General features: G+C 67.7%; 200 protein-coding genes, 1 pseudogene and 2 riboswitches (1 of these 203 cut by a window edge). Of the genes and pseudogenes, 114 read left to right on the top strand and 87 right to left on the bottom strand.

The features are described 5' to 3' along the window. The 3 genes in view from FG323_RS13200 to coaBC are tightly spaced (at most 16 nt apart) and all read right to left on the bottom strand, a layout consistent with a single transcriptional unit that may run on beyond the window. A protein-coding gene (locus FG323_RS13200) for a phosphomannomutase/phosphoglucomutase (protein ID WP_141455140.1) crosses the window boundary here: on the bottom strand, window positions 1-459 show its beginning. Its footprint begins 1872 nt before the window's first position; only the first 459 of its 2331 coding nucleotides appear in the window; it begins with the start codon at window positions 457-459; its stop codon lies off the left edge, out of view. 16 nt (window positions 460-475) lie between these two features. After that, window positions 476-946 carry a dUTP diphosphatase gene (gene dut, locus FG323_RS13195; protein ID WP_141455139.1) on the bottom strand — a complete coding sequence of 157 codons (471 nt, stop codon included), beginning with the start codon at window positions 944-946 and terminating at the stop codon, window positions 476-478. Further along, window positions 943-2163: a bifunctional phosphopantothenoylcysteine decarboxylase/phosphopantothenate--cysteine ligase CoaBC gene (gene coaBC, locus FG323_RS13190; protein WP_141455138.1), complete on the bottom strand. Its 1221-nt coding sequence runs from the start codon at window positions 2161-2163 to the stop codon at window positions 943-945. The genes dut and coaBC overlap by 4 nt, the downstream gene beginning before the upstream one ends. Window positions 2164-2257: 94 nt before the next feature. Between coaBC and radC the strand changes: the two genes are divergently transcribed. From radC to FG323_RS13170, 4 genes are all read left to right on the top strand, one after another. After that, entirely contained in the window at window positions 2258-2932 is a 675-nt protein-coding gene (gene radC / locus FG323_RS13185) for a DNA repair protein RadC (protein WP_141455137.1), read from the top strand. A gap of 101 nt (window positions 2933-3033) precedes the next feature. Then, a complete protein-coding gene (gene argS / locus FG323_RS13180) occupies window positions 3034-4722 on the top strand; it encodes an arginine--tRNA ligase (protein WP_141455136.1) in 1689 nt (562 codons plus the stop codon). A 15-nt stretch (window positions 4723-4737) separates the two neighbouring features. Then, on the top strand, window positions 4738-5565 hold the full coding sequence (locus FG323_RS13175; protein WP_141455135.1) for an SPOR domain-containing protein: 828 nt from the start codon (window positions 4738-4740) through the stop codon (window positions 5563-5565). Between the two features lie 154 nt (window positions 5566-5719). Continuing rightward, the gene (locus tag FG323_RS13170; protein ID WP_141455134.1) at window positions 5720-6469 is read left to right on the top strand and encodes an SDR family NAD(P)-dependent oxidoreductase; all 750 of its coding nucleotides are present in this window, start codon (window positions 5720-5722) and stop codon (window positions 6467-6469) included. A 90-nt stretch (window positions 6470-6559) separates the two neighbouring features. Here FG323_RS13170 and speA read toward each other — a convergent pair whose 3' ends face one another. Continuing rightward, a complete protein-coding gene (gene speA, locus FG323_RS13165; RefSeq protein ID WP_141455133.1) occupies window positions 6560-8449 on the bottom strand; it encodes an arginine decarboxylase in 1890 nt (629 codons plus the stop codon). Between the two features lie 182 nt (window positions 8450-8631). On the opposite strand from speA, the gene speE reads away from it, so the two are divergent. The 5 genes from speE to FG323_RS13140 all read left to right on the top strand — a co-directional run bounded on the left by speE (window position 8632) and on the right by FG323_RS13140 (window position 15145). Next, the gene (gene speE, locus FG323_RS13160) at window positions 8632-9483 is read left to right on the top strand and encodes a polyamine aminopropyltransferase (RefSeq protein WP_141455132.1); all 852 of its coding nucleotides are present in this window, start codon (window positions 8632-8634) and stop codon (window positions 9481-9483) included. A 387-nt stretch (window positions 9484-9870) separates the two neighbouring features. Then, on the top strand, window positions 9871-10281 hold the full coding sequence (locus FG323_RS13155) for a GntR family transcriptional regulator (protein ID WP_181444215.1): 411 nt from the start codon (window positions 9871-9873) through the stop codon (window positions 10279-10281). Between the two features lie 37 nt (window positions 10282-10318). Further along, a complete protein-coding gene (locus tag FG323_RS13150) occupies window positions 10319-11233 on the top strand; it encodes an ATP-binding cassette domain-containing protein (RefSeq protein ID WP_141455131.1) in 915 nt (304 codons plus the stop codon). Window positions 11234-11255: 22 nt separating this feature from the next. Continuing rightward, entirely contained in the window at window positions 11256-13076 is a 1821-nt protein-coding gene (locus tag FG323_RS13145) for a hypothetical protein (protein ID WP_141455130.1), read from the top strand. A gap of 20 nt (window positions 13077-13096) precedes the next feature. Then, entirely contained in the window at window positions 13097-15145 is a 2049-nt protein-coding gene (locus FG323_RS13140) for a prolyl oligopeptidase family serine peptidase (RefSeq protein WP_141455129.1), read from the top strand. 385 nt (window positions 15146-15530) lie between these two features. On the opposite strand, the gene FG323_RS13135 is transcribed toward FG323_RS13140, so the two are convergent. Continuing rightward, entirely contained in the window at window positions 15531-15983 is a 453-nt protein-coding gene (locus FG323_RS13135) for a hypothetical protein (protein ID WP_141455128.1), read from the bottom strand. After that, a complete protein-coding gene (locus FG323_RS13130; protein ID WP_141455127.1) occupies window positions 15983-16321 on the bottom strand; it encodes a P-II family nitrogen regulator in 339 nt (112 codons plus the stop codon). Before FG323_RS13130 ends, FG323_RS13135 begins: the two co-directional genes overlap by 1 nt. A gap of 173 nt (window positions 16322-16494) precedes the next feature. On the opposite strand from FG323_RS13130, the gene FG323_RS13125 reads away from it, so the two are divergent. The 3 genes from FG323_RS13125 to FG323_RS13115 all read left to right on the top strand — a co-directional run bounded on the left by FG323_RS13125 (window position 16495) and on the right by FG323_RS13115 (window position 19147). Then, window positions 16495-16764, top strand: coding sequence for an accessory factor UbiK family protein (locus tag FG323_RS13125; protein ID WP_141455126.1), 270 nt, complete (start codon window positions 16495-16497; stop codon window positions 16762-16764). A gap of 10 nt (window positions 16765-16774) precedes the next feature. Continuing rightward, window positions 16775-18277, top strand: coding sequence for a YifB family Mg chelatase-like AAA ATPase (locus tag FG323_RS13120; RefSeq protein ID WP_141455125.1), 1503 nt, complete (start codon window positions 16775-16777; stop codon window positions 18275-18277). A 108-nt stretch (window positions 18278-18385) separates the two neighbouring features. After that, window positions 18386-19147 (top strand): phytochelatin synthase family protein, encoded by a 762-nt coding sequence (locus FG323_RS13115; RefSeq protein ID WP_141455124.1) that lies wholly within the window; start codon window positions 18386-18388, stop codon window positions 19145-19147. A 101-nt stretch (window positions 19148-19248) separates the two neighbouring features. Here FG323_RS13115 and FG323_RS13110 read toward each other — a convergent pair whose 3' ends face one another. After that, on the bottom strand, window positions 19249-19707 hold the full coding sequence (locus FG323_RS13110) for a carboxymuconolactone decarboxylase family protein (RefSeq protein ID WP_141455123.1): 459 nt from the start codon (window positions 19705-19707) through the stop codon (window positions 19249-19251). A 160-nt stretch (window positions 19708-19867) separates the two neighbouring features. Between FG323_RS13110 and FG323_RS13105 the strand changes: the two genes are divergently transcribed. Continuing rightward, complete coding sequence (locus tag FG323_RS13105) at window positions 19868-20779, top strand: sigma-70 family RNA polymerase sigma factor (protein ID WP_141455122.1); 912 nt, start codon at window positions 19868-19870, stop codon at window positions 20777-20779. Window positions 20780-20920: 141 nt separating this feature from the next. Then, window positions 20921-22975 carry a S9 family peptidase gene (locus tag FG323_RS13100; protein WP_141455121.1) on the top strand — a complete coding sequence of 685 codons (2055 nt, stop codon included), beginning with the start codon at window positions 20921-20923 and terminating at the stop codon, window positions 22973-22975. 103 nt (window positions 22976-23078) lie between these two features. Here the strand turns inward: FG323_RS13100 and aceA are convergent, their stop codons facing one another. Further along, window positions 23079-24368 (bottom strand): isocitrate lyase, encoded by a 1290-nt coding sequence (gene aceA, locus FG323_RS13095; RefSeq protein ID WP_141455120.1) that lies wholly within the window; start codon window positions 24366-24368, stop codon window positions 23079-23081. Window positions 24369-24392: 24 nt separating this feature from the next. Next, window positions 24393-26018 (bottom strand): malate synthase A, encoded by a 1626-nt coding sequence (gene aceB / locus FG323_RS13090; protein ID WP_141455119.1) that lies wholly within the window; start codon window positions 26016-26018, stop codon window positions 24393-24395. Window positions 26019-26123: 105 nt separating this feature from the next. Here aceB and FG323_RS13085 point away from each other — a divergent pair, with 105 nt between their 5' ends. The 3 genes from FG323_RS13085 (at window position 26124) to FG323_RS13075 (ending at window position 28300) form a co-directional block, all read left to right on the top strand. After that, on the top strand, window positions 26124-27092 hold the full coding sequence (locus FG323_RS13085) for a LysR family transcriptional regulator (RefSeq protein WP_141455118.1): 969 nt from the start codon (window positions 26124-26126) through the stop codon (window positions 27090-27092). A gap of 30 nt (window positions 27093-27122) precedes the next feature. Next, window positions 27123-27878 carry a helix-turn-helix domain-containing protein gene (locus FG323_RS13080; RefSeq protein WP_181444214.1) on the top strand — a complete coding sequence of 252 codons (756 nt, stop codon included), beginning with the start codon at window positions 27123-27125 and terminating at the stop codon, window positions 27876-27878. A 74-nt stretch (window positions 27879-27952) separates the two neighbouring features. Further along, window positions 27953-28300: a VOC family protein gene (locus FG323_RS13075; RefSeq protein ID WP_141455117.1), complete on the top strand. Its 348-nt coding sequence runs from the start codon at window positions 27953-27955 to the stop codon at window positions 28298-28300. A gap of 231 nt (window positions 28301-28531) precedes the next feature. On the opposite strand, the gene FG323_RS13070 is transcribed toward FG323_RS13075, so the two are convergent. Both FG323_RS13070 and FG323_RS13065 read right to left on the bottom strand, forming a co-directional pair. Then, on the bottom strand, window positions 28532-29554 hold the full coding sequence (locus tag FG323_RS13070) for an isoaspartyl peptidase/L-asparaginase (RefSeq protein ID WP_141455116.1): 1023 nt from the start codon (window positions 29552-29554) through the stop codon (window positions 28532-28534). Between the two features lie 26 nt (window positions 29555-29580). Continuing rightward, a complete protein-coding gene (locus tag FG323_RS13065) occupies window positions 29581-30645 on the bottom strand; it encodes a cyanophycinase (RefSeq protein ID WP_141455115.1) in 1065 nt (354 codons plus the stop codon). A gap of 125 nt (window positions 30646-30770) precedes the next feature. Here FG323_RS13065 and FG323_RS13060 point away from each other — a divergent pair, with 125 nt between their 5' ends. The 3 genes from FG323_RS13060 (at window position 30771) to FG323_RS13050 (ending at window position 35619) form a co-directional block, all read left to right on the top strand. After that, entirely contained in the window at window positions 30771-31358 is a 588-nt protein-coding gene (locus FG323_RS13060; protein WP_141455114.1) for a sigma-70 family RNA polymerase sigma factor, read from the top strand. Beyond that, on the top strand, window positions 31336-32436 hold the full coding sequence (locus FG323_RS13055; protein ID WP_141455113.1) for a FecR domain-containing protein: 1101 nt from the start codon (window positions 31336-31338) through the stop codon (window positions 32434-32436). Before FG323_RS13060 ends, FG323_RS13055 begins: the two co-directional genes overlap by 23 nt. A gap of 87 nt (window positions 32437-32523) precedes the next feature. After that, window positions 32524-35619 (top strand): TonB-dependent receptor, encoded by a 3096-nt coding sequence (locus FG323_RS13050; protein ID WP_141455112.1) that lies wholly within the window; start codon window positions 32524-32526, stop codon window positions 35617-35619. Between the two features lie 421 nt (window positions 35620-36040). Here FG323_RS13050 and FG323_RS13045 read toward each other — a convergent pair whose 3' ends face one another. The 3 genes from FG323_RS13045 to arfB all read right to left on the bottom strand — a co-directional run bounded on the left by FG323_RS13045 (window position 36041) and on the right by arfB (window position 39887). Further along, on the bottom strand, window positions 36041-38227 hold the full coding sequence (locus FG323_RS13045) for a S9 family peptidase (protein WP_141455111.1): 2187 nt from the start codon (window positions 38225-38227) through the stop codon (window positions 36041-36043). A gap of 618 nt (window positions 38228-38845) precedes the next feature. Then, the gene (locus FG323_RS13040; RefSeq protein WP_305000886.1) at window positions 38846-39448 is read right to left on the bottom strand and encodes a lysophospholipid acyltransferase family protein; all 603 of its coding nucleotides are present in this window, start codon (window positions 39446-39448) and stop codon (window positions 38846-38848) included. A 4-nt stretch (window positions 39449-39452) separates the two neighbouring features. Continuing rightward, window positions 39453-39887 carry an alternative ribosome rescue aminoacyl-tRNA hydrolase ArfB gene (arfB, locus tag FG323_RS13035; RefSeq protein ID WP_141455110.1) on the bottom strand — a complete coding sequence of 145 codons (435 nt, stop codon included), beginning with the start codon at window positions 39885-39887 and terminating at the stop codon, window positions 39453-39455. A 128-nt stretch (window positions 39888-40015) separates the two neighbouring features. Here arfB and FG323_RS13030 point away from each other — a divergent pair, with 128 nt between their 5' ends. Continuing rightward, window positions 40016-40570 carry a DUF2059 domain-containing protein gene (locus FG323_RS13030; RefSeq protein WP_141455109.1) on the top strand — a complete coding sequence of 185 codons (555 nt, stop codon included), beginning with the start codon at window positions 40016-40018 and terminating at the stop codon, window positions 40568-40570. 81 nt (window positions 40571-40651) lie between these two features. Here FG323_RS13030 and ung read toward each other — a convergent pair whose 3' ends face one another. The 5 genes from ung to rhlB form a co-directional block, all read right to left on the bottom strand. Further along, window positions 40652-41374, bottom strand: coding sequence for a uracil-DNA glycosylase (gene ung, locus FG323_RS13025; protein WP_141455108.1), 723 nt, complete (start codon window positions 41372-41374; stop codon window positions 40652-40654). 120 nt (window positions 41375-41494) lie between these two features. Further along, on the bottom strand, window positions 41495-42322 hold the full coding sequence (locus FG323_RS13020) for a response regulator (RefSeq protein ID WP_141455107.1): 828 nt from the start codon (window positions 42320-42322) through the stop codon (window positions 41495-41497). A 9-nt stretch (window positions 42323-42331) separates the two neighbouring features. Continuing rightward, a complete protein-coding gene (gene ftsX, locus FG323_RS13015; protein WP_141455106.1) occupies window positions 42332-43273 on the bottom strand; it encodes a permease-like cell division protein FtsX in 942 nt (313 codons plus the stop codon). Next, the gene (gene ftsE, locus FG323_RS13010) at window positions 43270-43956 is read right to left on the bottom strand and encodes a cell division ATP-binding protein FtsE (RefSeq protein WP_141455105.1); all 687 of its coding nucleotides are present in this window, start codon (window positions 43954-43956) and stop codon (window positions 43270-43272) included. The genes ftsX and ftsE overlap by 4 nt, the downstream gene beginning before the upstream one ends. Before the next feature lie 90 nt (window positions 43957-44046). After that, window positions 44047-45735 (bottom strand): ATP-dependent RNA helicase RhlB, encoded by a 1689-nt coding sequence (rhlB, locus tag FG323_RS13005; RefSeq protein ID WP_141455104.1) that lies wholly within the window; start codon window positions 45733-45735, stop codon window positions 44047-44049. Window positions 45736-45960: 225 nt separating this feature from the next. Here rhlB and trxA point away from each other — a divergent pair, with 225 nt between their 5' ends. From trxA to FG323_RS12985, 4 genes are all read left to right on the top strand, one after another. Beyond that, window positions 45961-46302 (top strand): thioredoxin TrxA, encoded by a 342-nt coding sequence (trxA, locus tag FG323_RS13000; protein WP_141455103.1) that lies wholly within the window; start codon window positions 45961-45963, stop codon window positions 46300-46302. A gap of 192 nt (window positions 46303-46494) precedes the next feature. Continuing rightward, the gene (gene rho, locus FG323_RS12995; protein ID WP_141455102.1) at window positions 46495-48183 is read left to right on the top strand and encodes a transcription termination factor Rho; all 1689 of its coding nucleotides are present in this window, start codon (window positions 46495-46497) and stop codon (window positions 48181-48183) included. A 70-nt stretch (window positions 48184-48253) separates the two neighbouring features. Then, window positions 48254-49162, top strand: a complete 909-nt coding sequence (locus tag FG323_RS12990) for a LysR family transcriptional regulator (RefSeq protein WP_141455101.1) — start codon at window positions 48254-48256, stop codon at window positions 49160-49162. 118 nt (window positions 49163-49280) lie between these two features. Then, on the top strand, window positions 49281-50279 hold the full coding sequence (locus FG323_RS12985) for a cyclase family protein (RefSeq protein ID WP_141455100.1): 999 nt from the start codon (window positions 49281-49283) through the stop codon (window positions 50277-50279). A 62-nt stretch (window positions 50280-50341) separates the two neighbouring features. Here FG323_RS12985 and FG323_RS12980 read toward each other — a convergent pair whose 3' ends face one another. From FG323_RS12980 to FG323_RS12965, 4 genes are all read right to left on the bottom strand, one after another. Next, window positions 50342-51220 (bottom strand): protein tonB, encoded by an 879-nt coding sequence (locus FG323_RS12980; RefSeq protein ID WP_141455099.1) that lies wholly within the window; start codon window positions 51218-51220, stop codon window positions 50342-50344. A gap of 143 nt (window positions 51221-51363) precedes the next feature. After that, entirely contained in the window at window positions 51364-52245 is an 882-nt protein-coding gene (locus tag FG323_RS12975; protein WP_255470172.1) for a TonB family protein, read from the bottom strand. A 59-nt stretch (window positions 52246-52304) separates the two neighbouring features. After that, a complete protein-coding gene (locus FG323_RS12970; protein WP_141455098.1) occupies window positions 52305-53087 on the bottom strand; it encodes a TonB family protein in 783 nt (260 codons plus the stop codon). 32 nt (window positions 53088-53119) lie between these two features. Next, window positions 53120-53974: an energy transducer TonB gene (locus FG323_RS12965; RefSeq protein WP_141455097.1), complete on the bottom strand. Its 855-nt coding sequence runs from the start codon at window positions 53972-53974 to the stop codon at window positions 53120-53122. 65 nt (window positions 53975-54039) lie between these two features. Here FG323_RS12965 and FG323_RS12960 point away from each other — a divergent pair, with 65 nt between their 5' ends. Next, window positions 54040-55863 carry a monovalent cation:proton antiporter-2 (CPA2) family protein gene (locus tag FG323_RS12960; RefSeq protein WP_141455096.1) on the top strand — a complete coding sequence of 608 codons (1824 nt, stop codon included), beginning with the start codon at window positions 54040-54042 and terminating at the stop codon, window positions 55861-55863. A 34-nt stretch (window positions 55864-55897) separates the two neighbouring features. Here the strand turns inward: FG323_RS12960 and FG323_RS12955 are convergent, their stop codons facing one another. Together FG323_RS12955 and FG323_RS12950 are read right to left on the bottom strand one after the other, a co-directional pair. Beyond that, window positions 55898-59191 (bottom strand): ankyrin repeat domain-containing protein, encoded by a 3294-nt coding sequence (locus FG323_RS12955; RefSeq protein WP_141455095.1) that lies wholly within the window; start codon window positions 59189-59191, stop codon window positions 55898-55900. Then, window positions 59184-59441 carry a YcgL domain-containing protein gene (locus tag FG323_RS12950; protein ID WP_141455094.1) on the bottom strand — a complete coding sequence of 86 codons (258 nt, stop codon included), beginning with the start codon at window positions 59439-59441 and terminating at the stop codon, window positions 59184-59186. The genes FG323_RS12955 and FG323_RS12950 overlap by 8 nt, the downstream gene beginning before the upstream one ends. 182 nt (window positions 59442-59623) lie before the next feature. On the opposite strand from FG323_RS12950, the gene FG323_RS12945 reads away from it, so the two are divergent. From FG323_RS12945 to hemF, 4 genes are all read left to right on the top strand, one after another. Further along, complete coding sequence (locus FG323_RS12945) at window positions 59624-61981, top strand: S9 family peptidase (RefSeq protein ID WP_181444239.1); 2358 nt, start codon at window positions 59624-59626, stop codon at window positions 61979-61981. Window positions 61982-61986: 5 nt separating this feature from the next. Next, entirely contained in the window at window positions 61987-62526 is a 540-nt protein-coding gene (locus tag FG323_RS12940; RefSeq protein ID WP_141455092.1) for a hypothetical protein, read from the top strand. A 58-nt stretch (window positions 62527-62584) separates the two neighbouring features. Then, window positions 62585-64135: a hypothetical protein gene (locus FG323_RS12935; protein ID WP_141455091.1), complete on the top strand. Its 1551-nt coding sequence runs from the start codon at window positions 62585-62587 to the stop codon at window positions 64133-64135. A gap of 72 nt (window positions 64136-64207) precedes the next feature. Continuing rightward, the gene (hemF, locus tag FG323_RS12930) at window positions 64208-65119 is read left to right on the top strand and encodes an oxygen-dependent coproporphyrinogen oxidase (RefSeq protein WP_141455090.1); all 912 of its coding nucleotides are present in this window, start codon (window positions 64208-64210) and stop codon (window positions 65117-65119) included. Between the two features lie 2588 nt (window positions 65120-67707). Here hemF and FG323_RS12925 read toward each other — a convergent pair. Together FG323_RS12925 and polA are read right to left on the bottom strand one after the other, a co-directional pair. Then, window positions 67708-68184 carry a YetF domain-containing protein gene (locus tag FG323_RS12925; protein ID WP_141455299.1) on the bottom strand — a complete coding sequence of 159 codons (477 nt, stop codon included), beginning with the start codon at window positions 68182-68184 and terminating at the stop codon, window positions 67708-67710. Between the two features lie 384 nt (window positions 68185-68568). Next, window positions 68569-71331, bottom strand: coding sequence for a DNA polymerase I (polA, locus tag FG323_RS12920; protein WP_141455089.1), 2763 nt, complete (start codon window positions 71329-71331; stop codon window positions 68569-68571). A 96-nt stretch (window positions 71332-71427) separates the two neighbouring features. On the opposite strand from polA, the gene FG323_RS12915 reads away from it, so the two are divergent. Then, window positions 71428-71733, top strand: a complete 306-nt coding sequence (locus FG323_RS12915) for a DUF2782 domain-containing protein (protein ID WP_255470171.1) — start codon at window positions 71428-71430, stop codon at window positions 71731-71733. 250 nt (window positions 71734-71983) lie between these two features. Here FG323_RS12915 and FG323_RS12910 read toward each other — a convergent pair whose 3' ends face one another. From FG323_RS12910 to FG323_RS12900, 3 genes are all read right to left on the bottom strand, one after another. After that, window positions 71984-72430 (bottom strand): universal stress protein, encoded by a 447-nt coding sequence (locus FG323_RS12910; RefSeq protein ID WP_141455088.1) that lies wholly within the window; start codon window positions 72428-72430, stop codon window positions 71984-71986. Window positions 72431-72513: 83 nt separating this feature from the next. After that, entirely contained in the window at window positions 72514-74691 is a 2178-nt protein-coding gene (gene uvrD, locus FG323_RS12905; protein WP_141455087.1) for a DNA helicase II, read from the bottom strand. A 45-nt stretch (window positions 74692-74736) separates the two neighbouring features. Further along, the gene (locus FG323_RS12900; protein WP_141455086.1) at window positions 74737-75384 is read right to left on the bottom strand and encodes a TIGR00645 family protein; all 648 of its coding nucleotides are present in this window, start codon (window positions 75382-75384) and stop codon (window positions 74737-74739) included. A 110-nt stretch (window positions 75385-75494) separates the two neighbouring features. Here FG323_RS12900 and FG323_RS12895 point away from each other — a divergent pair, with 110 nt between their 5' ends. The 3 genes from FG323_RS12895 (at window position 75495) to FG323_RS12885 (ending at window position 78896) form a co-directional block, all read left to right on the top strand. Beyond that, the gene (locus FG323_RS12895) at window positions 75495-76196 is read left to right on the top strand and encodes a glutathione binding-like protein (protein WP_141455085.1); all 702 of its coding nucleotides are present in this window, start codon (window positions 75495-75497) and stop codon (window positions 76194-76196) included. A gap of 74 nt (window positions 76197-76270) precedes the next feature. Then, complete coding sequence (locus tag FG323_RS12890; RefSeq protein WP_255470187.1) at window positions 76271-78448, top strand: S9 family peptidase; 2178 nt, start codon at window positions 76271-76273, stop codon at window positions 78446-78448. Between the two features lie 4 nt (window positions 78449-78452). Then, the gene (locus tag FG323_RS12885) at window positions 78453-78896 is read left to right on the top strand and encodes a cytochrome c oxidase assembly factor Coa1 family protein (RefSeq protein WP_141455083.1); all 444 of its coding nucleotides are present in this window, start codon (window positions 78453-78455) and stop codon (window positions 78894-78896) included. 19 nt (window positions 78897-78915) lie between these two features. Here the strand turns inward: FG323_RS12885 and FG323_RS12880 are convergent, their stop codons facing one another. From FG323_RS12880 to FG323_RS12865, 4 genes are all read right to left on the bottom strand, one after another. Next, complete coding sequence (locus tag FG323_RS12880) at window positions 78916-80475, bottom strand: hypothetical protein (RefSeq protein ID WP_141455082.1); 1560 nt, start codon at window positions 80473-80475, stop codon at window positions 78916-78918. Between the two features lie 194 nt (window positions 80476-80669). After that, window positions 80670-81092 carry a hypothetical protein gene (locus FG323_RS12875; protein WP_141455081.1) on the bottom strand — a complete coding sequence of 141 codons (423 nt, stop codon included), beginning with the start codon at window positions 81090-81092 and terminating at the stop codon, window positions 80670-80672. Window positions 81093-81237: 145 nt separating this feature from the next. Next, on the bottom strand, window positions 81238-81939 hold the full coding sequence (locus tag FG323_RS12870; RefSeq protein ID WP_220094160.1) for a penicillin-insensitive murein endopeptidase: 702 nt from the start codon (window positions 81937-81939) through the stop codon (window positions 81238-81240). A gap of 7 nt (window positions 81940-81946) precedes the next feature. Further along, window positions 81947-82408 (bottom strand): hypothetical protein, encoded by a 462-nt coding sequence (locus FG323_RS12865; RefSeq protein WP_141455080.1) that lies wholly within the window; start codon window positions 82406-82408, stop codon window positions 81947-81949. 131 nt (window positions 82409-82539) lie between these two features. Between FG323_RS12865 and FG323_RS12860 the strand changes: the two genes are divergently transcribed. The 3 genes from FG323_RS12860 to hemB all read left to right on the top strand — a co-directional run bounded on the left by FG323_RS12860 (window position 82540) and on the right by hemB (window position 84993). Continuing rightward, window positions 82540-83562, top strand: coding sequence for a pteridine-dependent deoxygenase (locus tag FG323_RS12860; protein WP_343192863.1), 1023 nt, complete (start codon window positions 82540-82542; stop codon window positions 83560-83562). 64 nt (window positions 83563-83626) lie between these two features. Then, window positions 83627-83875, top strand: a complete 249-nt coding sequence (locus tag FG323_RS12855; RefSeq protein ID WP_141455079.1) for a hypothetical protein — start codon at window positions 83627-83629, stop codon at window positions 83873-83875. Window positions 83876-84003: 128 nt separating this feature from the next. After that, the gene (gene hemB, locus FG323_RS12850) at window positions 84004-84993 is read left to right on the top strand and encodes a porphobilinogen synthase (protein ID WP_141455078.1); all 990 of its coding nucleotides are present in this window, start codon (window positions 84004-84006) and stop codon (window positions 84991-84993) included. A gap of 456 nt (window positions 84994-85449) precedes the next feature. Here the strand turns inward: hemB and FG323_RS12845 are convergent, their stop codons facing one another. After that, on the bottom strand, window positions 85450-86361 hold the full coding sequence (locus tag FG323_RS12845) for a PD40 domain-containing protein (protein WP_141455077.1): 912 nt from the start codon (window positions 86359-86361) through the stop codon (window positions 85450-85452). 48 nt (window positions 86362-86409) lie between these two features. Here FG323_RS12845 and aroE point away from each other — a divergent pair, with 48 nt between their 5' ends. Together aroE and FG323_RS12835 are read left to right on the top strand one after the other, a co-directional pair. After that, window positions 86410-87258: a shikimate dehydrogenase gene (aroE, locus tag FG323_RS12840; protein ID WP_141455076.1), complete on the top strand. Its 849-nt coding sequence runs from the start codon at window positions 86410-86412 to the stop codon at window positions 87256-87258. An 18-nt stretch (window positions 87259-87276) separates the two neighbouring features. Next, window positions 87277-87627: a hypothetical protein gene (locus FG323_RS12835; protein ID WP_141455075.1), complete on the top strand. Its 351-nt coding sequence runs from the start codon at window positions 87277-87279 to the stop codon at window positions 87625-87627. Between the two features lie 27 nt (window positions 87628-87654). On the opposite strand, the gene FG323_RS12830 is transcribed toward FG323_RS12835, so the two are convergent. Genes FG323_RS12830 through FG323_RS12805 form a run of 6 tightly spaced genes read right to left on the bottom strand, consistent with a single transcriptional unit; the run spans window position 87655 to window position 94407 of the window. After that, a complete protein-coding gene (locus tag FG323_RS12830) occupies window positions 87655-88953 on the bottom strand; it encodes a DUF58 domain-containing protein (RefSeq protein ID WP_141455074.1) in 1299 nt (432 codons plus the stop codon). Beyond that, window positions 88950-89909, bottom strand: coding sequence for a MoxR family ATPase (locus FG323_RS12825; protein WP_255470186.1), 960 nt, complete (start codon window positions 89907-89909; stop codon window positions 88950-88952). Before FG323_RS12825 ends, FG323_RS12830 begins: the two co-directional genes overlap by 4 nt. 29 nt (window positions 89910-89938) lie before the next feature. After that, window positions 89939-91117 (bottom strand): DUF4350 domain-containing protein, encoded by a 1179-nt coding sequence (locus FG323_RS12820; RefSeq protein ID WP_141455072.1) that lies wholly within the window; start codon window positions 91115-91117, stop codon window positions 89939-89941. Further along, a complete protein-coding gene (locus tag FG323_RS12815; protein WP_141455071.1) occupies window positions 91114-92694 on the bottom strand; it encodes a DUF4129 domain-containing protein in 1581 nt (526 codons plus the stop codon). The genes FG323_RS12820 and FG323_RS12815 overlap by 4 nt, the downstream gene beginning before the upstream one ends. Further along, entirely contained in the window at window positions 92684-93679 is a 996-nt protein-coding gene (locus FG323_RS12810; protein WP_141455070.1) for a stage II sporulation protein M, read from the bottom strand. Before FG323_RS12810 ends, FG323_RS12815 begins: the two co-directional genes overlap by 11 nt. Further along, window positions 93676-94407 carry an RDD family protein gene (locus FG323_RS12805; RefSeq protein WP_141455069.1) on the bottom strand — a complete coding sequence of 244 codons (732 nt, stop codon included), beginning with the start codon at window positions 94405-94407 and terminating at the stop codon, window positions 93676-93678. The genes FG323_RS12810 and FG323_RS12805 overlap by 4 nt, the downstream gene beginning before the upstream one ends. A gap of 115 nt (window positions 94408-94522) precedes the next feature. Between FG323_RS12805 and FG323_RS12800 the strand changes: the two genes are divergently transcribed. Continuing rightward, on the top strand, window positions 94523-94789 hold the full coding sequence (locus tag FG323_RS12800; protein WP_141455068.1) for a YkgJ family cysteine cluster protein: 267 nt from the start codon (window positions 94523-94525) through the stop codon (window positions 94787-94789). Between the two features lie 16 nt (window positions 94790-94805). Here the strand turns inward: FG323_RS12800 and FG323_RS12795 are convergent, their stop codons facing one another. Together FG323_RS12795 and FG323_RS12790 are read right to left on the bottom strand one after the other, a co-directional pair. Beyond that, window positions 94806-95648 (bottom strand): DUF2167 domain-containing protein, encoded by an 843-nt coding sequence (locus FG323_RS12795; protein WP_255470185.1) that lies wholly within the window; start codon window positions 95646-95648, stop codon window positions 94806-94808. A gap of 229 nt (window positions 95649-95877) precedes the next feature. Continuing rightward, entirely contained in the window at window positions 95878-96420 is a 543-nt protein-coding gene (locus FG323_RS12790) for a gamma carbonic anhydrase family protein (RefSeq protein ID WP_141455066.1), read from the bottom strand. Window positions 96421-96470: 50 nt separating this feature from the next. Between FG323_RS12790 and FG323_RS12785 the strand changes: the two genes are divergently transcribed. Further along, window positions 96471-97880 carry a coniferyl aldehyde dehydrogenase gene (locus tag FG323_RS12785; RefSeq protein WP_141455065.1) on the top strand — a complete coding sequence of 470 codons (1410 nt, stop codon included), beginning with the start codon at window positions 96471-96473 and terminating at the stop codon, window positions 97878-97880. Window positions 97881-98132: 252 nt separating this feature from the next. Here FG323_RS12785 and FG323_RS12780 read toward each other — a convergent pair whose 3' ends face one another. Further along, window positions 98133-98606 carry an Lrp/AsnC family transcriptional regulator gene (locus FG323_RS12780; RefSeq protein WP_141455064.1) on the bottom strand — a complete coding sequence of 158 codons (474 nt, stop codon included), beginning with the start codon at window positions 98604-98606 and terminating at the stop codon, window positions 98133-98135. A 117-nt stretch (window positions 98607-98723) separates the two neighbouring features. Between FG323_RS12780 and FG323_RS12775 the strand changes: the two genes are divergently transcribed. The 4 genes from FG323_RS12775 (at window position 98724) to xth (ending at window position 103230) form a co-directional block, all read left to right on the top strand. After that, window positions 98724-99596 (top strand): EamA family transporter, encoded by an 873-nt coding sequence (locus tag FG323_RS12775; protein WP_141455063.1) that lies wholly within the window; start codon window positions 98724-98726, stop codon window positions 99594-99596. A gap of 3 nt (window positions 99597-99599) precedes the next feature. Continuing rightward, a complete protein-coding gene (gene pip, locus FG323_RS12770; protein WP_141455062.1) occupies window positions 99600-100583 on the top strand; it encodes a prolyl aminopeptidase in 984 nt (327 codons plus the stop codon). Between the two features lie 213 nt (window positions 100584-100796). Beyond that, window positions 100797-102356, top strand: coding sequence for an MFS transporter (locus FG323_RS12765; protein WP_141455061.1), 1560 nt, complete (start codon window positions 100797-100799; stop codon window positions 102354-102356). A 103-nt stretch (window positions 102357-102459) separates the two neighbouring features. Beyond that, a complete protein-coding gene (gene xth / locus FG323_RS12760) occupies window positions 102460-103230 on the top strand; it encodes an exodeoxyribonuclease III (protein WP_141455060.1) in 771 nt (256 codons plus the stop codon). A 122-nt stretch (window positions 103231-103352) separates the two neighbouring features. Here xth and FG323_RS12755 read toward each other — a convergent pair whose 3' ends face one another. After that, entirely contained in the window at window positions 103353-103610 is a 258-nt protein-coding gene (locus FG323_RS12755) for a GlsB/YeaQ/YmgE family stress response membrane protein (RefSeq protein ID WP_141455059.1), read from the bottom strand. A 266-nt stretch (window positions 103611-103876) separates the two neighbouring features. Between FG323_RS12755 and FG323_RS12750 the strand changes: the two genes are divergently transcribed. The 15 genes from FG323_RS12750 to FG323_RS12680 all read left to right on the top strand — a co-directional run bounded on the left by FG323_RS12750 (window position 103877) and on the right by FG323_RS12680 (window position 121979). Continuing rightward, window positions 103877-104392: a 4'-phosphopantetheinyl transferase superfamily protein gene (locus tag FG323_RS12750; protein ID WP_255470184.1), complete on the top strand. Its 516-nt coding sequence runs from the start codon at window positions 103877-103879 to the stop codon at window positions 104390-104392. A gap of 28 nt (window positions 104393-104420) precedes the next feature. Then, complete coding sequence (rsmG, locus tag FG323_RS12745; protein WP_141455058.1) at window positions 104421-105068, top strand: 16S rRNA (guanine(527)-N(7))-methyltransferase RsmG; 648 nt, start codon at window positions 104421-104423, stop codon at window positions 105066-105068. 167 nt (window positions 105069-105235) lie between these two features. Further along, window positions 105236-106033 (top strand): AAA family ATPase, encoded by a 798-nt coding sequence (locus tag FG323_RS12740; RefSeq protein WP_141455057.1) that lies wholly within the window; start codon window positions 105236-105238, stop codon window positions 106031-106033. Continuing rightward, window positions 106033-106932 (top strand): ParB/RepB/Spo0J family partition protein, encoded by a 900-nt coding sequence (locus FG323_RS12735; RefSeq protein ID WP_141455056.1) that lies wholly within the window; start codon window positions 106033-106035, stop codon window positions 106930-106932. The genes FG323_RS12740 and FG323_RS12735 overlap by 1 nt, the downstream gene beginning before the upstream one ends. Before the next feature lie 82 nt (window positions 106933-107014). Beyond that, on the top strand, window positions 107015-107740 hold the full coding sequence (locus FG323_RS12730) for a glycosyltransferase family 2 protein (protein ID WP_141455055.1): 726 nt from the start codon (window positions 107015-107017) through the stop codon (window positions 107738-107740). 1 nt (window position 107741) lies between these two features. Continuing rightward, window positions 107742-108083, top strand: coding sequence for a lipid-A-disaccharide synthase N-terminal domain-containing protein (locus FG323_RS12725; protein WP_141455054.1), 342 nt, complete (start codon window positions 107742-107744; stop codon window positions 108081-108083). Window positions 108084-108276: 193 nt separating this feature from the next. Beyond that, entirely contained in the window at window positions 108277-108675 is a 399-nt protein-coding gene (locus FG323_RS12720) for a hypothetical protein (RefSeq protein WP_141455053.1), read from the top strand. Window positions 108676-108731: 56 nt separating this feature from the next. Further along, window positions 108732-110003 (top strand): TolC family protein, encoded by a 1272-nt coding sequence (locus tag FG323_RS12715; RefSeq protein WP_255470170.1) that lies wholly within the window; start codon window positions 108732-108734, stop codon window positions 110001-110003. Continuing rightward, window positions 110000-111268 carry an efflux RND transporter periplasmic adaptor subunit gene (locus FG323_RS12710; protein ID WP_249889078.1) on the top strand — a complete coding sequence of 423 codons (1269 nt, stop codon included), beginning with the start codon at window positions 110000-110002 and terminating at the stop codon, window positions 111266-111268. The genes FG323_RS12715 and FG323_RS12710 overlap by 4 nt, the downstream gene beginning before the upstream one ends. A gap of 10 nt (window positions 111269-111278) precedes the next feature. After that, entirely contained in the window at window positions 111279-114467 is a 3189-nt protein-coding gene (locus FG323_RS12705) for a CusA/CzcA family heavy metal efflux RND transporter (RefSeq protein ID WP_141455051.1), read from the top strand. A 259-nt stretch (window positions 114468-114726) separates the two neighbouring features. Next, window positions 114727-114963, top strand: coding sequence for a 50S ribosomal protein L28 (gene rpmB, locus FG323_RS12700; RefSeq protein WP_141455050.1), 237 nt, complete (start codon window positions 114727-114729; stop codon window positions 114961-114963). A 13-nt stretch (window positions 114964-114976) separates the two neighbouring features. Next, window positions 114977-115141 (top strand): 50S ribosomal protein L33, encoded by a 165-nt coding sequence (gene rpmG, locus FG323_RS12695; protein ID WP_141455049.1) that lies wholly within the window; start codon window positions 114977-114979, stop codon window positions 115139-115141. Window positions 115142-115489: 348 nt separating this feature from the next. Beyond that, window positions 115490-116899, top strand: a complete 1410-nt coding sequence (gene cls / locus FG323_RS12690) for a cardiolipin synthase (RefSeq protein WP_141455048.1) — start codon at window positions 115490-115492, stop codon at window positions 116897-116899. 133 nt (window positions 116900-117032) lie between these two features. Then, a complete protein-coding gene (locus FG323_RS12685; RefSeq protein ID WP_141455047.1) occupies window positions 117033-118403 on the top strand; it encodes an FAD/NAD(P)-binding protein in 1371 nt (456 codons plus the stop codon). Window positions 118404-118526: 123 nt separating this feature from the next. Continuing rightward, entirely contained in the window at window positions 118527-121979 is a 3453-nt protein-coding gene (locus FG323_RS12680) for a PAS domain-containing hybrid sensor histidine kinase/response regulator (RefSeq protein WP_141455046.1), read from the top strand. 35 nt (window positions 121980-122014) lie between these two features. Here FG323_RS12680 and FG323_RS12675 read toward each other — a convergent pair whose 3' ends face one another. The 3 genes from FG323_RS12675 to FG323_RS12665 form a co-directional block, all read right to left on the bottom strand. Next, on the bottom strand, window positions 122015-122494 hold the full coding sequence (locus FG323_RS12675) for a type IV pilin protein (protein WP_141455291.1): 480 nt from the start codon (window positions 122492-122494) through the stop codon (window positions 122015-122017). Window positions 122495-122765: 271 nt separating this feature from the next. Beyond that, the gene (locus tag FG323_RS12670; protein ID WP_141455045.1) at window positions 122766-124037 is read right to left on the bottom strand and encodes a HAMP domain-containing sensor histidine kinase; all 1272 of its coding nucleotides are present in this window, start codon (window positions 124035-124037) and stop codon (window positions 122766-122768) included. Continuing rightward, window positions 124027-124722, bottom strand: coding sequence for a response regulator transcription factor (locus tag FG323_RS12665; RefSeq protein ID WP_141455044.1), 696 nt, complete (start codon window positions 124720-124722; stop codon window positions 124027-124029). The genes FG323_RS12670 and FG323_RS12665 overlap by 11 nt, the downstream gene beginning before the upstream one ends. A gap of 273 nt (window positions 124723-124995) precedes the next feature. Between FG323_RS12665 and FG323_RS12660 the strand changes: the two genes are divergently transcribed. The 3 genes from FG323_RS12660 to FG323_RS12650 are packed head-to-tail and all read left to right on the top strand — an operon-like array spanning window position 124996 to window position 127953. Next, window positions 124996-125796 (top strand): phosphatase PAP2 family protein, encoded by an 801-nt coding sequence (locus tag FG323_RS12660; protein WP_141455043.1) that lies wholly within the window; start codon window positions 124996-124998, stop codon window positions 125794-125796. Continuing rightward, on the top strand, window positions 125793-127466 hold the full coding sequence (locus tag FG323_RS12655; protein WP_141455042.1) for a phosphoethanolamine--lipid A transferase: 1674 nt from the start codon (window positions 125793-125795) through the stop codon (window positions 127464-127466). Before FG323_RS12660 ends, FG323_RS12655 begins: the two co-directional genes overlap by 4 nt. A gap of 46 nt (window positions 127467-127512) precedes the next feature. Then, window positions 127513-127953 carry an EamA family transporter gene (locus tag FG323_RS12650; protein WP_141455041.1) on the top strand — a complete coding sequence of 147 codons (441 nt, stop codon included), beginning with the start codon at window positions 127513-127515 and terminating at the stop codon, window positions 127951-127953. 6 nt (window positions 127954-127959) lie between these two features. Here the strand turns inward: FG323_RS12650 and FG323_RS12645 are convergent, their stop codons facing one another. Further along, entirely contained in the window at window positions 127960-128625 is a 666-nt protein-coding gene (locus FG323_RS12645) for a response regulator transcription factor (RefSeq protein ID WP_141455040.1), read from the bottom strand. Window positions 128626-128849: 224 nt separating this feature from the next. Here FG323_RS12645 and FG323_RS12640 point away from each other — a divergent pair, with 224 nt between their 5' ends. Next, window positions 128850-129206: a DUF559 domain-containing protein gene (locus tag FG323_RS12640; RefSeq protein ID WP_141455039.1), complete on the top strand. Its 357-nt coding sequence runs from the start codon at window positions 128850-128852 to the stop codon at window positions 129204-129206. A gap of 191 nt (window positions 129207-129397) precedes the next feature. On the opposite strand, the gene acs is transcribed toward FG323_RS12640, so the two are convergent. Further along, window positions 129398-131341 (bottom strand): acetate--CoA ligase, encoded by a 1944-nt coding sequence (acs, locus tag FG323_RS12635; protein ID WP_141455038.1) that lies wholly within the window; start codon window positions 131339-131341, stop codon window positions 129398-129400. A 334-nt stretch (window positions 131342-131675) separates the two neighbouring features. On the opposite strand from acs, the gene FG323_RS12630 reads away from it, so the two are divergent. The 6 genes from FG323_RS12630 (at window position 131676) to FG323_RS12605 (ending at window position 137025) form a co-directional block, all read left to right on the top strand. Further along, on the top strand, window positions 131676-133058 hold the full coding sequence (locus FG323_RS12630; protein ID WP_181444211.1) for a DcaP family trimeric outer membrane transporter: 1383 nt from the start codon (window positions 131676-131678) through the stop codon (window positions 133056-133058). 10 nt (window positions 133059-133068) lie between these two features. Continuing rightward, window positions 133069-134730, top strand: coding sequence for an MFS transporter (locus tag FG323_RS12625; RefSeq protein WP_141455037.1), 1662 nt, complete (start codon window positions 133069-133071; stop codon window positions 134728-134730). 218 nt (window positions 134731-134948) lie between these two features. Continuing rightward, window positions 134949-135563, top strand: coding sequence for a DUF4388 domain-containing protein (locus FG323_RS12620; protein ID WP_141455036.1), 615 nt, complete (start codon window positions 134949-134951; stop codon window positions 135561-135563). After that, complete coding sequence (locus FG323_RS12615; protein ID WP_141455035.1) at window positions 135560-136063, top strand: ATP/GTP-binding protein; 504 nt, start codon at window positions 135560-135562, stop codon at window positions 136061-136063. The genes FG323_RS12620 and FG323_RS12615 overlap by 4 nt, the downstream gene beginning before the upstream one ends. A gap of 44 nt (window positions 136064-136107) precedes the next feature. Then, window positions 136108-136476: a roadblock/LC7 domain-containing protein gene (locus FG323_RS12610; protein WP_141455034.1), complete on the top strand. Its 369-nt coding sequence runs from the start codon at window positions 136108-136110 to the stop codon at window positions 136474-136476. A gap of 12 nt (window positions 136477-136488) precedes the next feature. Then, window positions 136489-137025 carry a protoglobin domain-containing protein gene (locus tag FG323_RS12605; RefSeq protein WP_141455033.1) on the top strand — a complete coding sequence of 179 codons (537 nt, stop codon included), beginning with the start codon at window positions 136489-136491 and terminating at the stop codon, window positions 137023-137025. A gap of 31 nt (window positions 137026-137056) precedes the next feature. Here the strand turns inward: FG323_RS12605 and FG323_RS12600 are convergent, their stop codons facing one another. The 3 genes from FG323_RS12600 to FG323_RS12590 form a co-directional block, all read right to left on the bottom strand. Continuing rightward, complete coding sequence (locus tag FG323_RS12600) at window positions 137057-137389, bottom strand: EF-hand domain-containing protein (protein ID WP_141455032.1); 333 nt, start codon at window positions 137387-137389, stop codon at window positions 137057-137059. 501 nt (window positions 137390-137890) lie between these two features. Continuing rightward, window positions 137891-139090, bottom strand: a complete 1200-nt coding sequence (locus FG323_RS12595; protein WP_141455031.1) for a fatty acid desaturase — start codon at window positions 139088-139090, stop codon at window positions 137891-137893. Window positions 139091-139191: 101 nt separating this feature from the next. After that, a complete protein-coding gene (locus FG323_RS12590) occupies window positions 139192-139740 on the bottom strand; it encodes a TlpA disulfide reductase family protein (protein WP_181444210.1) in 549 nt (182 codons plus the stop codon). 67 nt (window positions 139741-139807) lie between these two features. On the opposite strand from FG323_RS12590, the gene FG323_RS12585 reads away from it, so the two are divergent. Beyond that, the gene (locus FG323_RS12585; RefSeq protein WP_141455029.1) at window positions 139808-140629 is read left to right on the top strand and encodes an ATP-binding cassette domain-containing protein; all 822 of its coding nucleotides are present in this window, start codon (window positions 139808-139810) and stop codon (window positions 140627-140629) included. Here the strand turns inward: FG323_RS12585 and FG323_RS12580 are convergent. From FG323_RS12580 to FG323_RS12565, 4 genes are all read right to left on the bottom strand, one after another. Beyond that, window positions 140569-140916, bottom strand: coding sequence for a hypothetical protein (locus tag FG323_RS12580; RefSeq protein WP_141455028.1), 348 nt, complete (start codon window positions 140914-140916; stop codon window positions 140569-140571). The two genes, FG323_RS12585 and FG323_RS12580, sit on opposite strands and share 61 nt — an antisense overlap. Before the next feature lie 490 nt (window positions 140917-141406). Then, a complete protein-coding gene (locus FG323_RS12575) occupies window positions 141407-141955 on the bottom strand; it encodes an Imm57 family immunity protein (protein ID WP_181444209.1) in 549 nt (182 codons plus the stop codon). Window positions 141956-141971: 16 nt separating this feature from the next. Then, entirely contained in the window at window positions 141972-147311 is a 5340-nt protein-coding gene (locus tag FG323_RS12570) for an RHS repeat-associated core domain-containing protein (protein ID WP_141455026.1), read from the bottom strand. After that, window positions 147304-153060 (bottom strand): IPT/TIG domain-containing protein, encoded by a 5757-nt coding sequence (locus FG323_RS12565; protein ID WP_181444208.1) that lies wholly within the window; start codon window positions 153058-153060, stop codon window positions 147304-147306. Before FG323_RS12565 ends, FG323_RS12570 begins: the two co-directional genes overlap by 8 nt. Window positions 153061-153235: 175 nt before the next feature. On the opposite strand from FG323_RS12565, the gene FG323_RS12560 reads away from it, so the two are divergent. Continuing rightward, a complete protein-coding gene (locus FG323_RS12560) occupies window positions 153236-154270 on the top strand; it encodes a cytochrome c peroxidase (protein WP_141455024.1) in 1035 nt (344 codons plus the stop codon). Here the strand turns inward: FG323_RS12560 and FG323_RS12555 are convergent. Beyond that, entirely contained in the window at window positions 154267-154728 is a 462-nt protein-coding gene (locus tag FG323_RS12555; protein ID WP_141455023.1) for a hypothetical protein, read from the bottom strand. The genes FG323_RS12560 and FG323_RS12555 overlap by 4 nt on opposite strands. Before the next feature lie 129 nt (window positions 154729-154857). On the opposite strand from FG323_RS12555, the gene FG323_RS19870 reads away from it, so the two are divergent. The 4 genes from FG323_RS19870 (at window position 154858) to FG323_RS12540 (ending at window position 159432) form a co-directional block, all read left to right on the top strand. Beyond that, the gene (locus FG323_RS19870; protein WP_255470168.1) at window positions 154858-154980 is read left to right on the top strand and encodes a hypothetical protein; all 123 of its coding nucleotides are present in this window, start codon (window positions 154858-154860) and stop codon (window positions 154978-154980) included. 171 nt (window positions 154981-155151) lie between these two features. Next, window positions 155152-155976, top strand: a complete 825-nt coding sequence (gene mutM / locus FG323_RS12550; RefSeq protein WP_141455022.1) for a bifunctional DNA-formamidopyrimidine glycosylase/DNA-(apurinic or apyrimidinic site) lyase — start codon at window positions 155152-155154, stop codon at window positions 155974-155976. Window positions 155977-156048: 72 nt separating this feature from the next. Next, a complete protein-coding gene (locus tag FG323_RS12545) occupies window positions 156049-156615 on the top strand; it encodes an ECF-type sigma factor (protein ID WP_141455021.1) in 567 nt (188 codons plus the stop codon). A gap of 15 nt (window positions 156616-156630) precedes the next feature. Beyond that, window positions 156631-159432, top strand: coding sequence for a serine/threonine-protein kinase (locus FG323_RS12540; RefSeq protein ID WP_141455020.1), 2802 nt, complete (start codon window positions 156631-156633; stop codon window positions 159430-159432). 371 nt (window positions 159433-159803) lie between these two features. Here FG323_RS12540 and FG323_RS12535 read toward each other — a convergent pair whose 3' ends face one another. From FG323_RS12535 to FG323_RS12500, 8 genes are all read right to left on the bottom strand, one after another. Then, on the bottom strand, window positions 159804-160424 hold the full coding sequence (locus tag FG323_RS12535; protein ID WP_141455019.1) for a thymidine kinase: 621 nt from the start codon (window positions 160422-160424) through the stop codon (window positions 159804-159806). A 33-nt stretch (window positions 160425-160457) separates the two neighbouring features. Further along, window positions 160458-161258, bottom strand: a complete 801-nt coding sequence (locus FG323_RS12530) for a sel1 repeat family protein (protein WP_141455018.1) — start codon at window positions 161256-161258, stop codon at window positions 160458-160460. A 105-nt stretch (window positions 161259-161363) separates the two neighbouring features. After that, on the bottom strand, window positions 161364-164435 hold the full coding sequence (locus FG323_RS12525) for a PilC/PilY family type IV pilus protein (RefSeq protein WP_141455017.1): 3072 nt from the start codon (window positions 164433-164435) through the stop codon (window positions 161364-161366). Window positions 164436-164786: 351 nt separating this feature from the next. Continuing rightward, window positions 164787-165374 carry a PilX N-terminal domain-containing pilus assembly protein gene (locus FG323_RS12520; protein ID WP_141455016.1) on the bottom strand — a complete coding sequence of 196 codons (588 nt, stop codon included), beginning with the start codon at window positions 165372-165374 and terminating at the stop codon, window positions 164787-164789. Further along, window positions 165371-166360 (bottom strand): hypothetical protein, encoded by a 990-nt coding sequence (locus tag FG323_RS12515; protein ID WP_141455015.1) that lies wholly within the window; start codon window positions 166358-166360, stop codon window positions 165371-165373. Before FG323_RS12515 ends, FG323_RS12520 begins: the two co-directional genes overlap by 4 nt. After that, window positions 166357-166866, bottom strand: a complete 510-nt coding sequence (gene pilV, locus FG323_RS12510) for a type IV pilus modification protein PilV (RefSeq protein ID WP_181444207.1) — start codon at window positions 166864-166866, stop codon at window positions 166357-166359. Before pilV ends, FG323_RS12515 begins: the two co-directional genes overlap by 4 nt. Window positions 166867-166873: 7 nt before the next feature. Continuing rightward, on the bottom strand, window positions 166874-167461 hold the full coding sequence (locus FG323_RS12505; protein ID WP_181444206.1) for a GspH/FimT family pseudopilin: 588 nt from the start codon (window positions 167459-167461) through the stop codon (window positions 166874-166876). 308 nt (window positions 167462-167769) lie between these two features. Further along, a complete protein-coding gene (locus FG323_RS12500) occupies window positions 167770-168336 on the bottom strand; it encodes a GspH/FimT family pseudopilin (RefSeq protein WP_141455288.1) in 567 nt (188 codons plus the stop codon). Between the two features lie 288 nt (window positions 168337-168624). Here FG323_RS12500 and FG323_RS12495 point away from each other — a divergent pair, with 288 nt between their 5' ends. The 3 genes from FG323_RS12495 to FG323_RS12485 all read left to right on the top strand — a co-directional run bounded on the left by FG323_RS12495 (window position 168625) and on the right by FG323_RS12485 (window position 171814). Beyond that, a complete protein-coding gene (locus tag FG323_RS12495) occupies window positions 168625-170604 on the top strand; it encodes a UvrD-helicase domain-containing protein (RefSeq protein WP_141455013.1) in 1980 nt (659 codons plus the stop codon). Window positions 170605-170864: 260 nt separating this feature from the next. Next, window positions 170865-171242 (top strand): hypothetical protein, encoded by a 378-nt coding sequence (locus tag FG323_RS12490; RefSeq protein ID WP_141455012.1) that lies wholly within the window; start codon window positions 170865-170867, stop codon window positions 171240-171242. After that, a complete protein-coding gene (locus FG323_RS12485; protein ID WP_141455011.1) occupies window positions 171239-171814 on the top strand; it encodes a DinB family protein in 576 nt (191 codons plus the stop codon). Before FG323_RS12490 ends, FG323_RS12485 begins: the two co-directional genes overlap by 4 nt. Window positions 171815-171973: 159 nt before the next feature. Here the strand turns inward: FG323_RS12485 and FG323_RS12480 are convergent, their stop codons facing one another. Next, window positions 171974-172648 carry a DUF480 domain-containing protein gene (locus FG323_RS12480; protein WP_141455010.1) on the bottom strand — a complete coding sequence of 225 codons (675 nt, stop codon included), beginning with the start codon at window positions 172646-172648 and terminating at the stop codon, window positions 171974-171976. Window positions 172649-172766: 118 nt separating this feature from the next. Between FG323_RS12480 and FG323_RS12475 the strand changes: the two genes are divergently transcribed. The 4 genes from FG323_RS12475 (at window position 172767) to plsB (ending at window position 178525) form a co-directional block, all read left to right on the top strand. Then, window positions 172767-173675, top strand: coding sequence for a 5'-nucleotidase, lipoprotein e(P4) family (locus tag FG323_RS12475; protein ID WP_141455287.1), 909 nt, complete (start codon window positions 172767-172769; stop codon window positions 173673-173675). Then, complete coding sequence (gene pyrF / locus FG323_RS12470) at window positions 173672-174391, top strand: orotidine-5'-phosphate decarboxylase (RefSeq protein ID WP_141455009.1); 720 nt, start codon at window positions 173672-173674, stop codon at window positions 174389-174391. Before FG323_RS12475 ends, pyrF begins: the two co-directional genes overlap by 4 nt. 422 nt (window positions 174392-174813) lie before the next feature. Then, window positions 174814-175770 (top strand): hypothetical protein, encoded by a 957-nt coding sequence (locus tag FG323_RS12465; RefSeq protein ID WP_141455008.1) that lies wholly within the window; start codon window positions 174814-174816, stop codon window positions 175768-175770. A 100-nt stretch (window positions 175771-175870) separates the two neighbouring features. Then, on the top strand, window positions 175871-178525 hold the full coding sequence (plsB, locus tag FG323_RS12460) for a glycerol-3-phosphate 1-O-acyltransferase PlsB (protein WP_141455007.1): 2655 nt from the start codon (window positions 175871-175873) through the stop codon (window positions 178523-178525). A gap of 44 nt (window positions 178526-178569) precedes the next feature. Here plsB and FG323_RS12455 read toward each other — a convergent pair whose 3' ends face one another. Together FG323_RS12455 and FG323_RS12450 are read right to left on the bottom strand one after the other, a co-directional pair. Then, entirely contained in the window at window positions 178570-179259 is a 690-nt protein-coding gene (locus FG323_RS12455; protein ID WP_141455006.1) for a hypothetical protein, read from the bottom strand. A gap of 218 nt (window positions 179260-179477) precedes the next feature. Beyond that, window positions 179478-179687, bottom strand: a complete 210-nt coding sequence (locus tag FG323_RS12450; RefSeq protein ID WP_141455285.1) for a YdcH family protein — start codon at window positions 179685-179687, stop codon at window positions 179478-179480. A gap of 65 nt (window positions 179688-179752) precedes the next feature. Here FG323_RS12450 and ttcA point away from each other — a divergent pair, with 65 nt between their 5' ends. The 4 genes from ttcA (at window position 179753) to FG323_RS12425 (ending at window position 183522) form a co-directional block, all read left to right on the top strand. After that, window positions 179753-180676 (top strand): tRNA 2-thiocytidine(32) synthetase TtcA, encoded by a 924-nt coding sequence (gene ttcA / locus FG323_RS12445; protein WP_141455005.1) that lies wholly within the window; start codon window positions 179753-179755, stop codon window positions 180674-180676. A gap of 90 nt (window positions 180677-180766) precedes the next feature. Further along, complete coding sequence (locus FG323_RS12440; RefSeq protein ID WP_141455004.1) at window positions 180767-181672, top strand: recombination-associated protein RdgC; 906 nt, start codon at window positions 180767-180769, stop codon at window positions 181670-181672. A gap of 472 nt (window positions 181673-182144) precedes the next feature. Beyond that, complete coding sequence (locus tag FG323_RS12430) at window positions 182145-182930, top strand: SprT family zinc-dependent metalloprotease (protein ID WP_141455002.1); 786 nt, start codon at window positions 182145-182147, stop codon at window positions 182928-182930. Window positions 182931-183012: 82 nt separating this feature from the next. Further along, entirely contained in the window at window positions 183013-183522 is a 510-nt protein-coding gene (locus FG323_RS12425) for a hypothetical protein (RefSeq protein ID WP_141455001.1), read from the top strand. Between the two features lie 80 nt (window positions 183523-183602). Here the strand turns inward: FG323_RS12425 and FG323_RS12420 are convergent, their stop codons facing one another. Beyond that, window positions 183603-184460: an alpha/beta hydrolase gene (locus tag FG323_RS12420; protein ID WP_141455000.1), complete on the bottom strand. Its 858-nt coding sequence runs from the start codon at window positions 184458-184460 to the stop codon at window positions 183603-183605. Then, window positions 184457-185419, bottom strand: coding sequence for a ferrochelatase (gene hemH, locus FG323_RS12415; protein ID WP_141454999.1), 963 nt, complete (start codon window positions 185417-185419; stop codon window positions 184457-184459). The genes FG323_RS12420 and hemH overlap by 4 nt, the downstream gene beginning before the upstream one ends. Window positions 185420-185593: 174 nt before the next feature. Between hemH and FG323_RS12410 the strand changes: the two genes are divergently transcribed. From FG323_RS12410 to FG323_RS12375, 8 genes are all read left to right on the top strand, one after another. Continuing rightward, complete coding sequence (locus tag FG323_RS12410) at window positions 185594-186493, top strand: lipid-binding SYLF domain-containing protein (RefSeq protein ID WP_141454998.1); 900 nt, start codon at window positions 185594-185596, stop codon at window positions 186491-186493. A gap of 94 nt (window positions 186494-186587) precedes the next feature. Further along, a complete protein-coding gene (gene tatA, locus FG323_RS12405) occupies window positions 186588-186818 on the top strand; it encodes a Sec-independent protein translocase subunit TatA (RefSeq protein ID WP_141454997.1) in 231 nt (76 codons plus the stop codon). Window positions 186819-186839: 21 nt separating this feature from the next. Continuing rightward, window positions 186840-187232: a Sec-independent protein translocase protein TatB gene (gene tatB / locus FG323_RS12400; protein WP_141454996.1), complete on the top strand. Its 393-nt coding sequence runs from the start codon at window positions 186840-186842 to the stop codon at window positions 187230-187232. Then, window positions 187213-187989 carry a twin-arginine translocase subunit TatC gene (gene tatC / locus FG323_RS12395; RefSeq protein WP_141454995.1) on the top strand — a complete coding sequence of 259 codons (777 nt, stop codon included), beginning with the start codon at window positions 187213-187215 and terminating at the stop codon, window positions 187987-187989. Before tatB ends, tatC begins: the two co-directional genes overlap by 20 nt. A gap of 158 nt (window positions 187990-188147) precedes the next feature. Continuing rightward, the gene (locus FG323_RS12390; protein ID WP_141454994.1) at window positions 188148-188828 is read left to right on the top strand and encodes a hypothetical protein; all 681 of its coding nucleotides are present in this window, start codon (window positions 188148-188150) and stop codon (window positions 188826-188828) included. Between the two features lie 88 nt (window positions 188829-188916). Further along, window positions 188917-189124: riboswitch (cobalamin riboswitch) on the top strand. 269 nt (window positions 189125-189393) lie between these two features. Continuing rightward, entirely contained in the window at window positions 189394-191730 is a 2337-nt protein-coding gene (locus FG323_RS12385; RefSeq protein ID WP_141455284.1) for a ribonucleoside-diphosphate reductase subunit alpha, read from the top strand. 796 nt (window positions 191731-192526) lie between these two features. After that, window positions 192527-193546, top strand: a complete 1020-nt coding sequence (locus FG323_RS12380; RefSeq protein ID WP_141454993.1) for a ribonucleotide-diphosphate reductase subunit beta — start codon at window positions 192527-192529, stop codon at window positions 193544-193546. 161 nt (window positions 193547-193707) lie between these two features. Beyond that, entirely contained in the window at window positions 193708-194124 is a 417-nt protein-coding gene (locus FG323_RS12375; RefSeq protein ID WP_141454992.1) for an acyl-CoA thioesterase, read from the top strand. 68 nt (window positions 194125-194192) lie between these two features. Here the strand turns inward: FG323_RS12375 and metE are convergent, their stop codons facing one another. Next, window positions 194193-196472, bottom strand: a complete 2280-nt coding sequence (metE, locus tag FG323_RS12370; protein ID WP_141454991.1) for a 5-methyltetrahydropteroyltriglutamate--homocysteine S-methyltransferase — start codon at window positions 196470-196472, stop codon at window positions 194193-194195. 207 nt (window positions 196473-196679) lie between these two features. Further along, window positions 196680-196924: riboswitch (cobalamin riboswitch) on the bottom strand. Continuing rightward, the gene (locus tag FG323_RS12365; RefSeq protein WP_141454990.1) at window positions 196922-198460 is read right to left on the bottom strand and encodes an alpha/beta hydrolase; all 1539 of its coding nucleotides are present in this window, start codon (window positions 198458-198460) and stop codon (window positions 196922-196924) included. Its footprint overlaps the riboswitch before it by 3 nt. A gap of 66 nt (window positions 198461-198526) precedes the next feature. On the opposite strand from FG323_RS12365, the gene FG323_RS12360 reads away from it, so the two are divergent. After that, the gene (locus FG323_RS12360) at window positions 198527-199054 is read left to right on the top strand and encodes a MarR family transcriptional regulator (protein ID WP_141454989.1); all 528 of its coding nucleotides are present in this window, start codon (window positions 198527-198529) and stop codon (window positions 199052-199054) included. Window positions 199055-199145: 91 nt separating this feature from the next. Beyond that, window positions 199146-199997 (top strand): formyltetrahydrofolate deformylase, encoded by an 852-nt coding sequence (gene purU, locus FG323_RS12355; protein WP_141454988.1) that lies wholly within the window; start codon window positions 199146-199148, stop codon window positions 199995-199997. A 24-nt stretch (window positions 199998-200021) separates the two neighbouring features. Here the strand turns inward: purU and FG323_RS12350 are convergent, their stop codons facing one another. Further along, window positions 200022-200921 (bottom strand): LysR family transcriptional regulator, encoded by a 900-nt coding sequence (locus FG323_RS12350; RefSeq protein ID WP_141454987.1) that lies wholly within the window; start codon window positions 200919-200921, stop codon window positions 200022-200024. A 131-nt stretch (window positions 200922-201052) separates the two neighbouring features. Here FG323_RS12350 and FG323_RS12345 point away from each other — a divergent pair, with 131 nt between their 5' ends. Then, a complete protein-coding gene (locus FG323_RS12345) occupies window positions 201053-202048 on the top strand; it encodes an aldo/keto reductase (protein WP_141454986.1) in 996 nt (331 codons plus the stop codon). Window positions 202049-202121: 73 nt separating this feature from the next. Here FG323_RS12345 and FG323_RS12340 read toward each other — a convergent pair whose 3' ends face one another. Beyond that, window positions 202122-202907 (bottom strand): TSUP family transporter, encoded by a 786-nt coding sequence (locus FG323_RS12340; RefSeq protein ID WP_141454985.1) that lies wholly within the window; start codon window positions 202905-202907, stop codon window positions 202122-202124. Window positions 202908-203047: 140 nt separating this feature from the next. On the opposite strand from FG323_RS12340, the gene FG323_RS12335 reads away from it, so the two are divergent. Further along, a complete protein-coding gene (locus FG323_RS12335; protein ID WP_141454984.1) occupies window positions 203048-204391 on the top strand; it encodes an amidohydrolase in 1344 nt (447 codons plus the stop codon). Window positions 204392-204412: 21 nt separating this feature from the next. On the opposite strand, the gene FG323_RS12330 is transcribed toward FG323_RS12335, so the two are convergent. Continuing rightward, window positions 204413-204865: a protease inhibitor I42 family protein gene (locus FG323_RS12330; RefSeq protein ID WP_181444204.1), complete on the bottom strand. Its 453-nt coding sequence runs from the start codon at window positions 204863-204865 to the stop codon at window positions 204413-204415. 67 nt (window positions 204866-204932) lie between these two features. Here FG323_RS12330 and queF point away from each other — a divergent pair, with 67 nt between their 5' ends. The 4 genes from queF to icd all read left to right on the top strand — a co-directional run bounded on the left by queF (window position 204933) and on the right by icd (window position 208282). After that, complete coding sequence (gene queF / locus FG323_RS12325) at window positions 204933-205748, top strand: NADPH-dependent 7-cyano-7-deazaguanine reductase QueF (protein ID WP_141454982.1); 816 nt, start codon at window positions 204933-204935, stop codon at window positions 205746-205748. A gap of 107 nt (window positions 205749-205855) precedes the next feature. Next, window positions 205856-206161: a LysM peptidoglycan-binding domain-containing protein gene (locus FG323_RS12320; RefSeq protein WP_141454981.1), complete on the top strand. Its 306-nt coding sequence runs from the start codon at window positions 205856-205858 to the stop codon at window positions 206159-206161. A gap of 51 nt (window positions 206162-206212) precedes the next feature. Then, entirely contained in the window at window positions 206213-206701 is a 489-nt protein-coding gene (locus FG323_RS12315) for a hypothetical protein (RefSeq protein WP_141454980.1), read from the top strand. A gap of 252 nt (window positions 206702-206953) precedes the next feature. Then, window positions 206954-208282, top strand: a complete 1329-nt coding sequence (icd, locus tag FG323_RS12310) for an isocitrate dehydrogenase (NADP(+)) (protein WP_141454979.1) — start codon at window positions 206954-206956, stop codon at window positions 208280-208282. A gap of 451 nt (window positions 208283-208733) precedes the next feature. On the opposite strand, the gene FG323_RS12305 is transcribed toward icd, so the two are convergent. Continuing rightward, window positions 208734-208958, bottom strand: a complete 225-nt coding sequence (locus tag FG323_RS12305) for a hypothetical protein (protein ID WP_141454978.1) — start codon at window positions 208956-208958, stop codon at window positions 208734-208736. Window positions 208959-209081: 123 nt separating this feature from the next. On the opposite strand from FG323_RS12305, the gene FG323_RS12300 reads away from it, so the two are divergent. From FG323_RS12300 to FG323_RS12290, 3 genes are all read left to right on the top strand, one after another. Next, window positions 209082-209954, top strand: coding sequence for a LysR substrate-binding domain-containing protein (locus tag FG323_RS12300; protein ID WP_141454977.1), 873 nt, complete (start codon window positions 209082-209084; stop codon window positions 209952-209954). Next, on the top strand, window positions 209951-211660 hold the full coding sequence (gene aceK, locus FG323_RS12295; protein WP_181444203.1) for a bifunctional isocitrate dehydrogenase kinase/phosphatase: 1710 nt from the start codon (window positions 209951-209953) through the stop codon (window positions 211658-211660). The genes FG323_RS12300 and aceK overlap by 4 nt, the downstream gene beginning before the upstream one ends. 146 nt (window positions 211661-211806) lie before the next feature. Beyond that, window positions 211807-214530, top strand: a complete 2724-nt coding sequence (locus FG323_RS12290) for a bifunctional acetate--CoA ligase family protein/GNAT family N-acetyltransferase (RefSeq protein ID WP_141454975.1) — start codon at window positions 211807-211809, stop codon at window positions 214528-214530. On the opposite strand, the gene FG323_RS12285 is transcribed toward FG323_RS12290, so the two are convergent. The 3 genes from FG323_RS12285 to FG323_RS12275 are packed head-to-tail and all read right to left on the bottom strand — an operon-like array spanning window position 214527 to window position 215662. Next, complete coding sequence (locus FG323_RS12285; protein ID WP_141454974.1) at window positions 214527-214751, bottom strand: hypothetical protein; 225 nt, start codon at window positions 214749-214751, stop codon at window positions 214527-214529. The genes FG323_RS12290 and FG323_RS12285 overlap by 4 nt on opposite strands. Then, on the bottom strand, window positions 214738-215184 hold the full coding sequence (locus FG323_RS12280; protein WP_141454973.1) for a type II 3-dehydroquinate dehydratase: 447 nt from the start codon (window positions 215182-215184) through the stop codon (window positions 214738-214740). The genes FG323_RS12285 and FG323_RS12280 overlap by 14 nt, the downstream gene beginning before the upstream one ends. Window positions 215185-215221: 37 nt before the next feature. After that, a complete protein-coding gene (locus FG323_RS12275) occupies window positions 215222-215662 on the bottom strand; it encodes a hypothetical protein (protein WP_141454972.1) in 441 nt (146 codons plus the stop codon). A gap of 190 nt (window positions 215663-215852) precedes the next feature. Between FG323_RS12275 and FG323_RS12270 the strand changes: the two genes are divergently transcribed. Both FG323_RS12270 and FG323_RS12265 read left to right on the top strand, forming a co-directional pair. Continuing rightward, entirely contained in the window at window positions 215853-216692 is an 840-nt protein-coding gene (locus FG323_RS12270; RefSeq protein WP_141454971.1) for a class I SAM-dependent methyltransferase, read from the top strand. A 16-nt stretch (window positions 216693-216708) separates the two neighbouring features. Beyond that, entirely contained in the window at window positions 216709-217251 is a 543-nt protein-coding gene (locus tag FG323_RS12265) for a pseudouridine synthase (protein ID WP_141454970.1), read from the top strand. A gap of 72 nt (window positions 217252-217323) precedes the next feature. Here FG323_RS12265 and FG323_RS12260 read toward each other — a convergent pair whose 3' ends face one another. Together FG323_RS12260 and hrpB are read right to left on the bottom strand one after the other, a co-directional pair. Then, window positions 217324-217683 (bottom strand): hypothetical protein, encoded by a 360-nt coding sequence (locus tag FG323_RS12260; RefSeq protein WP_141454969.1) that lies wholly within the window; start codon window positions 217681-217683, stop codon window positions 217324-217326. A 207-nt stretch (window positions 217684-217890) separates the two neighbouring features. Next, on the bottom strand, window positions 217891-220386 hold the full coding sequence (gene hrpB / locus FG323_RS12255) for an ATP-dependent helicase HrpB (RefSeq protein WP_141454968.1): 2496 nt from the start codon (window positions 220384-220386) through the stop codon (window positions 217891-217893). A gap of 74 nt (window positions 220387-220460) precedes the next feature. Here hrpB and FG323_RS12250 point away from each other — a divergent pair, with 74 nt between their 5' ends. Continuing rightward, window positions 220461-221267, top strand: coding sequence for a TatD family hydrolase (locus FG323_RS12250; protein ID WP_141454967.1), 807 nt, complete (start codon window positions 220461-220463; stop codon window positions 221265-221267). Window positions 221268-221274: 7 nt separating this feature from the next. Here FG323_RS12250 and FG323_RS12245 read toward each other — a convergent pair whose 3' ends face one another. Beyond that, window positions 221275-221583, bottom strand: a complete 309-nt coding sequence (locus tag FG323_RS12245) for a hypothetical protein (RefSeq protein ID WP_141454966.1) — start codon at window positions 221581-221583, stop codon at window positions 221275-221277. A 155-nt stretch (window positions 221584-221738) separates the two neighbouring features. On the opposite strand from FG323_RS12245, the gene FG323_RS12240 reads away from it, so the two are divergent. Then, entirely contained in the window at window positions 221739-223694 is a 1956-nt protein-coding gene (locus FG323_RS12240; protein WP_181444202.1) for a winged helix-turn-helix domain-containing protein, read from the top strand. Window positions 223695-223713: 19 nt separating this feature from the next. On the opposite strand, the gene FG323_RS12235 is transcribed toward FG323_RS12240, so the two are convergent. Genes FG323_RS12235 through FG323_RS12220 form a run of 4 tightly spaced genes read right to left on the bottom strand, consistent with a single transcriptional unit; the run spans window position 223714 to window position 226948 of the window. Beyond that, complete coding sequence (locus FG323_RS12235) at window positions 223714-224211, bottom strand: carboxypeptidase-like regulatory domain-containing protein (RefSeq protein WP_141454964.1); 498 nt, start codon at window positions 224209-224211, stop codon at window positions 223714-223716. 40 nt (window positions 224212-224251) lie between these two features. Further along, a complete protein-coding gene (panE, locus tag FG323_RS12230; RefSeq protein ID WP_141454963.1) occupies window positions 224252-225193 on the bottom strand; it encodes a 2-dehydropantoate 2-reductase in 942 nt (313 codons plus the stop codon). 43 nt (window positions 225194-225236) lie between these two features. After that, the gene (locus FG323_RS12225; protein WP_141454962.1) at window positions 225237-226007 is read right to left on the bottom strand and encodes an ABC transporter permease; all 771 of its coding nucleotides are present in this window, start codon (window positions 226005-226007) and stop codon (window positions 225237-225239) included. Beyond that, a complete protein-coding gene (locus FG323_RS12220) occupies window positions 226004-226948 on the bottom strand; it encodes an ABC transporter ATP-binding protein (RefSeq protein WP_141455283.1) in 945 nt (314 codons plus the stop codon). Before FG323_RS12220 ends, FG323_RS12225 begins: the two co-directional genes overlap by 4 nt. Window positions 226949-227011: 63 nt before the next feature. Here FG323_RS12220 and FG323_RS12215 point away from each other — a divergent pair, with 63 nt between their 5' ends. The 4 genes and pseudogenes from FG323_RS12215 to FG323_RS12200 form a co-directional block, all read left to right on the top strand. Continuing rightward, window positions 227012-227821 carry an FAD-binding oxidoreductase gene (locus tag FG323_RS12215; RefSeq protein WP_141455282.1) on the top strand — a complete coding sequence of 270 codons (810 nt, stop codon included), beginning with the start codon at window positions 227012-227014 and terminating at the stop codon, window positions 227819-227821. Window positions 227822-227997: 176 nt separating this feature from the next. Next, window positions 227998-229509, top strand: a complete 1512-nt coding sequence (locus tag FG323_RS12210) for an alpha/beta hydrolase (RefSeq protein ID WP_141454961.1) — start codon at window positions 227998-228000, stop codon at window positions 229507-229509. Window positions 229510-229561: 52 nt separating this feature from the next. Further along, window positions 229562-230308 carry an ATP-binding cassette domain-containing protein gene (locus FG323_RS12205; protein WP_141454960.1) on the top strand — a complete coding sequence of 249 codons (747 nt, stop codon included), beginning with the start codon at window positions 229562-229564 and terminating at the stop codon, window positions 230306-230308. Beyond that, window positions 230305-230686 (top strand): annotated as a pseudogene (locus tag FG323_RS12200) (ABC transporter permease); the annotation flags it as partial. The gene FG323_RS12205 and the pseudogene FG323_RS12200, both read left to right, overlap by 4 nt.

Below are 230686 nucleotides of genomic sequence, written 5' to 3'. Positions count from 1 at the left end.
CGCCTTGCCCTGGTCCCGGACCACCCGCGCGACCACCGCCTGCCCTTGTTGGGCCGCTTCCAGCAAGGCCAGCCGGCTGTAACCGAACGCGGCCGGATCGGCGTACGCCTGGGCCAGATCGCGCGGCAGGATCTCCACGTGCTCGGCCTCCGCCCAACCCTGCCGGATAGCCTGGGCGGTCGCGGCGGGATCGCTGCCGCCCAACGCGGTCTTCACCGCGTCGCCGGCCATGCGCCGGGTCAATTGCGCAATCTGGTCCCGGTAGGCGGATTCCAGCGCGGCCACGCCGGCATCGCGGGCCTGTTCAAGCGCCTCGCCGCGATCGGCGTCGCGCCACTGGCGCACGCCGCTCCAGCCCAGCCATCCGGCCAGCAGGAGGCCGAGCACGGCCAACCCCGGCAGTGCCCGCGAAAGGTCGCCCAGCGGCAACCGACGTCCAGCTTCGCTCGATCTGCTCATGCGCGTCCGTCCCCCCTCAGCGCAATCCGGTATGGCCGAAACCGCCTGCTCCCCGGGCGCTGTCGGCGAATGCATCCACGACCTGGAAGCTTACGCGCACGATGGGCAGCACCACCAACTGGGCGATGCGGTCGCCGGGCTGGATGGTGAACGCCTCGTGCCCGCGGTTCCAGACACTGATCAGCAGCGGCCCCTGGTAGTCGGCGTCGATCAGGCCGGTGCCGTTGCCCAGCACGATGCCATGCCGGTGACCCAGCCCGGAGCGCGGCAACACCACCGCGCACAGCTGCGGATCCGCCAGGTGCACGGACAGCCCGCTGGGCACCAGCGCGGCGTCGCCGGGCTGCAGGGTGAGGGTGGCGTCGAGCGCCGCGCGCAGATCGACGCCGGCGCTGGCCTCGGTCGCATACGCGGGCAGCGGCCATTCGTCGCCGAACCGGGGGTCCAGCAGTTTCAGTTCCACGGATTGCGTGCCAGCCGGGCTCATGCGTTCAGTCGCTCCACGATCAGGTCCATCAGGGCGTCGGCCAGCCGGGTCTTCGGTGCCGAACCGAAATCGCGCTCACCGTCCTTCCAGTAGGCGACCAGGGCGTTCTGGTCGCTTTCGAAACCGCCTTCGGCGATGCCGACCCGGTTGGCGACGATCATGTCCAGGCGCTTGGCCTGCAGTTTGCCGCGCGCGTAGTGCTCGACGTTCTCGGTCTCGGCGGCGAAGCCGACCACCAGCTTCAGCGCCTGGGTCTGGGCCGCGACCTCGGCCAAGATGTCCGGCGTGCGCACCAGATCCAGACTGAGGGTTTCGCCGGTCTTCTTGATCTTGTTCGGCACCGCCACCCGCGGGGTGTAGTCGGCGACCGCGGCCGCGCCTATGTAGATGTCGGCCGGCAACGCGCCGAACACGGCCTGGCGCATCTGCGCGGCCGAGCGCACGTCGATGCGGGTGACCCCGGCCGGGGTCGGCAGATGGACCGGACCGGCCACCAGCACCACTTCGGCGCCGCGTCGCGCCGCGCTGGCCGCCACCGCGAAGCCCATCTTGCCGCTGCTGCGATTTCCCAGGTAACGGACCGGATCCAGATCCTCGTAGGTCGGGCCGGCGCTGACGACGACGCGCACGCCAGCCAGATCCCGCACGGCAGGCGCGTGACCGGCGGCCAGCGCGGCGACGATGTCCTCCGGCTCGCTCAAGCGGCCCGGGCCGGATTCGCCTTCGGCCAGCGGGCCGTCTTCCGGGCCGATGATCTGCACGCCGCGCTGGCGCAGCACCGCCAGGTTGGCCACCGTGGCCGGGTGCTGCCACATCCGGTGGTTCATGGCGGGCGCCACCGTGATCGGCGCGGTGGTCGCCAGGCACAGGGTGGTGACCAGGTCGTTGGCGAAGCCGTGGGTCAGCCGCGCCAGCAGGTCGGCGGTGGCCGGGGCGATCAGGATGCGATCGGCCCAGCGCGCGAGTTCGATATGGCCCATGGCCGCTTCGGCGGCGCTGTCCCAGAGGCTGGTCCGGACCGGATGGCCGGACAGGGCCTGGAAGCTCAGCGCGGTGACGAACTGCTGGGCGCCCTCGGTCATGGCGACCTGCACCTCGGCGCCGGCGTCGCGCAGCCGCCGCACCAGTTCCAGCGACTTGTACGCGGCGATGCCGCCGCCCACACACACCAGCAGGCGCTGGCCCTGCAGCGGCCGTGGCTCGAGACTTCCGATCACGTCGGGTTTCCTACAGACGAACAGGGGATTAGCTTACCCGATGGTTCACGCCCGCCTGATGGCGGCGTGGCGGCGGCCCGGGCATCCTGGCCATATGCACATCCGAGACTGGCCCATCCACGAACGGCCCCGTGAAAAGCTCTTCACCCGCGGACCCGCCGCGCTGTCCGACGCCGAACTGCTGGCGCTGTTCCTCGGGTCAGGCCTGCGCGGGCGTGATGCGGTCGCCACCGCGCGCGATCTGCTTTCCACCCACGGACCGCTGCGGCGGTTGCTCGACCGCCCGCCCAAGGAACTGGTCGCCCTGCCGGGGCTGGGGCCGGCCCGCGCCAGCCGGATGGCCGGCGCACTGGAAATCGGCCGCCGCCACCTGGCCGCGGACCTGGAGCGTGGCGCGCAACTGACCGATCCGACCACCGCCGGCCGCTATTTCAGCCAGCGCCTGCGCGCGCACGATCACGAGGTGTTCGCGGCGCTGTTCCTGGACGTGCGCCATCGCGCGCTCGCGTTCGAGGAACTGTTTCGCGGCACCCTCGACAGCGCCGAGGTGCATCCGCGCGAGGTGGTCCGGCGGGCCCTGGCACATAACGCCGCGGCCGTGATCGTCGGCCACAACCACCCATCCGGGAACAGCGCGCCCTCCGAGGCCGACCGCCTGATCACCCTGCGGCTGCGGGACGCGCTGGCGCTGATGGACATCCGCTTGCTCGACCATTTCGTGGTCGGGGACGGCCCACCGACCTCGCTGGCGGAGCGCGGCTGGCTGTGACCGACCCGGCGGGTCCGCCGCGCCGCGCCGTTCAGGCCACGCCGGACGCTGCTGCCGGTTCCGCGTAAAATGCCCGGTCCCGCAACATCCGCAGACCCTCCGTGAAAGCCTCCCTACGCGCCTTGATCGCCCAGGGCATCGATGCCCTGCGCCAGGCCGGCACCCTGCCGGCCGACACTGCCACGCCGGATTTCGTGGTCGAGCGACCCAAGACCCGCGAGCACGGGGATTTCGCCACCAATGCCGCGATGCTGCTGGCCAAGGCCGCGCGCAGCAATCCGCGCGCCATCGCCACCGCCCTGGTGGCCGCGCTGCCGACCAGCGACGACGTGGCGAAGGTGGAGATCGCCGGCCCCGGCTTCATCAACTTCCACCTGACCACCGCCGCCTACCAGCGCGAGGTCACCACCGCCCTGCAGCAGGGCTCCGCGTACGGCCGCAACCAGAGTGGCGCCGGCCGCGTGGTGGGCGTGGAATACGTCTCGGCCAACCCGACCGGTCCGCTGCATGTCGGCCACGGCCGCGCCGGCGCCATCGGCGACTGCATCGCCCGGGTGCTGGCCGCCAATGGCTGGAACACCCGCCGCGAGTTCTACTACAACGACGCCGGCGTGCAGATCGACAACCTGGCCAAGTCCACCCAGGCGCGCGCGAAAGGCCTGACCCCGGACAGCGAAGGCTGGCCGGAGGATGGTTATCGCGGCGACTACATCGGTGATGTCGCGCAAGCCTATCTGGCGGGCGACAGCGTCGAGTTCGAAGGCCACGTGGTGGTCGGCGGCAAGGATCCCGACAACCTGGAGGCCATCCGCCAGTTCGCCGTGGCCTACCTGCGCCGCGAGCAGAACCTGGATCTGGCCGCGTTCGGCGTCTCGTTCGACGTGTACTTCCTGGAAAGCTCGCTGTACGCCGACCGCAAGGTCGAGGAGACCGTCGACAAGCTGGTCGCCTCCGGCCACACCTACGAGGAAGGCGGCGCCCTGTGGCTGAAGTCCACCGACTTCGGCGACGACAAGGACCGGGTGATGCGCAAGTCCGACGGCACCTACACCTATTTCGTGCCGGACGTGGCCTACCACCTGAGCAAGTGGCAGCGAGGCTATGGCCGCGCGATCACCGAACTCGGCGCCGACCACCATGGTTCGCTGGCGCGCGTGCGCGCCGGCCTGCAGGCACTGAACGAGGGCATTCCCGCCGGCTATCCCGAATACGTGCTGCACCAGATGGTCACGGTGATGCGCGGCGGCGAGGAAGTGAAACTCTCCAAGCGCGCCGGCAGCTACTTCACCCTGCGCGACCTGACCGAGGAAGCCGGGCGCGATGCCACGCGCTGGTTCCTGATTGCCCGCAAGCCCGACTCCCAGCTCACCTTCGACATCGATCTGGCGCGCCAGCAGAGCAACGACAATCCGGTGTTCTACGTGCAGTACGCGCATGCCCGCGTGTGCAGCCTGCATCGCCAGGCGACGGAAAAGGGTTACGCCTACGATCAGGCCAACGGCCTGGCCCATCTGGCGCGGCTGGACGACGAGTTGTCGCTGGCGCTCATGGTGGAGCTGTCGCGCTATCCGGAAGTGGTGGAAAACGCCGGCGAGACACTGGAGCCGCATGCCATCGCGCAATACCTGCGCGAGTTGGCCTATGCTTTCCACACGTGGTACGGCGGCACGCCGGTGCTGGTCGAGGACGCCGATGCGCGCGACGCGCGCCTGGCGCTGGCCTCTGCCGTGCGGCAGGCGCTGGCCAACGGCATGGATCTGTTGGGCGTGAGCGCGCCCGAAAAAATGTAACCGGAGATTTTTTGAATGGCGGCACGTCGCGGCAAGAGTCAGGCCACCCGTAATTCCAGCCACGCCACCCCGGCCTGGGTGTGGCTGCTGCTCGGCCTGCTCATCGGTCTGGCGATCTACTTCATCGCGCCCGGCCTGATGAAGAAGGATGGCGACGGCTTCTTCCGGCCGCAGCCGAATCCGGATGCGCAGCCGGCACCGGTGGCTTCGGCCGATGTCGAGGCGGTGGTGCCCGAATCGGCGGGCAACCCCGGCGGCGCCGCGTCCGGCGCGACGCAGGCGGCGAATGGCGATGCCGACGCGCAGGCGCCGGCCAAGGAACCGCAGTACGACTTCTACACCCTGCTGCCAGGCAAGGAAGTGCAGATGTCCGACGCCGAGCTGGCCGCCAGCGCGCGCGAGGAAGCCGCACGCAAGGCACGCGAGGAAAAGGCCGCGGCAGCGGCGGCGACGCCCGCCACCACCACTCCCGCCACCGGCACCACGCCGGCGACGCTGCCGCGCCCGATCGACGAGGCACCGGCGACCGCCGCCGCCACGACGTCCAGCCCGGCCACCGCGCCGACGAGCAAGCCCGCGCAACCGCGCACGGTCGCCGACGCGGACACCAGCGCGCGCTACATCCTGCAGGCCGGTGCGTTCGGCGCGTCCGGCGACGCCGAGGCGACCAAGGCCAAGATCGCCCTGCTGGGCCTGAGCGCGCGGGTCGAATCCGCGCAGATCGGCGGCAAGACCGTCTACCGCGTGCGCATGGGGCCCTATGGCACCGCCAGCGAACTGGCCGAGGCCAAGCAGAAGCTGGCCAGCGGCGGCCTGCCCGCGATGGCCATCAAGGCCCAGTGATCGCGCCGGACTCCCGCAAGCGCCGAGGAGTCCGCATGTCGCATCCCGTTTTGATATCCGCCCGCCACGCGCAGCCCGCGTGGCGGGCTTTTGTTTGTATCCCACCTGCACGCTGAATGCCCCGGCGTGCGGCTGATTTTCCGAAGGAGCCCCCATGACCCGAACCGCCCTCATCACCGGAGCGACCTCCGGTTTCGGCGCCGCCGCCGTGCGCCGTTTCGCCGCCGACGGCTGGCGCGTGATCGCCACCGGTCGCCGCGCGGATCGCTTGCAGGCGCTGGTGGACGAACTCGGCAGCGATCGGGTGCACGCGGCGGCCTTCGACATCCGCGACGAAGCCGCGATGGACGCCGCGCTGGCGGCATTGCCGGAAGCCTTTCGCGGGATCGATCTGCTGATCAACAACGCCGGCCTCGCGCTGGGCACCGCGCCGGCGCAGGCGGCCAGTCTGGAAGACTGGCGCACCATGATCGCCACCAATATCGGCAGCCTGGTCACCCTCACCCATCGCCTGCTGCCGGCGCTGATCGCGCGCAAGGGCGCGATCATCAACATCAGTTCGATCGCCGGCAGCTATCCCTATCCAGGCGGCAATGCCTACGGCGGAACCAAGGCGTTCGTCACCCAGTTCTCGCTGGGCCTGCGCTCGGATCTGCACGGCACCGGTGTGCGGGTGACCTCGATCGAGCCGGGCATGGCCGAAACCGAATTCACCCTGGTGCGCACGCATGGCGATCAGGGCGCGTCGGACAAGCTCTATGCCGGCGCGGCGCCAATGACCGCCGAGGACATCGCCGAAACCCTGTTCTGGGTCGCCACGCTGCCGCCGCACCTAAACATCAATCGCCTGGAGCTGATGCCGGTGACGCAATCGTTCGCCGGGTTCCAGGTGCATCGGGGGTGAGGGTTTCGAGGTCCCTGGTTTTCCGGGTGGCCCCCATCCGGCGCTGCGCGCCACCTTCCCCCGCGAGCGGGGGAAGGGCGGGTTCGTGGCTTACGCCAGTGGTTCATCCGACAGGTAGGTGTAGCCGGTCAGGCCGGCTTCCAGGGCTTCGGACATCGCGGCGGCTTCGTCGGCCGGGAGTTTCGCTTCGGCGACGCGGGTACGGTACGCGGTACGCAGGTCATCGAGCTTGTAGCCCACGTAATCCAGCATCACGTCGGTGGTGTCGCCCCGGCGCTGCTGGGTGAGCAGGTAGCCGGTGCCGCTATCGGCGCTGACTTCCACTGCGTCGGTGTCGCCGAACAGGTTGTGGATGTCGCCGAGGATTTCCTGGTACGCGCCGACCAGGAAGATACCCAGCCGGTAGCTTTCACCGGACCGGAGCGAATGCAGCGGCAGCGAGGTGTCCAGGCCTTCGTTCTCGACATAGGTTTCGACCATGCCGTCCGAGTCGCAGGTCATGTCGGCGATCACGCCGCGGCGGTCCGGCACTTCGTCCAGGCGCTCGATGGGCAGGATCGGGAAGACCTGGTCGATGGCCCACACATCGGGAATCGACTCGAACACGCTGAAGTTGACGAAATACTTGTCCACCAGCCGCTCGTTCAGCTCGTCCAGCAGATCCCGGTGGCTACGCTCATCGCTGCTCAGGCGCCCGCGCACGGCATGGGCGATGGCGTAGAACAGATCGTCGATGCGCGCGCGATGGACCAGATCCAGCTGGCCCAGCGCATACAGGGACAGGCCCTCGCTGTGGTGGTGCTGGGCCTCGTGGAACAGCTCGACGGCCGGCCGCTCGTCCAGTTCGGCGTGGATCTCGCGCAGGTGGCGGATCACCGCCGGCTCGTCGTCGTGGGCGGGCGGCACGCGGCCTTCCGGCGCCTGCTCCACCTCGGCCACGTTGACCACCAGCACCGCGTGGTGCGCGGTCATCGCGCGGCCGCATTCGGTGACGATGCGCGGCGGGGTCAGGCCATGCTGCTCGCAGGCGTCGGCCAGCGGCTGCACGATATTGCTGGCGTACTGGTTCAGGCCGTAATTGATCGAGCAGTAGCTGCGCGAACGGGTGCCTTCGTAGTCGATGCCCAGGCCGCCGCCGACGTCGACATGGGTGATGCTCGCACCCAGCTTGGACAGCTCGACGAAGTAGCGCGTGGCCTCGCGCATGCCGTTGGCGATGTCGCGGACATTGGAGATCTGCGAGCCCATGTGGAAATGCAGCAGGCCCAGGCAGTCCTGCAGGCCCGCGTCGCGCAAGTACTTCCACAGATCCAGCACCTGGCGCGGCGAGAGGCCGAACTTGGCCTTGTCACCGCCGCTGTTCTGCCACTTGCCCGCGCCCAGCGTGGCCAGGCGCATGCGCACGCCCAGGCCCGGCTTGACGCCCAGCTTGCGCGCCTCCTCGATGACCAGCGGCAGCTCGGAAGGCTTTTCCACCACGATGAAGGTCTGCAGGCCGAGCTTGCGGCCGATCAGGGCCAGGCGGATGTACTCGCGGTCCTTGTAACCGTTGCAGACGATGAGGCCACCGGGACGCGACAACGCCAGCACCGCCATCAACTCCGGCTTGCTGCCGGCTTCCAGGCCGAAGCCCTCGCCGGCGTGCGAGGCCAGCGTGCCGGCCACGCCACGATGCTGGTTGACCTTGATCGGGTACACGGCGGTGTAACCACCACGGTAATCCCAGTCGGCCTGCGCCTGCGCGAAGGCGGCCTGCAGCTTGCCCAGGCGGTCGCCCAGGATGTCCGGGAAACGCACCAGCAGCGGCAGCTTGGCGCCGTTGGCGCGGGCGGCATCGACCACCTCCGGCAACGGGATGACCGGTCCGCCATCGCCCTTGGGCGAAACCACCATGCGGCCGGCGGCATCCACGTCGAAATACCCTTCCGCCCAGTGCGGGATGGAATAGGTCTTGCGGGCTTGGTCGGTGGACCAGGACATCGGCGTTTCCAGCTGAATGCGAACGGACGCGCATTCTACAGGCAGCGGTCATGAGGGTTCGTTACAATGCGCGCCCTCCGGCGTCCGCCCGGCCGCCAAGCACTTTCGCGGCCAGCCGCCGGCAGCACCGCGCGCCCCGCCAGGGCGTCCGGCGACCTCATCCTTTCCCGCAGGACGGCACCATGACTTCGAACGACAACTGGTACATCGAACACTTCCAGCCCACCGGCTCGGCCATCGGCTATCGCATCACCGGCAAGCTGGACGAGGTGCAGTCGCCGTTCCAGAAGATCGAGATCTACGACACCACCGACTGGGGCAAGTTGATGATCATCGACGGCGCGGTGATGCTGACCACGCGCGACAACTTCTTCTACCACGAGATGATCAGCCACCCGGCACTGTTCACCCACGCCGCGCCCAGGCGCGTGGTGATCATCGGCGGCGGCGACTGCGGCACCCTGCGCGAGGTGCTCAAGCACCCGGGCGTGGAGAGCGCCACCCAGTGCGACATCGACGAGCAGGTCACCCGCATGTCGGAGAAGTACTTCCCCGAGCTATGCGAATCCAATGGCGACGCGCGCGCCGAGCTGCTGTTCGACGACGGCGTGGCCTACATGGCCAACTGCCCGGCCGGCAGCGTGGACATCGTGATCGTCGACTCCACCGATCCGGTCGGCCCGGCCGAGGGCCTGTTCAACAAGGCCTTCTACGAAAGCTGCTTCCGCGCGTTGAAGGACGACGGCATCCTGGTGCAGCAGTCCGAATCCCCGCTGGCCCTGCTGGACCTGATCAAGGAAATGCGCGGCGAGATGGGCAAGGCCGGCTTCACCACCTTCAAGACCCTTCCGTTCCCGCAGCCGTGCTATCCGACCGGTTGGTGGAGCGTGACCATGGCGCGCAAGTCCGGCGGTTTCGATTTCCGCCAGCAGGACGCCGCCGGCAAGGGCTTCGACACCCTGTATTACAGCGCGCACCTGCACACCGGCACGCTGGTCGCGCCGCCGTTCGTGGCCAAGGCGCTGGGCGAGTGATTCCCTCAGCGCGGTGAAAGAAAAAAGCCCCGCTCATGCGGGGCTTTTTCTTTGCTGATTCCCGGCAAACCGGACCGGCGCCAACAGGGCTTGGTCATGAAGCAATGCCGTGTCCATGGGCGTACCCGGCACTGCCAACCGGCCGCTGGTCGCCGCCAAGCCATTGATTGGGCTGGCAAAGCCGTCTCGTCAACAAGACGCCAGCGCTTGGGCATGCGGCGGCCTGCGCGGTGCAACGCCCGGCCTGGACGCTGTCCGTCCTGTCGGCGGATTCGGCGGCGCAATCCGGGTTTCGTCGTCGCAGGAGCCCTTTTCGTCGGGATGGGGCTTGACGGATGGGGATTGTTCGTACTGTACTAGTAAACATAGTACAGATAGGACGCCCGCATGGCCCGACCCCAAGCTTTGATGATCCAGATCGCCACCGGCGATCCCCGCCCGATCGGCAAGCAGATCGTCGATGCCGTGCGGATGAAGATCGCCACCAGCGAGCTGAAGCCCGGCGACCAGTTGCCCAGCGTGCGCGGCCTGGCCCAGCAACTGACCATCAACCCGAACACCGTCGCCAAGGCCTACGCCGAACTGACCACCGAGGGCTGGCTGGAATCGCGCCAGGGCATGGGCCTGTACGTGGCCGAGCCACGCCAGCGCCTGAGCGACGCCGAACGCGAGCGTCGCCTGGACGACGCCGTCGGCCGCTTCATCAACGACGTGATCCCGCTGGGTTTCCCGCCTGACGAGGTGCAGGCACGGATCACGCACGAGTTTCAGCAGCTTGTTCCGCGCAAACGCGCCTGACCCCGACAACTGAACCCTACTTTCCGCGAGACCCCAGATGGACGCTTCCTCCGACTACGTCATCGAAACCCGCGCGCTGAGCAAATGCTACGGCCGCAAGCTCGCGCTCGACCAGCTCGACCTGGCCGTGCCGCGCGGGCGCATCCACGCCATCGTCGGCGCCAACGGCGCGGGCAAGTCCACCCTGTTCCGCATCCTGCTCGGCTTCATGCCGCCGACCGCGGGCGAAGCGCGCATCCTCGGCCGCGACAGCCAGCGACTGACCCCGGACGACCGCAGTCGCATCGGTTTCGTCAACGAGGAACACACCCTGCCCGGCTGGATGCGCGTGGCCCAGGTCAGCACGATGCAGCGCAACCTGTATCCGCGCTGGAACCAGTCCGCCTTCGATGGCGTGATCGGTCACTACAACGTGCTGCCCGAGCAGAAGATCAGCCAGTTGTCGCGCGGCGAACGTGCCGGCTTCAACCTGGCGCTGGCGCTGGCCCAGGGGCCGGAACTGCTGGTGCTGGACGAACCCACGCTGGGCCTGGACGTCGTCGCCAAGCGTGCGTTCCTCGAATCGCTGATGTACAGCAACGCCACCGACGAATGCACGGTGATCTACTGCTCGCACCAGATGGAGGAAATCGAGCGCGTCGCCGACAACCTCATCATCCTGGAGCGCGGCCAGCTGAAGAACATGTCGGCGCCGGAGGATTTCTGCGCGCGGGTCACCCACTGGGTCGCCGACGTGCCGTTCAAGGGTCCCGAGCCAAGCCGCGTGCCGGGCCTGCTGGAAGTGCAACGACTCGATGGCCTGCATCACTACCTGGTGCTGGACCAGGACGATGGCTTCGAACAATTCCTGCGCGACAGCGGTGCGCGCAACGTGCAGTCGATGCCGGTCAGCCTGGACCGTGCCGTCAACGCCTTCCTTGCCAAGAACCATGCCGCGCCGGCTGCGGCCTGAGCGCGCGAACGAGGACACCAACATGATCGATCTGTTCAAGTGCGAGTTGCTGCGCTTCCGCTGGTGGGCGCTGGCGGCCGGCATCATCAACCTCGCCGTGCTGGGTTTCCTGAGCCGCATGGTCGACCTGGCGCAGCAACCGCTGGTGGTCTACCAGGTCTTCGCCGCGGTGTACGCCGTGGCCGGCGCCGCGCTCGGCCTGTACCAGATGGGCGCGTATCGCAAGCCGAACCAATGGTTGAACCTGCTGCATCGTCCGTTGCACCGCCTGCGCATCGCCGGCGCATTGACCGGCGCGGGCGCGCTGCTGTTGCTGGTCGCGGTGGCCCTGCCGATCGCGCTGATCGCGACGTACCAGGAAACGATGACCGCACGCGTGGTCGACCTGCGCCACTGGATGCTGCCGATCGCCGCATGGCTGATCGCGGTGACGGGCTACCTGGCCGGCGCCTACGCGATGGTCGGCAACCGCCGCTATTCGTTTGCCGCCTTCCTGCTGCCTAACCTGTTCATGTATGCGCAGGCCTCCGGCGTGGCCATGCTCGCCGTGCAATGCACGGCCATCGCCTTCCTCGCCATACTGTTGGCGATCGCGTTCAAGCCGGACCCGGCCGTGCAGTCGCGCAATCCCCTGGCGGTGCTGGCGGTCGCATTGCCGGTACAGGTGGGCGCGTATTTCCTGATGTGGATGCTGGGTTTCGGCATCGAATTGTTCTGGACGGTGAGCGGCACCCATCCACTCAGTTCGCCCGAACCGCCGAAGGGCGGACATGTCGAAGCAGACCGCGCCGAAGGCAAGGACATCCTGTTGCTGGGCATCGAAAGCAGCCGCGATCCCGAGGCCGCGCTGTGGCGCGAGCAGATCGCCTTGTCCGACGTGTACACGCAGTATCCGATGCGCCACCTGCCGGTCCGCAACAGCATGACCAACCTGTCGCCGATGGAACTGGGCGATGGCGAAAACAACCTGTGGATGGTGTTCAGCCACGACCGCGCGCGATTCGTCACCCGCGGCCTGCGCGACCAGCGTGCGCGCGGCGAAATCGGTGTGGGCGCGGCGCAGGCCGGGTTCCCGGCACCGACCATGCCGACCGGTCCGGTCTACCTGTTCAACGCGCATGCGGCCTACCAATATGACAGCGAACAGAAGCTGATGTTCGAACGCATCCGCCTGCCGCAGGGCGAGGTGATGACCGTCCCGCCGGAACCGGCAGGCGACAACATCGTGGTGCTGAGCAACCGCGCCGCCTATTTCTATCCTGGCCGCGAAGCGATGAGCGGACTCGACCTGCTGCAGCCGCTGATGCGCGTGCCGATGCCGGGCCAAGTCGGCAACCTCAGCCGGATGGACGTGATGGAACTTCTGGATGGCTACCTGGTGTCGTTCACCTACACCTGGGGCGTGTGGAGCGGCGACCTGCAGCACCCGTACCAGGTGGTGTTGCGGGTGGACGGCAAGGGCCATGCGCGTGAAGTCGCGCGCCGGGCGATCCGCAACGACCTGCCAGCGGCCTACACCGACCGCAATACCTGGCTGTCGCCGGTGCTGCGCGCGATCTGCCTGGGCGCACAGGGCCTGTTCGCCGCGGACGATCCGCTGACGGCGAAGCCGCAGCCGGTCTCGCGACGCATTCTGGCACTGGCCGCGGTGTGCTGCCTGCTGGCGCTTCTGGGCGCGATCTGGATGACCGCGCGCCAGCAGCATTCGCCGCGCGGTCGCTGGGCATGGGTGCTGCTGTGCGGCGTGGTCGGCCTGCCAGCGCTGGCCAGCCTGTGGCTGATGTACCGGCGCCGCGAAACCTTGCCGACGGCTGCGCCGAGTGCGCTGCCGATCGCGGCCTGAGCGGAACGGAGATCATCGAAATGAGCTTCCCGAAACTCCTGGCAGCGCTGGCCTGCGCCCTGTCGTTGTGGGTGGCGATGCCCAGCCACGCCGACGATGCCGGCGGCTTGCGCGCGGCGATTGGCGTCGAGCGCGCGCGTGCACCGGCGCCGCACTATCCGCGTGCCGCGTTCGAGCCATCACGTGCGCTGCAATCGGTGCGGCTGTCGCCCGATGGTCGCCATGTCGCCTACCTGCGCCAGCGGGGCGACCAGCGCAGCGTGTGGCTCCTGCCGACTGCCGGCGGAGTCGCGCGCCAACTGCTGGCGCGTACCGAGGCGGATGAACTGCTGTGGTCGCGCGATGGTCGCTGGCTGTTCGTCAAGGCGCGGCGCTCGTTGCTGAGCCTGTCGATCGAAGGCGGCAGCGGTGTGCGTATCACGCTCGACAATCCGCGCGCCGTGATCCGGGTCGATCCCTCGCAACCGGCGGCTGTGGTGCTGCGCGAACGCGTGCGCACGTCCACCGGCGAGCGCTGGCCGGTGGTGCGCCGGGACGCGCACGGGCGGCGCACGCTGCTGCGCGACGACGATCGCTTCGTCCACGACGTTGCACTCGATGCGCAGGGGAAGCTGGTCGCACTGCTGCGCTTCGACGGCGACCACGATGCGCTCTACCGCGTCGATGCCGCCGGGGGCCTGCGCGAGCTGGCGCGCTGGAACGTCATCCGTGAGCAGGCCACGTTGCTGGCCGCGACGCCGCAGGGCGATCTGTTTCTCGACGGCGATACCGGCGGCAACTTCCGGCGCGTGCTGAGGGTGGATCGTGATGGGGTGCTGCATACCGTGCACGCAGATCCGCGTGGCGAGGCCGACCTCGACCAGGTGGTGCTCGACCCGGCCACGCAACTTCCAGCGGTCGTGAGTTACCGCAGCACGGTGGCGGCGACCTACGGACTGGGCGCGGCGCAGGCCCAGGTCGCGGCAATCGGCAAGCGTTTCCCCGGCCGCGATATCGGAATCGGCATCGGCGATGGCCCCGATGCGTATTGGCTGGTGTCCGAGCGCGCCAGCACGCTGCGCGACGCCAGGTGGCATCTGTACGATCCACGCAGCGGACGCATCCGCCGCATCCTCGAACAGGACGCGGAAGCCGCGCAGCCGCTGCCGGAGGCCGCGTTGGCGCGCAAGCTTCCGTTCGCCTATCGCGCCTCCGACGGCATGTTGGTGCGCGGGTTCCTGTTGCTTCCGCCGGGCAAGGATCCTGCGCGCGTGCCGCTGGTTGCCTTCGTGCACGGCGGCCCGATCAATCATTTCCGTGCCGACGATTACGAAGGCATCGCCCAACTGCTGGCCAATCGCGGCTACGCGGTGTTCGAGTCCAACTTCCGCGGCTCCACCGGACACGGACGCGACTATGCGCTGGCGCCGCATGGCGACTACGGCAATGGGCGCGTGCAGCAGGACATCGTCGAAGGCACGCGCTGGCTGCTGGCGCATGGCGTCGGCGATCCGCAACGGGTCGGCATCACCGGCCATTCGTTCGGCGGTTATTCGACCCTGCTCGGGGTGACCTTCCAGCCCGAACTGTTCAAGGTCGGCGTTGCCGGCGCGCCGCCGGCGGACTTCGGCTGGTCGATGCGCTGGCTGCACGAGTTCGGCAACCAGGGCGCGCGCCCTGACCGTTCGCTGGCGGCATCGATGCGCCTGCTCGGGCTCGATGTCGACGACCCGGCGAGTTATGCCCACCTGCGCGCGCAGTCGCCCCTGGCCAACGCCGGCAAGTTGCGCCGCCCCTTGCTGCTGCTGGCCGGGGGAGAAGACCGCACCGTGCCGATCCGCGAAGTGATTAGCTATGCCGCCGTGCTGCGCCACCTGGGCAAGGACGTGAGCCTGTACGTCGAGGCCGATGGCGGACACTCGCCGAGCGAACCGTTGCCGCGCGAAGCCTACGTCTACCTGATGGAAACCATGCTGCACCGCTATCTCGGCGGCGCCAGGCCGGACGCACCGAGCCCAAAGTTGCGCGATTACCTGAAACCGTCGCTGCGCGTGGTGAGCAATGACGTCGATTTCCTGCCGAAGCGCTAGCGCAACGCAGGCGTGGCCCCCCAAACAGCAAGGGCGCCGGATCGACCGGCGCCCTTTTGTTTCCATCACTGGATCGGCAATCCCGAACCTCTGCTTTTCAGGCTCATGAGGCTGGCTTCGATTCAGGAACCACGGCCTGCTTTTGGTCCGGAGACGCCAGGAATCACCTTTTCTTTTCAACAAGCCGGAACCCGGAGCGCGGCCGCTCTTCGTGTGGAAGGCTCCTGAACGATCAGATCGTCGACGCGAGCCGTTGGGTTTCCCGGCTCAATCCCGCTCCTAGCCCGCGCCGCCGTTCGTGGCCAAGGCGCTGGGCGAACAAGTCCCGCCGGTTCGAAGAAAAAGCCCCGCGACGCGGGGCTTTTTTCTCGCTCGGTCCATGCTGTCAATGGGTCAGCAGACGTTGAATCTCCTCCCGCTCATCCAGCGAACGCTGGAAGTCGGCCGGATATACAGGTTGGTAGTCACGCCCAGTGAGCAAGAAAATCCCACGCTGGCCGGTGAGTTGCCCCTGCATGCTGCCGAGTTGGTAGTGCCACATCCTCCACAAGGGGACCTGGATCTTGCGGGAAACAGGCGGCAGGCGTGTGGAGATCACCTCCTGGACGTCCAGATGCAACCGCATCTGGTTGGCGGATCCCGGACCGGTCCGAGACTCGGGATCCGTGAGCAACCGGCCCTTGCCGTCCACCATGTCGACGCGGGTGATCGTCGCCACCACGACATGGTCCGCTTCCCGCACCATTTCGACCAGCGGCTTGGGAACCACGCTCGTCGCCGATACCGTCGCCGCCAAGCACAGCAGCGCGAGGAACAGGAACCGCTTCGCGGCGCGCACTACAGCGCGTCCGCGTCCAGTTCGCCGGTGCGGATCCGCACCACCCGCTCCAGGTCGTAGACGAACACCTTGCCGTCGCCGATCTTGCCGGTGCCGGCGGCCTTGACGATGGCTTCAACCACCGATTCGGCCTGCTCGTCGGTCACCGCCACTTCCAGCTTCACCTTGGGCAGGAAGTCGACCACGTACTCGGCGCCGCGGTACAGCTCGGTGTGGCCCTTCTGCCGGCCGAAGCCCTTGACCTCGGTGACGGTGATGCCGGCGATGCCGGATTCGGCAAGCGCCTCGCGCACGTCGTCCAGCTTGAACGGCTTGATGATGGCCATGATCATCTTCATCGGGACTGTCTCCGGAAATGCTGGCCGCAGCATATCGTGGTTGCGGCCAGCGCGGGGGTCGGGTTCAATGTCGGCCGGCGTCGGCGGAATTTTCCGATGGCGCGACGCGGTGAAGCCCGATGGCCGGGACGACTCCCGGATGCAATGCTCGGCTTCACTGCCGGAGACCCCCCATGATCGATCTCAACCATCTCGACGACCTCGCCCGCCGCCTCAGTGATCTCGTCCCGCCCGGACTGCGCGAATCCCGCGAGGAATTGCAGCAGGCCTTCAAGGGCGCCTTGCAGAGCGGCCTGTCCCGGCTGGACCTGGTGACCCGCGAGGAATACGAGGTCCAGCGCGCGGTCCTGCTGCGAACCCGCGAGAAACTCGAAGCCCTGGAACGCACCGTCCAGGCACTGGAAGCGGCGCCGCCCGCCTCCGCGCCTTCCGCCCAGTCCTGATCCCGCCGCCATGAGCCTGGCGCTGGTGCACAGCCGTGCACGGGCGGGCGTGGCTGCGCCTCTGGTCCGGGTGGAGGTGCACCTGTCCGGCGGACTTCCGCAGACCCACATCGTCGGCTTGCCCGAAGCGGCGGTGCGCGAGGCCCGGGATCGCGTGCGCGCCGCCATCCTCTGCGCGCAATTCGAATTCCCGGCGCGACGCATCACCGTCAACCTCGCACCAGCCGATCTGCCCAAGGACGGGGGCCGTTTCGACCTGCCCATCGCGCTCGGCATCCTGGCCGCCAGCGGGCAGATTCCGCGCGATGCGCTGGCCGGTCACGAATTCCTCGGCGAACTCGGCCTGACCGGGGAGCTGCGCGGGGTCGACGGCGTGCTGCCGGCGGCACTGGCCGCCGCGCGGGCTCGGCGGACACTGATCGTCGCGCCGGCCAACGGCCCGGAAGCGTCACTCGCCCGCGAAGGCCAGGCCCGCACCGCCCGCACCCTGCTGGAAGTCTGCGCCACCCTGGGCGGCCAGCGCGAACTGCCGATCGCCGAAACACCGCCACCCGACGCGTCGTTCGTTCCCGATCTCGGCGATGTGCGCGGGCAGGTGCAGGCACGCCGCGCCCTGGAGGTGGCGGCCGCCGGCAATCATCATCTGCTGCTGGTCGGCTCGCCCGGTTGCGGCAAGACCCTGCTGGCGTCGCGGCTGCCCGGACTGTTGCCGGAAGCCAGCGAGGCCGAGGCGCTGGAAACGGCCGCCATCGCATCGATCAGCGGGCGTGGACTGGATCCGGCGCGCTGGCGGCAGCGGCCGTTCCGCAGTCCGCACCACACCGCCAGCGCGGTGGCACTGGTGGGAGGCGGCACCGAACCGCGTCCGGGCGAGATCTCGCTGGCCCACAACGGCGTGCTGTTCCTCGACGAATTGCCCGAGTGGGATCGGCGCGCGCTGGAAGTCCTGCGCGAACCGCTGGAGTCGGGCACGGTGTCCATCTCGCGCGCGGCGCGCAGCGCCGAATTTCCGGCGCGCTTCCAGTTGGTCGCGGCGATGAATCCCTGTCCGTGCGGCTGGGCCGGCGACAGTAGCGGGCGTTGCCGCTGCTCCAGCGATGTCGTGCAGCGCTATCGCGGCCGCATTTCCGGCCCGTTGCTCGACCGCATCGACCTGCATGTGGAGGTGCCGCGCCTGCCGCCGAGGGAATTGCGTCCGGATGCGCCACCGGGCGAGACCAGCGCGCAGGTGCGGGCGCGGGTCGAACAGGCGCGCGCGGTCCAAATGGCGCGCGCCGGACGGCTCAATGCGCAACTGGGCCAGGCGGAAACCCTGACGCTATGCCGGCTCGACGACGCCGATCAGGCGTTGCTGGAACACGCCATCGACCGGCTCCGACTCTCCGCCCGATCCATGCAACGGATACTGCGGGTAGCGCGGACCATCGCGGATCTGGCCGGTGCCGACCGCATCGACAGATCCCATTTGACCGAGGCATTGGGATACCGGCGGATCGACCGGGGCGGACCGTAGCGGCGACGCACTCCTGTTTCACCGGCATTTCATCCGACCCGCGCTCTAGTCATCGTGCCGCCCGCCGTATAGCGGCGGCGGCGCGCTTTCGCCATAGCCGAGGTCGCCATGAAGCGGGCGGTGCTGTTCGGAGGGGTTGCGGTCGTCCTGATCGCGGTGACCGGGGGTGTGGGCGCGGCCTGGAACGAATACCTGCGCGCGCCGGTACCGCGGATGCTGGCACTGCCGGCTGATCTGATTCCGCTCGACTCGCCGCTGGGCCGGCGCTTGCTGGCCGAAAGCGACCGCGCCGACTATGACGAACTGACCGGGAGTTTCGTCGCGCAGACGCGCAAGGCGTACTGCGGCGTGGCCAGCGCCATCACCGTGCTTAACGCAGCCGGCATCGCCGACGCGCCCCGGGATCCGCGCGCGGTGTTCGCGCTCCCCCACGCCGGGTCGGGCCCACTGAAAACGAGTTTCAGCGGCATGTCTTTGAACGGACTGGCCGGCCTGTTGCGCGCGCATGGCGCGCAGGTGGACGTGGTGTTCGCTTCGGCGACGGATCCGGCCTCGTTCCGGCAACGGGCACGCGAGAATCTCGGCCGCGAAGGCGATTACCTGCTGGTGAACTATCAACGCGCGGATCTGGGCCAGGTCCGCATGGGCCACATCTCGCCGGTGGCCGCCTATCACGCGCCCAGTGATCGCCTGCTCATCCTGGACGTCGCCGCCCACCGGTATCCACCGGTCTGGGCGGATCTGGACAAGGTCTGGACGGCGATGCGCGCGCCGTTGAACAAGAAGGCCACGACCACGCGAGGCTATCTCGTGGTTCGCGGCGCGCATACCGTATCCGCCGCTTCGCCGGGCGGCTTCGACCGGCGTTGAGGGTCAACTCTCCTGGAACATCCCGACGTACGCCATCGCTTCCGCATCACCGCACAGGATCGGCCTTGCGCGGAACGGCCCGTGATTCGGCGAATCGTGGATCAACTCACCCGCTGCCCGGCCGGCTGGCGCGTGGCGACATTCAGGCGGTTCCAGACATTGATGTTGGCGATGGCGATCAGCAGCGAGGCCAATGCGGCTTCGTCGTAGTGGGCCCGGGCGCGGGACCAGACCTCGTCGCTGACGGCATCACCGCGGTCGGCGATGCGGGTCACCGCTTCGGCCAGTTCCAGCGCGGCGCGTTCGGCCTCGGTGAACCATGGCGCTTCGCGCCAGACCGCGACAGCGAACAGCCGCTCGTCGGTTTCACCGGCCTGCCGGCATTCGCGGGCATGCATGTCCACGCAGAAACTGCAGCCATTGATCTGGCTGACCCGCAGGTCGATGAGGTGCAGCAGGGCATCGGAGATGCCCTTGCCTTGCGTGGACTGGTGCAGCGCGAGCAGCGCCTTCATGGCATCGTGGTGGATGACGGCGGGGTTGGGCATACGGGCTTGCATGGGAACTTCCTTTGGTTGGTGGTCATTCCCATGACGCCCCGGCATCGGCCATCGTGACGGACACGTCTCCGCCATCGCGGATCATTTCTCTTTTTCCGGAAGTTGCGTCACGTCCCGGCCCGCTGGCGCGTCAATCGGGTTTCCCCAGGATCTTTTCTCCATGACAGATTTGCATCGACTGGCCGAACAGTTCCAGTCCAACCGCACCCGGCTCGAGGCCGTGGCGTTCCGCATGCTGGGCTCGCATGCCGAAGCCGAGGACGTGGTGCAGGAGGCGTGGCTGCGCCTGAATCGTGCCGACGCGACCGAGGTCGGCAACCTCGCCGGCTGGCTGACCACGGTGGTGACCCGGCTCGCGCTGGATCTGCTGCGCGCGCGCAAGGTGCGCAGCGAGGAATCAATGGACACGGTACCGGACGCGGCGCTGCCCGCCGCCGATGCCAGTGCCGGTCCGGAACACGAGGCGCTGCTGGCCGATTCGATCGGCCCGGCCATGCTGATCGTGCTGGATACGCTGGCCCCGGCCGAGCGCGTGGCGTTCGTGCTGCACGACATGTTCGCGGTGCCGTACGAGGAAATCGCCCGCATGCTGGATCGCAGCCTGGAAGCCACCCGGCAGCTGGCCAGCCGTGCGCGGCGGCGGGTCCAGGGTGCCGGGGCCGACGCGCTGGCCGATCGCGAGCGTGCCCGCCAGGTGGTCGATGCCTTCCTGCTCGCCTCGCGCACCGGCAATCTCCAGGGCCTGCTGTCGCTGCTGGCGCCGGACGTGGTGCTGCGCGCCGACGTCGCCGCCGTCGAGGGCAGCCGCGCCAGCCAGGGCGACGGCGCACCGGTGCTGGCGCGGGAACGGCGTGGCGTCGACGCCGTGGCCCATGCCTTCCTCGGCCGCGCCCAGGCCGGACAGACCGCGCTGGTCGATGGCATACCCGCCGCCATCTGGGCGCCGGACGGCGTACCGCGCGCCCTGCTCCGGATGGCCGTGCGCGACGGCCGTATCGTCGCCATCGATGTCATCGCCGAACCCGCCCGCGTGGCCTCGGCCAGGGTCACCGAGATCGGCCCGCTGCCCTGAGGCGCCAGCCTCCCTTTCGCGGAAGCACCCAACCGGCCCCCGGACTTTAGACACTCCGCCACGGCGCGGGGGCGTGTGGTCTACTGCGGCTTCGCGGCAACGCCGCGCCCGCCACCACACGGCTCATCCAGGAGGAACGCCATGCTCCGCACCACCCTGATCGCGTCGGCACTGTCCGCCGCACTCGTCAGCCCGCTTGCCTTCGCGCAACAGGCCGCCGCCGCATCGTCCGAGGTCGAACTCATCCCGCGCGAAATCCTGTTCGGCAATCCCGAGCGCAGCAATGTGCAGATCAGCCCGGATGGCCGCTACCTGAGCTGGGTGGCGCCGGTCGATGGCGTGGCCAACGTGTGGGTGGCACCAGCGGACAATCCGTCGCAGGCCCGGGCGGTGACGTCCGACAAGGCGCGCGGCATCCGCCAGTATTTCTGGTCCTACCGGACCGATACCCTGCTCTATCTGCGCGACACCGGCGGCGACGAGGACTTCCACCTGTACGCGGTGGATCTGAAGTCCGGCGAGTCCAGGGATCTGTCGCCGTTTCCGAAGACCCGCGCACAGGTCGCGGGTGTCAGCGACCGCCACCCGGACACGATCCTGGTCGGCATGAATGACCGCGACCCGCAATGGCACGACCTGTACAAGGTCGACCTGGCCAGCGGCAAACGCGAACTGGTGCAGAAGAACGACGCCCAGATCGCCGGTTACATCGCCGATGCCGACTACACCCCGCGCTTCGCCACCCGCGCGCGGCCCGACGGCGGCCAGGACGTGCTCGCCGCCGATGGCAAGGGCGGTTGGAGCAAGTTCGACGACGTGCCGTTCGAGGATTCGCTGACCACCGGCCCGGGCGGCCTGACCAGCGACGGCAAGACCCTGTACTTCACCGATTCGCGCAACCGCAACACCGCCGCGCTGTATGCCATCGACGTGGCCAGCGGCAAGCGCGAACTGGTGTTCGAGGACGCGCGCGCGGATGTCGGCGACTCGCTGAGCCATCCGGTCACCGGACAGGTGCAGGCGGTCGCCTCGGACTATCTGCGCGAGGAATGGAAGGTGGTGGATCCGTCCATCGCCAAGGATCTGGAGCGCCTGCGCGGCATCGGTCCCGGCGATGCCGGCGTCGCCGCGCGCACCCACGACGACAAGACCTGGATCGTCGCCTACTCCGCGCCCGAAACCCCGGCGGTCTATTACCGCTACGACCGCGATGCCGGCAAGCTGACCAAGCTGTTCTCGGTACGGCCCAAGCTCGAAGGCAAGCCGCTGGTGGCCCAATGGCCGCAGGAGATCCAGTCCCGTGACGGCAAGACGCTGGTCAGCTACCTGACCCTGCCGCGCGGCGCCGATGCCAACCACGACGGCAAGGCCGATGCGGCGGTGCCGATGGTGCTACTGGTGCATGGCGGCCCGTGGGCGCGCGACAGCTACGGCTACACCGGCTACCACCAGTGGCTGGCCAATCGCGGCTATGCCGTGCTGTCGGTGAACTTCCGCGGCTCCACCGGCTTCGGCAAGGCCTTCACCAATGCCGGCAACGGCGAGTGGGCCGCCAAGATGCATGACGATTTGATCGACGCCGTGCAATGGGCGGTCAAACAGGGCGTGACCACCAACGACAAGGTCGCGATCATGGGCGGCAGCTACGGTGGCTACGCCACCCTGGCCGGCCTGACCTTCACCCCGGACACGTTCGCCTGCGGCGTCGACATCGTTGGCCCGTCCAACCTCAACACCCTGCTGAGCACGGTGCCGCCGTACTGGGCCAGCTTCTTCGAGCAGCTCGCCAAGCGCATGGGCGACCCGCGCACCGAGGAAGGCCGCAAGTGGCTGACCGAGCGCTCGCCGCTGACCCGTGCCGATCAGATCAAGAAGCCGCTGCTGATCGGCCAGGGCGCCAATGACCCGCGGGTGAAGCAGGCCGAGAGCGACCAGATCGTCAAGGCGATGCAGGCCAAGAAGATCCCGGTCACCTACGTGCTGTTCCCGGACGAAGGCCACGGCTTCCATCGCCCCGAGAACAGCAAGGCGTTCAACGCGGTGACCGAAGGCTTCCTGGCCCAGTGCCTGGGCGGACGCGCCGAACCCATCGGCCAGGATTTCACCGGCTCCAGCATCAGCGTGCCCGCCGGCGCCGACGGCGTGCCGGGTCTGACCGATGCGTTGAAGTCGCATCAGCAGGCGGTGAAGAAGTAAGCATTCGCACGGGATATGGCCGGAACCTGGCCGCATTTCCCGATGGCGGAAACAGAAAAGCCGGGTCCATTCGGACCCGGCTTTTTTCATTTGCGAGCGTTGGTCAGGCCGCCTTCTCCGCGAACTGCTCCTCCTCGGTCGAGCCCTTCAGCGCGGTGGTCGAGGACTGGCCCTGCTGGATGGCCTGGGTGACCGCGTCGAAGTAGCCGGTGCCGACTTCGCGCTGGTGCTTGACCGCGGTGAAGCCCTTGTCGGCGGCGGCGAACTCGGCTTCCTGCAGTTCCACGAAGGCGCTCATCTGGCGGCGGGCATAACCGTGGGCCAGGTTGAACATCGAGTAGTTCAGGCTGTGGAAACCGGCCAGGGTGATGAACTGGAACTTGTAGCCGTAGCTGGCGATTTCCTTCTGGAACTTCGCGATGGTGGCGTCGTCCAGGTTCTTCTTCCAGTTGAACGAGGGCGAGCAGTTGTAGGCCAGCAGCTTGCCGGGGAACTTCGCGTGGATCGCCTCGGCGAACCTGCGCGCGAACTCCAGATCCGGCTTGCCGGTCTCGCACCACACCAGATCCGCGTAGGGCGCGTACGCCAGGCCGCGGCTGATCGCCTGATCCAGGCCGTTGCGGGTCTTGAAGAAGCCCTCGACGGTGCGCTCGCCGGTGGTGAACGGCTGGTCGTTGGCGTCGATGTCGCTGGTCAGCAGGTCGGCGGCCTCGGCGTCGGTGCGCGCGACCAGCAGGGTCGGCACGCCCATCACGTCGGCGGCCAGGCGCGCGGCGTTCAATTTCTCCACCGCCTCGCGGGTCGGCACCAGCACCTTGCCGCCCATGTGGCCGCACTTCTTGACGCTGGCCAGCTGATCCTCGAAGTGCACGCCGGCCGCGCCCGCCTCGATCATCGCCTTCATCAACTCGAACGCGTTCAGCACGCCGCCGAAGCCGGCTTCCGCGTCGGCGACGATCGGTTGCAGGAAGTCGGTGCTGTCGTCACCCTCGGCGTGATGCAGCTGATCCGCGCGCAGCAGGGTGTTGTTGATGCGCTTGACCACTGCCGGTACCGAGTCAGCCGGATACAGCGACTGGTCCGGATACATCTGGCCGGCCAGGTTGGCGTCGGCCGCGACCTGCCAGCCGGACAGGTAGATCGCCTTCAGGCCGGCCTTGACCTGCTGCATCGCCTGGTTGCCGGTCAGCGCGCCCAGCGCGTTGATGAAGTCCTCGGTCTGCAGGTAGTTCCACAGCTTCTCGGCGCCGATCTTCGCGATCGAATGCTCGACCGGGACGGTGCCGCGCAGGCGCACGACGTCCTCGGCGCTGTAGTTGCGGGTGATGCCTTGCCAGCGCGGATTGGTGTCCCAGTCCTTCTGGATGTCCTGGGCGGTGGGCAGCTTGTTCATGGGTGTTCTCCGGAATGGGGGTGTTCAGTCGATGCGGGTGTAGGCGGGCAGGGTCAGGAATTCGGCCAGGTCTTCACTGCGGCTCAATGCGTCGAGCAGGCCGATGGCCTCGTCGACCTTGTCGCCGCCGGGCAGCGCCGCGCGATCACCCAACCGGGCCGGCAGGTTGCGCAGGGTGGCGTCGAGCAGGGCGAAATCGATCGCGGTACCGTCGGCCAGGTGCAGGCCGGGCGTGTGCAGCCACTGCCAGATCTGGGTGCGCGCGATCTCGGCGGTCGCGGCGTCTTCCATCAGCCAATGGATCGGCACGCAGCCGTTGCCGTCCAGCCAGGCAGCCAGGTAGCGCACGCAGACCTCGACGTTGCCCTCGAAACCGGCGCGGGTGATGGTGCCGGTGCTGGGGCGGATCAGTTCGTCGCGGGTCACCCGCACGTCCTCGCGCAGCACGCCGTGCTGGTTCGGCGTGGGCATGTGCTCGTCGAAGATGGCGCGCGCGATCGGGATCAGCGCCGGATGCGCCACCCAGGTACCGTCGTGGCCGGCGGTGACCTCGCGCAGCTTGTCCGCGCGCACCCGCGCCAGCGCCTGTTCGTTGGCCGCCTCGTCGTTGCCGATCGGAATCTGCGCGGCCATGCCGCCCATCGCGTGTGCGCCACGGCGGTGGCAGGTCTGGATCAGCAGTTCCGAGTAGGCCTTCAGGAACGGCTGGGTCATGGTTACCTGGCCGCGCTCGGGCAGGACCCGATCACGGTGGCGGCGGAAGGTCTTGATGTAGGAAAAGATGTAGTCCCAGCGGCCACAGTTCAGGCCGACGATGCGGTCGCGCAGCGCGTGCAGGATCTCGTGCATCTCGAACACCGCCGGCAGCGTCTCGATCAGCACGGTGACCTTCATCTGGCCCTGCGGCAGGCCCAGCGCGGCCTCGATGTGCGACAGCGCGGTCTCCCACAGCGCGGCTTCCTCCATGCTCTGCAGCTTGGGCAGGTAGAAGTACGGGCCGCGGCCGGCGGCCGCCAGCGCGCGCGCGTTGTGGAAGGCATACACGGCCAGATCGAACAGGCCGCCGGCGATCGGCTGGCCGTCGATCTGCACGTGCTTCTCGTCCAGGTGCCAGCCACGCGGGCGCACCAGCAGGACGGCCTGCTCATCGAACGGCTTCAGCGCATACTGCTTGCCGTTGGATGCGGTGTGGGTCAGGTCGCCGCGCACAGCGCCGATCAGCGCCTTCTGGCCGGTGAGCAGGTTATGCCAGGTCGGCGCCGTCGAATCCTCGAAGTCGGCCATGTAGACCTTCGCGCCGGAGTTCAGCGCGTTGATCACCATCTTGGGATCCACCGGCCCGGTGATCTCGACCCGGCGATCCAGCAGCGCCGCCGGCGGCGGCGCGACCCGCCAGTCGCCCTCGCGGATGGCGCGGGTGTCGTCGCGGAAGTCCGGCAGGCCGCCGGCATCAAAGAACGCCTGCCGCTCGCGGCGCGCCGCCAGCCGGGCTTGCCGGCCGGGTTCGATCGCACGGTGCAGCGAGACGAGCAGCGCCAGGGCGGCGGGCGGCAACAGCGCGGCCTGCTCGTGGTGGCGGACGGTCAGGCTGATGCCGGGCGTGGGGCGGGACGCGGGTTCGGATTGGCTCAGGGCAACGGCGGCGGACATTTCAGGACTCCTGCTGCTTGGAGGTCCACCGTGCGCCGCAGCAAACTATTTGACAAAACAGTTTTGTCAATGCACTTAATAAGCTGAACTTATATTTCAGCCAAAATGCCTGAAAAACGCCCGCCCACGCTGCGATTTGCCTACAAGTCGGACCGGCTGAAGCCCCTGCGGGCGTTCTGTCAGACCGTCCGGCTGGGCTCGGTATCGCGGGCGGCCGAGGCGCTGTTCGTCAGCCAGCCGGCCATCACCCTGCAATTGCAGGCGCTGGAGCGAGACCTGGGGGTGGTGCTGTTCGAGCGCAGCGGCCGGCGCCTGAGCCCCAGCCGGGAGGGACAACTGCTGTACGAGCTGGCCCAGCCGCTGGTCGAGGGCATCGACGGTCTGGAGGCGACCTTCCACGACAAGGTCGCCGGGCTGGACGCCGGCGAACTGAACATCGCCGCCAACAGCTCCACCATCCTGTACCTGCTGCCGCGCATCGTCGAACTGTTCCGCCAGCAGCACCCGGACGTACGCCTGACCCTGCACAACGCGATCACCGCCGACGGCACCGATCTGCTGCGCTCCGACGCGGTGGATCTGGCGGTCGGCTCGATGATGGATGTGCCCGCCGACCTCAGCTACGCACCGATCTACCGGTTCGAACCACTGCTGATCACTCCGCCGGATCATCCGCTGGCGAACAAGCCGCGGCTCGAACTCGCCGACATTTCGCCCTACGGACTGATCCTTCCGCCCAAGCGCCAGATTACCTACCGGCTGGTGGACCTGGTGTTCCAGCAGCACCGCGTGCCCTATACGGTGGCGCTGGAAGTCGGCGGCTGGGAAGTGATCAAGCAATACGTGGCGATGGGCATGGGCGTGTCGATCGTCAGTTCGATCTGCCTGACCGACGCCGATCGCGGCAGATTGGCAACGCGTTCGCTCAGCGACTGGTTTCCTTCGCGCAGCTACGGCGTGATCGTGCGCAAGGGCAAGTTCCTGTCGCCGCAAGCGCGTGCCTTCATCGAACTGATCCATCCGGATCTGTTCACCCGCCGCGACTACGACGACAGCGGGCATTCCGAGCGCTGAACGCCGGAGCGCGTAAGCTGGCGCCCTACCATGCCACGCGACGCTGCCTCCGCCGTTCCTCTTCCCGCCTACCGCGAGGTCACGCCGGCCGCGCCGCTGCGCGTGGGGCTGGCCTGCGCGTGGACCTACCAGGCATCGTCGCGGCCGGCAGCGGAAGTGCTGGTCATCCCCGATGGCTGCGTCGATCTGATCTGGGCGGGCGATGAGGTGTTCGTGGCCGGACCGGATCCGGTCGCGCAGCCGGCGTCCATCGCGCCTGGGGCGCTGCTTGCCGCGGTCCGGTTCGCGCCGGGCGCCGCGCAGGCATTTCTAGGCGTGCCGTTGCACGTGATTGCCGGCCAGCGGGTGGCGCTGCGCGATCTCTGGGGACGACGTGCACGCCATCTGACCCATGCGCTGGTCCTGGATGCGGTCGATCCGGCCGAGCGCCTGCGATCACTGCAGCAGGCCGTCGCCCGCCAGGGACCGCCAGTTCCGGATCCCGCCATGCGCACCCTGTTCGCACGCCTCGATCATCCCGAGGCCACGCCGTCGGCCCGGCTCGCACGCGAATTCGACATCAGCGAACGCAGCCTGCGACGGCGCTGCCACGATGCCTTCGGCTATGGACCCAAGACGCTGGCGCGGATCCTGCGCCTGCAACGCTTCCTGCGTGCGCCGGCGGATCTGCCGTTGCTGCGGCGCGCGCTGGAGGCCGGTTACGGCGACGCCTCGCACCTGGTCCGCGACACCCGCCTGCTCACCGGGCTGACGCCGACCGGCCTGCTGGCGCAGCGACACCGCTGAGCTGGCCGTTTTTTCCAAGACGCCGTCCGGCCACCGCGCGATACTGCGTGCCCGCCCTCCGCACGAGCCGCGCCATGAGCGAATCCCACCACCATCGCATCGACTACGTCGAGTTCAACGTTGCTTCGATCGCCACTGCCAAGGCGTTCTATGGCAAGGCGTTCGGCTGGACCTTCCAGGACTACGGCCCGGACTACTGCGAATTCCGCGATGGCCGGCTGACCGGTGGCTTCACGCATGGCGAGCCGCGCCCGGGCGGTGCGCTGATCGTGATCCAGTCGGATGATCTGGAAGCCAGCCAGACCGCGGTCGAGTCGGCCGGCGGACGCATCAGCCAGCCCATCTTCGCGTTCCCGGGCGGCCGCCGCTTCCACTTCCTGGATCGCGACGGCTACGAACTGGCGGTATGGTCACAGGGCTGATTCATCCCTGCGCCTGTAGGAGCGACGTAAGTCGCGACCCGGATGTTCAAGGGATACGGTCGCGACTTACGTCGCTCCTACAAGTGTCCGCTCTTCGGCAAGACTGCCCCTGTGGGAACCTCTCCCTGTGGGAGCGACGTGAGTCGCGAGCTTTTCGCGTCATGCTCACGGATCGATTCGCGACTCACGTCGCTCCCACAGGTTCGCCGCAGGTTCGGGACTTCGGCGGGCTTACCGCTTAGGCATCGGCAGCGGGTCGTCGGCGAAGATGGCCACATGCGGCACGCCGTCGGCGCCGATCCAGCCGCGGTACATGCCCTCGGTGTTGAACGGAAAGGCGATGCTGCCGTCGGCGGCCAGTGCGATCGCGCCGCCGTCGCCGCCGGCCTTGGGAATCTCGTCGTTGATCACCGCCTTGGCGGCGCTGGCGATGTCCTGCCCGCCGTAGCGCACGCGCGCGCAGATGTCGTGCGCGGCGACCGCGCGGATGTAGTACTCGCCCCAGCCCGTGCCCGATACCGCGCAGCGCGCGTCGGCGTAGGTGCCGGCGCCGATGATCGGCGAGTCGCCGACCCGGCCGTAGCGCTTGTTGGTCATGCCGCCGGTGGAGGTGCCGGCCGCCAGATGACCCTGCGCGTCCAGCGCCAGCGCGCCCACGGTGCCGAAATGCTTGGCGGTTTCCAGATCCGCATGCGCCTGCCCGGAGGCTTCTTCCTTCAGCGCCTTCTGCAGCTGCTGCCAGCGCTTCTCGGTGCGGAAGTAGGACGGATCCACCAGGGTCACGCCCTGCTCGGTGGCGAAGGCTTCGGCGCCGTCGCCGACCATCATCACGTGCTTGGACTTGTCCATCACCAGCCGCGCCAGCTGGATCGGATTCTTGACCCGGTGCACGCCGGCCACCGCGCCGGCCTTGCCGCTGGCGCCGTCCATGATCGAGGCGTCCAGTTCGTTCTTGCCGTCGTGGGTGAACACCGCGCCGCGTCCGGCATTGAAGCTCGGCGCGTCCTCCATCACCGTGATCGCGGCGGCCACCGCGTCCAGCGCCGGCTTGCCGGCGGCGAGCTGGGCATGGCCGGCGCGCAGCGCCTCTTCCATCGATTTGCGCGCGGCGGCGATTTCCTCGGGGGCGAGATCGCCACGCTCCACGCCCGCGCCGCCGTGGATGACCAGCACCGGCCGATCAGCATCCGCGGCGAAGGCGGTGCCCGCCATTCCCAACAACGCAAGGCAGCACGCACGCAACAGGTTCGTCATGGCAGTCATTCCGGAAGGGCAGAGGTTCAGGGGGATTCTAGCGAGGCGGTGCGTGCGGCGTCGCCCAGGACGCCGTTCACCACATCGATCCGGCGTTCGAACGCCGGATGCTCGACGCTGAAGTCGAGAAGCCGCAGCGTGCTGCCGGTATCCAGGCCGATGACCGGCACGCCGCGGAAGGTCAGCGGCTTGCCGGCGGCGAACACGTCGGCCTGGCGCTGTGGGCGCACCAGCCAGACATGGCCGCCGTCGCCGCTGTGGACGCGGGCGACGCCGTTGGCGTCGATGCACAGCGCCGTGTATTCGTCGATGCCGATGCCGGCCAGATCCGTGCGCTTCTGTTCGGCCGACAGCCGGGCGACGAAGGCGATCAGGCGGCCCAGCCGATCCCGCTCGCCGAAGTGGCTGTCGGTGATCACGTTCTGCAGATAGGGCATGTGCAGGAAATCATCCACCAGAGTGACTTCCGATCCCGCAGGATTGGTCATCGCGGTCGGCGAGACGATGCTGCCGCCGTCCATCGCGCCGTAGGCGAACGCGCCCAGGATCGCCAGGCCGGCGCTGGTGCCGCCGATCGGTTTGCCGGCGCGTACGTGCGCGTCCAGCGCCTCGTTCAGTGGCGTGCCCTTCCAGAAGCGCACGTAGTTGGATTGGTCGCCGCCGGCCAGGAAGATGCCGTCGGCCTCGCGCACGATGCGCAGGACTTCCGGATCGCTGGCGGCGCGGCGGTCGTCGAACACCAGCGTCTGCGCGGCGGTGATGCCGCCGATGTCCTTGAAGAATTCGTCCTGCGCCTCGACGGTGCCGGAAGCGCGCAGGATCACGATGCGGCCATGGCCGGCCTTTTCGATCATCCAGCGGAAGGCGTCGTACGGCCAGTCGCCGCCACCGACCAGCATCAGCCCGGCTTCGGTCGCGCCGGGCCGGGGGGCCTTCAGGTCGCCGATTTCGAAGTAGCGGTAGCCGTCGCGGCGCGACGCGTCCGTGGCCGGCGCATCAGCCGCGGCGACCGTACCGACGGCGGCGGCCAACGTCAGGATCAGCAGCGCGCAGCGTTGCAGGAACAGGCGGCGGGACGACGTTGACGGCATCACGGGACTCCAGGGGGCACCTGCATTGAAGACGAACGGATGCGCGCTTCCCCTCCCCCGTCCGTCGCTGCTGTGCAGCATCGATGGCCGTCGTTGGCCCGCGCGGTTTGGGGTAATGTCGTGGCATGACCGAATCCACCGACGCCTGGTTCGCCCGCGAAATCCTCGTCCACGAGGAGGCGCTGGTGCATTTCCTGCGCCGCTGCTGGCCGCATCGGGAGGAGATCCACGACCTGCGCCAGGAAGTGTACGTGCGGGTCTACGAAGCCGCCGGCAAGGCGGTGCCGACCGCGCCCAAGTCGTTCCTGTTCGCCACCGCGCGCCACCTGATGACCGACCGGCTGCGCCGCAGCCGGGTGGTTTCGATCGAGACAGTGGGTGATTTCGAGTCGATAAACGTCTTGATAGACGAGGTATCGCCCGAACGGTGGTGCGGCGGCCGGCAGGTGCTCAAGCGCCTGGCCGACGCCTTCGACCGCCTGCCGGACCGGTGCCGGGAGGTCATCTGGCTGCGCCGGGTCGAGGAATTGCCACAGAAGGAAGTGGCCTCGCGGCTGGGCATCAGCGAGAAGACCGTGGAAAAGCATGTCGCCAAGGGAATCCGCCTGATCGCCGAACATTTCTACGGCGGTGGCGGAACGCGCGCCCGCGCGCGGCAGGCCTTGCAGGACGCAGGAAGGGAACCGGGACATGGCCAGCAGCAGACAGATTGAACAGGCCGCGGCGGCCTGGCTCGCGCGACGCGAAAGCGACGGGTGGGCCGGGACCGAGCAGGCCGGGCTGGACGCGTGGCTGGCCGAATCCACCGCGCACCGGGTCGCGTTCCTGCGCCTGGAATCGGCCTGGAACGAAAGCGGCCGGCTGGCCGCGCTGGGTGCCGGACAGGCACCGGGCGCCGCGCCGCCGCGTGGACAATGGGGTGCTTCGCCGCTGGATCGCCCTGCCCCCGCACGTACGTCGCTGGCGTCGGCACCGTCTTCGGCGGGCGGACCGCCGGATCTCGCCCGGCTGGTGTTCGCACCGCGCAGGCAGGAACGTGCGGCGAGCTGGCCACGCCTGCTGGCCGCCACCTTCGCCGGCGTGCTGGTGCTGGCTGGCACGGGACTGGGCGCTCACCACTATTTCTACGGAGTCATCGAGCAGGCCTCCTACGCGACCGCGCTGGGCGACCTGAACCGGGTACCGCTGAGCGACGGCTCCGGCGCCACGCTCAGCAGCGACAGCCGCATCGCGGTCAGCCTGTCGCGGCGCGAGCGGCACATCGATCTGCAGCGCGGCGAGGCGTTTTTCGAGGCCGCCAAGGATCCGCACCGGCCGTTCGTGGTCAGTGCCGGACCGCGCCAAGTGGTGGCGGTGGGCACGCGCTTCGCGGTGCGCCGCGACGGTCCCGACCTGAGGGTGGTGGTCACCGAGGGCACGGTGCGGCTGGAAGCCTCGCCCGATGCCGATGGCCACCTGCAGCCGACCACCCTGTTGCCGGCCGGCAGCCTGGCCATCGCCAGCCGCAACGGCGTGGTGGTGCGCACCGGCTCGGTCGCCGACGCCGAACGCTTCGTCGACTGGCGCAGCGGCTTCGTGACTTTCCGCGATACCTCGCTGGCCGAGGCCGCGTCCGAGTTCAACCGCTACAACGCCCGCAAGATTGTCATGGGCGATGCCGCCGTGGGCGCGCTGCGGGTCGGCGGCAACTTCCGCTGGTCGAACGTGGACGCGTTCGTGCGGCTGCTGGAGCAGGGCTTCCCGGTCCGCGCCGAAGCCGGTGCCGACCGCATCGTCCTGCACAGCCTCTGACCGTCCGGAGGGGCGGGGGATTTCCCCGGCTCGTTCGTCCTGATAGCCAAGGGCGCCTTCCCGTGCGCCCATGGGGAGAGCCATCCAATGCGGTCGTCGTTGCGTGTCCTGTTGTTGAGCCTGGCCTGTTCAGCCGCACTGAGTGCGCAGGCGCAGAATTCCAAACCGGCGCAGGTCAACGTCCCCGCCGGGGATCTGGTGGCGGCGCTGGATACGCTGGCCCGCCAGTCCGGCACCCAGTTCGTGTACCGCGCCGACCAGCTCAAGGGCCTGCGCACCCAGGGCGTGCAGGGCAATCTCCCGGCCGATCAGGCGCTTGACCGCGTGCTCAGCGGCAGCGGCCATGTCGCCCGCCGCGACGCCGCCTCCGGCGCGGTGGTGATCGTGCGCCAGGATGCCCCGCCGCGCCCGGCGCCCGCCGCCCGCCCTACTCCGGCTCCCACCGGCCAGTCCGCTGAGGCCGCCGAGGAGCCCGTCACCCAACTCGAGAACGTGCAGGTCACCGGTTCGCGCATCCCGCGCGCGCAGCTTGAGGGCCCGGCACCAATCACCCAGATCACCGCCGAGCAAATCCAGTCCGCTGGCCTGACCTCGGTCCCGGACCTGCTGCGCTCGCTGAGCCAGAACAGCGGCAGTGTGTTCGGCCAGCAAAACACCACCAACGCGCAATCCACGCCCGGCTCGCAAGCCGTCGACCTGCGCGGCTTGGGCCCCAACCACACCCTGGTGCTCATCAACGGCCGCCGCATTGCCGACTTTCCGCTGCCGCTGGAAAGCCGCAGCAATTTCACCGACATCGGCAACATCCCGCTGGGCATGATCGATCGGGTCGAAGTGCTGACCGGCAGCGCCTCCGCCGTGTACGGATCGGACGCCATGGCTGGCGTGATCAACTTCATCCTGAAGAAATCCACCGACGGCACCACCATCGACTATCGCTACGGCGATACCGAGCGCGGCGGCGGCGAATCCCACCGCCTGTCACTGACCACCGGTTTCGAACGCAACAACTTCAGCGGCATCGTCGGTCTGGAACTGCTGAACAAGCGCCCGCTATGGGGCACCGATCGCGACGTGCAGGACTCGACCCTGGACGCGCCGATCGAACGCCGACGGCTGCCACGCATGATCGCGCAGCTCTACGACTGGGACAACGACGTCAACATCGCCCCGGCCGACGGCTGCGCGGCCCTGGCCGGTTTGAACGAGGGCACCACGGTGCTTGCGGAAGACCGTTACGGCGAACCCTACTGCGGCAGCGAGCGTGCCATCGCCTATCGCACGATCGAGAACGAACGCAAAGGTGCCAACCTGTACGGCTCGTTCGAATACCGCTTCTCTGAATCTTTGTCCTGGTTTGCGGATCTGCAACTGGGACGCCAGACGGTCAAATTGCTGACCGGCACCAACGGCAACGACGTGACCAGCGACCATATGGCCTGGGAATTCCACGATCCGCGCTCCACGGACAACAACAGCAAGATGTTCTACAACGCCGGCACCGGCCGTTACGAGATCTGGTCGCGGCAATTCTCGCCCGAAGAGGTCGGCGGGCTGGAAAACCGCATGAATACCACCGTGCAGAAAACCCTGGCGCTGACCACCGGCTTCAACGGCACGTTCGGCCAGAACTGGAACTGGGAAGGGGCTTACAACCATTCCGAATACAAGGCCGATGTCGACGTACCCCGGATCAAGGCCGATGTCGCCAACCGGTTCTTCCTGGGCGAACAGCTGGGCTACGATGCCGATGGCTATGCGATCTTCAACCCCGACCCGACGCGCCTGTTCACCCCGCTCACCCCGGCCGAATTCGCCAGCTTCGGGGTGATGTCGGTCTGGCATCCGGAGGCCAAGAACGACAACCTCAGCTTCACCGCCAATACGCCGTCCCTGTTCTCGATGCCGGCAGGCGATGTCGGTTTTGCCGGCGCGCTCGAGTACGGCCGCCAGTCCTATCAGCTCAACCCCGATCCCCTGGCCCTGACCGACGACGCCTACTACGGCCCGCGCTTTGGCGATGGTGGCGGCAGCCGCGACCGCTGGAGCGCGGCGGGCGAGTTGCGCATGCCATTGCTGTCCACGTTGCAGGCCAGCCTGGCCGGACGCTACGACCGCTACAGCTACGGCAACAGCAACCCGGGCAAGTTCACCTACAGCGTTGGCCTGGAATGGCGCCCGATCGACACGCTGCTGGTGCGCGGCTCCTACGGCACCGGTTTCCGCGCACCGGACATGCACTACCTGTTCGCCGGCGCGGATTACTACCGCACGCTTTCCACCGACTACTACAACTGCCGCACCGACGCGCCGGACATGAGCGATGGCGACTGCTACAACGACGGCAGCTGGGACGCGAACACGATGGACGTCTACGCCGGCAACCAGAGGCTGGACGTGGAAACCAGCAAGTCGTTCACCGCGGGCTTCGTCTGGTCGCCGTCCGCGAATTTCGATCTGGCGGTGGACTACTACAGCATCCGCATTTCCAACCAGGTGCAGGCGCAAAGCCGTGAACGCCTGCGCATCGACGAGGCCAACTGCCGGCTGGGCATCACCAACGACGGCGTGCCGGTCGACATCAATTCGCCGACCTGCGTGGATGCGCTGTCGCGGGTCATCCGGACGGATCCCAATGACCCGTTTAGCACCATCACCAGCGTGCACTTCGCCCCGATCAACATCGCCAACGAGGAAACCTCGGGCATCGACGTGGCTGCCAATTTCCGCGTACCCACCGACAGCGCCGGCGATTTCAGCTTCAACGCCACCTACAACTGGGCCCACAAACACACCCGCCAGCAATATCCGGGCGATCCGGAAGAGGACATGCTGGATGTCAGCTTCAGCTCCAAGACCCTGCCGCGGACCAAAGGCAACCTGGGCATGAGCTGGGAACGCAACGCCTGGGGCGCCAGCCTGTTCGGCACCTACCTGGGCCGGGTCGCCAACTACGACAACGACGACTGGACGCAAGCCACCTGGCGCTTCAACGGTGGCGCACGCTACGACATCAACGACCACCTGCGCGTATCGCTGTCGGTCAACAATCTGTTCGACAAGATGCCGCCGCGAGACGCGACCTGGGGCAACTACCCGTACTACGACACCTCATGGTTCGACAGCCTCGGCCGCAGTTACTACCTGCAAATCACCTGGAAGATCGGCGGCGGCGCGCTGTAAGCGCGACACGACGGCCGGGCGGCACACCGTCGCCCCGGCCTGGCAACAGCCCCGCCACCGGCGCAATGCCAGTCAGTTGACGCTGACTGGCATTTTTTTTGGAGTTCACGCGCCTACTCCTGACACCCTTGAGAAAGCGTCCGCCGATGCGGAAAAGCCGCTAGCACGAAGTAGCGGCACTGCCACGGCAAGGCGACCAACCGCCCGTGCAGGGCGCCAGCGGCTTCCAGCCCGGTGCCGCCGGCAGGCTCGCGATAGCATGGCCGGACCGTGTGGAGGTTGGCGCGTTGGGGTTCGAGATCGGCACGGGCCGCCATTCGCATACATCAGCGCAGCAGTGTGCAGGTGATCGGCACGCCCCGCACCGCCCGGGTTGTTTGCGTAACGCTGGCCGCCTCGTCCCCTTGCCCAGGCGGGGCGGTCAGTGCCCGGTGGCTATGCCCAACTGGTCGAGCATGAACGAATACATCTCGGCCTGCTCGCGGTATTTGCGGAAGCGGCCGGACTTGCCGCCGTGGCCTGCCTCCAGGTTGATGCGGAATACCACCGGCGACTTCGAGGTTTCCAGGTCGCGCAGGCGGGCGACATACTTGACCGGCTCCCAGTACGGCACCTGTGCATCCCACAGGCCGGTGCTGACGAACAGCGCCGGATAGTCCTGCGCCTTCAGGTTGTCATAGGGCGAGTAACCCAGCATGTAGTCGTAGTACTGCTTCTGCCTTGGGTCGCCCCATTCGCCGTACTCGTTGGTGGTCAGCGGGATGCTGGCATCGAGCATGGTGGTCACCACATCGACGAACGGCACCTGGGCGAGAATCGCGCAGTACTTCCCCGGCGCCATGTTCGCCACCGCGGTCACCAGCAGGCCGCCTGCGCTGCCGCCCTGCGCGACGACGCGGTCGCGCGCGGCGTAGCCCTGCGTCACCAGGTGGTCGGTGACGTCGATGAAGTCGGTGAAGCTGTGCTTTTTCTCCAGCAGCTTGCCGGCGTCGTACCACGCGCGGCCCATTTCCTGACCACCGCGGACGTGGGCGATGGCGTAGATCATGCCGCGGTCGAGCAGGCTGATGGTGGCCGCGGAAAACACCGGTTCGGTCGAACGCCCATAGCTGCCGTAGGCGTATTGCAGCATCGCCGCGGTACCGTCCTTCGCGAAGTCCTTGCGATGGACCAGCGACACCGGGATCTTCGCGCCGTCGCGCGCGGTCACCCAGATCCGCTCGCTGGCGTAGCGCGACGGATCGTAGCCGGGCACCGTCTGCCGCTTCAGCAGGCGGCGCTCGCCGGTTTCCGCGCTGGTTTCCCAGGTCGTGGCCGGCGTGGTCATCGAGGTGTAGTCGTAGCGCAGCCACGGCGTGTCGGCCTCGGAATTCGTGCCAAGGCGCATCGAATACACCGGCTCGTCGGCGCGAACGTAGTCCTGACTGCCGTCGCCGCGCAGGATGCGCACGCGCTGCAACGCATCGGAGCGCTCCTCGATCGCGGTGAAGCCGTCGAACAACTGGAAGCCGGCGACGAACACGTCGTCGCGATGCGCGACCCAGTCCTTCCACTCCTTGCGCGAGGTCGAGCCGTCCGCGGCGACGACCAGCTTGAAGTTGGTCGCCGGACGCCCGTCGGGGCCGGGCGCGTTGGTGCGGATCGCCCAGCGCCCGGCGAAGTGGTCCGCGTCGTATTCCACCCCGCGCTCGCGCGGCGCCAGTACCTTGAACTCGCGCGGATCGGCGGCCGGCGCGTAGCGCAGTTCGTCGAAGAAGCGGCTGCCGGAGTGGACTAGCACGTAGCGCTGGTCGCGGCTGCGCGAAATGCCCACGAAGCAGGTCTCGTCGGGTTCGACGTACAGCACGCGGTCCGAGGCCACCGGTGTGCCCAGCACGTGCGCCTTGACCCGCAGGCCGCGCAGAGTCACCGGGTCGTTCTCCAGGTAGATCAGGGTGCGGTTGTCGTCGGCCCAGACCAGGTCGCTGGAAACGCCCTCGATCCGCTCGGGGAAATCGCGCTCGCCGTCAAGGTCGCGGAAGTGGATCGTGTACTGGTGGCGGCCGTTGGTTTCGTCGGCCCAGGCCAGGATCGCGTTGTCCTGGCTCACCGCGTGGTTGGCGACGCTGTAATAGCCCTGGCCTGCGGCCAGCGCATCGACGTCGAGCAACACCTGTTCGCCGACGAAGTCGCCGGCTTCGTTGGCCTTGCGGATCGACCGCGCATCGACACCGGGGCCGTCCTTGCGCCGCGCGTGCAGCGGATAGTCCTTGCCCGGCTCGAAGCGTGAGTAATACCACCAGCCGCGCTCGCGGTACGGCACCGAACTGTCGTCCTGTTCGATCCGCGCGACGGTTTCGGCGTACAGGCGGTCCTGCATCGGCTTCAGCGGCGCCAGCAGCGCGTCGGCGTAGGCGTTCTCGGCGGCCAGGTAGGCCAGCATCTCCGGGTCGCGGCGCGCATCGTCGCGCAGCCAGTAGTATTCGTCGTTGCGCTCGGCGCCGAACGAGGCCCTGACCACGTGCGGCTTCTTCGCCACGTCCGGTGGCACCGGGTCCGAGGCGCGGGCGGTGGCCGGATGCATGGCGGCGAGGAAGGTGGCGACGATCAGCAGGATGGTCGGTTTCATGCGGTGCGGCCCTTTCCGTCAGGTATGGCGAGCTGCCCCGCGCGCGCGAAGCCGGCATGGGTTTTAGACGAACGAGCGGCGGAGTTCCCTATTCATCGTGGCGGAAGGGCGGCTCATCGGCTGTGCCCGTTTGGAGTCATGCAGCGACGCTTGCAGGGGGGGCGTCGTTGGTGTCCCGGTCCCAGTCGCCCAAGGCGCCTTGCTTGCCCGATGTTCGAAGCCAATTCCCCGTTCCTTCACGTCAGGCATCCCGTGCGTGCAAGACAGGAGAACGTCCGACCGCCAGCACGTTTAACGGCTCGTCACGCCCGAATCGTCCCACGGGGCGCTCGGAAATGCCGGCGCGCGCTACGACGTGACCGATCACCTGCGCTTCTCGCTGTCGGTCAACAACCTGTTCGACAAGATGCCGCCCAAGGACGCCACCTGGGCGAACATCCGTACCACGACACCTCGTGGTTCGATTCGTTCGGCCGCAGCTACTACCTGCAGTTCATCTGGAAACTGGGCGGCTCGGCGCTGTAAGCCCGGCCATCGGTCGGGAACGCGACACGGAAAACCCGCCTCACGGCGGGTTTTCCTTGGGCTCATTCCGGCGGACGCGTCATCCGCGGGCCATCACACCGTCCCGCGATTCTTGCCCTGCCACGGCCGGTACCACGCGCGGATCGCGGCCATGTCGACTTCGGCGTCGCCGGTGGGGTAATAAACGTCACCGATGCCAATGGTTTTTTCCGGGTAGTGGAAATAAGCCATCAGGATCGGCACCTGCGCCTGGTGGGCGATCTTCAGGAAACCGCCCTTCCACTTCTCCACCCGCTTGCGGGTGCCCTCGGGCGTCAGCGCGAACCACATCCGTTCCGAGTCGCGGATCATCCGCACCGCCTGCTCCACCGTGCCCTGCGGCGAACTGCGATCCACCGGCACCACCCCGAGCTTGCGCAGCAGCGGCGACAGCGGCCACCAGAACAGCTGCGCCTTGCCCAGCACGCGCACCTTGAAGCCCATCGCGATCTTCGCCGCCATGCCCCAGATGCCGTCCCAGTTGGAGGAATGCGGCGCCACGATCAGGACCAGCTTGGGGATGTCCGGCAACGTGCCCACCACCTTCCAGCCGAAGGTGCGCAGGAAGGTGCGCCCCATCCAGCGGGTGAACCGGTTGGGCGGCACCTGCGGCATGTTCGGCGGAATGGCGGGGATGACGTCCTGGGCGTCGCTCAATCGATTACTCCCAATGGTTCTTCTGCGAACGGCCGCGCTTGACTTCGCTGCGCTCGCGCTTGGCGTCCAGGCGCCGGGCCTTGGCCGCGCGCGATGGCTTGGTGGCGATGCGGGGCCGGGGCACGTGCATCGCCGCGGCGATGAACGCGGCCAGGCGCTCGCGGGCGTCCTGCCGGTTGCGGTCCTGGGTGCGGAAGCGCTGGGCGTCGATGACCAGCACGCCCTCGTCGGTCAGGCGCCGGTCGCGGCGGGCCAGCAGGCGTTCGCGCAGGGGTTCGGGCAACGACGGCGACCGCGCCACGTCGAACCGCAGTTCGACCGCCGTGGCCACCTTGTTGACGTTCTGTCCGCCCGCGCCGCTGGCGCGCACGAACCGCTCGACCAGTTCGTCGTCCGGAATCGCCAGCGTGGGCGTGATGTCGAGTCGTCCGCTCCCCATGCGCGGATTGTAGTGGAGGTCGCGTACCGCTCGCATGACAGCGGGCCGGCCTGGGCCATGTGATTTAACGCCTCGTTTACTTCCGCCTCGGCACCATGCAGACCCTCTGTTTTCCGTATGGACGCCCGATGAAGAAGATGCCGCTGTTTTCGCGCCTGGTCATGATCGCGGGGCTGGCGCTGGGGGCCGGCACCGCCTGGGCGGCGGAACCTTCGGATGCGGACATCGAAAAGCTGCTGCAGGCCTCGCGCGCGGAAAGCATGCTCAACGCGATCATCCCGCAGATGGAAACCATGCAGCGCCAGCAGTTCGATCAGCTGATGGCCGGCAAGGAAATGACCGCCGAACAGCGCGCCGAAGCCGACCGGATCATGGCCAAGACCAACGAGATCATGCGCAAGGCACTGTCGTGGCAGGAAATGCGGCCGCTGTACGTGGATGTCTACAAGAAGACCTTCACCCGCGAGGACGTGCGCGCGATCACCAAGTTCTACGAGAGTCCGGCCGGCCGCAGCCTGCTCGACAAGACGCCCGCGCTGATGCAGAACCTGATGGGTGCCATCCAGCAGAAAATGGTGCCGATGATGGAAGAGCTGCAGGCCGAGATCCAGAACGTCACCCCGGCGCCGGTGCCCGCCCCGCCGGTCACCCCGTCGCAGCCGCGCCGCAAGAAGAAGCGCTGACGTAGAGCGGGGCTTGCTCCGCCGCGCGACGCCCCCGGCAACGCGAACATCCGAATATCCAGAAAGCGGACGAGCCCCGCCCTACGACAGCAGGGGATCCGGAGGCAGCTGCGCGAGCGGTGGCAGGCGCCAGTCGATCGGGATCTGGCCGCGTTCCTGCAGGTAGCGGTTGGCCGCCGAGAAATGCCCGCAACCCAGGAAACCCCGGTGTGCCGACAGCGGCGAGGGATGCGGCGCGCGCAGCACGCGGTGCCGCCGCGCGTCGATGACCTTGCCCTTGGCCTGCGCGTAGCTGCCCCACAGCAGGAACACCACCCCCTCGCGCTCACGCGCCAGGGTCTCGATGACATGATCGGTGAAGCCCTCCCAGCCCTTGCCCTGGTGGGCGCCTGCGCGTGACTCCTCTACCGTCAGCACCGCGTTGAGCAGCAGCACGCCCTGCCGCGCCCACGGCAGCAGGCAGCCGTGATCCGGTGGCGCGATGCCCAGATCGCTCTGGATTTCCTTGTAGATGTTGACCAGCGAGGGTGGCACCGGCACGCCCGGACGCACCGAGAAGCACAGCCCATGCGCCTGCCCCGGCCCGTGGTACGGATCCTGGCCCAGGATCACCACCTTGGCGGCGTCGAATGGCGTGGCCTCGAACGCGGAGAAAATCTGCGGCCCCGGCGGATAGATGCGCGCCCCGGCCGCCTTGCGCTGGCGCAGGAACTCCGACAGCGCCTGCATCTCCGGCCGCAGCAACCAGTCACCGACATGCTGTTTCCAGGAGGGTTCGAGCTTGATGCGGTCGGGGTCGGACATAACGGGAATCGGGAATCGGGAATCGGGAATCGGGAATCGGGAGAAGCTTAGCCGCCATCAGGCCAATCCGCTTTCTTCGCTTTTACGATTCCCCATTCCCGATTCTCCATTCCCGGCAATTCACCGCCCTTCCATCCGCGCCAGCCGCAGCTGGAACAACACCTTGGTCACCAGCAGGCGTTCCTCGATCGGCTTGAGCACCAGGTCGTTGGCGCCGGCCTGCAGCAGCGCGGCCTGGTTGTCGCGGTTGCTGTCGCCGGTCATCACCAGGATCGGCAGGCGGCGCTTGCCATAGGCGAAGTCGATGCGGATCCGCTGCACCACGTCGCGGCCGCTCAATTCGCCCTTCAGGGTCACGTCGGTCAGCACCAGGTCGAAGCGGTGGGTCGAAAGGCCGAGCGATTCGGCGGTGAGCAGGGCGAAGGCATCCTCGGCGCGCAGCACGTGCACCACGTTGAGCGATTGCCGCTCCAGCATGCGCTTGGTGGTTTCGGCGACCACCCGGCTGTCTTCCACGTAGAGGATGGTCGCGCCGGGAATCGGCTCGGGCTGTACATAGCCGCGGATGAAGGCGGCCAGCGCCTCGTGTCCCAGCGACTTGTCGAAATAGTCGGTGACGTATTCGTTGAAGCGACGCTCTTCCAGATGCTGCTGGGCGTCGCCGGATACCACGATCACCGGCACGTAGGCCTGTCCGGCGGCCTCGCGCACGCTGCGCGCGATTTCCATGCCGTCGCCATCACGCAGCGCGAGTGCCGTGGTGACCAGGTGGATCTCGCCCTCGGCCAGTGCCTTGCGCGCCTCGGCGATGCTGGCGCAGCCGATCACGTTGACGCCGGGCAGATCCCGTTCGAGCACGTCGGCGATGAGCTTGCGCACCAGCTTGGAACCGTCGACCACCATCACCCGGGGGGCGTCGCTGATGAGGTGCCGGAGCGCGTCGGACATGCGGGCGGGTCAGGTGGCGGTCGGGCGAGTCTGCCGCAAGAAGTGCCCGGTCACCAGCCATGCCCCCAGCCAGCCGATCACCGTCGCTCCGGCCAGCACGGCGATGGCGCGCAGCGGATCCAGTCCGGCCAGGGCGAAGCGGCTGCCGTAGCTCTGCGCCAGGGTCGCCAGTGGCGCCTGCAGCGCGGCCGCGGCGGCGATCAGCAGGCCCAGCGCGATGGCCCCGGCCACCAGGCCGTACCAGGCGCCCAGGTAGATGAAGGGCCGGCGGATGAATCCGTCTGTGGCGCCCAGCAGTTGCAACACGCCGATTTCCTCGCGTCGCGACTGGATGTCCAGGCGCACCGTGTTGCCCACGACCAGCAGCGCGCCGATGCCGAACAGCGCGGCGAGCACCCAGACCAGGCGCTCGCCGAAACCCAGCCAGCCGCGCAGGCGATCCCGCCATTGCGCATCGTGCTGGACAAGGTCGGCCTCGGGCAGGCGCCGGAGCGTCGCCACCAATCCGGTTTCGTCGCCCCGCGGGGTAATCTGCAGCAGGGTCGGCAGCGGGTTGCCTTCCAGCGCGTCCAGGCTGGCGCCCAGGCCGCTGCGCTCGCGGAACTCGGCCAGTCCCTGTTCGGGCGTGCGCAGTTCGACCCTGGCCACGTCGGCGCGGCCGCCCAACTGGACCGCCAGCACCTGCGCGCGCGGCACCGGCACGTCGAGCTTGAGGAAGACGTCGATCTCGCGCGAATCGCTGACGTCACCGGCGAACTGCTCGACATTGGACAACGCCAGCCACAGGCCCAGCGGCAGCACGAACGCCACCGCCATCACCCCGATCGTCAACACGGTGGCCCAGGGCCGGCGCACCAGCCGACCGAGGCTGGAAACGAAGCTGTAGAGATGCTGGTCCAGCCAGATGCCGAAGCCCGAGCGCGGACGCGAGAAGCGGTTGCTGTCGTTCATTCGGCCAGGTCCGCGGGCGAGATGTCGTCGACCAGTTGGCCGTGGTCCAGCACCAGCACGCGCTTGCGCATGCGCTTGAGCAGGGCCAGGTCGTGGCTCACCACCAGCACGCTGGTGCCGCGTTCGGGCATGGAGGCGAACAGTTCCATGATTTCCGCCGCCAGGGTGGGGTCGAGATTGCCGGTCGGTTCGTCGGCCACCAGCAGCTTGGGCTCGGCGACGATCGCCCGGGCGATGCCCACGCGCTGCTGTTCACCGGCCGACAGCTGGGTCGGCAGCGCCTTCTCGCGATGGCCCAGGCCCAGCCGGGCAAGCACTTCGCGGACCCGCTTCTGCACGTCGGCGCGCCGCTCGCCGCGCAGGATCAGCGGCAGCGAGACGTTCTCCATGATCGTGCGATCGGTCAGCAGGCGGTGGTCCTGGTGGACCGCGCCCACCTCGCGGCGATGCAGCGGTATGCGTCCGCCGCGCACCTTCAGCAGGTTGCGGCCGGCGAACACGACCGCGCCGCGGCTCGGCCGTTCGCTCAGGTGGATCAGCTTGAGCAGCGTGCTCTTGCCGGCGCCGGAATGGCCGGTGACGAACAGCATCTCGCCCTCGGCCACTTCGAAGCTGACCTCCGACAGGGCGGTGTGTCCGCCGGGATACTGCTTGCTGACGTTTTCGAATCGAAGCACGCTCATGCGGCGATTATGCCGGAGCGCCGAACGCGGAAGCGATGCCCGGGTGACGCCGGCATCGACGCGGAGGCGATGCCGGGCACCGGGTCGGCGTCAGCCGCCGACCAGCGACTTCAACTTGCGGCCCAGACGGCTGAAGAACGACGGCTTGTCGTGCTTGCCGGCGACGGGCGCGTTCGCCGCGGGCTTGCCGGCGGCGGGCGTGGACGTGGCGATGCCGGCGTCGGCGTTTTCCACCGGACGGCCATGACGGCGACGGCGGCGCTTGCGCGGACCGCGTTCGCCCTCGGCACGTTCCGGATGCGGGGCGCGCTCGCCCTCGGGACGCGGCGGACGCTCGGCGGGCGCCGGCGCGGCGGCCGGCGCATTGTCCGCACGCGGCGGACGCGGAGCACGCGGCTTGCGCTCGCCCTGCCCGCCTTCGCGGCGCTCACCCCGGCCACGGCCACCACCGCTGCCACTGCCGCCACCGCTGCGACGGCCACCGCCGCCACGGCGCTGTTCCTCGGCGCTGCGCTGTTCGCGCGCCTCGCGGAAAATCTGGCCGATGCTTTCGTCTTCCTCGCCTTCGCCGCCTGCCACCGGCGCGCGCTCGGGGCGCGGCAGCGCGGTCAGCACCTCGGCGGTGACCGCCTCGACCGGAATCTTCTGCTCGATGTAGGCCTCGATGTCGGGCAGCGACATCGCGTAGCGCTCGCAGGCGAAGCTGATCGCGTCGCCCTCGGCGCCCAGGCGCGCGGTGCGGCCGATGCGGTGGACGTAGTCCTCGGCATCGAACGGCAGGTCGTAGTTGTAGACGTGCGAGACGCCGTCGATGTGCAGGCCGCGCGCGGCCACGTCGGTGGCGACCAGGATTTCCAGCTGGCCCTTCTGGAAGCGGTTGAGCAGGGTCTCGCGCTTCTTCTGCGGCACGTCGCCGGACAGCACGCCGACCCGGTAGCCGGCGCGCTCCAGCGCGCGCGCGACCCGCTCGACGAACGCCTTGGTGTTGACGAACACCATGGTGCGCGCGCCCTCGCTGCGCGACAGCAGGCCCAGCAGCAGCGGGATTTTCTCCTCGTCGGCCGGGAAGTACATGCGCTGGCGCACCCGCGCGGCGGTGACCGTCTCGGCCTCCACCACCAGCTTCTCCGGCTCGTTCATGTGTTCATAGGCCAGCTCCAGCACGCGGTGGCTGAGGGTGGCGCTGAACAGCAGGGTCTGGCGCTCCGTGCGGATCGGCATCCGCCGCAGCAGGAACCGGATGTCCTTGATGAAGCCCAGGTCGAACATGCGGTCGGCCTCGTCCAGCACGCAGACCTCGCAGGCGTGCAGGGAGACGACCTTGTGCTGCTTGACGTAGTCGATCAGGCGGCCGGGGGTGGCGATGATCACGTCCACGCCCTGCTGCAGCAGTTCGCGCTGCTTGTCATAGTCCACGCCGCCATACACCAGCGCGAAGCGCAGGCCCAGGTCGGCGCCGAACTTCACCGCGTCCTTGTGGATCTGGATGGCCAGTTCGCGGGTCGGCGCCAGGATCAGCGCGCGCGGGTCTTCCGGCTTGCGCTCAGCCAGCGCCGGCCGCGACAGCAGGCGGTTCATCACCGCGACCAGGAACGCCAGGGTCTTGCCGGTGCCGGTCTGGGCCTGGCCGGCGACATCGCGCCCGGCCAGCGCCACCGGCAGGGTCAGCGCCTGAATGGGGGTGCAGCGTGAAAAACCGGCGTTCTCCAACCCGGCCAGGAGGGCCGGATGCAGGTCGAACGAGGCAAAGGTAATGTCGGTTAAAGGTTTGTCGCTCATGCTTTCTTCTTTGCGCCGCAGTGTTCCGTTGGCGCGACTGATATAGGGACTGCTCGTGCTTGCATCGCCGTCGGCGGCGTCGCAAACTGCGCCCCCAAAGCCGGATCGCGCGGCCGCCAGGAATGACTTGATCTGGCCGCGGAACGCCCCAGTTTACCCCAAAGAGGTGGCCGTCCCCGGCCTCCCATCCGTCCGCGGCCCGCCGCGGCTCCGCAGGAGAACCCAGTGAGCGAAAAAGTAACCCATGTCGGCGACGCCGATTTCGAGGCCGCCGTTCTGCAATCCGGTGAACCGGTCCTGGTCGATTTCTGGGCCGAATGGTGTGGTCCGTGCAAGATGATCGCCCCGGTCCTGGACGAACTGGCCGAGACCTATGACGGCCGCCTGAAGGTGGTCAAGCTCAACGTGGACGAGAACCGCGCCACCGCCATCAAGTACCACGTCCGCAACATCCCGCTGCTGCTGCTGTTCAAGGACGGCCAGGTCCAGGCGACCCAGGTCGGCGCGGTCGGCAAGGGCCAGCTGACCCAGATGATCGACAAGACGCTCGGCGCCCAGACCGCCTGAGCCGGTCCGGCCGGGCGCCCCGGCTGAACCCGTGCGAACCCGCTGCGGCCCGGCGCTTGCCGTCGCCGCAGCGCGGTGCTAGTGTCCGCACATCCGGCGCCTTTTCTGCGCCGCACCCTTCTGAGTCACCCACACTCCTTCACCCGCCGCCGCGCGTTCGAGCCGGCGCTCGCCATAGCGAGGAATCGCACTTTGTCCGACAGCAGCAACGAAACCGGCGCCCCCGCCGAGAAGCGCGTGCGTAAGCCGCGCGTCGCCAAATCCGCCCCCGAAGCCGCCAGCGCGGCTCCTCCGGCCGAAGCGCCGGCCCCCGCCGCGCCGCCCCCGCCGCCCGCTCCGGCTCCTGCCGTCGAAGCGCCGCGCGCCGCCGCGCCCATCCAGCCGGAAGGCGCCGCCGACACCGGCGGCGGCCAGCAGCAGGGCCAGGGGGATGGCGAGCCGCGCGACCAGCGCGACGGCAACCGCTTCAACAACAACAACCGCCGCGACCGCTTCCGTAACCGCCGTGACCGCGAGCGCGGCCGCGACCGCTACAACGACGGCATGCCCGGCGACGGCAACGGCGGCAACGAGAATTACGTCCCGCGCCAGATGCCGAGCGTCCCGGAAGGCTTCCCGCAGTACTCGCTGGGCGACCTCAAGCGCATGCCGGCGCCCAAGCTGCTGGAAATCGCCGAGCAGCTGAACATCCAGGAAGGCGTGGCCCGCGCCCGCAAACAGGACGTCATCTTCGCCCTGCTGAAGGTGCTGACCCGCCACGGCGAAGGCGTGGCCGCCGACGGCGTGCTGGAAATCCTGCCGGACGGCTTCGGCTTCCTGCGCGCGGCCGAGGCCAGCTACCTGGCCGGCCCGGACGACGTCTACATCAGCCCCAGCCAGATCCGCCGCTTCAACCTGCGCACCGGCGACCACCTGTCCGGCCGCATCCGCTTCCCGAAGGATGGCGAGCGCTACTTCGCGCTGTCGACCATCGACACCATCAACGGCGAGCCGCTGGAAGCGTCGAAGAACAAGGTGCTGTTCGAGAACCTGACCCCGTTGTTCCCGCGTCGCCGCTTCACCCTGGAGCGCGGCAACGGTTCGTCGGAGGACATCGCCGGCCGCATCCTCGACCTGATGGCGCCGCAGGGCAAGGGCCAGCGCGCGCTGATCGTGTCGCCGCCCAAGGCCGGCAAGACGATCATGATGCAGCAGATCGCCACCGCCATCACCACCAACCACCCGGACGTGCACCTGATCGTGCTGCTGGTGGACGAGCGTCCGGAAGAAGTCACCGAGATGCAGCGCACCGTCCGCGGTGAAGTGGTGTCGTCGACCTTCGACGAGCCCGCCGCCCGCCACGTGCAGGTCGCCGAGATGGTGATCGAGCGCGCCAAGCGCCTGGTCGAGCACAAGAAGGACGTGGTGATCATGCTCGACTCGATCACCCGCCTGGCCCGCGCCTACAACAACGTCGTGCCCAGCTCCGGCAAGGTGCTGACCGGCGGCGTGGACGCCAACGCCCTGCACCGTCCGAAGCGCTTCTTCGGCGCCGCGCGCAACGTCGAGGAAGGCGGCTCGCTGACCATCATCGCCACCGCGCTGGTCGAAACCGGCAGCAAGATGGACGAGGTGATCTACGAAGAGTTCAAGGGCACCGGCAACAGCGAAGTGCACCTGAACCGCCGCATCACCGAGAAGCGCGTCTACCCGGCCATCGACATCAACCGCTCCGGCACCCGCCGTGAGGACCTGCTGATCGAGCCGGAACTGCTGCAGAAGATCTGGATCCTGCGCAAGCTGCTCCATCCGATGGACGAAATCGCCGCGATGGAATTCCTGCTGGACAAGATGAAGAACACCAAGTCCAACGACGAGTTCTTCGCTTCGATGAAGCGCTGAACCCCCAGCAAGACGAAAACGCCGGCCCACGCCGGCGTTTTCATTTCCAGCCTCCTCTCCCGATACCGCCATGGATCAACTCAACGCGATGCGCGCCTTCCGGCGGGTTGTCGAACTGGGCGGCTTCGCCCGCGCCGCCGAGGATCTGGGCGCGTCCGCGGCCGGCCTGAGCAAGCAGATCCGGCAACTGGAGGAACACCTGGGCGCGGTGCTGCTGCAGCGGACCACCCGCCGGATGAGCCTGACCGACGCCGGGCAGGTCTACTTCGCCGAATGCAGCCGGCTGCTGGACGAAATGGATCGGGTCGAGCACGCGTTGCGCGCGCAGGTCGGGCAGGTCGAGGGACGCCTGCGGGTCAACGCACCGACCTCGTTCGGCCTGGCCGTGCTGTCGCCGCTGCTCGGGGATTTCCTGGCCCGGCATCCGCGGCTGAAGTTGGATCTGGCGCTGGACGATCGTGTGCTCGACGTGATCGGCACCGGCTTCGATGTGTCCCTGCGCGTGCGCAGCACGCTGGAGGATTCCTCGCTGATCGCGCGCCGGCTCGGCACGGTCCAGCAGATGCTGTGCGCTTCGCCGGACTATCTGCAGCGGCGCGGCGTGCCAGGTGCGCCTTCCGATCTGCAGGAACACGATGTGCTCGCCTATGCGCTGGCCGACACGCCCGACAGCTGGCAATTGCAGGGCCCCGAAGGAACGACGCGGGTGGCGCTGCCGCCGGCGCGCACCGTCGTCAACAACAGCCTGATGCTGCGTGATCTGTTGTGCGCGGGCCTTGGCATCGGCGCGCTGCCTTCGTTCCTGGCCGCACCGGCCATCGCCGACGGCCGACTGCGGCGCGTCCTGCCGGCCTGCGGTTATCCGTCCCGGCAGGTGTATGCGATCTATCCCACCACGCGGCACCTGCCGCCCAAGGTGCAGGTCTTCGTCGATTTCCTCGCCCAGGCGCTTCCACCCCTGCTGGCGAGCGATTCGTAACCGGCAGCGAAAACTGTCCGCACGCGCGGGGCATTTTTCACCGCCAGCCACGCGCTCAAGCTGGGAATCCCCGGGCCGCCTGCTGTACAGGCGCCCCCTCCACAAGGATTCCCGCAACATGAGTGCTTCCCTTCCCCATCCCCTGCGTCGTCTGGCCCTGTCCGCGCTGCTGGCCGCTTCCCTGTCCGCCGCCGCGACCGGCCATGCCGGCGAGGTCGGCACCAGCCCCTGGGGCCCCGGCGACGAAATCGGCCGTCTCAACCTGATCACGCCCGAGTCGCGCGCCGCGATCCTGTCGCGCGTCGATGGCCGCCGCGCCTACGACCTGGCGACCGACTACTACATCGGCATGCCCAGCTGGCAGGGCGCGGGCGATCCGCACTACCAGTTCTGGATGACCCACACGCCGCGCGGCACCGCCGTCGACGATCCGATGGGCGTGGGCGATGCGCTCAACGCCAGCACCAGCTACACCGGCACCGCATTCTCGATGTACAGCCATACCGGCACCCACATCGACGCGCTCAACCATTTCGGCCTGCACGGGCGGATCTGGAATGGCTTCAGCGCCGACGAACACCTGGGCGATCGTGGCTGGCGCAAGGCCGGCATCGAGAAATTCCCGAATCTGATCGCGCGCGGCGTGCTGGTCGACGTCGCCGCCGCCAAGGGCGTGGAGATGCTGCCGGATCAGTACCGCATCACCCGCGCGGATTTGCAGGCGGCGCTGGCGAAGCAGAAGGTGAAGCTGCAACGCGGCGACGTCGTGCTGATCCGCACTGGCCGGATGCGCCTGTTCGACCAGCCGGGCGCCTATATGGCCAATCCTCCAGGCATGAGCCTGGACGCGGCGCGCTACCTGGTCGAGGATAGCGGGGCGATGGTGGTCGGCGCCGACAACCTGAGCTTCGAGACCTTTCCCTCGCAGGAACCTGACGCCTACGTTCCGCTGCACACCTACCTGCTGGCCGAGCAGGGCGTGCCGATCATCGAGCTGATCGCCCTGGACGAGTTGTCGCGCGACAAGGTCTACGAGTTCGCCTTCATCGGCGGTCCGCTGAAGATCCGGGGTGGCGACGCGGCGCCGTTGCGACCGATCGCACTGCCGTTGCGATAGTCGCGCGCGTACCGGCGTTACCGGAACGCCCCCGTAATGCGGGCGTTCCGTACCTGCTTACCTCAGCCCGACAGCGGCGTGAGCAGGCGCCGGCCCTTGCCGATCTCGTACACCTCCCCGGCCACCAGCGCATCCGGCACGCACGCATCGTCCTGCGATTCCATCCAGGGCACGCTCTGGCGAGGCCCGGGAATGTACGCGCGCCATTCGCCGTAATCGGGCATCTTTTCGCCCCGGAAGAGGAAATCCACCGGTACGCGAACCTGCCAGAACGGGGCGTTGGCGGTGTCGCCTTCGGTGGGCGGCTGGAATCGCCAGCGCCTGGCCGCCGTCGACGCCGCTTCCGAAAGCCATTTGCGCATCTGCTGCATCTGGCGTTCGTTGCCGACAGTACCCAGGTTGACCTGCTCGGCAAGCACGTCGCCGACCGAACCGTCCCGCTCCACCTTGATCACCAGGTACACGCTGCCGCGCGCGCCCATGCGCACGGCATTCTCCGGAAAACGCGGTGGCGTCATCTGAAGGGAGCGAACCGAGTCAGCGCGCTGCCGGAGCTTTTCCGGATCCGCTTCGTCACCAAAGTGGCCACCGGTCAGCGCCACCCGGTAGTTGCCATCCTCGAGCCGGTTGGCCACCACCCGCAAGCTCATCCTCGCCTTGCCACGCCGAGGATGGCCATCAATCACGACCGGTTCGAACCTCCAACTGCCCGAGGCCTTCTCGATCAACTCCGCAACCGCTTTCGGCAACTTCTCCCGCTGATCGATATCGAGCCGGCCAACCGTGCCGTCGGCTTCAATGATCACCCAGCCGGTCACCAGCATGCTGGCCTCGGTCTGCTTCCTGATCTCCTTGATGCTCAACGCCGCACTGGCAGCGCCGCTGATCAGCAGTGCCGCGACGCACAGGCAAGCGCGCGCGATTGCCAATGTTCCTTTCATCGCAAGTTCCTCGAATGATCCGCCATCGAGCCTAGCGGGCGAGGAAACCGCCTTCAATTAACATTGACATTCCCGCAGGTCACGGGAAATTGCGCGAACGCCCCGGCTAACGGAGCATCTCCGCGTCCAAGGCCAGGCAACACTCAGCCCGACAGCGGCGTGAGCAGGCGCCGGCCCTTGCCGATCTCGTAGACGCCGCCGGCCACCATGGCGTCCGGAGCGTCGTCCTCGCCATGCTCCGATTGCATCCACGGCGCACTCTGGCGGGGGCCCGGAACATAGACCTCCCACCGGCCGTAGCCCGGCGCTTTCTTCCCGGGCATCTTGTAATCCACGGGCACCCGCACCAGCCAGAACGGCGCCGCTGCCTCCGCTCCTTCCGTTGGCGGCCGGAAGATCCATTTCTTCGCCACCGCCAGGGCCGACTCGGAGAACGCGTCACGGGCCTGCTGCATCAATCGCTCGTTGCCGACAAAGCCCAGATTGACCTGTTCGGCGATCACATCCGCAACCGTGCCATCGCGCGCCACCTTCACCACCAGATACACGGTGCCCTGTGCGCCCGCGCGCGCCGCGCCTCCCGGATAGGCGGGCGGCAAGAGCTTGACGCTCCGCACGGAGTCATTGCGCTTCTGGCGCTCTTCCGGACTGATCGCCTCGTCGCCGAAATGGCCACCGCGCAGCGCCACCTGGAAGTCGCCATTCGGCAACTTGTTGGCCACCACCCGCAAGCTCATCCGCGCCTTGCCGCGGCGCGCGACGCCATCGACCAGGATCGGTTCGAACTTCCAGCTCATGGCGGCCTTGTCGATCAGATCGGCCACGGCCGATGGCAGTTTCTCGCGTTGATCGAGATCCAGTTCCGCCACCGTGCCGTCCGGCTCGATGATGACCACGCCGGTCACCAGCATGCTGGCCTCGACCTGCGCGCGGACTTCCTTGATACCGGCAACCGCCGCGCAGGCGATACCGAGCAGCAATGCGATCGCCAGCCATCGGCCCATTCCGCGCATTTCCATGATCATGACGTTGCTCCTCCGCTATTCGTCCGACACCGGAACGCCTGCATATCCACCATGACGACTCAGCCTCCTCCTTCCAGCCGCCTGAAAGGCGAATCCAAGGCCACTGGGCGCTGCTCGTCGCCCTGTTTCATCAGTGCGGTGCACTCGGGCTTGTCGGCCTTCGCGTTCGCCGCCACTGTCCCGCGCAAGCGGCGTTCGAAGTGCAAGGGCATCCTCATTCGGGTCCGGACCGGCTTTCCGTCCACTTCTTCCGGCATGAAACGCAGCTGCTCCACCCAATCCTCGATGGCCTGCTGGAACAGGCGCTGGCTGCGTGCCGGCTTGAACTCGACAGTTTCCAGCGTGACGCTGCCATCCGGTTCTACCAGGAACTGCACCAGCCCCCTGCCGCCGACCTGTTGCTTCACCGCTTCGAGCGGGTACTGCGGCGGCGGCGACCTCCCGTCCGGTCGCGGCGCGCCAGGCCCGGCGCCCTTGTAGTCGATCGCCAACTGATAGCCATCCGCTACCGGTGCGGCGCACGCACCCAATGTGAGGAAGGTCTTGCCTGCGCGCGGCTGTCCATCGACATCAGGCGGGAGGAATCGCCACTGCGTGATCTGGTTGCGGACAAAGGACGCCACCGCCTCCGGTAGCTGCTCCGGAAGCTGGATATCCGTGGGACGCCCCATCGCGTCGATGCTCACCGCGGCCCGGGTCTGGAATACGACCAACTCCTCTTCCGCGGGACCCGCCGCCAACGCGGCGTGGGTGCCGGCCATCAACAGCATTGCCGTCAGCACCCGATTGGATTGCGGACGCAAACACCGTTTCTGCATCTCCCGCTCCCTCTTCCCGTCCATCAACCGATCTCCGTGTCGGTCCCGGGAACCGCTCAAAGCGCGGTCCCCACCACGGACGTTTTCAGTTTCACCGTGTAGTCCAGCGCCAGGACTTCGCCCTGCTTCAATCCGGACGCGTCAAAGGTCTGCTGTGCGGGCTCCAGCCAGGGAATGGGCCTGGCGGGTCCGGCCGACTCCTGGCGCCATCCCCCCGTGGCCAGGGGCGCGTTCACCCGAAAACTGATCGGCACCACCAGCGTGGTATCGGCCGGTTCGGATTGCGCGGGATCGCTCGGTTCAAACCGCCACTTGCGGGCGGCATCAACGGATGCCTTTTCCAGTACCTTGCCCCAGTAACGCATCGCGCTTTCGCTGATCTTCTCGTACGGCCACGCGCTCTGCACCGCGGCGGCGTCAACAACCTTGCCCTGGGCGTCGACCCGCACCGCCACCAGCACATCGCCACTGATGCCGGCCCGGGCGGCTTCCGGCGGATAGCGTGGCGGATTCATCAGCGCTGTCTTGCGATAGCCCGAGAAGCGGGCCTCCTCCACCTTCAGCTGGAATCCGCCGTCCACCTGGTGCGCGATCAGGGTCAGGTGCACGCGCGCCTTGGCATGGGTGGCGACTCCGCCACGCAATACCGGCTCGAACTTCCATTGTCGGACCGAACGCTCCACCAACGCCTTGACCTCGGGCGTCAGTTCGGAGTCGATGCGATAGTCGAATACGGAACCCGCCGGGTCGATGCCGATTTCCCCGTTCACCGGCATCCGCAGCTCCGCGGTCTGTGTCTGTGCCTGGGCCAGGGCGGCCAGCAGCCACAGTGCGATTCCCCAAATCCCCTTCATCTCCCGCTCCCTGGATGAACCGCTGCCGAGCCTAGCGCGGGTGGTGGCCGGCTTCAATCGCCGCGGCCGGCCCGGGTCGCGGGGGCTGCCTGCATAATGTCCTTCGACCCCGAGGTGAATGCATGCACGGTAGCGGCCTGGAACTGACGTTGGTGTTTCTGCTGGCCGCGGTCATCGCGGTACCGGTGTTCAAGCGGCTGGGCATCGGCGCGGTGCTGGCCTACCTGGTCGCCGGCGTGGTGCTGGGACCGGACGGCATGGCGCTGGTCCGGGATGCGGACCGGATCCTGGATGCGGCGGAAATCGGCGTGGTGATGATGCTGTTCGTCATCGGCCTGGAACTGTCGCCCTCGCGCCTGCGGGTGATGCGCAAGCCGGTGTTCGGCGCCGGCGGCCTGCAGGTCCTGCTGACCGCGCTGGCGCTGGGCGGCATCGCCCTGCTGGCCGAACACCACTGGAAAACCTCGCTGGTCATCGGCCTGGGCCTGGCGCTGTCCTCGACCGCGGTCAGCCTGCAGCTGCTGTCCGAGCGCAAGGAGCTGACCAGCGAACACGGCCGGCTCGGCTTCGCCATCCTGCTGTTCCAGGATCTGGTGGCGATTCCGTTGCTGGCGGCGATTCCGCTGCTGGGCGGAGCCAAGAACGAGACCCTGACCTGGACCATGGTGTTCCAGGCCATCGGCGCGATGGCGATCGTCATCTTCGGCGGGCGACTGGTCCTGCGGCACATGTTCCGGGTGGTGGCACGCACGCGGATGCCGGAAGTGTTCACCGCCAGCGCCCTGCTGGTGGTGCTGGGCACGGCCTGGTTCATGCAGCTGGCCGGGCTGAGCGCGGGGCTGGGTGCGTTCCTGGCCGGCGTGCTGCTGTCGGATTCGGAATTCCGGCACGAGCTGGAATCGCAGATCGAACCCTTCAAGGGCCTGCTGCTGGGCCTGTTCTTCATCGCCGTGGGCATGGACATCGATCTGGATCGGGTGGTCGCCGAACCGCAGATCATCAGCGCCGGCGTGCTGGTGCTGCTGACGGTGAAGTTCGCGATCCTGTTCCTGCTGGGACTGTGGCCCGGACGGCTGGGCGTGCGTGGCGCGCTGATGCTCGGTGGCGCGCTTTGGCTGGGTGGCGAGTTCGCCTTCGTGGTGTTCAACGAAGCCGCGCGCGTGAAGCTGCTGGACGCCGACGTGCGGGATCGCCTGGTCGCCATCGTGGGTGTATCGATGGCGCTGACCCCGCTGCTGATGATGGGCATCTCGCGCTGGGTCTCGGGCATCGCCCGGCCCGTGCAGGACCAGCGTGCCTTCGACGACATCCCGGACCAGACGCCACAGGTGCTGATCGCCGGCATGGGGCGGTTCGGCCAGATCGTGGCGCGCGTGCTGACCTCGCAGCGGATCCCGTTCGTCGCCCTCGAACACAGCCCGGAGACGGTGGACACGCTGCGCCGGTTCGGCGGCGCGCGCATCTACTACGGCGATCCCACCCGGCCGGATCTGCTGCGCTCGGCCGGCGCGCAGCACGTCCGGGTGTTCGTGATCGCGATGGACGACCCGGATACCAACATCAAGGCGGTGCGGCTGATCCGCCGCATGTATCCGAACGCCAAGGTGCTGGCGCGCGCGCGCAACCGCCAGCACGCGTGGCGGCTGATGGATCTGAGCACTGAGCCGTTCCGCGAGACGCTGGGCACGAGCCTGGAAATGGCCGAACAGACGCTGGTGGCGCTGGGGCGTTCGCCGGAGGCGGCGGCCCAGCAGGCCCGGCGTTTCCGCGAGCACGACGAGAAGCTGCTGCGCGCGCAATATCTGGTCTACGACGACGACGCGGCCGTGGTGCAGACCGCGCGCGACGCCGTCGGCGATCTGGAGAAACTGTTCGAGGCCGATGCCAGCGACGGCGATGCCGACACGTCCGCGCCCTCCACGGATGCCGCGCCGCGCGCGACCTGAGGGACGCGCGCGGGAAGCGACGGGAGACCGGGCTTCAGCCGCCGGGTTCGCGCAGGAAGCGGGCCATCGAGGCGCCGGGCGCCACCGGCACGAATTCGCCCGCCACGTCGACGAAACCGCGCATCACCGCGATCTCGCGCGGGGTGCGGTTCAGGGCATCGCGCAGATCCGGATCCGCGCCCGCGCGCAGCAGCCGCTGGACCACCCGCAACAGGCCATGCAGCGCAGCCAGGTGCAGCGGGCCGAAGCCACGCGGGTCCTGGGTTTCCAGGGAAACCTCTTCATCGAGCAGGCGCTCGACCCCGGCCAGCACGACCTCCTCGTCGCAGGCGGTGCCCGGTTCGGCGCGCGCACCCAGCAGCAGCAGCAGCGGTGTGACCGCACCGGCGGCAACCTGATCGGGTTCGGCGCCGGACAGCAGCAGGGTGTCGAACAGCGCGACCAGGCGTGGCTTGTCGCGTGAGGTGAAACCGTACAGCGCGGCGCAATGCAGCGGGGTCAGGCCCTGTGCGTCGCCGGCATGCACGTTCGCGCCCGCGGTCAGCAGGCGCGCGACGATGTCCGGCAATCCCAGCGCGGCCGCCAGCATCAGCACGGTCACGCCGCCCGGCAGGCGGTGTTCCAGTGCGGCGCCGGCCTGCAGCAGCAGGGCCACGATCTCGGCCTGGCGCATGCTCACCGCCGCCGACAACGGGGTGGCGCCGGTGTTCGCCGCGCTCTGCGGATCCGCGCCGCGCGCCAGCAGCAGTTCCACCGCCGCGCGATGACCGCCGCCGGCCGCGCGCAGCAGCGCGGTGCAGCCCTGCGCGTCCGGCGAATCCACCGCGAATCCCAGATCCAGCAAGCGGCGCACCGCGTCGGCGTCGCCGACCATCGCCGCCGCCGGCAGATCGGCGGGCCGCAGCGCGCGGCGCGGCAACGCCCAACCACGCCAGTCCAGCCAGTCGGCCAGATCACGGCGGCCGCTGGCCAGGGCCACGCCCAGCGGGGTCTGGCCGTCGGCGGCGCGCGAATCCGGACATGCGCCCTTGGCGATCAACTGGCGCAGCGCGAGTTCGCGGCCCAGCGCCGCGGCCAGGTGCAGCGCGGTCATGCCGTGGCTGTCGCGGGCTTCGCGATCCACGCCGATATCCAGCAGCCGGTCCAGCAGTCGCGACCAGCCCAGCCGCACCGCCAGCGCCAGCGGCGGATCGCCCAGCGGCGAAGCCGCGAAGGGATCGGCGCCGCGCTCCAGCAGATCACAGCCGAACTGTTCCAATCCGCGCCCGATCTGTTCGCCGCGCGCGCAGGCGTCGAGGAAGCGTGCCAATCCGCCCGCGCCCGCCGGGGATACCGCGCGGCGCAGCAAGACCTGCACCGAGCCCATGGCTTCACCGCCACGCGACAACAGCGCGAACAGCGGTGTGTCACCGGCCGGATCCAGTGCATCGGCGTCCGCGCCCTGTGCCAGCAGCCACTCCAGGCGCTGCGGCGAAAGGGCGATTTCGGGATCATGCAGCAGGGAACCCAGTTCCTGGCGCGATGCCAGCCGGGCCAGCGGCACGAGTTCGGCACGCGGGCGATCCGCATGCAGTCCATCCCGCAACAGCGCGATCGGCGCGCGATCCGGCGGCGGCTGGTCGTCGTCGCCGGCGCTTACCGCCGACGGCAGCGGATAGGCGGCATCCAGCGCGGACACGATCGCCCAGCGCCCGGCCTCTGCGGCCAGATCCACCGCCCGCCGGCCCTGTGCATCGGGCTGGTCCGCCGCCACACCCAGATCCAGCAGGCGCCGGATCAGCGCCGGCGAGGCGTTCTCGGACGCGCAGGCCACGCGAACCGCGTTGCGTTGCTCGGCGTCGATCACGGTCACGTCCACGCCCGCTTCGGCCAGTCGCTCCAGCACCGCGATGCGGCCGCCACGCGCGGCTTCCAGCCACGGCGTGCGCCCCTGCACGTCGTGGGCATGCACGTCGGCGCCCGCGGCCAGCAGCGTGTTGACGATGTCGATGTGGCCGGCGAGCGCGGCTTCGTGCAGCGCGCTGCGGCGCTGGCCGTCGCGGGTATCGACCTTGGCGCGGTGCTTGAGCAGCAACTGCACGCCGGCCGGATCGTCTTCCTCCGTGGCGGCGGCGGCCAGCAGCACCGGCTGCCCGCCGACCGGTTCGGGACGCGCGCCACGCTCGAGCAGGAACTTGGCCAGGCGCCAGTTACCGGCCACGCAGGCCACGCCCAGCGGACTCAGGCCATCCTGGTTGATGGCGTCGATCTCGGCGGCGGCGTCGCGCAACAAGGCGACCACGCCGGGATCGGAACTGCGCGCGGCATGGTGCAGCGGAGTGTTGCCGTCGCCATCGGCGACCCGCGGATCGGCACCGTTGGCCAGCAGGGTGGTCACCGCATCCGGACGGCCGTGCCAGCTGTCGCGCGTGGCGGCCAGCAACGGGGTCATGCCGGCGTGGGCGTGGTTGAGATCCACGCCATGCCCGATCAGGGCACGCAGCAGGCGCAAATCCGGCAGCACCGCCGCCAGCACCGGCAGGCTGCGCTGATCACGCGAGGACGACGCCGGCAGCGCATGCGGATCGGCACCGGCCTCCAGCAGTTCGAGCGCGCGATCAACCCGTCCGCCACGCGCGGCGTCGAACAGGGCCTGTTCCAGATCCGCTTCATGGATCGGCGCGGACACCGCGATGTCCTGCGCCGACGGCAGGCCGGCGCCCATCTCCACCACCGGCAGGCCGCGCGCGGCGGTGATGGACTGGATGCCCCAGTGCAGCGCCGGCAGCGCGAGCACATAGATCGGAGCGACGATCAGCCGCGTTTGCGCCGGGAGCAGATCCGGCCATGCCAGCGCGAGGCCGCCGGCGATCGCCAGCGCCACCAGCGCGGCGACGCCCAGGCCGCGCCAGGCATGGAAATCCCGCTCGGCCAGCGCGCGCCAGTGCCAGCCCAGGCTGCCCGGTTCGCGCTCGATGCCCTGCCACAGCGGCCAGGTCCGCCACAGGCCAATCAACAGCACGCCGACCACCGCGCTCAGACCCAGCGCCGCTTGCAGGCTGCCACTGTCACCCAGCGCCGACAATGGCCAGGCAATCAGCACCGCCACGGTCACGAATGCGCCACCCCAGGCGATCAGCAGGGCCGGCAGCGATTCGCGCCAGTCCAGCGCCACCGGCAGCGGCCGGCTGCCGCGCTGCCACGACCAGGCCAGCGCCAGCGCCGGCTGCGCCAGCCAGGCGCCCAGCGCCGCCAGCGGACCACCGGCCCAGCCCAGTGCGGCCAGGGCCACGCCCAGGAGACCGGCGATCGCGGCCAGCCGGCGTTGTTGGCTTGCGGGCTCAGGCATCGGGGGAGTCGTCGCTGTCCGGCTGCGGCGGGAACTGGATGTGGAATCCGCGCGCGGCGAGGTTGCCGCGCACCACTCCGGCGTCTTCCCGGGCCAGTTTGCGTTCGGGAGTGAGCGCCACTTCCAGCACGAAGCTCAGGTCGCCCAGTTGGGTGCGCAGCGGTTCGGGCAGGCGGGTGAAGTCGTCGCGCGCGGCCAGGTACACGTAGGTGTCCGCCTTGCGCAGGCTTTTGTAAACGAAGGCTTGCATCCGCGCGTACGCGTCCTGCCGTGGAAAAGTAGGGAATGGCGGAGATTGTGGAGGAAACCCGAATGCGGGGAAACCCTGCACCTTCAGGCCTCGCATGACCATCGGCGGGCGATGCCGACCGCCATGGCTGCTACGCTTGCAGCCTTTCACACCGGCCTAACGGAAACTCCATGCGCCACGTTCTGCCCGCCCTGCTCCTGCCGCTTTCGTTGGCCCTCGCCGGAACCCTTTCCGCGCAGGAAGCCACGCCACTCACCATCGAACAGGTGATGGCGGATCCGGACTGGATCGGTCCGCCGGTCGAACGCACCTGGTGGTCCTGGGATGGCCAGCGCGTGCAGTACGACCTCAAGCGGCCGGGCAGCCTCAGCCGCGATACCTACGTACAGGCCGTCGCCGGCGGCCGCGCCGCCGAGCGCGTCGGCGATGCCGAGCGCGGTGGCCTGGATGCGCCGAACCCGCAGTTCGACGCGCGCGGGCAGCGCATGCTGTTCGTGCGCAACGGCGACGTGTTCCTGCGCGATCTGCGCAGCGGCGCGCTGACCCAGCTCACCCGCAGCAACGACACCGAGGCGCAGGCGCGCTTCGCCGGCGACGGCGGGGTGATCTGGCGCAGCGGCAACGACTGGTACCGCTGGACTGCGCAGGGCGGCACTGCCCAGGCGCTGCTCCTGCGCGCGGAAAAGGATCCCAATGGCGCGCCCAAGGCCGATGCGCTGCGCGAACAGCAACTGCGCACGCTGGAAACCCTGGCCCGGGACCGTGCCCTGCGCGATGCCGCGCGCCAGCAGGACGACGCCTGGCGCAAGGCCGACGGCAGCCGCGCGCCGGCACCGGTCTACCTGGGCGCCGACGTCACCATCGCCGACAGCGCGATGTCGCCGGATGGCCGCTGGGCGCTGGTGGTGACCCAGGCCAAGGGCGCTGACGAAGGCCAGGAAGGCAAGATGCCGATGTACGTCACCGAATCCGGCTACGAGGAATTCCAGAGCGTGCGCACCCGCGTGGGCCGCAACGACCCGGTGCCGCAGTCGCTGTGGCTGGTCGACGTGGCGGCGGGCAGCGTCCGGCCGCTGGCCTACGACGCGCTGCCCGGCATCTCCGAGGATCCGCTGGCCGCGCTGCGCAAGGCGGCGGGCAAGGATCCGCTCAAGGGCAACCGCCCGCTACGGATCGAAAGCGAATCCACCCCCGCGATCACCTGGAGCGACGACGGCCGCCAGGTCGCGGTGCAACTGCATTCGATCGACAACAAGGACCGCTGGATCGCCACGGTGGATCTGGCCGGCGCGCGCCTGCAGCCGCGCCACCGGTTGAGCGATCCGGCCTGGATCAACTGGAACAACAATGAATTCGGCTGGCTGCCCGACGGCAGCCTGTGGCTGCTGTCCGAACAGTCCGGTTATTCGCACCTGTACACCGTCCAGGGCAACGGCAAGCCGCGCCAGCGCACCAGCGGCCGCTGGGAAGTGACCTCGCCGGTGCCGACCACCGACGGCAGCGCCTTCTTCTTCCTGTGCAATCGCGCCAATCCCGCCGACTACGAAATCTGCCGGCTGGATCTGGCCGGCGACCAGGTCAGCGAGGTCACCGCGCTGGACGGCGTGGAGCGCTTCGCGCTGTCGCCCGATGATCGGCGCGTGCTGGTCAGCCATTCCAGCGCCTACGTGCCGACCCAGCTGTCGGTGGTCGATGCGGCCGGCGGCACGCCGACCGCGCTCACCGACACCCGCACGCCGGCCTTCAAGGCGCGTGAATGGATCCAGCCGGAAATCGTGCAGGTGCCGTCGAAGCACGGCGCGGGCCAGGTGTGGGGCAAGTACTACGGGCCGAAGACGCTGGAGCCGGGCAAGCGCTATCCGATCGTGATGTTCGTGCACGGCGCCGGCTACCTGCAGAACGTGCACCATCGCTACCCCACCTACTTCCGCGAGCAGATGTTCCACAACCTGCTGGTGCAGCGCGGCTACATCGTGCTGGATCTGGACTACCGCGCCAGCGAGGGTTATGGCCGCGACTGGCGCACCGCGATCTACCGCAACATGGGCCATCCGGAACTGGAGGACTACCTGGACGGCCTGGACTGGCTGGTCGAGACCCGCCAGGGCGATCGCGACCGCGCCGGCATCTACGGCGGTTCCTACGGCGGCTTCATGACCTTCATGGCGCTGTTCCGCAAGCCGGGCGTGTTCAAGGCCGGCGCCGCGCTGCGTCCGGTGGTCGACTGGACCCAGTACAACCACGAATACACCTCCGGCATCCTCAACACCCCGGAGCTGGATCCGCAGGCCTACCGCACCTCCTCGCCGATCGAATACGCCGCCGGGCTGCAGGATCACCTGTTGATCGCGCACGGCATGATCGACGACAACGTGTTCTTCCGCGATTCGGTGGTGCTCACCCAGAAACTGATCGAACTGCACAAGGACAACTGGGAACTCGCGCCATATCCGCTGGAGCGGCACGGCTTCACCCGTGCCGATTCCTGGCTGGACGAATACAAGCGCGTGCTGAAGCTGTTCGAGAACAACCTGAAGTAAGAGTCATGCCAGCCGCGCCGCGTTCCCAGTTCGTCACCATCACCGCGTGGCTTTCGCTCGCGTTGGCGCTGGTGGGCGTGCTGACCGGACTCCTGCAGTGGGCGATGTTCGCCGCCAGCCCGGCGGACCAGGGCCTGCTGGACGCGCTGACCGCCGGCGGGTCCGGGGTCGCACTGCCGCCGTCGCTGCTGTGGATGTTCGATCACCTGGGCCTGTTGCTGCTGGCGTCGCTGTTGTCATCGGTGCTGCTGGCGGTGGCCTCGTGGGGCCTGTTGCAGCGCCGTGAATGGGGCCGCTTCGGTTTCATCGTCCTGCTCGCTGGCGGCGCCTTGCTGACGCTGGCCGGCGCCTTCGCCTTCGACCGGCTGCTGGCGGATCTCAATGCACGGGCCGGGCTCGATCCCGCCAGCGTGGATCCGCTGCTGGCCAACCTGCAGGCCGCCATGCGAATGGCGATGTACGCCGCCGCGCTGCTGGTCGGAATCCTGCACGGCGCCATCGTGTGGAAATTGTGCACGCCCGCCGTGCGCGCGGAGTTCCGCTGACGTTCGGGTTCCACGCGGCGCCGATATACTTGGCGTCCCCCACGACGAGCGTTTGTTCATGTCACGAGCATGGATGCTGACCGCGCGGATTGCCGGCGCCCTCCTGATTGGCTTTCCCACCCTGGCGCTGGCCGCGTCGCCCGCCTGCGGTGTCTACCGCAATGCCGACGGCAGTCGGGAGCTGCGCATCGAGACGACGGCCACCGCGACCGAACACACCGCGTACCAGGCGCCGCGTCCGCTGGCCTACGCTCAGGCCGGCGACAACCTCACCGCCTACGATCTGGAAAGCGCCTACTCCGAAACCTGGACGCCGGAAAACGGCGGCCGCGCGCTGCGCACGGAAATGGACGAGGTCTACACGCTGGCGCAATCCGCGCAGTGCGCGACGCCTCCGCCAGCGCCCAACGGCGGCTGCCGCGCGGATCTGGCCGGCTGCTTCGAGGCCCGGACCGAGGCCGATGAGCCGACCCTGGCGCGCTGGTGCGAACAGGAAGCCCTGCCGTTCGCCTGCGTGGCGCTGATTGAAGGCTTCCAGGAAGCTGCCGATCAGGCATCGCGCGGCGATGCCGTGGCGGAAGAGGCGCCACCGGAGTGCATGGAAGGCCATCCGGCCTTCTCCGAAGCCGCCTGCGAGGCCAAGGCCAAGGAAGCGATGACGCGCGCGTTCGCCGATGCCTTCAAGGGCATGTATGCCGACGACCTTCCGTTGTCCGGGCCGCATCTGGATCGCAGTCTGGCGCTCTGCCACCGCAGCGGTTCAGCCAAGGTCTGCGGCGTGGCGGCGGAGAAGCTGTGGAACGCCGGACGCTACCTGGACGCGCGCGCAGCGCTCACCCTCGCCTGCGAACGCGGCGGCGACAAGGACGCCTGCGGCAAGGCGGCGCCGCTGGCGGCGCTGGTCGCGGCGGACCTGCGCGCTGCGCCGGCCACCGCCTTGCCCTGCGGTGCGTACGCGGCGGAAAGCGGTCTGATGTCCGAACTCGGCTTCGGCGATGCCGGACGGGTTGAAGGCGGCTTCGGCAGCGTCATGCGTGCGCGCCTGGAGAACGGCCTGATCCGCATTCGCCACGACAAGGGCGGCGATTTCGTGTTCAAGCCGATTGGCGGTGATCGCCTGCTCGGCCTGGACAGCTGGAACCGCTACGCGGTCTACGAGCGCGGTGAAGGCGGCGCGGATCGCTGCGCGCCGCCGCGCCAGTTCGTCGAGCACCCGCTGGTCGAGGATTGCCCCGCCATCAGCCAGGCCGGCGGTGCCGAAGCCTGCTGCAAGGCCGGCAAGCTGCAGGGCTGCAACGCGCTGGGGCACCTGCGGGCGCTGGAGGGCGACTGGGCCGGCGCCCAGCCACATTACCTGCGCATCTGCGCGGCCGGCGTGCGCGTGGGCTGCGAGAACCTGGTCCGGGCCTATGCGGAAACCGGCGATGACGCGGTCATCGAATCGATGCGGGCCGTATGCGCCAGGGACGAACGCCATGTCGCCTGCGACGTGCTGGAAACGTCCAACTGGGAACAGATGGGTGTCGGCCGCGCGCTCCAGGATGCATTGCGCGAACTGGAACGGGAAGCCGGCGAGGACGCTCCGGAAGAAAGCGAAGCGGCTCCCTGAGGAGCCCCGCGATGCCACCGTACGTTCGCCGGCAAAGGACGGCGGTGGCGGCTCGCCGTTAGAATGACGGGCATGAACGACATCACGCCCGTCCGCGACTATCTTACCGATCTGCAGGATCGCATCTGCGCCGCCATCGAGGCCGCTGACGGCCAGGCTCGCTTCCAGGAAGATCCGTGGAGCCGGCCCGAAGGCGGTGGCGGCCGTACCCGCGTGCTGCGCGGCGGTGGCGTGTTCGAACAGGCCGGCATCGGCTTTTCAGACGTTTCCGGCAGCAAGTTGCCACCCTCGGCTTCCGCGCATCGTCCCGAACTGGCCGGTGCCTCGTGGCGCGCGGTCGGCGTCTCGCTGGTGTTCCACCCGCGCAATCCGTATCTGCCCACCACCCACGCCAACGTTCGCCACTTCCGCGCCGAGCGCGACGGCCAGGCGGTGGCGTGGTGGTTCGGCGGCGGCTTCGATCTGACCCCGTTCTACCCGTTCGACGAGGACGTGCTGCACTGGCACCGCACCGCGCGCGATCTGTGCGGACCCTTCGGCGGCGCCGAGCGCTATGCCGCGCACAAGCACTGGTGCGACGAGTATTTCTTCCTGAAGCACCGCGGCGAGACGCGTGGCGTCGGCGGCCTGTTCTTCGACGATCTGGGGCGGGACTTCGAACATGACTTCGCCTACCTGCGCGCGGTCGGCGACGGCTTCCTCGATGCCTACCTGCCGATCGTCGAGCGCCGCAAGGACACGCCGTACGGCGAGCGCGAACGCGAATTCCAGCTGTACCGTCGCGGCCGCTACGTGGAATTCAACCTGGTCTATGACCGTGGCACCCTGTTCGGCCTGCAGAGCGGCGGTCGCGCCGAATCGATCCTGATGAGCCTGCCGCCCTATGTGCGTTGGGAATACGGCTACCAGCCGGAAACCGGCAGCGCCGAGCAGCGCCTGCACGACTATCTGCGCCCGCGCGACTGGTTGAACGAACTGGGGTGAGTCGGGTGTCGGGCGCGCCCGCTGCCGTGCCCGATGACAGATCCCTCTCAAGTGCCTTGCATCCGCCAACCGGCGGTGCCCCCGTTCTTCCAGCCCCTTGACCGTTATCCGGCTGTTGAGAAGCGCTTGCTCCTGGCGCCGAGAGCAAATCCCCCTCAATCCCCCTTTTGCAAAGGGGGAGGTAAAAGCAGGGCGATTCGCCTAATCCCTAATCCCGAATCCCGGCCTCCGTCGGATAGCCCCTTTGACCCGCCATCCGGCTGTTGAGAAGCGCTTGCTCCTGGCGCCGAGAGCAAATCCCCCTCAATCCCCCTTTTGCAAAGGGGGAGGTAAAAGCAGGGCGATTCGCCTAATCCCTAATCCCGAATCCCGGCCTCCGTCGGATAGCCCCTTTGACCCGCCATCCGGCTGTTGAGAAGCGCTTGCTCCTGGCGCCGAGAGCAAATCCCCCTCAATCCCCCTTTTGCAAAGGGGGAGGTAAAAGCAGGGCGATTCGCCTAATCCCTAATCCCGAATCCCGGCCTCCGTCGGATAGCCCCTTTGACCCGCCATCCGGCTGTTGAGAAGCGCTTGCTCCTGGCGCCGAGAGCAAATCCCCCTCAATCCCCCTTTTGCAAAGGGGGAGGTAAAAGCAGGGCGATTCGCCTAATCCCTAATCCCGAATCCCGGCCTCCGTCGGATAGCCCCTTTGACCCGCCATCCGGCTGTTGAGAAGCGCTTGCTCCTGGCGCCGAGAGCAAATCCCCCTCAATCCCCCTTTTGCAAAGGGGGAGGTAAAAGCAGGGCGATTCGCCTAATCCCTAATCCCGAATCCCGGCCTCCGTCGGATAGCCCCTTTGACCCGCCATCCGGCTGTTGAGAAGCGCTTGCTCCTGGCGCCGAGAGCAAATCCCCCTCAATCCCCCTTTTGCAAAGGGGGAGGTAAAAGCAGGGCGATTCGCCTAATCCCTAATCCCGAATCCCGGCCTCCGTCGGATAGCCCCTTTGACCCGCCATCCGGCTGTTGAGAAGCGCTTGCTCCTGGCGCCGAGAGCAAATCCCCCTCAATCCCCCTTTTGCAAAGGGGGAGGTAAAAGCAGGGCGATTCGCCTAATCCCTAATCCCGAATCCCGGCCTCCGTCGGATAGCCCCTTTGACCCGCCATCCGGCTGTTGAGAAGCGCTTGCTCCTGGCGCCGAGAGCAAATCCCCCTCAATCCCCCTTTTGCAAAGGGGGAGGTAAAAGCAGGGCGATTCGCCTAATCCCTAATCCCGAATCCCGGCCTCCGTCGGATAGCCCCTTTGACCCGCCATCCGGCTGTTGAGAAGCGCTTGCTCCTGGCGCCGAGAGCAAATCCCCCTCAATCCCCCTTTTGCAAAGGGGGAGGTAAAAGCAGGGCGATTCGCCTAATCCCTAATCCCGAATCCCGGCCTCCGTCGGATAGCCCCTTTGACCCGCCATCCGGCTGTTGAGAAGCGCTTGCTCCTGGCGCCGAGAGCAAATCCCCCTCAATCCCCCTTTTGCAAAGGGGGAGGTAAAAGCAGGGCGATTCGCCTAATCCCTAATCCCGAATCCCGGCCTCCGTCGGATAGCCCCTTTGACCCGCCATCCGGCTGTTGAGAAGCGCTTGCTCCTGGCGCCGAGAGCAAATCCCCCTCAATCCCCCTTTTGCAAAGGGGGAGGTAAAAGCAGGGCGATTCGCCTAATCCCTAATCCCGAATCCCGGCCTCCGTCGGATAGCCCCTTTGACCCGCCATCCGGCTGTTGAGAAGCGCTTGCTCCTGGCGCCGAGAGCAAATCCCCCTCAATCCCCCTTTTGCAAAGGGGGAGGTAAAAGCAGGGCGATTCGCCTAATCCCTAATCCCGAATCCCGGCCTCCGTCGGATAGCCCCTTTGACCCGCCATCCGGCTGTTGAGAAGCGCTTGCTCCTGGCGCCGAGAGCAAATCCCCCTCAATCCCCCTTTTGCAAAGGGGGAGGTAAAAGCAGGGCGATTCGCCTAATCCCTAATCCCGAATCCCGGCCTCCGTCGGATAGCCCCTTTGACCCGCCATCCGGCTGTTGAGAAGCGCTTGCTCCTGGCGCCGAGAGCAAATCCCCCTCAATCCCCCTTTTGCAAAGGGGGAGGTAAAAGCAGGGCGATTCGCCTAATCCCTAATCCCGAATCCCGGCCTCCGTCGGATAGCCCCTTTGACCCGCCATCCGGCTGTTGAGAAGCGCTTGCTCCTGGCGCCGAGAGCAAATCCCCCTCAATCCCCCTTTTGCAAAGGGGGAGGTAAAAGCAGGGCGATTCGCCTAATCCCTAATCCCGAATCCCGGCCTCCGTCGGATAGCCCCTTTGACCCGCCATCCGGCTGTTGAGAAGCGCTTGCTCCTGGCGCCGAGAGCAAATCCCCCTCAATCCCCCTTTTGCAAAGGGGGAGGTAAAAGCAGGGCGATTCGCCTAATCCCTAATCCCGAATCCCGGCCTCCATCGGACAGCCCCCTTGATCCGCCATTCGGCCGTTGAAAAGCGAAAAGGGAGACGGGCGCCCTGCGCAGCGGGTGACCAGGGATTTGCTCTTGGCATGAAGACCGATACTCGCCAAAAGCCGGATGCCGGGTCGCCTCTCACGCGTGTCGCGTCACCAGCGTGATGTGGCCATTGGTTTCCAGCACCGCCAGATGGATCTCGTCGATCGCATCGATGCCCGCCTCGCGCATCGCCTTGTCGAAGTCCTGCCGGCTGATCAGTTCGCGGCGAAGCACCTCGCGGTAGACCTTGCCATCACGCGCGAGCAGCACCGGTGAACCTTCGACCAGCGCTTCCACCCGCCGGCTGCGCGCGGAGACGAATCCGACCAGCCAATTGACCGCCATCAGCACGGCGGCCAGCAGCAGGCCACCGCCCACCGATGCGTCCTCGCCCAGCAGCGCGTTCTGCACCGCATTGCCCAGCAGCACCACCAACAGCATGTCGAACGAGGTGAACTGTCCCATCGTGCGCTTGCCGGATACCCGAATCATCACCAGCAGCGCGAAGTAGACGATGACCGCGCGGACGACGAAGCCCCACCAGGGCATCGAAAGGTTGAAGGTCTGGTGCAGGAAGGAATCCATGTCCGCGCTCCGTTCGGGATGGCGCCACGTTAGCGTGCCCGGCCATGGAGAGCGCACAAATAAAAAGCCCCGAAGACCAGGGGGAGGTCATCGGGGCCAGGGGAACGGGAACCTGGGGAGGGGTCACCGTTCCGGGAGATCGCTCCAGGGGATGGGAGAGATCCGCGACAGACGTTGCATCTGTCGCGAGTTATCTGACCATTTCCCACATGGATGGTTCGTGAAGATTCACGTTAAGAATCCGTAGGATTAAGGCCGCATTCATTTTATTGAACTGTCCAGTTCACAAATTGAATCGCACCCTTTTTCTACATCACGTTCGCAAGTTTCTGGTTGTCAACGGGTTTCCGGATTTAGACGTCCAAATCGGACTCAATGGGCCTGATCCCAGTCGTCGCCGACGCCGCTGTCGACCACCAGCGGAACGATGAGTTGCGCCGCCGCCGACATCCGCGCGCCGGCCTCGGCCACCAGTGTGGGCACGAAATCGGCATCGGCCTCGAACACCAGTTCGTCGTGTACCTGCAGGATCATCAGCGCGCGTTCGCGATGGTCGGCCAGCCATCCATCCACCGCGATCATCGCGCGCTTGATGATGTCGGCCGCCGTGCCCTGCATCGGCGCGTTGATCGCCGCGCGCTCGGCGCCGGCGCGCTGGCCCTGGGTGCCCTTGTTGATGTACTCCAGGTACAGCCGACGGCCGAACACGGTCTCCACGTAGCCCTGCTCGCGCGCCTGCTGACGGGTACGCTCCATGAAGTCGCGCACCCCCGGATAGCGGCTGAAGTACAGCGCGATGTAGTCCTGCGCCTCGCCGCGACCGATGCCGAGCTGGCGCGCCAGCCCGAACGCGCTCATGCCATACATCAGGCCGAAGTTGATCGCCTTGGCCGCGCGGCGTTCGTTGGAGCCGACGTCCTCCAACTTTCGCCCGAACACTTCGGCGGCGGTGGCCTTGTGGATGTCGGCACCCGATTCGAACGCGCGCACCAGGCCCGGATCCTCGGACAGGTGCGCCATGATCCGCAGTTCGATCTGCGAGTAGTCGCAGGCGATCAGCTTGCGCCCCGGCGGCGCCACGAACGCCTTGCGGATACGGCGGCCGTCCTCGGTGCGGATCGGGATGTTCTGCAGGTTGGGATCCGTCGAGGACAGCCGCCCGGTGGCCGCGCCGGCCTGGTGGTAGCTGGTGTGCACGCGGCCGGTGACCGGATTGACCATCTCCGGCAGTTTGTCCGTGTAGGTGCTGCGCAGCTTGGCCAGCCCGCGGTACTCGAGGATCACGCGCGGCAGCTCGTGCTGGTCGGCGATCGCCTCCAGCGCTTCCTCGTTGGTGCTGGGCTGGCCGGTCGGCGTCTTCAGCACCGCCGGCAGTTTGAGCTCGTCGAACAGCAGCGCCTGCAACTGCTTGGGCGAATCCAGGTTGAAGCTGCGCCCGGCCAGTTCGGTGGCCTTCTGCTGCGCGGCCAGCATGCGCTTGGACAGGTCCGCGCTCTGCCGGCGCAGTTCATCGCCGTCGATACGCACGCCATTGGCCTCGATGCGCGCCAGCACCGGCACCAGCGGCATCTCGATATCGCGGTACACGCGTTCCAGCCCCGGCTCGGCGGCCAGCTTCGGCGCCATCACCCGGTGCAGCCGCAGGGTGACATCCGCATCCTCGGCGGCGTAGCGGGTGGCGTCGTCCAGCGCCACCTGAGAGAACAGGATCTGCTTGGCGCCCTTGCCCGCGACCTGCTCGTACTTGATGGTGTCGTAGCCGAGGAAGCGCTTGGCCAGGCTGTCCATGTCGTGGCGGTTGCTGCCGGAGTTGTATACGAAACTCTCCAGCATGGTGTCGTCGGCGTAGCCGCCGACCTCCACGCCATGGCGGCGCAGCACATGCAGATCGTACTTGCCGTGCTGGCCGAGCTTGCGCTTGCCGGGATCGGCGAACAGCGGCGCCAGCCGGGCCAGGGTGGCGGTTTGATCCAGTTGCGCGGGCGCGCCCGGATAGACATGCCCCAGCGGCAGGTAGGCCGCCTTGCCGGGTTCCACCGCGAAACTCAGCCCGACCAGATTGGCCTGCATCGCATCCAGGCTGTCGGTCTCGGTGTCGAACGCGAACTCGTCGGCCGCCGCCAATCGGGCGATCCACGCCTCCAGCTGGGCCTCGCTCAGCACCGTCTCGTATTCGCCCGGAGCGGACCACGCCGCATCGACCGGCGCGGCATCCGCTGCGGGGCCGGAGACGAAACCGGTGCCGCGCGCGCGGCCGGGTTCCTTCTCGGCGACCGCGCCGGCGGTCGCGCCGCCGTCCAGCTCCTTCAAGGCCTGGTTGAAGCCATAGCGCGAATACAACTCGCGCAGTTCGCCGACGTCGCGATTGCGCAGCGCCAGCGTCTCCGGTCCACCGGGCAGCGCGACGTCGGTCTTGATGGTGACCAGTTCGCGGTTCAGCGGCAGCCGCGGCAGCGCCGCGCGCAGGTTCTCGCCGATCTTGCCCTTGATGCCGTCGGCGCCGGCGATGATCGCGTCGAGCGTGCCGTATTCGCCCAGCCACTTGGCGGCGGTCTTGGGACCGCACTTCTCCACCCCGGGCACGTTGTCCACGGTATCGCCCATCAGGGCGAGGAAGTCGACAATCTGCTCGGGCCGCACGCCGAACTTGTCCATCACCGCCTCGGCCGAATCCATCCGGCTGCCGCTCATGGTGTTGACCAGTGCCACGCCCGGCCGCACCAGCTGGGCGAAATCCTTGTCGCTGGTGGAAATGGTGACCTCGATGCCCTGCGCCGCGCCCTGCAGCGCCAGCGTGCCGATCACGTCGTCGGCCTCCACGCCTTCCACGCACAGCAGCGGGAAGCCCAGCGCCTCGACGATGCGGCGCATCGGCTCCACCTGCGCGCGCAGATCCTCGGGCATCGGCGGGCGGTTGGCCTTGTACTCGGGATACAGCGCGTCGCGGAAGGTCGGGCCGCTGGCATCCAGCACGAAGGCCACGTAGTCGGGCATTTCCTTGAGCGTGGCGCGCAGCATGTTGACCACGCCGAACAGCGCGCCGGTCGGTTCGCCGGCGGCATTGGTCAGGGGCGGCAACGCGTGGAATGCGCGGAACAGATAGCTGGATCCGTCGATCAGGACTAGTCGTTTCATGCGGCGATTCTACGCCCCGGCACGGGCGCGGCGTCACGGCGCTTTGGCGGCGATTGGCGCATAATCCTCCAACCGGTCATTCCCGAGGAGTCCGCGATGTCCCGCATGACGTTGGCAACCGCCGCGCTTGCCGTGTTGCTGCTGGCAGGTTGCGCGTCGATGGGCGGCGCCCAGGACGATCCCGGCGTGGATCTGGCCGATGCCCAGGTCGCGGTCCGCACCGAAACCAATGGCGACGTGATCGAGGAATACCGCGTGGCCGGCCAGCTGCGCATGGTCAAGGTCACCCCGGCGCGGGGCCCAGCCTATTACCTGATCGACGAGAACGGCGACGGCCGGCTGGACAAGAGCAAGGGCGAAGGCCCGGTGTCGCCGGTGTACTGGAAGATCTACGGCTGGTGAGTGGCGGTTCCGGTCGCGGAGGGTGGTTTACGGGTTCGTGATGCTGTTGCTGCGACGGGAAAAAGCCGCTTGGCTCCCGGGCGCGTGCCCCCTTCCGCCCTTCGGGCACCTTCCCCCGCAGGCGGGGGAAGGAATTCATGTGCGCGGCCTGTGGCCGCGAGCCTTCCTTTCGCGGGGACCGGGGAGAGAAGGCCCATCCCTGTCGCGAGGTGGCGGAAAGCCCGCGGCCACAGGCCGCGCGCGCTGCGGATCAGCGCACCACCAGTACCGGCACTTGGCTGTGGGTCAGCACTTCGTGGGTCTGGCTGCCGATCAGCAGGCGTCCCAGGCCACGCCGGCCATGCGAGGCCATCACGATCAGATCCGCCTTCTGCTCGGCGGCGGCCTCGATGACGCCTTCGGCCGCGTAGCGATCGCGGACATGCACGGGCGTGATCGCCAGCCCATGTGCCTGCGCGCGCTGGGTGACGCCCTCGAAGATCCGCTGGGCCGCTTCATCCTGGGCCTTCTGGTAGTCGGTGGAGAAACGGTTGGCCGCGCCCCAGCCCAGGGCATCGTCGAAGCCGGTGACGATGGGTTCGCTGACCGTGACCACGGCGACCTGCGCCTTGAGCTGGCTGGCCAGCACCAGCCCCTGCTCCACGCCCTTCATCGCCAGCTCGGAGCCGTCGGTCGCTATCAGGATGCGTTGATACATGGGGATACCTCCGTCGTCGTGGGGTGGAACCATTACACGCCGGAATGCCTCGCCATGCCTTGATCGGAATCAATCCGCGGGCGTCACACCGCCTGCAGGTTGGCGTAGGCGAGCACCAGCCATTTGCTGCCTTCCTCGTCGAAGTGGACTTGCACGCGCGCATGCGCGCCAGCACCCTCGTAGTCAGTTACCACACCGCGCCCGAATTTCGCGTGCACGACGTTCTGGCCAAGCTTGAGCGTGGGCGACTCCACCGCGGCGTGGCCCAGATCGCGGCGCGGGCCATAGCTGGCCGCCGGCCGCGACACCTGCACGCGTGGACGCACCTCGTTCAGCAGCGCGGTGGGGATCTCGCGCAGGAACCGCGAGGGAATGCCGTACATGTCCTGGCCGTGCAGGCGGCGCGCCTCGGCGAAGCTCAGCACCAGCTTCTGCCGCGCGCGGGTGATGCCGACGTAGGCCAGGCGGCGCTCCTCCTCCAGCCGGCCGCTCTCGTCCAGCGACTTGTTGCTGGGGAACAGGCCCTCTTCCAGCCCAGCCAGGAACACCAGCGGGAACTCCAGGCCCTTGGCCGAATGCAGGGTCATCAGCTGCACGCCATCCTCGCCGGCCTGGGCCTGGCCCTCGCCGGCCTCCAGGGCGGCGTAGGCGAGGAAGGCGACCAGATCGGTCATGCCCTCGATTTCCTCGTCGTCGACACGGACGAAACGCGAGGCCACCGACACCAGTTCGTCCAGGTTGTCGGTGCGCGAATCCAGCTGGCCCCGGCTCTCGGCGGCGTAGTGGTCACGCAGGCCCGAGCGCATCAGCGCGTGATCGATGCGATCCTGCAATGGCAGCTCACCGGTTTCCGCCGCCAGCGCCTCGACCAGCGCCAGGAAGCCGGCCAGGGCGTTGCGCGCCCGCGCCGCCAGCGCGGTGCCGCCGACCTGCCGCCGCGCGGCCTGCCACAGCGACAGCGATTCCGCGCGCGCCAGCCGGCGCACTTCGTCCATGGTGCGATCGCCGATGCCGCGCGCCGGCGTGTTGACCGCCCGCTCGAAGGCCGCATCGTCGTCACGGTTGGCCATCAACCGCAGGTAGGCCAGGGTGTCCTTGATCTCGGCGCGCTCGAAGAAGCGCATACCGCCGTAGACGCGGTACGGCACCTGTTCCGACAGCAGGGTCTCTTCGAATGCCCGCGACTGCGCGTTGCTGCGGTAGAGGATGGCCGCGTCGTTGAGGCTGCCACCATCGCGTACCCACTGGCGGATGCGCTCGACCACGAAGCGGGCCTCGTCGATCTCGTTGTAGGCCGCGTACAGATCGATCGGTTCGCCGTCGCCGCTGTCGGTCCACAGCTGCTTGCCGATGCGGCCGGGGTTGTGGGCAATCACCGCGTTGGCGGCGTTGAGGATGTTGGCGCTGGAGCGGTAGTTCTGTTCCAGCCGGATGGTGCGCGCCTGCGGGAAATCCTTGAGGAAGCGCTGCACGTTCTCGACCTTGGCGCCGCGCCAGCCGTAGATGGCCTGGTCGTCGTCGCCGACCACGAACACGTGGCCGGTGTCGCCGGCCAGCACCCGCACGAACGCGTACTGGATGGCGTTGGTGTCCTGGAACTCGTCGATCAGCAGCTCGCGGAAGCGGTGCCGGTAATGCGCCAGCAGCGCCGGGTTGTCGCGCAGCAGTTCGTGTGCGCGCAGCAGCAGTTCGGCGAAATCGACCAGGCCGGCGCGATCGCAGCGTTCCTGGTACAGCACGTACGCCCGGCGCAGGGTGTCGGCCCAGATGTCGTCGCCCGGTTGCAGGTGTTCGGCGCGCCGGCCTTCGTCCTTCTGCGCGTTGATCCACCAGGCGATCTGGCGCGGCGGGAAGCGCGCCTCGTCCAGTTCCAGCTGCTGCACCACCCGCTTGACCAGGCGAATTTGATCATCGCTGTCCAGCACCTGGAAGGTTTCCGGCAGCTTCGCCTCCTGCCAGTGCAGGCGCAGCAGGCGGTGGGCCAGGCCGTGGAAGGTGCCGATCCACATGCCACGGCTGCCGTTGCGCAGCTGCAGGTCGGCGCGCGCGCGCATCTCGCCGGCCGCCTTGTTGGTGAAGGTCACCGCCAGGATGCCGTGGGTCGGCACGCCCTCGACTTCGTTGAGCCAGGCGATGCGGTGGGTGAGCACGCGGGTCTTGCCGGAACCGGCGCCGGCCAGGACCAGGTAATGGCCCGGCGGCGCGGAGACGGCCTCGCGCTGCGCGGGGTTCAGATCATCGAGTAGGTGAGAGACATCCACCGCGGCATTTTACAGGACGCCACGGTGGAAACCCCGTCGCGCCGCTCAGTGGGCGGCGGCGTGCTCGCGCTTGGGGGCAACGCTGCTCATCACCTTGTCGGTATAGGCGATGCCGATCGCCGACAGGATGAAGGCGCCATGGATGATGGTCTGCCACATCACGCCGACGGATGTGACCGCGGTGCACTTCACCGCCCCCAGGTCGTAGCCCGCCTTCAACGCGGTCGCGGCGGTGGAGAGCGCGCTGATGTGATCCTGCGACCCGCACAGCGGCAGGCCGAGTTCGCCGGCGCCGATGAAGGTCTTGAGCAGGTGGATGGAGGAGATGCCGATGATCGCCATCGCCAGCTTCACCTTCAGCACGCTGGCATTGACGTGGCTCAGCCACTCCGGCTGGTCCGGATGGTTGTGCAGGCGCAGCCGCGACACGAAGGTCTCGTAGCCGCCGACGATCACCATCACCAGCAGGTTGGAGATCATCACCACGTCGATCAGGCCCAGCACCAGCAGCATGATGCCCTGCTCGGTCAGGGTATTGGCGCCGTGGATCAGGTGCCACAGCTCCTTCAGGAACAGGAACACGTAGACCGCCTGGGCCACGATCAGACCCAGGTACAGCGGCAGCTGCAGCCAGCGGGAGGCGAATATCAGGTTCGGCAGGAAACCAAGGCGCGCGTTGGGCGATTGCGACATGGGGGTCGGATGCAGTGCTGGGAAAGGGCGCAGGTTACCGGGCGGATCCCCTGCTGCCAACCCGCGGGCGGCGTTACACTCGGTCCTTTCGTGCCCCGGGGTCCCCCGCGATGATCGACCTGTACTACTGGCCCACCCCCAACGGCCACAAGATCACCCTGTTCCTGGAAGAAGCCGGGCTCCCCTACACGATCAGGCCGGTCAACATCGGCGCGGGGGATCAGTTCAAGCCCGAATTCCTGGCCATTTCCCCCAACAACAAGATGCCGGCGATCGTCGATCACGCCCCGGCCGACGGCGGCGCGCCGCAGAGCGTGTTCGAATCCGGCGCGATCCTGTTGTACCTGGCCGAGAAGACCGGCCGTTTCCTGCCGGCGACGCCGCGCGGCCGCGTCGCGGCGCTGGAATGGCTGTTCTGGCAGATGGGCGGGCTGGGGCCGATGACCGGGCAGATGGGCCACTTCAATGTCTATGCGCCGGAGCCGATTCCGTACGCCATCGAACGCTACGGCCGCGAAGTGGCGCGCCTGCACGGCGTGATGGACAAGCGCCTGGCGGAGAGCGCTTACCTGGCCGGCGACGAATACGGCATCGCCGACATGGCCAGCTACCCCTGGATCCACGCCTACGACAAGGTGCCACCGGATTTCGGGGCGTTTCCGAATCTGAGACGCTGGCATGAAAGCATCGCCGCACGTCCCGCCACCCAGCGCGCCTACGCGCTGCGCACGCAGGTCAATCCCAATGCCGGCCAGCCGCTTACCGATGAAGAACGCAAACACCTGTTCAACCAAGGACCCGTGAAGTCATGAAGAAAGCGCTCGCCCGCCCGTTGACCGGACTTTTCCTGGCCGCCTGCCTGGCGTCCACCTGCCAGATCGCCGCCATGCCCGTTGCCCACGCCGAAAAACTCACCCTGGAAGCCCTGGCCGGCGACGCCCCGCTGTCCGGTCCGTCGCTGATGAAGGCCAAGACCTCGCCGGACGGCAAGCGGGTGACCTTCCTGCGCGGCAAGCAGGACAACCGCTTCCAGCTGGATTTGTGGGAATACGACATCGCCAGTGGGCAGACCCGCATGCTGGTGGACTCCAAGGTGGTGCTGCCCGGCACCGAGACCCTGAGCGACGAGGAAAAGGCGCGTCGTGAGCGCCAGCGCATCGCCGCGCTGTCGGGCATCGTCGACTACCAGTTCTCGCCGGATGGCCAGCGCCTGCTGTTCCCGCTGGGCGGCGAACTGTATCTGTACGACCTGGGCAAGAGCGGTGCCGAGGCGGTACGCAAGCTGACCCGCGGCGGCGGCTTCGCCACCGATCCCAAGGTGTCGCCCAAGGGCGGCTTCGTCAGCTTCGTGCGCGAGCGCAACCTGTGGGTGATCGACCTGGCCAGCGGCAAGGAAATCCAGCTGACCCGCGACGGTTCGGACACGATCGGCAACGGCGTGGCCGAGTTCGTCGCCGACGAGGAAATGGATCGCCATACCGGCTACTGGTGGGCGCCGGATGACTCGGCGATCGCCTTCGCCCGCATCGACGAAAGCCCGGTGCCGATCCAGAAGCGCTTCGAGGTGTATCCGGATCGCGCCGACATCGTCGAGCAACGCTACCCGGCCGCCGGCGATCCGAACGTGCTGATCCAGTTGGGCGTGATCTCGCCCAAGGGCGGCGCGCCGAAATGGCTGGATCTGGGCGCGGAGAAGGACATCTACCTGGCGCGGGTGAACTGGCGCGACGCGCGCCACCCCACGTTCCAGCGCCAGTCGCGCGACCAGCGCACGCTGGAGCTGATCGAAGCGGATCTGGACAGCGGCAAGCAGCGCACCCTAATCACCGAGACCAGCACGACCTGGATCCCGCTGCACAACAACCTGCGCTTCCTCAAGGACGGCCGCATCCTGTGGTCCTCCGAGAAGAGCGGTTTCGAGCACCTGTACCTGCACGACAAGGACGGCAAGCAGGTGGCGCAGCTGACCTCCGGCGACTGGACGGTCGAGGACGTCTCGGCGCTGGACGAGGCCAAGGGCCTGGTCTACTTCACCGCCACCGAGGCTTCGCCGCTGGAGCGGCAGCTGTATTCCGTCAGCCTGGCCGGTGATGCCAAGCCCGTGCGCATCACCCGCGCCGAGGGCATGCACGGCGTGGCCTTCAGCGACAACGCCGAGGTCTACATCGACAACTGGTCCAATCCGACCACGCCGCCGCAGGTGGAACTGCACCGCGCCGACGGCAGCCTGCTGACCGCGCTGGTGAAGAACGATCTGGCCGACCCGCAGCATCCGTATGCCAAATACAAGGACGCGCATCGCCCGATCGAATACGGCACCCTGTCCGCCGAGGATGGCCAGACCCTGCACTACAGCCTGATCAAGCCGGCCGGCTTCGATCCGAAGAAGAAGTATCCGGTGGTGGTCTACGTCTATGGCGGCCCGGCCGGCCAGACCGTCAGCCGCACCTGGGCGCCCACTTTCGATCAGTACATGGCGCAGCACGGCTACGTGGTGTTCTCGCTGGACAACCGCGGCACGCCGCGGCGCGGCGCGAAGTTCGGCAACGCGCTGTTCCGCAAGCAGGGCACGGTGGAGGTCGTCGATCAGCTCAAGGGCGTGGACTTCCTGAAGTCGCAGCCGTGGGTCGACGGTTCGCGCATCGGCGTGTACGGCTGGTCCAACGGCGGCTACATGACCCTGATGCTGCTGGCCAAGGCCTCCGACGCCTATGCCTGCGGCGTGGCGGGCGCGCCGGTCACCGACTGGGGCCTGTACGACACCCACTACACCGAACGCTACATGGATCTGCCGAAGTCGAACGTGGAAGGCTATCGCGAGGGTTCGGTGCTCACCCACGTGGATGGTCTGAAGTCGCGGCTGCTGCTGATCCACGGCATGGCCGACGACAACGTGCTGTTCACCAATTCGACCAAGCTGATGAGCGCCCTGCAGCAGCGCGCGGTTCCGTTCGAGCTGATGACCTATCCCGGCGCCAAGCACGGCCTGCGCGGCAAGGACAACCTGCACCGGCTGAAGGTCACCGAGGATTTCTTCCAGCGCTGCCTGAAGCCCGTGGAGTGACGACATGAACCAGATCCCCGTCCCGCCGCCGAACTGGTGGAGCCGCAACTGGAAGTGGTTCGTACCAACGCTGGTAGTGACGGGGATGGCCCTGATCGCCGCCTTCATCCTGGCGATCATGAGTTTCGTGTTCGGCATGATGAAGTCGTCCGAGCCGTACCAGACCGGACTTTCACGCGCCCGCGCCGACGCCGCCGTGGTGGCGGCGCTGGGCGAACCGATCACGCCGGGCTATTTCGTCCAGGGCAGCATCGACGGTAGCGCCGCGTCCGGCGAGGCGAACCTCGCCATCCCGCTCAAGGGCAGCCGCGGCGCGGCCACGCTGTACGTGGAGGCGAGCAAGCAGGCTGGCGAGTGGCAGTACGAGACGCTGGTGGTGGCCCTGGACGGTGGCCAGCGGATCGATTTGAGGGATGAAGACGACGACGCCGGGGAATTCGGGCGCTGAGTCCGCACCGGCGCGCACCTCAGAAGCGGTAGTCCGCGCTTTTCAGCACCAGGCCGTCGACGTCCTTGTGCCACCACAGGATGACGGCGGCCCGCGGCGTCGTTGCCAGCGGGATCACACCGCCCGGCTCGTCTCCAAACAGCGCATTCCCGGATATTCCGACCTCGTCCAGAACCGTCGGCGCCAGCCAGCGCCCGACCGCCGGGTCATAGCGATCCAGCACAATCTGGAAGCGCCCGTCGTCGCGCACGCGCCGCTGCGCAGGAGGCGGCGCCAACCGCCCGATCGACACCACCGCCCGGATATCGTCGACACGGAAGGTGCGCATCCGCCGACGGTCGAGTTGGACGAATCCCTCCGGCAGCGTGAAAGGCGGCGGCGCGTCGGCACGCCATTCCCACGGCTCCGACGTATCGGCGACCGCCGCGTAGTGCGCCAGCGCACCGACCGGATTCCATCCACCCGCCGCGTCGAATTCGGATCCGCCGATCACGAACAACCGCGCATCGCCCTCCAGCCAACCGATGCGTACCGGCCACGGCGTGAGCGGCAGCGGATGCCACGTGCCCGCGGGTTTGGGCAGCAGCGCGCCCGCCGTGCGGTCGCCTCGCTCCCAGCGGAGCGCGACGCCGCCCGACGGCGCGATTTCCAGATCGCTCAGTTCACCGCCGCAGCCGTCCTGCCGGCAGTCCGTCAGCCGCAGCGGTTGCGACCATCGCCGGTCCTGCGGAGCGCGGCGGGCGACGAAGACATCCCGGCCGATCGGCGGTGCGGTGACTTCACTCCAGGCGGCCCAGATCGTGCCGTCAGCGCCGCTCCGCAACCACGGCGTGCAGGCGATCGCGTTGGCGCAGCGCGCGAGCACCCGCGGCGTCTCCCAGCGCCCGTTGCGCACATCGAACCGGCTCGTCTTCAGTTCGTTGCGGATCCGCGCGGCCAGCAGGAAAGGACGGTCGACCACTTGATCGTTCCAGGCCACGGTCACGTTGCCATCGCCGTCCATCGCCGCGGCGGGCGGCGTGCTGACGCCAAACCCGTATCCTCCGGTCCGGCGCGGGTCCACCGGGATCGCCTCGCTCCAGCGCTCGCGGGCGGCGTCGAAACGCGCGGCCAGGAGCGCATGCCGCCGCTGGGGCGCGACGCTGCTGGACAAGGTCCGCACCGCGCGCGTCTGCGTATCCGCGATCTCCGACCAGATCGCCGTCGCATCTCCGTCCGGCGCGACCAGCAAAACCAGTTCGTGCACGTCCACCTGCAACGCCTTGTCCGCAGGGGTCACGCGCTGGACCGCTTGCCATGCTGCCTGCCCCGCGAGATGCCGCGCGACGAAGACGTGCCGTCCCGTCGAGGTGTCCTGCATCCAGGCCACGAACACCGTTCCCGCCGCATCCGCCGCCGCCTGCAGGTTGAAGGAACGTTGCCCGGGTGCCGTGGGTTCCGGACCGATGCGAACCGCAGCGCTCCACGCTCCTCGCGCGGCATCGCGGCGGGCGGCGTACACGGTCGCACCCTCGATCCATGCCAGGGTGAGGCTGCCGTGCGCATCGGCCACCGCCTGCACGCCATCCAGGCGCTTCACCCGCGCGATCTCCGCGACAGGACTCGCTCCGGACCCGCGATCAGGCACCGGCGTCATGCCTGTGCCCTGCATGCCGCGCCCACCCGCCGAAGCAGCGAACACGCAAGCCATGAACACCCATCCCGGCATCGTGCGAACCAACGTCCGTGCCTTGCCATGCTGGCCTTCCGTCCTCGCACGCATCCTCCACCACCTCACCACCGGCAACCGTCGTCTCCGGAAACCTCGATGCCGGGTACCCAGGAAAATTCCGTCCGCTTGCCGGTGCCTGCGTTCGTGTAGGCCATGGAGTGGATCTGCGCTCCCTGGCTGACCATCTCGTAGCGACCGTTGACCTTGCCCTCCAGCATCTCCTGCCAGGTGGTGGTGAACTGGTACGGGCGGCCAGGCACCATTTCCTCCACTTCCTCGCTTTCGCGCACCAGCGGCAGGCTGTCGCGCGAACCCGCGTAGCGCACCGCGCCGCCCGACCAGGCGATCGCGGCGTCGTGATAGAGACGGAGCTCGAAGCGGACGGGACGCGCGCCTTCGGAGGTGAAACAGCGGATGTCGGTGCTGACCGCGCCCTGGGCGCTGCCCGCCATGCACAACGCGAGCGCTGGAAGAAGTTTTCTCATCGGAATCCTTGGGCCGGGGGCGATGCAGGATGCCGGCCCCGGACGACATGGCGGGACAGCGTGCGGAGAAGTCAGCGTAGTCTTCGGGCGACAGCACGGGAATCGGAACCGTCCGAGCATCCACGCCGTCCATGCGGGGGACGCGTCATCCATCCAGCGGGCGGCAGGGAATCCCGAAATCGATGTGGTAGTGCTCGTCATGCCGGACCCACGCCTTTCCCGGCATGAAATGCACCTGCCGGCGGATGAACTCGCCGCGGCGGGTGCGGTACAGGGCCGGGATCAGCGCCGAATCGAAGATGACCCGATCCACCGCGATGCCTTCGCGGCGGGCGGCGGCATGCACCGCATGCAGATGTTCGGCGATGGCTTCGAAGTCGATGCGCAGGTCGCCATGACGGCCCTGGCGGTCGAACTCGATGCCATAGCCGAACTTGTTGTCCACGCGGGAAGGCAGCGGTACCGAGCGGCCGGATTCGTCGAGCACCGGCACCATGAAATCGACCGCCAGCCCGTTCTGGTGGGTGCGGTGCGGGCGGAAAGGACCGCCCTGCGCCCAGCCCGATTCGCCATAGACGAACACGCGATCCGGCATCGATTTTTCCAGCGCGCCGTAAGCATGGGTAATCACCCGGACCACGCGTGAATGCGCATGGGTCCGGCCGAGGCGGACGCCCAACTCGCTGTAAGCCCGGAAGTTGGCGCCGGAAACGGGAATGCGTGCCGCCCTTTCCAGGCGCCCGTGGCCAGGCGTGCCGAAACAGACGCTGTCGGCGGCGAAACCGCTGGTCGCGACGGCGAGCGCGGCCAAGCCGGCCAGCATCGCCAGCCTTCCTGGCAGGCGCATGCGGGGTCTAGCGCGCGGGCGGGCTGGTCGGCGGAATGGTCGCGGGCGGCGGCGCGGCACCCGGTGGCACGTAGATCGCCACGCCGGCGGCGCGCTTCTGGGTGGTCGGGATGCCGATGCCGACGCCGCCACCACTGTGGCGTCCGTAGCTGCCCGCACCGACCGACATGCCGACCGGCGAACCGCTCGAACCCACGCCCATCAGCACCACGCCGTTGGCGCCCAGCGCCGCGGCCTCGCGCTTGAGCCGGGCGACCGCGGCGTCGGTCTGGCCCTGGGTGCCGAAACCGACCGCGCTGGTCGATTCCAACTGGGCGATTTCCACCGAACCCGGAGGCGGCGTGCTGTAGACCTGGACCTGGGCCGGGTCGATCGGCGCGCGCGCCGTTCCCAGCATCACCTTGGACGTTCCGGCGCATCCGGTCAGCAGGATGGCCAACCCCAGCATGGCGGCAAGACGGACGGACATGGCACGACTCCCGTGGTTTGCGCCGGATCATCCGCCGCAGGGACTGAATATGGCATATCCACGCCGATGCGCCGGTATGCCGGGGCCGCGCGGTATCATGAGCGCCTGTTCATGCGTACCCGTACCGAAAGATGAGCGTCGTCCCCGACTTCCGGCCCAGCAGCGCACGGCTGGCGGTCGACCATGTCCCCGTCGCCGCGCTGGCCCGCGAGCTCGACCGGCCGGACACCCTCGCGATCTTCGGCTTCGGCGACACCGCGCCCTCCCGTGGGCAGGTACCCGATCCGCGCTACCTGCACGTGCCGCTGCAACCGCTCCATGGCACGGGTTGCCTGGAAGTCTGGCGCTCCCCGGCGACGGTCTCCTCCGGCGTCACCGATGACGGCATCACCTGGGCCAGCGACGGCGAGCTGCAGTTCGGCGTGCTGGAAATGCAAGAACCCGAAGGCGGCATCCTGCTGGCCGGAGAACTCGTCTACCGCCGCCTGAGCGGATTCTGGCAGGCCAGCGGTTACCCGCACCTGCTGCGCATCTGGAACTACCTGGACGCGATCATCCTGGGCGAAGGCGATCACGAGCGTTATCGCCAGTTCTGCGTCGGCCGCGTGCGCGGGCTGGGTCCATTCGACACCGGCACCCTGCCGGCGGCCACCGCCGTCGGCAGCCGCGACGGCCGCCGCGTGCTGCAGGTGTACTGGCTGAGCGCGCGCGTGGCCGGCACGCCGCTGGAGAATCCGCGTCAGGTCAGCGCCTACCGCTACCCGCGCGAGTACGGTCCGCAATCGCCGAGTTTCGCCCGCGCGCTGTTGCCGACCGCGGCGCCGGCGTTGCCGCTGTTCCTGTCCGGCACCGCGGCCATCGTCGGCCATGCCTCGCAGCATGCCGATTCGCTGAAGGCCCAGCTGGACGAAACCCTGACCAACCTGGACAGCCTGATCGGCGCGGCGCGCGCGCTGCGCCCGCAGCTGCCCGCGCACCTGGATGCGTCGGCGCGGCTGAAGGTCTACGTGCGCGACGCCGAGGATGCCGAAGAAGTCACGGCGCAACTGGCGGCGCGCCTGGGCGGCGAGGTGCCCTACCTGATGCTGCTGGGCGATGTGTGCCGGCGCGAGCTGCGGGTCGAAATCGAAGGCATGCACGGCCTGGTGGCTTGATCGCCGCCGCGTAGCACCCATGTTCGGGACATCGCCGGCCCTTTCCGGCGCGGAGACGACATCGATGGGTCTGATCAGTCTGCTGTGGGGCATCGTCGCGATGGTCTGGATGGTGCTGGCCCTGATCCCTCTGCTGGGATGGGGCAACTGGTTCCTGATTCCGTTCGCCGCGGTCGGCGCGATCATCGCCGCCATCGGCGTCCTGTTCACTTCCGCCGGCAACCGCGGCCGCGCCAAGACGGGCCTGGTCCTCAACGGCATCGTCATCGTGGTCGCCATCGGCCGCCTGATGCTGGGCGGCGGCGTCTTCTGATCCCCGGGCCGCGTCGCGGCAATCCCGCGCCGCGGCCCTTCCGGAAACTGTGGCGGGCTGCGCGGATCCGTCGCAGGCGGCGCCGGGACACAGGGGCGTATGATCGCGGCATCCCCCAGGAGCGAGCGATGGCTTATCCCTATACGCGTCCGCGCCGCATGCGCCGCGACGATTTCTCCCGCCGGTTGATGCGCGAGCACGTGCTCACCGCCAACGATCTGATCTATCCGGTCTTCGTCCACGAACTGAAGGGCCGCGAGGCCGTGCCTTCGATGCCGGGCGTGGATCGGCTGTCCATCGACGAACTGTTGAAGGTCGCCGAACAGGCCGCCGATCTGCGCATCCCGGTGCTGGCGCTGTTCCCGGTAACCGCACCGGAAGCCAAGTCGCTGGACGCCGAGGCGGCCTGGGACGACGACGGCCTGGCCCAGCGCGCGGTGCGCGCGATCAAGCAACGCTTCCCGGAACTGGGCGTGATGACCGACGTGGCGCTGGACCCGTTCACCACCCACGGCCAGGACGGCATCATCGACGACAGTGGCTACGTGATGAACGACATCACCGTCGAGGCACTGGTCAAGCAGGCGCTGTCGCACGCGCGCGCCGGGGTGGACATCGTCGCACCCAGCGACATGATGGACGGGCGCATCGGCGCCATCCGCGGCGCACTGGAAGAGGAAGGCCATATCCACACCCGCATCATGGCCTACTCGGCCAAGTACGCTTCCGCGTTCTACGGCCCGTTCCGCGATGCGGTGGGAAGCGCCGGCAACCTGGGCAAGGGCAACAAGTTCACCTACCAGATGGATCCCGCCAACACCAACGAGGCGCTGCACGAAGTGGCGCTGGATCTGGAGGAAGGCGCGGACATGGTGATGGTCAAGCCGGGCATGCCCTACCTGGACGTGGTGCGACGGGTAAAGGATGAATTCGGCGTGCCGACCTTCGCCTACCAGGTCAGCGGCGAGTACGCGATGCTGAAGGCCGCCTACGCCAACGGCTGGCTCGACGAACGCGCCTGCACGCTGGAAGCGCTGACCGCGTTCAAGCGCGCCGGTGCCGACGGCATCCTGACGTACTTCGCACTGGATGCCGCGCGCTGGTTGCGCGAGGGTTGATTCGGGAATCGGGAATCGGCGGATGCTGCTTCTGCCTCCCCCTTTTCAAAAGGGGGGATTGAGGGGGATTTGCTATTCGCGCCAAGAGCAAATCCCCCGTCATCTGCTTCGCAGATGCCCGCCCCCTTTTTCAAAGGGGGCTCGCGATGGCAGGTCTTGCAGCCGTAAATGCGGCAATTCGGGAGTTGGGCTTCTGCCTCCCCCTTTGCAAAAGGGGGATTGATGGGGATTTACTGTTCGCGCCAAGAGCAAATCCCCCGTCATCTGCTTCGCAGATGCCCGCCCCCTTTTTCAAAGGGGGCTCGCGATGGCAGGCCTTGCAGCCGTAAATGCGGCAATTCGGGAAAGCGTTGGCTTCTGCCTCCCCCTTTGAAAAAGGGGGATTGAGGGGGATTTGCTGTTCGCGCCAAGAGCAAATCCCCCGTCATCTGCTTCGCAGATGCCCGCCCCCTTTTTTTAAAGGGGGCTGTCACGACCTGGCAAACACCCCGCCTTGCCGCGCCGGGTCGGCGCCAGCGTCCTATAGATGTCCAGCTTGCCCGCCGTCGGCGCGCGCGCGGCGCCGCTCACCAGCATTTCATTGGGCCGTGAGGGATCCACCACCGGTCCCAGCGTGGTGCCCTCGGCCGAGTTGAACGACAGCGACCACGGTACGATGCCGGAATAGGCCTTTCCATCGCATTCGGCGACGAACAACTGGATCGGCTGTTCGCCAGCCCTGTCCGAGCGTGCGAACACCAGCGCCTTGCCGCCATCGAGCCAGGCCGCGTCGAATTCATCCACCGCGCTGTTGATGCCCGGCACCGGTTGCGGATCGACGAAGGCCTTGCCGTTCCAGCGCGCGACGAACAGGTCATGGCGCCCGGCGCCACCGAACCCGTTGCTGGCGAACAGCAACCGGCGGCCATCGGCGCTGGGCGTGGGCGCCCATTCGTTGCCGGCGCTGTTGACGCCCAGGCCCAGGTTTTCCGGCTCGCCGAAGCCGCCGTCCGCCTTCACCGCGGCGCGATAGAGATCGTCTCCGCCGTGGCCACCGGGACGGTTGGAGAAGAAGTACAGCCAGCGGCCATCGGCGCTCAGCAGCGGGTCGAAGTCGTTGGCGGTGGAATTGATTGGCAGCGGCTCCGGGTCGGTCCAGCGCTTGTCGCGCAGGTGCGCCTGCCACAGGTCCCAGCCGCCCGCGCCGCCGCTCCGGTCGGTGCTGCCCCAGACGATCCGCTGTCCGTCCGGACTCACGCTGCCACGCACTTCGGTGGCCGGTGTGGACACCACGCCCATGCCCTCGATGCCGAACTCGGCCAACTGCCCGGCCGCGGCGGCTGAGAGTAGACTGCCGATCAGGACGGCAGCCGCCCGTGTTGGTTTCATGGTGTCGCTCCGTGCCGGTTCCCTCACCCACCGGATATATACCAAGCCATGTCCAGCGTTCGTTATGCCGTTTTCGGCCATCCGGTCTCCCACTCGCTCTCGCCCCGCATCCATGCCGCGTTCGCGCGCCAGACCGGCGTGTCGCTGGCCTACACCGCCATCGACGCGGCGCCGCACGAGTTCGTCGGCGCGCTGGATCGATTCGTCGGCGAGGGCGGCAAGGGCGCCAACGTCACCCTGCCGCTGAAGGAGGCGGCGTTCGCGATCTGCGCACGCACCAGCGAGCGGGCACGGCGCGCGGGCGCGGTGAACACGCTGAGCTGGAACGACGGCCAGTGGCATGGCGACAACACCGACGGCGCGGGCCTGGTGCGCGACCTGACCGGCCGCAACGGCCTGGATCTGCGCGGCCGCCGCGCCTTGATGCTGGGCGCCGGCGGCGCCGCGCGCGGGGTGGCCCCGGCGCTGCTGGACGCCGGTGTCTCGGAACTGATCGTGGTCAACCGCACGCCGGAGCGTGCCGACGCCCTGATCGACGCGATGGGCGAGCCGGAACGCGCGCTGTCGCGCTACTGGCAGGACCTGGGCGAGATCGGTGACTTCGGCCTGATCGTCAACGCCACCTCGGCGGCGCGCGGCGGCGGCGAGGATTTCGATCTGCCGTTCACCCTCACCACGCCGCGGACGCTCGCGGTGGATTTGAATTACGGTGAAGCCGCCATCCCGTTCCTGGCCTGGGCCAGGGCGGCCGGCTGCCGCGACGCGGTCGATGGCCTGGGCATGCTGGTCGAACAGGCCGCCGAAGCCTTCGAAGCCTGGCATGGCGCGCGCCCCGACAGCGATGCCGTGTATGCCGCGCTGCGCGGCAAGGACGCGCTGCTGGTCACCGCCGACTGACTTTTCCGGAGATACCGCATGGATGCCCTGCCGATCCAGATGCTCACCGTGGCGGCCTACCACCTGCCCCATCTGCTGGCCTGCGCCGTCGCGCTCGCGTTGCTGTGGATGTGGACGCAGCCCTCGCCCGGCCGCCCGCTGGCACTCTGGGGGGCCGGCCTGTTGCTCGGTTCGGCCCTGCTGCAGCTGGCGTTGAGCCTGGTGCAGACGCTGCACATCCACCGGATGGCGGAAAGCGGTTCGGGTCCTGGCAGCCTCTTCGCGATCATTTCGGCGGCGAACGTGCTGACCGGCGTGATCGCCTCGGTCGGACTGGTGCTGCTGGCCTGGGGCGCCAGCAAGGCCATGCGGACACGCGTGGTTCCGTGACCAGGACGCGGTCGCCGCGCCGAAGCGCTACAGCAATCCGTCGCGCTTGACCGCCAGGTAGCGTTCCACCAGCGCCGCCGGCAGATCCGCGCAAGTCACGTCCAGCACCATCACGTGGTGTCGCCGCAGGGCGTCGTGCGCGACCGCGCGCTGCTCCAGGTAGCGGGCGATGGCGCCGGCGTGGACGGCACCGGGCAGATCCTTCACCGGCGCGGCCAGCGCCTCGTCCAATTCGCGTTCGCGCAGGCTCGCCACGCATACCAGATGGCGCTTCTGCAGCAGCCGCACGGCGGCCAGCAGGTCCTCGATGTCCTCGTCGCGGACGTTGGTCACCAGCATCACCAGCGAGCGGCGACGCTGGCGCAACGACAGTTCGGTGGCCGCGGCCAGGTAATCGGTCGCCACCGGTTGCGGCTGCAGGTCATAGCTGGCCCGCAGCAGGGTATCGATCGCACCCATGCCACGCTGCGGCGCGACCCAGCGGCGGTCGCCACCGCTGGCGCCCAGGCCGACCGCGTCGCCCTGGCGCAGCGCGAGGTAGGACACCACCAGCGTCGCGTTGAGCGCGTGGTCGAAATGCGACAGGCCGCCTTCGCGCGCCATCATCCGGCGGCCGGTGTCCATCAGCATCACCAGTTGCTGGTTCTTCTCGTCCTGGTATTCGCGCGAGATCAACTTGCGCGCGCGCGCGGTCGCCTTCCAGTCGATCTGGCGCAGGCTGTCGCCGACCCGATACTCGCGCATCTGATTGAAGTCGGTGCCTTCGCCGCGGCGGCGTTTCAGGTGCGCGCCGACCAGCCGCGAGGCCTGTTCGGCGCTGAACAGCGCGAACCGGGTGAGCGGCGCGAAGTCCGGATACACGCGCACGGTGCGGGATTCGCCGACCCGGCGCGATTGCCACCACAGCCGCAGCGGCGAGTGCAGGCGAAGCTGCGTGCCTTCAAAAACCGCGTCGCCGCGTTCGGTCGGACTCAGCCGGTAGTGGAAGGACGTGGACTGGCCACGGCGCAGCCGCAACCGCTGCGGCAGTCCCTGCATGGTCCAGTGGCCAGGATGCAGATCGAACACATCCACGCGCTGCCGCGATCCCGCTTCCAGGCGCACCGACACCTCGCGCGCGATCCCCAGCGGCCAGGCATCCGGGATCTCCCGCTCCACCACCGGCGACGGCCGCCGCCGCAGCCATAGCGCATCGATCGCCGCCGCCAGGATCACCACTGCGCCCGCACCCAACCAGGCCAACCGAGGCATGCCGGCGAACAACGCGGCCAGGCCGGACAGGCCCCACAGCGCCAGGCAGGCGATCAGTGGCCAGGCGGGTCTCATTTGCGCGGCGCTTCCACCTTGGCCAGCAGCGCGCGCAGCACGTCGTCCGGCGACTGGCCCTCGATCTGCAGTTCCGGCGCCAGCGCGATGCGGTGGCGCAGCGCGGGCGTGGCGATGTCGCGCACATCGTCGGGCGTGACGAAATCGCGTCCCTGCAATACCGCCTGCGCGCGTGCGGCGCGCACCAGCGCGATGCTGCCGCGCGGCCCGGCGCCCAGCGCGATGCCGGGCCATTTGCGGCTGGCGGCGACGATGCGCACCGCGTAATCGATCACCTGTTCGTCCACCGTCACCGCGGCGGTGCCGCGCTGCATCGCGATGATGTCGGCCGCGCCGAGCACGCGCCGCACCTGCGACAGGTCGAAGTCGCCGGCGGTGCGACCGGTGGTGATCGCGTCGACCATCCGCTTTTCGTCGTCCAGCGCCGGATAGTCGATCAGGATCTTCAGCAGGAAACGGTCCAGTTGCGCTTCCGGCAGCGGATAGGTGCCTTCCTGCTCCACCGGGTTCTGGGTGGCCAGGGTCATGAACGGCGGCGCGAGTTCGAAGGATTTGCCCTCGATGGTCACCTGCCCTTCCTGCATCACTTCCAGCAGCGCGGACTGGGTCTTGGCCGGCGCGCGGTTGATTTCGTCGGCCAGCAGCAGGTGGGTGAACACCGGGCCGCGCCGGATCTTGAAGCTCTCGGTCTTGGGGTCGTAGACGGCGTGGCCGCTGACGTCGCTGGGCATCAGATCGGGAGTGAACTGCACGCGCGCGTAGGTCAGTTCCAGCGCCTGCGCCAGCGCGCGCACCAGCAGGGTCTTGCCCAGCCCGGGCACGCCCTCGATCAGCACGTGGCCGCCGGCCAGCAGCGCGATCAGGATCTGGTCCAGCACTTCGGCCTGGCCGATGAACGCCTTGGACACTTCCTCGCGCACCTGGGCGGCGCGTTCGGCCAAGGCTTCGCCGGTCATTGCGCCGTCGATTGCGGCGGTGGAATCGTTCATAGTCGGTTTCTCAGCTGGATCAGGGTGGAAATGCGGTCTCGGAAGCCGGCCTTGTCCTGCGTGGATGGCGTCTGCAGGGCGTTGCGCACGGTCTCGATTGGAACGTCGAGGCGTTCGGCCACCGCCTGGATCTGGGCCTCGCCTGCCAACGCGGCGGCCATCGGATCCCGGCGGCGCAGACGGCTCAGGAAGGCCTGGCGCGCGGCGATGTAGAGCAGCACGCCGCGTCCGTAGCGGAACAGGTGATCGCCGCTGGCGCGCACGTGTTCCAGCAGCGAGCGGCGATCCATCGGCGGCGCCGGAAGCTGCGGGCCGAAGCGCTGCATCCGCGACCACAGCCAGGCCAGCAGCGCGAGCAGCAGCGGCAGCCACACCATCCAGCCACGGAACAGGATCGTGCGCAGCAGCGACGGCGCGTCCGCGGCGTAGATCAGGTGCATGGTGCCGGCGCCATAGTTGGGCGCCAGCACCTGCCTCGCCAGCGCCTGGTGCGGCGGATCGCGCAACCCGCCCCGGGGCGCCTTCAGCGGATCCCCGAACGGATTGCCGGCACCGCCCTGGTTGATCAGGAAATCGAAATCCGCCAGCACGTCGACATGGCCGTCGCCATGGGCCAGGCGGGCGTAGACGTAACCGGCATCCAGATCGCCCCAGGCCAATTCCGGTTCCACGTCGTGCAGGCGGAAGCGGCGGCCGCGGCAGAATTCGACATGCGCGCGCTGGCCTTCCACCTGCAGGTCGGCGCAGCTGCTGTCGTCGGTGCTCTCCACGCCCAGCCACTGCAACAGCAGCGGGTCCGGGCTGCCGTCCCAGATTCGCTGCGGCGGCGTGCGCACCAGCAGGTGGCCGCCGCCTTCCACCCAGTCCAGCAGCCGTTCGGCCTGCACCGCGTCCAGGCCACTGGCTTCGTTGAACAGCAGCACGGTGTCGCGCGGTCCCGGCGGATGCGCGTCCAGCGCGAGCCGCTGCCGCGACTGCGCCTTCACTCCATCGGCTTCCAGCGCCTTGCGCAGCGCGTAGAGCGGGTTGTAGGCCGCCTCGCCGCTGGGCGGCAGGTACAGGGTCTGATCGACCCGGTGGTAATTGCGCGTGAACCAGTACCCGCCGGCCGCGATCAGCAAACCACCCAACACGGTCAGGGCGACGATCAGGGCCACTTTTCCCGGTCGCTTCATGCCAGCCACCCGCCGCGTGCCTGCATCTGCCCCAGCAGGGATTCGAACTCCGTCTCCTCCGGCAGCCGTTGCGCGTAGGCCGCGTACTGCCAGATCCGGACGATGCGGGCGAACAGCTGCCGATCCTCCGCCTCCGCCATCCGCCGCGACAGCCGCAGGCATTCGGCCTCGGTGGCGCCCGGCGGCAGTTCCACCTGCGCGCGCCGGCCCATCGCCAGCACGCCGGCCCGGTAAAGCAGCGCCAGCGCGTCACGCCCGCGCCCTTCCCGCCACAGTCGACGGGCGACGCTCGCCACGTCATCGGGCAGCGCTTCGGGAATCCGTACCGGTTCGCTGGCAACGTCGGCATCGAACACTGGCGCACGTCCGCCCGCCCCGCGCATCCACGGCAACCAGTAGCGCGCGGTCGCCAGCAGGATCAGCACCAGCACGCCGAGCAGGATCCACAGGCCCCATTCGGCGAGGAAGGCGAACAATGCCGCCACGCCCTGCAACCAGCCCATCTGCGGACGCCGGGAAGGCGACTCGGGCCTGGCCTTGTCGATCCGTTCCCACTGCTTCTGCACCACGCTGCGGTTGAGCGACGGGTCCCGGTAGGCCTGCGCGCTGGCGCGGCGGAAACCACCATCGTCTACCCGCTGGTCGCCGAAGACTTCCGGCAGGGTGGGCGGCTTCGGCGCATCATCGGCGTCATCGGACTCCACATGCGCGTCGGAATCCTCCGACGCTGGAACCTCCGGGTCCTCGCTCTGCGCCCGCGCCATTCCCGGCACCAGGGCCCCCATCAGCGCCAGCGCGACAACCAGCGCCGAAGCGCCGCGGGCGAGCCGGCCGCGCAGCTTGCGGAACACAATCTCCACATCCCATGCTTCCAGCTGGGTGCGGCGGTTGAGGTACAGGCCGAAGCCTGCGCCGACGAAGAACGGTTCCACCACCGACATCGCCATCCAGGCCAGCGCGTTGAGGCCGATCCTCACCCATGCCGGCGACTGTTCGACGATCAGCGTCCAGGTGGTGCGCAGCGTTTCCGGCAGCAGTTCCAGCGGCGTGAACATCAGGATGCCGGCGATGCCACCCAGGATCAGCGCGCCCTCGAAATGCAGGCACACCAGGGTCAGCAGCGCGGCGTTTCCGTAGATCGCTCCCCCCAGCACGCGACGGCGTTCGCGCAGGCGCTGGCCCCGCACGCCTTCCAGCAAGTCCACCGGCAGGTACAGCGAACGCACCGGACTCAAGCGCCGCCAGGTCAGGTAGTGCAGCATCGGCCCCCAACCCCAGGTCGCCTGCGCGCGCACGGTTTCGCGCACGCCGGGCACCGCGCCGAACACCGCGCGCGAGGCGACGTACATCGGGATGCGGTCGAACACCGGCTTGAGCCACCACATCAGGACTCCGGCCAGGCCGATCAGATCCAGCGCCCAGCCGGCCGCGTTGAGCAGCACGAACACCGGCAGCGTCACCAGCAGCCAGGGCTTCCAGATCGCGGCCGCGTGCCGGCGCACCAGCGCCATGCCCAGTTCCATCGCCTCCCAGGACGAACGCGCACGCAACTGGACGGTGAGCTGTTCAAGCCTCATCGGGAGTTCCCCGGCCGCCGCGCCACAGCCACAGCAGCACCAGCGTCCACAATGTCGCCGAGACACCGTATTTCACCGAGGCGGGAATCGACTGGATCGAGGACCAGAACGCTTCGATGAAGGCGGCGACGAAGAACATCAGCGCCGCACCCAGGCAAATCCGCGCGCCCTTCCAGCCGGCCTCGACCAGCGCGTCCACCCGCCGACGCCGCCCCGGCGCGAGCAGGTTGTAGCCCAGCCGCAGGCCGGCGCCGCCGGTGATGACGATCGCGGTCAACTCGAACGGCGCATGGCCGGCGACGAAGCGCCACAGCGGATCGGCCGAGCCGATCTGCTGCAGGTGGCCGAACGAGGCGCCGATATCCACGCCGTTGAAGATCAGGACGTAGATCGGTCCCAGGCAGCCCAGCAGACCGCTGGCGAACACGCGCAGGCCGATGCTGGTGTTGTTCATGATGTAGACGCCGAACATGTACCAGTCGCTGCCCGAGTCGCGGCCAAGCCGGTGGCGCGGGTCGTTGGGATCGAACATCCGCTCCATCGAGGCGATTTCCTCCGGCGCCTTGATCCCGTGGATCAGCTCCGGCTGGTACTGCAGCAGCACGAACAGCGCGATCAGCGGCAACGCGAACAGCGCCGCGGCGACCCACATGCAGGCCGCCTCGCTGCGCACCAGGCGCGGGAAGTCGGCCAGCACGAACACCAGCGCGCGCCGCCAGCGCGGTGGCGGCGTGCGGTACAGCAGGTTGTGGCCGCGCTGCATCAGCTGCTGCAGGCGATCGGTGATCTGCGGGCTGTAGCCGCGCTTGCGCGCCAGCGCCAGCTGCTCGCAGATGCGGCGGTAGCGGGCCGGCACGTCCTCGTCGGCCAGCTCGGCGCGGTTGCGCGCGTCGCGCGCCTGGCGCGGCTCGCCACGCAGATCCAGCCAGTGCTCGAAGGCCAGCCATTCGCGCTGGTAGCGGGCGACGAACTGCTCCTGCCTCATCGACGCCCCACCAGCCAGTTGGCCATGCCGTACAGGCGCAATACGCCGGCCTGTCCCTGCGCCTGGGTCAGCGGTGCGACGATGTCGGCCAGCTCGGCCTGGCGTGCCGGCGTCAGCAATGGCGCGCGCTCGCCGAAGGCGACGATCGCGGCCTGTTCGTCGGGCTGCAGCCCGGGCGGCACCGCCACCACCACGTCGGCCGGTGCCGGCACGGCGTCGCGCGAATGATCCACATGGACCACGACGGTCCTCGCCACCATGTCGCCAAGCCGGCGGCCATGCGGATCGGCCAGGCTGCTGATCAGCCCGGCCATGTAGCCGAACGGCAACATGTCGACCGTACGCAGCAGGTTGCGGGTGATCGCCGCGAGCCAACCCAGCGGCGCACCGTCGGCCGACACCACCCGCAGGCCCATCGCGCGCTTGCCGACGGTCTGCCCGTTCCAGAACGCCTCCAGGGCGATCGGGTAGATCCAGTAGACGATGAACATCAGCACCATCGACAGGCCCTGGCCCATCTTGCCCATCAGGCCGAGCACGGTGCCGACCACGAACAGGATGCCCACCCGCACCGCCAGATCGATCGACCAGGCGACCGCGCGCGGCACCGGGCCGGAAGCCGGCAGATGCAGGGCGACGCCCTCGGGCGTGATCACCTCACGGTAGGTGTCCAGTTTCAATGCGCCACCCGATGCCGGGACCACGTGCGGGTGCCGGCGATGCGCCATCCTGGCGATATCTGCGTACTGCGCGCCATGCGCGATCCGATCCCCTGTTCCATCCGTTGCGACTTTAGCCGCCATGGCGGCGCTTGCCCAGTCCGCGCAAGGCTACACTGCCGCCATGTCATCGCTGTTTCCCTGCCGCGCCGGATGCGCCGCCTGCTGCACCGCGCCGTCCATCGCCTCGCCGATCCCCGGCATGCCCGCCGGCAAGCCAGCGGGCGTGGCCTGCGTGCAACTGGACGAGGCGCTGCGCTGCCGGCTGTTCGGCCGGCCTGAGCGTCCGCGGTTCTGCGCCACCCTCAAGCCCGGGCCGGAGATGTGCGGCCTCAGCCGCCAGGACGCCATGGCCTACCTGGAGGCGCTGGAGCAGGCCACCCGGCCCTGACGCCTGGCGCTGCAATTCAACTGACGGTCGGCTTTTCCTTCTTGCCGGCGAACACGCGCCGGATGCCCGCGCCGACGGCGACCACGCCGATCAGCAGCAATTTCCAGAACTTGGCCAGCACCAGGCCAATCTTGGCGAACAGGCCGGCCTTCGCCGCGAGTCCACCGCCGACCAGCGCCGCCAGGCCATAACTGGCGACCTTGTCGGTGGATGCATCGAAGTCGGCGTAGCGGGCGCCCGCGTCGAACTCGGTCATCGGCAGCAGCTCCTGCATGCCCTTCTGCACCTGCGCCAGTTCGGACATGCCGGCCACCGCGTTGAGGCTGAGGTAACCGTGCCGGCCAAGCACGCGGATGTCGTAGTTCAGCGTGTGCTGCGCGTTGCCGTCGAAGGACAGCTCCTTGGCCCAGTAGAGTTTCTTGGCCGAGCCGTCATAGCGCGGCGGCACTGCCCAGCCGACCAGATCCACGGTGCCGTAGCCGGCCTCCTTGCGCGCGCTGTTCTCCTCGCTCGTGGACTTTTTCATTTCAGTCAGCATCTCGGCGTAGTCGATCTTGGCCGCGTCCTCGTCGGAGACATAACCCTCGTCCGAGTAGGTGACCACCACCGCCCAGCTGTCGTCGGCCAGCAGATCCGGCTTGCGTGGCACGATCAGGCCCAGCACCGATTCATCGGGCGGATTGCCCCACAGATCCTCCAGCACGCGGCGGGCGTCGGCCTGTTCCAGGTAGCGGAAGTCCGGCGTCAGCTGGAAACGCGCGTGTGCCTTCGGCACCGTGATGCCGCCCTCCTTGAACTGCAATCCCGCGACGAACTGTTCGGCGCCCTGGCCGGCGTCTTCCCCGCCATCCTGCGCCATTGCCGGCGTTCCCCACGCCAGTACCGCGGCGGCCAGCAGGCCGCCGAACCATGGTTTCAGCATTTCTCTTCCCCGTTGATGGACAGATCCCTGTCCCGCGCCAGTGTTGCCGCAGCGCCGGCGGCAGGCAAGCCTACGACCGTCGGCGAGGATTCCGGCGGTTCCGGGCAAGCCGGGTGCAATCGCGGCAGGCTGGCCAGACCCGGCCGACCGTGGAGTCCGGAGGGCGTCAGTCCTTCGCGGCCTGCAGGTACTGATCCTTCAGGCGCACGTAGTGGGCGGCCGAGTAGTGCAGGCTCTCGATTTCCTTGTCGCTGAGCCGGCGGGCGAAGCGGGCCGGATTGCCCAGCCACAGTTCGGCCTCGCCGACGACCTTGCCGGGACCGACCACCGCGCCGGCGCCGACGAAGCCGTGCTTCTTCACCGTCGCCCCGTCCAGGATGCAGGCGCCCATGCCGATCAGGCACAGGTCCTCGATGGTGCAGGCGTGGATGATGGTGCCGTGGCCGACGGTGACATCCGCGCCGATCAGGGTCGGATAGCCGGCCCGGTTGTACGGGCTGTGGTGGCTGACGTGGATGATGGTGCCGTCCTGCACGTTGGTGCGGGCACCGATGCGGATGTGGTTGACGTCGCCGCGGATCACCGTGCCCGGCCACACCGAGACGTCCTCCGCCAGTTCGACGTCGCCGATGACGGTCGCCGCCGGGTCCACGTAGACGCGCGGGCCGAGGGCGGGAAAACGGTCAAGATAGGGGCGGATAGCGGTCATGTCGCCATTGTAGCGACCATACGCACGCGTCCGGGCCTACACTCCGGGGCATGGACACTCCCGCCGATACGCCCGTGACCGAACTTTCATCCACCCTGGCCCGCCTGCGCGCGGCCTGGCAGGCGCGACGACCCGACCTGGCCCAGCGGCAGGCGGATCTGCAGCGGCTGCGCGACGCGCTCAAGCGCCGGCTGGACGAGATGGCCCGTACCATCGCCGCCGATTTCGGCCACCGCTCGCTGCACGAGAGCCGCATCGCCGATGGGATGACCGTGCTCAACGAGATCGATCACCTGCTCAAGCACCTGCGCCGCTGGATGCAGCCGCGCCGGGTCGGGGTGGGCTGGCGGTTCTGGCCCGCGAGCGCGGAGATCCGGCCCGAACCGGTCGGCGTGGTCGGCGTCATCGCGCCATGGAACTACCCGGTCAACCTGGCCCTGATCCCGCTGGCCACCGCCATCGCCGCCGGCAACCACGTCTACCTGAAACCCTCCGAGCACACCCCGCGCACCACCGCGTTCCTGCGCGAACTGCTGGCCGAAGTCTTTCCACCCGATCGGGTGGCGGTCGCCAGCGGCGGCCCCGAGATCGCCTCGGCCTTCGCCGGCCTGCCGTTCGACCATCTGGTGTTCACCGGTTCCACCGCGGTGGGCCGCAAGGTGATGGCCGCCGCCGCACCGCAGCTGACCCCGCTGACACTGGAACTGGGCGGCAAATCGCCGGCCATCGTCTGCGACGACTATCCGCTGGAGCAGGCCGCGGCGCGGCTGGCGACCGGCAAATGGTTCAACGGCGGCCAGACCTGCATCGCCCCGGACTACGTGCTGGTCGCCGCGCACCGCCGCGATGCGCTGGTGGAAGCGCTGCGCAAACAGGTGAAGGCGCGCTACGGCGATCTGCAGAATCCGGGCGACTACACCCGCATCATCAACGACGGCCAGTTCGCGCGGCTGCGTGGCTATCTGGACGACGCGCAGGCGCGTGGCCTGACGGTGATTCCGCTGGCCGGCGCCGAGGACGCGCGGGAACGGCTGTTCCCGCCGACCCTGGTGCTGGATCCGGGCGATGACGCCAAGGTGATGCAGGACGAGATCTTCGGCCCGATCCTGCCGATCCGCTCGGTCGCTTCGCTCGACGAGGCCATCGCCTACGTCAACGCGCACGATCGGCCATTGGCGCTGTATCCCTTCAGCAACGACCGTTCCCGGATCGAGAAGATCCTGAAGAACACCCTGGCCGGCGGCGTCACCGTCAACGACACCGTGCTGCATTTCGGCATCAACGATCTGCCGTTCGGCGGCATCGGCCCCAGCGGCATGGGCGCCTATCACGGCAAGGCCGGCTTCGATGCGTTCAGCAAGGCGCTGCCGATCCTCTGGCAAAGCCGTCGCGCCGGCAGCGACATGCTCAAGCCACCCTACGCCAAGGTCGCCCGGTTCATCGATTTCATCGTCCGGTAGCGCGCGCTTCCTTCCGGCCGCGCATCGGTGGCGCCGAACCGGGCAGGAATCCGGTCCTCGTCCGGGCGAGGACCGAAATCTTTCCCCGTCATTCCGGCGAACGCCGGAATCCATAGGCCGCCGGGGATGACGACAGAGCGACTGGCGGACCCCGCAGGAAGCGAGGTGGCCGGGTTCTGCCGTGCGGATCGCGCGAGGTCGCCGCGATACCGATCAGCAACCCGACGATCGCCGAAGGGCAGGATCGGTTGATCAATCTCCCTCGTCGAGCGGCAGCCGGGGCATGCGCCGCTTCACCGGCGAGGATTGGATGATCGCCGTATTGGTCGCGGCATAAGGAAGAAACCGGTCGATCAGGGACTCCAGTTCCTCCACCCCTCGCACGAAAGCGCGTGCGACGAAGCAGTCGTCACCCGTCACACGCTCTGCTTCCACGACCTCCGGCGTCTCCTGCAGAAGGGCGGCAACGCGCGCGAGTTCGCCGGGCATCGGTCGCAGGCGCATGTGCACCGCCAGCGGCAGCCCTACGGCGCCAGGATTCAATCGAATCGTGTAGCCCTCGATGACGCCGCTCTCCTCGAGTCTCCTGACGCGCTCGGCGGCGGCAGGCGGAGAAAGACCGACCTTATCGGCGAGTTCCTTCATCGATAGCCGCGCATTCTCCGACAGCAGCTCCAGCAACCGTCGATCAAGCGTGTCGAGGGGGCGAACGATGCGTCGGCTCATGGCTTCCTTTTGTTTCAAATGTGGAATGTTCAAATTACATTCGAATGTTCCTCAGCATGCGCGTGCGACCTTCTTTTGTCCATGTAAAACGAGAAAATCGCCTTCTATCATGGCCGAATGAAAGCGATACCCCAGCCGGCGCGCCGCCCCCTCGATGCCCTGCCGCCCCACCTCTGGTTCGGCGTCAGCGCCGTATTCCACTATCTCGGTCCCTCCTTTGCCGTGCTGCTCTTTCCGGCCGTGGGTGTGCTGGGGGTAGCGTGGTTGCGGATCGCGACGGCGGCTTTCGTCTTCGCTCCGATCACACGGCCGTGGCGAACGCTCGGACGGACGGACAGGTCCGGCCGCGGGTTGATCGTGGCAATGGGCCTCTGCCTCGCCGTGATGAACTGCGCCTTCTACCTTGCCCTCGACCGCCTGCCGATCAGCCTTGTCGCCGCCATCGAGTTTGTCGGCACCCTCGGCATTGCCGCCTATGGCTTGCGCACGAAACGAAACCTTGCCGCCCTTGCGCTCGCCGTCGTTGGCGTCTTCGCGCTAATCGATGTCACCTGGTCGAGTGATCCCGTCGGCCTGTTCTGGGCTTTTCCGAACGGTGCGCTGTTCGTCGCCTACATCCTGCTGGGCCATCGGATGGCCCGGTCGGGTGCCGGCGATGGCATCCAGCGGCTGGGCGCGGCCATGGCGATCGCCCTGATCGTCGTCCTGCCGATTGGTTTCAAACAAGCCCTCGCCGCCTTCAGCGACCCTCTGCTCGTCATGGCCGGGATCGGCGTGGGCGTCTGCTCCTCGGTCATCCCCTATGTCTGCGACCAGCTCGCAATGGCGAAGCTCAAGCGTTCCACCTTCGCCCTGATGCTGGCGCTGCTGCCCGCCGTGGCTACGTTGGTTGGCGCGCTGGTCCTGGCTCAAATCCCCAATGGTCAAGACATGCTGGGCATCGCCTTGGTGATGCTGGGCGTCGCCCTCCACAAACAACCGAAGGACTGAACCATGTTTCCACCTCTGGAGCCTTTCGCGGAGGGCCTGCTTGATGTCGGAGACGGACACGCAATCCACTACTGCCAGTCCGGCAACCCGGAGGGACGGCCGGCGCTGATCCTGCATGGCGGCCCCGGCGCGGGCTCGTCTCCCTATCATCGACGGTTCTTCGACCCGGATATCTACCGCATCATCCAGTTCGATCAGAGGGGATGCGGCAAGTCCAGGCCGAACGCCAGCCTGGACGCCAACGATACCTGGAGCCTCGTCGCCGACATGGAGCGGTTGCGCCAGCGGCTGGGCATGGATCGGTGGTTGCTGTTCGGCGGATCCTGGGGCTCCACGCTGGCGCTCAGCTACGCCGGCAAGCATCGCGATCGTTGCGTCGGTCTCATCCTGCGCGGCATCTGGCTGAATCGCGAGGAAGATATCGCCTGGGACTATGGCGGGCTGCGCCGATTCTGGCCGGAGGCATTCGCCGGGTTCGAAGGGTTCGTCCCCGAAGAGGAGCGAGGCGACCTGCTGGCGGCCTACCACCGACGCCTGTGCGACGAGGATCCGGCCGTGCACATGCCGGCGGCCGTTTCATTCTGCCGCTGGGAAGCGGCCTGCGAACGCCTGTTGCCTTCCGGGGAGGAAATCCTCCCCGGACCGGAAACCCTGGCGCTTGCACGCATCGAAGCGCATTTCACGATCAACCGCGCTTTCACGGAACCGGAAACGCTGATGGCGGCGGCGGAACAACTGGGTGACCTGCCGGGAGCGATCGTGCACGGCCGCTACGACATGCTGTGCCCGGTGGATGGCGCGCTGGCCATCGCCCGAGCCTGGCCCGGAGCGCGTCTGACCATTGTGCCCGATGCGGGTCATTCCGCTTTCGAACCCGGCATTCAAGCGGCCTTGCTGGCAGAGACAGCGGCGCATGCCTTCCCGCGGCATTGGGAGCACGAGCATGGCTCGCGATCCCTTCGGCCCAGCGGGTTCGCACCGCAGTGATTCACCCCGCGTGCAGCACCCATATACGGGTCCCGGCTTGACCAGCCTGCCGGCCGTTGGAGACCGCCGGGATGACGACAAGGCCCGTTCATCGATATCGTCCTCCCGCCGTCATTCAGGCGACGGCGGAGAAAGCGCACCCCCTGCATTTCCCGCTGTCGAAAACCGCACCGCTCGCGCGTCATAGTCAGGTCACCCCGCACAGGATCGCCCATGACCTCCCCGACGTCCCCCACCAAGGCCACCCGCCGCGAATGGATTGGCCTGGCCGCCATCGCCCTGCCCTGCATGGTCTATGCGATGGACCTGACCGTGCTCAACCTGGCGTTGCCGGCGATCAGCGCCGAGCTCAACCCTTCCACTTCGCAGCTGCTGTGGATCGTCGACATCTACGGGTTCCTGGTGGCCGGCTTCCTGATCACGATGGGCACGCTGGGCGATCGCATCGGTCGGCGCCGGTTGCTCTTGATCGGTGCGGCCGCGTTCGCCGCCGCCTCGATCATCGCCGCGTTCTCGCGCAGCGCGGAGATGCTGATCGCCATGCGCGCGCTGCTGGGCGTGGCCGGCGCCACCCTGGCGCCGTCGACGATGTCGCTGATCCGCAACATGTTCCATGACGAGCACGAGCGCCAGTTCGCGATCGGCGTGTGGATCGCCAGCTTCTCGGTCGGCGGCGCGATCGGCCCGCTGGTCGGCGGCCTGCTGCTGGAATGGTTCTGGTGGGGCGCGGCGTTCCTGGCGGCGGTGCCGGTGATGGTGCTGCTGTTGCTGCTGGGGCCGAAGCTGCTGCCCGAATACCGCGATCCCGACGCCGGCCGGCTGGATCCCGCCAGCATGGCGCAATCCCTGTTCGCGGTGCTGGCGGTGGTGTACGGACTCAAGCGGATCGCCGAGTACGGCGCCGATACGCGCGGTCTGCTGGTGCTGGCCGCCGGCCTGGTGCTGGGCGTGCTGTTCGTGCGCCGACAGCGGCACCTGGACTATCCGTTCCTCGACGTCACCCTGTTCCGGCGGCCCGCCTTCAGCGCGGCGATCGTCGCCTACGCGCTGGCCGGCCTGTCGATGATGGGCGTGTACATCTTCATGACCCAGTACCTGCAACTGGTGCTGGGGCTGTCTCCGCTGGAGGCCGGTTTCGCCACCGTTCCGTGGTCGCTTTGCTTCACCGTGGGATCGCTGCTGGCGCCGAAGCTGGCGCGCCACTGGGGCGCGCGGCGGGTGATGGTGCGCGGCCTGCTGGTGGCGGCGGTCGGCTTCGGCATCACCGCGCTGGTGGTGCCGCCGCACGGGCTGTGGATCCTGATCGCCGGCATGCTGGCGATGAGCATCGGCATGGCGCCGGTGTTCACCGTGGGCAACGAACTGATCATCACCACCGCGCCGCCGGAGCGCGCCGGCGCGGCGTCGGCATTGGCGGAAACCAGCGCCGAACTCAGCGGCGCGCTGGGCATCGCGCTGCTCGGCAGCGCCGGCATGGCGCTGTACCGCTTCTGGCTGGAGCCGGCATTGCCGGCGGATCTGGCCCAGGCCGCCACCGGCCATGCCCTGTCCACGCTGGGCGGCGCGATCGCCACCGCCGAAACGCTGCCGGCCGGCCAGGCCGCCGCCATCGAGACGACCGCGCGCACCGCCTTCACCGACGCGATGCGGCTGGTGGCGGTGTTCGGCGGAACCATGATGCTGCTGGCGGCGTGGATGGCCTCGCACCTGATGCGCGACGGCGAGGGCGAAGGCCATGTGGCGAGCGTTGCCGGCGAGGCTTCCGGCGCGTGAGGCATCCATCGCGGTGCCCGCCGCACGGATGCCGTGGCGGGCACATCACTTACACTGACGCCCCTCTGGCGCCCGCGGGTGCCCACGACCACGGATGCACGGGATGAAAATCGCCAGCTGGAACGTCAATTCGCTCAATGTCCGCCAGCCGCACCTGGAGCAGTGGCTGGGCGCGTTCTCGCCCGACGTGGTGGGCATCCAGGAAACCAAGCTGGAGGATCACCGTTTCCCCGACACCGTGCTGGCCGGGCTGGGCTATCGCAGCATCTTCGCCGGGCAGAAGACCTACAACGGCGTGGCGATCCTGTCGCGGGTGCCGGCCACCGAGGTGCAGATCGGCATCCCCGGTTTCGAGGACGAGCAGAAGCGCGTGATCGCCGCGACCGTGGGCGATCTGCGCATCGTCAACCTGTACGTGGTCAACGGCCAGGACGTGGGCACCGACAAGTACGCCTACAAGCTGCGCTGGCTGGACGCGGTGCACGGCTGGCTCGCCGAGGAGCTGCAGCGACACCCGAAGATGGTCGTGCTGGGCGACTTCAATATCGCCCCGGATCATCGCGACGTCTACGACCCCAAGGTCTGGGGCGACGCCCACATCCTGACCTCGGTCGCCGAGCGCGACGCGCTCCGCCGCCTGTACGCGCTCGGCCTGCACGACGCCTTCCGCATGCACAACGACGAGGCCGGCGTGTACAGCTGGTGGGACTACCGGATGGGCGGCCTGCGCCGCAACCTGGGCCTGCGCATCGATCTCACCCTGGTCTCGGACGCGTTGCGCGCGCAGGCGGCTGCCGCCGGCATCGATCGCGAGCCGCGCACCTGGGAACGCCCCAGCGACCATGCGCCGGCCTGGGTGCAACTGGCCGGCTGATCCGCGCTCGTTCGACGGAATGAACAAAGGCCCGGCGTGCGCCGGGCCTTTGTGATGCCACGGACCTTGGGTGCGTCTCGAATCAGCGCACGCGGCCGCAGCGAAACCGGATCATCGTGGCGTCAGCGTGCGCGTCCCCGGGTGAACAGGTTGACGATCAGCAGCAGCACCACGGCGCCGATGAAGGCGGTGATCAGGAATCCGATCCAGCCTCCTCCCAGCCCCAACCCCAGCGCCGGCAACAGCCAGCCGCCGAGGAAGCCGCCGATGATGCCGACCACGATGTTGAGGATGATGCCCTGCGAGCCATCGCGCCTCATCACCAGGCTGGCCAGCCAGCCCGCGATACCACCGACGATCAGATAGATGAGAAAATTCATTCTGCCTGTCTCCTTCCGTTGTGGACTCCGGCCCCGAAGACCGGGGACGGTGCGATTAAGCGGTTGTCGCCGTGAAACCACTGTTAAGCCGGATAGCGGGAATGGCATCCTTGCAGCGCGGTGATAACGCGGATCGCGCCGCGATGCACGCTGCCCCGCACCACCGGCCGACCATGACCGAGATTCCCTCCACCTCCTCGCCCGCCTCCCCTCCGTCCTGGCAATTCGGGCGGTTCCAGGTCTGGCTGCGTGCGCATCCCCCCCGCATGCGCGGCGAACCGACCGCGCGGCAGGTGCTGGCCGAAGCGCTGACACAGTCGGCGGACGCCTTGCCGATCCGGCGTGACGCACGCGGCAAGCCGCATTTCGCGGCCCCCTTCGACGACCAGGCGATCAGCTGGAGCCACAGCGGCGAGGTACTGCTGGTCGCGCTCGGACCGGCGCGCGACCTGGGTGTGGATGTCGAACGCCATCGCCAACGGCCACGGATGATGGAGATCGCGCAGCGCTTCTTCCATCCCAGTGAACTGGACTGGTTGCGCGCGCAGGATGACCCGGCGCGCACCGGCGCGTTCGTGCGCCTGTGGTGCGCCAAGGAGGCGCTGCTGAAGGCACACGGCCATGGCGTCTCCTTCGGCCTGGAGAAACTGGTGTTCGGCGAACGCGAAGACGGCCTGCAACTGATCGACTGCGATCCCGCGCTGGGCTCCCCGGCCGAATGGCGATTGCACGAATGGGAACCGCTGCCAGGCTACCGCGGCGCGCTGGCCTGGCGGACCTGAGTCCCGCCGTTCGGGGATAATGCGCGCGATGAATGCCTCGACGCTGCCCGCCGGCCTGGACGCGCCACTGCGCCAGGGCCTGACCGAACTCGGCCTGGACGCCGCCGTCCTGGCGCCGCCGCTGCTGGACTATCTGGCCCTGCTGCATCGCTGGAACCGCACCTACAACCTCACCGCCATCCGCGATCCGGCCGAGATGGTGACCCGCCACCTGCTGGATTCGCTGGCCATGCACGCGCACGTCGCCGAAGGCAGCCTGGCCGATCTGGGCACCGGGCCGGGGTTGCCGGGGATTCCGCTGGCCATCACCCACCCCGGACTGCGGGTGACCCTGGTCGAAAGCAACGGCAAGAAGGCCCGCTTCATGCGCGAGGCGGTGCGCCAACTGGGCCTGGCCAACGCGCGCGTGGCCGAATCGCGCGCCGAGGCGCTGGGCGAACCCGCCGCCTACGACAACCTGACCGCGCGCGCCATGGACACGCTGGCCGGCATCATCGCCGTCGGCGGACACCTGCTGAAACCCGGCGGCGCGCTGCTGGCGATGAAGGGCGTGTGTCCGGACGAGGAAATCGCCGCGCTGCCACCGGGCTGGCGGGCCGAGGCCATCCATCCGCTGCGCGTGCCCGGCCTGGTCGGCGAGCGTCATCTGGTCGTGGTGCGCAAGACCGGCGCCTGAACCCGCGTCCCGATCCCCATAACCGATTGATATCGTTGGCAGGCGCAAGGGCATGAGCGCGGCTCCCGGACGCCGCCGCGCGGCCGGCTCGGCGAACCGAATTCGCAGGACCGGTCCGGACCCCGCATAATCCCCCATCCACCCCGTGTCCCGAGGCGACCACCCGCATGGCCCGCATCATCGCGATCGCCAACCAGAAAGGCGGCGTCGGCAAGACCACCACCGCCGTCAATCTGGCCGCCGCGCTGGCGCGTGCGCCGCAGCGCGTGCTGCTGGTGGATCTGGACGCCCAGGGCAACGCCACCATGGGCAGTGGCGTGGACAAGCGCGAACTCGAGAACTCCACCTGCGACGTGCTGCTGCAGGAAGTTGACGCGCGCACGGCGATCGTGACCACCCAGGAAGGCTTCGACCTGCTTCCCGGCAACATCGATCTGACCGCCGCCGAGATCCAGCTGATGGAGATCGACGGCCGCGAGCTGCGCCTGAAGGCCGCGCTGGAACCGATCCGCGGCGACTACGACTTCATCATCATCGACTGCCCGCCGGCATTGTCGCTGCTCACCCTCAACGCGCTGACCGCCGCCGATTCGGTGCTGGTGCCGATGCAGTGCGAGTACTACGCGCTGGAGGGCCTGAGCGCGCTGGTGGAGACCATCGAGGCGCTGAAGGCGCGGCTCAACCCGAGCCTGGAAATCGAGGGCGTGCTGCGCACCATGTTCGACGTGCGCAACAACCTGGCCAACGCCGTGTCGGCGGAGCTGACCCAGCATTTCGGCGATCGCGTGTTCCGCACCATCGTGCCGCGCAACGTCCGCCTGGCCGAAGCGCCCAGCCACGGCCAGAGCATCGTCGGCTACGACCGCACCTCGCGCGGCGGCGTCGCCTACCTGGGCCTGGCCGGGGAAATCATCCGCCGCCAGAGTGAACGCAAGAAGCAAGAAAAGAGGATGGAGTACGCCTGATGAGCGCGTCGAAGAAACGCGGCCTGGGCCGCGGGCTGGAGGCCCTGCTCGGCCCCAAGGCGGCCGAGACCCCACCGCCGGAAGCCCAGCCGGGCGAGGCCCTGCGCACCCTGCCGGTCGCTCACCTGCAACCCGGCAAGTACCAGCCGCGCATGGCGATGGATCCGGCCAAGCTCAGCGAGCTGGCCGAGTCGATCAAGGCGCAGGGCGTGATCCAGCCGATCGTGGTGCGCGAACTGGCACCCGGACGCTTCGAGATCGTCGCCGGCGAGCGTCGCTGGCGCGCCTCGCAGGAAGCTGGCCTGGCCGAAGTGCCGGTGGTGGTGCGCGAACTCGACGATCGCACCGTCATCGCGATGGCGCTGATCGAGAACATCCAGCGCGAGGATCTGAACCCGCTGGAAGAAGCGCAGTCGCTGCAACGCCTGATCAACGAATTCTCGCTGACCCACGCCGAGGCCGCCGAAGCGGTCGGCCGTTCGCGCGCGGCGGTGTCCAACCTGCTGCGCCTGCTGGAGCTGCCGCCGGCGATCCGCGCGCTGCTGGAAGCCCGCCGGCTGGAAATGGGCCACGCCCGCGCGCTGCTGACGCTGTCGCCGGAACTGGCCAGCAAGCTGGCCTCCGATGCCGCCGACCAGGGCTGGTCGGTGCGCGAGGTCGAACACCGCGCCCAGCAGTTCGCCGCCGGCAAGGTGCCGGTGATCGGCCGCAAGGCCAAGCCGGGCAAGGCCGCGCCGCAGCCGGACATCGCCGCGCTGGAAACCGAGCTGTCCGAAGGGCTTGGCACCCGCGTCACCATCGCCCACGGACGCGGCGGCAAGGGCAAGCTGATCATCCAGTACACCGATCTCGACACCCTCGACGGCGTGCTCGAGAAGCTGCGCGGCCCGCGCGGCTGAGGCCCGGGCGCGCGTCCCAGCGGAGGCGCGCCGACACATCTACAGGACCCCGGTTCAGCCGGTGGCGGCAAAATAGGCGCCCATGACATCCAGCCCCGCCCTTTCCGTCGTCGTCCCGGTCTTCAACGAACGCGACAACGTCACGCCCCTGATCGACGAAATCATCGCCGCGTTGCGTGGCCGGATCGATTTCGAGATCGTCTATGTCGATGATCACTCCCGCGACGACACCCTGGCCGTGCTGCAGGGCCTGAAGGCGCGCGTGCCGGAACTGCGGGTGCTGCAGCACGTCCAGCAAAGCGGCCAGAGCACCGCCATCCGCACTGGCGTCAAGGCCGCGCGAGGCGCGTGGATCGCCACCCTGGACGGCGACGGCCAGAACGATCCGGCCGACATTCCCAAGCTGCTCGCCGCGCGCGACGATGGCGAGGCGCAGACCAGGCTCTACGCCGGCTGGCGGGTCAACCGCCAGGACAGCGGCAGCAAGCGCTGGGCCAGCAAGTGGGCCAACGCGATCCGCTCGCGCATGCTGCGCGACGAGACGCCGGATACCGGCTGCGGCATCAAGCTGTTCGAACGCGAGGCCTTCCTCGATCTGCCCTACTTCGATCACATGCACCGCTACCTGCCCGCGCTGATGCAGCGCGCCGGCTGGAAGACGATCAGCGTGCCGGTCAACCACCGCCATCGCACCGCCGGCGTGTCCAAGTACAACAATCTCAACCGCGCGCTGGTCGGGATCAGCGACCTGCGCGGCGTGGCCTGGCTGATCAAGCGCGGCAAGCGTACGGCGGTCCGGGAGCTCTGAGGTGGAAGTGCACTGGCTCAACCAGCCGATCGAGGCCCTGTACTGGACCGGCCTGCATGTCACCGGCTGGAAGCTGATCGGCTACACCGGCGCGCTGATGTTCGGCGGCCGCTGGCTGGTCCAGTTCATCGCCTCCCGGCGCGCCGGCAAGCCGGTCATCCCGCGCCTGTTCTGGTACATGAGCGTGCTGGGCAGCCTGATGACGCTGAGCTACTTCCTGTTCTCGGCCAAGCAGGACTCCGTCGGCGTGCTGCAGAACCTGTTCCCCGCCTTCACCGCGCTGTACAGCCTGTACCTCGACATCCGGCACCGCGGCTGGCACCGCGACAAGGCCAGCCACTGACGGCGAGGCGTCGCCGAACCCGACCGCGCTGTTCCTCCCCTTCGAAGAAGGGGAACCGAGGGGATTCGCTCCTGGCTCCTGGCTCCTGGCTCCTGGCTCCTGGCTCCTGGCTCCTGGCTCCTGGCGCCGGCCCCCAATCCCCATCGCCCTGCGATTGTGTAACGCCACACCCCGCCGTTAGCCTGTGCAGCCCATGCCCCTGCTCCGCCGCTTCCGCCGCACCACCCTCACGCGCCTGCTGGCGCTGTGCGTGCTGCTGCTGGGCGTGATCGCGCAGCCGGTGATGGCCTCGGTGGGCGGCGTCCACGAACTCGGCCACGGCGCCGACCTGCATTCGCATGTGGATACGGATGCACATGCGGATACGCCCGGCGACGAGCACGAGCGCGGGGACGACGAATCCGGCAAGACCGGCGGTCTGCTGCACGCCCTGATGCACGCCACGCACTGCTGCGGCCACGCGCCGGCGATGCCGGTGGCGGCCACGATCTGGCAGCCGCTCGCGCCGCCGGAAACCGTGTCGTTCCCGCACGACGCCCCGGTTCCCACCCACCGCAGCGACAAGCTGCTGCGTCCGCCGATCGCGATCTGAGGCACTCCCCGCCCGGCCGGGTTTCGTTCGTCCTCGATCCTTTCGGAGAATTCCCCATGTGGTTGCGTCTGGCGGCTTTGGCCGCCTTCGCGACCGTGTCCGTCGCACCCGCGCGGGCACAGTCGCCTGTTGTCATCTCCCTGGACGACGCGTTCGCGCGCGTCGCCCGTACCCATCCCGATCTGCGCCTGGTTGATGGCCAGCGGCGCGTCCTCGCCGCGGAAGCCGAAGTCGCCGCGCTGCGCCCGGGCCTCACCGCCGGCGCGTCGGTCGAAAACGCGCTCGGCAGCGGCGACGTCAGCGGTTTCGGCGGCGCCGAAATCAGCCTGACCCTGGTCGGCGTACTCGAGCGCGGCGGCAAGTGGGACGCCCGCCGCACGCTGGCGCAAAGCCGCATCGACGCGCTGGCGGTGCAGCGCGAGACCCGCCGGCTGGATCTGCTGGCCGAAGTCGCGCGTCGCTACCTGGCCATCACCGCCGCCCAGCGCCAGCGCGCGGTGGCGCTGGACGACATCGAACAGCGCACCCGCACGGTCGCGGCCGCGCGCCAGCGCCTGGCCGCGGGCGCTTCGCCGGAATCGGTGCTGCTGACCGCGCAGGCCGCGCTCACCCGTGCGGAACTGGAGCGCGATCGCGCCGATCGCCTATTGATGTCCGCGCGCCAGCATCTGGCCGCGCTGTGGGGCGAACGTGATCCCGGCTTCGACACCGTGGCCGGTAATCCGCTGGCGCTGCCGGCGGTCGCCGACTTCGGCGAACTGGCCGCCTTGCTGGACAGCACCCCGGAGTTGGCCCGCTTCGCCGACGAGCGCCGCATCCGTGAAGCGCGCGTGCAACTGGCGCGCAGCGAACGCAGTGCCAATGTCGACTGGCAGTTCGGCGTGCGGCGGTTGCAGGAGAACGGCGATACCGGCCTGATGGCCAGCGTCGCGATTCCATTGGGCAGCGCGCGCCGCGCCGAACCCGGCATCCGCGCCGCCGAAGCGGAACTGGCGCTGGTGGAGATCGAACGCGAAGCCGAGGGGCTCGCGCTGTATTCCACCCTGGCCGAGGCGCATGGCCGCTACCGCACCGCGCAGTTCGAAGTGAAGCGCCTGGACGAGGCCGTGCTGCCGAAGCTAGCCAAGGCCGAGCGCGCCGCCGAGCGCGCCTATCGCGCCGGCGCCATCAGCTATCTGGAATGGGCGCAGCTGCAATCCGAACGCACCAACGCGCGTCGGCAGCAGCTAGACGCCGCCCTCGACGCACAGCGCGCGCTGATCGAAATCCAGCGCCTGACCGGCCAGCCGTTCGTGGCCGCCGCCCCCGCACAAGGAACCTCCCCATGAATGTCCGCACTCCTGCCCTGCGCTGGATGCCGCTGCTGTTGCTGACCCTGGCGCTGGCCGCCTGCGGTGGCGACAAGACCGAAGACACCCACGATCACGAAGCCGGCGAACATGCCGGCGAGGAAGCGGAGGCCTCCACCGGCCAGCACGGCGGACGCCTGCTGGAAAAGGACGGCCTGGCGGTGGAGCTGGCGATCGCCGAGGACGGCACGCCGCCGAAGTTCCAGGCCTGGCTGTACCGCGACGGCAAGCCGCTGCCGGCCAGCGCCGGCACGGTCGAAGTCCGACTCAAGCGCCTGGGCGGCGCGGCCGAGACCCATCGCCTGCAGGCGCAGGCCAACGGCAGCCTGCTCGGCACGGCCGAGGTGATCGAGCCGCATTCCTTCGATGTCGAGGTCCTGGCGAGCATCGATGGCAATGCACGGCGCTGGGCCTATCCGAGCTACGAAGGACGCACCGAGATCGCCGCGCCGATCGCGCAGCAGACCGGCATCCGGGTCGCGCCCGTGGGCCCGGGCGTCATCGCCGACGAACATGAAGTGCAGGGCCTGCTGACCCCGGTCGAAGGCCGCGTGGCCAAGGTCGCCGCGCGCTTCCCCGGCCCGGTGCGCCGACTGGCCGCCAATGTCGGCGATCCGGTGCGCGCCGGACAGGCGCTGGCGTCCATCGAAAGCAACCTCAGCCTGACCACCTACACCGTCAGCACGCCCATCAGCGGCGTGGTGCTGGCGCGCAACGCTGAAGTGGGATCGGTCGCGGCTGAAGGCACGACGCTGTTCGAGGTCGCCGATCTGTCCACGCTGTGGGTGGATCTGCACGTGTTCGGCTTCGACGCCCAGCACATCCGCGCCGGCTCGCCGGTGACCCTCACCCGCATCAGCGACGGCGCGCAGGCCGAAACCACCCTGGAACGCGTGCTGCCCGGCACCGCCACCGCCAGCCAGAGCACGGTCGCGCGCGCGGTCATCGCCAACGCGGACGGTCAATGGCGGCCGGGTTCGGCGATCACGGCGCGCGTCACCGTGGATCGGCAACCCGCCGCGCTGGTGGTGCCGGTGGCGTCTTTGCAGCGTTTCCGCGACTGGGACGTGGTGTTCGTGCGGGTCGGCGACACCTACGAGGTACGGCCGCTCAGGCTCGGCAAGCGCGACGCCCAGCGGGTGGAAGTGCTGGCCGGACTGAAGGCGGGCGACCAGGTTGTGGTCGAACAGAGCTACGTGGTGAAGGCGGACATCGAAAAGTCTGGCGCTTCCCACGATCACTGAGGACCCGGCCATGCTCGAGAGAATCATCCGCTTCGCCATCGCCCACCGATGGCTGATGCTGGCGCTCACCCTCGCGCTGATAGGCGTGGGCACGTGGAGCTTCCGCCAGTTGCCGATCGACGCCACCCCCGACATCACCAACGTGCAGGTACAGATCAACACCGAGGCCGCCGGCTACTCGCCGCTGGAATCGGAACAGCGCGTGACCTTCCCGATCGAAACCGCGCTGTCCGGCCTGCCCGGGATGGATCACACCCGTTCGATCTCGCGCTACGGGCTGTCGCAGGTGACGGTGGTATTCGACGACGGCGTCGATCTCTACTTCGCCCGCCAGCAGGTCGCCGAACGCTTGCAGCAAGTCAAATCGCAGTTGCCCGCCGGGCTGGAACCGGAGCTGGGCCCGGTCACCACCGGCATGGGCGAGATCTTCATGTACACCGTCGATGCCAGGCCGGACGCGCGCAAGCCCGATGGCGGCAAGTGGACGGCCACCGATCTGCGCACCCTGCAGGACTGGGTGATCAAGCCGCAGCTGCGCAACACCCGCGGTGTCACCGAGGTCAACACCATCGGTGGCTACGCGCGCCAGATCCATATCACCCCGGACCCAGCGCGGCTGGTGGCGCTGGGCTTCACCCTGCGCGACGTGGTCGATGCGGTGGCCGCCAACAACCAGAACGTCGGCGCCGGCTACATCGAACGCAACGGCCAGCAGTACCTGGTGCGCGCGCCCGGGCAGGTCGCGGATCTGGACGGCATCCGCGACATCGTGCTGGATCGGCGCGAGGGCGTGCCAATCCGGGTGCGCGACGTCGCCCAGGTCGGCGAAGGCCCGGAGCTGCGCAACGGCGCGGCGACCCAGAATGGCCACGAGGTCGTGCTGGGCACGGTGTTCATGCTGATCGGCTCCAACAGCCGCGACGTCGCCCAGGCCGCCGCCGCGCACCTGGCCGAAGCCAATCGCAGCCTGCCGCCGGGCGTGTCGGCCAACCCGGTCTACGACCGCACCGTGCTGGTGGATCGCACCATCCAGACCGTGGCCAAAAACCTGGTCGAGGGCGCCCTGCTGGTGATCGTCGTGCTGTTCCTGCTGCTCGGCAATTTCCGCGCGGCGCTGATCACCGCGGCGGTGATCCCGCTGGCGATGCTGTTCACCCTCACCGGCATGGTCCGCGGCGGCGTCTCCGGCAACCTGATGAGCCTGGGCGCGCTCGACTTCGGCCTGATCGTCGACGGCGCGGTGATCATCATGGAGAACTGCCTGCGTCGGTTCGGTGAACTGCAGCACCAGTTGGGACGCGTGCTGAACGACAAGGAGCGGCTGGACACCACGGCCTCGGCGACCGCCGAGGTGATCCGCCCCAGCCTGTTCGGCCTGGGCATCATCACCGCCGTGTACCTGCCGATCTTCGCCCTCACCGGCGTGGAAGGAAAAATGTTCCACCCGATGGCGATCACCGTGGTGCTGGCGCTGACCGGCGCGATGCTGCTGTCGCTGACCTTCGTGCCGGCTTCGATCGCGCTGTTCCTGCGCGGGCGGGTGGAGGAAAAGGACACCCGGGTGATGCGGTGGGCGCGGCGCGCGTATGCGCCGGCGCTGGCCTGGGCGTTGCGTCGGCGCACCCTGGTGCTCGGCGGCGCGCTGGGACTGGTGGTGGTGTGCGGCCTGCTGGCGACCCGGCTGGGTTCGGAGTTCATTCCCAGCCTGGACGAAGGCGACATCGCCCTGCACGCCATGCGCATCCCCGGCACCAGCCTGGAACAGGCCTTGCGAATGCAGGCGACGCTGGAAGCGCGCATCAAGCAGTTCCCCGAAGTGGAACGCGTGTTCGGCAAACTCGGCACCGCCGAGGTCGCGACCGATCCGATGCCCCCTTCGGTGGCCGACACCTTCCTGATCCTCAAGCCACGCGACCAATGGCCGGATCCGCGCAAGTCCAAGGCGGCGCTGGTTGCCGAGATCGAGGCGGCGGTGAAGCAGTTGCCCGGCAACAACTACGAGTTCACCCAGCCGATCCAGATGCGCATGAACGAGCTGATTTCCGGCGTCCGCGCGGACGTGGCTATAAAACTCTACGGCGATGATCTGGACCGGCTGGTGGAAGTGGGCCAGGGCATTGAGGCGGTGGCGCGGAGCGTACCCGGCGCGGCCGACGTCAAGCTGGAACAGACCACCGGCCTGCCGCTGCTGACCATCACCCCGGATCGGCGCGCGCTGGCCCGCTACGGCCTCAACCCCGGCGTGGTCCAGGACACGGTGGCGACCGCGGTCGGCGGCGAGGTCGCCGGCCAGCTGTTCGAGGGCGATCGCCGGTTCGACATCGTCATCCGCCTGCCGGAACACCTGCGCCAGGATCCGGCCGCGTTGCAGGATCTGCCGATCCCGCTGGCCGGGGACGCCAATGCCGACGAGTCCAGCCGGGAAATGGCGCTGGCCTCGGGCACGCCACGGACGGTGCCGCTGCGCGAGGTGGCGAAGATCGAAACCACCCTCGGGCCGAACCAGGTCAACCGCGAGAACGGCAAGCGCCGGGTGGTGGTGACCGCCAACGTGCGCGGCCGCGATCTGGGCGGCTTCGTGTCCGAGCTGCAGCAGCGGATCGGTACCGGGGTGAAGCTGCCGTCCGGCTACTGGATCGACTACGGCGGCACCTTCGAGCAGCTGATCTCGGCCAGCCAGCGCCTGTCGGTGGTGGTGCCGGTGACCCTGGCGCTGATTTTCGCCCTGCTGTTCTGGGCCTTCGGCTCGGCCCGCGACGCCGCCATCGTGTTCAGCGGGGTGCCGCTGGCCCTGACCGGCGGCGTGGTCGCGCTGGCCCTGCGCGGGATCCCGCTGTCGATCTCGGCCGGGGTGGGCTTCATCGCCCTGTCCGGGGTGGCGGTCCTGAACGGGCTGGTGATGATCGCCTTCATCCGCAAGCTGCGGGAGCAGGGGGATCCGCTGGAGGAAGCGGTGGTCGACGGGGCCCTGGGCCGGCTGCGGCCGGTGCTGATGACCGCGCTGGTGGCCTCGCTGGGCTTCCTGCCGATGGCCTTCAACGTCGGCGCCGGCTCCGAAGTCCAGCGCCCGCTGGCCACGGTGGTCATCGGTGGCATCGTCTCCTCGACCCTGCTGACCCTGCTGGTCCTGCCGGTGCTGTACCGCTGGCTGCATGGGCGGAAGGCCGTGGCGGCCCCGGAGGCCCGGCCGGCGAGCTGAATCGGACGGCCCCGGGACGTGGAAACCGTCCCGGGCCCGTTTTCGGTCCTAAGTGCTTGCATGGAAAGGGAAAGACCCCCATAATGCGCGGCTCGCTGTGTCCGGCTTGTCCGGATTTGCGGCCGGAAGCGCGATTCCGGCTTGGTTCCACGGCGGGATTTTTCCTCCGTATCGCGTGTCGTCCCGCCTGTCCGCAGGCCGTGTCGTCGGGCCGCCGCCTCCCTGGCCAAGGGAAGCATCAAATTTTTTCGAGGTGCGTATGTCCCGCGTATGCCAAGTCACCGGCAAGCGTGTGCAGACCGGTAACAACGTCTCGCACGCCAACAACAAGACCCGTCGTCGTTTCCTGCCCAACCTGCACGAGCGCCGCTTCTGGGTCGCCAGCGAAAACCGCTGGATCAAGCTGAAAGTTTCCGCGCATGCCCTGCGCACCATCGACAAGAACGGCATCGACTCCGTTCTGGCCGAGCTGCGTGCCCGCGGCGAGAAGATCTGAGGAGTAATCGAACATGGCAACCAAGCGCGACAAGATCCGTCTGATCTCCTCGGCCAACACCGGCCACTTCTACACGACGGACAAGAACAAGAAGAACACCCCGGGCAAGATGGAAATGAAGAAGTACGACCCGGTCGTGCGCAAGCACGTGATCTACAAGGAAGGCAAGATCAAGTGATGTCGTGATGCGCCCGCTCCGGCGAGCGCATCCGCGTCATCCGAAGCCCGCCGCAAGGCGGGCTTTTTGTTTGCTTGGGGAATATCGCGAAGAGCCATCGCTTCTCAACAGCCGAATGGCTGGTCAATCCCCCTCAATCCCCCTTTTTCGCTTTCAACAGCCGAATGGCTGATCAAGGGGACCCGCCGTCGCGACCAGGTTCCAGTTACCAGAAAACGGCTATTCCTCCCCCTTTGAAAAAGAGGGACCGAGGGGGATTTGCGCGGTTGGCCGGCAACACCCCGCCACCTTCCGGTTTGCACCGACTACGGCCAGAATCGGCGCATCACTCCGACGACAAGGCGCCGCATGGACTGGTCGCTGGGAACCGTACTGCTGATCCTCGACTGGACGATCCGGCTGGCCGCGCTGCTGTGGATTCCCAGCCGCACCTCGCCGGCGGCGGCGCGCAGCTGGATGCTGCTGGTCGGGTTCGTGCCGTTGCTGGGCCTGCCGGCCTACCTGCTGCTGGGCCATCCGTGGCTGTCGCGCGAACGCGTCCAGCGCCAGGCGCGCGCCTCGCAGGTGATCCGCGAGGAACAGCAGCCGCTCGCCGCGCTGCGCTGGCGGCCCGACGCCGGCATCGCCGCCGAGATGGCGCCGCTGGTCGAGCGGCAGGGCGCGTTCATGCCCATCCGCGGCAACGCGGTCGAACTGCTGGACGACTATGATGATTCCCTGCGTGCGCTGATCGCGGCGATGGACGGGGCGCGCGCGAGCATCCACCTGTTGTACTACCTGATGTTCGATGACGCGGTCGGCGATGCGGTGGCCGCGGCGCTGGAACGCGCGGCCGGACGCGGGGTGGAATGCCGGCTGCTGCTCGACGCGGTCGGCGCCAAGCGTGGATGGCGCCGCTACGCGCGGCGCCTGCGCAAGGCCGGCGTGCAGGTCCACCAGTTGCTTCCCGGTGGCCTGCGCTGGCGCCGCAGTGGCCGGATGGATCTGCGCAACCACCGAAAGATCGCGGTCATCGACGGCGCCACCGGTTTCATCGGTTCGCAGAACCTCGCCGACCCGATGTTCATTCCCGGCTTTCCCAACCGCGAACTGGTCGCACGCGTGGACGGGCCGATCGTCGCCCAGCTCGATGCGGTGTTCGCCAGCGACTGGTACCTGGAAACCGGCGAGCGCCTGCACGTGGATCCCGTTCGCGCCGCCGCCGCGGGCCAGGTGGCGATGCAACTGCTGCCGAGCGGGCCGGCCTATCCCTTCGAAAATGCACGCGATGCCGTCAACGCGCTGATCCATCTGGCCAAGCGCCGCATCGTGCTGGCCACGCCCTACTTCGTTCCCGACGACGCCACCCTCAGCGCGCTGCGCATCGCCGCGCTGTCGGGCGTGGAGGTGCAGCTGATCCTGTCCGATCGCAACAACCAGCGCCTGACCGCGTGGGCGCAGGAGTCCTACTACGCCGAGCTGCTGGCCTGCGGCGTGCGCATCGCGCTGTACCAGCCGCACTTCCTGCACGCCAAGCACATGAGCGTGGACGACGAGGTCGCGCTGGTCGGTTCGATCAACCTCGACATCCGCTCGTTCGCGCTCAATGCTGAAATCGGCCTGTTGTGCTACGACGACGCGGTCGTCGCCCGGCTGCGCGGGATCGAATCGGAATACCTGCGCGACTCCCGCAGCATACGCAGCGAGGACTGGGCGCGACGCCCGGCGTGGCGGCGCAGCCGCGATGGCATCGCGCGCCTGGCGGATTCGCTGATGTAACAAAACCTCGATGTTGAAAGCGCCTGATGCGCAACGGTTTTCGCGTATTTGTAAAGTTTGCGTTGCCCGGTCATGCGCCACTGATGCCAAGCCAGCATGAGGCGCGCCGAATCGATCCACTACAATGCGGCCCATGACCAGCGTATCCGCGGGCCTCGCCCATGACATCGCCATCATCGGGGGAGGCGCCGGCGGCGTCCTGACCGCCATCCAGTTGCTGCGCGCGGCGACCGCGCCGCTGCGCATCGCGCTGTACGAACCGCAACCCACGCTTGCCCGTGGCGTGGCCTATGCCACGCCCTATCCGGAACACCTGCTCAACGTGCCGGCACAACGCATGAGCGGCTTCAGCGATCAGCCGGACGATTTCCTCGATTTCCTCAGCGCCGATCCGCGGGAACGCGCCGCGTTGGCACCCACGTTCGTCGAGCGTCATCGCTACGGGGAATACCTGCGCGATCGCCTGGAGCGCGCGCGTGCCGCCAGTCCGGCCACGCTGGTGCACATCGCGCAGCCGGTGACGGCGATGGATCGAAGCGAGGCGGGCTGGCGATTGCGACTCGCCGATGGCATGCAGGCCGACTGCGGCGCGGTGGTGCTGGCGGTCGGCAACCGTCCGCGCCCGCTGCCGGCGCGCGGCGCCGGCGGCCTGTCCGCCGATGCCAGCCTGTCGGCCTGGGATTTCGACGCGGTGCGCGCGGTGCCCGGCGATGCCCGGCTGTGCATCGTCGGTTCCGGATTGAGCATGGTCGACGCGGTGTTGAGCTTCGTCGCCACCGAACATCGTGGCACCATCCACGTGCTGTCGCGGCATGGCTGGCTGCCGCAGCCGCACGCGCCGCATGCGGTGGCGGATTTCGATCCGGCGCGGTTGCTGCCGCTGGACCTGCGCGCGCGCCTGCGCTTCGTCCGCGAGCGCGTGCGCGACGCCGCTGTCGCCGGCCTGCCCTGGCAGGCGGTGATGGAACGCCTGCGCCCGCACGGGCAGGCGCTGTGGCGTTCCCTGTCGGAATCCGACCAGCGGCGTTTCCTGCGCCACGTCGTGCGGCTGTGGGACGTGCATCGGCACCGGGTGGCCGTTTCCGTGCACGAGCAGTTGCAGGCGCTGATCGATCGCGGGCAACTGCGCATGCATCGCGGCCGGCTGGACACGGTGATGCAGGTCGGTCGCTGCGTGCAGGTCGGCGCGAACGTGCGCGGCCGCCCCGGGCTGGCGCTGGAAGTGGATCGGGTGGTCAATGCCACCGGTGTCGAGATGCGGGTTCCGACCATGCGCAACCCGCTGCTGACCGAACTGCTGGGCGAGGGCCATGCGCGCACCGGCCCGCACGGCATCGGCATCGACGCCGGTGACGACGGACGGGTGCTGGACGCCGATGGCCGTGTCCAGCCCGACCTGTGGGTACTGGGCAGCCTGCGGATCGGCAGCCTGTGGGAAAGCACCGCCATTCCTGAACTGCGGGGCCAGGCCGAAGCGGTCGCCCGCCAGTTGCTCGCGCGCTGACGCCACCCGTCACGCCGGTCGCCGTTCACCGCCCGCCGTTCACCGATATTTCCCTTCCGCGTTGTAGAGCGAAGCCAGCCGCGCTGCTACGCTGGCTCCGATGTCGGGCGCCGGGAGGCGGCATTGGTTTCGAGCTGGATTCTGCTGCTGGTGTCCATCGGCTATGCGGCGCTGCTGTTCGGCGTGGCGTGGTGGGGCGATCGTCGCCCGATGTATCCGGATCGGCCGTGGCTGCGTCCGGTGGTGTACAGCCTGGCACTGGCGGTCTACTGCTCGTCCTGGACCTTCTACGGCGCGGTCGGCAGCGCCGTGCGCAACGGCATCGGCTACCTGCCGATCTACCTGGGTCCGCTGCTGCTGCTGCTGTTCGGCTGGCGGATCATCGAACGGCTGGCACTGATCGCGCGCAGCGAGAACACGGTGTCGATCGCCGACTTCATCTCCTCGCGCTACGGACGCTCGCGCCGGCTGGCCGCGCTGGTGACGGTGATCGCGTTGATCGGCGTCGTTCCCTACCTGGCGCTGCAGTACAAGGCGGTGGCGATGAGCCTGGGCGTGCTGACCGGACAGGCCGGCGGCAGCACGCATGGCTTCTTCTCGGATCCCGCGCTGTACGTGGCACTGCTGATGGCGCTGTTCGCCGCCCTGTTCGGCACCCGCCAGGTCGACGCCACCGAGCACCACCACGGCATGATGCTGGCGATCGCGCTGGAGTCGATGGTCAAGCTGGTGGCGATGATCGCGGTCGGCCTGTTCGCCTACCTGTGGCTGCAGGGCCGCTCCATCCCGGTCGCCGAATCCGCGCGCACGCTGTTCGAGAATTCGCCACCGGTCGGATTCGTCACCCAGACCCTGCTCGGGTTCCTCGCAATCGTCTGCCTGCCCCGCCAGTTCCATGTCGCGGTGGTCGAATGCAGCGACGTCGGCGACATCCGCCGGGCGCGCTGGCTGTTCGGCACCTACCTGGTCCTGATCTCGGTGATGGTGGTGCCGATCGCGGCCGCCGGCGTGGCATCCTTCGGCATCGGCAGCGGCGTGGCCGATGACAGTTTCATCCTGGCGCTGCCGCTGGCCGACGGCAGCAAGGCGCTGGCGCTGATCGCCTACGTCGGCGGTTTCTCCGCCGCCACCGGCATGGTCATCGTCGCCAGCATCGCGCTGGCCACCATGGTCAGCAACGACCTGGTGATGCCGGTGCTGCTGCGGCGCGGCTGGGCGGATCATCACGCCGAAGCCGACGTCGCTTCGCGCGTGCTGTGGATCCGCCGGTTCGCGATCCTGCTGCTGGCGCTCGCCGCCTACATCTATTACCGCAGCAGCGGCAACGACAGCACGCTGGCGTCCTATGGCCTGATGGCGTTCGCGGCGGTCGCCCAGTTCGCGCCGGGCCTGATCGGCGGCCTGTACTGGCGCGGCGCCAGCCGGCGTGGCGTGGAAGTGGGCATGTTGCTGGGCTTCGGCACCTGGATCTACACCCTGCTGCTGCCGACCATGACCCAGGCCGGTGGCTTCGATGCGTCATGGATCGCGACCGGACCGTTCGGCATCGCCTGGCTGCGGCCGCACCAGCTGTTCGGCCTGAGCGGCTGGGATCCGCTCACCCATGGCACGTTCTGGTCATTGCTGGTGAACACCGGCGCGATGATGGTGATCTCCGCGCGCTGGCGGCCCGGCGTGGACGATCGCCTGCGCGCGGCACCGTTCCTGGATCCGTACGCGCAGCGTCCGGCGCTGGTCGCCGGCGAATGGCCCGGCAGCGTGCGGGTGGGCGACCTGCAGACCCTGGCCGAACGGGTGGTCGGCGAGCGCCATGCGCGCCGCGCGTTCCAGGAACAGGCCCAGGCGCTGGGCCGCGAGATGCAGCCCGGCGCGTCGGCCGACCGCGCCTGGGTGCAATTCACCGAGCGCCTGCTGGCCGCCTCGATCGGCGCGGCATCCGCGCGCATCGTCCTGACCAGCGTGCTGCGCGGATCGGGCATGGAACTGGGCGAAGTGGTCGCGGTGCTGGACGAGGCCGGCCAGGAACTGCGCTTCAACCGCGAGATCCTCTCCACCACCCTGGAAAACATCGCCGCCGGCGTCAGCGTGGTCGATCCCGAGATGCGCCTGGTCGCCTGGAACCGGCGCTACCAGCAGATGTTCGGCTACCCCGACGGCATGCTGTACGTCGGCCGGCCGGTCGCCGATCTGATCCGCTACAACGCCGAGCGCGGCGAGCTGGGCGAAGGCGACGTCGACGCGCAGATCGGCAAGCGCATTGCCTACATGCGGGCAGGCTCGCCGCACGTGTTCGAGCGCGTGCGCAGCGATGGCCAGGTGATCGAGATGCGCGGCCAGGCCCTGCCCGGCGGCGGCTATGTCACCAGCTACAACGACATCACCGACTTCAAGCGCGCCGAGCTGGCGCTGCGGGAAGCCAACGAGACCCTGGAGCAGCGCGTCACCGAGCGCAGCCGCGCCGCCGAGGCGGCCCAGCAGTCCAAGACCCGCTTCCTCGCCGCCATCAGCCACGACGTGCTGCAGCCGCTGAACGCCGCGCGCCTGTTCGCCTCGGCCCTGCGCGACGGCGAACAGGACGGCGAGCAGCGGCACCTGGCCGAGCGCGTGGATGCCTCGCTGCGCGCCGCCGAAGAGTTGCTCGACGGCCTGCTCGACGTGTCGCGGCTGGACGCGGGCAGCCTGCGGGTGGAAATCAGCGACTTCGATGCCGGCGAACTGCTGCGCGAGCTGGCCGCCCAGTACGCGCCGGTGGCCGCCGGCCGCGGGTTGGATCTGCGGGTGCATCCGCGCGGGTTGTCGGTGCGCACCGACCGGCGCCTGCTGCGCCGGGTGCTGCAGAACTTCCTGGCCAACGCCCTGCGCTATACCCGCCAGGGCCGGATCGTGCTGGGCATGCGCATGCTCGACGGCAAGGTGTCGCTGCAGGTCTGGGACACCGGCCCGGGCATTCCGGAAAACCACATGCGGCAGATCTACGACGAGTTCCACCGCTACCAGCAGCCGTTCGACTGGGGCGAGCGCGGACTCGGCCTGGGCCTGTCGATCTGCCAGCGCATCTCGCGTCTGCTCGGGCATCACCTGGACGCGCGCAGCCGGGTCGATCACGGCAGCATGTTCTCGATCGTCGTTCCGCGCGCCACCCGCGCGCCGGCGCGTCCGTCCACGCCGCGGCGTGGACTGGCGGCCGATTCGCTCGCCGGTCTGCGGGTGCTGTGCGTAGACAATGATCGCGAGATCCTCGACGGCATGCGCGCGCTGCTGGGTCGCTGGCAGGTCGAGGTGATCACCGCCACCACGGTCGACGAGGCGCTGGAACGGATTGCCTCGGCGCCGACGGTGGTGCTGGTCGACTACCACCTGCACGATCGACTGGACGGCCTGGATACGCTGGACGCGCTGCGCGCCGCCAGCGCGGGCCCGGTGGCCGGGGCGCTGCTGACCGCCGACGGCCGCGACGAGTTGAAACAACGCGCGCGCGAACGCGGTTACCGGTTGCTGACCAAGCCGGTCAAACCGGCGTCGCTGCGTGCCTTCCTCGCCGCGCATCACGACGCCCGCCAGCGCCAGGAGGCTTGACTAGCGCCGGTCGCCGCGGGTGTGCCGACCGACGATCACCAGCATTCCGCCGGCGTCGCTTTCGCGGTCCCGCTCACCGCGCGGACGCCCAGCTGATTGATCGTGAGCGTGCCGCAACGGGTGTCGGCCCTGGCCTGCTCTCCCTGCGGCACCGCCTGCAGTGTGAAGGCGCGCGCCGAAACGGCGGACAGGCTGAGCTGGTAGTGCCGGGCCACGCCATCGCCGCATTCCGCGAGGATGGGGGCCGCACCCGCCGCATCCGGATAGGAGAGGTGCAGGGTATGGAAGCGCTCCAGGCGCTGGGTGCGTTCCTGCAGGCATGCGGCGGCGGCGGCGCGGCGGGTATTGACGGCGTGATGCTGGTAGCTGCCGAAGGCGATGCTTGCCAGGATGGCGATGATGACCACCACGATCATCAGTTCGAGCAGGCTGAATCCTGCCGCCGGGAGCCGGCGCCGAAGATCAGGTCGACGGAAAACGTGTTGATGCAGGACACGGATGTGGGCGGATCGCATGGCGTCCCTCCAGGGTGCGATGGACAAGGAGATGGCCCGTCGATTACGCGCCAGTCGATGCGCCGCCGTGGTGTCGGCGCGATGATGCCGACCGATGCTAACCAGCCGTGTGCCCTGGAAAAAGACATTCGCGTTCAAAGTTACGCGAGTGACACGTCCGCCCGGTGCGCAGCCGGTTCGCGTTCGCATCCGTGCCCGCCGCAAACGCACATGATGTCCAGCGTTTCACTTCGCCGGAAAGCGATCCGCGGCATGACCTGTAGCGATGGCGCTACCGGCGAAAATGCAGTCGTGCCACCGTGCCGCGTTCCGGCGCCGAATCGATGTCCAGCTGCCAACCCAGGTGTTCGCACAGGCGCGCGATCAGATCCAGCCCGATGCCGCCGCCGTCGCGTCCTTCCCCGCGCGCCAACTGCGCATAGATGCGGCTGATCTCCTCCGGACTCATGCCGTGTCCGGGATCGGTGATCGTCACGGTGGCGTCGGCATCCAGGCGGATGTCGATCACGCCGCGATCGCTGTTCTCGATGGCGTTGCGCAGCAGGTTGCCGATCGCGGCCTGGACGATGGCCACCGGCGCGGTGACCCGGACCGGCGACAGCGGCCCCAGTTGCAATGCCAGATCCTTGCCTTGGGTGAGATGGCGATGATCCTCCACGATTTCCGGCAGCAGTTCGTCCAGTGCCACCGCATCGCTGACCGCGGCCAGCCGCTCGGGATCCTTGGCCAGGATCAGCAGCAGCGAAATCAGCTGCTCGATCTGGCGGACGTTGCGCATGATGCGTTGCATCTGTTCGCGCGCGGCCGGCGGTACGCCCGCCTGATCCGAGGCCAGCCGGGCGGCGCCGCCGATCACCGCGATGGGCGTGCGCAGCTCGTGGCTGGCGCTGTTGATGAAGGCCCGCTCGCGCTCGACGAAGCGCTCGCTGCGGTCCAGGTAGTCGTTGAAGGCATCGGCAATCACGCGCAGCTCCTGGCTGGCCCTGGGTTCCAGCCCGATCCGCTGGCGCCCGCGTTCGGGCCGCAGGCGCGCGATGTCGTCGGCCATCACGCCCAGCGGGCGGATCGCCCGGCCCAGTCCCCACGCCAGCAACAGTCCAAGCAGGATCACCGAGGCGAACATGCCGACCACGATTCCGCTGCTGATGGTCTCCTCCAATCCCTCGAACTCGGTGATATCCAGCGCCAGCGCGACCCGGCCGCCGGGCAGGTCCTGGATCATCACCACCCGCAGCTTGCCTTCCACCCACAGATCGTCGTGCAGGCCGGGCGGCAGCGCGCGCAATACTTTCGGCGGCGGCGGAACGCCGTCCCAGCGGTAGAGCGTCATGTCGTCGGTGTCGGTCCAGCGATAGCCGGGATCGGCCTGCACGCGGTCCTGGTAGTGATGGAGTTCGGCGCGCAGCAGCGAACTCCAGACCATGCGCTCGGCCTCCTCGTTGACGATCAGGCCGCCGATGAAGATGGCGACCGAGAGCAGCGAGACGTAGACCAGCAGCCAGGTGAGGATGCGCCGGCGCAGGCCGTTGTTCCTAGCCGCCATCGCGCTGCTCCTCCGGTACCGCCAGCCGGTAGCCGACCCGGGGCAAGGTCTGGATCAGCTTGACCGGGAACGGCCCGTCGACGCTGCGGCGCAACTCATAGACATGCGAACGCAACATGTCGCCGTCCGGCGGGCTGTCACCCCACAGCGCGTACTCCAGGCGATCCCGGGTCACCGCGCCGGGACTGGCCTGCATCAACACTTCCAGCAGTTTGCGGCAGGCCGGGTACAGGTGCAGCGGCTGGCCTGCCCGACTGGCTTCCAGGGTGGACAGATCCAGTTTCAGATCCGCCACCTGCAACAGGCGGTTGCGACCGCGCCCGCCACTGCGTGCCAGCACCGCTTCCAGCCGTACCTCCAGTTCGGGCAGCTCGAAGGGCTTGGTCAGGTAGTCGTCGGCGCCGGCGCGGAAGCCGGCGATCTTGTCGGGCAGTTCGTCGCGCGCGGTGAGCATGATCACCGGCGTGTCGCCGGCATGCGTTTCGCGCAGGCGGCGCAGCACCTCGCGACCATCCATCCGCGGCAGCATCCAGTCCAGGATGATGGCGTCGTAGGCCTGGGTGGTGGCCAGGTGCAGGCCGGTCACCCCGTCCGGCGCGGCGTCCAGGGCATGGTCGCGCGCTTCGAAGTAGTCGAACAGGTTCGCCACCAGGCTCCGGTTGTCTTCGATCACGAGCAGCCGCATCGGGGTTTCCGTCTTCGTTGTTGAGCGGGGCCGGCATCCCGGTGGGTCGCCACGCTGGGCCTTCCGGTGTCGGAATCCGGTCGGAACGGGGACGATTCTCCCACGCGCGGGGATACGCGGGTGAAGCGGTCGCGCAATGGCAACGGCGGCTGAAGCGCGCCCTGCGCCGCATGCCGCGTTAACGACGCGCGAACGGGGTTCCGACGACTCTCCGACAGCGGCGTCACCAGCATGGCCTGCATACCGGCACAGGGCCGGAATGACCCGCATCCGATGTCCTTCGCCGCACCACAGATACCGTCGCCTCTCTACGCCGCCCGTCCTTCGCTCGCTTTCGACCGGGACTTCCTGGTCCGCCACGCCGGCTGGCCGCTGGCGGCGTTCGTGCTGGCCACCGTGATCCTGATCCCGCTGCGAGGCGATCTGTGGCTGGCGGACCACCTGTATGCGTGGGAAGGCCATCGCTGGTCGCTGCAGCAGGGCTTCGTCACCCAGGACCTGATCCATGTGATGGGCAAGCGGCTGAGCACGCTGGGCTGGTATTGCGTGGCGCTGTTGCTGATCGCCAGTGGCTCCTTCCCGCGCCTGAAGGCCTGGCGGCGCCCGCTGTTCTTCCTGCTGCTGGCGACCGCGCTCTCGACCGCCGCGGTCGGCACCCTGAAGTTGTGGACCGACATGGACTGTCCGTGGGATCTGGCCCGCTATGGCGGCAGCCGGCCATTCATCGATCTGTTCACCGCCCGGCCGGTCCTGCTGCCGCGCGCGTCCTGCTTCCCTGCCGGCCATGCCAGCGCCGGCTATGCCTGGGTGGCGTTGTACTTCTTCTTCCTGGCGACCCTGCCGCGCCTGCGCTGGGCCGGGCTGGGCATCGGCCTGGCGATCGGCCTGCTGTTCGGGTTCGCCCAACAACTGCGCGGCGCCCATTTCCTTTCGCATGATCTGTGGACGCTGGCGATCTGCTGGGCAATCTCGCTGCTGCTGTACGCCTGCCTGCTGGTTCCCGGAAGGACGGCGGTCGCGCGATCCCGATCGGCGTTGTCCTCGCCCGGACTCCTGTCGCGGGGCGAGCCATGAGCGCCAGTCCCCTCGAAGCCGGCCTGCGCCGCAACGCCCGTTCGGTCGCGCCCACCTGGCTGCGCCAGCGCCCGATCGTCGCCAGCGAGACCCTGCTGCTGGCGGTGAGTCTCTACTTCACCCTTTTCAGCAACGGGCAGTTCTGGCGCAACGTGATCGTCGCGCCGGCGGTGCAATGGAAATTCGCCGCGGCGCTGTTCGTGATCATCACCGCGGTGCACGCGCTGTTGCTCGGGCTGGTCGTGCATCGCCGCTACGCCCGGCCGCTGCTGGCCGTGCTGATCCTGGTCACCGCCGTCGCCACCTACTACATGGGCAGCTACGGCGTGTATCTGGATTCGGACATGCTGCGCAACATCCTGCATACCGATCGCAAGGAATCCAGTGAACTGCTGAGCTGGCACGTGCTGATGCCGCTCCTGTTCGCCAGCCTGCCCATCGCCCTGCTGTGGCGCGTGCGCTTGCGCGAGCGTCCCTGGCGGCGGGCGTTGGCGATACGGGCCGGTTTCCTGGCGGCGCTCCTGCTGGCCTTCACCGGCGCGGCGATGCTGTCGTTCCAGGATCTGTCCTCGCTGATCCGCAACCGCCGCGAGGTGCGCTACCTGGTGACCCCCGCCAACTACCTGGTTTCGCTGGCGCGGGTGGTGACCGCCTCGCCGCCGGGAAGCCGGCCGGCCAAGACCCCGATCGGTCAGGACGCCCGGCAGCTGCCGCAGGCCGCGGGCCGCAAGCCACGCCTGCTGGTGCTGGTGGTGGGCGAAACCGCCCGCGCGCGGAACTGGGGCCTGAACGGCTATGCACGCCAGACCACGCCGGAACTCGCGCGCCTGGACGTGATCAACTTCCCGGACGTGACCGCCTGCGGCAGCAGCACGGAAGTGTCATTGCCGTGCATGTTCTCCCCCTATGGTCGCCACGACTACGACCAGAAGAAGATCCGCGATCACCAGTCGCTGCTGCACGTGCTGGAATACGCCGGCATCCACACGTTGTGGCGTGACAACCAGTCCGGTTGCAAGGGCGTGTGCGAGGGACTGGCGATACAGCAACTGGATGACGCCCGGGATCCCGCGTTGTGCAACGGCAAGCGTTGCCTGGATGAAATCCTGTTGCGTGGCCTGGAGACCGCGCTGCCGGCCGGCCCGGGTGACCGCGTGGTGGTGTTGCACCCGTTGGGCAACCACGGGCCCAATTACTTCGAGCGCTATCCCGCCGCTTTCGGTCGCTATTCGCCGGTGTGCGAATCCAGCGACCTGGGTGCCTGCGATCGCCAGAGCATCGTCAATGCCTACGACAACGCATTGAGCTACACCGATCATGTCCTCGCAAGACTGATCGGCCAACTGGGCCGCAACGCCAGCTACGACACCGCCATGATCTACCTGTCCGACCACGGCGAATCGCTGGGTGAGAAGGGGCTCTACCTGCATGGCGTGCCCTATGCGATCGCCCCGGAGGAGCAGACCCACGTGCCGATGGTGATGTGGCTGTCGCCCGGCTTCGCGGCCACCAGCCGGCTCGATGTCGCCTGCCTGCGCCGCGAGGCCGTCGAGCCGGCCAGCCAGGACAACCTGTTCCCGTCGGTGCTGGGCCTGCTGGACGTTCGCACGGACCTGTATGACCCGGATCGCGATCTCTTTGCCGGCTGCCGCCGTCCCGTGAAAAACTGATCCCGCGCGTCGCGCGCCCATACCGCTCCGGCGGAGGAGGATCACGATGAATCCTGGTCAGGCACCGGGCTGGTTCGGATGGGCCCTGGCATCGGCCGCCTTCGCCGCGCTCACCGCGATCTTCGCCAAGGTCGGCGTCCAGCGCATCGATTCGGACATGGCGACCTGGATCCGCACGGCGGTGGTGATGGCGGCGCTGTCGGTGTTCATTGCCGCCACCGGCAAATGGAGCGACCCCGCGACGATTCCCGCCCGCACCTGGACGTTCCTGGTGCTGTCCGGACTCGCTGCCGGCGCGTCATGGCTGTGCTACTTCCGCGCCCTGCAGTTGGGCGATGCCTCGCAGGTCGCGCCGGTCGACAAGGCCAGCTTGATGCTGGTGCTGGTGTTCGCCTGGCTGTTCCTTGGCGAACGCCCGACGTTGCGCGACGGACTGGGCATGTTGCTGGTGGCCGGTGGCGTGCTGGTGCTGGGCCTGAAGCGTTGACCGTGCTCAGTCTTCTTCCGGCGGCGGCACCACGCCGTCCGGATCCACCGCCAGACGCCCGGCCATCAACACCGCCTGGGTGCGGTTGGTGACGCCGAGCTTGCGCAGAATCGCGGTGACATGCGCCTTGATGGTGGCTTCGGACACGCCCAGGTCGTAGGCGATCTGCTTGTTGAGCCGGCCTACGCCCAGCATCTGCAGGACTCGGAACTGCTGCGGAGTGAGATCGCGCAGGCGTTGGGCGATTTCATGTTCGTCACGGCCGATGGCCGGCGCGTTCATCGCTTCGACCGGCGCCCAGCGCTCACCGTCCAGCACCGTGCCGATCGCCTCGCCGATGGTGTCCGAATCGGCGGACTTGGGAATGAAGCCCAGCGCGCCATGGTCCAGCGCCCGCCGCATCACGGTGGGCTCCTCGCGCGCGGACACGATCACCACCGGCAGTTGCGGATGCAGCGCGCGCACATGCACCAGTGCGCTGAATCCCTGGGCACCGGGCATATTGAGATCCATCAACAACAGGTCCGCATCCGGATGCGCGTCCACCAGCGCGTACAGCGCGTCCACGCTGTCGGCCTCGTGCAGGCGCACGCCCGGCAGCACCCGCTGCACGGCCGCGCGCAGGGCTTCGCGGAACAGCGGATGGTCGTCGGCGATCAGCAGGGTGGTCATGGGGTTCTCCGGGGGTGGAGCAAATCCCCCCTGCCCCCCTTTTTCAAAGGGGGGATTCCTTCGGTGGCATTGTCTTTCAGGGAAGGGAATCCTTCGGTGGCAATGCCCTGAAGTTGCGATATGCGTATTCCGGAGCGGGATACAGGTGACAGCGGACTTTCCTTACGCGAAATCGAGCTTTTCCCCCCTTTGGAAAAGGGGGGCAGGGGGGATTCACTCTCAGGATGCGTCCCTACCACCGCTACCTCAAACCCCATGCGCGCCGGCTGCGCCGTGACATGACCGATGCCGAGCAGCGGCTGTGGTTCCACCTGCGCAGGAAACAACTCGATGGCGTGCAGTTCTACCGGCAGAAGCCGCTTGGGCGATATGTCGTCGATTTCTATGGGCCAGCCGTGGATCTGGTGGTCGAGCTGGACGGCAGCCAGCATTTCACCGCCGACGGCCTGGTACGGGATCGACGTCGTGACGCATTCCTGGCGGGACAGGGGCTGCGCGTCCTTCGGTTCGATGATCGGCAGGCACTGCTGGAAACGGCCGCCGTGCTGGAGGTGATCCTGCGGGTGATCCGCGAGCGCTGAGAGCAAATCCCCCCTGCCCCCCTTTTTCAAAGGGGGGAATGTTCCGACTGCGTCAGCGGAGAACGAAGGCGTCCGCGTTTCGATGGGAAAGGTCCATGCACCGCCACTGGGTAGGACCCTTCGGGAAAGCCAACCGCGCTCCCCCCTTTGAAAAAGGGGGGCTGGGGGGGATTTGCGGGCCCCCGCCATGCTCACTTCACCTTCCGTTCCGCGACCAGCGAATCGACCACGCTCGGATCCGCCAGGGTCGAGGTGTCGCCCAGTTGGTCCGGGGCGTTCTCGGCGATCTTGCGCAGGATGCGGCGCATGATCTTGCCGGAGCGGGTCTTCGGCAGGCCCGGCGCCCATTGCAGGTGATCCGGCGCGGCGATCGGGCCGATTTCCTTGCGCACCCACAGCACCAGTTCCTTCTGCAGTTCCTCGCTGGGCACCTCGCCGGCCTTCAGGGTCACGTAGGCATAGATGCCCTGGCCCTTGATGTCGTGCGGGAAACCGACCACCGCCGCCTCGGCGACCTTGGGATGCAGCACCAGCGCGCTTTCCACCTCGGCGGTGCCGATGCGGTGGCCGCTGACGTTGATCACGTCGTCGACGCGGCCGGTGATCCAGTAATAGCCGTCGGCATCCCGACGGCAGCCGTCGCCGGTGAAATAGGTGCCCGGATAGGTGCGGAAATAGGTGTCGATGAAACGCTGGTGGTCGCCATAGACCGTGCGCATCTGGCCCGGCCAGGAATCCAGCAGCACCAGGTTGCCCTCGGTGGCGCCATCGAGGATTTCACCGTTGGCGTCCACCAGCGCCGGGCGCACGCCGAAGAACGGCAGCGTGGCCGAACCCGGCTTCTGGTCGATCGCGCCGGCCAGCGGGCTGATCATGATGCCGCCGGTCTCGGTCTGCCACCAGGTATCCACGATCGGGCAGCGGCCGTCGCCGACCACGTCGTAGTACCAGCGCCAGGCTTCCGGATTGATCGGCTCGCCCACGCTGCCGAGCAGGCGCAGCGAGGTGCGCGCGGTCTTCTTCACCGGCGCCTCGCCCTCGCGCATCAGCGCGCGGATCGCGGTGGGCGCGGTGTAGAAGATGGTGACCTGGTGCTTGTCGATGACTTCCCAGAAGCGCGACACGCTCGGGTAGTTCGGCACGCCCTCGAACATCACCGAGGTCGCGCCGTTGGCCAGCGGACCGTACACGATGTAGCTGTGGCCGGTCACCCAGCCCACGTCGGCGGTGCACCAGTAGATGTCGTCCTCGCGCAGGTCGAACACCGCCTCGTGGGTGTAGGCCGCATACAGCAGGTAACCGCCGGTGGTGTGCAGCACGCCCTTGGGCTTGCCGGTGGAACCGGAGGTGTAGAGGATGAACAGCGGGTCCTCGGCATTCATCCGCTCGGGTTCGCACTCGGCCGGCTGCTCGTCGACCACCGCGTCGAACCAGCGGTCGCGCGGCATCTGCATGTCCACCGCGCCGCCGGTGTGGCGCACCACCAGCACGGTTTCGACCGTGTTGGTCCCCGGCAGCTTGAGCGCGGCGTCCACGTTCGCCTTCAGTGGCACCTTCTTGCCACCGCGCAGGCCTTCGTCGGCGGTGATGATCAGCTTGCTGCCACAGTCGGCCACGCGGTCGGCGATCGAATTGGCCGCGAAGCCGCCGAATACCACCGAGTGGATCGCGCCGATGCGCGCGCAGGCCAGCATCGCCACCGCCGCGTCCGGAATCATCGGCAGGTAGATGGTGACGCGATCGCCCTTCTTCACCCCCAGCGCGTGCAGCGCGTTGGCCAGCTTGCAGGTGCGCTCGTAGAGTTCGCGGTAGGTGACCCGCAGCGACGGCTGATCCGGGCTGTCCGGCTCGAACAATAGCGCGGTCTTGTCGCCGCGGGTGGCGAGCTGGCGGTCCAGGCAATTGACGCTGGCGTTGAGCTCGCCGTCCTCGAACCAGCGGATGTGGAAGTCGTCCAGCTGGTAGCTGACGTCCTTGATCCGGGTCGGCTTCTTGAACCAGTCCAGGCGCTCGGCGACCTGTCCCCAGAATTTCTCCGGATGTTCGATGGAAGCCTGGTAATCGCGCTGGTAGGCGGCGCGGTCGATGCGCGCCTTGGCGGCGAAGTCCGGCTTGACGGGGTAGATGTCGCTCATGGGGGCCCTCCCGGGGACAGCGGAACGAAAAGTCTGAGGATGCGATTCTGACAAGAATGCCCATCACATCGCGAGCGCCGGCAACGCTTCGCGGGGCGGGCGACGCACCGAGTTTGCCGCATCCGGCCATGCGGCATCGCAGCAACCCTGTTAGACCTTGGTCGTAAATCCAGCCGCATACCAGCAGACACGCCCGCACGCGGAAGCCTTTTTGAAGGGGTTTTCGCGGCCAGCTCGCGTCATTCGACCAATGGCGAATAGGCGCGGCGGAGGCAACGGCGCAAGTCTGCCCGGCACGTGCCGAGCACGGCATGCGTCCAAACCGGGAGGGGTTATGACCACACGTTTCGCAACGATGGCCAGGCGGCCGCTGGCCGCCGCGCTGTTCGTCGCCTGCATCGCGCCGGGCCTGGCGTTCGCGCAGACGGCGAAGGAAAAGGCGCTGGAGGCCCGCGTGGCCGAACTGGAGCGGCAGGTGCAACTGCTGCTGTCGGCGCAGCAGCAACAGCAGACCCAGATCAGCAGCACCCAGGAGCAGGTGACCCAGGTCCAGGCGGCACAGGCGGCCAAGCCGGCGGTGCCGGCCGGCAAGCAGCCGATCCAGGGCACCACCATCATGACCGCCGCCAATCCGGGCACCACGTTCTCCTACGGCGGCTTCATCAAGATGGACGCGATGGTGACCGACACCAGCGACGGCCGCATCGCCGACGGTTCCTCCGGGCGCCTGTTCTACGTGCCCAGCACGATCCCGGTGGCGGGCGCGAATGCCGATGGCGGCGATCCCTACGCCGACTTCCACGCCCAGTTCTCGCGCTTCTGGCTCAGCGCCGACCACGTCACCGACAACGGCGACAAGTTCAAGGGTTTCATCGAGGCCGACTTTTTCGGCGGCGGCAGCAACGCGCTGGCCGGCAACGAAACCGCCACCAACACCTATGCCGTCACCCTGCGCCACGCCTACGTGACCTGGAACAACTGGCTGGCCGGCCAGACCTGGTCCAACTTCATGGACGCCGGCGCGCTGCCGGACGCGGTCGATTTCGTCGGCCCGACCGACGGCACCATCTTCGTGCGCCAGGCGCAGTTGCGCTACACCAAGGGTCCGTGGTCGTTCTCGATCGAGAACCCGCAGACCACCGTCACGCCGTACCTGACCGGCGCCCGCTTCAACAGCGGAGACAACGCCGCGCCCGACTTCACCGCGCGGTGGCTGACCAAGGGCGACTGGGGCCACTTCACCGTGGCCGCGCTGCTGCGCCAGTTCAAGGTGGCCGACGAGACCGACACCGGCGCCGCGCTCAGCGTCTCGGGCAAGTTCAACCTGGGCAAGAACGACGACATCCGCTACGCGGTCAACGCCGGCCAGGGCATCGGCCGCTACCTGGCCTTCGGCGTCGGCAGCGACGTGGTCACCGAGGCCGACGGCGACATCAGCGCGCTGGACGGCTACGGCGGCTTCGTGGCCTGGCGCCACGTGTTCAGCCCGAAGGTCCGCACCAACCTGATGTACTCGGCCTCGCATTTCGACAACGACGTGTCGCTCACCGGCTGGGGCGTCACCGAGCGCACCCAGTCGATGCACGCCAACGTCATCTACTCGCCGTTTCCGAAACTGGACATCGGCGCGGAACTCATCTTCGGCCAGCGTTCACTCGAGGATGACCGCGAGGGCGACCTGAAGCGCCTGCACACCCACGTCAAATACTCGTTCTGAGGGGAGAGGAATGAACGCAACCACGCTCAAGCATTCGCCGTCCGGCGAACTCAGCCAAGGCCACAAGAAAGTCATCTTCGCATCCAGCCTGGGTACCGTCTTCGAGTGGTACGACTTCTATCTGTACGGCTCGCTGGCGGCGATCATCGCCAAGCAGTTCTTCAGCGGCGTCAACGAGACCACCGGCTTCATCTTCGCGCTGCTGGCCTTCGCTGCGGGCTTCGCGGTGCGTCCGTTCGGCGCGGCGTTCTTCGGTAGCCTGGGCGACCGCATCGGCCGCAAGTACACCTTCCTGGTCACCATCGTGATCATGGGCCTGTCGACCTTCATCGTCGGCATCCTGCCCACCTACGCCAGCATCGGCGTGGCCGCCCCGATCATCCTGATCGCCCTGCGTCTGCTGCAGGGCCTGGCGCTGGGTGGCGAGTACGGCGGTGCGGCGACTTACGTGGCGGAGCACGCGCCCAACGGCAAGCGCGGCCTGTACACCAGCTTCATCCAGACCACCGCCACGCTGGGCCTGTTCCTGTCGCTGCTGGTGATCCTCAGCTGCCGCCTGTCGCTGGGCACCGAGGCGTTCGAAGCCTGGGGCTGGCGCATTCCGTTCCTGGTCTCGATCGTGCTGCTGGGCGTGTCGGTGTGGATCCGCATGCAGTTGAGCGAGTCGCCGCTGTTCCAGCAGATGAAGTCCGAGGGCAAGGGGTCCAAGACCCCGTTCCGCGACAGCTTGAAGGGCGGCAACCTCAAGCTGATGCTGCTGGTGCTGCTGGGCGCGACCGCCGGCCAGGCGGTGGTGTGGTACGGCGGCCAGTTCTACTCGTTGTTCTTCCTGACCCAGGCATTGAAGGTCGACGGCACCACCGCCAACCTGCTGATCGCCGGCGCGCTGGCCCTGGCCACGCCGTTCTTCATCTTCTTCGGCTGGCTGTCCGACCGCATCGGCCGCAAGAAGATCATCCTGGCCGGCTGCCTGCTGGCGGCGATCACCTATTTCCCGATCTTCAAGGGCCTGACCCACTTCGCCAACCCGGGCATCGAGGAAGCCCGCGCGAGTTCGCCGGCGGTGGTGGTGGCGGATCCGGCCACCTGCAGCTTCCAGTTCGATCCGGCCGGCGTGCGCAAGTTCACCAGTTCCTGCGACGTCGCCACCGCCGCGCTGACCAAGGCGGGTGTGCCGTACACCGTGCAGGCGGCCGCTCCCGGTTCGCTGGCCCACGTGGAAGTCGGCGGCAACCGCGTCGAATCCTACGAGGCCGCCGGCCTGTCCAAGGACGATGCCAAGGCCAAGGGCACCGACCTGGGCGCGCGCCTGAAGACCGCGCTGACCTCGGCCGGCTATCCGGAGAAGGCGGATCCGGCGCGCATCAACATCCCGATGACGCTGTTCCTGCTGTGGGTGCTGGTGATCTACGTGACCATGGTCTACGGCCCGATCGCGGCCTACCTGGTGGAACTGTTCCCCACCCGCATCCGCTACACCTCGATGTCGCTGCCGTACCACATCGGCAATGGCTGGTTCGGCGGCTTCCTGCCAGCCATCTCGTTCGCGCTGGTCGCCGGCACCGGCAACATGTACTACGGCCTGTGGTATCCGATCGGCGTGGCGGTGCTGACACTCATCGTCGGCATCCTGTTCCTGCGCGAAACCAAGGACGTGGACATCACCCAGTAAGCGCGCTCCCTCCGCGCCGGCCGGACGCATTCCGGCCAACCCGACGCCGGCCCTCGTGGCCGGCGTCTTTTTTTTGCGCGCGACAGCGCGCGCTTTTAGGAATCCTCCGATTTCGCGAGCGGCGGCGCCTTCCTATCCTGCCCGGACTCCCCCAGAACCTTCATTCATCCGGCCATCGGTCGGGCGACCCGGCCTTTCCCCCGCGATCGAGGCATCCCATGGCCATCCACGGAAATCTGAGCGACTTCTCGCTGCGCGACATCCTGACGGTGGTGGGCGGCAAGCACGGCGTGCTCACCGTGGATCAGCGGGACGGCCAGATTCTCCGCCTGGATATCGCCGGCACCAGCATCACCCGGATGACCGTGGAACGCCCCATCGACTCGCGCAGCGAAGGACAACTGCTGCTGCGCATGTTCGCGCAGGGCAGCGGCGAGTTCCGTTTCGAGCCGCTGGCCACGGTGGAGGCGAAGCGTTCGTTCCTGCGGATGGACGAACTGCTGGAAGGCCGTGGCGCGGTACCGCTGGACGAACGCGACCTGCCGCATCCCAAGACGATGTTCCTGGTGATCAAGGGTCGCCAGGTGGAACTGCCGCCGGATCTGGCCGAGTTCCTCGGCGCGGCCGCGCCGTTGCTCACAGAGGGTGCCAGCGCCGAGCGGATATCGCGGCAACTGGGATTCCCGCTCGAAGGCACGCGCCGCAACCTGCAGCGCCTGCGTCAGGTCAAGAAAGTCTGGCCGATGCAGGCATACGTGGATCGGCTCGATCCGGAACAACGCAAGCAGCGCCAGTCCCTGGGCCAGCGCATCGCCAGCTTCTTCACCCGATGACCCCACTCAAGATCGTTATCTCCGGCCCCGTCGGCGCCGGCAAGACCACCTTCATCCGTTCCGTGTCCGAGACCGAAGTGGTCAGCACGGAAGAAGTCAGCACCGAGCGGATCGGCAAGACGCACACGACGGTCGCCCTGGACTTCGGCCAGATCACGCTGGGCGATTACGTGCTGCACCTGTTCGGCACGCCCGGGCAGTCGCGCTTCGACTACATGTGGGACGTCCTCAGCGAAGGCGCGCTGGGCCTGATCGTGCTGGTGCCCTGCGACGCGCCCAACGAATTCCCGCAGGCGCGGCGGATCCTCGAGTTCGTGATCAGCCGCCAGCCGGTGGAATTCATCATCGGGCTCACCCGGACCGACCTGGCCGCCGACGGCTGGACCGCCGCCGAGGTCGCCGCCTACTTCGGCGTTCCCGAACAGCAGGTGCTGGCGCTCAATCCCCGCGACACCGCGAACACCCGCCACGCCATCCACCAGCTGCTGCAGCGCGTTTGACCGCCTGCACGCGGCCTTCTTCCCTGTTTTCACGAGGACACATCATGAGCAAGCAAGAACAGATGCAAGCCACGCTGGACGCCCTGACGCGCGCCATTCCGGGCATGAAGGGCAGTTTCCTTTGCACCTTCGACGGCATGCCCGTCAGCCAGTCGATCACCGACCCCGGCGTCGATTCGGCGCGGGTCGCGGCGATGGCCGCCACCGCCTTGGGCGTGGGCCGGCGCATCACCGAAACCCTGTCCACAGGAACGCTGCGCGGCATCAAGCTGGTGGCCGCGGAGGGCCGCATCTTCATCTACATGGTCGGCAGCAAGGCCTGCCTGGCGCTGGTGGCGCCGTCGGACACCAATGTCGGCCTGATCGAACTCGAGGTGGCCGACGTGATCACCCAGTTGACCGCCATCCTGTAAGGAGCCAATGCCATGAATCACGAACGCAAGAGCTGGACGGTCAAGGACGAGGCCATCGTCCGCGAGCTGCGCGAACTGCTCACCCTGTCGGCGGAGGAATGCGCGCTGCTGAAGGCACTGGAGCCGATGGCCCGCGAAGCGGCCCCGATCCTGGTCGCCGAATTCTACGAGCGCCTGCTGTCGCACGAGCCGACCCGCGAATTCATCGGCGACAAGGAACGCCTGGCCACGACCCTGGCCAACTGGTTCGTCGAGATGTTCTGCGGCGAATACGACGACGCCTACGCACTCAAGCGGCTGGGCATCGGCAACGTGCACGTGCACATCGGGCTGCCGGTCCGCTATCCGCTGGCCATGATGGATCTGATCGCCCGCCACGGCGAAAGCATCGCATCGGCCAAGGGCGATGCCGCGGTCCAGGCGTTCCGCAAGGTCCTGGCCATCGACGTGGCCACCTTCAACCAGGCCTACGAGAACAACCAGTTGCATCATCTGGCCGAACTGACCGGCAGCGAACGCCTGGCGCGCCGGCTGTTGTCCGGCGGCTGATGCCGCCGCGCTTCATCGATCCGGCCGCGACCTATTGCGGGGGAGCAGCGAGCTCCCGCGCATCCAGATAACCGTCGCCGCTGCGATCCTGTTTGCGGAAGGTGGCCGCCAATCGCTCGCGATGGGTTGCGCGGGTGATGGCGGCCCCCTTGCCGCCCGGCAGCTCGTCGCCGGACAGCACGCCATCGCGATTGCGGTCACGCGCATCGAAGGCGTAGCTCATCCAGTCCAGGAACTCGGCCTGGCTGACCCGACCGTCGCCATCGGCATCCATGCGCTGCAGATAGTCCTTCGTAGCATTGACCTGCGCCGCCGCGAGCAGCGGCAGAGCCGATATCAGCAATGCAAGCAATAGACGCGTCATGCCCGCATTGTAGGACTGGATTTGCCCGAATGCCGAGCGTGCGCGCTCGTCCACGCACCCCGCGCAGATCCCCCGTCGCCTCCGGCGCCCGCCCCCTTTTGAAAAGGGGGCTACCAAGAGACCCCAGCGCTCGGAAACCGGCGTTGCCTCCCCCTTTGAAAAAGGGGGATTGAGGGGGATTTGCCTTTTCGCGCCAAAAGCAAATCCCCCGTCGCCTTACGGCGCCCGCCCCCTTTTGAAAAGGGGGCTACCAAGAGACCCCAGCGCTCGGAAACCGGCGTTACCTCCCCCTTTGCAAAAGGGGGATTGAGGGGGATTTGCCTTTTCGCGCCAAAAGCAAATCCCCCGTCGCCTTACGGCGCCCGCCCCCTTTTTAAAAGGGGGCTACCAAGAGACTCCAGCGCTCGGAAACCGGCGTTGCCTCCCCCTTTGAAAAAGGGGATTGAGGGGGATTGACCAGCCACGCGGCTGTTGAGAAGCGATGGCTCTTCGCCGAAAACCTCAATGCGCCAGCGCATACCCCTTCAACCGCGCCGAGTATTCCTGCAACGCACGAATGCCACTGGCCTCGGCCTCATGGCACCACGCCTGCAACGCCTTCAACCGCTCCGCCGCATCATGGCTGCGGGCTTCAAGCAGCGCCGACAGGCGCGCGCGGTGTTCGACCAGCGCACTGATGCGCGGCCGCTGCGAGACCCAGTTTCGCAACTGCTCGCGCGCGTCCGGCTTGAGCCAGCGGCCATCGTCGACCAGTCCGCGACGCAGCTTGCGCGGCAGCAGCGCGCGCAGCTTGGCGCCCGCCTGCGCGGCCTCCTCCTTCAGCGCCGGCTTGAGCACGTTGCGCTGGTAGTCGGTCATGGCCTGGAAACGGTGCGACAGCAGCGCCTTCAGCGTGTCTGCGTCAGGTACCGCGATGTTCGGTCGGATGTCCAGGGTGGGTGCCACCCGCAACACTTTCGCCAGCCGGACCTTCTCCATGCCCTTGATCACGATCCAACCGATATCCACTTCCCAGCGGCGCATCGAGAAGCGTGCCGAACTGGGGAACGCGTGATGGTTGTTATGCAGCTCCTCGCCGCCCACCCACACGCCCCATGGCGTCAGGTTGGTCGAGGTATCGGAGGATTCGAAATTGCGATAGCCCCACCAGTGGCCCAGGCCATTGATCACGCCCGCCGCCCAGAACGGAATCCACGCCATCTGGATCGCCCACAGCGCGACGCCAGGCAGTCCGAACAGGACGGCGTTCACCAGCAGCAGGAAGGTCGGCCCCAGATTCGCGTGCGGGGTGTACACGTGGCGCTCGACCCAATCATCGGGCGCGCCCTTGCCGTACTGCTCGATGTCGGCGCGCTGCCCGCGCGCTTCGCGGTACAGCTCCACGCCGCGCCAGAACACGTTGCCGATGCCCTTGGTCTGCGGACTGTGCGGATCCTCTTCGGTCTCCACCTTCGCGTGATGCTTGCGATGGATGGCGACCCACTCCCTGGTGATCATCGAGGTGGTCAGCCAGGTCCAGAACCGGAAGAAGTGGTTCAGCACCGGATGGAAATCCACCCCGCGGTGCGCCTGGCTGCGATGCAGGTACAGCGTCACCGAGAAGATGGTCAGCTGGGTGAAGACCAGCAGCACGATCAACAGCTCCCACCAGACCAGGCCGGTCAGGCCTCCGATCAGGAACTGCAGCAACGAGTCGGACATGGAAAGCGCTCCGGAAGGCACCGGCGCCGGTGGGGTCCGGTGCCGTCAGCGCATCATGCGGCCTGCACGTGACGATTTCACCCGACGCCGCCGAATGGTGTTCAGCTGGCGGATTTCGCCGCCGCCGCGGCCGCTTGCTGGCGGTGCATTTCCTCGGTCAGCACCCGCTTGATCTCGCCCACAATCGACTCGAGCGAGTCCTCGCCGTAGCCGACGTGATGGCTGGCGATACGGCCCTGGGTGTCGATTACCCACAGATTCGGGTAGGCCTTCACACTGTAGGTGCGGGCGATGTCACCGTTGGCGTCGCGGGACTGCAACAGGCTGTAGTCGCGCATCTGCCGCATCATCTGCCGGTAGGTGGCGGGCGGGTCCTCGACGTTCACCGCGATGACCTGCAGCCACTGGGGGTCGACCTTCTTCTGCAGGGCGTCCAGCACCGGCAGTTCCTTCAGGCAATAACCGCACCAGGACGCCCAGAAGGTCACGATCACCACCTTGCCCCGGTGTTCGGCCAGATCGACTATCTTTCCGTCACGTCCCTTGCCGAGCACGGTCGGTGCCGGATCGCCGATGGCGGGCGACTGCGCGAACGCGGGGACCACCACCGAAAGACAGAGCAGCAGGACGGCGAGGCGGATGCGGCGCATGGTCGGTTCCCTCCCTGGACTGGCGCCGAGTCTATCCCGCTTCCACTTCCCCCAGACAGCCCCGCCGATGTCCCTCGCCCCCGATGCCGTGCCAGCGCCGGCGCCCCTGTTCGAACTCGATCGCGCCACCGTCATCCGCGGCTCCGTCCGCGTGCTGCGCGAGCTGACCCTGAGCATCCCGCTGGGCCAGCACACCGTCATCCTCGGCCCCAACGGCTGCGGCAAGTCGACCTTCATCAAGCTGATCAACCGCGAGCTGTATCCGCTGGCCCGTGAAGGCGACGCGCCGGTCAAGGTGTTCGGCCTGCGCCGCTGGAACGTGGCCGAACTGCGCACCCGGCTGGGCGTGGTCACCAGCGACCTCACCCGCAACCTGCAGGAGATGCCGCAGCTGCGGGTGGAGGACGCGGTCGTCACCGGCTTCTTCTCCAGTTTCGTGATCCCGCCGCATTGCGAGGTGGACGCGCAGATGCGCGCCCAGGCCCGCCGCGCGCTGGCGGCGGTCGAGGCCACCGCGCTGGCCGATCGCGAAGTCGCCGAACTGTCCACCGGCGAAATGCGCCGCGTGCTCATCGCCCGCGCGCTCGTGCACCAGCCCGAGGCGCTGCTGCTGGACGAACCCACGGCCGGCCTGGACCTGATCGCCCAGCGCCACTTCCTGGAACTGCTGCGCGATCTCGCGCGCCAGGGCATCACCCTGGTGCTGGTCACCCATCACCTGGAAGAAATCGTCCCTGAATTCCAGCGCGTGATCCTGCTGCGCGCCGGCGATGTGATGGCCGATGGCGCACCCGACGACATCCTCACCTCGGAAAACCTGTCCGCTGCCTATGGCGGGCCGCTGCAGGTGCGGCGTGAGGGTGGGCGGTTCGTGTTGGGGCTGGATTGAAGCGGAACTCTTTCCGGCCACCTTTCTTTCAAAAGGATCCACGCAATGGAAGAGCTCAGCGCCTTGCCGTTGTGCCGGGTCTGCCGGTTGTTGTCGTCGAAGGTGTTGCTGCCCTGACTCGCTTCCGGTAGCAGTTGAGAGGCATAGGTACCGGTTTTGGCCACCCGACGACCGAGCATGTCATAGCCATACCCCAGCGTGCCCAGCGCTGCCTGACCCGGCTTGGTCCAGGCGATGCCGGTGATCTGGCTGGCGCTGAAATTACAGACAACGCTGGCGGAGTGCATTTCAGCCTCATCATTACCTTCAGATCATAAAGATGGTTGGGGACACCGTGGCGGACCAAGAAATGGGCGCTTCCGTTGCGCTCATCGATTGCGAATCCTTGCTATGTTTCGAGCATGAAGCAGCATCGCTGGCGGAATCACAAAAACCACAAATACTGCGAACGCGACTATAGCTACCAACCACTTTCCACCCGCCATTGCCAGGACGAATGGAACCGCCACCACGAATACAACTGCCTGCATGTAAATCAAGAAAATTACATACGTTCCAAGCGCACTCTCTGACTTGATTTCGTACCCACAGCTTCTGCATCTAACTGCCACGATCCTATTGAGTGACTTAATAACGAAGAGACGAATATTATTTTTTTCGCATGATGGGCAAGAAAATATAAAAAGCGGCCTCATTGAAAGAACATCCTCAACAATTTCTGCTGAAACTTGAGTGACTATGAAATCAGGCCGCTAAAAAAAGCCCGCTTTATTGCATCTACATGCAGTCTTCATCCAACCCTAATTTCGCTATCTCTGCCATGTCCTGCAATTCCCTTGATATCTGAGATTCCGTCCTGCAGATTTTGTCAACCCCTATCTCGTAGTCTTCTTTTTTCACTCTTCTCAGGAACCCATCAAACTCGCTGACGCATTGGCTTCTCAATGCGCTAGGGACCGCACTTTTCATCGCCAGAAGAACTCCATCTCCATTTGCCCCGATATAGCACTTGTAGTCGGCAGAAAGCCCCGCATCCATTTGATATCTAACCAGTCCGAGGAGCCTCTTTGCTGCGTTCTTGTGCCTAGCGCCACCCACCAGAGAAACACCAAGCTCCGCACGATCCATTCCGACACATGCGTACTTTGTTGTAGCGCATAGGTATTTGCTCTTCCCGTTTCTGTGAACTATCAGCGATGTCATTACTGAATACTCTGCACCGCTCATGGCTCGCTCAAGTAGGCTTTCTTCTGCCATAGTTATGCATGGGAACATTACCAACATCAACAGAGCTGCAAGCGAAATGGAGACATTGCTGTTTCTCATGCCTTTCATCCTCGAATTAGAAAATTGGCGGAGGAAATCTGGGCGGCAACCAATCGCTCACGCGAAGCGAGCTACCTGGCTCGGCATCCAATAGTTTGTTCAAAGTTTGAATGTCAGAAGTAGTTCCGGTTATGCATCCTTCGGAGCAGAATCTCGGCCCCAGAGATGGCCCGAATGGATTTGCGCAGCTATGGGTCCTAAACAGATCTCTGCCAAAGTCTTCAGTTTCAGGTTCCGCCTCAAGAACACGGCCGTTTGGTTTTCCTGTCCATCCGTCCGGATCCCATCTCCATTCACCAATGGGGATGGGGCCCCTGCTCTGTATGTTTATGCAGTCAGGATTGTTTTTACAGCTCGATCCACCTCCATTGTTTCCTGACGCAACACGAATATCTACGCCATTGTTATCCGAGTGTTCCGGATAACAGATCAGTCTTTCCTCATATATTGCGTAATAGCATCGTGCGAGACCACTTGGATCGGCATAGGAAAGAGGATTTCCACTTACATAAGCATATGTATTGGCCCCACCTTTCAGACCAATCGGATCCTCACTGATAAACCGCCCCATTCCCGGCGAGTAGTACCTGGCTCGGTAGTAGTAGATGCCTGACCCATCCCGCTCCCGCCCTGTGTACTGATACGGGTTGGTCGTGCCGGCGTTGAGTTGACGGGTCTGTCCATACGGCGTGTAGTCATAGCGCTGCACCACTTCACCGGCTGCATTGGTCAATGCCCGGGTGCTACCCAATGCATCCGTCAGGAAGTAGGTGCGCTCTCTGCCCTCATTGCGGGCAAATCGCTGGTCGATGCCTAGTCCGGTCAGGACGGGATTGACCGTGTGGCCCATCCGCTCCTGCACGATGTCCACACCGTCGTAGAGATAGGTGATGGTCTGCCCGCCTTCGGTCTTGCTGATGCGTCGGCCCAATGGGTCGTACTGGAAGCTGGCCTGCACTGAATCCCCGACCTTGATGGCGACCAGCTGGTTGCGCGCATTCCAGTGATAAGTCCGCTGGCCATCGCTCAGCAGGTTGCCGTTGGCGTCGTAGCTCAGGGTCTTGCCGTCGTGCTGCGTTTGCCGGTTGTTGTCGTCGAAGGTGTTGCTGCCCCGGCTCGCTCCCGGTAGCAATTGGGAGGCATGGGTGCCGGTCTGGGCCACCCGGCGGCCGAGCGCGTCGTAGCCGTAGCCCAGCGTTCCCAGTGTCGCCTGACCCGGCTTGGTCCAGGCGATACCGGTGATCTGGCTGTCCGGGTTGTAGGCGTAGCCCGTCTCGACGCCGTTGGGCAGCGTGGTGCGGATGAGCCGGCTGGCGGCATCGTAGTCGAAGGCCACGTTTTCGCTGCCCTGCCACAACCGTGTCAGGCGGCCAACCGCGTCATAGCGGTATTGGATGCGGGGCTGCGCGTCCGCAGTCATGGCAATGCGCTGTCCACCGCGATCGTACTCGTAGCGCACGATGCCCTGCGGGCTGGCGGCCTGCACCACTTCATCGAACGCGTTGTAGGACCAGCGCAGGGTTCCTGTGTCGCTGTCGTCCATGCTCAGCACGCGGTCGCCGGTATCGTAGCTTGCCGTGACCACATGCTGTCCCTGCTCCACCCGTACCAGCCGGCCCAGCAGGTCGTACTGGAAACGGGTGAACGCGCCATTGCGATCGGAATGGGAAGTAACGCGGTCCATCAGGTCATAGGTCCAACGCTCGGTCTGGCCCAGGCTGTCGGTGCGCGCGGTCAACCGGTTGCGCGCGTCGTAGGCGTAAGTGATGCCGGCGCCGTGCGGCAGCAAGACGGCCATCACGTTGCCGTTGGCGTCGTAGCCGGTCTCGGTCACACCACCAGTCGCATCGATCTGGCGAACAATCCGGCCCATGGCGTCGTACTCGCGTCGCGCGGTGTGGCCCGCGGTATCACGCATGCTGATCACCCGGCCCAGCGCGTCATGGCGCATTTCGGTTCGCCGGCCCAGCGGATCGATCGTGGCGGTCAACTCGTAGCCTTCGTATTCGAACCTGGTGCGATTGCCGAGCGGGTCCGACAGGGCGGCGGGCTGGCCGGCAAAGTTGCAGGTGATACGTCGGACCTGGCCCGCGGGATCGGTCACCGAGGACAGGCAGCGATCGGTGTATCCCAGGGTGGTGGTTCTGCCCAATGCGTCCGTCATCGAAACGGGGTCGCCATGCGTGTTGTACATGATGGCAAGCTTTCTGGCCTCCGGGGTTCCCGGCAGATGGGTCTCGCCCGTCAATTGGCCTTCGGCATCGTAGCGATACTCGGAACGCCGCCCCAGTGGATCCACCTTCGCGCTCAACCGTCCTGCCGCGTCACGCTCGAATCGGGTGGTCTGCGCCAGCGCGGTGCCATATCCCAATGTGTCGCTGACGGGATAGTGACTGACGAGGTCGAATACCAGCCTGCGCTGGCTTCCATCCGGGCGGGTCACCAACGTGCCGACGGTGTCGCCATCGACGTGGTCGTACTCAAGCCGATAGATGCCGCCATCGGCCTGGGTCTGCCGCACCACGCGACCGCTCCATCCGCCCTCGCCCCTGGCTTCGAACTCGTTGTACACGATGCGGTGGCCGTTCTGGTCGTGTATCGACTCAAGCCGGGACTTCCGCTTTCCACCCGGGAGTTTTTCGGTCCGGTAGCCGTATCGCCGGGTGGTGCCGTCGGGATAGGTCACGCGCGCCAGGAAGCCGTTGTCGTCGTACGCGTACGCCCAGATCCTGCCGGAATGATCCCGGATACGCTGGACGCGGTTGTTGCCGTCGTGCTCCAGGGCCAGATAGCGTCCACTGGAAGAGACGATACGTACCAGCAAACCCGCGTCATAGACAAACTCGACCCGGTTGCCGTGCTTGTCCTTCATCCAGCGCAGCGGGTTGGGCGCGTAGTTGCCAAAGCGCATGATGGCGCCATCCCGCAGGGTCAGGAGAAGCCCATAGCCCTGATCGTCGTATACATACTTCAGGACGGAACCGGCGAACCCGGTCGTGCCGCCCGAATGTTTCCAGGTCCCCGTGAGGCCGGTACCCGCGATGCGGGTGAAATCCACCGGCATGCCACCCGGCAGGATGAGCTGGATCAGGTCATAGCCGGAACCCGGCGGCGAGAACATGCGATAGCCGAAATTCGACGTGGTGCCGATGCCGAATTCCCGCTTGCCGGTGTCATTCGGCCGATAGTGGCGACTGATCGCAACAGGCAGGATGTCGTTGAGGGTGGCGTCGGTTTCGGAGTAGAAGAATTCGCCGGTATAGAGATCGATGGGATCCCCGGCCGTGGCGCCGGAACCGGAGCCGGAGGAACCACAGGCTTCGCTGCAGGGCGGTTGGTCGGGCTCGGTGGGCGGATCGTTGCTCGCCACCGAGTAGCTTCCGCCCATGGTCTGGTGCAGCGCCACTCCCTTCTCGGGTGCGAAGCGGCTGCCGTCACTGGTGACACGCCCCTGGCCGTAGACGCGCCAGCCTTCGGCGGGATCGTAGATCCAGAAGTTGGCCGGGGTGCCCGTCGGGTGACCGTCGTAGTTCGGATAGAAAATCCGGATGCCCTCCGCCGCTCGCGGTGTCAGCGCCTGCACAGTCGCACCACCGGGCTCCAGGGTGAAGTACATCGGATAGTTGTCCGCCACCGGAAACGGCGCGCGGTTGACCGGCGTCGGCACGATGGCCAGTTCGGTGACCAGCCGCCCCTTGCGGTCCCGGATGACGGTATCGCGCGGGATGAGGACCTGCAGGCCCGGCATGTCCGGATGGGTGAGTACCGTGTCCCTGCCGAGCGGTGAGCCAATTCTGCTCTTGTCCCGCGCGGTGATACGCGGCAGGTACAGGGTGTAGGGAATCTGGGTGAGCTGGCCGGGCTTTACATCCAACCCGACCACGAACTGCCCGTACTCCACGCCCGCCGAGTTCGCGGTGGTCCCATCGACATACAGTTCCTGCTTGCCCGCGGGAGCCTCGTGCAACAGGAAGTAGCCATCCCGGTTGGTCCTGACGTGCCGGCCGCCGATGCTGATTTCGACATCAGCCACCGGCACGCCGTCCACCCGGAGAATCTGCCCCATGACACTGGTAAAGCGCATGGCGCGGACGATGCGATCAATGAGTTCGGTGTTGCGCAGGTCCGGCTGGTTTCCCGGAACCCGCCAGCGTCCGTCTGTATTGTCCTGACCCGGTTGCCAGACACCTTCTTTCAACGCGCCCTGCCTGCGGCAGGGTTGGCGTTTTTCCAGGTATCCGCATTCCGCCGAGCTGTCCTGGATCAGGTCGGCGTTGCCGGGAAGCTGCTCCGCAGTCGCCTCGGCTTCTCCCGGTCCGGCGATGACAGCCGTCTGGAAGTCCAGGACCGCAAGCGGCATGGCGCGGCCATCCACCGCATGCGCGCCATCCACCAGCAGCGAGTATCGGGATCCGGGATAGAGCGCCTGTCCGGGGCGTGCGAATACCAGCCTGCCCTCCTCGACCACCACGATGTCGATGGGGGTCATTCCGCCGGGCCCCAGCAACGACACCGTGGAAGGATTGAGTTCCTGCGCGCGCATGCGCTGGGTGAACCTGACGGCGATCAACGCATCCGTCGAGACCGCCTGATCGCCTTGCCGTGGCAGGGATCCCGCCATCCGGGGCGCCTGCGCGGGCTCGTTGTCGTTGCGCGCCCTTTCAATAAACGACGAGGTGTCGGGGTCGAACCAGACGTCGGTCGACGTCGTCCGTCCCGCAATCCCGCCTCCGCGCAACCTGACCTTTCCGTCGCTCTGCAAGGTCGCCCGATGACCCGCCATCCGGTCACCAGGATGGCGCTGGACATGGGTGAGCACTCCGGTTCGTTCGTCCCAAAGTTGCGCACCATCCCCGGCACCCTGCCCGCCTGCCAACAGCAGACGCCCATCCGTCAGCACGGTTGCGCTGTGGCCCGCCCGGGCCGACATGGGCAGGCCAAGCGCAGGTTCAATGCGACGCGAACGCGGGTCGTACCAGACCCCATCCGGCTGCAACTTGCCGTCCGCAGTCGTGCCTCCCCAGATGAGCACGCGCCCCTGTGGCATCAGGGTCAGGCTCGCCCCGATTCGCACGGATTCCAGTTCGACTCGATGCGTGATCCCACCGGTATTCGCATCGCGTTCGATCAAGGTATTGCCATCACCCGACAGGACCAGCGTTCGTCCATCCTGAAGGGGCACCTTGCGCTCCATGGGTGTCAAGGTCTGGCGCGTGGACGTAGGCACTTCGTTCTTGTCCATCGACGCCGGAGGTACCGACTGGGACGGTACCTGCCCGCTGCTGGCCGTGACCGCGAACAGACTCAGCAAGACGGCCAGGGAAAAGCTCTTCTGACTGCGCGGGTGCTTATCCATGATGCGTTCCTTGTTCTTCCTTGAGGCCTGCCGCTCTTCGGCTGCGTGCACGGGTGTTCAGGCATGCCATGCTTCGTGTACTGCCGATTTGCGGGCGCATCGGCAGGAGTCGATGGCTCCCATCTTGAATCCAGCGCCCTGCACGCGCGTCCGGAGACGGGCCTGCATCCATTCGAATTCTTGCGGTGCGCCATGAAAACACCGGCTCAACTCGACCCTGCCGGCCTCGGCTCGAGATGGGCGGCTTGACAGCCAGCCGCAACTGCACGGTCATCGTTTCGCCATGAATCGGATCCACAAACACCTGGTAGGTGCCGTCCGTTGGCAATGCAGGCAGGTCCTGCGTACCGTCATTTCGCAGCGCTCGCGAAGTCAAGAATCTGCCATTGGGGCTGTAGATCTCGTAACGGATATGACGATCAGCGGGCACCGTCCGCTGCCCCCTGACCTGCAGACTCAGCCGCTGGCCGGCCGTGCCAGTGAAGCTCAGCCGTGCTCCCTGCCCCGGACGATCCAGCACCAATGCCTTCCAGTCGTCCGGCAGCAGCAGGCCCATCTTGTCCGCCGACAGCGTGGCCTTGAACTGAAACTGCCGCCCAACCGGGCTCTGTTTCACTATCACCACATAAATGCCTGCCGGCAGATTCGGCAGGTTCACACGGCAGCCAGCACTGCAGGTTCCATGCATCATTCGATCACCATTGGGCCGATACACGTCGAGGTAGGCAGAGTTGCCTCTGACAATGCGCATCTCGCTGATTCCCAGGCCCAGGTTGTCCCCTTCCCTGGCGGTGAAGGTGAAGTACGCCGCCTCGCCCGTACCTCGTGCTTCATACGCGACCGGCCCGTTCGCCACCCCCAACCCTTCGGCCGTGCCGGTCGCCGACCGCAGCTGTGCCGTCAGCGTCTCGCCGTAAGCCGGATCCACAAATATCTGGTAGGGGCCGTCCTTCGGCAACGCCGGCATGCGGAGCGTACCGCCGCCCTCTAGGGCTCCGGACGTCAGCAGACTAAGGTCCGGCGCATACACGTAGTAGTACACGTTCCGGTCAGCGGGCAGCGTCTGCTGCCCGCTGACTTGCAGGCCCAACCGCTGCCCGGCCGTGCCGGTGAAGTGCAACCGACCGTTCTGGCCCGGTCGACTCAGCGTCAATGGCGTCCACGCATCCGGCACCAGCTCACCTGTCACGTCCGCCGACAAGGTGACTTTGAACTGCAAGCGCTGAGTGGACGAGGCCGGTTCCACCACCACCGCGTAGGTGCCCGCCGACAACCGCGGCAGGTTCACGTCGCAGCCGCCATAACTGACGTAGCAGTACCGGTACCGCAACTGCGTGCCGTCCGGCCGGTACACACGGAGGTAGGCGTGACGGTCCTCATTGTCGGCCAGTTCGCTCAGGCCCAGGCCGAGGTTGTCCCCTTCCCTTGCGGTGAAGGTGAAGTACGCCGCCTCGCCGGCGCCCCGTGCTTCATACGCGGCCGGCGCGTTCGCCACCCCCAGCCCTTCGGCCGTGCCGGTCGCCAACCGCAACTGTGCCGTCAGCGTCTCGCCGTACTCCGAATCCACAAACACCTGGTAGGTACCGTCCACTGGCAGCACTGGCAGATCCAGTGTGCCGCCGGCTCGCATCGACCTCGAAGTCAGCAAACTGCCTTGGGGAGTGTACACGTAGTAGTAGACATGACGATTCGCCGGCAGCGTCTGCTGTCCACGGGTCTGAAGGCCCAATCGTTGCCCAGCCGTGCCGGTGAAGTGCAACCGACCGTTCTGGCCCGGTCGATTCAGTGTCAATGGCGTCCACGCATCCGGCACCAGCTCACCCGTCACATCCGCCGACAAGGTGACTTTGAACTGCAAGCGCTGAGTGGACGAGACCGGTTCCACCACCACCGCGTACGTGCCCGCCGATAACCGCGGCAGGTTCACGTCGCAGCCGCCATCACTGGCGTAGCAGTACCGGTACCGCAACTGCGTGCCATCCGGCCGGTACACCTCGACACGGGCATTGCTACCACCGGGTATGCGCAGTTCGCTGATGCCCAGGCCCAGGTTGTCCCCGTCCCGTGCGGTGAAGGTGAAGTACGCCGCCTCGCCCACACCTCGTGCTTCATAGGAGACCGACGCGTTCGCCACCCCCAGCCCTTCGGCCGTGCCGGTCGCCAACCGCAGCTGCGCCGTCAGCGTCTCGCCGTACTCCGGATCCACAAACACTTGGTAGGTGCCATCCGCCGGCAGCACTGGCAGATCCAATGTGTCGCCAGTTCGCACCGACCGCGAAGTCAGCAAGCTGCCCTGGGGGGTGTATACGTAGTAGTAGACATAACGATTCGCCGGCAGCGTCTGCTGCCCACTGACCTGCAGGCCCAACCGCTGCCCGGCCGTGCCGGTGAAGCTCAGCCGACCGTTCTGGCCCGGCCGACTCAGCACCAGTGTCTTCCACGCGTCCGGTACCAACTCACCTGTCCCGTCCGCCGACAAGGAGGCCTTGAACTGCAACCGCTGTCCGGCCGATACCGGCTCCACCACCACCGCGTACGTGCCCGCCGACAATCGCGACAAGTTCACGTCGCAGCCGCCATCACTGACGTAGCAGGTACTGGACCACCCTTGCTTGCCATCCGGTCGGTACACCTGGACATAGCTGTAGGTGTGCCAGTTCTCCGGAGTTATCTGCAGCTCACTGATGCCCAAGCCGAGGTTGTCCCCATCCTTGGCGGTGAAGGTAAAGTACGCTGCCTCGCCGGCGCCTCGTGCTTCGTACGAGATTGGCTCGTTCGCCACCCCCAAGCCTTCGGCGGTGCCCGTCGCCAACCGCAACTGCGCGGTCAGCGTCTTGCCGTGAGCCGGGTCCACGAACACCTGATAGCTGCCATCCGCCGGCAACGCCGGCAGGTCCAGCGCACCACCGCCCCGTAAGGCCTTGGATGTCAGCAGAGTGCGGTCCGGTGCATACACGGTGTAGTACACGTCCCAGTTCACCGGCAGTGTCTGATGCCCGCTGACCTGCAAGCCCAGCCGCTGCCCGGCCGTGCCGGTGAAGTGCAACCGGCCGTTCTGGCCCAGTCGACTCAGTGTCAATGGCGTCCACGCATCCGACACCAACTCACCTGTCACATCCGCCGACAAGGTAGCCTTGAACTGCAACCGCTGCCCGGCCGACGCTGGCTCCACCACAACTGCATACGTGCCCGCCGACAACCGCGGCAGGTTCACGTCGCAACCGCCATCACTGACGTAGCAGTACCGGTACCGCAACTGCGTGCCGTCCGGCCGGTACACCTCGACATAGGCATAGCTGCCACCGGGTATGCGCAGTTCGCTGATGCCCAGACCCAGGTTGTCCCCGTCCCTGGCGGTGAAAGTGAAGTACGCCGCCTCGCCGGTGCCGCGTGCTTCATACGCGGCCGGCGCGTTCGTCACCCCCAAGCCTTCGGCCGTGCCGGTCGCCAATCGCAGCTGCGCGGTCAGCGTCTCGCCGTAGTACGGATCCACAAACACCTGGTAGCTGCCGTCCGCCGGCAACGCCGGCAGATCCAGCGCACCGCCGCCGCGGAGGGTCCCGGACGTCAGCAGAGTGCGGTCCGGTGCGTACACGGTGTAGTACACGTTCCCGTCCGCCGGCAGTGTCTGCTGCCCGCTGACCTGCAGGCCCAACCGCTGGCTGGCGGTGCCAGTGAAGTCCAAACGGCCGTTCTGGCCCGGTCGACTCAGTATCAATGGCGTCCATGCATCCGGCACCAGCTCACCTGTCACGTCCGCCGACAAGGTGGCCTTAAACTGCAAGCGCTGGGTGGACGAGGCTGGTTCCACCACCACCGCGTAGGTGCCCGCGGACAACCGCGGCAGGTTCACTTCGCAGCCGCCATGGCTGAGGTAGCAGGTACTGGACCACCCTCGCTTGCCATCCGGTCGGTACACCCGGACATAGGCATAGCTTCCACCGGATATGCGCAGTTCGCTGATGCCCAGACCCAGGTTGTCCCCGTCCCTGGCGGTGAAGGTGAAGTACGCCGCCTCGCCGGTGCCGCGTGCTTCATACGCGGCCGGCGTGTTCGTCACCCCCAAGCCTTCGGCCGTGCCGGTCGCCAACCGCAGCTGCGCGGTCAGCGTCTCGCCGTAGTACGGATCCACAAACACCTGGTAGCTGCCGTCCGCCGGCAACGCCGGCAGATCCAGCGCACCGCCGCCGCGGAGGGTCCCGGACGTCAGCAGAGTGCGGTCCGGTGCGTACACGGTGTAGTACACGTTCCGGTCAGCGGGCAGTGTCTGCTGCCCGCTGACCTGCAGGCCCAACCGCTGCCCGGCCGTGCCTGTGAAGCTCAGCCGGCCGTTCTGGCCATATCGGTCCAGCGCCAGGGTTTTCCACTCGTCCGGTGACAACAAGCCCGTCACATCTGTCGACAAGGTGACCTTGAATTGCACCTGCTGCCTGGACCACGCAGGCTCCATTACCACCGCATACGTGCCCGCCGACAATCGCGATAGGTTCACGTCACAGCCGCCATCACTGACGTAGCAGTACCGGTACCGCAACTGCGTGCCGTCCGGCCGGTACACCTCGACACGGGCATAGCTGCCACCGGGTGCATCCAATTCACTGATGCCCAGGCCCAGGTTGTCGCCGATCCTTCCGGAAAGAAGAAATCGCTTGCTCTGACCCGGCGCCCATACTCCAAGTGCCCGAGACTCCCCGTCGATGGCCTGCGTCGGGTCGACCTCCACCGACAACCGCCAGCTTCCCGCCTCGGGTGCGCGTTTCATGTAGATCGCATAGCTGCCCGTCTTGTTCAGAGCAGGCAAATGGAGCGATGCCAGACTTGCAGACAGTGAGCCTTTTGCGAGTATCTGATTCGCGGGATCGCGGACGACATATTCGACGGCTGATCCGGTGCCGGGATCGGACTGAATGCTCAGGTAGTCCCCGAGCTTTCCATCGAACAGTACCACCACCCATTTTCCAGAACCGGATGCGCCCAGGGAAACGGGTTCCGAACCCGGCGCAATCCGATGAACCGTTTCAACATCAGCGGGCGAGACATCACGCGGAAGCACGATCAGGTCCTCGTCACTTTCAGCCTTGCCGAATGGGGTGGTGACCCTAACCTTGCCGCTCCCGACGTTGGCTGGCACCACGAAATCAATATGATTTCCTGCAGACTCACGAGCAGAGGACACAAAGCGCCCCGATACGGATACTTTGCTTTGGCCCGGGATCGGCATCAGATGCTCGCCATCGATTCCAACGGTTGCTCCCACCGCGACACGCAACGGCGCGATCCTGCGAATCACTGGCGGTGCTTCGTTCTCGTCAACGACGAAGGCCGAGGTGCTGACGGTCGACACTCCACCCGCCTCGACCGCGACAAAGCCCGTCGTCGCTCCTGCCGGCACCACCACCGTCAGCGACGTCGGTGATGCCCGTACGACCTCCGCAGCAGTCCCGTTGAACGCGACCCGGTTTCCTGCCGTCGCGGCCGAGAATCCTTGCCCCCGGATTAGAACGTGCGCACCTGGTGCGCCGCGACCAGGTTCCATGCTGAATATCGCCAGTTCGTCCGGGCGCAGTCTTTCAATTCCTTGCAGGTTGCCGACGGCGTCATAGACGTATCGCGCGTGCGCGCCCTCTTCATTCGTCGCCACCACCAACCGACCGTTGGCGTCGTACAGATAGGTGGTCGCGCCCGCAAGCGATGCCGCTACGCCGAAAATCATCAGCGCGATTACGGCTTTCCACGCTCGCCAGAACACGGTGCTCCGCACTTTCTTCCGTATGGAATCCTTCCGCCACATGCCCAAGCCGCCACTCCATGATCGCCGGGCTGTACGCCTCGACACTTGTGCTTTTTTCGACATTCGATCGAATGCCGCCCCGTTTCCCTTTCTTTTTTAGCGGCTGGAAGTACGCTGTCAATTAACTTTGAAAATGGACAAGTACTTGATAAGGATAAGCATCACATTGGTAGTGGTTGCAGCGTCAGTCCTCTCGCTTGTTTCATGCGATTTCGAAACCGGGTCCAGCGCCAATTCTCACGACGCCGATCTGGGCAAGAAACTATTCAACGATCGCCGCCTGAGCGCGGCGCACGACGTCAGTTGTGCGAGCTGCCATCGCGCCGATTTGCATTTTTCAGATGGCCGTACCGTCTCCATAGGCAGCAAGGGGAAATCCGGAACACGCAATTCACCCAGCCTGCTGGATTCGAGCCGTGCGCTCGCGTTTTTCTGGGACGGGCGGGAGACGTCTCTCGAACATGTCGTGCTTCAGCCCTTCACCAATCCGGTCGAGATGGGATTGGCCGACATGGACCAGTTGGCCGATCGCCTGGCCTCGCGGCCGGAGTATTCGGAACTCCTGCTCCGCCAGGGCAGCTCGCTGCGGGTGGACAAGGTCCGCCTCGCCGCCGTCATCTCGGCCTACCTCGGATCGCTGCCGGCAGCCGATGGTCCGGGCTTTCGACACCTGAGTGGACAAGCCGTTCTCGACGATGACGCGCTTGCTGGACTGGCGCTGTTCAACGGCAAGGCCGAATGCGGGACCTGCCACGTTTTCACGCGCGGAAACAACACGCTGACGGACAACCAATCACATCACACGGGCATCGGTTTCGAGCGGGTGGCGGGACGGATCGCACCCGCCATCGCCCGTCTGGATGAAGCGCTTGCCACCCGCACACTGGGACACGCCATCCTTTCGGACTGGCACGTTTCCGAACTCGGGAAGTTCACGTCCAGCCGCAGGGTGGAAGATCTGGGCGCTTTCAGGACGCCATCCCTCCGGAATGTCGCCAGGACCGCGCCCTATATGCATGACGGGAGCGTTCCAACGCTGGAGGAAGCGCTGGAACGCGAGATCTACTACCGGAACCTGTCCCGCGGCACGCCGATCCAGCTGACCGTGGAAGAGAAGCGCGCGCTTCTGGCCTTCCTGCATTCGCTCAGTGACACGAACACGCCCTAGGGGCGCGATGCTTCTTGGGGCATCTCGGTCAGATCGAACTCCTGCTGGGCCGCCAGTTTTCCATCCAGACGAATCTCGACCAAGTAGCGTCCTGCCGACCAGCTTTTCGCGTCGTCCAGATCCAGCTTCATGGTCTCGGCGTCCTTGTCGGAGCGTTCGGTCCTCTTTTCCATGACCTGCCCGGTCGCCAGGGCGAAGACCTTTGCTTCCACGGTGCTGTTCTTCGCGCTCCGTGAAGTCCGGATGCCCAGTACGAGTGGCTGCCCGGGTCGCAGTGCGGCGCGGGAAGCATCCGGCTCTTTCCCCTTGGCGGCGATGATGACTTCCTCGATGACGAGCGGCGTTCCGTCATCGGACCTGGCTTCGCCTTGCGGAGAAGCTCCCGGCGAACAGGCCGTCATGGTCAGCGCGGCCATCAGGACACCGCAGGACAGTTTCAGGCGCGTGCGTGCTTCCATACGAAATGCATTCCAAGTGGATGAAGGAACCCCGCATGGTATTTGCACTGTCCCGCTCATCCCATCCTTCAAGGCACGGATCGCATTCAAAGTTAGATGTGGAATGCAAAGCGGCCGATGCGGCCCATCATGTCCGAGGCTGCTTGGAAGGGACGATCCGACCATTCCTGGCAGGTCGCCGCGCGAGGCGCGATCCAGGATGGCCAGCGACGCATCGTGATGCGCGCCGCCGACTTCGCGGGCAGCGGATAAGATGATTGGAACCACGGTCTGTGCATAGGGCGCCTGGGGCGCCCGCCGATACGTCACCGGCTTTGGTTCGGCCAGCAGCCCGCCCCGTCCTGGCCGCCTTGTCCCGTGGCGGACTTGTCTGCCGTGCCCGGGACCCCCATTCCCTCCCCAGTCACCTTTTCCGGCCGCCCCATGCCCGAACTGCCCGAAGTCGAAACCACCCGCCGGGGCCTGGCCCCGCATCTGGAAGGACGGCGCATTCGCGAGGTGACGCTGCGCCGGCCGGATCTGCGCTGGCCGATTCCGCCGGAGATCGCGCGCGACCTGCCCGGCCAGCGCATCGCCGAGGTACGCCGACGGGCCAAGTACCTGCTGATGGACGTGGACGGCGGCAGCGCGCTGCTGCATCTGGGCATGTCCGGCAGCCTGCGGGTGCTGCCGGTGGATACGCCGGTGCGCGCGCATGATCATGTCGACATCGCGGTGGAGGGGCCGCGCGGACAGGCGCGGGTGCTGCGCTTCAATGACCCGCGACGCTTCGGTTGCCTGCTGTGGCAGCCGGCCGGGGAAGTCCATCCCCTCCTGCAGGGGCTGGGACCGGAACCGCTGTCGGACGCGTTCGACGGCGACTACCTGTTCGAACTCAGCCGCGGGCGCAAGGCGCCGGTGAAGACCTTCCTGATGGACCAGGGCGTGGTGGTCGGGGTGGGCAACATCTACGCGGCCGAGAGCCTGTTCCTGGCCGGCATCTCGCCGCTGCGCGCCGCCGGCAAGGTCTCGCGCGAGCGCTACGTGGCCCTGGCCGACGCGGTCAAGCGGATCCTCGGTTACGCCATCACCCGTGGGGGGACCACCCTGCGCGACTTCATCAGCCCGGACGGGGCGCCCGGCTACTTCGAGCAGGAACTGTCGGCCTACGGGCGCGGGGGCGAGCCGTGCCCGCGCTGCCGGCGGCCGATGAAGGAAGCCAGCATCGGCCAGCGCACGACCGTGTGGTGCGGCCACTGCCAGAAGTGACAGGGACCTTCTCCCGAATGCCTTTATTCACATTTGGGGCTATATTCGCCGCCTGACTTGTGGGGAAAGCACATGGCGGACGCTTCAGACATCACCCTCTGGCTGGATTCGGCCCGCAACGGCGATCGCGCCGCGCTGGATCGGGTGCTGGCCACGCTCTACCAGGAACTGCACACCATGGCCCGCCGCCAGCTGTCGGGCCAGCACGGCTATACCCTGGACGCGACCGCGCTGGTCCATGAGTCCTACCTCAAGCTGATCGGTTCCACCGGCACGGCCAAGTTCGAGGACCGCGCGCATTTCTTCGCCTATGCCGCCTCCTCCATGCGCAGCGTGGTGGTGGACTACGCGCGCAGCCGACTGGCGCGCAAGCGCGGCGGCGACCTCAAGCGGGTCGCGGACATTCCCGAGGAAGTCGAAGGCAACCTGAAACTCGACGAGGACCTGCTGGCGCTGAACGCCGCTCTGGACCAGCTGGCACAGGCGGACGAACGCCTGGCCAAGGTGGTGGAACTGCGCTACTTCGCCGGCCTGTCGGAACTGGAAATCGCCGAGCTCCTGCAGCGCTCCGAACGCAGCATCCGTCGCGACTGGCAGAAGGCGCGGATGTTCCTGCTGTCGTCGATGCAGGAACCCTGATCGCGGCGGTCCATCGTGGACGTCGAACGCTGGAAACAGCTTTCCCCCCTGCTGGATGTCCTGCTGGAACTGGCGCCGGACGCGCGCGCGCACCGGATGGACGCGATTCGCGCCGAGGATCCGGAGCTGGCGATCGAGCTGGAGAAACTGCTCGCGCTGGAGGATGAGAGCGAGGGCTTCATGGAAGCCCCGTTGCTGGAAAAACCCCAGAGCGGACTCCAGCCCGGCATGCTCATCGGCCCCTACCGGCTGGAAGACGTGCTCGGCGAAGGCGGCATGGGCATGGTCTGGCTGGCCTCGCGCGCCGATGGCCTGTATCAGCGCCGGGTCGCGCTGAAACTGCTGCGTCCGGGCCTGGCCGATCCCAACCTGCGCCTGCGCTTCACCCGCGAACGCGAAATCCTGGCGCGGCTGGAGCATCCCAACATCGCCCGCCTGCTCGACGCCGGGGTGAGCCAGGGCAGCCAGCCCTATCTGGCGCTGGAGTACGTCGAAGGCATTCCGCTGACCGAGTACTGCCAGGTCAACGCGCTGTCCATCGACGATCGCCTGCGCCTGTTCCTGCAGGTCTGCGAGGCGGTCAGCCACGCCCACGCCAACCTGATCGTCCATCGCGATCTCAAGCCTTCCAACATCCTGGTCTCGCCGGACCGCAACGTGCGCCTGCTCGACTTCGGCATCGCCAAGCTGCTGGACGAAAGCGAGCCCGCGCCGGTGAACGCGCGCACCGAGGTCCGCGCCTTCACCCTGCACTACGCCGCGCCCGAACAGATCCGCGGCGAACCGGTCACCACCATGACCGACGTGTATTCGCTGGGCGTGGTGCTGTACGAACTGCTGGCCGGCACCAAGCCCTACCGGTTGCGCCGGCAGAGCGACGCCGAATGGGAAGAGGCGATCCTGGCGGTGGAACCGCTCAAGCCTTCGGTGGCCGCGCAGCGCACCACCGGCGGCGGGCGCACCGAATGCCCGAACGCGCGCCGCCACGGCCGCCAGCTGTCCGGCGATCTGGACAACATCGCGCTGAAGGCGTTGGCCAAGTCGCCGGAACAACGCTATCCGTCGGTGGAAGCGCTGGCGCTGGACTTGCGCCGACACATGGACGGACGGCCAGTGCACGCACGGCCGCAGAGCCTGGGCTATCGCGCGCGCAAATACATTTCCCGCCACCGCTGGGCGCTGGCCGCCGGCAGCGTGACCGCGTTGATCCTGATCGCCGCGCTCGGCGCCAGCCTGTGGCAGAGCCAGCAGGCGGTGCGCGAAGCGGCGCGCGCGCAGGCGATGCAGAACTTCGTGATCGGCCTGTTCGACAACGCCGGCAGCGCGCAGCGCGGCAACACCTTCGACGCGCGCGAACTGCTGGTGGCCGGCGAACGACGGGGCGAGCGCGAACTGGCGCGGCAACCGCTGGCGCATGCCGAACTGCTGGGCGTGATCGCGCGCCTGCGCATCGGCCTGGGCGACTACCGCGAGGCACTGACCCTGCTGGATCGGCAGCAACGCCTGCTGCACGGCAGCGACGCGCCCGCGCTGACCCTGGAAAGCACCACCCAGCGAGGCCGCGTGCTGGCGCTGCTGGGACGGCCGCGCGACTGCATCGACGCGATGATCCGGCTGGAACCGGACATCGGTCGCCTGCAGATCCAGTTGCCACAGCAGGCCGCCGATTTCCTGTCGCAGGACGGGCGTTGCCGGCGCGCGGTCGCCGATCGCCAGACCGCGCGCCAGTTGTTCCTGCGCTCGCAGCTGATCCGACGCGGCCTGCGCGATCAGACCGGGGTCGCCGAAAGCCTGTACGACCTGGCCGGACTGGAAAGCGACATGGGCAACGCCGATGGCGCGATCCGCGGCTTCAACGCCGCGCTCGTGCACCTGCGCCAGTACGATGGCCAGCGCCATCCGCTGGCGGTCGACATCGAGCGCAGTCTCGCCAGCCTCTACCGGATCCGCGGCGATTCGCAGACCGCGCTGATGCACTACCGGCGCGCGCTCGCGCTGGCCCGCAACATCCACGGCGATCGCCATCCGGCGACCCTGGCGGTGCGCCGGCAGATGGGCGCGGTGCAGGTGGATCTGGGGCATTTCACCGAAGCCAACGCGCAGATGCGCCAGCTGCACGAGCAGACGATCAGCGCGCTGGGACCGGCCCATCGCGAAACCGGATCCAGCTGGAACTCATTGGGCATCATCGCCTGGGAGCTGGGCGACACCGATGCCGCCATCGCCGACATCGAACGCGCGGTGCGGGTCTGGCGCAGCCCGGACAGCCGCCAGCAACTGCCCGGCGGGCTCTACAACTACGGCATGGTGCTGCACAGCGCCGGCCGCGAGGACGAGGCCCTGGCCGCGTTGCAGGAAGCGCGTGGACTGCGCGCCGAACTGTTCGGCGCCAGCCATGCGCTGGTCGGCGAAACCGATCGCCTGATCGGCGAGGTGCTGGCCTCGCGCGGGGATCTGGCCGCGGCCAGCGAGTATTTCGATCGCGCCGAGAAACTGACCCGCATCGGTTACGGCACCGAACATCCGCGCACGCTGTTCGCCGAACTGTCGCTGGCCCGCCAGCTGGGCCGCACCGGCCAGGTCGGCGAAGCGCTGCGCCGGATGGACGCATTGGCGGTGCGCAAAGGCGAAGGCAGCGAAATCCCGAAACTGCGCTGGAGCGCGCGCGGCTACGCCGCCGAACTGCGCTGCGAACAGGATCAACGCGAGCGCGGCCGCCGGGATCTGGACGCGCTGCTGGCCGAGCTGCGCACCGCGCAGCCGGATGGTGGTGTCATTCCGCGGGAGATTGCGCGGATTCGGGCGCGGTGCATTTGATGCTTGGGATGGCGCTTCGCTCCTGTTGAAGGGGGCAGAGGGGTGCTTCGTTTTGGCACCAAGAGCAAATCCCCCGTCGCCTTCGGCGCCCGCCCCCTTTTGCAAAGGGGGCTATCAGGAAGCTTCAGCGCCCGGAAACCGGCTCTTCCTCCCCCTTTGAAAAAGGGGGATTGAGGGGGATTTGCTTTTCCGCGCCAAGAGCAAATCCCCCGTCGCCTTCGGCGCCCGCCCCCTTTTCGCTTTCAACAGCCGCATGGCTGGTCAAGGGGGCTACCAGGAGACTCCGACGCTCGGAAACCCGCTGTTCCTCCCCCTTTGAAAAAGGGGGGTTGAGGGGGATTTGCTTTTTGGCTTTTCCAGGCCAAAGCCCCCTACAAGGGCAACGGCGCCTGCATCGGCTCAATCCGGCTTTCACCGCGCGCGATGCGCTTGAACTCGGCGCGGCTGACCGAGACGTAGCGGTCGTTGCCGCCGATTTCCACCTGCGGGCCGTCCTGCACCGCGCGGCCTTCCTCGTCCACGCGCACGGTCATGATCGCCTTCTTGCCGGTGTGGCAGATGGTCTTGATCTCGGCGATCTCGTCGGCCCAGGCAAGCAGGTACTGGCTGCCTTCGAACAGTTCGCCGCGGAAGTCGGTGCGCAGGCCATAGCACAGTACCGGGATGCGCAGCGCATCCACCACTTCGCTGAGCTGCCATACCTGCGGCTTGGTCAGGAACTGCGCCTCGTCGACCAGCACGCAGTCGAGCTTGCCGTGCTCGGCGAGGTCCGCGCGGATCAGCTTTTCCAGATCGGTGTCGTGGACGAAGGCGGTGCCGCTGGCCTTCAGGCCGATGCGCGAGGCGACCACGCCGGTGCCGGCGCGGTCGTCCAGGCGCGGGGTCAGGATCAGCACGCGCATGCCCCGCTCCCGGTAGTTGTGGGCGGATTGCAGCAACGTGGTGGTCTTCCCGGCGTTCATCGCCGAGTAGTAGAAGTAGAGCTTGGCCATGCGCGGATTCTACTGCCGCGCATGGCCGGCCCGTCAGGGATTGACGGGCGCGGGCTCGTCGGGCACGTCCGGTTCCGGGGCGTCGATCTGCGGGGTGGTTTCCGGCACGCGCGAGCTGGGGGCCGGCGGCAGTTCCTCGACCTGTTCCACCTCGCCCACCGAAACCCGGCCGATGCGCGGTTTCGCCCAGACCTGGTCGGTATAGGCCCAGTACTTCTTGGCGTCCCAGTAGCGTGGGTCGTAGAACTTGCTGCCGTCGATGGTCTGCTCGCCGCCGGGACCGGGCACGATGATCTGCACGTTGCCGGCGAAGCCGGTGCGGCTGCCGGTGAGCTGCGTGCGACCACGGCGCAGCTGGGTTTCATAGCGCGGCTTGGCGGCCGCGTCGCCGAAGCGGGCGTAGATTTCCTGGCCTTCGCTGACGGCGCGTGCACGCTCGGCCTCGGTCAGGGCGCTCCAGTAACGTTCGCGCAGGCCAAGGAAGCCGGCATAGCCGCGTTCGGCGGCCAGATCCATCCAGGCGTAGGCCAGCGCCTTGTCCTGCGGCGCGCCCTGGCCGTTCCACAGCATCTCCGCGACCATGCCCTGCGATGGCTTGTCGGCGTAGAAGCTGGCGCGGCGGAAGAACCGCATCGCGTCCTCGTACTTGTTGGCCTTGAACGCCTCCATGCCCAGCAACCGGTACTTCATGTCCGGATGGTGGGTCAGGAAGCCGGCGGTGATCATCAAGGGATCGGCCGTCGGATCCGGTGGCGCAGCCGGCTTCTTGTCCGCCGCCATGACGGTGGATATCGGCAGCAGCATGGCCAGCAGCCAGAGTCGTTTGTGAATCATCCTGATAATTTCCCTTGAATCCGGTGTCCGAATCCTAGAAGGAATGCCCGCCACTGTCTCTCCTACTGATGGCACGGTCGCGCGGGCGGATGGCGCCTTCCGGCGCTATTCCCGGATCAACTCCAGCCAGGACACCCGCCCGTAGTGCGGCGCCATGCCCTGCAGGTTCAGGGACACGCAACCGGTCGCGCCGGACGCGCCGCCGACGCAGGCCAGCGACGGGTTGCTCCCCTGCACCAGGTCGCCCACCAGGATGCCCGGGTCGGACACCATGCCCAGGCCCAGATCGATCGATCCCGCCGGTGTGTCCCCGACATTGTCCCTTTCGTCGAAGCGGCCGTCGCCGTCGACATCGAAGAACGGATGGGAGGTGGCGCCGCCGGTGAAGACATCGATCGCGTTGAGGTATCCGCGTCCCGTCCCGCCGCAACCGCCGCCTTCCGGGATCATGCTGGACGCCAACAAGGTCCGGCCACCGACTACCTGCTGCGTTTCACCGACCATGCGTTCGCCCTCGGCATGCGTGCCCGGCGTCTGCAGGTCGACCACCCAGCCGCGCTTGCCGACCATGTCGTTCGCCGACGCCTTGCCGAAGGCGCGCACGGGCTTGCCCCCGACGATGCCGTTGGCATTGATTTGCCTGGCGCGCAGTTGCGACCGACCCACCAGGCCACCCCGGTCCTCCACGCCATACCAGCTTTGCGTCGACACGTCGGCGGCATCCTCCGCGCTGAGGTAACTCCCGGTGCCGAAGAACACCCAGGGCCGGTGGGTCGCGGGATGCAGCGCGACCCCGACCCCGCCGGTGACCGGCTGCCGCCGCCCGCTCGCGCCCGTGGCGATGAAGATCCGGCTGGCCCGCCAGTCGCCCGCGCTGCCCGCCAGATCGAATCGCCACACGTTGCCGCGCAGGTCGCCGGCATACGCGGTGTCGGCCCGGCCATCGCCATCGCGATCCAGTACCGTCAAGGCGGAAAGCCCATTGCGGGTTTCATTGCCCGCCACGATCTTGCCGATCCGCTCACCGGTCTCCGCATCGAGCACGTACAGGGCCGCCCGGCCACTGGGGCTGTTGATGCCATTGGGTACCAGCGCCACGGTCCGGGACGTCCCTCCTTGCCCGGCGATGCGGTGGATCTGCGGACGCCCCAGTACCATGCCCATGTCCTGGTCGCCCGCATACTCCCATCCGGCCGGCGCGCTGGACGGATTGGCCAGATTCAGCGAAACCGCGTACACGCCGCGCCCGCCACGTCCCAGCGTGCCGATCACGGTGACCTCGTCGCCGTGGATGCGTCCGGCCACCAACGGACCGTCGACGTAGTAGCGATGCCGGTACTTGTCGGCTTCGGCGAGATATCTCAACGATGCCATGTCCAGCAGGCCGGGCACGTAGGCGAATATCTCCTTGCCGGTGGCGGCATCGAACGCATGCAGCATGCCGTCGTTGGCGCCGACGAAGACCGCTTCGGCATTGGCGGTCTTCACGTGCAGGGGCGAGCTGTGCACGATGTCGCCCAGCAACCCGGTCCGTACGCGCAGGCCCTTGCCTTCGCGACTGCGGTCGCCCCGGATCCAGGTCGCAACCCGCGCGCTGAGCGCATTGCCCTGTGCGAGGGTTGGAAAATGCCTCAACGCATGACGGCCACCTTGCCCGGGGTCCCCGGTCGTGAATACCTTGCGCTCATACCAAATCGGAAGCGCTTGCGCGGACGCGCTCCAGATCGGTGTTCCCGAGATGCCGCCGGCGGTCACCGGATAGGCCTTGAGATCACCAGTCCAGAGCTTCGAGGTGAAGCTGGCCACATAAGTGCGGCTTCCCGCCGTCAACTCGGCGCCATTGAAACTGATGCTGCTGGCCGAGCTGTTGCGTTCCTCCACCTCGTCCAGGATCTCGGTGAATCCTTTCACCAGATCCTGCGGGCGTTCGGCGCTGACGAACAGGCCGCGACTGTTGACGGTCGCATGGAACAGGTCATCCACCCGATGCGTCAAGTCGGCTCCGTGCGGATCGATCCAGGACTTCTGTCCGGACTTGAGCAGGTCCAGATCATCGGCGCTGAGGTAGCCGCGATTGGCGACGGAAATGGCCGACACCACCATGTGCTGCCAGAACGCCGGATCGGCGTCGGACGTGGGGACGGTATTGGGCAGATCCGGGCGCAGGTCGTTTTTCCAGTAGTGCATGACCAGATCGGCCAGGGTATTGGCATGCCCGTCGGAATAGGGCGGACCGGGCTGGTACCGGTAACGCCGGTCGTCGGGCCCGTGGATATCCTCGCCGGGTGTGCCGTCGATGTTGCCGACCGGCCGGTAGTGCAGCGGAGGCTTTTCCCAGAAGCCGTTGCTCGCCACGATCACGTGGCTCTGCCGGCAGGCGGCCTGCTGCGACAGGTTGCCCGGTCCCCACGGCCCGTCGGCATCGCTGCGGGAGAAATAGTCGCCGACATTCTGCAGCGCGGTATGCAACACCGTCATCGTCTGCGTGGCCCGCTCGCCATACATCCGGTCAAACCAGGCGCTGCGGTTGGACGACACGCCGGGCTTGTCGCGGAAGCGTCCGCCATCCGAACTCACCGGGATCGGCAGTTCGATCCCCTTGATGCCGGTGGCGAGGTTCATGTAGCCGACGCGGTAATCCCCCGGCAGTTGGCTGAACGCCTCGCCCGCCGCGGCCTTGCCGACCTTCATCCGGCTGCGGTGATAGCCGTACCAGTTGGCGTAGTTCCTCCATTCCTCGGCCAGGGAGCGCCGGATCGTGCGTCCGTCCTCGGTTGTCCAGGAGAAGTCCGATACCAACTCGCACTTGCCCTGTTCCATCCAGGAATAGGTCGTTTGCTTCCAGACGCCGTCATGGCCCATTTCCGCCGTCGTGCAGCGGTACGCCTTGTCCGCGTTGACCAGCCGGTAGAGCGTGTACTGGAGCAGGTCGCTGATGTTGTCGCCATCGTGCTTGAACACGTAGAACGGCCGCCCGAGCAGTCCGTATTCCTTCGGCGTCAACTGGTTCGGATCATGCGGGTCCCAGTCATACAGCGAACCGCGCGGGCTTTCGGCGATCCTGCCGAGGGTCCGGTCGTACGCGGGCACCGCCAGATCCAGATCCGTGTAGGTGTTCGCCGGATCCATGTCCGGGTAGCGGCTGCCATCCGGACGCACCCAGGGCCGGTAGGTCACCCGTGGATCATAGTGGAGCAGATTGTATTTATAGGAAGCATCCAGGCTCTCACCCCTCATGACATGGAATCTGCCTTTCCTGTCCTTGTACGTCATGATCTGGCTCCGGCCCCACCATGTGTGCTTGTAATCCACAAGCCGTGTCGTGGGCAGCGAGTTGTTCAGCAGCAACATGATGTTCGGCGCCACGGCCGAACCGGACACCAGCGGGTTGGCCGGAATCGGGACATCGTCGATCGCGGCCCGTACCGGCGCGCACAGCAACGTGATCAGGAAGGCGGCGGTTCCCGCGAAAACGCGGGAGTCGCACCGGGAACGCAAACAAGGGGTTCTTGGTCTCATCGCAGCCGGCTACGGTGAAGTGGAAGAAGGCGCGGGGACATGCACCACTGATCGCAGCGTCACGGCTGCTCGGTCGGTTGCTTCGTAGCGGGCCTCGACCTGGTAGGCCTCGACCAGGCACAGCGGGTCCTTGATGCCGCCGCTGGCGCCCAGGACGCTTGAGCAACCGTGGATGGCTTCGGCGCGGCCGCGATGCACGACCAGATAGCGGACGTTGTCCGATTTGGGTACGGCGAGCGTGTTCTTGTCCAGCGGGCTGGCCGTGCGTGCGGTTTCCTTGAACAAGGCGGTGATCTGTTGTTCCGACAGCACGCTCTGCAGTTTTCCGCAGAGGCCGTTGGCGCATTTACCCGCGGCCGGTGGCGTCGATGACGACCGTGCCAGCGCCTCGCCTTCGCGCAGGGCCGCCTCGGTGGCCTGGAAGGCCAGGCCGCGATCGAACAGGTTGGCGGTCATGCGCTCTTCCAGGTTGCCGATGCGCAGGCTGGCCAACGCCAGCAGGGTCATCACCAGCAGCAGCACCAGCACGACCAGCAGGGTGTTGCCCCGCTGGCGCGTGCGTGGGTCGTGGAGACAAGGACGGAATGCGGCGCTCATGGATTGCGGTTCCGCAGGCTGACGACATGCACGATGCGGCGGCCGATTTCGTTGCCGGCGCCGCCGCCCGGCGAGGCTTCCAGTTCCAGCGCGATGCGCACCGCGCGCACCGCCTTCCACTCCGTGCCGACCTGGGCGGCGGATACGTATTGGGTCTTGCCGGGCAGCAGGTAGCTCAGCGTCAGCGTGCGTACGCCGTCGATGACTTCCGCCCTGTCGTCGCCGGAGCCGAAGCCCGACGCCACGCGATACAGCGACCGACCGCCACGCGCGTTGGCGCCGACCTCCCAGCGGATCGCGGCGACCGGGGCCAGGAAGGCCGGGCGGCGCGCGGGGTCGAGGAGAGGTCGCGTCGCGTCGCAATTGCCACCGGGCGACGCGTTGCAGGGCGCCTCCCTATAGGAGACGGTGTTCCCCTTGACCCCGGTCGCGGTCAGCAGATAACCGGTGTTGCTGTCGCAGGCCAGCAGTTCGTCCGCCTTCTTGAACCGGGGCGAGTCGGCATGACGCAGTTCGTTGAAGATATGCGTCACGATGGGGACGGCTCCCGCCGTGGCCGAGCGCAGTTCGATGACATCACCGAAGCCGTTGCTCCTTCCCCGAAGGCCATCACCCCAGAGGCCCAATCCCCCCGTGCCCGCCCACCGGATCAGCGGCATCTTTTCCGGCGAGGCGGCCGCGGCCGCCGTACTCGGGTCGACGGGCGTCCGGCAGGCGGTGCCATCCGCGGCACGGAGGTCGCGCGCCATCAATTCGAATCCGGCGCGGGCGTTTTCCTGGATGCGCGACAGCGCCTCGGTGCTGTCGTAGACGGCGCGATTGCTGGTGAACAGGCCGATTGCGGCCAGCACGACCAGCAAGCCGAGCACGACGGCAATCATGAGTTCGATCAGCGACAGGCCCGCCATCGACGTGGGCGGCGTCGCGATGGTCCGGCGCCGACGGGCCCACATGCGCGGCAGGGACGGGAACGCACCGGCGCTCATGGGCGACTCTTGATGGTGAGCGTGTTGCCCGACTGGCCGACGGGCAGGCGCGATTCGTCCCATTCCACCGTGATCGCGCATTCGCCGCTCTTGGGATTGCAGGCGACGGTGCCGCAGGCGCCTTCCCCCAGATCGTTCCGCAGCGCCGTCACCCATTCGCGCAGATCGTTCTCGGCCAGCGTGCCGGCGGCGCCGGCACTGGCGTTGCAGGTACGCTGCAACTGGTAGGCGGCCAGGAACGTCGCGCGTGCGGAAGAGGAAGTCAGCGCTTCCGGCGGCATCGCCGCGCGGATCGCATCGAGCATGCCGTAACTCTCGATGATGGCCTGGGAGCGCATCGCCGATACCTGGTTGGCCTTCAGCGCCACGCTCTGGGTGGCGGCCACGCCGAGCAGGCCGATGCCGAGCACCAGCACCGCGACCAGCACTTCAAGCAATCCGGCGCCTGTCGTCTTGTGGCGCGCGGGCGGGCGCGTTTCCGCGTGCTTGCGTTGATGGACCCTCATGCGCACCTCAACCCGGCGTCGTGTCGGGGAAAGGACAAGCACCGCCGCCGTTGGCATCCTTCACGTCCACGCGTCCGCTGGGATGCAGCACCACGTCGCGGATGTTGTTGGCGGGCCGGGAGGTGGGAATGCAGACCCGCAGCGTAATCGGGCTGGGCAACGACGGCGCGGATCCGCTCGCCGGCCGGCCATCCGCGCGGTAGGCGACCCTGAGGTTCCAGCTGGTCTTGTTGAAAGCCGCCCCGGGCATGAATTCGACGGGCGCGTTGAATGGCGTGAACGCCAACGATCGACTGCCGCTTTCCCCCTCGGGTTGGGCGAGCAACAAGCCACGCCATCTGCGCTCGCAGCATCGGCATTGGGCGCCGTCGGCGGAATCGCAGATCATCACCTTCCGGTTCTGGCGGATGGCCTCGACGCGGGCGGTCTGCAAGGTGGCGATCACCTGGTTGCTGGCCGCGCCCAGGCGGTTCTGGTTGCTCAGGGTCTCGAAGGACGGGAGCGCGATCGCGAGCAGGACCGCCAGCACCGCGACGGTCACCGCCAGTTCGATCAGCGTGAAGCCCGCCGCGTTGCGCGCCACATCGGGACACACGCCACTCCGTCGCTTCAAAGCCATTGCGCTCTCCACCGTGTAGCCCCTCACGGGAACGATTCCCCTGCATCAGGCGCCATGCCTTGAACCTTCCCGGCACGCACCCACGGACCGGGAATGGAATCGCCAACGCGATGGGAGGGCCATCGGAGGATTCCGAAAGGCGCGCAAACGCGGCGATGGTCACGCGGTGGACGATGCGTTGCCGGCAGTTTCAGCGTTGCCGGGACGCAGGAGGGCGTCGGTCGCGTGACCCGTCGCGGTGCGCATGCGCAGGCCCGGGCTTCGTTGGCTGGATCTTCGTCCCGTCAGTCCGCCGGTGACGGGCATTCGCCGTTGCCGCTGGAGGTCGTCACTTCGACCCGGCCACTGGCGCGGATCGTCACGTCGCGGATGTTGTCGCGCGGGCGCGTCGTCGGCATGCACAGGCGCATGCGGCCGGAAGACAGGAACTGCGGGCGGGTCCGCATCCGGCCGTCGGCGTCGTATCCCGTCCAGCCCGTCGCGGCCTGATTGAGTTGCAGGACGACACGGCCATCCATCCGGATCGCGGCCACGACCTCGATCCCGTCGCCCTCCGGTCGATAGGCCATCCAGCCGGCCGGAGACGGCGCGTCAGCCGAACAGTGCTCGCCATCGGCACTGCGGCAGAGGTCCACCCGCGTGTGATGGGTGACGGCTTCCAGGCGCGCCGCATTCAGGAAGGCGAGCATCTCGTTGCTGGCGTTCGCCAGGCGATTGCCGTTGACCAGGTTTTCAAGCGACGGCATCGCCATCGCGCCGAGGAGGGCGAGCAATGCGGTCGTCATCATCAGTTCGATGAGGCTGAAGCCTCCCGCGCACTTGCGTGCGCCATGCCGTGTGGGCCGGTGCATCCGTTGACTCCGTGGTATCGATTCGAGCCGTCACGGCGCGATCCCCGGATACGAACAAGAGTGCGTCACATGACAATGGGAGGAGACCACGGCGGTCGGTGCGAGCCCATCGGAATCGTCCGAAAGCGCGCGAACCGGGATGACGGTCTAATGGGCGGCGGCGGAACGGGCGTGGTGCGACCGCCGTTGCCCCGCCGATGCGGGACCGGATGTCAATGTGAAAATTTTCTGTTTCGAGCCGTTCCGGACCCCGATGCGAGGCGGCCTTGGCCCTACAATAGCGCCCCCATGCAAGGCCTCAACCCTCCCCAACGCGCCGCGGTCCAGCACGTGCACGGACCGCTGCTGGTGCTCGCCGGCGCCGGCAGCGGCAAGACGCGCGTGATCATCGAGAAGATCGCGCACCTGATCACCTCGGGCCGGATGCCGGCCAAGCGCATCGCCGCGATCACCTTCACCAACAAGTCCGCCAAGGAAATGCGCGAGCGCCTGGGCAAGCGGCTCAAGAGCGACGTGACCGACGGCCTGACCGTGTGCACGTTCCACGCGCTGGGGTTGAAGTTCCTGCAGATCGAGCACGCGGCGGCCGGCCTGAAGCGCGGCTTCTCGATCTTCGACGCCGACGACGCGGCCGCGCAGATCAAGGATCTGATGACCGGCGCCAAGCCCGACGCCATCGACGCGGCCAGGAACCTGGTCTCGCGCGCCAAGAACGCCGGCCTGTCGCCCGAGGAGGCGATGGCGGCCGCGCGCAGTGCGCGCGAGCAGGAGGCGGCCAGCCTGTACGCGCGCTACCAGGCGCGCCTGTCGACCTTCAACGCGGTGGACTTCGACGATCTGATCCGCCTGCCGGTGCAGATCCTGGAAGGCAACGAGGAGATCGCCAAGGCCTGGCGCGAGCGCATCGGCTACCTGCTGGTGGACGAGTGCCAGGACACCAACGACGCCCAGTACCGCCTGCTGAAGCAGCTGGCCGGCCCGCGCGGCGATTTCACCTGCGTGGGTGACGACGACCAGAGCATCTACGCCTGGCGTGGCGCCAATCCGGACAATCTGCTGGAGATGGCCAAGGACTATCCCAAGCTGGAGATCATCAAGCTGGAGCAGAACTACCGCTGCTCCAACCGGGTGCTGCGCGCGGCCAACACGCTGATCGCCAACAACCCGCACGAACACCTGAAGAAGTTGTGGAGCGACCAGCCCGACGGCGAACGCATCCGGGTGTGGGAGTGCCGCGACAGCGAGCACGAAGCGGAGAAGGTGGCCGCGGAGATTTCGTTCCTGCACACGGCCCGCGAAGCGCCGTGGAGCGATTTCTGCATCCTGTTCCGCGGCAACCACCAGTCGCGCGTGCTGGAAAAGGCGCTGCAATTGCTGCGCGTGCCCTACCACCTGACCGGCGGTACCGCGTTCCTGGAGCGCCAGGAAGTGAAGGACGCGCTGTCGTGGCTGCGGTTGGTCGCCAATCCGGATGACGACACCGCGTTCCTGCGCGCGGTGCAGTCGCCCAAGCGTGAAGTGGGCACCACCTCGCTGGCCAAGCTGGCGGAGATGGCCCAGCACGCGAGCATGCCGATGTCGCGTGCGGCCGAGTCGATGACCGTGCTGAAGGCGTTGCCGGCGCGCGCGGCCAACGGCCTGAGCGCGTTCAACGACGTGATCCGGGATCTGCGCGATCACACCAAGACGCTGTCGGCCAAGGATCTGCTACTGCGGCTGATCGAGCGCTCCGGCCTGCTGGCCGATCTGCGCGCGCAGAGCAAGGATCAGGCCGGCTTCGAACGCCGGCGCGCCAACCTGGACGAGCTGGCGGACTGGTTCGACGGCGGGCCGCGCGGCGGCAACGTCGGCGATCTGGCCGCGCAGCTGGCGCTGCTGTCGCGCAACGACAAGGACGACGGCGGCAACCAGGTGCGGCTGATGAGCCTGCACGCGGCCAAGGGCCTGGAGTTCCGCTACGTCTTCATCGTCGGCTGCGAGGACGGCACCCTGCCGCACGAGATCAGCGTGGAAGAAGGCAACCTGGCCGAGGAACGCCGCCTGATGTACGTGGGCATCACCCGCGCCAAACAGGCGCTGTGGCTGAGCCACAGCCGCGAGACCCGCCGCTTCGGCGAACGCATCCGGCTGATGCCGAGCCGCTTCCTGGACGAACTGCCCGCCGCCGAACTGCAACGCGACGGCGCGGATCCGGTGGCCGATGCCGAGCGCAAGAAGGAGCGTGCGAGCGCGGGGCTGGCGGCGATTCAGGCGCTGCTGGACGGGTAGGCGGGCTTGCGTCCTTGAGCCGCTGTTTGGCGGTTGTTTTGGGGTTCGCGCGAAAGAGCAAATCCCCCGTCGCCTGCGGCGCCCGCCCCCTTTTTCAAAGGGGGCTATCAGGAGACTCCGGCGCCCGGAACCCGCTGTTCCTCCCCCTTTGCAAAAGGGGGATTGAGGGGGATTTTGCTTTTAGCGCACAGCAAGACACAAGGTGGACGCCGCCCCGTCCGTCTCGCTAGGCTGCGCGCAGGCTCTTCGCAGGTGTCGCCATGACCCGCTCCAGTCCCGTCTGGTTGCCGATCGGATTCGCCATCGCGCTGATCGGTATCGGCTTCAAGTATTGGCAATTGCCCGCCGATCAGGCGGTGCTGCCGGCCGCGCTGTATACGCCCGGGCTGGCCGCGGTGGCGGTGGTGGCGATGCTGCTGCGCGCGTTCGGGACCGGGCGTTTCCTGCGCGTGTGGCTGTGGGCGGCGCTGGCGGTGCCGACGGCGGTGGTGCTGCGCCATCTGCTGGCAGACGATGCGGCGATGGTGCCGTGGCCACGGGAACTGTGGATCGCCATGATGCTCGGCCTGGGCGCCTCCCTGATCGGCACCGTCATCGGCAGCCTGCTGTTGTTGCGCAGCAGCCGGCGCCCGCGATGAGCGGACTGGCCGGCGTGTTCCGGCTGCTGGCCGGCTACAACCGCTGGATGAACGAGCGGTTGTACGCGCTGGCTGCCGAGATGCCGGAAGTGGAGGTCATGGCGGATCGCGGTGCGTTCTTCGGATCGATCTTCGGCACGCTGAGCCATCTGGTGGTCGCCGACACGATCTGGCTGAAGCGTTTCCGCCAGCATGCCTCGGGATCGGAAACCCTGGCGCCGATGGATGCGCTGGAACTCCCTCGTGCGCTGGATGCGCGGCCCTGCGCCGATCTGCCCGCGCTGCGCGCGCGGCGCGAATGGCTGGACGGGATCATCCTCGCCTGGGTGGACACGCTCGACGTGGCGACGCTGGCGGTGCCGCTGGAATACCTGAACCTGCGCGGCGATGCGTTCCGGCGTCCGCTGGACGGGACGCTGCTGCATTTCTTCAACCATCAGACCCATCATCGCGGGCAGATCACGACCTTGTTCGCGCAGATGGGAGTGGAGGTGGGGGTGACGGATCTGTTCGTGCGGGTGACGGATCTGTCTGAATCCGCTTTGCCTCCCCCTTTGAAAAAGGGGGACTGAGGGGGATTTGGCTTCTGCGCGAAGAGCAAATCCCCCGTCGCCTGCGGCGCCTGCCCCCTTTTTCGCTTTCAACAGCCGAATGGCTGGTCAAGGGGGCTGTCCATGGCTCCCTTCGCATGAATTTTGCTTCCCCTTCTGCAAAGGGGGACCGAGGGGGATTTACGCTTCCCGCTGCGCGAGCAGTTGCGCGATCTGCTCCTGCAACGCGGCGACATCCGCTTCCAGCGTCTGCACCCGCGCTTCCAGATCCGACGTGTTCGACGACGACGCCGCCGGCAGGCGCGCGGCGATGGCGGCGACGTCCACCGGGCCGGACAGCAGGTGCATGTAGCGGTCCTCACGCTGTCCGGGGCCACGTGGAATCTGCACCACCAGCGCGGGCTGGCGCTGGGCGAGGCGGTCCAGGTGATGGCGCAGGTCGTCGGCGTCGGCGAATTTCGCCAGCCGCTCGCTGCGCGCGAGCAGTTCGTGGATGGTCTGCGGGCCGCGCAGCAGGAGCAGGCCAAGCAGCGCGACCTGCTGTTGCGGCAGGCTGAAATGCTGGCCGGTGCGGTGTTCGTAACGTTCGGCGCGGGAGGAGAACACCTGCCGCGCCAGTCCCTTCTGTTCCAGCGCGCGCAGGCCGCGGTTCACTTCGCCCGGCTCCAGGTTCAGCACCGGATCGCGGGCGGTCTTCTGGTTGGCCGCGGACTGGGCGGCGTTGACGGTCAGCGGATAGACATCCGGCGTGGTGGCCTCCTTCTCGATCAGGCAACCCAGCAGGCGCGCTTCGGTGGCATCGAGGGTCGGCGCGGACGGCGCGGCTTCGGAGGAAAAATCGGATTCGGTACTCATGCCGATCAGGATAACGCCCCGGCGTGGCAATCCCGCGCCGCCGGTGTCCGGACGCCCGGAAAAGCGGCTGAAACCGGGCTCGGCTAAAATCGCGCCACTCCTGTTCGATGGAACCGCGATGCGTCCTGCCCTGCTGACGGCCAGTGTCCTGGCCTCCCTCCTGACCCTGTCCGCGTGCAAGCGCACCGACGCGCCTGCGCCGGCCACGCCCGCCGAAGCGCCGAAGGCCGAAGCCGTCGCCGCGCCCGCGGCCGGTTTCCACGACAACCTCAACGCCGTGGCCTGGGTGCAGACCTCGGTGGAGTACAAGGCGCTGGCCGAGCAGAGCTACCGCGCCGCCGCCGATCACCTGGACGCGGCGCTGAAGGAAAAGCACTGGGATGCGCTGGTGCCGGACGAGCGCGGCAACGCGGCCACCGGCCTGAAGCCGGCGGTGGTGATGGACGTGGACGAGACCGTGCTGGACAACTCCCCCTACCAGGCGCGCCTGATCCGCGACGGCAAGGAGTACGACGAAGTCAGCTGGGACCAGTGGGTGGCCGAGAAGAAGGCCAAGCCGGTGCCGGGCGTGGTCGATTTCGCCAAGGCCGCCAATGCCAGGGGCGTGACCGTGCTGTACATCTCCAACCGCGCGGTGCATCTGAAGGAGGCCACCCTGGCCAACCTGCGCGCGGTCGGCCTGCCGGTCGCCGACGACAGCGTGTTCCTGGGCCTGGGCACGGTGGTGGAAGGCTGCGAGCAGAACGGTTCGGAGAAGAACTGCCGCCGCCGCCTGGCCGGGCAGAAGTACCGCGTGCTGATGCAGTTCGGCGACCAGATCGGCGACTTCGTGCAGGTCGAGGTCAACACCCCCGAAGGCCGGCAGAAGCTGTACGACGAATACGAGGACTGGTTCGGCGAACGCTGGTGGATGCTGCCCAACCCGACCTACGGTTCCTGGGAACCGGCGCTGTTCAACAACGACTGGGCGCGGCCGGCCGAAGCCCGCAGCCAGGCCAAGCGCGCCGCGCTGGACGTGGCCCGATGAGCGGGCGGCCGCTGCAACTCGGTCCCCGCGAGCGGCTGATCGTCGCGCTCGACGAGCCCACCGGCGACGAAGCGCTGGCCTGGGTGGATCGGCTGGGCGATGCGGTGCAGTTCTACAAGATCGGCATGGAGCTGCTGGCCTCGGGCGACTACTTCCGGGTGCTGGACGAACTGGCGCGGCGCGAGAAGAAGATCTTCGTCGACCTGAAGTTCTTCGACATCCCCGCCACCATCGCCGGCGTCATCAAGGGCCTGTCCCGCTGGCCGGTGAGCTACTGCACCCTCCACGGCTGGCACGCCGGAATGATGGAAGCCGCCGCCGCCGCACGCGACGGCGACCTGCGCCTGCTGGCGGTCACCGTGCTGACCTCGATGGATGGCAAGGATCTCAGAGCGATGGGCATCGACGGCGAACCTGCCGACATCGTCGTCCAACGTGCGCTCGCGGCGCAGGCCGCCGGCATCGACGGCGTGATCGCCTCGGGCCAGGAGGCCGGCGTCATCCGCGCCGCCACCGGTCCCGGTTTCGACATCGTCTGCCCCGGCATCCGCCCAGGCGGCCCGGTGGGCGATGACCAGAAGCGCACGGTGGGCGTGGCCGAGGCCTTCCGTCTGGGCGCGGACGCCATCGTGGTGGGCCGGCCGGTCCGCCAGGCCGCGGATCCGCGCGCGACGGCGGAGGCGATTCAGCGCGAGATCGCAGAATCACTCATATAAATCATTAAGTTACACGACATTTACTCAGGTATTGCTTTAAGTTTGGCCGGGCGCTAGGCTGTGCGCCATCCGGCTTCGGCCGGACATGTGCCACAACACATAGTCCTCCGGCTTCGGCCGGCTTCAGGAGGCGGGCGGTTCCCATCCGGGATCGCCGCCTCCTTTTTTATTGCCTAAAGCAAATCCCCCGTCACCTTCGGCGCCCGCCCCCTTTTTCGCTTTCAACAGCCGAATGGCTGGTCAAGGGGGCTATCCATACGGCCATCTTTCAGCGGCACTGGACCCGCTGTTGCCTCCCCCTTTTTGCAAAAGGGGATTGAGGGGGATTTGCTTTAGGCAAGGAAGGAAACAGGGACCGGCGTCCCTTGCCCCGATCGCGCCGGACCGGCCAAGATGCGGCCCGACTTGGGGAAGTCTGCCGAATGCCCATCGTTTCGAACCTGCGCCGCGCATTGCCTGTCCTGTCGTCGCTGCTGTTGCTGGCGACGCTGCTGACGGCCTGCAAGCGCGAGCCGGAAGAACTCGCCGGCGCGACCAGTGAACCGGCCGCGACCGTGCGTGAGCTGGTGGACCACCTGAGCCGCGACGATCTGGCCGGCTTTGCCCGCGCCGCAGTGCCGCCCGCGGACCATGCCGCGCTGGAAACCGCCTGGCGCGAGGACCGCAGCCGCTGGCCGCTGACCGAGTTGCCGCTGAGCCAGCAACTGGTGCCGATGCTGGCCACGTTCTCGGCGCCGGGTTCGGAACAGGCGCTGATGCGCGACTTCAACCGCCAGTTCGCCCGCCAGGACCGCGATCTGCGCGACGCCGCGCGCTCGCTGGGCCTGTTCGGCGCGCAGTACCTGAAGAAGGAAGGCGAGTACTCGCCGACCCAGCGCGTCCACTACACCCAGGTGGTCGAGGCGCTGAGCGCCTGGGCCCAGGACGCACCACTGGCCGACCCCGCGCTGGCCCGCAACACCATCAACCGGATGGCCGCCGCCGCCCGCAAAGCGGGCCTGTCCAGCGAAGCCGACCTGCGTGCCGCCGGCATGGACGGCAGCCTGCGCCGGCTGGCGCCGGTGCTCGCCGAGACCAAGGCGACCTTCACGCGCTACGGGCTGCCGCTGGAGACCACCCTGGCGGACCTGCGCACCGGCCTGGTCGAGCAGAAAGGCGACCGCGCCACCGTGCGCATCCACTATCCGCTGGGCAACCGCGAGATCGACAGCCAGGTCAGCCTGGAACGCCGTGATGGCCGCTGGTACCTGAGCGATTACCTCCGGGCGGCGGACAGGGCCCGTGCCACCGCCCCTTCCACCACGCCACCATCCGCGCCCGATACACCCGCCCCGGACGCGCCCGACGCGCCGCCCGCGCAAGCCGCCCGGGGCGTCTGAGACCGCCCGGCCGGGCCTGGAAGCCGCCTTCCCGGCGCCTGAATCCGCCGCTCCCCGGCACCGATCCGCGCTTTCCAGCCTGACAGGCCCGTGGGCCATAATGCCGCCGATGCCAGAACAGAACTCCCTGCCGTTCCCGGAAGCCCCCACCCCGCCGCCGTCGCCGGACAAGAAACCGGAGGCGCCGCGCGAGGAAAAGGCCGAATCCGTCCCCCAGCGCGCGCCGATGGTGGCCGCGACCGCGCGTCCCTCGCGGCGGCCACTGTGGGCCCGCCTGCTGGGTCGCCTGGCCGACCCCTGGCTGTCCCTGCGCATCGATCCGGAGTCACCGCGCGAAGTCGTCGACGGGCGCCCGATCTGCTACGTGCTGGAGGATTACGGCCTGTCCAACGCCCTGATCCTGGACCGGGCCTGCCGCGACGCCGGCCTGCCCTCGCCGCTGGAACCGCTGCCGGTCGGCGGCGACCCGCTGGGCCGCAAGCGCGCCTACGTGGCGCTGTCCCGGCGCAACGCCAGCACCCTGATTCCCGACCAGATCAGCGCCAAGACCCATTCCGGCTCGCTGGCCAAGCTGCTCGAGGCCCACCGCGCAAACCCGGATCTGGACGTGCAGCTGGTGCCGGTGTCGATCTTCGTCGGCCGCGCCCCGGACAAGCAGAGCGGCTGGTTCTCGGTGCTGTTCTCGGAAAACTGGGCCATCGTCGGCCGCTTCCGACGGCTGCTGGCGATCCTGCTCAACGGCCGCGGCACCATCGTCCGCTTCGCCGCGCCGGTGTCGCTGCGCGACACCGTGGCCGAGGGGCTGGACCCGGAACGCACGGTGCGCAAGCTCTCGCGGGTACTGCGCACGCACTTCCACCGCATCCGCGAAGCCATCATCGGACCGGACCTGTCGACCCGGCGCCTGCTGGTGGACCAGGTGCTGGCGGCCGAGCCGGTGCGCGAGGCGATCACCGAGCAGGCCCGGCGCGACAAGAGCAAGCCCGAGGACGCCTGGAAGAAGGCGCACGCCTACGCCTGGGAAATCGCCGCCGACTATTCCAACCCGGTGGTGCGCTCGGCCAGCTTCCTGCTCTCGCACGTGTGGAACCAGATCTACGACGGCGTGCTGGTCCACCACCTGGACAAGTTCAAGGAGGCCGCGCCCGGCCATGAAGTGGTCTACGTGCCCTGCCACCGCAGCCACATGGACTACCTGCTGCTGTCGTACCTGCTGTACGAACGCGGCATCGTGCCGCCGCACATCGCCGCCGGCATCAACCTCAACCTGCCGGTGGTCGGCACCATCCTGCGCAAGGGTGGCGCGTTCTTCATGCGCCGCAGTTTCCGCGGCAACCCGCTGTACTCGGCGGTGTTCACCGAATACGTCGCGCAGCTGGTCTCCGGCGGCTACTCGCTGGAGTACTTCATCGAGGGCGGGCGTTCGCGCACCGGCCGGCTGCTGCCGCCCAAGGGCGGCATGATCTCGATGACCGTGCGCGCGTTCCTGCGCCAGCCGCGCAAGCCGGTGCTGTTCCAGCCGGTCTACATCGGCTACGAGAAGCTGCTGGAAGGCAACAGCTACCTGGACGAACTCAGCGGACGCCCGAAGGAAAAGGAATCCATCTGGGTGCTGCTGTGGAACATCCCCAAGGTGCTCAAGCAGAACTACGGCCAGGTGGTGGTGAACTTCGGCGAACCGATTCCGTTGGGCGACGTGCTGGCCGAACACGCGCCGGAATGGGACGGCAAACCGGTCTCCGACGACGAGAAGCCGGCCTGGCTGTCCGACACCATCGACACCCTGGCCGAGCGCATCCAGGTCAACATCAACCGCGCCGCCGACGTGAACCCGATCAACCTGCTGGCGCTGGCGCTGCTGTCCACGCCCAAGCACGCGATGGGCGAAGTGGATCTGATCGCGCAGATCGAGCTGTCCAAGTCGGTGCTGGCGGACCTGCCGTATTCGGACCGGGTGACGGTGACCCCGCATTCGCCGGAGCGGATCATCGCCCACGGCGAGGAGATCGGCGTGCTCCGCCGCATCAAGCATCCGCTGGGCGACGTACTGAGCTTCGACAGCGACGACACCGCGGTGCTGATGAGCTACTACCGCAACAACGTGCTGCACCTGTTCACCGCCTCGTCGTGGATCGCCTGCTGCTTCCAGAACAACCGGCGGATGAGCCGGGCCGGCGTGCTGCGGCTGGGCCGCGGGCTGTATCCGTTCCTGCAGGAGGAGCTGTTCCTGCCGTGGAGCGAGGACGAGTTCGTCGAGCGCATGGATCGCACCGTCGACGTGTTCATCCGCGAGGGCCTGCTGCAGCAGGTCAACGAGGAGGATGGCGGCATCCTGGCGCGCAGCGCCGGCCAGACCGACGAGGTGTTCCGCCTGCGTGCGATCGGCCACTCGCTGCAGCAGGCGTTCGAGCGCTACTACATCGCGATCTCGGTGCTGGTGAAGAACGGCCCGGGCAAGCTGGGCACGGCCGAACTGGAGAGCCTGTGCCAACAGGCCGCGCAGCGCCTGAGCCTGCTGTACGCGCCGGCCGCGCCGGAATTCTTCGACAAGACCCTGTTCCGCAGCTTCATCCAGAAGATGCGCGAAATGAAGCTGGTGTGGCCGGACGAGAACAGCAAGCTGGTGTTCGACGAGCGGCTGGACGCGTGGGCCAAGGACGCCAAGGTGATCCTGGGCCGCGAGCTGCGCCACACCATCGAGCGGGTCAGCCCGGAAGCGGCCGCGCCGGAACCGCCTCCCGCGCCGGTGGAATAAGCGCGGTGACGTGATCGCGGCGCCCGCGGGCGCCGCGCATGTTTTCAGTTGACGTGGCCGAAGCTGCGGGTGAGCCAGGCCTTGGCCATGGCGCCGGCGGCCGGATCCTCCACCAGCGGACGCAGCGGCGATCCGCATTCACCCAGGTGCTGGGCATCGTCGATGACCAGCGCCATCCGCAGCAGTTCCGCACCGCCGGCCAGGATCGTCGGCGGCAGGTATTCGCGGAAGCCGTAGTGTTCGAACGCATCGATCAGGAACGGTTCGCAGGCCACCAGCCAGAAGCGGATGCCGTTGTCCTGCGCCCAGCGGTAGGTGCCTTCCATCAGCCGATCCACCACCGGCTTGGCGCGCTGGTCGGCCTGCACCGCGAAACGGGTGCCCACCGCGATGCTCTGCGGCGGCCAGGCGCGGGCGAAGCGATCGACCTGGAACAGGCTGCCATATTCGACCTGCACCGCCGGCGAGCCGAAGTCGTGCAGGCGCAGGGTCGCCACCGCCTGCGGCCCGACCTCGACCACGACCGTGGTGCCGCAGCCGTCCAGGCCGTCGGCGATGCGTTTGCCACGGCCGTCCGGCCGGCCGCGTTCCAGGAAGTACACCTCGCGGCGCAGGCGCTGGACATCACCCAGCGCTTCGCCGGGGGCGATGCGGCGGACCCGCAGCGGGGCCACGCCCGCGCCCGGATCGCGCGGCGGGGACAAGCTCCCGATGGGTTCTTTTTCCTGGTTCATGCGGCTCCCGGCCACGTCCTGCCCGCCCGAAATGGGCAACTGTTCACAGAAATGAAGCAAGCATCGGGCCAACTCCGCGCCGGCCCCGGATGTCCCGCGCGCAGGGGGCTGGACGGCGTTCCGGCGGGCCATGGCGCCATCGCCTCGCCGAGGGAGGTGACGCGACGCGTCAGCTTCGGGCCGGATGGGACGCCGGGGGCGACCGGCGACGGCGGTCGTCAGGCCGGCTCGTCCGGAATCAGCGCGCTTTCCAGCCGGGCGATGCAGTCCTTCAGCCAGAGCTTGCGCTTCTTCATGCGCTTGATGGCGATTTCGTCGTCTTCCAGGCTGGTGGCCACCCGCTGCGCGATCGCGTCGTCCAGCTCGCGATGCTCGCGCCGGAGCTCGGCGATGCGCTGGGCGATGTCGGCGGGGTTCTGGGTGTCCACGCTCCGAGCGTACACCGCCGGGGTTTCGTCGTCATCGCAATGCGGCCGGTACAATGGCCGTTCGCATGAACGCCATCCATCCCCTGCCCCAGGTCCTCGCCGATCCCGCGCCGCGTGGCGCGGATCCCCGCCGCCACGCCCGCGAACAGGGCAAGCTGGCCAAGCGCCTGCGCCGCCAGGTCGGCCAGGCCATCGCCGACTACGGGATGATCGAGGACGGCGACAAGGTCATGGTGTGCCTGTCCGGCGGCAAGGACAGCTATACGATGCTGGACATCCTGCTGCAGCTGCGGAAGAAGGCGCCGGTCGATTTCGAGCTGGTCGCCGTCAACCTGGACCAGAAGCAGCCCGGTTTTCCCGAACACATCCTGCCGGAGTACCTCGAATCGATCGGGGTGCCCTACCGGATCCTGGAGCAGGACACCTATTCGGTGGTGTCGCGGGTGGTGCCGGAAGGCAAGACGATGTGCTCCCTTTGCTCGCGCCTGCGCCGCGGCGCGCTGTACTCGCATGCCGAGGAGCAGGGCTTCACCAAGATCGCGCTGGGCCACCACCGCGACGACCTGGTAGCGACCTTCTTCCTCAACCTGTTCTTCCACGCCAAGCTGTCCGGCATGCCGCCCAAGCTGCTGTCCGACGACGGCAAGCACGTGGTGATCCGGCCGCTGGCCTACGTGCGCGAGTCGGACATCGAAACCTACGCCGAGGCGAAGGGATTTCCGATCATCCCGTGCAACCTGTGCGGCAGCCAGGAAAACCTGCAGCGCAAGCAGGTCAAGAAGATGATGGATGCCTGGGAACGCGAGTCTCCCGGCCGCATCGAGACCATCTCGCGCGCGCTCGGCGACATCCGGCCCTCGCAGCTCAGCGATCCGAAACTGTTCGACTTCCTTTCCCTCGGCCACCGCGAAGGCGCGCAGCAAGCCGACGCGCATGCGTGGCTGGCGGGCGATGAACGGGAATCGGGAATGGAGAATGGGGAATCGTAGAAGCCCTCTCCGCTGGTTTCCCCGCTATCCCGCTGTCCGCCGCCCGCTGTTCCGATTCCCCATTCCCTATTCCCCATTCCCGGTTTTTAAATGTTCTTCCGCAACCTGACGCTGTTCCGTTTCAATCCCTCGCTCGATTTCTCCCAGCTCGATGAACTGCTTCCCGAGGCCCGGCTCAAGCCGGTCGGCCCGCTGGAGCTGTCCTCGCGCGGCTTCATCTCGCCGTTCGGGCGAGGTGAGGAAGCGCTGTCGCACCGCATCCAGGATTCGATCTGGCTGAGCGTGGGCGGCGAGGACAAGATCCTGCCCGGCGCGGTGGTCAACGACCTGCTGGCGCGCAAGCTGGAGGAAATCGAGGAAAAGGAGGGCCGCAAGCCGAGCGGACGCACCCGCAAGCGGCTGAAGGACGACCTGCTGATGGAGCTGCTGCCGCGCGCCTTCGTCAAACCTTCGCGGACCGACGCGCTGCTGGATCTGGAGCACGGCTTCGTGGCGGTGGACAGTTCCTCGCGCAAGAGCGGCGAGAACACGGTGTCCGAAATCCGCCGCGCAATGGGCAGCTTCCCGGCCCTGCCGCTCAACGCCGAAGTGGCGCCGCGCGCGGTGATGACCGGCTGGATTGCCGGCGAACCGCTGCCCGAAGGCCTGAGCCTGGGCGAGGAGTGCGAGCTGAAGGACGCGATGGACGGCGGCGCGGTGGTCAAGTGCCAGCACCAGGAACTGCAGAGCGACGAAATCGCCAAGCATCTGGAAGCCGGCAAGCAGGTCACCAAGCTGGCCCTGACCCTGGATGACCACGTGTCCTTCGTTCTCGGCGAGGATCTGATCATCCGCAAGCTGAAATTCCTGGACGGCGTGGTGGATCAGCTGGAGAACACCGAACGCGAAGACCTGCGCGCCGAACTGGACGCCCGCTTCGCGCTGATGGCCGGCGAGGTGAAGCGCCTGTTCATCGTGCTGGAGAACGCGCTGAAGTTGAGCAAGGCGGAGGCTTGAGGAGCCTGGAATCGGGAATCGGGAATCGGGAATCGGGAATCGGGAATCGGGAATCGGGAATCGGGAATCGCAGGAGCCTCCGCTTTTGCCTCCCCCTTTGCAAAAGGGGGATTGAGGGGGATTGGGCTTTTGGCGCCAAGAGCAAATCCCCCGTCACCCGCTCCGCGGGTGCCCGCCCCCTTTTGCAAAGGGGGCTGCTGAAGCGTTCGTCCCCGTTTGCAAAGCGGACTTACTACTGAAGCATCTCGATTTCGCGAAAGCCTCCGCTTTCGCCTCCCCCTTTGCAAAAGGGGGACTGAGGGGGATTTGCTTTTGGCGCCAAAAAGCAAGCGCTTCTCAACAGCCGAATGACTGGTCAAGGGGGCTATCAGTGGAGCCGTGTCGCTGAGCCTGTGCTCGGTTCGCTGACGGCATCCCCCCTGCATACGCCCAGACAGCCAGCAGCCGGGTATTCCATGCGATGCTTTTGCCCATGCCCTTCCGGTTGCAACGCCTGATTGCCAAGACGCCCCGCAGCGTCGAGCGCGACGTCGTTTCGCTGGTGCTGGAAGACGGCCGCACGATCGAGGTGCAGCGGGTCCGTGACCCGCGTGCGCGCCGGCTTAAGCTGAGCGTGGACGAACGCGGCGCGCGGCTGACCCTGCCGATGCGCGCCAGCCTGGTCTCGGGCGAACGCTTCCTGCACGAACACCGCGCCTGGCTGCAGGCGCAACTCGCGCGCCAGCTCGGCGGCGGGGAATTGCCCTCGCTGGTGCCGTTCACCACCGCCACCCTGCCGCTGCGCGGCGAGGATGTGCCGGTGGACTGGCAGGAAGGGCGCTACGCGGCCATCCGGCACGAAGACGGACGCATCCGCATCCAGCTGCCGGCGCGGCTGGGCGACGCCGGACTGCGCCGGCACCTGCGCGCGTTCTACGAAACCGAGGCGCGCGCGGACATCAACCGCTGGCTGCCGCGCTACCTGGCGGCGCTGCCGCGCACGCCCTCGCCGATCCGGCTGAAGATGATGTCCTCGCTGTGGGGCTCGCTGAGCCCGGACGGTGCGATGACGCTGGATCTGTCGCTGGTCGTCGCCCGGCCTTCGGCGTTCGAATACGTCCTGGTCCACGAGCTGTGCCATCTCATCCACGCCAATCATTCGCGCGCGTTCTGGCGCGAAGTGGAGGTGCGGTTCCCGGCCTGGCGCGACGAGCGCGCCTACTTCCATGAGCATGGCCGCCGCCTCAAGGCCGGCCTGCGCGCACTGCTGGCCGGCTGAGGTTTCCGCTATCGTTCGATCCGGTGACGGACCGGCGTGGATGCCGGTTCCGGCGATCATCGATGACAAGGAGAAATGCGGAATGCGTGGAATGCTGTTGGTGTGCTGCGTGGCGCTGGCCCTGGCGGGCTGCAAGCAGTCGGCCGAGGAAACCCTGGCCGAGGCGGCGCTGGAAAAGGCGACCGGCCACAAGGTCGATCTCGACAAGGACGGTGAGTCGGTCACCATCAAGACCGAAGAGGGGGAAATGAAGATCAGCGGCGGCGACAACGCCCAGCTGCCCGCGAGCTTCCCCAAGGACGTCTACCTGCCGGCCAATTACGCGGTGGAAAGCGTGATGGAAGTGAACAAGACCCAGCTGATCGCGCTGAAGGCGCCGGGCGAGGTCGCCAAGCTGTACGCGGACGCGCGCACGGCGATGGAAAAGGAAGGCTGGAAGCAGACCATGGCGATGCAGGGCAGCGCCCATGACGGCCTGCTGGCGTACGAGAAGGAAGGCCGCAAGGCCACGGTCTCGTTCAACGGCGAAGGCGCGGGCGAGCCGGTCTCGATCGGCCTGCAGGTGCTGGCCGCGGAAACCGCCGCGCAGTAATCACTGCGACCGGATGGTTTCGGCCAGCGGCGATCCAGGAAAAGAAAAGCGGCCTTCCGGCCGCTTTTTTCTTTCCGCCCTCAGGCACCGGCCATCGTGAAGAAATCGCCGATCGCGCGCGCGACGCCGGCCGGATCCTCCATGTGCAGGTGATGGGTGCCGGGCATGACGATCAGTTCGCCGTCCGGCAGCAGGGCCGCGCGCTGGCTGCGCAGCGGTTCGGGGAAATAGGGCTGCGCCGGTTCGGCGAAGATCACCCGGGTCGGGCAACTTATGTCCGCGACCAGCGCGGCGATTTGTGCCTCGTCCAGGCGTTGCGGGGTCGGCAGGGTCAGGCGCTGATCGCTGCTCCAGACATGCCCGCCGTCCACCGCGCGGATGCCGCGCTCGACCAGCAGGCGCGCGTTGGCCTCGCTCAGCTGGTTGGCCTGCATGCGCGCGCGAATCGGCGTGGCGACGTCGGTGAACACCCGCAGGCGCTTGCCCGGCAACGCGCGCGCGGCGGTGATCGCCTCCTGCCAGCGCGCGGCGGTGCGATCCACGGTCTCGGACAGGCCGCCGAGGGCTTCGATCACCAGCAGCCGACGTACCCGTTGCGGCGATGACGCGGCCAGCAGGCTGGCGATGCCGGCGCCCATCGAGTGGCCGAGCAGGCAGAACTCGTCCCAGCCCAGCGCGTCGGCCAGATCCAGCACGGCGTTGACCGCCACCCCGCTGGTGTACTCGGCGCCTGGACCGATGTGCACGCTGTGGCCATGCCCGGGCAGATCCGGAATGACCAGTTCGACGCCGGACAGATGGGCCGACAGCGGCACGAAGCTGGCCGCGTTGTCGAGCCAGCCGTGCAGGGCCAGCACCCGCGTGCCGCCGGGTTCGCCGCCGCGCAGGCCACCGATCCGCCCCATCGCGATGTCGGCGGAAAACTCCTCCAGCCTCATGCCGGCTCCCCGGCCACCTGGCGGGCCAGTGCCGCCAGCGCGTCGGCGTGCGCCGGCGATGCGTTGAGGCAGGGGATGTAGCGCAGCTCGCCGCCGCGTTCGGCGAAACGCTGGACGAAACCGATCGCCACTTCCTCCAGGGTCTCCAGGCAGTCCACGGCGAAACCGGGGCAGACCACGTCGACCTTGCGCAGGCCGCGCGCGGCCATCGCGTCGAGGGTGGCGTCGGTGGCCGGCTCCAGCCAGCGCTCCTTGCCGAAGCGTGACTGGTAGGTCAGGGTCCATTCGCTCTCGCCCAGCCCGAGCGCGGCGGCAATCGCGCGGCAGCTGGCCTCGCAGCGCTGCGGGTAGGGATCGCCTTCGCGCGCCAACCGCTGCGGCAGGCCGTGGAACGAGAACAGCAGGTGCTCGCCGGTACCGTTGCGCGCGCGCCAGTCGCGGATCGAATCGGCGACCGCGCGCACCCAGCCGGGATCGACCGAGTAGTCATCGACCACGGTCAGATCGAAGTCCTTGGCCTCGCGCGCCAGCACGTCCTTGACCGATTCGGTGGTGGTGGTGGAGTACTGCGGATACAGCGGCAGCACGATCAGCCGGCGGATCCCGGCCCGGCGCAGTTCGCGCAGCCGCTCCGGCAAGGCCGGCCGGCCGTAGCGCATGGCATCGACCACCCGCCAGTGCGGCAGGCGTTGCTGGATCGCCTCGGCCAGGCGGCGGGTATGCACGGCCAGCGGCGAACCTTCCGGCAGCCAGATCTGGGCGTACTTGTGGGCCGCGCGCGGACCGCGCAGCGGCAGGATCAGGCCGTGCAGCAGCGGGTACCAGATCCAGCGGCTGAGCTGGACCACGCGGGGATCTTGCAAGAACTCGCCCAGATAACGCCGGACGGCAGGAGCCGTGGGCGCCTCGGGCGTGCCTAGATTGACCGCGATCAGCGCGGTATCGGGTGCGTCGGGCATCCGTCTATTGTGGCAGAGCGCACTCTTGCGAGCCGCTTCTCCTTATCAATGGCCTTGTTCGATCGGATCGATGGACGGCGGCCGAAGGCCGGAATCCTCAGCGCCGATTCATTCGACTCCACCTATTTTCAAGCGGTTGCAGTAAATTTCTGCGAATCCACCTTCGGAGCGCCCATGAAACGCCGCCATTCCCGCCTGCTGATGCTGCCGGCCGCGACCCTGCTGGCCACCGCCCTGTTCGCCGGCCAGGCCCTCGCCGGTCCCAAGGAGGACGAGCGCGCCACCAACGCGGTGCGCGTGCTGGATGAAATCCGCCGCATTCCCGAGGAAGGCATCCCCGACAAGTTGCTGGACGAGGGGCGCGCCATCGTCGTCATTCCCGATACCCTCAAGGCCGGCCTGGTGTTCGGCGGCCGTCGCGGCCATGGCCTGATGTCGGTCAAGAACCCGGACGGCACCTGGTCGCAGCCGGTGTTCGTCAAGCTGACCGGCGGCAGCATCGGCTTCCAGGCCGGCGTGCAGTCCTCGGACATCGTCCTGGTGTTCCGCAACGACCGCAATCTGGACAACATCGTCAACGGCAAGATCACCCTGGGCGCCGACGCGGGCGTGGCCGCCGGTCCGGTGGGCCGCAACGCCGCCGCCGCCACCGACGGCCAGCTCAAGGCCGAGATCTGGTCGTGGTCGCGTGCCCGCGGCCTGTTCGCCGGCGTCGCCCTGGACGGCGCGGTGTTGCAGATCGACGACGAGGCCAACACCGCCGTCTATGGCGGCGGCAGCACCCCGCGCGCCATCTTCGAGGGCCGCGCCGGCCATCCCTCCGGTGCCGTGGTCGGCTTCCGGGATCAGCTCGAGGAAGTGACCGCCGCCGCGCGCGCCGCGCGTGCCGGCAAGGCGGCGCCCGCACCGGCCGCGACCGTGACCACGGCGGCTCCCGCAGCGGCCGCGTCCGCCACACCGGCGGCCGAAACCGCCCCGCTGGGCCAGGCGCCGGCCGCCGCACCCGCCCAGTCCGGTTTCCAGCCCGTGGCCGAGGGTGAAGTGCGTACCGAACCGCTCAACGGCACGCCTTAAGAAAAGCGAAAACATCGCACCGCGCCCGGGATCTCCGGGCGTGCCTGCGCTATGCTGATCGCCTGAATTTCATTACTCAACGCACGAGAAGACCATGGGCGGTTTCAGCATCTGGCATTGGATCATCGTTCTGGTGGTCGTTCTGCTGATCTTCGGCACCAAGCGCTTGCGCAACGTCGGCCAGGATCTGGGCGAGGCGGTCAAGGGCTTCAAGAAGGGCATGCAGCAGGACGAGGACAAGCCGGTCGAACGGCTTGACGATCAGTCGCAGTCCCGCAACGCCGAATCCAGCGCGTCGAAAGAGCGCGACCGCGACGCCAACTGACCGCGCGGCCGGCCTGCCGCCATGTTCGATATCGGCTTCAGCGAACTGCTGATCATTGCCATCGTCGCGCTGGTCGTCCTGGGCCCGGAACGGCTGCCCAAGGCGGCGCGTTTCGCCGGCCTGTGGGTACGCCGCGCGCGCGCGCAATGGCATTCGGTGAAGGACGAATTCGAGCGCGAGCTGGCGGCCGAGGAGCTCAAGCGCAGCCTGCGCGACACGGAAGAGGCGCTGCGCGAGACCGAACGCAAGGTGCGCGAGGGCGCGGCGCAGACCGAACGCGAATTCGAGGACCTGCGCGCCTCGGTGGAAAGCACGCCGGCCCCCGCCCCGGGCGCCGAACCGGAACCCGCCCCGCCGGCCGACGACGCCGCGACCACGCCCCACGACGCCAGCGATGAACCACGACGCACCTGAGGATCAGGCCGAAAGCAGCCTGATGGGCCACCTGCTGGAACTGCGCACGCGATTGATGCGGGCGCTGCTCGGCGTGGTGATCGTGCTGGTGGCGCTGCTGCCGTTCGTGAAGACGCTGTACAGCAAGTTGGCCCTGCCGATGCTGAGCCAGCTGCCGGAAAGCCAGGCCGCGCAGATGATCGCCAACGATCCGACCTCCGGTTTCTTCGCGCCGATCAAGCTGGCGTTCTTCGCCGCCCTGTTCGCGACCGCGCCGTGGTTGCTGTACCAGGCCTGGGGTTTCGTCGCGCCGGGCCTCTACAAGCACGAAAAGCGCCTGGCGCTGCCGCTGCTGGTCTCGGCGATCACGCTGTTCTACGCCGGTTGCGCGTTCGCCTACTTCCTGGTGCTGCCGGGCGTCTTCCATGCGCTGATGATGTTCACTCCGGACATCGTCACCATCGCGCCGGATCCGGGCAAGTATCTCGACTTCGTGCTGGTGATCTTCCTAGCCTTCGGGGTCAGCTTCGAACTCCCGGTGGCGCTGGTGATCATGGCGGTGATGGGCTGGGTGACACCGCAGCAGTTGCGCCAGGGGCGAGGCTATGCGGTCGTCGGCATCTTCATCCTGGCCGCGGTGATCACACCGCCGGACGTGGTATCCCAGCTGATGCTGGCGATTCCGATGTGCCTGCTGTACGAAGCCGGCATCCTCGCGGCGCAATGGGTCGCACCCAAGTCCGACAGCGACGATTCGCGTACACCGCGCGACGCGTGATCCGCATTCATGCTGATCGCATCGCGTGATCGGCGACGTGAATTCCTCTCCACATTGCTGAAGCCGCGAGCCTGAACCGTTCGTTGCCGTGGCCCGGGTACGTTCATTCTCGCTTTGCCAGACTCGCCCGCGCTGATGCGAACGAGAAAGGAAGATCGATGAATCAACGCCTGAGTGCGGTCTGTCTGTTGAGCCTGCTGTCGGCCTGCCAGCCGGAACATCCCGTCGATATCGCCAACGCCACGCCCGCCACGCGCGCGGCCGCGACCACGCCGCCGCCTCCGCCTCCGCCGGTGTCCGATGCGCAGGCCTCGCGCATCGCCTTGCAGGCACAGTTCGTGGACGAAGCGCTGGGCGTGGCGATCCTGCCGTGGCCCGGTTTCACCCTGCGCCGCGACTTCCGCCGCAGCTATCTGGCCACCGGTGACTGGAAGGCGTTCGCCCAGGCCGACAGCCGCGGCAAGGCAGTGGCCGCGCTGGTGCTGGACGGCTCCAACGAGGTGACGGCGGCGGAACTGCGCGTGGGCGTCAGCGACGACGCGGACAGCGTGGCCCGCTGCCTGGAGGTTTCCGATTCGGCGCTGCCCACGCCACGCGACGAAGTCCGCATCGATGGCCAACCGTTCCGCCACTTCCGCGCCAGCGACGCGGCGATGAGCCACTACCTGACCGTGGACGCCTACCGCGCGGTGCGCCAGCAACGCTGCTACGCCATCGACCTGCTGGTGGTCGGCACCCGCCCGGAGGTCTACGACCCGCCGCGCACGCCGCCGTTCGAGGGGGCCGTCGCGCAGGCGCGCCTGCGCGAAGCGCTGGCGGCGATCCGCTTCGTGAAGTAGTCATCGCGTGGAACGCCCGCCACTGCAAGGTGTCGGGTTTCACAACAGCGTCGGCACCATATTTGGTGTTGACGCTCCCATATGCCCCCACTATCTTGTGGCCGTCGGTTCCTCCGGCCGCAAGCCAGGGGATGAAAAGGGAAGCCGGTCGAATGCCGGCGCTGCCCCGCAGCGGTAGGTGGAAACGAACCCGTCATTGGCACTGAGGCGCCTTGCCTTGGGAAGCGACGGGCTAGGAGGAAGCGAAGCTTCCGCGTCCACGAGTCCGAAGACCTGCCGACAGCCGCGCGTTGCACACCGCGCGGTGCCGGCCGCGGAATCTCCGGGGGGAGATGGCTGGTGAAGCAGGCCGGCCATCCGTTCCCACGGTCGCGGTCCCTGCGACGCCGCTTCCCCACCCTGATGCTTCATCCGGCCTTCCGCTGCCTGCGAGGGACAGGTCGCCGCGTGCATCACGCATGGAGGAAGCCCCGTGACCCCGACCGATACCGCCGTCGCCGCAACCGACGTCTCCCCGTCCCAGAAGGACGCATTCCTGTTGACCTCGCCGCCCACCGCCACCGCGATGAGCGTGACCAAGCGCAACGGCAGCCGCGAGCCGGTGGATCTGAACAAGATCGTCCGCGCGGTGCAGCGCAGCTGCGAGGGGCTGCACGCCATCGACCCGATGCGCGTGGCCACCCGCACCATCTCCGGCCTGTACGACGGCGCCAGCACGCGCGAACTGGACGAACTGTCCATCCGCACCGCCGCGCTGCTGACCGCCGAGGAACCCGAATACAGCCGGCTGGCCGCACGCCTGCTGGCCAGCTACATCGCCAAGGAAGTGACCGGGCAGGAAATCCACGCGTTCTCGCAGTCGGTGACGCGCGGCCACGAGGTCGGCCTGATCAACGATCGCCTGCTGAACTTCGTGCAGACCAACGCGCGCAAGCTCAACGACGCACTGGACGCCGCGCTGGACCTGCATTTCGACTACTTCGGCCTGCGCACCCTGTACGACCGCTACCTGCTGCGCCATCCGCACACCCGCAAGGTCATCGAGACCCCGCAACAGTTCTTCCTGCGCATCGCCTGCGCGCTCAGCGAGGACGTGTCCGAAGCGCTGGCGCTATACCGCCGGATGGGCAACCTGGACTACCTGCCCAGCTCGCCGACCCTGTTCAATTCCGGCACCACCCATGAGCAGTTGTCCTCGTGCTTCCTGCTGGATTCGCCGCAGGATTCGCTGGAATCGATCTACCAGAAGTACGGCGACATCGCCCAGTTGTCCAAGTTCAGCGGCGGCATCGGCGTCAGCTACACGCGGGTGCGCTCGCGCGGTTCGCTGATCAAGTCCACCAACGGCCATTCCAACGGCATCGTGCCGTGGCTGAAGACGCTGGACTCCTCGGTCGCGGCGGTCAACCAGGGCGGCAAGCGCAAGGGCGCGGCCTGCGTGTACCTGGAAACCTGGCACGCCGACGTCGAGGATTTCCTGGAACTGCGCGACAACACCGGCGACGAATCGCGCCGTACCCACAACCTCAACCTGGCCAACTGGGTGCCGGATCTGTTCATGAAGCGGGTGGAGGCCGACCAGGAGTGGTCGCTGTTCGATCCGCGGGTCGTGCCGGAACTGACTGATCTGTACGGCGAGGCCTTCGAGCAGGCCTACCTGCAGGCCGAGACCCAGGGCAGGGCCGCCAAGGCGGTGCCGGCGCGCAAGCTGTACGCGCGGATGATGCGCACGCTGGCCGAGACCGGCAACGGCTGGATGACCTTCAAGGACAAGTGCAACCGCGCCAGCAACCAGACCCTGCGCGCGAACAACGTCATCCACCTGTCCAACCTGTGCACCGAGATCCTGGAGATCACCTCGGCCGAGGAGACCGCGGTCTGCAACCTGGGCTCGATCAACCTCGCCCGCCATTTCGACGAGTACGGCGACTTCGATTTCGAACGCCTGGCCGAAACCGTGCGGCTGGCGGTGCGCCAGCTGGATCGGGTGATCGATCTGAACTTCTACCCGATCGAATCGGCGCGCCGCGGCAACCTGCGCTGGCGCCCGGTCGGCCTGGGCTGCATGGGCCTGCAGGACGTGTTCTTCCGCAAGCGGCTGGCGTTCGACAGCACCGAGGCGCGCGCGCTGTCGCAGAAGATCGCCGAGACCATCTATTTCCACGCGCTGGAAACCTCGTGCGAGCTGGCCGAGGAACGCGGCCGCCATCCGTCCTTCGCCGACACCCGCGCGGCCTCCGGTGAACTGCAGTTCGACGCCTGGAACGTGGCGCCGCAGGACGGCGCGCGCTGGGACGCGCTGCGCGCGCGTATCCGCGAGCATGGCCTGCGCAACTCGCTGCTGATCGCCATCGCCCCGACCGCGACCATCGCCTCGATCGCCGGCTGCTACGAATGCGTGGAACCGCAGATCTCCAACCTGTTCAAGCGCGAGACCCTGTCCGGCGACTTCCTGCAGGTCAACCGCTACCTGGTGGCCGAACTGAAGCAGCTGGGCCTGTGGACCCCGGAGATGCGCGACGCGATCAAGCTGGCGGAGGGTTCGATCCAGGGCATCGTCCAGATTCCGGAACCGCTGCGGCAGATCTATCGCACCGCATGGGAGCTGCCGATGCGATCGCTGATCGACATGGCCGCCGAGCGCGGCGCCTATATCGACCAGTCGGCCTCGCTCAACCTGTTCATGGAAAGCCCGAACATCGGCGCACTGTCGTCCATGTACATGTACGCGTGGAAACAGGGCATCAAGACCACGTACTACCTGCGCTCGCGCCCGGCCACCCGCATCGCCAAGACCACGGTCAGCAGCGTGGGCAGCGAGGCGCCGAAGCCGGCCTACACGGCGGTGGACGCGGTGTCGTGCTCGCTGGAGAACCCGGAAGCCTGCGAGGCGTGCCAGTAAGCATTTCCCCATGTCGGTGCTGCCGACGGATTACGGAACAGGGAGGTTCCGGCGCACGGATGCGCCAATTCCCCATTGAAAAGTCCCCTCTCCCGCTCGTGGGGGAGGGTCAGGGTGGGGGCAAGGCCGAAGCCATTGAAGACAAACCGCCGGAATGCCCACCGGAGACTCGTTTAACTTCATCACGCTTTTTTTCGCAGACGGACAGGCCTCCACTTCGTTCGCCCCCATCCCAACCTTCCCCCGCCAGCGGGGGAAGGGGCAGAAATCCGCGAACGGGTGCCGCCCGGCCCGTTTGCCCCCATCCCAGCCTTCCCCCGCAGGCGGGGGAAGGGGCGGAAATTCGCGAACGGATGCAGTCCGGACCGTTTGCCCCATCCCAACCTTTCCCCGCCAGCGGGGGAAGGGGCAGAAATCCGCGAACGGGTGCAGTCCGGACCGTTTGCCCCATCCCAACCTTTCCCCGCCAGCGGGGGAAGGGGCAGAAATCCGCGAACGGATGCAGTCCGGACCGTTTGCCCCATCCCAACCTTTCCCCGCCAGCGGGGGAAGGGGCAGAAATCCGCGAACGGGTGCAGTCCGGACCGTTTGCCCCATCCCAACCTTTCCCCGCCAGCGGGGGAAGGGGCAGAAATCCGCGAACGGGTGCAGCCCGGCCCGTTTGCCCCCATCCCAGCCTTCCCCCGCAGGCGGGGGAAGGAGCAGAAATCCGCGAACGGGTGCCGCCTGGCCCGTTTGCCCCATCCCGACCTTCCTCCGCTTGCGGGGGAAGGAGCTAAAACAGGAAGAACACGACATGTCCGCCCAACCCCGCCAGATGTTGCTTGACCCCGGCTTCGAACTGACCTTGCGCCCGATGCGCTACCCGCAGTTCTACGAGATGTACCGCGATGCGATCAAGAACACCTGGACGGTCGAGGAAATCAATTTCCAGATCGACATCAGCGATCTGCACGACAAGATGAACCCGGCCGATCGCCACCTGATCCACCGGCTGGTCGCGTTCTTCGCCACCGGCGATTCGATCGTGTCCAACAACCTGGTGCTCAACCTCTACCAGCACCTCAACGCGCCGGAAGCGCGCATGTACCTGTCGCGCCAGCTGTACGAGGAGGCGCTGCACGTGCAGTTCTACCTGACCCTGCTGGACAACTACCTGCCGGACCCGGCCGAACGGGTCAAGGCGTTCGCGGCGGTGGAGAACATCCCCTCCATCCGCAAGAAGGCCGAGTTCTGCTTCAAGTGGATCGACTCGATCCAGGACCTGCGCCGGATCGAGACCCGCGATCAGCGCCGCCAGTTCCTGCTCAACCAGATCTGCTTCGCCGCCTGCATCGAAGGCCTGTTCTTCTTCGCCGCCTTCGCCTACGTGTACTACTTCCGCTCGCGCGGCCTGCTGCCGGGCCTGGCCTCGGGCACCAACTGGGTGTTCCGCGACGAGAGCTGCCACATGGAGTTCGCGTTCGAGTCGGTGCGGACGGTGCGCGAGGAAGAGCCCGACCTGTTCGACGACACCATGCGCCAGCAGGTCTACGACATGCTGGCCGAGGCCATCGAGTGCGAGGTGCAGTTCGCCGAGGACGTGCTGTCCGGTGGCGTGGCCGGCATCTCCACCCGCGACATGCGCCAGTATCTGCAGCATTGCGCCGACCAGCACTTCGTCAAGCTGGGCATGGAGAAGAAGTACAACGTGCGCAACCCGCTGCCGTTCATGGAACTGCAGGACGTGCAGGAGCTGACCAACTTCTTCGAACGCCGCGTCTCGGCCTACCAGGTTGGCGTGCAGGGCGAAGTCGGTTTCGACCACGCGTTCTGATTGTTCCCCGTAAACCACCTTGTGGGAGCGACGTCGGTCGCGATGTTCTTCGGCCGGATCAGGAGCTTTCGCGACTGACGTCGCTCCCACAGGGATTCATTCCGGAATCCATTTCCTGCGCTAGGATGCGCCCGGGAGGCACTGGCACCACGGAGCACCGCATGTCCGAACATTCCCTGTCCGATCCGCGCCCGACCGAGGCGCGCCTGCTGCACATGGTCTTCCCGGACCACACCAACCACCTGGGCACGCTGTTCGGCGGCCAGGCACTGGCGTGGATGGACATGTCCGCCTTCATCGCCGCCTCGCGCTACGCGCGCACCACCGTAGTCACCGCGCGCTCGGAGCAGGTGGATTTCAACCAGCCGATCCACAAGGGCGATCTGGTCGAGGTCATCGCCCGCATCGTCAAGGTCGGGCGCAGTTCGATGAACGTCGATGTCGAGGTCATCACCGAGGATCTGCTGAGCGGCGAGCGCAAGCTGTGCACGCGCGGCCACTTCGTGATGATCGCGCTGGATCCGCTAGGCCGGCCTACCCAGGCTCCGCCGCTGCCGCCGCCGGTCGTGCAGGACTGAGGCCCGTCCCCATCCGCGGAGCGCGGACGCCGTGGCGCGCGCATGCGTCGCGCCACGGCCTGGCCGCATCACGCCGCGGCCCGCATCCTCTTCGCCGCCGCCACCATCGCCTCCAGCGCCGCGCGGGTCTCCGGCCAGCCACGCGTCTTCAGCCCGCAGTCCGGATTGACCCAGATCTGCTCCGGCGCCAGGACCTCGCGCGCCTTGTCCAGCAGCGCGTGCATCTCGCCGCTGTCCGGAACCCGCGGCGAGTGGATGTCGTACACGCCGGGCCCGATCTGGTTCGGATAGCGGAACTTCACGAATGCATCCAGCAGTTCCATTCGCGAGCGCGAGGTCTCGATGGAGATCACGTCGGCGTCCATCGCCGCCACGGCTTCGATGATGTCGTTGAACTCGGAATAGCACATGTGGGTGTGGATCTGGGTTTCATCGGCCGCCACCGCGGCGGTGATGCGGAAACATTCCACGGCCCAGTCCAGGTACCGCGGCCAATCGGCCCTGCGCAGCGGCAGCCCCTCGCGCAGCGCCGGTTCGTCGATCTGGATCACGCCGATGCCGGCGGCTTCCAGATCGCGGACCTCGTCGCGCAACGCCAGTGCGATCTGCCGGCAGGTCCGGGCGCGCGGCTGGTCGTCGCGCACGAAGGACCATTGCAGCACCGTCACCGGCCCGGTCAGCATGCCCTTCATCGGCCGGGACGTGAGTGATTGCGCGTGCCGCGACCAGCGCACCGTCATCGGGGCCGGCCGCACCACGTCGCCGAAGATGATCGGCGGCTTCACGCAGCGGGAGCCGTAGCTCTGCACCCAGCCGTTGCGGGTGAAGGCGAAGCCATCGAGCTGCTCGCCGAAGTACTCGACCATGTCGTTGCGCTCGAACTCGCCGTGCACCAGCACGTCGATGTCGAGCTCCTCCTGCAGGCGCACGCAGCGCGCGATCTCGGTCGCCAGGAAGGCGTCGTATTCCGCATCGGGCAGTTTCCCGCTGCGGTTGAGCGCACGGGCCTGGCGTACTTCCAGCGTCTGCGGAAAGGAGCCGATGGTCGTGGTCGGATACGGCGGCAGGCGCAGGCCGTCCTGCTGGCGTGCGCGGCGTTCGGGATGGGGCGAAGAACGGCGGGCGGCGGCGGGAGTCAGCGCAGCCAGGCGCTCCGCCACCTCTTGCCGGTGCACGCGCGCGGAACGGCGACGGCTTTCGTGGCGCTCGCGGGCGATGGCCAGCGCGGGCCCGGCCGCGGGCGCATCGTCCAGGGCGGTCGCCAGCAGGCGCAGTTCCTCCAGCTTCTGCCGCGCGAATGCCAGCCAGCCATGCAGTTCGGCATCCAGCCCGGTTTCGCCTTCCACGTCCACCGGCACGTGCAGCAGGGAGCAGGACGGCGCCAGCCACAGCCGGTCGGCACCGACATGGCCCTGCGCGTAGCGCGCGAGCACCAGCGCGTTGTCGAGATTGGCGCGCCAGATGTTGCGGCCGTCGATCAGGCCGAGCGACAGCGTCCGTTCCTTCGGCACGATTTTGAGCACGGCGTCGAGTTGATCCAGCCCGCGCACCAGATCCAAATGCAGGCCATCGACCGGCAGGGTCGCCGCCAGCGGCAGGTTCCCGCCCAGGTCGCCGAAATAGGTGGCCAGCAGCAGCTTCGGGCGCGTCGCTTGCGCCAGGGCGGTGTAGGCGTGCCGGTAGGCCTGTTGCAGCGCCGGGTCGGCATCCAGCACCAGGCAGGGCTCATCGATCTGCACCCATTCGGCGCCGGCGGTGGCCAGCTGCGACAGCAGCTCCGCGTAAGGCGGCAGCAGGCGTTCGAGCAGCGCCAGCGGATCGCCGCCATCGCTCGCCTTGGACAGGCGCAGGAAGCTCACCGGCCCCAGCAGCACCGGCCGCGCGTTGAAACCGGCCGCACGCGCCTCGTTGAACTCGAGCAGCGGCTTGTCGCCACGCAGGCGGAAACCCTGTTCGCGGTGCAGTTCCGGCACCAGGTAGTGGTAGTTGGTGTCGAACCACTTGGTCATTTCCAGCGCGCGCAGATCCACCCCGTCCTGTTGCCGTCCCCGCGCCAGGGCGAAATAGGCCGCCAGCGGATCCGCATCGGCCAGCGCGCGATAGGGTTCCGGGATGGCGTCGAACAGGAAGGCGGTGTCGAGCACGTGGTCGTACAGCGAAAAGTCGTTGCACGGCACGACATCGACGCCCGCGTCGACCTGCAGGCGCCAATGGCGGAGACGCAGCGCGCGCGCGGTGGCGTGCAGTTCTTCGCCGGTGGCGTCGCCGCGCCAATGGGCTTCCAGCGCCCGCTTGAGTTCCCGGCGCACGCCGATGCGCGGGAAACCGAGATTGCCAACAGTCGTCATGATGCATGTCCTCATTCGTGGTCGGATGAGGAACGAAGGACCGCGCCGCCTTCATCGCCGATGGCGATGGCGGACGACGCCAGCGACCTTCGCCCCCTCGGGCGAACCGGAACGGCGAAGGGAGGCGCACGGGCCTGCGCGCGGACGCGACGCGTCCGCGGCAGTTCCGGGCACCTCCCCTCGGAAGTTCCAGGTCATGCGGAAGACTTCGGGTCTTCCGGCCAAGGCAGGTCTTCGGGCTCATGGACGTCGGCCCGATCCGGGGATCGGGGCCGGCCTACTGTCCGCCGCTTCCCGGCCCTTTGGGGGGCCAGTGCTGATGACGGAGGTCGTTTCCAAATACCGCTGCGGGGCAGCGCCGGAATGAGGCCTTTCGGCCCGCACCAGCTTCCCTTTCAATTCCATCGCTTCATTGAGATGAAGCGATGGAAACCTTCAGCCCGTGCACGTTACGGCGACCGGACCCCAGCGTCAAGCGCCGGCCCCGCCACCCGCCCGGCGGCCGCGGGAGCGGGAAAGTCCGGTGCGGCGAACGCCGGGGAAGGCAGCGTCACCTCGGAGGGCAGGTCGCGCAGTTCCCCGGTGCGCAGGAAGCGATGCACGGCCGCCTTGGCCGCCGGCGCGTTGCGCAACTGGTAGAAGACGCCATCGTGGCCGCCGCGATGGATCACGATCGCGTGGCCATTGCGCAGGTAGGGCAACTGCGCCTGCATGTTCTCGATTGGCGTGGAGGTATCCCAATCGCCATGCACCATCAGCACCGGTGTATCGATGGGACGCAGGCGACGGTAGTCGTCGCCCAGGTCCGGCGTGGGCCAACCGGCGGCGGCGGCGAGGTATGGCGCGAATCCGCCGGCGCCCGTGTAGGCGACGGCCGGGTCATGCCGCAACTGGTACTCGCGTTGCGGCGTGATGCCCAGGCTGGTGTCGATCAACGGACCGATGAGCTTGTACGGTTGCGCCTGGCGTCCCGCCGCCACTTCACGCGCCCACCCGATGTAGTGGCCGTGGTACAGCGACAGCACGAAGGCCGGCCAGGTATCGGGCGCGCCGGCTTCCGCCAGCAGCGAGGCCTGCAGGTCCGCCAAGCCGATCACCACCGGCGCGGCATCGTCGTGGAGGTCGACCGTGACCGGGTGCCGGGTGAAGCGATCGCGCAGGTCGTCGATGGCGGCCATCAGGCCGCCGGGTGGCAGATACGGCCTCAGTCCCGGATCGCGGTCGGCTTCGAAGGCGATGCGCTGCATCGTCGCCAGCAGCGGCGACGGCAGATCGTAGCCGTAGTCCAGCGGCTCAATCGAGGCCAGCACCGCGCGCGCGACGATGTCCGGATGGGACCGCATCACCGCGAAGCTCCACTGCGATCCGAAACTGCCACCGAACAGGCTGATGCGCGGGTAGCCCAGCGCGCGTCGGAGATCGTCGATGTCGTCGGCGCAGGCGTCGATGGTGTAGCCGGCCAGATCCTTGTCCGGATGCGCGGCGATGGCCGAAGAAACCCGCATGCGCGCATCCGCGACGTCGTCCTGGGCGGTGAACGCGCGATCGCGCGGCCATGCCGGCGACATCGCGGTCAGTTTTTCGCCGCGCTCGCTGTAGCCGCGCTGCTCGATGACCACCAGGTCCGCGGTATCCCGGTACGTCAGCCAGGACCCCAATCGACTGCGCGCGGCTTCCGTGCGGCCATCAAAGGCATCCAGCACCGCCAGGCCCGGGCCGCCGGGCAGCCAGAACACGGGCGGCGCACCGGTGGGCACGCGTGCGCGGATGCGGGCGAAGCCCACCCCAATCAGGCGGCTGCCGGGGGCGCGGCGGTTTTCCGGCACGTACAGCGTGCCGATTTCGTAGGGCACCGTCGTACCATCCGCGGCGCGAACCGTGCCCGCCGTGACCACGATGTCCCCGGCGCGGTGCGCCTGCGCGAAGGCGCCGGGAGGGATGGAACCCAACATCATCACGACGACCGACAACCACAGCCTGCGCTTCATGGGCGGATTCCCGACGATGGGAGCGTAGCCTCGCCCCGGAGATATCTTTATGTCAAGATATTTTTCATGACCACCCGGCCGACCGATTCCTCCTCCCAACCCGCCCCCGACCTGATCGACCAGTTGCTGGCGGACTGGCGTCGCGAACGACCCGATCTCGACACGTCCGCGATGGCGGTGGCGGGCCGCGTCCTGCATCTGGGCCGCCTGCTGGAGACGCAGGCCGACGAATGCCTGAAGGCGCTGGAACTGAGCTATACGGAGCTGGATCTGCTGGCGACGCTGCGCCGATCCGGGACGCCTTACCGGCTGTCCCCGACCGATCTGCGCCGTTCGGTGCTGCTGACCTCCGGCGCGATGACCGCCTGCCTCAACCGCCTGCAGCGGCGCGGCCTGCTTCGGCGCGAAGCGGATCCACGCGACGGCCGTTCCCTGTTCGCGGTGCTGACCGCCAAGGGCGTCAAGCTGGCGGAGCGCGCCATCGCGCTGCGTTTCGAACAGGCGCGCCTGGCCGTGGCCGGACTGGACGCCGACGAACAGGCGACGCTGGCGGGATTGCTGCGCAAGCTGGGCCAGGGCATGGCCGGGGGCTGATCGATCCCGCCGCGTCGCCGCATCCACCGGCGGACATGGTGCGCGCGCGGGGCGCGGCCCTACACTGATCCGCCCACCCCGCGGCCGCCCCATGCGCCACGATCACATCCTCACCCTGTCCTGCCCCGATCGCACCGGCATCGTCTACCGGGTCACCGGGCTGCTGTTCGAATCGGACTGCAACATCATCGACGCGCAGCAGTTCGGCGACGAGGAATCCGGGCGCTTCTTCCTGCGCGTGCATTTCGACGTGCCGTCCGCGGCGACCCTGCCGACGCTGGAGGCGCGCTTCGAGACGCTGGCCGAGGCATTCGGCATGGCATGGCAAATCCACGATGCGCGCCGCAAGGCGCGCCTGCTGGTGCTGGTCAGCAAGCAGGGACATTGCCTCAACGATCTGCTGTTCCGCGCGCACAGCCGGCAGTTGCCGGTGGAGATCGCGGCGGTGGCTTCCAACCATGCGGACTTCGCCCCGCTCGCTGCCTCCTACGGCGTGCCGTTCCACCATCTTCCGGTCGACGCCGGCAATCGTCCCGCGCAGGAGCGGCGGATCCTGGATCTGGTCGAGGCCGGACAGGTGGATCTGGTGGTGCTGGCGCGTTACATGCAGATTCTCTCGCCGGAACTGTGCGACGCGCTGTCCGGGCGTGCGATCAACATCCATCACAGCTTCCTGCCCAGCTTCAAGGGTGCGCATCCGTACCACCAGGCGCACCGGCGGGGGGTCAAGATCATCGGCGCCACCGCGCACTACGTGACCCGTGATCTGGACGAGGGCCCGATCATCGAGCAGGACATCGCGCGGGTGGATCACGCGATGACGCCGCGCGATCTGGTCCGGCTGGGCAGCGACACCGAATCGCTGGTGCTGGCACGGGCGGTGCGCCGGCACGTGGAGCACCGCATCCTGCTCAACGGGCATCGCACGGTGGTGTTCCGCTGACCCGCGCGGAAGCCGGAAAGGCGCTCAGGACGACGGCAGCACTTCGCGCAGGTAATCGATGAATACCCGCAGCTTGGGCGGCAGGTGTTCGCGCGCCGGATAGTAGATGTGGAAACCGGCGAACGGCGCCTGCCAGGCTTCCAGCACCCGTACCAGCATCCCGCTGCGCAGGTCCGCCTCGACCTGGGACTCGAACACCTGCGCCATGCCCAGGCCCTGCCGCACCAGCGCCAGGCCGAGATCGCTGTCGTTGACGATCAGCCGGCCACCCACTTCCACCTCGAAATCGCAGCCCTCGCGGGTGAACTCCCACGCCATGAGGCAGCCGTTGCTGCGCCGGTAGCGCACGCAGGCGTGGTGCACCAGGTCCGCCGGTTCGGCGGGCGCGGGGTGACGGCGGAAGTAGTCGGGGGTGGCGACAATCGCCTGCCGCTGCATCGGCCCGATCGGCAGCGCGATCATTTCCCGGGCCAGCGATTCGCCGAGGCGGATGCCGGCGTCGAAGCCGCCGCCGACCAGATCCGCCAGCGCCGGATCGACGAACAATTCCACCTCCACCTCTGGCCAGCGCGCCATGAACGCCGGCAGGTGCGGGGCGATCATGCGTTCGGCCACCACCCCGGGCAGGGTGATGCGCAGATGACCGGCGGGCCGGTCGCGCAGGAAGTCCATGTCGCGGAAGGCCTCGTCGATCTGGCGCAGGCCCGGCGCGACCTGCTGTAGGAAGCGCTGGCCGTGTTCGGTCAGCGCGACCCGGCGGGTGGTGCGGTTGAACAGGCGCACGCCGAGCTGGCGTTCCAGCGCGCGCACCGTCTGCGAGAGCGCCGAGGGACTGACCTCCAGTTCCAGCGCCGCGCGGGTGAAGCTGGCGTGGTGGGCCACCCGCGCGAAGGCGAGCACGGCCGGCAACGGATGGGACACCATTGTGAAGTCCGGCTTCAAACAGGATTTGGATATTGCGTCTTTATCGATGCAATCGCCAGTTCTATCGTGCCCGGGTCGCGCCAGCCCTGCATCCGCGCCGGCGTGCCTCCCCCATCCGCAAGGAGTTCCCGATGAAAACCCGCACGCTGGGCCGCAATGGCCCGACCGTCTCCGCCCTGGGCCTGGGCTGCATGGGCATGAGCGCCTTCTACGGCGGCCGTGGCGAAGAAGGCGAATCCATCGCCGTGATCCACCGCGCACTGGAGCGTGGCCTGACCCTGCTGGACACCGCCGACATGTACGGCCCGCACACCAACGAAGTGCTGGTCGGCAAGGCCATCGCCGATCGTCGCGACCAGGTGTTCCTGGCCACCAAGTTCGGCATCCGCCTGGATCCCGCCGACCCGCACGCGCGTGGCGTCGACGGCCGACCCGAATACGTGCAGGCCGCCTGCGAGGGCAGCCTGAAGCGGCTCGGCGTGGATCACATCGATCTTTACTACCAGCACCGGGTCGATCCGCAGGTGCCGATCGAGGACACCGTGGGCGCGATGTCGCGCCTGGTCGAACAGGGCAAGGTGCGTTTCCTGGGCCTGTCCGAGGCCGCGCCGGACACCATCCGCCGCGCCCATGCGGTGCATCCGATCACCGCCGTGCAGACCGAGTACTCGCTGTGGTCGCGCGAACCCGAGAGCAACGGCGTGCTGGATACGGTGCGCGAACTGGGCATCGGCTTCGTGCCCTACTCGCCGCTGGGGCGCGGCTTCCTGACCGGCGCGATCCGCTCGCTGGAGGATTTCGACGCCGACGACTATCGCCGTCATTCGCCGCGCTTCCAGGGCGACAACTTCGCCCGCAACCTCGCGCTGGTGGACCGGGTGCACGCGCTGGCCGCGGACAAGGGCGTGACCGCCGGCCAGCTCGCATTGGCGTGGGTGCTGGCGCAGGGCGATGACCTGGTGCCGATTCCTGGCACCAAGCGCCTGCGCTACCTGGAGGAAAACCTGGACGCGCTGGACGTGGTGCTGGCGCCGGAGGAACTGGCCGGCATCGAAGCCGCGTTCCCGCTGGAAGCGGTGGCCGGCGATCGCTACACCGCCGCCGGCATGGCGATGGTCAGCCGCTGAGGAGCAGTCGCTGAGGATCGGCGGATCCCGCCACGCGTCCGGCCATCGCCGGGCGCGCGGTGGCAGGTTTCCGTCACAGGCCCAGCCACTGGCGCAGCGGATGCGCCGGATCCGCCAGCAGGCGGATCGCCAGCGCGATGGACACGGTCACCAGCAGCGGCTTGATGATCTTCGCGCCCTGCTTCATCGCGAAACGCGAACCCAACTGCGCGCCGATGAACTGCCCGGCGCCCATCGCCAGGCCGACCTTCCACAGCACCGCGCCGGTGGCGAGGAACACCGCGAAGCCGCCGACGTTGGAGCCGAAGTTGAGGAACTTGGTGTGCGCGGTGGCCTTGAGGATGCCGTAGCCGGCCAGGCTGACGAAGCCCAGCATCAGGAACGAACCGGTGCCCGGGCCGAACACGCCGTCATAGAAACCCACCACCGGCACGAAGCCGAAACCGAACGCGGTCACGCCCATGCGGCGATGCTTGTCCACGTCGCCGATGTTGGGCTTGAGCCCGAAGTACACCGCGATGGCGATCAGCAGGAACGGCAGCGCCGCCTTCAGCCAGTCGCCCGGCACCACCGTCGCCAGCAACGCGCCGCCCACCGCGCCCAACGCCGCCATCAGCGCCATCGGCCATTGCATGCGCAGGTCGACGTGGCCGTGGCGCGCGTAGCTCCAGCTGGCCGACGCGGATCCGAACAGCGATTGCAGCTTGTTGGTCCCCAGCGTCTGCAACGGCGGAATGCCGGCCAGCAGCATCGCCGGAATGGTGATCATGCCGCCGCCGCCGGCGATGGAATCGATGAATCCGGCCAGCAGGCCAGCAAGGAACAGCAGCAGCAGGACCTGCAGGGCGATCTCGGGCATGGGCGTTTCTGGGGAAGGGGACGACGGCGGCTCCTCGGGCCGCTCGGGCCAACTGGAACGCGTCTGACAATGATAGTCGCGATGCGCACGGCGCGTCGGGAAACGGCTAGCATCGGACGTCCCCGATACGGAGTCCGATGATGCGCGTCGCCCTGCCCATCCTTCCGCTGCTGTCCGCGTTCCTGCTGTGCCCCGCGCAGGCGTCGGCCGCCGATGTCGCGCAGCGCCCCGAGGTCGCCGCCGCCGCGCAGCAGCTGCAGGACAAGGTGCTGACCTGGCGACGCGACTTCCACCAGCATCCGGAACTTTCCAACCGCGAGGAACGCACCGCCGCGCAGGTGGCCGCGCACCTGCGCAAGCTGGGCCTGCAACCGAGAACAGGCGTGGCTCATCATGGCGTCACCGCGGTCATCAAGGGCGGCAAGCCGGGCCCGCGCGTGGCCCTGCGCGCGGACATGGACGCGTTGCCGGTGACCGAACAAACCGGCCTGCCGTTCGCCTCCAAGGCCACGTCGACCTACCGCGGCGAGACCGTGGGCGTGATGCACGCCTGCGGCCACGATGCGCATACCAGCATCCTGATGGGCGTGGCCGAGGCGCTGGTGGCGATGCGCGAGGATCTGCCGGGCGAAGTGCTGCTGGTGTTCCAGCCGGCCGAGGAAGGGCCGCCGGACAACGAGGAAGGCGGCGCCGCGATGATGCTGCGGCAGGGCATCTTCCGCGATTTCAAGCCCGACGCCGTGTTCGGGCTGCACGTGACTTCAGCGCTGCCGGTGGGCCACATCGGCGTGCGCAGCGGCCCGTTGATGGCGGCCTCCAACCGCTTCAGCCTGCGCGTGATCGGGCGTCAGACGCACGGTTCCCGCCCTTGGGGCGGCATCGATCCGATCGTGGCGATGGCGGACGTCATCGGAACCGCGCAGACCATCGTCAGCCGTCGCACCGACATCTCGCGGTTGCCCGCGGTGGTCTCGTTCGGTGCCGTCAAAGGGGGCATCCGCCACAACATCATTCCCGACGAAGTACAGGCGCTGGGCACCCTGCGCACTTTCGACGACGGCATGCGCGACGCCATATTCGCCGATCTCGCCAATGTCACCGAACACGTCGCCGCGGCACACGGTGCCCGCGCGGTGCTGGATATCGAACGTGACGATGCCTACCCGGCGACCATCAACAATCCCGAACTCACCGCGCGGATGCTGCCGTCGCTGCAACGGGTGGCGGGCGTGGGCAATGTGATCGAACCGCCGCTGCAAATGGCGTCGGAGGATTTCTCCCAGTACGCACGCCAGGCGCCGGGGCTGTTTTTCTTCGTCGGGTCCACGGCCGTGGGCGTCGACGCCGAAACCGCGCCGAGCAACCATTCGCCCCAGTTCCTGCTCGATGAGGGCGCGCTGGACGTGGGTTTCCGCGCGCTGCTGCAGGTCACCCTGGATTATCTGAACGGTGCACCGGCACCTGCCCCGGCCACTGCCGGCTAGGCCTGCCTTTCCCGGCGGGGTTCAGTCCCGGTCGGCTCCGTCCACGGCCGCCGTGACGGTCACCCGGTAGCGCGCCTCGCGCGCCGGCGGCACGTCCTTTTCCCACGACCGCCGATACACCAGCCGCACTTGCGCGGTGCCCGCGCGTTCGGCGACGAAGCGCCAACGCGACACGCCGCCGGCGCCCGGCATCGGCGGCGACGCGGGCGCGGCCTCGGCAACGGGAGGCGGGTCGACCCGGCGCAAGACCGGCGCGCCGGTCTCGATGAGTTCCCAGCCATAGCCGGTGCTGGCGTTGGCCGGCAGCGCGAGATCGAGGAATCCGCCCACCGCCAGTTCCCGCGCTTCGGCGCTGGCGTCACCCGCCGACGTGGCCGTCGCGGGCCCGGCGGAAGGCGGTGGCGGGGATGTGCCCGGCGGCTGCGCGCAGGCCGCCAGCAGGCAGGCCAGCCCGGCCGCGATGTCGTGACGCATTCCGAGGCTTCCCATGGCGCTCTCCCAGACGGCCTGGCGTACAGGCGGGCGGGACTAAACTAACACCATGAGCAAGCCCGAAGATTCCCTGCTGGGGCGCGAAGTCGCCTATCCGGATCACTACGATCCCAGCCTGCTGTTCCCGATTCCGCGCCGCCAGGCGCGCGCGGAGATCGGCATCGCCGACGACACGCTGCCGTTCGCCGGACACGACCGCTGGCACGCCTATGAGCTGAGCTGGCTGGACGCGCGCGGCAAGCCGCGGGTCGCCACCGCGACCTTCACCGTGCCCTGCGATTCGCCGAACCTGATCGAATCCAAGTCGCTCAAGCTGTTCCTCAATTCGCTCAACGCCACCCGCTTCAACAGCGATGCCGCGGTGCTGGAGTGCATCCGTACCGACCTGTCCGCGCGCGCGAGCGCCGACGTGACGGTGGCATTCGGCTTGCCGCCGATGACCGAAGCGATCGAGGGCGAATCGCTGGACGAACTGGACGTGGAGATCGATCACTACGGCCCGCCGCGCCCGGAGGGACTGCTGATCGACAGCGCCGTGCTGGTGGAGGAAACCCTAGTGTCGGCGCTGCTCAAATCCAACTGTCCGGTCACCGGCCAGCCTGACTGGGCCACGGTGATCATCCGCTACGCGGGTCCGCGCATCGATCGCGCCGAACTGCTGCGCTATCTGGTCGGGTTCCGCGATCACGCCGAGTTCCATGAGCAGTGCGTCGAACGCATCCATTGCGATTTGATGACGCATTGCTCGCCGCAATGGCTGTCGGTGGAAGCGCGCTATACCCGCCGCGGGGGGCTGGACATCAATCCCTGGCGCGCCACCCCGGGCGTAACCGCGCTTCCGGCGCAACGTGAACCGCGCCAATAGCCGGTGGCTGAAGGCCACGCCGGCCTTCACACCAATGCCATGATTTCTTAACAGGGCGCATGCAAGGCTAGCTCGTCCCAACATCCTGCACGGAAGGACGGTTGTGTATGAGCAACGAGAAGAAAGCGGATTTTTCGGGCGTCACCGCGAAGGTGGATTCCACCGAGCAACTCGTGGAGAAGGCTGACTTCTCCGGTGTCACCGCACGGGTGGACAGCACCGAGGAACTGGTCGGCGAACAGAGCTACACGATCGAGAAGGGCGACACGCTCTCCAAGATCGCCAAGGAACACTACGGCAGTGCCAATGCCTGGAAGCACATCTTCGAGGCCAATCGCGACGTTATCGAGGATCCGGATCGGATCTTCCCGGGCCAGGTGATCAAGCTGCCTCCCAAGGACAGCATCGCCTGACCGCGCGCTCACCCTACCGACCATTCAACGGCTGACACAAGGACTGACACCATGAAGCAGAACCGCATTTCCTATGCCCTGATGATCGCGCTGGCCGGCACCGTGGCCCTGGCCGCCTGCAAGAAGAAGGAAGAGCCGGTCGCCGCACCGCCGGCGGCGACGGAACCCGCTCCGGCTCCGGCGCCCGCTCCGGCCGAACCCGCTCCCGCTCCGGTGAGTGCGACCAGTGTGACCGTGGGCAACACCGCGGCCGCCGACAAGTCGGTTGCAGCCGTTTCCACCTTCACCCCGAAGGACAAGATCATCGTTTCGGTGAAGACCGATGCGAGCGCCCCGGCCAATGCCAATATCGATGCCAAGTTGACCTACCAGGACGGGCAGGTTGCTGGCCAGAAGACTCAAGCCATCAAGGCCGAGGATGCCGGCACCACGAACATCGAATTCACCAATGCCAATCCCTGGCCCGCCGGCAAGTACAAGGTCGACGTGACCTTGGATGGGCAGGCCGTCGGCATGACCCAGGAAATCGAAGTCAAGTAATCCCACCCTCTCTCCCACCCTGGTGGGCAAGCTCGGGCGCGATGCGAATCGCGCCCGCTTTTTTTGTTGCGACGTCCCGCCATGCCGCGGGCCATACGCCGGGCCACGGTGATCCGGGTTTTGCCCATGGCTGCATAAACCGCGACAATGGGGGTCCGCTTCACCCCGTCGTACCCCACGCCCTTTGCGGGACCCTTTTTTGTTCACCCTGCGCGCGGTCCGCCGCGTGCCATCTCAACCGGGAGCAGTTCCATGGCAGAACCTGTCCTCACCCCGCCCCCCGGCGGTGAGAAGATCACCATCTCCGGCGGCAAGCTCAATGTCCCCAACCACCCGATCATTCCCTTCATCGAGGGTGACGGCACCGGTCCGGACATCTGGCGCGCCAGCGTCCGCGTGCTCGACGCGGCGGTGGAAAAAGCCTACGGCGGCGCCAAGAAGATCCATTGGCTGGAAGTGTTCGCCGGCGAGAAATCGAACAACCAGTTCGGCACCTGGCTGCCGGATTCGACCGTGCAGGCCTGCCGCGACTATCTGGTCTCGATCAAGGGCCCGCTGACCACGCCGGTCGGCGGCGGCATCCGCTCGCTCAACGTGGCGCTGCGCCAGATGCTGGACCTGTACGTCTGCCTGCGCCCGGTGCGCTGGTTCGAGGGCGTGCCCTCGCCGGTCAAGAAGCCGGGCGACGTCGACATGGTGATCTTCCGCGAGAACACCGAGGACATCTACGCCGGCATCGAATGGGCCGGCGGCAGCGCCGAGTCGCAGAAGGTGCTGGACTTCCTGGCCAAGGAATTCCCGCAGGCGTTCGGCAAGATCCGCTTCGGCACCCAGGAAAAGGCCAACGAGTGGCAGCAGGCGCTGGAAGGCATCGGCGCGCCGCACCGCGAGGTGGGCGTGGACGTCGGCCTGGGCATCAAGCCGGTCAGCCGCCTGGGCACCGAGCGCCTGGTCCACAGCGCCATCCAGTACGCCATCGACAACGGCCGCAAGTCGGTCACGCTGGTGCACAAGGGCAACATCATGAAGTTCACCGAGGGTGGCTTCCGTGACTGGGGCTACCAGGTGGCACGCGACTACTTCGGCGCGGTGGAGCTGGACGGCGGTCCGTGGCACGTGATTCCGGAAGGCAAGCCGGGCGCGGGCATCGTCATCAAGGACGCCATCGCCGATGCGTTCCTGCAGCAGATCCTGCTGCGTCCGCGCGAGTACGACGTGTCCGCCACGCTCAACCTCAATGGTGACTACCTGTCCGACGCGCTGGCCGCGCAGGTCGGCGGCATCGGCATCGCGCCGGGCGCCAACATCAACTACGTGACCGGCCACGCGGTGTTCGAGGCGACCCACGGCACCGCGCCCAAGTACGCCGATCTGGACAAGGTGAACCCGGGTTCGGTGATCCTGTCCGGCGAGATGATGCTGCGCTACATGGGCTGGACCGAGGCCGCCGACAAGATCATCGACGGCGTCAACAAGGCCATCGCCAGCAAGCGCGTGACCTACGACTTCGCCCGCCTGATGGAGGGCGCCACCGAAGTGAAGTGCAGCGAGTTCGCCGACGAGATCATCAAGCACCTGTGAGGTGCTGATCCGCGGTTGATGTCGTGGACGCCCGGCCTTGTGCCGGGCGTCTTCTTTTTGGGGGGCGATTCCCGCAACTCCGCGCCAAAGGCAAATCCCCCTCGGTCCCCCTTTTTCAAAGGGGGAGGCAAAGCCGGTTTCCGAGCGTCGGGGTTGCTCGTCTGCCCCTTTGAAAATGGGGGCGGGCGCCGAAGGCGGTGGGGGATTGGCTCTTCGCGCCAAAGGCAAATCCCCCTCGGTCCCCCCTTTTTCAAAGGAGGAGGCAAGGCCGCTTTCCGAGCGTCGGGGTTGATCGTCAGCCCCCTTTGAAAAAGGGGGCGGGCGCCGAAGGCGACGGGGGATGGGCTCTTCGCGCGACAGGCAAGTCCCTTAGTCCCCTCTTTCGCTTGCAACAACCTCCGGCCGATCAAGGCGAAGTAAAGCGCGTCGCTCCCGAGCCGGCGCCGCGCGCTCACCGGAACAACGACAGCGCGGTCATCTCGCGCCGCCGGCGGGCGTGCAGCACCCGCAGGGCGCGCTCGTGGCGTTCCGGCGGGACCGGACGCCGCGTCGGGCGCTGCTCGCCGTCGCTCGCGCGGAGCGCTTCGGTGCTGGCGATGTGGCCATCGAGAAACAGCATGCCCTGGCTGACGGCGCCCAGTTCACGCCACCACGAATGTTTCGTTTCGGTACGCATGGGATTCTCCTGCCGCCGGGACGTCCGGCTTGAACAGGAACCAAGTTAGGCTCATCCTGATCGCCGAAAAAGCGAAACCTCCGCAAGCCAGCCTTGAACCGGGTTCAACATGGACCAATCCGCATGAGCCGTTTGCCGCTGGACCAGATCGACGCCTTCGTCACCGCCGCGCGGCTGAGGAACCTCACCCGCGCGGCCGAGGCCATGCACCTGACGGTGAGCGCGCTCAGCCACCGGATGCGACTGCTGGAAGAGCGGGTCGGCCACAAGTTGCTCGCACGCGGACCGCGCGGGGTCGAACTGACCCCGGAGGGCCAGCGCCTGTTCGACGCGGTGGCCACGCCGCTGGACGCGATCGGCCACGCGCTGCAACGGATGTCGGCGCGCAATGACCACGTCATCACCCTGAGCCTGATTCCGTCGATGGCCACCGCCTGGCTGGTGCCGCGCCTGCCCGATTTCCTGGCCGCCCATCCGGAGCTCGGCCTGAACCTGCAATCGAGCACCCACGTGGTGGATTTCGATCGCGAACCGGTGGACGTGGCACTGCGGCTGGGTGGCGGCCGCTGGCCCGGCGTCCGTGCCGAACTGCTGTTTCACGAGTGGATCCAGCCGGTCGCCAGCCCGGCCTTCCTCAAGCGCCACGGCAAGCCGGCGCTTGCGCGCATCGGCAGCCTGCCGCTGCTGGGCGATCCCTCCGACCGCTGGAAGGAATGGTTCGCGGAATTCGGTGGCGAGGTGCCGCGCCGCTTCGTGGCCCAGTTCGACGATACCGAGACCCTGCACCAGGCCGCCGCGCAGGGCATGGGTGTGGCGCTGGCGCGGCTCACCCTCGCCGAACCGCTGATCAAGGCGGGCCGGCTAGTCCCGCTGACCGGCAAATGCCTGCAGGCCGACTTCGCCCACTACCTGGTCTATCCGGAGCGCAGCCTGATCCATCCGGACTTCCAGACCGTGCGCAAATGGGTACTGGAGCAGGCGCGGGTGGACGCATGATCCAGCCGACCGTCATCGCCACCCTCATCCACGACGCGTTCGCCGACTACCACGCGCGCTTCGCCGAGATCACCCAGCGTGCGCGCCACCGGTTCGAGGTCATGGACTGGGCGGGCGCACGCGCGGACGCGGTCGAGCGCATCGAGCTGTACGACGAATGCATCGCCGAATGCGCGCTGCGCCTGCAGGCGGCGCTGCTGGATCACGCGCATGACCGTACCCTGTGGTCGGCGGTGCGCGACGGCTATGACCGGCTGATCGCGGATCTGATCGACCGCGAGCTGTACAAGACCTTCTACAACACCCTGACCCGACGCTTCTTCAAGACCCGCGGCGTGGATCCGTCGATCGAGTTCATCGCGATGGACATCGAACCGACCGACGCGATCACCCATCCGGTCGCCCGGCACAGCTACGCGGTCTCCGAGCAGCGTCCTACCGATACCTTCGTGCGGGTGCTGGGCGATTACCGTTTCGACATCCCCTACGCGCACCGCACCCGCTGCGCGGCGTCGATTGCCATCCGCCTGCAGGACGATCTGGCGCACTGGGGCGAGAACCCTGTGCGCGGGATCGAACTGCTGGACACGGTGTTCTACCGCGAACGTCGCGCCTACTTGGTTGGCCGGGTGTTCGGCGAGCACCGCTTCTCGCCCTGCGTGATCGCGCTGGTCAACGACGGCGGCAAACTGAAGGCCGAGGCGGTGCTGACCCGGCGCGGCGACGTGGCGCACCTGTTCGGCACCTCGCGCAGCTACTTCCATGCGGACCTGTCCACCGTCGGCGACGCGGTGGTGTTCCTGCGCTCATTGCTGCCAGGCAAGCCGATCGACGAGATCTACACGGTGCTGGGCCGGGCCAAGCAGGGCAAGACCGAGCGCTTCCGAACCTTCTTCCATCACTTCGACACCCAGGCCGGCGAACAGCTGGTACAGGCCGAGGGCACGCCGGGCATGGTGATGGCGGTATTCACCCTGCCCAGCTATCCGCTGGTGTTCAAGATCATCCGCGACCGCTTCGCCTATCCCAAGGAAGTCAGCCGCAAGGACGTGGAGGATCGCTACAACCTGGTGTTCCACCTGGATCGCGTCGGCCGCCTGCTGGATACCCAACCCTACCGCTTCCTGCGTTTTCCGCGCGCGCGCTTCGCTCCCGCGCTACTGGAGGAATTGCTATCCACCTGCGGGCACGGCATCACCGAGGACGGCGACGATCTGATCATCCACCTGTGCTACGTGCAGCGGCGGCTGCGTCCGCTCAACCTGTACCTGCGCGAGCAGAAGCCGGAGGCCGCGCTCGCCGCCGCGATCGATTACGGCCAGGCGATCAAGGACATGGCGCGCAACAACATCTTCCCCGGCGACATGCTGCTGAAGAATTTCGGCGTGTCGCGGCACGGCCGCGCGGTGTTCTACGACTACGACGAACTGTGCCTGGTCACCGACTGCCATTTCCGCGACTGGCCGCAACCGACCTGCTACGAAGAGGAAATGGCCGACGGGCCGTGGTTCTACGTCGGTCCTGGCGACGTGTTTCCGGAACGCTTCCCGCAGTTCCTCGGCCTGCCCGCGCCGCAGGCGAGCGCATTGCGCGCCGCGCATGGCGATCTGTTCCGCGCCGGCTGGTGGCGCGATCTGCAGGCACGGCTGGCCGCCGGCGACTATCCGGACACGCCGCCCTATCCGGATGCGTTGAAGCTGGCCTAGGCGACGCCACGGGTCACACAGGATCGCGCACCAGGACGATCGTCGCCAGCGATCCGATCATGGCCCGCTGACGGCGGGCGCGTTACCTTTGACGCACCCGCCGGGATCGCCCTGGCCCAGTCCCGTCAACCTCACCGCCGAGTCCGATGAGCACCTACCGCCTGCAATCCATCTTCCGACCCACTTCGGTGGCGGTGGTCGGCAGCCGGTCGCGGCCGCGTTCGGTCGGACGCGCGGTCATCAACAACCTGCTGGAAGCCGGTTTCGGCGGACCGATCGGACTGGTCAACCTGCATCCGGCCACGATCGACGGCGTGACCACCGCCCGGCGCCTGCGGGATCTGCCGTGGAAGCCGGATCTGGTCGTGATCGCCACCCCGCCGGCCACGGTGCCGGGCATCGCCCGCGAAGCCGCCGAGTGCGGCGCCGGCGCGGTGGCGGTGCTCACCGCGGCGATGGGTTCGGGTCCGGACTCGCCGGCGGCGCAACTGGAAGCGATCGCGCGCGAGAAGGGCCTGCGCGTGCTGGGGCCGAACTGCCTGGGCGTGATCGCCCCGCACGTGCGCCTCAATGCCAGCCTCGCCGGGCGCCTGCCGAGCGCGGGCGATCTGGCGCTGATTTCGCAATCGGGCGCGATTTCCGGCGGACTGGTGGAATGGAGCGTCGGCCGCTCGGTCGGATTCTCGGCGGTGGTGTCGCTGGGCGACGCGCTGGACGTGGATTTCGCCGATCTGCTCGACTACTTCGCCACCGATCATCGCACCCGCGCCATCCTGCTCTACGTCGAGGCGATCAAGGACGCGCGCAAATTCATGTCGGCCGCGCGGGCGGCCGCGCGCACCAAGCCGGTGGTGGTGGTGAAATCCGGGCTGCCTTCCACCGCGGGCGGCCACGCCACCGCCGACAGCACCCACGTGCAGCACCTGGCGCATCCACGCGCGGTGTACGACGCGGCGTTCCGGCGGGCCGGCCTGCTGCAGGTACGTTCGCTGGACGAACTGTTTTCCGCCGCCGAGACCCTGGGACGCCTGCGCGCGTTTCCGGGCCGCCGGTTGGCGATTCTGACCAACGGGGGCGGCGTGGGCGCGCTTTCGGTGGATCGCCTGCACGAGCTGGGCGGTACCCTGGCCGCGTTGTCCGACGGTACGCGCGATCGTCTCGACGCGATGCTGCCGGCGGGCTGGTCGCGCAGCAATCCGGTGGATCTGCTGACCGACATCGACGCCGAACGCTACGCCGCCACCATCGCCGCGCTGCTCGACGATCCGGAAAACGACGCCCTGCTGGCGGTCAACGTGCCCACCGTGCTGTCCTCGGCGGTGGAGACCGCCGAAGCGATGACCCGCCTGCTGCGGGCGCGCCCCGCGCACGGGCCGCACAAGCCGGTGTTCGCGGTCTGGCTGGGCCACGATCCGGCCGCCGCCGAAGTGCTCGATGCCGCGCGCATTCCCAACTACCCGACCGAGTCCGACGCGGTCGGCGGCTTCATGCATCTGGTCCGCTATCGCGAGGCGCAGGCGGCGCTGATGGAAACACCGCCCAGCCTGCCCGAGGACTTCGTGGTCGACACCGACGCCGCGCGCGCGTTGGTGGAGCAAGCGCTGAAGGACGGCCAGCACTGGCTGGATCCGCTGGCGACCGCGCACGTGCTGGCAGCCTACGGAATTCCGGTCGCACCGCTGCAACGCGCGCGCGATCCGGACGACGCCGCGCGGGTGGCCGCGCCGCTGCTCGCGCAGGGCCTGGCGGTGGCGGTGAAGATCCTGTCGCCGGACATCCCGCACAAATCCGACATCGATGGCGTGCGCCTGAACCTGGTCAGCGCCGACGCGGTGCGCGAGGCGGCCGCCGGCATCCTCCAGCGCGCGCGCGCCGCGCGTCCGGACGCGCGCATCGGCGGTGTGCTGGTGCAGCCGACCCTGCTGCGGCCGAAGGCGCGCGAGCTGATCGCCGGCATCGCCGACGACGAGGTGTTCGGTCCTGTGATCGTGTTCGGGCGTGGCGGCACCGCGGTGGACGTGATCGACGACAAGGCACTGGCATTGCCGCCGCTGGATCTGCGCCTGGCCCACGAACTGATCGGCCGCACCCGGGTCTCGCGCGTGCTCAAGGCCTACCGCGACGTGCCCGCCGCCGACGAGCGCGCGATCGCGCTGGTGCTGGTCAAGCTGGCGCAGCTGGCCGCCGACATCCCGGAAATCCGCCAGCTGGACATCAATCCGCTGCTGGCCGATCGCGACGGCGTGATCGCGGTGGACGCGCGCATCGCGGTGGCGCCGGGCCGCAAGCTGCACAAGGGCCGCGGCCATCCGCGCTTCGCGATCTTCCCGTATCCGAAGGAATGGGAGCGCACCATCACCCTGGCCGACGGCAGCGACGCGTTCGTGCGGCCGGTGCGGCCGGAGGACGACGCGATGTTCCGCGAGTTCTTCACCCATGTCACCGATGAGGACCTGCGCTTGCGCTTCTTCCAGTCGGTGCGTCATTTCAGCCACGAATTCATCGCCCGCCTGACCCAGATCGACTACGCACGCTCGATGGCGCTGGTGGCGCTGGATCCGGCCAGCGGACGGATGCTGGGCGCGGTTCGCCTGCACGCCGACGCCAACTACGATCGCGGCGAGTACGGCATCCTGGTGCGCTCGGATCTCAAGGGGCACGGCATCGGCTGGCGCCTGATGCGGATCATGATCGAATACGCGCGCTGGCTGGGGCTCGCGGCGGTGGAAGGCCAGGTGCTGCGCGACAACCGCACCATGCTGGCGATGTGCGAGCAGCTGGGCTTCCGCATCCGCGCCGATCCCGACGAGCCGACCCTGATGGACGTGGAACTGCTCATTGACGGGCGTACCGAGGACGGCGCCGGCTAGAGCCGGCAGACCTGACGCAGGCGTATCTCGCCCGGAGCCACGCCATGCTGGTCGGCGGCCGCCTGGCGCAGCCGCCGGATCAACGCCGCGGGATCGCGGCCGGCGTCGTCGGCCGCGCAGCCCAGGGCGATCTGGCCCCAGGCGATCGCTTCGCCCATCGCGTAGATCTCGTAATCGGCGAAGTAGCCGCTTCCGGCCGCCACCCGCTCAGGTACCGACATGGCGTTCGGACTCGCATTCGGCGCAGCCCAGATGCTCCAGCGCCATTTCCAGCGCCAGCGTATAGCTCTGCGCGCGATAGCCCTGGGCGACCGCGAGGCAGGCCGGCGAGGGTGGCAGGCGCGGTTCGGGCGCCTCGCAGGCGTCGTCGTGCACTTCGATGTAGGGAATCCCGGTGTGATCCACCGCCTCGTGCAGGCGCGCGCTGCCGGCGGCGCTGCCGGGATCCAGCAGCAGCAGTTCGGTGTGCGCCCGTCGCGCGCTGTCCAGCGCATGCAGGTACTCGGCTTCGTTGGCGCACACGCGCACCGTCAGGGTCTTGCCGGCGGCGGCCGCGCGCGCGGCCAGCCCGCGCAGGATCTGCGGCGGCAGCGGGGGCGGCGGCTCGTTGTGGTGGGCGCGGCGCTCCGGGCCGCGGATGAGCAGTAACGACATGGGAGAACTCCGGTGGGGGAGGAGAATTGGAGAGCGATCAGGCGTCGCCGCTCGCCGGCATGGCCAGCCGGCGCAGGGCGATGGACAGCGCCAGCGCATGGCCGGCGGGGCGGTCGCGGTTGAACACGACCGTGGCCAGCGGCGCGTGCCGCAGATCCAGATAGGTGTCCAGCACCTGCGCGCTGTCGTCGTGCACCTCGATGTAGGGCATCGACAGGTGATCCAGGGTTTCGCGCAACGCCGGCAGGCCGGGATCGTTGGCGGCGATGTCGCCGGAATCCAGCAACAGCATGCGCGCGTCCAGGCTGGTGCCGGCACGCAGTCCGGTCAGCAGCGCGTCCACGCTGGGGCAATGGCAATGGAACGCGGTGTGGCCGCAGGCCCGCGCCTGCGATTGCAGGCCGCGCACGGCCTGCGGCGCCAGCATCGGCGCATGACCGGCCGATGCGTGCGGGCCTTCGATGATCAACAGGTTCATGCCTGGCTTCCGGACGCGCTTGCGCGCAGTCCGGTCAGCCTAGGCCGCGGTGGCGTAAACGGGCCATTCCGGACGGGGGCATCCTGCGTAAATTCCACATAAGCGCGCCGGCGCCGATGGCGTGGATTCAGTCATGCCGCAGCGCGACCGCGTGGTAGGCTCGCGGCACTTTTCCCCCGGAGGACACCCGATGAAGTCGCATTCGATTTGCCTCGCCGTGCTGCTGGCCCTGGGCGCGCCCGCGATCGCGCAGGCGCAGGACGCCGCCGCAACGGCCGCCGACGCCGCTTCCGGCATCGACACGGTGCTCAAGGGCAACTGGCGCGCGCCGGCGAACATGGCCCGTGACGAAGCCCGCCACCCGCTGGAAACCCTGACGTTCTTCGGGCTCAAGCCGGACCAGACGGTGATCGAGATCACGCCCGGTGGCGGCTGGTACTCGGAGATCCTGGCGCCATACCTGCGCGAACGCGGCCAGTACGTGGCGGCGGTGGTGGATCCGATGGCGGTGGCCGAAGGCCGTGGCCGCGATTACCAGCAGCGCAGCAAGGACGGGCTGGAGAAGAAATTCGCCGGCGCTCCGGCCCAGTACGACAAGGTCCGGGTGACGGCCTATTCGCCGACGGCGCCGGTGTTTGGCACGCCGGGCTCGGCGGATCGGGTGCTGACCTTCCGCAACGTCCACAACTGGCGCTCGGCGGGCCAGGCCGAAGGCATGTTCAAGGGCTTCTTCGATGTGCTCAAGTCCGGCGGCGTGCTGGGCGTGGTCGAGCATCGCGCCAAGCGCGACGTGCCGGCGGACGACAACAGCGGCTATGTCGGCGAGGCGCAGGTGATTGCGATGGCCGAGGCGGCGGGTTTCCGCCTGGACGGCAAGAGCGAGGTCAATGCCAACCCGCGCGACACCAAGGATCATCCCAATGGCGTGTGGACACTGCCGCCGACCAACAACCACGACGCCAAGGATGCGGCGAAGTACCAGGCCATCGGCGAAAGCGACCGGATGACGCTGCGCTTCGTGAAGCCCTGATTCAAGCGGTTGTTCCGTGCTGATTGCGTTCAACAAGCCCTTCAACGTGCTGTGCCAGTTCACCGACCGCGGCGATCCGCCCCGGCGGACGCTTGCGGAATTCGGCCTGCCGCCACGGGTATACGCGGCGGGTCGCCTGGACCACGACAGCGAAGGCTTGCTGCTGCTGACCGACGACGGCGGACTGGCGCATCGCCTGACCGATCCGCGCCACAAGCAGGCCAAGACCTACCGGGTGCAGGTGGAAGGCGCGCCGGACGACGCGCAGCTGGACGCGTTGCGGCGCGGGGTGCTGTTGAGCGATGGACCGACCCGGCCGGCGGAGGTGCGCCGGCTGGATCCGCCGCCGATCCTGTGGCCGCGCGATCCGCCGGTGCGCTTCCGCAAGACCGTGCCGGACGCCTGGCTGGAAGTGCGCATCACCGAAGGCCGCAACCGACAGGTGCGGCGGATGACCGCCGCCGTCGGCCTGCCAACCCTGCGGCTGGTGCGCGTGGCGATGGGTGAAGTCTCCCTGGGCGACCTCGCTCCCGGCCAATGGCGGGAAATCCGCACGTAGAGCCGAGCTTGCCCGGCTTGGGGATTATCGGGAAGGAAACCCCTCGCGCAGCGGAGCTTGCTCCGCTCTATGTCAGGGGTTGGCCGACGTGGAACGGGAGGCGGTGCGGCGTCCAGCGCGGCCGGTGCCGTTGACCTTGCGCGCTTCGATGCGACGCGACTTGCCTTCGATCGGCGCGTCGAAGGCGTCGCGCTTGCGCTTGCGGTAGGCCGCATAGGCCAGCAGGCCGATGCCGGCGGCCGCGGCGACGGCCACCACCGGGTTGCGGCGGATGAACTTGCCCGCGGTCTTGGCGCCGGTCTTCGCCGCGCCCAGCACCACGCCGGTCTGCAGCAGCTTGTCGGCGTTCTTCGGCATCGCCTGCTTGAGGTTGCTGCCGGCCTGGCTGACCAGCTCCAATGCGCGGTCGGTGATGATGGTGAGCTTGCTCATCGTCGTAGTCCTGTGGGAGATGACGGGATCCAGTGTCCATCCGGGGATGTTCACGGCCCGTTAGCGGACCACGCCCGCGCCGACCGGTGGCTGAACGGCTGCGGCCACGTTCTTGTGGCCCCGTGGGAGCGACGTCAGTCGCGAAGGGGCTTTCCCGCGGGCGTCCATCGCGACTGACGTCGCTCCCACAAGGGAAGAAACCTGATCTCAGGTCCCGCGCGGCTTGGCGCGGTGGGTGGCCTGGGCGGTCCAGGGGTCGTCGGGCCAGGGGTGCTTGGGGTAGCGGCCCTTCATTTCCTTCTTCACTTCAGGATAGGTGCGTTCCCAGAAGCCGCGCAGATCCTGGGTCACCTGCAAGGGGCGTCCGCCCGGAGAAAGCAGGTGCAGGGTCAGCGGGACGCGACCGTCGGCGATACGCGGCGTCTCGGCCAGGCCGAACAGTTCCTGCAGTTTCACCGCCAGCACCGGCGGTTGCCCGTGCGCGTACTCGATGCGCCGCTCCATGCCCGAGGGCACGGTGATGCGGGTTGGGGCGAGCGCATCGACGCGCTGGCGCAACGACCAGTCCAGCGGGGACTTGAGCGCTTCCGCCAGTTCGGATTCGTCGAGCGCATCCAGCCGGCTCTTGCCGGCGAAGGCGGGCCGCAGCCAGCGATCCAGATCCGCCAGCAAGGCCTCGTCGGACACGTCCGGCAGGCCGAGCTCGGGCATCCATTCACGCAGGCAGCGCACGCGTTCGCGCCATTGGCCCAGCGATTCGCTCCATGGCAACGCATCCATGCCCAGTTCGCGCACCGCCTCGGTGAGCGCCTGCGCGGCCAATGCGGGATCGACGCGGCCGGTCGAACGCGCTTCCAGGACAATGCGATCGAAGCGGGTTTCGCGTTGCGCGCCCAACGCGCGCTTGCCGGCATCCCAGCGCACCGCGTCCTCGGTGACGAAACGATCCGGAAACTCCGCGCGCAGGAAGCCTTCATCGACCGGGGCGGCACGCTGGATCAGCGCGTCCTTGGCCTCGTAGCGCAGTTCGCTGGCGACGATCCAGGGTTCGCCGAACAACGCGCTGTCATCGAACAGGCGCGCCATGCGCCCGTTCGCCAGCGCATAGCGGCGCGGGTCCTGCGGGTGCTGGTAGCCGATGCGATCGGGATAGGCATGGCTCAGGCGGTCACCCAGCAGGTGCGCCTCGACGGTCGATGGCGGTGGCGCGTCCTCGCGCAGGCGCCGCCGCCACTGCTTGGACGCCGCGTCAATGGCGGCGAGCGCGGAACGATGTGCGTCCGCCGGCGCCCTGCCCTGGCGGAATGCCGCCAGCGCGCGCCAACGCGCGGCCAGGGCATCACCGCCGCCACGCAGCGGATCCCGCGCTTCAATCAGCGCCGCCAGATCGCAGGCCAATGCGCGGGTCGCACCCGCCGGCGCCGACAGCAGCATCGCCGCCAGCCTGGGATGCGTGCCCAGCGCCAGCATCCGCTGGCCCAGCGCGGTGACGCCGCCGCTGTCGCCGAGCGCGCCCAGTCGCTGCAGCAATTCGCGCGCGGCGCCAAGCGCGCCGGCCGGCGGCGGATCCACGAAGCGCAATTGGTCGCTTCCCCACGCGGCCAGTTCCAGCGCCAGCGCGGCCAGTTCGACCTGGGCGATTTCCGGGCGGCGCTGCGGTTCCAGTCGCTGCGACTGCGGCCACAGCCGATAGGCCCAGCCTTCGGCGACGCGACCGGCACGACCGGCACGCTGATCGGCGGAAGCCTGCGAGATGGCGACCACCTCCAGTCGCGCGAAACCGCTGTTGGGATCGTAGCGCGGCTCGCGCGCGAGCCCGGCATCGATCACCACCCGCACGCCCGGCAGGGTCACCGAGGATTCGGCCACGTTGGTCGCCAGCACCACCCGTCGATGGCCGTGCGGATCCGGTTGCAGCACTTCGGCCTGGCGCTCCACCGGCAGCTCGCCGTGCAGCGGCAGCACCGCGACATCGCGCGGCAAGCCGTCCAGCAGCGATTCAAGCCGTGCGATCTCGCGCTGGCCAGGCAGGAACACCAGTACATCGCCCGGATGCGAGGCCAGCGCCTGCTCGATCGCGCGGCGCGCCTGCATTTCGGTTAGTTCGTCACGGCGCGCGGGGAAATGCGCCACCGTGACCGGATAGCTCCGCCCTTCGCTGCTCAGGCGTGGCGCATCCAGGAAACGCGCCAGGCGTTCGCCGTCCAGGGTCGCCGACATCGCCACGATGCGCAGGTCCTCGCGCAGTTGCGCCTGCACGTCGAGCGCCAGCGCCAACCCGAGATCGGCCGACAGGTGGCGCTCGTGGAATTCGTCGAACAGGATCGCCGCGACCGATTCGAGCATCGGATCGTCCTGGATCATCCGGGTCAGGATGCCCTCGGTGACGACCTCGACGCGGGTGCGCGCGGAGATCTTGTTCTCGAAGCGGATGCGGTAGCCGACGGTTTCACCGACCGCCTCGCCGCGCTGCTTCGCCATGAAGCCGGCGGCCGCGCGCGCGGCCACCCGGCGCGGTTCCAGCATCAGGATCCGGCGCCCTTGCACCCACGGCTCGTCGAGCAGCGCCAGCGGCACCTGGGTGGTCTTGCCCGCGCCGGGCGGCGCTTCCAGCACCAGCCGCGGGTGCGCGGACAGGCTCCGCCGGATCTGCGGCAGCAGCGGGGTGATGGGGAAATCCGGTGAAGGCGCGGACGACGGCATGGCCCGCTAGGATACCGGCTCCGCGCGCCGGGCCGACTACAATGGCGCGCCCTTCACCGCACTTCCCACGCTCCATGCACCTGATCGACATCGGCGCCAACCTCACCCACGAAAGCTTCGGCCACGATCTGGACGCGGTGATGCAACGCGCCCGCGCGCACGGCGTGGCGCAGATGGTGGTGACCGGCGCCAGCCGCGAGCATTCGCCGCAGGCGCTCGCGCTGGCCCAGGCGCATCCGGGCGAACTGTTCGCCACCGCCGGCGTGCATCCGCATCACGCGATCGAGTACACCGACGAGTGCGATGACGAGATGCGCGCGCTGCATACGCATCCGGAAGTGGTGGCGGTGGGCGAATGCGGGTTGGACTACTTCCGCGATTTCTCGCCGCGGCCGGCGCAGCGGCGCGCGTTCGAGCGCCAGCTGCAAATCGCGGCGGAGAACGGCAAGCCGCTGTTCCTGCACCAGCGCGACGCGCATGCGGACTTCATGGCGATGATGAAGAATTTCGATGGCCGCCTGGGCGCGGCGGTGGTGCATTGCTTCACCGGCACCCGCGAGGAATTGTTCGACTACCTGGACCAGGACTGGCACATCGGCATCACCGGCTGGCTGTGCGACGAGCGGCGCGGCCAGCACCTGCGCGAACTGGTGCCGCACATCCCCGCCGGACGGCTGATGATCGAGACCGATTCGCCCTACCTGCTGCCGCGGACCGTGCGGCCACAGCCTTCGCACCGCCGCAACGAGCCGATGTACCTGGCCCACATCGTCGAGGAGCTGGCACGTGATCGCGGCGAATCGGTGGAGGCCACCGCCGCCGCGACCACCGCGACGGCGCGCGCGTTCTTCCGCCTGCCGTCGCGCGAACCGGGTACCTAGCAGGTACCTAGGGTCGTCCGGCCAACCCACGCTCCGGCGCATCGGCCGGACGCGGAAACTGCAACACGACCGTGCGGATGCCGGGCTTCCGGCAGGCGCGCTGGATCTCTGCCATCAGCCGCTGGCGCGAGGCATAGGCCTGGCCGGCGTTGGCCTGGCCCAGCCAGCGGCCGGTCTCGTACTGGGATGGCAGGCGCGGTTGCGCGCACTCCAGCCGCAGGTCGGTCGGCGGCGTCGCGGCGCCGGCACGGGCGGACGGTGACAGGGTCGCTGCCAGCAGCAGGGCGGACAGCACGGTGGCGGGAATGGCGTTCATGGGGTTTGTTCCTTCGATGGCCGGGTCGCCAGCCTCACGCCGCCGCCGCGCCCGGGTCTTGAGGAGGCTGGCGGGAACCCCCGATGGACGGCTTGGGAAGCTTGGGAAATGCTTAGGCCGGCACGGCCGCGCTTCCGCGTATCCCTAGGATGTACGTGTTCCGCTGGAACCTTCCTGCGCCGATCGCCATGCCGTCATCCGCTTCCGCCCGCATCGTGCTCGACGGCGTGGTCATCGACCTGGCCGGACGCCAGTTGCTGCGCGACGGCGAAGTGCGTCCGCTGGAGCCCAAGGCGTTCGACGTGCTGGCGCTGCTCGCGTCGGAACCGGGCCGCGCGTTCAGCCGCGACGAGATTCTCGACGCGGTGTGGGGCCACCGCCACGTCACCCCCGGCGTGCTCAACCGGGTGATCACCCTGCTGCGACAGGCGCTGGGCGAGGACGCCCATCACCCGCGCCGGCTGCACACCCTGCATGGCGTCGGTTACCGCTTCAACGACGAACCGACGTCGCCCGGTACGGTCTCCGCTCCCGCAATCGATGCTTTGGCTCCCGCGACGCCCCCACGCACCCCGCGTGCGCTGGTTGGGGCCATCGCCTCCTTGCTGGGCCTGCTGTTGCTGGCCGCCGCGGTATTCGTCCCGCGTGCTGACGACACGGCGCCGGCATCGGCCCGGGCCGATCCGCGCACCCTGATCGTGATGCCGCTGACCGCGGTGGGCGAAGGGGATCGCGATATCGCCTTCGGCCTCAGCGAGGAACTGATCAGCACGCTTTCGCGCATTCCGGGGCTGCGGGTGATCGCACGCGATTCGACCCGCCTGGCCACGGCCGACGGCGCCGACCTGTCGCGGCTGGTGCGGCAGCTGGGGGTCAGCCATGCGCTCGAAGGCAGTGCCCGCCAGGCCGGGGAGCGCCTGCGGGTGCATCTGCGGCTGGTGGACGCGGCGAGTGGGCGCACCTTGTGGACCCAGGACTATGATCGCGACGTGGCCGACGTGCTGGCGCTGGAACGCGACATCGCCCAGGCCGTCGCCGGCGCGCTAGCGCTCAACCTGGGGCTGGCACGTCCGGCCGCGACGACACGCGGCGGCGACGCGGATTTCTACCGTCGCTACCTGGCGGCGCAGGCCCTGCTGCATGCGCCGCCGCCGGTGCCGCCCGAGCGGGTCGAACTGGCCGAAACGCGCCTGCGCCAACTGGTCGCCGAACAACCGCAGCACGCGCCTTCGCACGCCGTCCTCGCCGCCGCGCTGGACGGGCGCGCCTACCTGCGGCCGGAACTGGCCGTCGAGCTTCGCCAGGATGCCGCGCACCACGCCGCATTGGCGCAGCGTCTGGATCCGGCCTTGCCCGAGCCCTACCTGGTGCAGGCCAGCGCCGCCTGTCGCGGCAACCAATGGGAACGCTGCCTCGCGCTGTACCGCCACGTCACCGATCTGGCACCCAGCGAGATGCGCGCGCAATTCCAGTACGCCATGGCGCTGGCGTCACTGGGCTACCTGGATCAGGCCGAACAGGTGATGCGGCGCGGCGCCCGCCGGGATCCCCTCAACCAGGGCTGGCATTTCGGCCATGGCCGCATCCTCGACACCCAGGGCCGGCACGGCGAGGCCCTGGTCGAGTTGCAGCGCGCCGGCCGCTTCGGACGCTATGGCCGCTGGTTCAACGCGGTATGGCGCGGCGACCATGCGGCCCTGCCGGTGATCGCCGCCGGCATCGGCGGACCCGAGGATACCGGCAGCCGGCAGTATGGCCCGCTGCTTCGCCAGTCCTACCTGCTGGCCAGCCGGGCCGTGGTGGATCCTTCCGCCTGGCCGCAGACGCGCGTGGCGATGAAGGCGTTCGAACAGCGCACCGGGTTGATGAACTTCCTCAGCGTGCTGGACCCGCAACGCGACACGGCCGCCGTGATCGACGGATTGGATCAGGTGCGAAGGCGCTCCTACTCGTCCTGGGATCTGCTGCTGTGGACCCGCGATCTGGGATATCTACGCGAGGATCCGACTTTCCAGGGCTACCTGCATCGCAGCGGCATCGCCGCCTACTGGGACAAGCATGGCCTGCCGGCGCAATGCCGGCGCGAAGCGCGCCGTTACCGGTGCCGGTGAACGCGGAGGCGATTCTTCTCTAGCGATCCCGCGCCTTCCATTCGCAAACGTCCCGCACCCGCGCCAGATCGCAGTCCATGTCGATGCGCCGGGGCGGCCATCCGATGTCGCTTTCCTTGAATCCTTCGACCCAGCGTCCGTCGTGCTCGATGCAGACGCCCCACGTGTTGATGCGGTCGCCCATCGGCAACATCACCCCAATCTCGCTGGCGCCGCGGATCGTGAACCGGCCCGTCGCGTCGGTGACCGCCGTATGCCGGGAAGGTCCACAGCCGGCCTTGAACATGCTCGGCAACACGTGGATCCGCGCACCCGCAACGGGAACCTGCCCTCGCACCAGCATCCCGTCGATTGCCGGGACGATCTGCTGCCTATGCGGGAAACAGCCAGTCAACAGCAGCAGGCTCGCGGACAGCGGCAAAAGGCGTCGCAGATGGCGAGGATGCATCGGTTGAAGGACTCCGGAAGGATTCATGGCGGTGTCCCCACCGTACGAACGGCGATCGCCGGCGGCCATCGGAGCATTCCGAATGGCGCCGATTCTCCGCTCCGCGCGATCAGCGCGCCGGCAGCGACGCCTCGTAGGCCTGCAGATGACACCAGGCAGTGGACAGCAGGGGTGCCGGCAGTCCGAAGCCCTGCGCGCGATGCACCATGTCGCCGACGATCTGCAGGCCCTCCACGCGCTGGCCACCTTCCAGGTCGCGCAGCATCGAGGCCTTGATGTCCGACCCCGATTGCCGCAGCGTCACCAGCGCGGTGTCCTGCGCAGCCTGCGGGATCGGTTGTCCGGATGCCGCCGCCACCGCGGTGCATTCGGCGTACAGCGCGGTCATGAACGCTTCGCCACCCTCGCCCGCCACGATCCGTCCGATCGGCGCGCGCATCAGGCAGGTGCCGGCGGCCAGTGCGGTGAGGAAGCTGTACTTGATCCACTGCTCGCGGGCGATGTCCGGCGACAGCAGGCGATCGACGCCGGCGTTCGCGCAGGCCTCGGCGAAGGCCGACAGGCGCGCGCGCGGCGCGATGCCATCGCGCTCACCGAACGTGATCGACGCGGGTCTGCCCAGATGCAGGATTTCGCCCTGCGGTCCCTTGGTCGCGCTGATGAAGCACAGGCCGCCGATCACGTGATCGCGGCCGAACCGCTTATCCAGTCGCGCGTAGTGCAGCAGACCGTTGAGCACCGGCAGCACGTCGGCACCGGCCTCGACCGCGGGCGCGATCGCCTCGATCGCGCTGTCCAGGTCGTAGGCCTTGCAGCTGAGCAGGACCAGATCGAAGGGACGCGACGCGATCAGTGCCGGCAGGGCTTCGGCGGTCACCGTCGCCACCGGCAGCTCGGCGTCGCCGAGCGGACTGCGGATGCGCAGGCCCTCGCGCGCCAGATCCGCCGCGCGCGGCGCGCGGACCAGGAAGGTGACGTCGGCGCCGGACTGCGCCAGGCGTCCGCCGAAGTAACCGCCGGTGCCACCGGCGCCCAGGATCAGGATTCGCATCCGCTCCACTCCCTGCATCGCGCCGGCCGGGGCCGGCGCACATTCAACTGCGCAGGCCGACGCCGCGCTTGAGCAACCACAGCGCCAGCGAACTGAGCGCCAGCACGAACCCCAGCATCAGCGCGTAGGCCACCCACAGCGGCACGTCGCTGCTACCCAGCAGGCCGTAGCGGAACGCGTTGACCATGTAGAAGATCGGGTTGGCATGGGTCAGCGCCTCGGCCCAGGACGGCAGCAACTTCACCGAATAGAACACGCCGCCCAGGTAGGTCAGCGGGGTCAGGATGAAGGTCGGCACGATCGCCACGTCGTCGAATTTCTTGGCATAGACCGCATTGATGAAGCCGGCCAGCGAGAAAATCGTCGCGCCCAGCAGGACCGTGCTCAGGGTGACCAGCGGATGCGGCATGCGCACGGGGGTGAAGAACGTGGCGATGATCAGCACGATGATGCCGACCATCAGGCCGCGCAGCACCGCGCCGGCCACGTAGCCCCACAGGATCACCCAGTTCGGCATCGGGCTGACCAGCAACTCCTCGATGTGGCGTCCGAACTTGGCGCCGAAGAAGCTGGAGGAGATGTTGCCGTAGCTGTTCTGGATGACGCTCATCATCACCAGGCCCGGCACGATGAACTCCATGTAGCTGTAGCCGCCCATGTCCCGGATCTGCGAGCCGATCAGGCCGCCGAAGATCAGGAAGTACAGGGTCATAGTGATGGCCGGCGGCACCAGGGTCTGGCCCCAGATGCGCAGGATCCGCGCGACCTCGCGGCGGACGATGGTGCCGAAGGCGATCAGGTTGGGATTGCTCATGCCGCCTGCTCCTTGCCATTGCCGGTCATGCGCACGAACAGTTCCTCCAGCCGGTTGCTCTTGGTGCGCATCGAGCGCACCCGGATGCCGGCTTCGTTGAGCGCGGCGAAGATGCGGTTGAGATCCATCGCCCGCGGCATGTCCAGGTCCAGCGTGTGCGGATCGGTCGCCACCAGCGTCGCACCTTCGATGACTGGCAGCTGCGCCGGCAGCTCGCCGTCGATGTCCAGCAGGAAGCCCTCCACGTCCAGCTTGGCCAGCAGCTCGCGCATCGGGCCCTGCTCGACGATGGTGCCGTGGTCGATGATGGCCAGGTTGCGGCAGAGGCTTTCGGCCTCTTCCAGGTAATGGGTGGTCAGGATGATGGTGGTGCCGGCGGCGTTGATGTCCTTCAGGGTCTTCCACATGCCGCGGCGGATCTCGATGTCCACGCCGGCGGTGGGCTCGTCGAGGATCAGCAGCTTGGGCCGGGTCATCATCGCGCGGGCGATCATCAGCCGCCGCTTCATGCCGCCGGACAGCGTGCGGCTCATCATCTGCGCCTTGTCCCACAGCTGGGCGCGCTTGAGCTCCTCTTCGGCCAGCACCAGCGCCTCGGCGCGCGGCACCCCGTAGAAACCGGCGTAGTTGACCAGGATGTCGATCGGCTTCTCGAACATGTTGAAGTTCAATTCCTGCGGCACCAGGCCGATCAGGCGCAGGGCGTCGTCACGGTGGCGCGACAGGTTGACGCCGAACACCTCGACTTCGCCGCCGCTCTTGTTCACCAGCGAGCTGACGATGCCGATCAGGGTCGACTTGCCGGCGCCATTGGGGCCGAGCAGGGCGAAGAAATCGCCGGGCGCGACCTGCAGCGAGATGCCCTTGAGCGCCTGCACGCCGTTGTCGTAGACCTTGCGGAGATCGGAAATGGCGAGCGCGGGCGCGTTCGCGGGAACCACGGGTTGGGACACGTAGGGGACCTTGCGGCGCCAGCACGGGCGCCCGGGGGGACACGAACGCTTATTATAGGCACCCCGCCGGGCCGGTCCCGGCACCACACCGTTCCATCACCCAGCACCTTGGCCATCGTCCATTTTCCGTTGAAGCTCGTCGGGCGCCGCATGCTGGCCCCCAGCGTCGGCCACTATGTCTTCGTCCGTGACGACGGCCAGCCCCTGGACTTCATCCCGGGCCAGTTCATCCAGGTGCATTTCAGCTACGCCGACGGGACGCCGGCCAAGCGCAGCTATTCGCTGGCGACCATCCACGATCACCGGCTGGGACCGGGCGAGGCGGTGGAGATCGCGGTCAGCTACGTGCCCGGCGGCGCGGCCACGGCCCTGTTCGAAGGTCTGCCCGAGGGTGGCCACGTCGACGCCAGCGGTCCCTACGGCCGGTTCTGCCTGATGCCCAACGACCGCAACCGCCGCTACCTGCTGATTGCCACCGGCACCGGCGTCACGCCCTACCGGGCGATGCTGCCGCAGCTGGCCGAGCAGATCGCCGGCCGCGACATCGAGGTGGTGCTGCTGTTCGGCGCGCGCACGCCGGCCGAACTGCTGTACGGCGAGGATTTCCGCGCCTTCGCCGACCAGCATCCGCAGTTCCGTTTCGTGCCCTGCTTCTCGCGCGCGCTGCCGGAACATCCGCACCCGGATGTCCGCCAGGGCTACGTGCAGCAGCACCTGGCCGAGTTCGTCCCGAACGCGGACACCGACATCGCCTACCTGTGCGGCAATCCGGACATGGTCGATGCCTGTTTCGAGGCGCTGAAGGCCGCCGGCCTGCCGATTCCGCAGATCCGGCGGGAAAAATACGTCAGCAGCAAGTAGCCTGCATCCAGCTCCGCCCGCGGATACCGATGGATGCGACGTCCCGGCGGGATTGGCGGGACGCCGTTCCCGGCCCCAGTAGCGCGGTCGGAAAAAAAGCCACCGCACTTTGGTCACATCCGTCGGTTGGCGTCGTCATGGCATCCTGAAACGCATCGCAACCAGGACGAACGCCCATGCGACACCACCGCAACACCCTGCTGGCCTGCGCCGGCCTGCTCGCGCTCACCGCCTGCAGCAACGCCCCCGCGCCGGACAAGACGGCCACCGGCCGCCACTACGGCCGCGTCACCTTCCAACCCTGCACCCTGGCCGAGGCCGGGACCGGCGGGAACGTGGAAGCGCAATGCGCGACCTTCGAGGTACCGGAGAACCGCCAAGCGCCGCAGGGCCGCAAGATCGCCCTCAACCTCGCCTGGCTGCCGGCCACCGACGAGGGCGCGGCCCTCGAGGATCCGGTGTTCTTCCTGGCCGGCGGCCCCGGCCAGGCCGCGACCGAACACGCCGTCCTAGTCGACGCGGCGTTGCGCGAGGTCCGAAAACAGCGCCACGTGGTGCTGGTGGACCAGCGCGGCACCGGCCGCTCCAATCCGCTGGCATGCGATGGCCCCGAGGACGGGCCGTCGGTCGCCGACATGGATTCGCTGGATGAGGCCGCCTTGCAGGCCGTCTCGCGCAAGTGCGTGGACGCGCTGTCCAAGCACGCCGATTTGCGCTTCTACACCACCACCGAGGCCATCCGCGACCTGGACGCCGTGCGCGCCGCGATCGGCGCCGCGCAGATCAACCTGATCGGCGTGTCCTACGGCACCCGCGTCGCCCAGCAGTACGCCGGCACCTATCCGCAGCACACCCGCGCGATCGTATTGGACGGCGTGGCGCCGAACACACTGGTGGTCGGCGGCGAGTTCGCCCGCCGGTTCGACGAGGCGCTGGCGCTGCAATCCAAGGCCTGCGCCGCCGATGCCGCCTGCCGCGCGCGTTATCCGACCGACCTGCGCACCCGCCTGCTGGCGCTCAAGCAGCGCCTGTCCACGGCGCCGGTGGAGGTGACCTATCGGGATCCCTCCAGCGGGCAGGAGAAACAGGACAAGCTGTCCGCCTCGACGGTCACCGGCCTGACCCATGCGTTCTCCTACATGCCGGCCACCACGTCGCTGCTGCCGCTGGTGCTGGACGAAGCCGACCAGGGTCGCTATGGACCGCTGATGTCGCTGGCCAAGTTCATGGACGGACAGGTGTCCGGCCAGATGGCGCGCGGCATGCAGCTGTCGGTGATCTGCGCCGAGGATGCGGACCGCTACCAGCCGGATCCGGCCGACGCCAATACGGTGATGGGCGACGATCTGGCGCGGCTTTTCTTCAGTCCCTGCGCGGTGTGGCCGAAGGGCGAACGCCCGGCCGGCTTCAACCAGCCGCTGGTGTCGAAGGTGCCGGCGCTGCTGATGTCCGGTGAGCAGGATCCGGTCACCCCGCCCAGCTACGGCGAAGCCGTGCTCAAGGGGCTGTCCAACGGCCGCCACCTGGTCCTGCGCGGCCAGGGCCACAACGTGATCGGCCAGGGCTGCATGCCCAAGCTGGTCAGCCAGTTCATCGAATCGACGGATGCCAAGGCGCTGGACGCCAAGTGCCTGGACGCGATCGACGGCACGCCCGCCTTCACCAGCTTCAACGGATGGGAGCCGTGATGGACCTTCGCATCCCCTTCCCATCCGCAGCAGCGATTCCAGGAGACATTCGATGATCGTGGCACAGGATCTGCACAAGAGCTTCAAGACCAAGACCGGCCTTGTCAACGCGGTGGACGCGGTCAGCTTCCAGGCGCGCGACGGCGAGATCACCGGCCTGCTCGGCCCCAACGGCGCCGGCAAGACCACCACCATGCGCATGCTGTACACGCTGATGTCGCCGGATCGCGGCAGCGTGCTGGTCGATGGCATCGACGCCGCCCGCGACCCGGTCGCGGTGCGCCGCGCGCTGGGCGTGCTGCCGGATGCGCGCGGCGTCTACAAGCGCCTGACCGCGCGCGAGAACATCGCCTATTTCGGCGAACTGCACGGCCTGTCGCGCGAGGTCATCGCCGAACGCACCCGCAAGCTGTCGCAGGCGCTGGACATGGATGACATCCTGGATCGACAGACCGAAGGATTCTCGCAGGGCCAGCGCACCAAGACCGCGATTGCGCGGGCGCTGGTGCACGACCCGAAGAACGTCATCCTCGATGAACCGACCAACGGCCTGGACGTGATGACCACGCGCGCCATGCGCGGCTTCCTGCGCCAGCTGCGCGAAGAGGGTCGCTGCGTGATCTTCTCCAGCCACATCATGCAGGAGGTCGCCGCGCTGTGTGATCGCATCGTGGTCATCGCCAAGGGGCGCGTGGTCGCCGCCGGCACCGCCGACGAGCTGCGCCAGCAGGTCGGCGAGGACAACCTGGAAGACGCCTTCGTCAAAGTGATCGGGTCCGAGGAGGGACTGCACGCATGAGCCTGTTCGGTACCGTCATCACCGTGATGCGCAAGGAACTCAAGGACCTGTCGCGCGATCGCCGCACGCTGGCCCTGGCCCTGTTCCTCGGCCCGCTGCTGTACCCGGCGCTGATGCTGGGCATGGGTTCGCTGGCCGAGAAGCGCGCCCGCACCCAGATTGACAAGGAACTCGACATTCCCGTGGTCGGCAGGGAGAACGCACCCAACCTGGTCGCCTTCCTGGCCAGCTACGGCCTGAAGGCAGTGGAACCGCCAAAGGATCTGGCCGCGGCGATCCGCAACCAGGACATCGATGTCGCCCTTCGCATCAGTCCCGACTACGCGAAGGATTGGCGCGCCGGCAAGCCGGCGCTGGTGGAAATCATCAAGGACAGCA

The organism is Pseudoxanthomonas sp. z9 (assembly GCF_006542425.1).
Lineage (GTDB): Bacteria > Pseudomonadota > Gammaproteobacteria > Xanthomonadales > Xanthomonadaceae > Pseudoxanthomonas_A.
This window is presented reverse-complemented; position numbering and strand designations above follow the sequence as displayed.

Bases quoted from the DNA above. Each gene is read 5' to 3' on its own strand.
- dut (WP_141455139.1), bottom strand. From the start codon at position 946: ATGAGCCCGGCTGGCACGCAATCCGTGGAACTGAAACTGCTGGACCCC.
- radC (WP_141455137.1), top strand. From the start codon at position 2,258: ATGCACATCCGAGACTGGCCCATCCACGAACGGCCCCGTGAAAAGCTC.
- FG323_RS13175 (WP_141455135.1), top strand. From the start codon at position 4,738: ATGGCGGCACGTCGCGGCAAGAGTCAGGCCACCCGTAATTCCAGCCAC.
- FG323_RS13170 (WP_141455134.1), top strand. From the start codon at position 5,720: ATGACCCGAACCGCCCTCATCACCGGAGCGACCTCCGGTTTCGGCGCC.
- speA (WP_141455133.1), bottom strand. From the start codon at position 8,449: ATGTCCTGGTCCACCGACCAAGCCCGCAAGACCTATTCCATCCCGCAC.
- speE (WP_141455132.1), top strand. From the start codon at position 8,632: ATGACTTCGAACGACAACTGGTACATCGAACACTTCCAGCCCACCGGC.
- FG323_RS13155 (WP_181444215.1), top strand. From the start codon at position 9,871: ATGGCCCGACCCCAAGCTTTGATGATCCAGATCGCCACCGGCGATCCC.
- FG323_RS13150 (WP_141455131.1), top strand. From the start codon at position 10,319: ATGGACGCTTCCTCCGACTACGTCATCGAAACCCGCGCGCTGAGCAAA.
- FG323_RS13145 (WP_141455130.1), top strand. From the start codon at position 11,256: ATGATCGATCTGTTCAAGTGCGAGTTGCTGCGCTTCCGCTGGTGGGCG.
- FG323_RS13140 (WP_141455129.1), top strand. From the start codon at position 13,097: ATGAGCTTCCCGAAACTCCTGGCAGCGCTGGCCTGCGCCCTGTCGTTG.
- FG323_RS13130 (WP_141455127.1), bottom strand. From the start codon at position 16,321: ATGAAGATGATCATGGCCATCATCAAGCCGTTCAAGCTGGACGACGTG.
- FG323_RS13125 (WP_141455126.1), top strand. From the start codon at position 16,495: ATGATCGATCTCAACCATCTCGACGACCTCGCCCGCCGCCTCAGTGAT.
- FG323_RS13120 (WP_141455125.1), top strand. From the start codon at position 16,775: ATGAGCCTGGCGCTGGTGCACAGCCGTGCACGGGCGGGCGTGGCTGCG.
- FG323_RS13115 (WP_141455124.1), top strand. From the start codon at position 18,386: ATGAAGCGGGCGGTGCTGTTCGGAGGGGTTGCGGTCGTCCTGATCGCG.
- FG323_RS13110 (WP_141455123.1), bottom strand. From the start codon at position 19,707: ATGCAAGCCCGTATGCCCAACCCCGCCGTCATCCACCACGATGCCATG.
- FG323_RS13105 (WP_141455122.1), top strand. From the start codon at position 19,868: ATGACAGATTTGCATCGACTGGCCGAACAGTTCCAGTCCAACCGCACC.
- FG323_RS13100 (WP_141455121.1), top strand. From the start codon at position 20,921: ATGCTCCGCACCACCCTGATCGCGTCGGCACTGTCCGCCGCACTCGTC.
- aceA (WP_141455120.1), bottom strand. From the start codon at position 24,368: ATGAACAAGCTGCCCACCGCCCAGGACATCCAGAAGGACTGGGACACC.
- aceB (WP_141455119.1), bottom strand. From the start codon at position 26,018: ATGTCCGCCGCCGTTGCCCTGAGCCAATCCGAACCCGCGTCCCGCCCC.
- FG323_RS13085 (WP_141455118.1), top strand. From the start codon at position 26,124: ATGCCTGAAAAACGCCCGCCCACGCTGCGATTTGCCTACAAGTCGGAC.
- FG323_RS13080 (WP_181444214.1), top strand. From the start codon at position 27,123: ATGCCACGCGACGCTGCCTCCGCCGTTCCTCTTCCCGCCTACCGCGAG.
- FG323_RS13075 (WP_141455117.1), top strand. From the start codon at position 27,953: ATGAGCGAATCCCACCACCATCGCATCGACTACGTCGAGTTCAACGTT.
- FG323_RS13070 (WP_141455116.1), bottom strand. From the start codon at position 29,554: ATGACGAACCTGTTGCGTGCGTGCTGCCTTGCGTTGTTGGGAATGGCG.
- FG323_RS13065 (WP_141455115.1), bottom strand. From the start codon at position 30,645: ATGCCGTCAACGTCGTCCCGCCGCCTGTTCCTGCAACGCTGCGCGCTG.
- FG323_RS13060 (WP_141455114.1), top strand. From the start codon at position 30,771: ATGACCGAATCCACCGACGCCTGGTTCGCCCGCGAAATCCTCGTCCAC.
- FG323_RS13055 (WP_141455113.1), top strand. From the start codon at position 31,336: ATGGCCAGCAGCAGACAGATTGAACAGGCCGCGGCGGCCTGGCTCGCG.
- FG323_RS13050 (WP_141455112.1), top strand. From the start codon at position 32,524: ATGCGGTCGTCGTTGCGTGTCCTGTTGTTGAGCCTGGCCTGTTCAGCC.
- FG323_RS13045 (WP_141455111.1), bottom strand. From the start codon at position 38,227: ATGAAACCGACCATCCTGCTGATCGTCGCCACCTTCCTCGCCGCCATG.
- arfB (WP_141455110.1), bottom strand. From the start codon at position 39,887: ATGGGGAGCGGACGACTCGACATCACGCCCACGCTGGCGATTCCGGAC.
- FG323_RS13030 (WP_141455109.1), top strand. From the start codon at position 40,016: ATGAAGAAGATGCCGCTGTTTTCGCGCCTGGTCATGATCGCGGGGCTG.
- ung (WP_141455108.1), bottom strand. From the start codon at position 41,374: ATGTCCGACCCCGACCGCATCAAGCTCGAACCCTCCTGGAAACAGCAT.
- FG323_RS13020 (WP_141455107.1), bottom strand. From the start codon at position 42,322: ATGTCCGACGCGCTCCGGCACCTCATCAGCGACGCCCCCCGGGTGATG.
- ftsX (WP_141455106.1), bottom strand. From the start codon at position 43,273: ATGAACGACAGCAACCGCTTCTCGCGTCCGCGCTCGGGCTTCGGCATC.
- ftsE (WP_141455105.1), bottom strand. From the start codon at position 43,956: ATGAGCGTGCTTCGATTCGAAAACGTCAGCAAGCAGTATCCCGGCGGA.
- rhlB (WP_141455104.1), bottom strand. From the start codon at position 45,735: ATGAGCGACAAACCTTTAACCGACATTACCTTTGCCTCGTTCGACCTG.
- FG323_RS12990 (WP_141455101.1), top strand. From the start codon at position 48,254: ATGGATCAACTCAACGCGATGCGCGCCTTCCGGCGGGTTGTCGAACTG.
- FG323_RS12985 (WP_141455100.1), top strand. From the start codon at position 49,281: ATGAGTGCTTCCCTTCCCCATCCCCTGCGTCGTCTGGCCCTGTCCGCG.
- FG323_RS12980 (WP_141455099.1), bottom strand. From the start codon at position 51,220: ATGAAAGGAACATTGGCAATCGCGCGCGCTTGCCTGTGCGTCGCGGCA.
- FG323_RS12975 (WP_255470172.1), bottom strand. From the start codon at position 52,245: ATGATCATGGAAATGCGCGGAATGGGCCGATGGCTGGCGATCGCATTG.
- FG323_RS12970 (WP_141455098.1), bottom strand. From the start codon at position 53,087: ATGGACGGGAAGAGGGAGCGGGAGATGCAGAAACGGTGTTTGCGTCCG.
- FG323_RS12960 (WP_141455096.1), top strand. From the start codon at position 54,040: ATGCACGGTAGCGGCCTGGAACTGACGTTGGTGTTTCTGCTGGCCGCG.
- FG323_RS12955 (WP_141455095.1), bottom strand. From the start codon at position 59,191: ATGCCTGAGCCCGCAAGCCAACAACGCCGGCTGGCCGCGATCGCCGGT.
- FG323_RS12950 (WP_141455094.1), bottom strand. From the start codon at position 59,441: ATGCAAGCCTTCGTTTACAAAAGCCTGCGCAAGGCGGACACCTACGTG.
- FG323_RS12940 (WP_141455092.1), top strand. From the start codon at position 61,987: ATGCCAGCCGCGCCGCGTTCCCAGTTCGTCACCATCACCGCGTGGCTT.
- FG323_RS12935 (WP_141455091.1), top strand. From the start codon at position 62,585: ATGTCACGAGCATGGATGCTGACCGCGCGGATTGCCGGCGCCCTCCTG.
- hemF (WP_141455090.1), top strand. From the start codon at position 64,208: ATGAACGACATCACGCCCGTCCGCGACTATCTTACCGATCTGCAGGAT.
- polA (WP_141455089.1), bottom strand. From the start codon at position 71,331: ATGAAACGACTAGTCCTGATCGACGGATCCAGCTATCTGTTCCGCGCA.
- FG323_RS12915 (WP_255470171.1), top strand. From the start codon at position 71,428: ATGTCCCGCATGACGTTGGCAACCGCCGCGCTTGCCGTGTTGCTGCTG.
- FG323_RS12910 (WP_141455088.1), bottom strand. From the start codon at position 72,430: ATGTATCAACGCATCCTGATAGCGACCGACGGCTCCGAGCTGGCGATG.
- FG323_RS12900 (WP_141455086.1), bottom strand. From the start codon at position 75,384: ATGTCGCAATCGCCCAACGCGCGCCTTGGTTTCCTGCCGAACCTGATA.
- FG323_RS12895 (WP_141455085.1), top strand. From the start codon at position 75,495: ATGATCGACCTGTACTACTGGCCCACCCCCAACGGCCACAAGATCACC.
- FG323_RS12890 (WP_255470187.1), top strand. From the start codon at position 76,271: ATGCCCGTTGCCCACGCCGAAAAACTCACCCTGGAAGCCCTGGCCGGC.
- FG323_RS12885 (WP_141455083.1), top strand. From the start codon at position 78,453: ATGAACCAGATCCCCGTCCCGCCGCCGAACTGGTGGAGCCGCAACTGG.
- FG323_RS12875 (WP_141455081.1), bottom strand. From the start codon at position 81,092: ATGAGAAAACTTCTTCCAGCGCTCGCGTTGTGCATGGCGGGCAGCGCC.
- FG323_RS12870 (WP_220094160.1), bottom strand. From the start codon at position 81,939: ATGCGCCTGCCAGGAAGGCTGGCGATGCTGGCCGGCTTGGCCGCGCTC.
- FG323_RS12865 (WP_141455080.1), bottom strand. From the start codon at position 82,408: ATGTCCGTCCGTCTTGCCGCCATGCTGGGGTTGGCCATCCTGCTGACC.
- FG323_RS12860 (WP_343192863.1), top strand. From the start codon at position 82,540: ATGAGCGTCGTCCCCGACTTCCGGCCCAGCAGCGCACGGCTGGCGGTC.
- FG323_RS12855 (WP_141455079.1), top strand. From the start codon at position 83,627: ATGGGTCTGATCAGTCTGCTGTGGGGCATCGTCGCGATGGTCTGGATG.
- hemB (WP_141455078.1), top strand. From the start codon at position 84,004: ATGGCTTATCCCTATACGCGTCCGCGCCGCATGCGCCGCGACGATTTC.
- FG323_RS12845 (WP_141455077.1), bottom strand. From the start codon at position 86,361: ATGAAACCAACACGGGCGGCTGCCGTCCTGATCGGCAGTCTACTCTCA.
- aroE (WP_141455076.1), top strand. From the start codon at position 86,410: ATGTCCAGCGTTCGTTATGCCGTTTTCGGCCATCCGGTCTCCCACTCG.
- FG323_RS12835 (WP_141455075.1), top strand. From the start codon at position 87,277: ATGGATGCCCTGCCGATCCAGATGCTCACCGTGGCGGCCTACCACCTG.
- FG323_RS12830 (WP_141455074.1), bottom strand. From the start codon at position 88,953: ATGAGACCCGCCTGGCCACTGATCGCCTGCCTGGCGCTGTGGGGCCTG.
- FG323_RS12825 (WP_255470186.1), bottom strand. From the start codon at position 89,909: ATGACCGGCGAAGCCTTGGCCGAACGCGCCGCCCAGGTGCGCGAGGAA.
- FG323_RS12820 (WP_141455072.1), bottom strand. From the start codon at position 91,117: ATGAAGCGACCGGGAAAAGTGGCCCTGATCGTCGCCCTGACCGTGTTG.
- FG323_RS12815 (WP_141455071.1), bottom strand. From the start codon at position 92,694: ATGAGGCTTGAACAGCTCACCGTCCAGTTGCGTGCGCGTTCGTCCTGG.
- FG323_RS12810 (WP_141455070.1), bottom strand. From the start codon at position 93,679: ATGAGGCAGGAGCAGTTCGTCGCCCGCTACCAGCGCGAATGGCTGGCC.
- FG323_RS12805 (WP_141455069.1), bottom strand. From the start codon at position 94,407: ATGGCGCATCGCCGGCACCCGCACGTGGTCCCGGCATCGGGTGGCGCA.
- FG323_RS12800 (WP_141455068.1), top strand. From the start codon at position 94,523: ATGTCATCGCTGTTTCCCTGCCGCGCCGGATGCGCCGCCTGCTGCACC.
- FG323_RS12795 (WP_255470185.1), bottom strand. From the start codon at position 95,648: ATGGCGCAGGATGGCGGGGAAGACGCCGGCCAGGGCGCCGAACAGTTC.
- FG323_RS12790 (WP_141455066.1), bottom strand. From the start codon at position 96,420: ATGACCGCTATCCGCCCCTATCTTGACCGTTTTCCCGCCCTCGGCCCG.
- FG323_RS12785 (WP_141455065.1), top strand. From the start codon at position 96,471: ATGGACACTCCCGCCGATACGCCCGTGACCGAACTTTCATCCACCCTG.
- FG323_RS12780 (WP_141455064.1), bottom strand. From the start codon at position 98,606: ATGAGCCGACGCATCGTTCGCCCCCTCGACACGCTTGATCGACGGTTG.
- FG323_RS12775 (WP_141455063.1), top strand. From the start codon at position 98,724: ATGAAAGCGATACCCCAGCCGGCGCGCCGCCCCCTCGATGCCCTGCCG.
- pip (WP_141455062.1), top strand. From the start codon at position 99,600: ATGTTTCCACCTCTGGAGCCTTTCGCGGAGGGCCTGCTTGATGTCGGA.
- FG323_RS12765 (WP_141455061.1), top strand. From the start codon at position 100,797: ATGACCTCCCCGACGTCCCCCACCAAGGCCACCCGCCGCGAATGGATT.
- xth (WP_141455060.1), top strand. From the start codon at position 102,460: ATGAAAATCGCCAGCTGGAACGTCAATTCGCTCAATGTCCGCCAGCCG.
- FG323_RS12755 (WP_141455059.1), bottom strand. From the start codon at position 103,610: ATGAATTTTCTCATCTATCTGATCGTCGGTGGTATCGCGGGCTGGCTG.
- FG323_RS12750 (WP_255470184.1), top strand. From the start codon at position 103,877: ATGCGCGGCGAACCGACCGCGCGGCAGGTGCTGGCCGAAGCGCTGACA.
- rsmG (WP_141455058.1), top strand. From the start codon at position 104,421: ATGAATGCCTCGACGCTGCCCGCCGGCCTGGACGCGCCACTGCGCCAG.
- FG323_RS12740 (WP_141455057.1), top strand. From the start codon at position 105,236: ATGGCCCGCATCATCGCGATCGCCAACCAGAAAGGCGGCGTCGGCAAG.
- FG323_RS12735 (WP_141455056.1), top strand. From the start codon at position 106,033: ATGAGCGCGTCGAAGAAACGCGGCCTGGGCCGCGGGCTGGAGGCCCTG.
- FG323_RS12730 (WP_141455055.1), top strand. From the start codon at position 107,015: ATGACATCCAGCCCCGCCCTTTCCGTCGTCGTCCCGGTCTTCAACGAA.
- FG323_RS12720 (WP_141455053.1), top strand. From the start codon at position 108,277: ATGCCCCTGCTCCGCCGCTTCCGCCGCACCACCCTCACGCGCCTGCTG.
- FG323_RS12715 (WP_255470170.1), top strand. From the start codon at position 108,732: ATGTGGTTGCGTCTGGCGGCTTTGGCCGCCTTCGCGACCGTGTCCGTC.
- FG323_RS12710 (WP_249889078.1), top strand. From the start codon at position 110,000: ATGAATGTCCGCACTCCTGCCCTGCGCTGGATGCCGCTGCTGTTGCTG.
- FG323_RS12705 (WP_141455051.1), top strand. From the start codon at position 111,279: ATGCTCGAGAGAATCATCCGCTTCGCCATCGCCCACCGATGGCTGATG.
- rpmB (WP_141455050.1), top strand. From the start codon at position 114,727: ATGTCCCGCGTATGCCAAGTCACCGGCAAGCGTGTGCAGACCGGTAAC.
- rpmG (WP_141455049.1), top strand. From the start codon at position 114,977: ATGGCAACCAAGCGCGACAAGATCCGTCTGATCTCCTCGGCCAACACC.
- cls (WP_141455048.1), top strand. From the start codon at position 115,490: ATGGACTGGTCGCTGGGAACCGTACTGCTGATCCTCGACTGGACGATC.
- FG323_RS12685 (WP_141455047.1), top strand. From the start codon at position 117,033: ATGACCAGCGTATCCGCGGGCCTCGCCCATGACATCGCCATCATCGGG.
- FG323_RS12675 (WP_141455291.1), bottom strand. From the start codon at position 122,494: ATGCGATCCGCCCACATCCGTGTCCTGCATCAACACGTTTTCCGTCGA.
- FG323_RS12670 (WP_141455045.1), bottom strand. From the start codon at position 124,037: ATGGCGGCTAGGAACAACGGCCTGCGCCGGCGCATCCTCACCTGGCTG.
- FG323_RS12665 (WP_141455044.1), bottom strand. From the start codon at position 124,722: ATGCGGCTGCTCGTGATCGAAGACAACCGGAGCCTGGTGGCGAACCTG.
- FG323_RS12660 (WP_141455043.1), top strand. From the start codon at position 124,996: ATGTCCTTCGCCGCACCACAGATACCGTCGCCTCTCTACGCCGCCCGT.
- FG323_RS12655 (WP_141455042.1), top strand. From the start codon at position 125,793: ATGAGCGCCAGTCCCCTCGAAGCCGGCCTGCGCCGCAACGCCCGTTCG.
- FG323_RS12650 (WP_141455041.1), top strand. From the start codon at position 127,513: ATGAATCCTGGTCAGGCACCGGGCTGGTTCGGATGGGCCCTGGCATCG.
- FG323_RS12645 (WP_141455040.1), bottom strand. From the start codon at position 128,625: ATGACCACCCTGCTGATCGCCGACGACCATCCGCTGTTCCGCGAAGCC.
- FG323_RS12640 (WP_141455039.1), top strand. From the start codon at position 128,850: ATGCGTCCCTACCACCGCTACCTCAAACCCCATGCGCGCCGGCTGCGC.
- acs (WP_141455038.1), bottom strand. From the start codon at position 131,341: ATGAGCGACATCTACCCCGTCAAGCCGGACTTCGCCGCCAAGGCGCGC.
- FG323_RS12630 (WP_181444211.1), top strand. From the start codon at position 131,676: ATGACCACACGTTTCGCAACGATGGCCAGGCGGCCGCTGGCCGCCGCG.
- FG323_RS12625 (WP_141455037.1), top strand. From the start codon at position 133,069: ATGAACGCAACCACGCTCAAGCATTCGCCGTCCGGCGAACTCAGCCAA.
- FG323_RS12620 (WP_141455036.1), top strand. From the start codon at position 134,949: ATGGCCATCCACGGAAATCTGAGCGACTTCTCGCTGCGCGACATCCTG.
- FG323_RS12615 (WP_141455035.1), top strand. From the start codon at position 135,560: ATGACCCCACTCAAGATCGTTATCTCCGGCCCCGTCGGCGCCGGCAAG.
- FG323_RS12610 (WP_141455034.1), top strand. From the start codon at position 136,108: ATGAGCAAGCAAGAACAGATGCAAGCCACGCTGGACGCCCTGACGCGC.
- FG323_RS12605 (WP_141455033.1), top strand. From the start codon at position 136,489: ATGAATCACGAACGCAAGAGCTGGACGGTCAAGGACGAGGCCATCGTC.
- FG323_RS12600 (WP_141455032.1), bottom strand. From the start codon at position 137,389: ATGACGCGTCTATTGCTTGCATTGCTGATATCGGCTCTGCCGCTGCTC.
- FG323_RS12595 (WP_141455031.1), bottom strand. From the start codon at position 139,090: ATGTCCGACTCGTTGCTGCAGTTCCTGATCGGAGGCCTGACCGGCCTG.
- FG323_RS12590 (WP_181444210.1), bottom strand. From the start codon at position 139,740: ATGCGCCGCATCCGCCTCGCCGTCCTGCTGCTCTGTCTTTCGGTGGTG.
- FG323_RS12585 (WP_141455029.1), top strand. From the start codon at position 139,808: ATGTCCCTCGCCCCCGATGCCGTGCCAGCGCCGGCGCCCCTGTTCGAA.
- FG323_RS12580 (WP_141455028.1), bottom strand. From the start codon at position 140,916: ATGCACTCCGCCAGCGTTGTCTGTAATTTCAGCGCCAGCCAGATCACC.
- FG323_RS12575 (WP_181444209.1), bottom strand. From the start codon at position 141,955: ATGAGAAACAGCAATGTCTCCATTTCGCTTGCAGCTCTGTTGATGTTG.
- FG323_RS12570 (WP_141455026.1), bottom strand. From the start codon at position 147,311: ATGGATAAGCACCCGCGCAGTCAGAAGAGCTTTTCCCTGGCCGTCTTG.
- FG323_RS12560 (WP_141455024.1), top strand. From the start codon at position 153,236: ATGGACAAGTACTTGATAAGGATAAGCATCACATTGGTAGTGGTTGCA.
- FG323_RS12555 (WP_141455023.1), bottom strand. From the start codon at position 154,728: ATGGAAGCACGCACGCGCCTGAAACTGTCCTGCGGTGTCCTGATGGCC.
- FG323_RS19870 (WP_255470168.1), top strand. From the start codon at position 154,858: ATGTCCGAGGCTGCTTGGAAGGGACGATCCGACCATTCCTGGCAGGTC.
- mutM (WP_141455022.1), top strand. From the start codon at position 155,152: ATGCCCGAACTGCCCGAAGTCGAAACCACCCGCCGGGGCCTGGCCCCG.
- FG323_RS12545 (WP_141455021.1), top strand. From the start codon at position 156,049: ATGGCGGACGCTTCAGACATCACCCTCTGGCTGGATTCGGCCCGCAAC.
- FG323_RS12535 (WP_141455019.1), bottom strand. From the start codon at position 160,424: ATGGCCAAGCTCTACTTCTACTACTCGGCGATGAACGCCGGGAAGACC.
- FG323_RS12530 (WP_141455018.1), bottom strand. From the start codon at position 161,258: ATGATTCACAAACGACTCTGGCTGCTGGCCATGCTGCTGCCGATATCC.
- FG323_RS12520 (WP_141455016.1), bottom strand. From the start codon at position 165,374: ATGAGCGCCGCATTCCGTCCTTGTCTCCACGACCCACGCACGCGCCAG.
- FG323_RS12515 (WP_141455015.1), bottom strand. From the start codon at position 166,360: ATGAGCGCCGGTGCGTTCCCGTCCCTGCCGCGCATGTGGGCCCGTCGG.
- pilV (WP_181444207.1), bottom strand. From the start codon at position 166,866: ATGAGGGTCCATCAACGCAAGCACGCGGAAACGCGCCCGCCCGCGCGC.
- FG323_RS12500 (WP_141455288.1), bottom strand. From the start codon at position 168,336: ATGCACCGGCCCACACGGCATGGCGCACGCAAGTGCGCGGGAGGCTTC.
- FG323_RS12495 (WP_141455013.1), top strand. From the start codon at position 168,625: ATGCAAGGCCTCAACCCTCCCCAACGCGCCGCGGTCCAGCACGTGCAC.
- FG323_RS12490 (WP_141455012.1), top strand. From the start codon at position 170,865: ATGACCCGCTCCAGTCCCGTCTGGTTGCCGATCGGATTCGCCATCGCG.
- FG323_RS12485 (WP_141455011.1), top strand. From the start codon at position 171,239: ATGAGCGGACTGGCCGGCGTGTTCCGGCTGCTGGCCGGCTACAACCGC.
- FG323_RS12480 (WP_141455010.1), bottom strand. From the start codon at position 172,648: ATGAGTACCGAATCCGATTTTTCCTCCGAAGCCGCGCCGTCCGCGCCG.
- FG323_RS12475 (WP_141455287.1), top strand. From the start codon at position 172,767: ATGCGTCCTGCCCTGCTGACGGCCAGTGTCCTGGCCTCCCTCCTGACC.
- pyrF (WP_141455009.1), top strand. From the start codon at position 173,672: ATGAGCGGGCGGCCGCTGCAACTCGGTCCCCGCGAGCGGCTGATCGTC.
- FG323_RS12465 (WP_141455008.1), top strand. From the start codon at position 174,814: ATGCCCATCGTTTCGAACCTGCGCCGCGCATTGCCTGTCCTGTCGTCG.
- plsB (WP_141455007.1), top strand. From the start codon at position 175,871: ATGCCGCCGATGCCAGAACAGAACTCCCTGCCGTTCCCGGAAGCCCCC.
- FG323_RS12455 (WP_141455006.1), bottom strand. From the start codon at position 179,259: ATGAACCAGGAAAAAGAACCCATCGGGAGCTTGTCCCCGCCGCGCGAT.
- ttcA (WP_141455005.1), top strand. From the start codon at position 179,753: ATGAACGCCATCCATCCCCTGCCCCAGGTCCTCGCCGATCCCGCGCCG.
- FG323_RS12440 (WP_141455004.1), top strand. From the start codon at position 180,767: ATGTTCTTCCGCAACCTGACGCTGTTCCGTTTCAATCCCTCGCTCGAT.
- FG323_RS12430 (WP_141455002.1), top strand. From the start codon at position 182,145: ATGCCCTTCCGGTTGCAACGCCTGATTGCCAAGACGCCCCGCAGCGTC.
- FG323_RS12425 (WP_141455001.1), top strand. From the start codon at position 183,013: ATGCGTGGAATGCTGTTGGTGTGCTGCGTGGCGCTGGCCCTGGCGGGC.
- FG323_RS12420 (WP_141455000.1), bottom strand. From the start codon at position 184,460: ATGAGGCTGGAGGAGTTTTCCGCCGACATCGCGATGGGGCGGATCGGT.
- hemH (WP_141454999.1), bottom strand. From the start codon at position 185,419: ATGCCCGACGCACCCGATACCGCGCTGATCGCGGTCAATCTAGGCACG.
- FG323_RS12410 (WP_141454998.1), top strand. From the start codon at position 185,594: ATGAAACGCCGCCATTCCCGCCTGCTGATGCTGCCGGCCGCGACCCTG.
- tatA (WP_141454997.1), top strand. From the start codon at position 186,588: ATGGGCGGTTTCAGCATCTGGCATTGGATCATCGTTCTGGTGGTCGTT.
- tatB (WP_141454996.1), top strand. From the start codon at position 186,840: ATGTTCGATATCGGCTTCAGCGAACTGCTGATCATTGCCATCGTCGCG.
- tatC (WP_141454995.1), top strand. From the start codon at position 187,213: ATGAACCACGACGCACCTGAGGATCAGGCCGAAAGCAGCCTGATGGGC.
- FG323_RS12390 (WP_141454994.1), top strand. From the start codon at position 188,148: ATGAATCAACGCCTGAGTGCGGTCTGTCTGTTGAGCCTGCTGTCGGCC.
- FG323_RS12385 (WP_141455284.1), top strand. From the start codon at position 189,394: ATGAGCGTGACCAAGCGCAACGGCAGCCGCGAGCCGGTGGATCTGAAC.
- FG323_RS12380 (WP_141454993.1), top strand. From the start codon at position 192,527: ATGTCCGCCCAACCCCGCCAGATGTTGCTTGACCCCGGCTTCGAACTG.
- FG323_RS12375 (WP_141454992.1), top strand. From the start codon at position 193,708: ATGTCCGAACATTCCCTGTCCGATCCGCGCCCGACCGAGGCGCGCCTG.
- metE (WP_141454991.1), bottom strand. From the start codon at position 196,472: ATGACGACTGTTGGCAATCTCGGTTTCCCGCGCATCGGCGTGCGCCGG.
- FG323_RS12365 (WP_141454990.1), bottom strand. From the start codon at position 198,460: ATGAAGCGCAGGCTGTGGTTGTCGGTCGTCGTGATGATGTTGGGTTCC.
- FG323_RS12360 (WP_141454989.1), top strand. From the start codon at position 198,527: ATGACCACCCGGCCGACCGATTCCTCCTCCCAACCCGCCCCCGACCTG.
- purU (WP_141454988.1), top strand. From the start codon at position 199,146: ATGCGCCACGATCACATCCTCACCCTGTCCTGCCCCGATCGCACCGGC.
- FG323_RS12350 (WP_141454987.1), bottom strand. From the start codon at position 200,921: ATGGTGTCCCATCCGTTGCCGGCCGTGCTCGCCTTCGCGCGGGTGGCC.
- FG323_RS12345 (WP_141454986.1), top strand. From the start codon at position 201,053: ATGAAAACCCGCACGCTGGGCCGCAATGGCCCGACCGTCTCCGCCCTG.
- FG323_RS12340 (WP_141454985.1), bottom strand. From the start codon at position 202,907: ATGCCCGAGATCGCCCTGCAGGTCCTGCTGCTGCTGTTCCTTGCTGGC.
- FG323_RS12335 (WP_141454984.1), top strand. From the start codon at position 203,048: ATGCGCGTCGCCCTGCCCATCCTTCCGCTGCTGTCCGCGTTCCTGCTG.
- FG323_RS12330 (WP_181444204.1), bottom strand. From the start codon at position 204,865: ATGCGTCACGACATCGCGGCCGGGCTGGCCTGCCTGCTGGCGGCCTGC.
- queF (WP_141454982.1), top strand. From the start codon at position 204,933: ATGAGCAAGCCCGAAGATTCCCTGCTGGGGCGCGAAGTCGCCTATCCG.
- FG323_RS12320 (WP_141454981.1), top strand. From the start codon at position 205,856: ATGAGCAACGAGAAGAAAGCGGATTTTTCGGGCGTCACCGCGAAGGTG.
- FG323_RS12315 (WP_141454980.1), top strand. From the start codon at position 206,213: ATGAAGCAGAACCGCATTTCCTATGCCCTGATGATCGCGCTGGCCGGC.
- icd (WP_141454979.1), top strand. From the start codon at position 206,954: ATGGCAGAACCTGTCCTCACCCCGCCCCCCGGCGGTGAGAAGATCACC.
- FG323_RS12305 (WP_141454978.1), bottom strand. From the start codon at position 208,958: ATGCGTACCGAAACGAAACATTCGTGGTGGCGTGAACTGGGCGCCGTC.
- FG323_RS12300 (WP_141454977.1), top strand. From the start codon at position 209,082: ATGAGCCGTTTGCCGCTGGACCAGATCGACGCCTTCGTCACCGCCGCG.
- aceK (WP_181444203.1), top strand. From the start codon at position 209,951: ATGATCCAGCCGACCGTCATCGCCACCCTCATCCACGACGCGTTCGCC.
- FG323_RS12290 (WP_141454975.1), top strand. From the start codon at position 211,807: ATGAGCACCTACCGCCTGCAATCCATCTTCCGACCCACTTCGGTGGCG.
- FG323_RS12285 (WP_141454974.1), bottom strand. From the start codon at position 214,751: ATGTCGGTACCTGAGCGGGTGGCGGCCGGAAGCGGCTACTTCGCCGAT.
- FG323_RS12280 (WP_141454973.1), bottom strand. From the start codon at position 215,184: ATGTCGTTACTGCTCATCCGCGGCCCGGAGCGCCGCGCCCACCACAAC.
- FG323_RS12275 (WP_141454972.1), bottom strand. From the start codon at position 215,662: ATGAACCTGTTGATCATCGAAGGCCCGCACGCATCGGCCGGTCATGCG.
- FG323_RS12270 (WP_141454971.1), top strand. From the start codon at position 215,853: ATGAAGTCGCATTCGATTTGCCTCGCCGTGCTGCTGGCCCTGGGCGCG.
- FG323_RS12260 (WP_141454969.1), bottom strand. From the start codon at position 217,683: ATGAGCAAGCTCACCATCATCACCGACCGCGCATTGGAGCTGGTCAGC.
- hrpB (WP_141454968.1), bottom strand. From the start codon at position 220,386: ATGCCGTCGTCCGCGCCTTCACCGGATTTCCCCATCACCCCGCTGCTG.
- FG323_RS12250 (WP_141454967.1), top strand. From the start codon at position 220,461: ATGCACCTGATCGACATCGGCGCCAACCTCACCCACGAAAGCTTCGGC.
- FG323_RS12245 (WP_141454966.1), bottom strand. From the start codon at position 221,583: ATGAACGCCATTCCCGCCACCGTGCTGTCCGCCCTGCTGCTGGCAGCG.
- FG323_RS12235 (WP_141454964.1), bottom strand. From the start codon at position 224,211: ATGGCCGCCGGCGATCGCCGTTCGTACGGTGGGGACACCGCCATGAAT.
- panE (WP_141454963.1), bottom strand. From the start codon at position 225,193: ATGCGAATCCTGATCCTGGGCGCCGGTGGCACCGGCGGTTACTTCGGC.
- FG323_RS12225 (WP_141454962.1), bottom strand. From the start codon at position 226,007: ATGAGCAATCCCAACCTGATCGCCTTCGGCACCATCGTCCGCCGCGAG.
- FG323_RS12210 (WP_141454961.1), top strand. From the start codon at position 227,998: ATGCGACACCACCGCAACACCCTGCTGGCCTGCGCCGGCCTGCTCGCG.
- FG323_RS12205 (WP_141454960.1), top strand. From the start codon at position 229,562: ATGATCGTGGCACAGGATCTGCACAAGAGCTTCAAGACCAAGACCGGC.